Annotated in this window: 209 protein-coding genes, 5 tRNA genes, 3 rRNA genes, 1 other RNA gene and 1 pseudogene (2 of these 219 running past the window's edge); 62 read left to right on the forward strand and 157 right to left on the reverse strand. The window is 39.9% G+C overall.

What is annotated here, in order from left to right:
* On the reverse strand, positions 1–730 hold the 5' portion of the coding sequence (locus J9318_RS10765; protein ID WP_210559928.1) for a sensor domain-containing diguanylate cyclase. Its footprint begins 248 nt before the window's first position; only the first 730 of its 978 coding nucleotides appear in the window; it begins with the start codon at positions 728–730; its stop codon lies beyond the left edge, outside the window.
* Between the two features lie 2 nt (positions 731–732).
* Positions 733–1,737, reverse strand: a complete 1,005-nt coding sequence (locus J9318_RS10770) for a response regulator (protein ID WP_210559929.1) — start codon at positions 1,735–1,737, stop codon at positions 733–735.
* A 137-nt stretch (positions 1,738–1,874) separates the two neighbouring features.
* Here J9318_RS10770 and tpx point away from each other — a divergent pair, with 137 nt between their 5' ends.
* Together tpx and J9318_RS10780 are read left to right on the forward strand one after the other, a co-directional pair.
* Positions 1,875–2,522, forward strand: a complete 648-nt coding sequence (gene tpx / locus J9318_RS10775; protein ID WP_210559930.1) for a thiol peroxidase — start codon at positions 1,875–1,877, stop codon at positions 2,520–2,522.
* A gap of 197 nt (positions 2,523–2,719) precedes the next feature.
* Positions 2,720–3,157: an Hsp20 family protein gene (locus tag J9318_RS10780; protein WP_210559931.1), complete on the forward strand. Its 438-nt coding sequence runs from the start codon at positions 2,720–2,722 to the stop codon at positions 3,155–3,157.
* 67 nt (positions 3,158–3,224) lie between these two features.
* Here J9318_RS10780 and J9318_RS10785 read toward each other — a convergent pair whose 3' ends face one another.
* A complete protein-coding gene (locus tag J9318_RS10785; protein WP_210559932.1) occupies positions 3,225–3,563 on the reverse strand; it encodes a P-II family nitrogen regulator in 339 nt (112 codons plus the stop codon).
* Positions 3,564–3,655: 92 nt separating this feature from the next.
* Between J9318_RS10785 and nadE the strand changes: the two genes are divergently transcribed.
* Complete coding sequence (gene nadE / locus J9318_RS10790; protein WP_210559933.1) at positions 3,656–4,489, forward strand: ammonia-dependent NAD(+) synthetase; 834 nt, start codon at positions 3,656–3,658, stop codon at positions 4,487–4,489.
* 21 nt (positions 4,490–4,510) lie between these two features.
* Here the strand turns inward: nadE and J9318_RS10795 are convergent, their stop codons facing one another.
* From J9318_RS10795 to murJ, 12 genes are all read right to left on the reverse strand, one after another.
* Positions 4,511–5,047, reverse strand: a complete 537-nt coding sequence (locus J9318_RS10795) for a GspH/FimT family pseudopilin (RefSeq protein ID WP_210562433.1) — start codon at positions 5,045–5,047, stop codon at positions 4,511–4,513.
* Positions 5,048–5,050: 3 nt separating this feature from the next.
* Complete coding sequence (locus J9318_RS10800; protein WP_244731636.1) at positions 5,051–5,533, reverse strand: type IV pilin protein; 483 nt, start codon at positions 5,531–5,533, stop codon at positions 5,051–5,053.
* A gap of 1 nt (position 5,534) precedes the next feature.
* Entirely contained in the window at positions 5,535–9,146 is a 3,612-nt protein-coding gene (locus tag J9318_RS10805; RefSeq protein WP_210559935.1) for a PilC/PilY family type IV pilus protein, read from the reverse strand.
* A gap of 1 nt (position 9,147) precedes the next feature.
* Complete coding sequence (locus J9318_RS10810) at positions 9,148–9,801, reverse strand: pilus assembly PilX family protein (RefSeq protein ID WP_210559936.1); 654 nt, start codon at positions 9,799–9,801, stop codon at positions 9,148–9,150.
* A gap of 3 nt (positions 9,802–9,804) precedes the next feature.
* Positions 9,805–10,683 (reverse strand): PilW family protein, encoded by an 879-nt coding sequence (locus J9318_RS10815; RefSeq protein WP_210562434.1) that lies wholly within the window; start codon positions 10,681–10,683, stop codon positions 9,805–9,807.
* Positions 10,680–11,390, reverse strand: a complete 711-nt coding sequence (gene pilV / locus J9318_RS10820; RefSeq protein ID WP_210559937.1) for a type IV pilus modification protein PilV — start codon at positions 11,388–11,390, stop codon at positions 10,680–10,682. Before pilV ends, J9318_RS10815 begins: the two co-directional genes overlap by 4 nt.
* A gap of 160 nt (positions 11,391–11,550) precedes the next feature.
* A complete protein-coding gene (gene ispH / locus J9318_RS10825; protein ID WP_210559938.1) occupies positions 11,551–12,480 on the reverse strand; it encodes a 4-hydroxy-3-methylbut-2-enyl diphosphate reductase in 930 nt (309 codons plus the stop codon).
* Between the two features lie 9 nt (positions 12,481–12,489).
* Positions 12,490–12,954, reverse strand: coding sequence for an FKBP-type peptidyl-prolyl cis-trans isomerase (fkpB, locus tag J9318_RS10830; RefSeq protein ID WP_210559939.1), 465 nt, complete (start codon positions 12,952–12,954; stop codon positions 12,490–12,492).
* Positions 12,955–12,978: 24 nt separating this feature from the next.
* Positions 12,979–13,497: a signal peptidase II gene (gene lspA, locus J9318_RS10835; protein ID WP_210559940.1), complete on the reverse strand. Its 519-nt coding sequence runs from the start codon at positions 13,495–13,497 to the stop codon at positions 12,979–12,981.
* Entirely contained in the window at positions 13,497–16,334 is a 2,838-nt protein-coding gene (ileS, locus tag J9318_RS10840) for an isoleucine--tRNA ligase (protein WP_210559941.1), read from the reverse strand. Before ileS ends, lspA begins: the two co-directional genes overlap by 1 nt.
* Before the next feature lie 2 nt (positions 16,335–16,336).
* Complete coding sequence (gene ribF / locus J9318_RS10845) at positions 16,337–17,272, reverse strand: bifunctional riboflavin kinase/FAD synthetase (RefSeq protein ID WP_210559942.1); 936 nt, start codon at positions 17,270–17,272, stop codon at positions 16,337–16,339.
* Positions 17,273–17,386: 114 nt separating this feature from the next.
* The gene (murJ, locus tag J9318_RS10850) at positions 17,387–18,901 is read right to left on the reverse strand and encodes a murein biosynthesis integral membrane protein MurJ (protein WP_244732083.1); all 1,515 of its coding nucleotides are present in this window, start codon (positions 18,899–18,901) and stop codon (positions 17,387–17,389) included.
* A 206-nt stretch (positions 18,902–19,107) separates the two neighbouring features.
* Between murJ and rpsT the strand changes: the two genes are divergently transcribed.
* Positions 19,108–19,368, forward strand: a complete 261-nt coding sequence (gene rpsT, locus J9318_RS10855; RefSeq protein WP_155694308.1) for a 30S ribosomal protein S20 — start codon at positions 19,108–19,110, stop codon at positions 19,366–19,368.
* Positions 19,369–19,518: 150 nt separating this feature from the next.
* On the opposite strand, the gene J9318_RS10860 is transcribed toward rpsT, so the two are convergent.
* The 10 genes from J9318_RS10860 to J9318_RS10905 all read right to left on the reverse strand — a co-directional run bounded on the left by J9318_RS10860 (position 19,519) and on the right by J9318_RS10905 (position 28,885).
* A complete protein-coding gene (locus tag J9318_RS10860) occupies positions 19,519–19,905 on the reverse strand; it encodes an MAPEG family protein (protein ID WP_210559943.1) in 387 nt (128 codons plus the stop codon).
* Positions 19,906–19,979: 74 nt separating this feature from the next.
* Positions 19,980–20,624: an adenylate kinase gene (gene adk, locus J9318_RS10865; protein ID WP_210559944.1), complete on the reverse strand. Its 645-nt coding sequence runs from the start codon at positions 20,622–20,624 to the stop codon at positions 19,980–19,982.
* 232 nt (positions 20,625–20,856) lie between these two features.
* A complete protein-coding gene (htpG, locus tag J9318_RS10870; protein ID WP_210559945.1) occupies positions 20,857–22,785 on the reverse strand; it encodes a molecular chaperone HtpG in 1,929 nt (642 codons plus the stop codon).
* A gap of 149 nt (positions 22,786–22,934) precedes the next feature.
* A complete protein-coding gene (recR, locus tag J9318_RS10875; RefSeq protein ID WP_425314337.1) occupies positions 22,935–23,528 on the reverse strand; it encodes a recombination mediator RecR in 594 nt (197 codons plus the stop codon).
* 64 nt (positions 23,529–23,592) lie between these two features.
* Complete coding sequence (locus J9318_RS10880; protein ID WP_210559947.1) at positions 23,593–23,919, reverse strand: YbaB/EbfC family nucleoid-associated protein; 327 nt, start codon at positions 23,917–23,919, stop codon at positions 23,593–23,595.
* A gap of 70 nt (positions 23,920–23,989) precedes the next feature.
* Complete coding sequence (dnaX, locus tag J9318_RS10885) at positions 23,990–26,116, reverse strand: DNA polymerase III subunit gamma/tau (RefSeq protein WP_210559948.1); 2,127 nt, start codon at positions 26,114–26,116, stop codon at positions 23,990–23,992.
* Positions 26,117–26,139: 23 nt separating this feature from the next.
* Positions 26,140–26,673: an adenine phosphoribosyltransferase gene (gene apt / locus J9318_RS10890; protein ID WP_210559949.1), complete on the reverse strand. Its 534-nt coding sequence runs from the start codon at positions 26,671–26,673 to the stop codon at positions 26,140–26,142.
* Between the two features lie 79 nt (positions 26,674–26,752).
* A complete protein-coding gene (locus J9318_RS10895; protein ID WP_210559950.1) occupies positions 26,753–27,535 on the reverse strand; it encodes an HvfC family RiPP maturation protein in 783 nt (260 codons plus the stop codon).
* Entirely contained in the window at positions 27,532–28,359 is an 828-nt protein-coding gene (locus J9318_RS10900) for an HvfB family MNIO-type RiPP peptide maturase (RefSeq protein ID WP_210559951.1), read from the reverse strand. The genes J9318_RS10895 and J9318_RS10900 overlap by 4 nt, the downstream gene beginning before the upstream one ends.
* A 64-nt stretch (positions 28,360–28,423) precedes the next feature.
* Positions 28,424–28,885, reverse strand: a complete 462-nt coding sequence (locus J9318_RS10905; RefSeq protein WP_210559952.1) for an HvfA family oxazolone/thioamide-modified RiPP metallophore — start codon at positions 28,883–28,885, stop codon at positions 28,424–28,426.
* 166 nt (positions 28,886–29,051) lie between these two features.
* Between J9318_RS10905 and J9318_RS10910 the strand changes: the two genes are divergently transcribed.
* A complete protein-coding gene (locus J9318_RS10910) occupies positions 29,052–29,558 on the forward strand; it encodes a GGDEF domain-containing protein (protein ID WP_210559953.1) in 507 nt (168 codons plus the stop codon).
* A gap of 152 nt (positions 29,559–29,710) precedes the next feature.
* On the opposite strand, the gene J9318_RS10915 is transcribed toward J9318_RS10910, so the two are convergent.
* The 7 genes from J9318_RS10915 to J9318_RS10945 form a co-directional block, all read right to left on the reverse strand.
* Positions 29,711–30,979, reverse strand: a complete 1,269-nt coding sequence (locus J9318_RS10915; RefSeq protein WP_210559954.1) for a tetratricopeptide repeat protein — start codon at positions 30,977–30,979, stop codon at positions 29,711–29,713.
* 1 nt (position 30,980) lies between these two features.
* Positions 30,981–31,598 carry an energy transducer TonB gene (locus tag J9318_RS10920; RefSeq protein WP_210559955.1) on the reverse strand — a complete coding sequence of 206 codons (618 nt, stop codon included), beginning with the start codon at positions 31,596–31,598 and terminating at the stop codon, positions 30,981–30,983.
* A 1-nt stretch (position 31,599) separates the two neighbouring features.
* Positions 31,600–32,004 carry an ExbD/TolR family protein gene (locus J9318_RS10925; RefSeq protein ID WP_210559956.1) on the reverse strand — a complete coding sequence of 135 codons (405 nt, stop codon included), beginning with the start codon at positions 32,002–32,004 and terminating at the stop codon, positions 31,600–31,602.
* An 11-nt stretch (positions 32,005–32,015) separates the two neighbouring features.
* A complete protein-coding gene (locus J9318_RS10930; protein WP_210562436.1) occupies positions 32,016–32,540 on the reverse strand; it encodes a MotA/TolQ/ExbB proton channel family protein in 525 nt (174 codons plus the stop codon).
* Between the two features lie 2 nt (positions 32,541–32,542).
* Complete coding sequence (locus J9318_RS10935; protein WP_210559957.1) at positions 32,543–33,904, reverse strand: MotA/TolQ/ExbB proton channel family protein; 1,362 nt, start codon at positions 33,902–33,904, stop codon at positions 32,543–32,545.
* A gap of 6 nt (positions 33,905–33,910) precedes the next feature.
* Positions 33,911–34,678, reverse strand: a complete 768-nt coding sequence (locus tag J9318_RS10940; protein ID WP_210559958.1) for a DUF3450 domain-containing protein — start codon at positions 34,676–34,678, stop codon at positions 33,911–33,913.
* 334 nt (positions 34,679–35,012) lie between these two features.
* Positions 35,013–37,508, reverse strand: coding sequence for a DNA polymerase II (locus J9318_RS10945; RefSeq protein ID WP_210559959.1), 2,496 nt, complete (start codon positions 37,506–37,508; stop codon positions 35,013–35,015).
* A 98-nt stretch (positions 37,509–37,606) separates the two neighbouring features.
* Between J9318_RS10945 and J9318_RS10950 the strand changes: the two genes are divergently transcribed.
* The 5 genes from J9318_RS10950 to J9318_RS10970 all read left to right on the forward strand — a co-directional run bounded on the left by J9318_RS10950 (position 37,607) and on the right by J9318_RS10970 (position 40,435).
* Complete coding sequence (locus tag J9318_RS10950) at positions 37,607–38,395, forward strand: TSUP family transporter (protein WP_425314322.1); 789 nt, start codon at positions 37,607–37,609, stop codon at positions 38,393–38,395.
* A gap of 21 nt (positions 38,396–38,416) precedes the next feature.
* Positions 38,417–39,007 (forward strand): primosomal replication protein PriC, encoded by a 591-nt coding sequence (gene priC, locus J9318_RS10955; RefSeq protein ID WP_210559960.1) that lies wholly within the window; start codon positions 38,417–38,419, stop codon positions 39,005–39,007.
* 1 nt (position 39,008) lies between these two features.
* The gene (locus J9318_RS10960) at positions 39,009–39,920 is read left to right on the forward strand and encodes a histone deacetylase family protein (RefSeq protein ID WP_210559961.1); all 912 of its coding nucleotides are present in this window, start codon (positions 39,009–39,011) and stop codon (positions 39,918–39,920) included.
* 62 nt (positions 39,921–39,982) lie between these two features.
* Entirely contained in the window at positions 39,983–40,255 is a 273-nt protein-coding gene (locus tag J9318_RS10965; RefSeq protein WP_210559962.1) for a late competence development ComFB family protein, read from the forward strand.
* Positions 40,256–40,267: 12 nt separating this feature from the next.
* Entirely contained in the window at positions 40,268–40,435 is a 168-nt protein-coding gene (locus tag J9318_RS10970; RefSeq protein ID WP_244731639.1) for a YbaM family protein, read from the forward strand.
* Positions 40,436–40,532: 97 nt separating this feature from the next.
* On the opposite strand, the gene J9318_RS10975 is transcribed toward J9318_RS10970, so the two are convergent.
* Genes J9318_RS10975 through J9318_RS10985 form a run of 3 tightly spaced genes read right to left on the reverse strand, consistent with a single transcriptional unit; the run spans position 40,533 to position 43,915 of the window.
* Positions 40,533–41,702 carry an ABC transporter permease gene (locus tag J9318_RS10975; RefSeq protein ID WP_210559963.1) on the reverse strand — a complete coding sequence of 390 codons (1,170 nt, stop codon included), beginning with the start codon at positions 41,700–41,702 and terminating at the stop codon, positions 40,533–40,535.
* Positions 41,699–42,433, reverse strand: coding sequence for an ABC transporter ATP-binding protein (locus tag J9318_RS10980; RefSeq protein WP_210559964.1), 735 nt, complete (start codon positions 42,431–42,433; stop codon positions 41,699–41,701). The genes J9318_RS10975 and J9318_RS10980 overlap by 4 nt, the downstream gene beginning before the upstream one ends.
* A 9-nt stretch (positions 42,434–42,442) precedes the next feature.
* Positions 42,443–43,915: an alpha/beta fold hydrolase gene (locus tag J9318_RS10985; protein WP_210559965.1), complete on the reverse strand. Its 1,473-nt coding sequence runs from the start codon at positions 43,913–43,915 to the stop codon at positions 42,443–42,445.
* Between the two features lie 238 nt (positions 43,916–44,153).
* Between J9318_RS10985 and J9318_RS10990 the strand changes: the two genes are divergently transcribed.
* Both J9318_RS10990 and J9318_RS10995 read left to right on the forward strand, forming a co-directional pair.
* Positions 44,154–44,813 (forward strand): potassium channel family protein, encoded by a 660-nt coding sequence (locus J9318_RS10990; RefSeq protein ID WP_210559966.1) that lies wholly within the window; start codon positions 44,154–44,156, stop codon positions 44,811–44,813.
* Positions 44,810–46,177, forward strand: coding sequence for a TrkH family potassium uptake protein (locus J9318_RS10995; protein WP_210559967.1), 1,368 nt, complete (start codon positions 44,810–44,812; stop codon positions 46,175–46,177). Before J9318_RS10990 ends, J9318_RS10995 begins: the two co-directional genes overlap by 4 nt.
* Positions 46,178–46,213: 36 nt before the next feature.
* Here J9318_RS10995 and ffs read toward each other — a convergent pair.
* An RNA gene (ffs, locus tag J9318_RS11000) (signal recognition particle sRNA small type) lies at positions 46,214–46,310 on the reverse strand.
* Between the two features lie 222 nt (positions 46,311–46,532).
* On the opposite strand from ffs, the gene J9318_RS11005 reads away from it, so the two are divergent.
* A complete protein-coding gene (locus J9318_RS11005) occupies positions 46,533–47,699 on the forward strand; it encodes a patatin-like phospholipase family protein (protein WP_210559968.1) in 1,167 nt (388 codons plus the stop codon).
* Here J9318_RS11005 and J9318_RS11010 read toward each other — a convergent pair.
* Complete coding sequence (locus J9318_RS11010) at positions 47,696–49,675, reverse strand: monovalent cation:proton antiporter family protein (protein WP_210559969.1); 1,980 nt, start codon at positions 49,673–49,675, stop codon at positions 47,696–47,698. The genes J9318_RS11005 and J9318_RS11010 overlap by 4 nt on opposite strands.
* Positions 49,676–49,852: 177 nt before the next feature.
* On the opposite strand from J9318_RS11010, the gene J9318_RS11015 reads away from it, so the two are divergent.
* Complete coding sequence (locus J9318_RS11015) at positions 49,853–50,746, forward strand: GGDEF domain-containing protein (RefSeq protein ID WP_210559970.1); 894 nt, start codon at positions 49,853–49,855, stop codon at positions 50,744–50,746.
* Here J9318_RS11015 and tilS read toward each other — a convergent pair.
* The 18 genes from tilS to rpsB all read right to left on the reverse strand — a co-directional run bounded on the left by tilS (position 50,743) and on the right by rpsB (position 71,590).
* Positions 50,743–52,155: a tRNA lysidine(34) synthetase TilS gene (tilS, locus tag J9318_RS11020; protein ID WP_210559971.1), complete on the reverse strand. Its 1,413-nt coding sequence runs from the start codon at positions 52,153–52,155 to the stop codon at positions 50,743–50,745. The two genes, J9318_RS11015 and tilS, sit on opposite strands and share 4 nt — an antisense overlap.
* A 91-nt stretch (positions 52,156–52,246) precedes the next feature.
* Complete coding sequence (accA, locus tag J9318_RS11025) at positions 52,247–53,203, reverse strand: acetyl-CoA carboxylase carboxyl transferase subunit alpha (protein ID WP_210559972.1); 957 nt, start codon at positions 53,201–53,203, stop codon at positions 52,247–52,249.
* A gap of 53 nt (positions 53,204–53,256) precedes the next feature.
* Entirely contained in the window at positions 53,257–56,775 is a 3,519-nt protein-coding gene (gene dnaE, locus J9318_RS11030; protein ID WP_210559973.1) for a DNA polymerase III subunit alpha, read from the reverse strand.
* A 71-nt stretch (positions 56,776–56,846) separates the two neighbouring features.
* Positions 56,847–57,458, reverse strand: a complete 612-nt coding sequence (gene rnhB / locus J9318_RS11035; protein WP_210559974.1) for a ribonuclease HII — start codon at positions 57,456–57,458, stop codon at positions 56,847–56,849.
* 1 nt (position 57,459) lies between these two features.
* Entirely contained in the window at positions 57,460–58,611 is a 1,152-nt protein-coding gene (gene lpxB, locus J9318_RS11040; RefSeq protein ID WP_210559975.1) for a lipid-A-disaccharide synthase, read from the reverse strand.
* 87 nt (positions 58,612–58,698) lie between these two features.
* Positions 58,699–59,460 (reverse strand): acyl-ACP--UDP-N-acetylglucosamine O-acyltransferase, encoded by a 762-nt coding sequence (gene lpxA / locus J9318_RS11045; protein ID WP_210559976.1) that lies wholly within the window; start codon positions 59,458–59,460, stop codon positions 58,699–58,701.
* A gap of 29 nt (positions 59,461–59,489) precedes the next feature.
* Positions 59,490–59,954: a 3-hydroxyacyl-ACP dehydratase FabZ gene (gene fabZ / locus J9318_RS11050; protein WP_210559977.1), complete on the reverse strand. Its 465-nt coding sequence runs from the start codon at positions 59,952–59,954 to the stop codon at positions 59,490–59,492.
* Positions 59,955–59,984: 30 nt separating this feature from the next.
* Positions 59,985–61,031, reverse strand: a complete 1,047-nt coding sequence (gene lpxD, locus J9318_RS11055; RefSeq protein ID WP_210559978.1) for a UDP-3-O-(3-hydroxymyristoyl)glucosamine N-acyltransferase — start codon at positions 61,029–61,031, stop codon at positions 59,985–59,987.
* Positions 61,032–61,100: 69 nt separating this feature from the next.
* Positions 61,101–61,604, reverse strand: a complete 504-nt coding sequence (locus J9318_RS11060) for an OmpH/Skp family outer membrane protein (protein ID WP_210559979.1) — start codon at positions 61,602–61,604, stop codon at positions 61,101–61,103.
* A gap of 31 nt (positions 61,605–61,635) precedes the next feature.
* Complete coding sequence (gene bamA / locus J9318_RS11065; protein WP_210562439.1) at positions 61,636–64,110, reverse strand: outer membrane protein assembly factor BamA; 2,475 nt, start codon at positions 64,108–64,110, stop codon at positions 61,636–61,638.
* A gap of 40 nt (positions 64,111–64,150) precedes the next feature.
* Positions 64,151–65,491, reverse strand: coding sequence for a sigma E protease regulator RseP (rseP, locus tag J9318_RS11070; RefSeq protein WP_210559980.1), 1,341 nt, complete (start codon positions 65,489–65,491; stop codon positions 64,151–64,153).
* On the reverse strand, positions 65,491–66,681 hold the full coding sequence (ispC, locus tag J9318_RS11075; RefSeq protein ID WP_210559981.1) for a 1-deoxy-D-xylulose-5-phosphate reductoisomerase: 1,191 nt from the start codon (positions 66,679–66,681) through the stop codon (positions 65,491–65,493). The genes rseP and ispC overlap by 1 nt, the downstream gene beginning before the upstream one ends.
* A 9-nt stretch (positions 66,682–66,690) precedes the next feature.
* Complete coding sequence (locus tag J9318_RS11080; protein ID WP_210559982.1) at positions 66,691–67,557, reverse strand: phosphatidate cytidylyltransferase; 867 nt, start codon at positions 67,555–67,557, stop codon at positions 66,691–66,693.
* A 15-nt stretch (positions 67,558–67,572) separates the two neighbouring features.
* Positions 67,573–68,343: a polyprenyl diphosphate synthase gene (uppS, locus tag J9318_RS11085; RefSeq protein WP_210559983.1), complete on the reverse strand. Its 771-nt coding sequence runs from the start codon at positions 68,341–68,343 to the stop codon at positions 67,573–67,575.
* A 77-nt stretch (positions 68,344–68,420) separates the two neighbouring features.
* Positions 68,421–68,978 carry a ribosome recycling factor gene (gene frr, locus J9318_RS11090; protein WP_210559984.1) on the reverse strand — a complete coding sequence of 186 codons (558 nt, stop codon included), beginning with the start codon at positions 68,976–68,978 and terminating at the stop codon, positions 68,421–68,423.
* Between the two features lie 25 nt (positions 68,979–69,003).
* Positions 69,004–69,732, reverse strand: a complete 729-nt coding sequence (gene pyrH, locus J9318_RS11095) for a UMP kinase (protein WP_210559985.1) — start codon at positions 69,730–69,732, stop codon at positions 69,004–69,006.
* 135 nt (positions 69,733–69,867) lie between these two features.
* A complete protein-coding gene (tsf, locus tag J9318_RS11100) occupies positions 69,868–70,719 on the reverse strand; it encodes a translation elongation factor Ts (RefSeq protein WP_210559986.1) in 852 nt (283 codons plus the stop codon).
* Positions 70,720–70,867: 148 nt separating this feature from the next.
* Complete coding sequence (gene rpsB / locus J9318_RS11105; RefSeq protein ID WP_210559987.1) at positions 70,868–71,590, reverse strand: 30S ribosomal protein S2; 723 nt, start codon at positions 71,588–71,590, stop codon at positions 70,868–70,870.
* 330 nt (positions 71,591–71,920) lie between these two features.
* On the opposite strand from rpsB, the gene map reads away from it, so the two are divergent.
* The 5 genes from map (at position 71,921) to J9318_RS11130 (ending at position 79,271) form a co-directional block, all read left to right on the forward strand.
* Complete coding sequence (gene map / locus J9318_RS11110) at positions 71,921–72,712, forward strand: type I methionyl aminopeptidase (protein ID WP_210559988.1); 792 nt, start codon at positions 71,921–71,923, stop codon at positions 72,710–72,712.
* A gap of 72 nt (positions 72,713–72,784) precedes the next feature.
* Positions 72,785–75,400: a [protein-PII] uridylyltransferase gene (gene glnD / locus J9318_RS11115; protein ID WP_244731642.1), complete on the forward strand. Its 2,616-nt coding sequence runs from the start codon at positions 72,785–72,787 to the stop codon at positions 75,398–75,400.
* A 13-nt stretch (positions 75,401–75,413) separates the two neighbouring features.
* Positions 75,414–76,241 (forward strand): 2,3,4,5-tetrahydropyridine-2,6-dicarboxylate N-succinyltransferase, encoded by an 828-nt coding sequence (dapD, locus tag J9318_RS11120; protein WP_210559989.1) that lies wholly within the window; start codon positions 75,414–75,416, stop codon positions 76,239–76,241.
* A 99-nt stretch (positions 76,242–76,340) separates the two neighbouring features.
* Positions 76,341–76,562 (forward strand): DUF3820 family protein, encoded by a 222-nt coding sequence (locus tag J9318_RS11125; protein ID WP_210559990.1) that lies wholly within the window; start codon positions 76,341–76,343, stop codon positions 76,560–76,562.
* Between the two features lie 318 nt (positions 76,563–76,880).
* Positions 76,881–79,271, forward strand: a complete 2,391-nt coding sequence (locus J9318_RS11130; protein WP_210559991.1) for a S8 family serine peptidase — start codon at positions 76,881–76,883, stop codon at positions 79,269–79,271.
* Positions 79,272–79,325: 54 nt separating this feature from the next.
* On the opposite strand, the gene J9318_RS11135 is transcribed toward J9318_RS11130, so the two are convergent.
* From J9318_RS11135 to J9318_RS11180, 10 genes are all read right to left on the reverse strand, one after another.
* Positions 79,326–80,603: a hypothetical protein gene (locus J9318_RS11135; RefSeq protein ID WP_210559992.1), complete on the reverse strand. Its 1,278-nt coding sequence runs from the start codon at positions 80,601–80,603 to the stop codon at positions 79,326–79,328.
* Positions 80,604–80,612: 9 nt separating this feature from the next.
* On the reverse strand, positions 80,613–81,536 hold the full coding sequence (gene nlpI / locus J9318_RS11140) for a lipoprotein NlpI (RefSeq protein WP_210559993.1): 924 nt from the start codon (positions 81,534–81,536) through the stop codon (positions 80,613–80,615).
* A 144-nt stretch (positions 81,537–81,680) separates the two neighbouring features.
* Positions 81,681–83,789, reverse strand: coding sequence for a polyribonucleotide nucleotidyltransferase (gene pnp / locus J9318_RS11145; protein WP_210559994.1), 2,109 nt, complete (start codon positions 83,787–83,789; stop codon positions 81,681–81,683).
* 218 nt (positions 83,790–84,007) lie between these two features.
* Positions 84,008–84,277 (reverse strand): 30S ribosomal protein S15, encoded by a 270-nt coding sequence (gene rpsO / locus J9318_RS11150; RefSeq protein ID WP_210559995.1) that lies wholly within the window; start codon positions 84,275–84,277, stop codon positions 84,008–84,010.
* 113 nt (positions 84,278–84,390) lie between these two features.
* Positions 84,391–85,383, reverse strand: a complete 993-nt coding sequence (truB, locus tag J9318_RS11155) for a tRNA pseudouridine(55) synthase TruB (RefSeq protein ID WP_210559996.1) — start codon at positions 85,381–85,383, stop codon at positions 84,391–84,393.
* Between the two features lie 5 nt (positions 85,384–85,388).
* Positions 85,389–85,796, reverse strand: a complete 408-nt coding sequence (gene rbfA / locus J9318_RS11160; protein WP_210559997.1) for a 30S ribosome-binding factor RbfA — start codon at positions 85,794–85,796, stop codon at positions 85,389–85,391.
* An 87-nt stretch (positions 85,797–85,883) separates the two neighbouring features.
* Positions 85,884–88,523, reverse strand: coding sequence for a translation initiation factor IF-2 (gene infB, locus J9318_RS11165; protein WP_210559998.1), 2,640 nt, complete (start codon positions 88,521–88,523; stop codon positions 85,884–85,886).
* Positions 88,524–88,546: 23 nt separating this feature from the next.
* Positions 88,547–90,043, reverse strand: coding sequence for a transcription termination factor NusA (gene nusA, locus J9318_RS11170; protein ID WP_210559999.1), 1,497 nt, complete (start codon positions 90,041–90,043; stop codon positions 88,547–88,549).
* A gap of 23 nt (positions 90,044–90,066) precedes the next feature.
* Positions 90,067–90,525, reverse strand: a complete 459-nt coding sequence (rimP, locus tag J9318_RS11175) for a ribosome maturation factor RimP (RefSeq protein ID WP_210560000.1) — start codon at positions 90,523–90,525, stop codon at positions 90,067–90,069.
* A 184-nt stretch (positions 90,526–90,709) separates the two neighbouring features.
* Positions 90,710–90,786, reverse strand: a tRNA-Met gene (locus tag J9318_RS11180).
* 270 nt (positions 90,787–91,056) lie between these two features.
* Here J9318_RS11180 and J9318_RS11185 point away from each other — a divergent pair.
* A complete protein-coding gene (locus J9318_RS11185; protein ID WP_210560001.1) occupies positions 91,057–92,136 on the forward strand; it encodes a cysteine synthase A in 1,080 nt (359 codons plus the stop codon).
* Positions 92,137–92,194: 58 nt separating this feature from the next.
* Here the strand turns inward: J9318_RS11185 and J9318_RS14175 are convergent, their stop codons facing one another.
* The 5 genes from J9318_RS14175 to pomA form a co-directional block, all read right to left on the reverse strand.
* A complete protein-coding gene (locus J9318_RS14175; RefSeq protein WP_210560002.1) occupies positions 92,195–92,422 on the reverse strand; it encodes an aminotransferase class V-fold PLP-dependent enzyme in 228 nt (75 codons plus the stop codon).
* A gap of 11 nt (positions 92,423–92,433) precedes the next feature.
* On the reverse strand, positions 92,434–92,796 hold the full coding sequence (locus J9318_RS11195) for an aminotransferase class V-fold PLP-dependent enzyme (protein ID WP_210560003.1): 363 nt from the start codon (positions 92,794–92,796) through the stop codon (positions 92,434–92,436).
* Positions 92,797–92,923: 127 nt separating this feature from the next.
* Positions 92,924–94,384, reverse strand: a complete 1,461-nt coding sequence (thiI, locus tag J9318_RS11200; protein WP_210562441.1) for a tRNA uracil 4-sulfurtransferase ThiI — start codon at positions 94,382–94,384, stop codon at positions 92,924–92,926.
* A 95-nt stretch (positions 94,385–94,479) separates the two neighbouring features.
* On the reverse strand, positions 94,480–95,409 hold the full coding sequence (locus J9318_RS11205; RefSeq protein WP_210560004.1) for a flagellar motor protein MotB: 930 nt from the start codon (positions 95,407–95,409) through the stop codon (positions 94,480–94,482).
* A gap of 3 nt (positions 95,410–95,412) precedes the next feature.
* Positions 95,413–96,174 carry a flagellar motor protein PomA gene (gene pomA, locus J9318_RS11210; RefSeq protein ID WP_210560005.1) on the reverse strand — a complete coding sequence of 254 codons (762 nt, stop codon included), beginning with the start codon at positions 96,172–96,174 and terminating at the stop codon, positions 95,413–95,415.
* A gap of 210 nt (positions 96,175–96,384) precedes the next feature.
* Here pomA and J9318_RS11215 point away from each other — a divergent pair, with 210 nt between their 5' ends.
* The 3 genes from J9318_RS11215 to dxs are packed head-to-tail and all read left to right on the forward strand — an operon-like array spanning position 96,385 to position 99,432.
* Positions 96,385–96,630 (forward strand): exodeoxyribonuclease VII small subunit, encoded by a 246-nt coding sequence (locus tag J9318_RS11215; protein WP_210560006.1) that lies wholly within the window; start codon positions 96,385–96,387, stop codon positions 96,628–96,630.
* 5 nt (positions 96,631–96,635) lie between these two features.
* Positions 96,636–97,520, forward strand: coding sequence for a (2E,6E)-farnesyl diphosphate synthase (ispA, locus tag J9318_RS11220; protein ID WP_210560007.1), 885 nt, complete (start codon positions 96,636–96,638; stop codon positions 97,518–97,520).
* Positions 97,521–97,527: 7 nt separating this feature from the next.
* Positions 97,528–99,432 (forward strand): 1-deoxy-D-xylulose-5-phosphate synthase, encoded by a 1,905-nt coding sequence (gene dxs / locus J9318_RS11225; RefSeq protein ID WP_210560008.1) that lies wholly within the window; start codon positions 97,528–97,530, stop codon positions 99,430–99,432.
* 72 nt (positions 99,433–99,504) lie between these two features.
* Here dxs and J9318_RS11230 read toward each other — a convergent pair whose 3' ends face one another.
* The 13 genes from J9318_RS11230 to J9318_RS11290 form a co-directional block, all read right to left on the reverse strand.
* Complete coding sequence (locus J9318_RS11230) at positions 99,505–100,014, reverse strand: YcgN family cysteine cluster protein (protein WP_210560009.1); 510 nt, start codon at positions 100,012–100,014, stop codon at positions 99,505–99,507.
* Position 100,015: 1 nt separating this feature from the next.
* Positions 100,016–101,035, reverse strand: coding sequence for a lytic murein transglycosylase (locus J9318_RS11235; protein ID WP_210560010.1), 1,020 nt, complete (start codon positions 101,033–101,035; stop codon positions 100,016–100,018).
* 10 nt (positions 101,036–101,045) lie between these two features.
* Entirely contained in the window at positions 101,046–101,336 is a 291-nt protein-coding gene (locus J9318_RS11240; RefSeq protein ID WP_210560011.1) for a YcgL domain-containing protein, read from the reverse strand.
* 3 nt (positions 101,337–101,339) lie between these two features.
* Positions 101,340–102,518, reverse strand: a complete 1,179-nt coding sequence (gene rnd, locus J9318_RS11245) for a ribonuclease D (RefSeq protein WP_210560012.1) — start codon at positions 102,516–102,518, stop codon at positions 101,340–101,342.
* 68 nt (positions 102,519–102,586) lie between these two features.
* Positions 102,587–104,239 (reverse strand): long-chain-fatty-acid--CoA ligase FadD, encoded by a 1,653-nt coding sequence (gene fadD / locus J9318_RS11250; protein ID WP_210560013.1) that lies wholly within the window; start codon positions 104,237–104,239, stop codon positions 102,587–102,589.
* A gap of 142 nt (positions 104,240–104,381) precedes the next feature.
* A complete protein-coding gene (locus J9318_RS11255; protein ID WP_210560014.1) occupies positions 104,382–105,224 on the reverse strand; it encodes an alpha/beta fold hydrolase in 843 nt (280 codons plus the stop codon).
* A 5-nt stretch (positions 105,225–105,229) separates the two neighbouring features.
* Positions 105,230–106,060 carry a class I SAM-dependent methyltransferase gene (locus tag J9318_RS11260; RefSeq protein ID WP_210560015.1) on the reverse strand — a complete coding sequence of 277 codons (831 nt, stop codon included), beginning with the start codon at positions 106,058–106,060 and terminating at the stop codon, positions 105,230–105,232.
* 33 nt (positions 106,061–106,093) lie between these two features.
* On the reverse strand, positions 106,094–106,690 hold the full coding sequence (locus tag J9318_RS11265) for a Slp family lipoprotein (protein WP_210560016.1): 597 nt from the start codon (positions 106,688–106,690) through the stop codon (positions 106,094–106,096).
* Between the two features lie 47 nt (positions 106,691–106,737).
* The gene (locus J9318_RS11270) at positions 106,738–107,169 is read right to left on the reverse strand and encodes a hypothetical protein (protein ID WP_210560017.1); all 432 of its coding nucleotides are present in this window, start codon (positions 107,167–107,169) and stop codon (positions 106,738–106,740) included.
* Between the two features lie 34 nt (positions 107,170–107,203).
* Complete coding sequence (locus J9318_RS11275; RefSeq protein WP_210560018.1) at positions 107,204–107,806, reverse strand: TetR/AcrR family transcriptional regulator; 603 nt, start codon at positions 107,804–107,806, stop codon at positions 107,204–107,206.
* Positions 107,807–107,890: 84 nt separating this feature from the next.
* Positions 107,891–108,577 carry a tRNA (adenosine(37)-N6)-threonylcarbamoyltransferase complex dimerization subunit type 1 TsaB gene (gene tsaB / locus J9318_RS11280; RefSeq protein WP_210560019.1) on the reverse strand — a complete coding sequence of 229 codons (687 nt, stop codon included), beginning with the start codon at positions 108,575–108,577 and terminating at the stop codon, positions 107,891–107,893.
* A 9-nt stretch (positions 108,578–108,586) separates the two neighbouring features.
* Positions 108,587–110,500, reverse strand: coding sequence for a DNA repair helicase YoaA (gene yoaA, locus J9318_RS11285; RefSeq protein ID WP_244731646.1), 1,914 nt, complete (start codon positions 110,498–110,500; stop codon positions 108,587–108,589).
* Between the two features lie 172 nt (positions 110,501–110,672).
* Complete coding sequence (locus J9318_RS11290) at positions 110,673–111,278, reverse strand: peroxiredoxin C (protein WP_210560020.1); 606 nt, start codon at positions 111,276–111,278, stop codon at positions 110,673–110,675.
* Between the two features lie 257 nt (positions 111,279–111,535).
* Between J9318_RS11290 and J9318_RS11295 the strand changes: the two genes are divergently transcribed.
* From J9318_RS11295 to J9318_RS11320, 6 genes are all read left to right on the forward strand, one after another.
* Positions 111,536–111,730, forward strand: coding sequence for a (2Fe-2S)-binding protein (locus J9318_RS11295; RefSeq protein ID WP_210560021.1), 195 nt, complete (start codon positions 111,536–111,538; stop codon positions 111,728–111,730).
* Positions 111,731–111,853: 123 nt separating this feature from the next.
* Positions 111,854–112,318 carry a bacterioferritin gene (bfr, locus tag J9318_RS11300; RefSeq protein ID WP_210560022.1) on the forward strand — a complete coding sequence of 155 codons (465 nt, stop codon included), beginning with the start codon at positions 111,854–111,856 and terminating at the stop codon, positions 112,316–112,318.
* A gap of 13 nt (positions 112,319–112,331) precedes the next feature.
* A complete protein-coding gene (bfr, locus tag J9318_RS11305) occupies positions 112,332–112,799 on the forward strand; it encodes a bacterioferritin (RefSeq protein WP_210560023.1) in 468 nt (155 codons plus the stop codon).
* Positions 112,800–112,945: 146 nt separating this feature from the next.
* On the forward strand, positions 112,946–113,167 hold the full coding sequence (locus J9318_RS11310) for a glycine zipper domain-containing protein (protein WP_210560024.1): 222 nt from the start codon (positions 112,946–112,948) through the stop codon (positions 113,165–113,167).
* A gap of 198 nt (positions 113,168–113,365) precedes the next feature.
* Positions 113,366–114,091 (forward strand): SDR family NAD(P)-dependent oxidoreductase, encoded by a 726-nt coding sequence (locus J9318_RS11315; RefSeq protein ID WP_210560025.1) that lies wholly within the window; start codon positions 113,366–113,368, stop codon positions 114,089–114,091.
* Between the two features lie 21 nt (positions 114,092–114,112).
* The gene (locus tag J9318_RS11320; RefSeq protein ID WP_210560026.1) at positions 114,113–115,000 is read left to right on the forward strand and encodes an amidohydrolase family protein; all 888 of its coding nucleotides are present in this window, start codon (positions 114,113–114,115) and stop codon (positions 114,998–115,000) included.
* A gap of 41 nt (positions 115,001–115,041) precedes the next feature.
* Here the strand turns inward: J9318_RS11320 and J9318_RS11325 are convergent, their stop codons facing one another.
* Together J9318_RS11325 and J9318_RS11330 are read right to left on the reverse strand one after the other, a co-directional pair.
* On the reverse strand, positions 115,042–115,239 hold the full coding sequence (locus tag J9318_RS11325) for a helix-turn-helix transcriptional regulator (RefSeq protein WP_210560027.1): 198 nt from the start codon (positions 115,237–115,239) through the stop codon (positions 115,042–115,044).
* Entirely contained in the window at positions 115,236–115,655 is a 420-nt protein-coding gene (locus tag J9318_RS11330) for a hypothetical protein (protein WP_210560028.1), read from the reverse strand. Before J9318_RS11330 ends, J9318_RS11325 begins: the two co-directional genes overlap by 4 nt.
* Positions 115,656–115,985: 330 nt before the next feature.
* Here J9318_RS11330 and J9318_RS11335 point away from each other — a divergent pair, with 330 nt between their 5' ends.
* The 3 genes from J9318_RS11335 (at position 115,986) to J9318_RS11345 (ending at position 118,071) form a co-directional block, all read left to right on the forward strand.
* Positions 115,986–116,360, forward strand: coding sequence for a Fis family transcriptional regulator (locus J9318_RS11335; RefSeq protein WP_210560029.1), 375 nt, complete (start codon positions 115,986–115,988; stop codon positions 116,358–116,360).
* Between the two features lie 99 nt (positions 116,361–116,459).
* Positions 116,460–117,926, forward strand: coding sequence for a cryptochrome/deoxyribodipyrimidine photo-lyase family protein (locus tag J9318_RS11340; RefSeq protein ID WP_210560030.1), 1,467 nt, complete (start codon positions 116,460–116,462; stop codon positions 117,924–117,926).
* A complete protein-coding gene (locus J9318_RS11345) occupies positions 117,916–118,071 on the forward strand; it encodes a DUF2256 domain-containing protein (RefSeq protein WP_210560031.1) in 156 nt (51 codons plus the stop codon). The genes J9318_RS11340 and J9318_RS11345 overlap by 11 nt, the downstream gene beginning before the upstream one ends.
* A 154-nt stretch (positions 118,072–118,225) precedes the next feature.
* Here the strand turns inward: J9318_RS11345 and J9318_RS11350 are convergent, their stop codons facing one another.
* Positions 118,226–119,401 carry a mandelate racemase/muconate lactonizing enzyme family protein gene (locus J9318_RS11350; RefSeq protein ID WP_210560032.1) on the reverse strand — a complete coding sequence of 392 codons (1,176 nt, stop codon included), beginning with the start codon at positions 119,399–119,401 and terminating at the stop codon, positions 118,226–118,228.
* 103 nt (positions 119,402–119,504) lie between these two features.
* Entirely contained in the window at positions 119,505–120,275 is a 771-nt protein-coding gene (locus J9318_RS11355) for a class II aldolase/adducin family protein (RefSeq protein ID WP_210560033.1), read from the reverse strand.
* 307 nt (positions 120,276–120,582) lie between these two features.
* Here J9318_RS11355 and J9318_RS11360 point away from each other — a divergent pair, with 307 nt between their 5' ends.
* Genes J9318_RS11360 through J9318_RS11370 form a run of 3 tightly spaced genes read left to right on the forward strand, consistent with a single transcriptional unit; the run spans position 120,583 to position 121,975 of the window.
* Positions 120,583–120,804 (forward strand): helix-turn-helix domain-containing protein, encoded by a 222-nt coding sequence (locus tag J9318_RS11360; protein ID WP_210560034.1) that lies wholly within the window; start codon positions 120,583–120,585, stop codon positions 120,802–120,804.
* A gap of 14 nt (positions 120,805–120,818) precedes the next feature.
* A complete protein-coding gene (locus J9318_RS11365; protein WP_210560035.1) occupies positions 120,819–121,436 on the forward strand; it encodes a hypothetical protein in 618 nt (205 codons plus the stop codon).
* A 53-nt stretch (positions 121,437–121,489) separates the two neighbouring features.
* Positions 121,490–121,975, forward strand: a complete 486-nt coding sequence (locus J9318_RS11370; RefSeq protein ID WP_210560036.1) for a GreA/GreB family elongation factor — start codon at positions 121,490–121,492, stop codon at positions 121,973–121,975.
* 130 nt (positions 121,976–122,105) lie between these two features.
* On the opposite strand, the gene argS is transcribed toward J9318_RS11370, so the two are convergent.
* Both argS and prfC read right to left on the reverse strand, forming a co-directional pair.
* Entirely contained in the window at positions 122,106–123,842 is a 1,737-nt protein-coding gene (gene argS / locus J9318_RS11375; RefSeq protein ID WP_210560037.1) for an arginine--tRNA ligase, read from the reverse strand.
* A gap of 16 nt (positions 123,843–123,858) precedes the next feature.
* Entirely contained in the window at positions 123,859–125,442 is a 1,584-nt protein-coding gene (gene prfC, locus J9318_RS11380) for a peptide chain release factor 3 (protein ID WP_210560038.1), read from the reverse strand.
* Between the two features lie 249 nt (positions 125,443–125,691).
* On the opposite strand from prfC, the gene J9318_RS11385 reads away from it, so the two are divergent.
* Positions 125,692–127,731, forward strand: coding sequence for a fused MFS/spermidine synthase (locus tag J9318_RS11385; protein ID WP_210560039.1), 2,040 nt, complete (start codon positions 125,692–125,694; stop codon positions 127,729–127,731).
* A 24-nt stretch (positions 127,732–127,755) separates the two neighbouring features.
* Here J9318_RS11385 and rimI read toward each other — a convergent pair whose 3' ends face one another.
* The 3 genes from rimI to J9318_RS11400 all read right to left on the reverse strand — a co-directional run bounded on the left by rimI (position 127,756) and on the right by J9318_RS11400 (position 128,783).
* Positions 127,756–128,169 (reverse strand): ribosomal protein S18-alanine N-acetyltransferase, encoded by a 414-nt coding sequence (gene rimI, locus J9318_RS11390; RefSeq protein ID WP_210560040.1) that lies wholly within the window; start codon positions 128,167–128,169, stop codon positions 127,756–127,758.
* 47 nt (positions 128,170–128,216) lie between these two features.
* Positions 128,217–128,579: a hypothetical protein gene (locus J9318_RS11395; protein WP_210560041.1), complete on the reverse strand. Its 363-nt coding sequence runs from the start codon at positions 128,577–128,579 to the stop codon at positions 128,217–128,219.
* Positions 128,580–128,706: 127 nt separating this feature from the next.
* Positions 128,707–128,783 (reverse strand) — tRNA-Trp (locus J9318_RS11400).
* Between the two features lie 179 nt (positions 128,784–128,962).
* On the opposite strand from J9318_RS11400, the gene J9318_RS11405 reads away from it, so the two are divergent.
* From J9318_RS11405 to J9318_RS11415, 3 genes are all read left to right on the forward strand, one after another.
* A complete protein-coding gene (locus J9318_RS11405; RefSeq protein WP_210560042.1) occupies positions 128,963–129,784 on the forward strand; it encodes a putative RNA methyltransferase in 822 nt (273 codons plus the stop codon).
* Between the two features lie 56 nt (positions 129,785–129,840).
* Positions 129,841–130,371 carry a peroxiredoxin gene (locus J9318_RS11410; RefSeq protein ID WP_210560043.1) on the forward strand — a complete coding sequence of 177 codons (531 nt, stop codon included), beginning with the start codon at positions 129,841–129,843 and terminating at the stop codon, positions 130,369–130,371.
* A 106-nt stretch (positions 130,372–130,477) separates the two neighbouring features.
* On the forward strand, positions 130,478–131,083 hold the full coding sequence (locus J9318_RS11415; protein WP_342345690.1) for a class I SAM-dependent methyltransferase: 606 nt from the start codon (positions 130,478–130,480) through the stop codon (positions 131,081–131,083).
* Between the two features lie 52 nt (positions 131,084–131,135).
* Here the strand turns inward: J9318_RS11415 and feoB are convergent, their stop codons facing one another.
* The 11 genes from feoB to rppH form a co-directional block, all read right to left on the reverse strand.
* Positions 131,136–132,962, reverse strand: coding sequence for a ferrous iron transporter B (gene feoB / locus J9318_RS11420; RefSeq protein ID WP_210560045.1), 1,827 nt, complete (start codon positions 132,960–132,962; stop codon positions 131,136–131,138).
* Between the two features lie 3 nt (positions 132,963–132,965).
* Positions 132,966–133,202 carry a FeoA family protein gene (locus J9318_RS11425; protein WP_210560046.1) on the reverse strand — a complete coding sequence of 79 codons (237 nt, stop codon included), beginning with the start codon at positions 133,200–133,202 and terminating at the stop codon, positions 132,966–132,968.
* Between the two features lie 139 nt (positions 133,203–133,341).
* Positions 133,342–133,743, reverse strand: coding sequence for a DUF2750 domain-containing protein (locus J9318_RS11430; protein ID WP_210560047.1), 402 nt, complete (start codon positions 133,741–133,743; stop codon positions 133,342–133,344).
* A 43-nt stretch (positions 133,744–133,786) separates the two neighbouring features.
* Entirely contained in the window at positions 133,787–134,449 is a 663-nt protein-coding gene (locus J9318_RS11435; RefSeq protein ID WP_210560048.1) for a hypothetical protein, read from the reverse strand.
* Between the two features lie 75 nt (positions 134,450–134,524).
* Positions 134,525–137,008 carry a TonB-dependent receptor gene (locus J9318_RS11440; RefSeq protein WP_210560049.1) on the reverse strand — a complete coding sequence of 828 codons (2,484 nt, stop codon included), beginning with the start codon at positions 137,006–137,008 and terminating at the stop codon, positions 134,525–134,527.
* Positions 136,998–138,254, reverse strand: a complete 1,257-nt coding sequence (locus J9318_RS11445) for a sterol desaturase family protein (protein WP_210560050.1) — start codon at positions 138,252–138,254, stop codon at positions 136,998–137,000. The genes J9318_RS11440 and J9318_RS11445 overlap by 11 nt, the downstream gene beginning before the upstream one ends.
* A gap of 133 nt (positions 138,255–138,387) precedes the next feature.
* Complete coding sequence (locus tag J9318_RS11450) at positions 138,388–139,239, reverse strand: thymidylate synthase (protein ID WP_210560051.1); 852 nt, start codon at positions 139,237–139,239, stop codon at positions 138,388–138,390.
* A gap of 31 nt (positions 139,240–139,270) precedes the next feature.
* Positions 139,271–140,089 carry a prolipoprotein diacylglyceryl transferase gene (gene lgt, locus J9318_RS11455; RefSeq protein ID WP_210560052.1) on the reverse strand — a complete coding sequence of 273 codons (819 nt, stop codon included), beginning with the start codon at positions 140,087–140,089 and terminating at the stop codon, positions 139,271–139,273.
* Positions 140,083–140,892, reverse strand: coding sequence for a sulfite exporter TauE/SafE family protein (locus J9318_RS11460; protein ID WP_210560053.1), 810 nt, complete (start codon positions 140,890–140,892; stop codon positions 140,083–140,085). Before J9318_RS11460 ends, lgt begins: the two co-directional genes overlap by 7 nt.
* 12 nt (positions 140,893–140,904) lie before the next feature.
* Positions 140,905–143,184, reverse strand: a complete 2,280-nt coding sequence (gene ptsP, locus J9318_RS11465; protein ID WP_210560054.1) for a phosphoenolpyruvate--protein phosphotransferase — start codon at positions 143,182–143,184, stop codon at positions 140,905–140,907.
* 12 nt (positions 143,185–143,196) lie between these two features.
* Positions 143,197–143,787 carry an RNA pyrophosphohydrolase gene (rppH, locus tag J9318_RS11470; protein ID WP_210560055.1) on the reverse strand — a complete coding sequence of 197 codons (591 nt, stop codon included), beginning with the start codon at positions 143,785–143,787 and terminating at the stop codon, positions 143,197–143,199.
* 137 nt (positions 143,788–143,924) lie between these two features.
* Between rppH and mutH the strand changes: the two genes are divergently transcribed.
* Complete coding sequence (mutH, locus tag J9318_RS11475; RefSeq protein WP_210560056.1) at positions 143,925–144,602, forward strand: DNA mismatch repair endonuclease MutH; 678 nt, start codon at positions 143,925–143,927, stop codon at positions 144,600–144,602.
* Positions 144,603–144,633: 31 nt separating this feature from the next.
* The gene (locus J9318_RS11480) at positions 144,634–145,206 is read left to right on the forward strand and encodes a DUF1415 domain-containing protein (RefSeq protein ID WP_210560057.1); all 573 of its coding nucleotides are present in this window, start codon (positions 144,634–144,636) and stop codon (positions 145,204–145,206) included.
* An 88-nt stretch (positions 145,207–145,294) separates the two neighbouring features.
* Here the strand turns inward: J9318_RS11480 and J9318_RS11485 are convergent, their stop codons facing one another.
* The 4 genes from J9318_RS11485 to J9318_RS11500 form a co-directional block, all read right to left on the reverse strand.
* Positions 145,295–147,637 (reverse strand): S9 family peptidase, encoded by a 2,343-nt coding sequence (locus J9318_RS11485; RefSeq protein ID WP_210560058.1) that lies wholly within the window; start codon positions 147,635–147,637, stop codon positions 145,295–145,297.
* 249 nt (positions 147,638–147,886) lie between these two features.
* Entirely contained in the window at positions 147,887–149,086 is a 1,200-nt protein-coding gene (gene tyrS / locus J9318_RS11490; RefSeq protein WP_210560059.1) for a tyrosine--tRNA ligase, read from the reverse strand.
* An 84-nt stretch (positions 149,087–149,170) separates the two neighbouring features.
* Positions 149,171–150,640: a dGTPase gene (gene dgt / locus J9318_RS11495; protein WP_210560060.1), complete on the reverse strand. Its 1,470-nt coding sequence runs from the start codon at positions 150,638–150,640 to the stop codon at positions 149,171–149,173.
* Between the two features lie 2 nt (positions 150,641–150,642).
* Positions 150,643–151,149, reverse strand: a complete 507-nt coding sequence (locus J9318_RS11500; RefSeq protein WP_210560061.1) for a hypothetical protein — start codon at positions 151,147–151,149, stop codon at positions 150,643–150,645.
* Between the two features lie 139 nt (positions 151,150–151,288).
* Here J9318_RS11500 and J9318_RS11505 point away from each other — a divergent pair, with 139 nt between their 5' ends.
* Together J9318_RS11505 and J9318_RS11510 are read left to right on the forward strand one after the other, a co-directional pair.
* Positions 151,289–151,888, forward strand: coding sequence for a YigZ family protein (locus J9318_RS11505; RefSeq protein ID WP_210560062.1), 600 nt, complete (start codon positions 151,289–151,291; stop codon positions 151,886–151,888).
* A gap of 5 nt (positions 151,889–151,893) precedes the next feature.
* On the forward strand, positions 151,894–152,712 hold the full coding sequence (locus tag J9318_RS11510) for an ion transporter (protein WP_210560063.1): 819 nt from the start codon (positions 151,894–151,896) through the stop codon (positions 152,710–152,712).
* A gap of 81 nt (positions 152,713–152,793) precedes the next feature.
* Here the strand turns inward: J9318_RS11510 and J9318_RS11515 are convergent, their stop codons facing one another.
* The 3 genes from J9318_RS11515 to J9318_RS11525 form a co-directional block, all read right to left on the reverse strand.
* Positions 152,794–153,252, reverse strand: a complete 459-nt coding sequence (locus J9318_RS11515; protein WP_210560064.1) for a hypothetical protein — start codon at positions 153,250–153,252, stop codon at positions 152,794–152,796.
* A 105-nt stretch (positions 153,253–153,357) separates the two neighbouring features.
* A complete protein-coding gene (locus J9318_RS11520) occupies positions 153,358–154,839 on the reverse strand; it encodes an NAD-dependent succinate-semialdehyde dehydrogenase (protein ID WP_244731650.1) in 1,482 nt (493 codons plus the stop codon).
* 62 nt (positions 154,840–154,901) lie between these two features.
* Positions 154,902–155,588, reverse strand: a complete 687-nt coding sequence (locus J9318_RS11525; protein ID WP_210560065.1) for a type 1 glutamine amidotransferase domain-containing protein — start codon at positions 155,586–155,588, stop codon at positions 154,902–154,904.
* A 131-nt stretch (positions 155,589–155,719) separates the two neighbouring features.
* Between J9318_RS11525 and J9318_RS11530 the strand changes: the two genes are divergently transcribed.
* Positions 155,720–156,631, forward strand: a complete 912-nt coding sequence (locus J9318_RS11530) for a LysR family transcriptional regulator (protein ID WP_210560066.1) — start codon at positions 155,720–155,722, stop codon at positions 156,629–156,631.
* A 97-nt stretch (positions 156,632–156,728) separates the two neighbouring features.
* On the opposite strand, the gene J9318_RS11535 is transcribed toward J9318_RS11530, so the two are convergent.
* The 5 genes from J9318_RS11535 to J9318_RS11555 all read right to left on the reverse strand — a co-directional run bounded on the left by J9318_RS11535 (position 156,729) and on the right by J9318_RS11555 (position 163,644).
* On the reverse strand, positions 156,729–157,244 hold the full coding sequence (locus J9318_RS11535; protein WP_210560067.1) for a DUF2058 domain-containing protein: 516 nt from the start codon (positions 157,242–157,244) through the stop codon (positions 156,729–156,731).
* A gap of 10 nt (positions 157,245–157,254) precedes the next feature.
* Positions 157,255–158,880, reverse strand: coding sequence for an amidohydrolase family protein (locus J9318_RS11540; RefSeq protein WP_210560068.1), 1,626 nt, complete (start codon positions 158,878–158,880; stop codon positions 157,255–157,257).
* A gap of 26 nt (positions 158,881–158,906) precedes the next feature.
* The gene (locus J9318_RS11545; protein WP_210560069.1) at positions 158,907–161,999 is read right to left on the reverse strand and encodes an efflux RND transporter permease subunit; all 3,093 of its coding nucleotides are present in this window, start codon (positions 161,997–161,999) and stop codon (positions 158,907–158,909) included.
* A gap of 2 nt (positions 162,000–162,001) precedes the next feature.
* Positions 162,002–163,066, reverse strand: a complete 1,065-nt coding sequence (locus tag J9318_RS11550; protein ID WP_210560070.1) for an efflux RND transporter periplasmic adaptor subunit — start codon at positions 163,064–163,066, stop codon at positions 162,002–162,004.
* Between the two features lie 119 nt (positions 163,067–163,185).
* Positions 163,186–163,644 carry an LPP20 family lipoprotein gene (locus J9318_RS11555; RefSeq protein WP_210560071.1) on the reverse strand — a complete coding sequence of 153 codons (459 nt, stop codon included), beginning with the start codon at positions 163,642–163,644 and terminating at the stop codon, positions 163,186–163,188.
* Positions 163,645–163,856: 212 nt separating this feature from the next.
* Here J9318_RS11555 and J9318_RS11560 point away from each other — a divergent pair, with 212 nt between their 5' ends.
* Both J9318_RS11560 and J9318_RS11565 read left to right on the forward strand, forming a co-directional pair.
* On the forward strand, positions 163,857–165,047 hold the full coding sequence (locus J9318_RS11560) for a flagellar assembly protein T N-terminal domain-containing protein (RefSeq protein WP_210560072.1): 1,191 nt from the start codon (positions 163,857–163,859) through the stop codon (positions 165,045–165,047).
* A gap of 116 nt (positions 165,048–165,163) precedes the next feature.
* Entirely contained in the window at positions 165,164–165,520 is a 357-nt protein-coding gene (locus J9318_RS11565) for an Hpt domain-containing protein (RefSeq protein ID WP_210560073.1), read from the forward strand.
* A 30-nt stretch (positions 165,521–165,550) separates the two neighbouring features.
* On the opposite strand, the gene J9318_RS11570 is transcribed toward J9318_RS11565, so the two are convergent.
* The 11 genes from J9318_RS11570 to rlmE form a co-directional block, all read right to left on the reverse strand.
* Complete coding sequence (locus J9318_RS11570) at positions 165,551–166,477, reverse strand: hypothetical protein (protein WP_210560074.1); 927 nt, start codon at positions 166,475–166,477, stop codon at positions 165,551–165,553.
* A gap of 136 nt (positions 166,478–166,613) precedes the next feature.
* Positions 166,614–167,459 (reverse strand): glutathione-dependent disulfide-bond oxidoreductase, encoded by an 846-nt coding sequence (gene yghU, locus J9318_RS11575; protein ID WP_210560075.1) that lies wholly within the window; start codon positions 167,457–167,459, stop codon positions 166,614–166,616.
* 61 nt (positions 167,460–167,520) lie between these two features.
* Positions 167,521–168,030: a M48 family metallopeptidase gene (locus J9318_RS11580; RefSeq protein WP_244731652.1), complete on the reverse strand. Its 510-nt coding sequence runs from the start codon at positions 168,028–168,030 to the stop codon at positions 167,521–167,523.
* Positions 168,031–168,046: 16 nt separating this feature from the next.
* Positions 168,047–169,405, reverse strand: a complete 1,359-nt coding sequence (gene yegD / locus J9318_RS11585) for a molecular chaperone (protein ID WP_210560076.1) — start codon at positions 169,403–169,405, stop codon at positions 168,047–168,049.
* 188 nt (positions 169,406–169,593) lie between these two features.
* A tRNA-Leu gene (locus J9318_RS11590) sits at positions 169,594–169,680 on the reverse strand.
* 20 nt (positions 169,681–169,700) lie between these two features.
* Positions 169,701–170,069 carry a preprotein translocase subunit SecG gene (gene secG, locus J9318_RS11595; protein ID WP_210560077.1) on the reverse strand — a complete coding sequence of 123 codons (369 nt, stop codon included), beginning with the start codon at positions 170,067–170,069 and terminating at the stop codon, positions 169,701–169,703.
* A 9-nt stretch (positions 170,070–170,078) separates the two neighbouring features.
* Positions 170,079–170,816 carry a triose-phosphate isomerase gene (tpiA, locus tag J9318_RS11600; protein ID WP_210560078.1) on the reverse strand — a complete coding sequence of 246 codons (738 nt, stop codon included), beginning with the start codon at positions 170,814–170,816 and terminating at the stop codon, positions 170,079–170,081.
* 67 nt (positions 170,817–170,883) lie between these two features.
* Positions 170,884–172,221 carry a phosphoglucosamine mutase gene (glmM, locus tag J9318_RS11605; RefSeq protein WP_210560079.1) on the reverse strand — a complete coding sequence of 446 codons (1,338 nt, stop codon included), beginning with the start codon at positions 172,219–172,221 and terminating at the stop codon, positions 170,884–170,886.
* Positions 172,211–173,035 (reverse strand): dihydropteroate synthase, encoded by an 825-nt coding sequence (gene folP, locus J9318_RS11610; protein WP_210560080.1) that lies wholly within the window; start codon positions 173,033–173,035, stop codon positions 172,211–172,213. The genes glmM and folP overlap by 11 nt, the downstream gene beginning before the upstream one ends.
* 83 nt (positions 173,036–173,118) lie before the next feature.
* Positions 173,119–175,047 carry an ATP-dependent zinc metalloprotease FtsH gene (gene ftsH / locus J9318_RS11615; protein ID WP_280518176.1) on the reverse strand — a complete coding sequence of 643 codons (1,929 nt, stop codon included), beginning with the start codon at positions 175,045–175,047 and terminating at the stop codon, positions 173,119–173,121.
* Between the two features lie 43 nt (positions 175,048–175,090).
* Complete coding sequence (rlmE, locus tag J9318_RS11620) at positions 175,091–175,720, reverse strand: 23S rRNA (uridine(2552)-2'-O)-methyltransferase RlmE (protein WP_210560082.1); 630 nt, start codon at positions 175,718–175,720, stop codon at positions 175,091–175,093.
* Positions 175,721–175,806: 86 nt separating this feature from the next.
* On the opposite strand from rlmE, the gene yhbY reads away from it, so the two are divergent.
* The 3 genes from yhbY to J9318_RS11635 all read left to right on the forward strand — a co-directional run bounded on the left by yhbY (position 175,807) and on the right by J9318_RS11635 (position 179,168).
* Entirely contained in the window at positions 175,807–176,106 is a 300-nt protein-coding gene (yhbY, locus tag J9318_RS11625; protein WP_210560083.1) for a ribosome assembly RNA-binding protein YhbY, read from the forward strand.
* 217 nt (positions 176,107–176,323) lie between these two features.
* On the forward strand, positions 176,324–177,865 hold the full coding sequence (locus J9318_RS11630) for an HD domain-containing phosphohydrolase (protein WP_210560084.1): 1,542 nt from the start codon (positions 176,324–176,326) through the stop codon (positions 177,863–177,865).
* A 1-nt stretch (position 177,866) separates the two neighbouring features.
* Positions 177,867–179,168: a GAF domain-containing sensor histidine kinase gene (locus J9318_RS11635; RefSeq protein ID WP_244731657.1), complete on the forward strand. Its 1,302-nt coding sequence runs from the start codon at positions 177,867–177,869 to the stop codon at positions 179,166–179,168.
* Positions 179,169–179,565: 397 nt separating this feature from the next.
* Here the strand turns inward: J9318_RS11635 and rrf are convergent.
* From rrf to J9318_RS11660, 5 genes are all read right to left on the reverse strand, one after another.
* Positions 179,566–179,680, reverse strand: a 5S ribosomal RNA gene (rrf, locus tag J9318_RS11640).
* 122 nt (positions 179,681–179,802) lie between these two features.
* Positions 179,803–182,683, reverse strand: a 23S ribosomal RNA gene (locus tag J9318_RS11645).
* A gap of 301 nt (positions 182,684–182,984) precedes the next feature.
* Positions 182,985–183,060: transfer RNA gene (locus J9318_RS11650), tRNA-Ala, on the reverse strand.
* A gap of 44 nt (positions 183,061–183,104) precedes the next feature.
* A tRNA-Ile gene (locus J9318_RS11655) sits at positions 183,105–183,181 on the reverse strand.
* A gap of 108 nt (positions 183,182–183,289) precedes the next feature.
* Positions 183,290–184,823, reverse strand: a 16S ribosomal RNA gene (locus J9318_RS11660).
* The 16S, 23S and 5S rRNA genes sit together here with 2 tRNA genes alongside, the layout of an rRNA operon.
* A gap of 670 nt (positions 184,824–185,493) precedes the next feature.
* On the opposite strand from J9318_RS11660, the gene J9318_RS11665 reads away from it, so the two are divergent.
* Positions 185,494–186,060 (forward strand): GNAT family N-acetyltransferase, encoded by a 567-nt coding sequence (locus J9318_RS11665; RefSeq protein ID WP_210560085.1) that lies wholly within the window; start codon positions 185,494–185,496, stop codon positions 186,058–186,060.
* The gene (locus tag J9318_RS11670; RefSeq protein WP_210560086.1) at positions 186,060–187,391 is read left to right on the forward strand and encodes an NAD(P)/FAD-dependent oxidoreductase; all 1,332 of its coding nucleotides are present in this window, start codon (positions 186,060–186,062) and stop codon (positions 187,389–187,391) included. Before J9318_RS11665 ends, J9318_RS11670 begins: the two co-directional genes overlap by 1 nt.
* Positions 187,392–187,422: 31 nt before the next feature.
* Here the strand turns inward: J9318_RS11670 and trxA are convergent, their stop codons facing one another.
* The 5 genes from trxA to dapB form a co-directional block, all read right to left on the reverse strand.
* A complete protein-coding gene (gene trxA / locus J9318_RS11675; RefSeq protein ID WP_210560087.1) occupies positions 187,423–188,271 on the reverse strand; it encodes a thioredoxin in 849 nt (282 codons plus the stop codon).
* Positions 188,272–188,432: 161 nt separating this feature from the next.
* Positions 188,433–188,912, reverse strand: coding sequence for a transcription elongation factor GreA (greA, locus tag J9318_RS11680; protein ID WP_210560088.1), 480 nt, complete (start codon positions 188,910–188,912; stop codon positions 188,433–188,435).
* Positions 188,913–188,914: 2 nt separating this feature from the next.
* Positions 188,915–192,133: a carbamoyl-phosphate synthase large subunit gene (carB, locus tag J9318_RS11685; RefSeq protein WP_210560089.1), complete on the reverse strand. Its 3,219-nt coding sequence runs from the start codon at positions 192,131–192,133 to the stop codon at positions 188,915–188,917.
* 27 nt (positions 192,134–192,160) lie between these two features.
* Complete coding sequence (gene carA / locus J9318_RS11690) at positions 192,161–193,297, reverse strand: glutamine-hydrolyzing carbamoyl-phosphate synthase small subunit (protein ID WP_210560090.1); 1,137 nt, start codon at positions 193,295–193,297, stop codon at positions 192,161–192,163.
* A 192-nt stretch (positions 193,298–193,489) separates the two neighbouring features.
* A complete protein-coding gene (gene dapB / locus J9318_RS11695) occupies positions 193,490–194,314 on the reverse strand; it encodes a 4-hydroxy-tetrahydrodipicolinate reductase (protein WP_210560091.1) in 825 nt (274 codons plus the stop codon).
* A gap of 156 nt (positions 194,315–194,470) precedes the next feature.
* Between dapB and J9318_RS11700 the strand changes: the two genes are divergently transcribed.
* Positions 194,471–195,106, forward strand: a complete 636-nt coding sequence (locus J9318_RS11700; protein WP_244732093.1) for a DUF2959 domain-containing protein — start codon at positions 194,471–194,473, stop codon at positions 195,104–195,106.
* A 90-nt stretch (positions 195,107–195,196) separates the two neighbouring features.
* Here the strand turns inward: J9318_RS11700 and grpE are convergent, their stop codons facing one another.
* Positions 195,197–195,799, reverse strand: a complete 603-nt coding sequence (gene grpE / locus J9318_RS11705; protein WP_210560092.1) for a nucleotide exchange factor GrpE — start codon at positions 195,797–195,799, stop codon at positions 195,197–195,199.
* Positions 195,800–195,859: 60 nt separating this feature from the next.
* Positions 195,860–196,888, reverse strand: coding sequence for a heat-inducible transcriptional repressor HrcA (hrcA, locus tag J9318_RS11710; protein WP_210560093.1), 1,029 nt, complete (start codon positions 196,886–196,888; stop codon positions 195,860–195,862).
* An 85-nt stretch (positions 196,889–196,973) separates the two neighbouring features.
* On the opposite strand from hrcA, the gene nadK reads away from it, so the two are divergent.
* The 3 genes from nadK (at position 196,974) to J9318_RS11725 (ending at position 200,646) form a co-directional block, all read left to right on the forward strand.
* The gene (gene nadK / locus J9318_RS11715; protein ID WP_210560094.1) at positions 196,974–197,855 is read left to right on the forward strand and encodes an NAD(+) kinase; all 882 of its coding nucleotides are present in this window, start codon (positions 196,974–196,976) and stop codon (positions 197,853–197,855) included.
* 97 nt (positions 197,856–197,952) lie between these two features.
* Positions 197,953–199,626, forward strand: a complete 1,674-nt coding sequence (gene recN / locus J9318_RS11720) for a DNA repair protein RecN (protein ID WP_210560095.1) — start codon at positions 197,953–197,955, stop codon at positions 199,624–199,626.
* 36 nt (positions 199,627–199,662) lie between these two features.
* The gene (locus J9318_RS11725) at positions 199,663–200,646 is read left to right on the forward strand and encodes a hypothetical protein (protein WP_210560096.1); all 984 of its coding nucleotides are present in this window, start codon (positions 199,663–199,665) and stop codon (positions 200,644–200,646) included.
* A gap of 39 nt (positions 200,647–200,685) precedes the next feature.
* Here the strand turns inward: J9318_RS11725 and J9318_RS11730 are convergent, their stop codons facing one another.
* The 19 genes and pseudogenes from J9318_RS11730 to cadR form a co-directional block, all read right to left on the reverse strand.
* Positions 200,686–204,267: an ATP-binding protein gene (locus tag J9318_RS11730; protein ID WP_210560097.1), complete on the reverse strand. Its 3,582-nt coding sequence runs from the start codon at positions 204,265–204,267 to the stop codon at positions 200,686–200,688.
* Between the two features lie 36 nt (positions 204,268–204,303).
* Positions 204,304–204,723 (reverse strand): annotated as a pseudogene (locus J9318_RS11735) (PhoH family protein); the annotation flags it as partial.
* A gap of 167 nt (positions 204,724–204,890) precedes the next feature.
* A complete protein-coding gene (locus J9318_RS11740) occupies positions 204,891–206,177 on the reverse strand; it encodes a hypothetical protein (RefSeq protein ID WP_210560098.1) in 1,287 nt (428 codons plus the stop codon).
* A 41-nt stretch (positions 206,178–206,218) separates the two neighbouring features.
* The gene (locus tag J9318_RS11745) at positions 206,219–206,797 is read right to left on the reverse strand and encodes a recombinase family protein (RefSeq protein WP_210560099.1); all 579 of its coding nucleotides are present in this window, start codon (positions 206,795–206,797) and stop codon (positions 206,219–206,221) included.
* 134 nt (positions 206,798–206,931) lie between these two features.
* Positions 206,932–207,285, reverse strand: coding sequence for a cupredoxin domain-containing protein (locus tag J9318_RS11750; protein ID WP_210560100.1), 354 nt, complete (start codon positions 207,283–207,285; stop codon positions 206,932–206,934).
* A 17-nt stretch (positions 207,286–207,302) separates the two neighbouring features.
* Complete coding sequence (locus tag J9318_RS11755; RefSeq protein ID WP_210560101.1) at positions 207,303–209,540, reverse strand: heavy metal translocating P-type ATPase; 2,238 nt, start codon at positions 209,538–209,540, stop codon at positions 207,303–207,305.
* 101 nt (positions 209,541–209,641) lie between these two features.
* Positions 209,642–210,055: a MerR family transcriptional regulator gene (locus tag J9318_RS11760; protein WP_138522053.1), complete on the reverse strand. Its 414-nt coding sequence runs from the start codon at positions 210,053–210,055 to the stop codon at positions 209,642–209,644.
* 310 nt (positions 210,056–210,365) lie between these two features.
* Complete coding sequence (locus tag J9318_RS11765; RefSeq protein ID WP_210560102.1) at positions 210,366–210,788, reverse strand: hypothetical protein; 423 nt, start codon at positions 210,786–210,788, stop codon at positions 210,366–210,368.
* Between the two features lie 125 nt (positions 210,789–210,913).
* Entirely contained in the window at positions 210,914–211,378 is a 465-nt protein-coding gene (locus J9318_RS11770) for a YybH family protein (RefSeq protein WP_210560103.1), read from the reverse strand.
* Between the two features lie 21 nt (positions 211,379–211,399).
* Complete coding sequence (locus J9318_RS11775) at positions 211,400–212,296, reverse strand: copper resistance D family protein (protein ID WP_210560104.1); 897 nt, start codon at positions 212,294–212,296, stop codon at positions 211,400–211,402.
* 18 nt (positions 212,297–212,314) lie between these two features.
* Entirely contained in the window at positions 212,315–212,662 is a 348-nt protein-coding gene (locus tag J9318_RS11780; RefSeq protein ID WP_210560105.1) for a copper resistance CopC family protein, read from the reverse strand.
* A gap of 24 nt (positions 212,663–212,686) precedes the next feature.
* The gene (locus tag J9318_RS11785; protein ID WP_210560106.1) at positions 212,687–214,519 is read right to left on the reverse strand and encodes a 2Fe-2S iron-sulfur cluster-binding protein; all 1,833 of its coding nucleotides are present in this window, start codon (positions 214,517–214,519) and stop codon (positions 212,687–212,689) included.
* Positions 214,519–215,175 carry a PepSY domain-containing protein gene (locus J9318_RS11790; protein ID WP_244731660.1) on the reverse strand — a complete coding sequence of 219 codons (657 nt, stop codon included), beginning with the start codon at positions 215,173–215,175 and terminating at the stop codon, positions 214,519–214,521. Before J9318_RS11790 ends, J9318_RS11785 begins: the two co-directional genes overlap by 1 nt.
* Before the next feature lie 43 nt (positions 215,176–215,218).
* Positions 215,219–218,383, reverse strand: coding sequence for an efflux RND transporter permease subunit (locus J9318_RS11795; protein WP_210560108.1), 3,165 nt, complete (start codon positions 218,381–218,383; stop codon positions 215,219–215,221).
* A gap of 14 nt (positions 218,384–218,397) precedes the next feature.
* A complete protein-coding gene (locus J9318_RS11800) occupies positions 218,398–220,170 on the reverse strand; it encodes an efflux RND transporter periplasmic adaptor subunit (RefSeq protein ID WP_210560109.1) in 1,773 nt (590 codons plus the stop codon).
* A complete protein-coding gene (locus J9318_RS11805) occupies positions 220,170–221,582 on the reverse strand; it encodes a TolC family protein (RefSeq protein WP_210560110.1) in 1,413 nt (470 codons plus the stop codon). Before J9318_RS11805 ends, J9318_RS11800 begins: the two co-directional genes overlap by 1 nt.
* Entirely contained in the window at positions 221,582–222,079 is a 498-nt protein-coding gene (locus J9318_RS11810; protein ID WP_004589252.1) for a DUF411 domain-containing protein, read from the reverse strand. The genes J9318_RS11805 and J9318_RS11810 overlap by 1 nt, the downstream gene beginning before the upstream one ends.
* Positions 222,080–222,186: 107 nt before the next feature.
* Positions 222,187–222,567: a hypothetical protein gene (locus tag J9318_RS11815; RefSeq protein ID WP_058405787.1), complete on the reverse strand. Its 381-nt coding sequence runs from the start codon at positions 222,565–222,567 to the stop codon at positions 222,187–222,189.
* 485 nt (positions 222,568–223,052) lie between these two features.
* Entirely contained in the window at positions 223,053–223,442 is a 390-nt protein-coding gene (cadR, locus tag J9318_RS11820) for a Cd(II)/Pb(II)-responsive transcriptional regulator (protein WP_064435657.1), read from the reverse strand.
* A gap of 79 nt (positions 223,443–223,521) precedes the next feature.
* Between cadR and J9318_RS11825 the strand changes: the two genes are divergently transcribed.
* The 7 genes from J9318_RS11825 to J9318_RS11855 all read left to right on the forward strand — a co-directional run.
* Positions 223,522–224,154, forward strand: a complete 633-nt coding sequence (locus J9318_RS11825) for a cation efflux transmembrane domain-containing protein (RefSeq protein WP_064435656.1) — start codon at positions 223,522–223,524, stop codon at positions 224,152–224,154.
* Between the two features lie 31 nt (positions 224,155–224,185).
* Entirely contained in the window at positions 224,186–224,911 is a 726-nt protein-coding gene (locus J9318_RS11830) for a transglutaminase-like domain-containing protein (RefSeq protein WP_064435655.1), read from the forward strand.
* A complete protein-coding gene (locus tag J9318_RS11835) occupies positions 224,904–225,812 on the forward strand; it encodes a cation diffusion facilitator family transporter (protein ID WP_064435654.1) in 909 nt (302 codons plus the stop codon). The genes J9318_RS11830 and J9318_RS11835 overlap by 8 nt, the downstream gene beginning before the upstream one ends.
* Positions 225,813–225,864: 52 nt before the next feature.
* Positions 225,865–226,224 (forward strand): hypothetical protein, encoded by a 360-nt coding sequence (locus tag J9318_RS11840; protein ID WP_244731664.1) that lies wholly within the window; start codon positions 225,865–225,867, stop codon positions 226,222–226,224.
* Between the two features lie 82 nt (positions 226,225–226,306).
* Positions 226,307–227,524, forward strand: coding sequence for a TolC family protein (locus J9318_RS11845; RefSeq protein WP_064435652.1), 1,218 nt, complete (start codon positions 226,307–226,309; stop codon positions 227,522–227,524).
* A gap of 54 nt (positions 227,525–227,578) precedes the next feature.
* Complete coding sequence (locus J9318_RS11850) at positions 227,579–228,868, forward strand: efflux RND transporter periplasmic adaptor subunit (protein WP_064435651.1); 1,290 nt, start codon at positions 227,579–227,581, stop codon at positions 228,866–228,868.
* 11 nt (positions 228,869–228,879) lie between these two features.
* Positions 228,880–230,686: the 5' portion of an efflux RND transporter permease subunit gene (locus tag J9318_RS11855; protein ID WP_064435650.1), read on the forward strand. Its footprint extends 1,394 nt past the window's final position; 1,807 of the gene's 3,201 nt are visible here — the first part of the coding sequence; its start codon is at positions 228,880–228,882; the stop codon falls past the right edge of the window.

Below are 230,686 nucleotides of genomic sequence, written 5' to 3' on the forward strand. Positions count from 1 at the left end.
CAAACTCTTCGCCACCGTATCGACCACCAATATCGGTTTCACGCAAGTTTTGCTTCAGTACTTTTGCTAAGTGGAGTATTGCTTCATCTCCGGCTGCATGGCCGTAGCTATCATTGACATTTTTAAAGTGATCAATATCGAATATTAATAGCGAGCTGATGTTATGCGTTCTACGCTGTCGTTGAAACTCTTTTTTCAAACACTCTTCCCAAAAGCCTCGATTGTTTAGATTTGTTAAACGATCCGTTTGGCTAAGACGCTTCAACTCTGTGTTTACTTCTTCTAGCTCAAGCTTTGACACCGCAACATCAGTAACATCGTAGATAATGATACAAATATGAGTAACCGCACCCATAGTGTTTGTAAGCGGAATAAAAGTCGCGTTTTGATACATAAACGGCGCGACACTGGTAATTGGCCGATAATTCTTAAATTTAAAAATATGCGGTGTCTGTTCCCATATCGTAAATGCTCTGTTTTTTAATACAAATACGGGATCCGTTTTTTGTCGAAGCCATGTCTCGTTTAGCTCTGGAAATGTTTCAAATAGCGACTGGTTACGAACGTCATAAGGCGAACGACCGCTATGATTTTCCATAAATCCATTCCAAACTTGAATTCGATAATGATCGTCTAGTACGACTAAACCAACATCAACCGATTGGAACATATCCATCAACCAGTGTATTTCTGATACTTCAATTTGTGCTGTTTGGTTTTGATCACTCATGATTATTCATCAAATAAAAAGTTTAGTTTATTACGAAGTGTAGGAATTGAGTCTTCAGTTATAAGTAATAGTAAGTCGCAGGTCACATTAAGACCTTCTAGACCATAACTAATTTCTACCGTTAAAGTTTTTTTCCAATGTGTAGAGTTAGTATAAATTAACTCAGATACATTGCAGTGTTGCCCAAGTACAACAGGGTGACCTTGGCTGAAATTTAAATCGAGTTGCTCCGACAGCCCTTTTAATACTGAGCCGATTAGAATATTGGCAATATCCATCAACAACTCTAGCTCTATGGTATCGTTTATTTGGCCTTCGTATTTCATTAGCTTAGCTAGATCTTTAAAGCCAGAATCACCTAAGATTAATAACGCCTCTCCAGCAACACCACCACTTATAAAACCTTGGCATACCCCTGAAGTCGATAAATTAGACTCCACCGACTGCAGGGCCATCGATAGTTCACTAACTTCAAGAATATTTACGTTTGGAATTGGCAGCTTTACAAATACCTGTAACACTTCTGCAAGTAAACTACCCGCCTGTCCCATGGCAACATTAGTGACCTCCTGCAAGACATCGCGCATTTCCTCATCGAGCACAGTATCAACCGAGGCACCGCGTTTGGTGAGATCCGCCTCGCTACTCACACCATACTTAGTCAATAAATCTTGAAGTTTGTCTTTATCTATCGGCTTTTTAATAAAGTCGAGTGCACCAAGAGATTTTACTCTTTCATGTGCTTCTTTTTGAATGTCACCGGATACAACGATAGTTAAAACTGGAAGGTTTTCTTTTTTAATCGCCTCTAACACGCCATATCCATCAAGAATAGGCATGTTTAAATCAAGAAATAATACACTACCCAGTCCTTTGCGTAGTTTGTCCATAGCATCTTCACCATTTACAGCAAAGGTAATATCCACTTCCCAATCATCCGGTAAGGATCGAGCCATTTGTTTTCTGGCAAGGTTTGAGTCGTCACAAATGACTACCGACGTTTTCATAGTTAAAATTCAATCCATTAGCTAACAGTTAAAGGCATTATCAAATATTCAAAAATGTTTATAGAAAAACTATAGCAGTTAGTTAACAATAGTATCTAGTAAAATTATTTTATTTCTCATTACGTTGGTAAATTTTTATGAAGAAAGCTCTGATCTCTTCTCTTATGTTCGTATCTACACTCAGTTTTGCATACGACATCCAGAAGAACCTGCCGATAAACTTAGATATTGTTAAGGCAAATGGCAAAGCGGTAGTACTATTAGGTAACCAGGTACAAGTAGGGGACATTGCACCTGACTTTAAAGTTGTTGATGCCAACTTTTCTTTAAAAACAAAAGCGGACTTCTCTGGCAAGCCTCTGTTAATTAGCGCAGTACCTAGTTTAGATACCGGTGTTTGCAGTATTCAAACCAAGCGATTTAATGAAGAAGTCGATAACTTACCGCAAGATGTTGTCATGTTAACAGTAAGTGCGGATTTGCCATTTGCGCAAAAACGTTTCTGCCAAGCTGAAGATATTGACAAGTTAATGACGTTATCTGACTCAGTTTGGCGCGATTTCGCAATGAACTATGGGTTACTAATAAAAGACATGGGATTATTAGCGAGAGCCATCTTTGTTATAAGTCCTGATGATAAAATTGTATATAAAGAAGTTGTATCCGAATTATCAGAACAACCGAATTATGATGCCGCACTTGCGGTGTTAAGAAGTATTTCGGAGCAACAAACGGAATCTGACGCCTCTTCAGAACAACCGGACGTTGTTGTTATTGAACAGTAGTAACTTCAAATAAAAAATAACATTTTCAATTAGATAAAAATTAATCACTTTTTTTTACTTGAAAATAAATGCTCTGTCCTTACATAAGTAGTGAGCTTGAAATGATGCCATTAGGGTCAACAAGCTCACCGACGTGTTCATAAGAAATGTCGGCATTAATTAATAACTTATTGCTTAAAAACAAAAGGATAAGACAAATGAGAAACATCGATCTATCACCACTTTACCGTTCTTTTATTGGCTTTGATCAATTAGCTTCAAAATTAGATGCTGCAAATCGTAGCGACAAAAATACTGGCTATCCTCCATATAACATTGAATCAATCGCGGACGACAAATACAGAATTACTATGGCGGTTGCAGGCTTCGTAGAGTCTGAATTAGAAATTGAATCTGAGAATAATAGTCTCATTGTTAAAGGTATTAAAGCCGAAGACAAGGAAACTAAAAACTATTTATACCAAGGCATTGCTGAACGAAACTTTGAGCGTCGCTTTCAACTAGGTGATTACATTAAGGTCATTGATGCTTACATGGAGCATGGCCTGTTACATGTGAACCTAGAACGCGAAGTTCCTGAGGCGTTAAAGCCAAGAAAAATCGCAATTGGTAAAAACAACTTAATTGAACAGTAAACGTCTTTCCCTAGATTGTTAATCAATTAAGCTAAAAGTAAGCCCAGTTTTGAACTGGGCTTTTTTATTATATTGCTTCGTCGTTTTCTTCACCGGTACGAATTCTGATCACTCGTTCAACTGGCTCAACGAATATTTTGCCATCACCGATTTTGCCGGTTTGTGCTGTTTCTAAAATTGAATCTACGACTTGGTCAAGCATAGTTTCAGCCACTACTATCTCAATTTTCATTTTGGGCAGAAAATCAACCATATACTCTGCACCACGATATAACTCTGTATGCCCTTTTTGACGCCCAAATCCCTTTACTTCAGAAACTGTCATACCGTTGACGCCTAAATCTGATAATGCCTCACGAACATCGTCTAATTTAAAAGGTTTAATAATGGCCGTTACTTTTTTCATATCTTGCTCTCAATTTGTAGTTTACAACTAGTGGCTTAAGTTCAATTGTCATAGAATACGCTTACCAGACAAACATGAGAAGTTTTAAATCTATGAACGCCAATGAAATTCGCAACGAAATGAGAGTGCTTCCTGAAATAGACGCAGCCTTTGAAGTAAGACGAAGAGTTGATTTTATAAAAAAAACCTTAGTTGAGTCGGGCTCAAAATTTTTAGTTTTAGGCATCAGCGGTGGTGTTGACTCTTCAACTTGTGGCCGTTTAGCACAATTAGCTACTGACGAGCTTAACAACGAGACAAACTCGGCTTATAAATTTATTGCCGTAAGACTGCCATACGATGTTCAAGCTGACGAAGATGAAGCGCAGCTAGCGTTAAGTTTTATACAGCCCAGTGAAGTTGTTACCGTTAACGTTAAAGGCGGTGTAGATGGCATTCACAATGAAGTAATGAATGTTTTACCCGCCTCTTTGAAATCAAATCTTAATCAAGCAAAAGTAGACTTTGTGAAGGGCAACGTAAAAGCTCGAGCTCGCATGGTTGCCCAATATGAAATTGCAGGTTTACTAAATGGCCTTGTTTTAGGCACAGATCACTCTGCTGAAAATATTACTGGGTTTTATACTAAATGGGGTGATGGTGCCTGTGACTTAATTCCTTTATTTGGCTTATGTAAACGACAAGTAAGAGCTATAGCAAAGCATCTAGGTGCGCCTTCAATATTAGTAGAAAAAGCGCCTACCGCTGATTTAGAGGAGCTATCTCCGGGTAAAAAAGATGAAGATGCGTTAGGTATGAGTTATGACGATATTGACAATTTTTTAGAAGGCAAAGCCGTATCTCAAGAAGTTGAAGATAAATTAGTTGCGATTTTTAATGCTACTCAACATAAAAGAAAGCCTATTCCTACGATATATGATGAGTAGGTAGGCTGTCTTTATTAACGTTTAAGCTGAGCAGTCAATGTCCGCCGGGTCTCGAACTATTCGAACTCGGCCCACATTTGATAACACCAGAGCTCGGGCAAATGCACTATCCCCCTCTTGAGGACAGATCCTGATGGTGGTATTTACCGTTTGAGCAGTATTTACGGGTGCAAAACGAATCAGGTTGCGAGTTGATTTAATAAAATATCCTTTTACCATATCTGCACTACCAATCACTTCTTCATTCGCACCTAAGCTATCGTCACCATCTTCATCAATAAAAATCATCTTTGTTAGATTCCAATCGGTCTCACATGTTGCCATGTCGTTTGTTGGGCAAATCACGACAAAACGATTTTGCGATATCGCAGTATGTCTGGCTAATTGCAGCGCTGCACTGTGGTTGTTGACTATAGCAGCAACTTTATTTCGCTTAAAAAAATTACCGACAGAGGGTGCAACCGAAGTCGTAATGATTGCAAAAAGAGCCAACGTTACTAACACTTCAATTAATGTAAAGCCCTTACTCTTTTTCAATTGTGTTTCTTTTAATTGCATGAGTTAACAATTCCAGCAATATTCGTCAGCGGAGTAATTGCCATCTTTATTGGCATCATAAGCTTTACGACCGTCAGAGAAAATACTCATTACGCCATCAGACATAGGATCACCGTACGTTTGATTCACTGGTGTCGCTTTAATTTCGTACGAACGACCATTATTTTCTATCGCTTCAATAGTGAGTGTATATTTTTTGTCAGCTTCGGGTTTATCAGAGGGAGAGTGGGCAGCAAATATCCACGGTTCTCCAGTGTCTGCCGGTGAACCTTGAGTTCCCGCAGCTCCAGCATAACTAAAAGTTGTTGCTTTGTGACGTTCCATAGCAGTGGCAAATTCAAGCATATCAGCTTGTGCTTGTGCTCGGTAAGAACTAACCACATAGCGCGTGTAACTTGGGTATATAACAGAACTCAAAATACCAATAATTGCTAGGGTCACCAGCATTTCTACCAAGGTAAAGCCTTTCGCAAACTGCCTAAACATATTAATTATCATCCTTTGTCGTTGGTTCAATTTCTGTTGACCATGAATTTGTAAACACTTGGTTAAGGCGACTTCTTGGGCCAGATATTGTACCTAACAAAGACTTAAAGTCGTCATTTGCATCGTCGTTTGTTTGCACTGTATCCGCACATTCAGTACCCACGCACAAAGTAGGAGCTTCTGGGTCTGTAATAATTAGTCTTGGCTCTGCTGGAATACCTGATTTATCGAGCACTACAAAGGTATCATCATAATCAATATCGCCATCACCATCATTGTCTAGCAGCGCACTGCCGTCTAATAAGTCGATGACATAAATGCGACCACCACCTTGCGCAGCTGAGCAAGTATTTTCAATTAAGCCTGCCGAACTCGGATCATATGTAGTGAAAACCAACTTACTATTGATGATAGTTACACCTGTAATAACTTTTTCGCCTCTGGTTAAATTAAATTCATAGCCATCATAAGCTGAAATATCGTCTACCGAAGGTGTACTTGCATCAAGTTGCGCTATATTCGTTAAATTGGGGAATGTATATTTTCCATCATTCCCTTTAGCAAACACGCCTTTGTCTTTCAGCATTAATACTGAGTCATCAATATTCTCATTCAAAGGGTGTGCTCGATAACCAGACCCGATACTAACTGCGTAATAATGCTCTTGTTTGTGAACTATTTCTGCAACATCAGGTGCATAATAAAAACGGCGGTTTTTGCTAATAGAAAAATTTTGCGACGTGGTATAAATTTTTTCGCCTTGAAACATACTACTTAAGGGCTCACCATTGTATACGTCAACACGGAACAAATTGCCACCCATGTCACCAAAATACATATGATCCATAAGACCATCAAAATCTCGGTCAATAACGGCGATTCGAGCTGGAATACTGTAATCCATGCCATTAACACGATGCTGACCACTATCCTTTATCTCTGCGATTAACGCTCCATTAGAAGCATCTACTATAAATACCGAAGCGCCCTCGTTGTCACTATCTCGCAGTGTATTGCTATCTTGATTGGTGTCATAACCACCACCAAATACTAAAACGCGTTTTACTACGCCACCTATTTCAATTTTAGTAATCGTTGGTTTAGACCAAGATTGGGCAAGCTCAACAAAATCGCCTTCACCACCTTTTATCATATATTTAAACTCAGGCTGAGTTCGATTAGTTACATCTAACACGTAGTAGTTTCTTCCACCTCGGCGTTGCCCTACAATAATGTAGCTACGATCATCTTCAGTCCATGCGTTTATCGCACCGTCCATCCCGTAGGTTTTAGAATTAAATACATTATTATTTTCATAATAGTTGTGAAGATTAGGTAGTAAATCCTCTGGTATAAATGCCCAATTTTCTTGGCCTGTTTCAGCATCAATAGACAATAAATAACCTTCGTTTGTGCCAATAAATACCGACGCTTTGTCACTATATTGAAAAAATAATGGCTCAGAGTGCAAAGGATCAGCCATCTGGTAACGGGGCTCATTTAATACGCCATCGCCATCCAAGTCAGTCGCGTCGTAGCCACGAATCCAATCAATCATAGAAAGCCTTAATGCATCCGAGTCCGGTTCGATAAGAATATCTAACTTGCTTTTAGATAACCGACTATCTCCATCGCTAAAAGGCGTATTCGGATTAGACATGTTGCTATAGACATTACGAGGAGTAGATTGACGAGCAGCGGCGCCGCCGCGGCCAACAAACGGACTATTCAATTCACTAGAGGTGGCCCACCAGTCATGTGCTGTATCTTTAAAGAACCCGTCTGTAGAAATTGCAGGAGTACTAGAGTTATCAAGAACAACGCTATCTATTATCTTGTATTTTTTGAGATTTCCAGGCCAATATTCTGTGCTCTTCGGGTCAAATAATGCATAGTAAATATCATTCGAATGCGTGAGTCGGTTAAATTGGTTAACTGATATACCCGGCGCTACAAAGGTACTTGCGCCTTTTTTTGCCTCAATTAAAATTGAAGTAAATGCATTAGCCAAGCCGTTAATGGTATTGTCTGAGTAAAATTCACCTTCACCTGCCGTTGCGAGATTACGTAGGTAAGTGTCGTTAAAACCCGATGAGTCAAATCCAACTGTATACGTAAATACTTGTGCGTCATTATTATCGTTGCCTCGTTCTGAAGGCTTGGTTGCCATATACTCTGCAAGCGCATTTCCGCAACTCGTTTCACTGCAAGTAGTCCCTATTAGTGATGAGATTGCGGCTGATTCTGTGGTTGCGTTTGGATCCCCATCACTAAACAGCACTATATAGTTTGCTTGACACTGACCGACATCAGGATCTACCGGAGTATTATATATCGCATCATCTGGAGAGGCTAAAGACATAAATCGACACTCTCTTGACGATAATTTTTCAGTATCACAGTCAGCAGGAACATTGACAGTTGAACCGCTATACGTGTCAGGATGACTAACCCTCGTAACTAGGGAAGTCGAATTATTCGTATCACCTCGATTTTTCCCGGCATTTACACCTTTACCATTAATGTAAAGATATGCTTCATACATAGTATCTACCACAGGTGTAGAACCGTCGGCTACAAACTCCTCTAACAGGCTAATGAAATTATCTTTAACTTGATAATCATTGCTTGTTCCAAACGAGAGTAGCGGAGCAACCCCGCCTGATGGCATACTATACCTAACTCGTAACTGGGGCGACTTTAGCCTTTCCGAAAAGTTATTTTCGGCGCCATGACTTAATGCTGCGTATCGGTTCAAAGCAGCCATATTGTCAGCTGCTCCAAATAGTAAAATTGGATCACCTTTTTCCCAGTTTGACTGATCGATAACTTGTTGAACAATTGGTGATAAGTCAACTGTATTGACTGGTAATCCAGCAATATCCCACGCAGGAGTTAGCCAACATACCACGCCATTGTCATTGCAGTCCTGCGCGGTTCCGGTTAATGAAGTATTTTTCGATGGATTATAATCTTCAAAAAATAAATCGTTAAACTCCGCTCCATTTTGAAACTCAATAGGATCATTAGCTGTATAACCAACATATCTGAAAGAAACTGCATTACCGACCGGATTAACAGCCGAAAAATAGGTTATGTGTGCACTTTCTATTGTCGCACCTTTTGGAATTTGCATATCAGTAAACCGTAATGCATGTACACGGTTGTGATCTGGGTTGGCTAACCCACCAGCAGGGAAACTTGTTGCGATTGTGCCGTCATTTAATGAAACGGCAAAATCGGAGTTCCCAAATAAAGTACGTACTATTATGTTTTCATCGGACTCTGCATTGACGTCTTTAGCTTCCATCAATACAGGACCACCTTTTGATGAAAATCTCATTAGAGAAACATTAACATCGGAGATATTGTTAATTGCTTGTTTTAACGCCTCTCGAGATTTGAACATACGACTTGACTCTGTTCCGTCTGTCTCAGCCATACTTCCAGATGTGTCGAAGATAAATATAACATTCGGGTTTACTGTTCTGTTTTGGTCTGATATGCCGTAATAAATTTCAATATCGTCGCCATAAGCTGAAAAGCCGATAACCATAGAAAGAGCAATAGACTGAGCAATTGTTTTGAGCTTAGTTAGAAATCTAATCTCCATATTAATTTTCTCCTAATTCAACAGACTGTCTAGAAACCACAACAGTATTAGCCGCATTCACAACAGTGCCAGACACGTGTCCACATCCTTTAAGCATAAAGACTTCAAATATGGTCCTGTTTCTTGCGCCATCTGTATCTACAATACTAGAAACCAAGCCAGAACTTGGATCTGTTATATTTTTTAGGCCAACAAAAGCCGATTTTGACCAAGCATTAATCTCAGGTACCGTCATCATTGCACCAGCATTATTGTGTATCGCATCGTTTTGCAAACCAGCTGCATTCATACGCCGTTGTGTCCATAATGCATTTGCAATTTGATCGCACGTTGGCAATTGGTTTAAATCAACCAAGTTATTATTCGTGATAGCACCAGAATTACGAGCAGCTGTTAATACATCTATCTCTGGATTACCCGCACCATTCATTACGTTTCCTGCTCTCAGATTAGCAGAGCTTCCTTCGTGAATAATTCCTTCCACCGAGGCATCTGCTGCATCAAAGGCTAGCGCTACGGTATTTTGGTTACTCGCCATTTTAGTTTGCATCACACCTGATGACACCGAACTCACGCCTATTACTGTCATTGACGTCAGTATCACTAGCGCAATAATTAACGCTATGCCTTTTTGAACAGTTATTTTAGATTTCATCTATCACCCACCAACAGTCAAGTGTGACCACGAATTACGGAACAATATAACAGTTTCAAAGACTCGATATAAACCATCATTTCGCTGTGCGAAGGCATTGTTCCCCAGCATTTTCAAACTTCGTGTATTATTAAAATTAATCTCGTCGTCATTCTTTATTAATACGGCTAATTTAATCGCGACAACAGCTGACGTTCCGTCGGGCCTATCAAATGCATTAACTCTATCAGCGGTCACCCAAGAGGTGACATAACCTGTTTCAACATTCCCCGTAGGTAAACTGATTCCATACAAAACTTGAAAATCAAACACATTTTCCAGCAAGGTTACCGATTGATTGGAGGAACCATTGCCTTTTAACCCACGTAAATATCTTCCATCATGACCACGGCATTTTAACGAATTATTATCAAGGAAGTATTCATTCACAGTATGGAACTCATCGCCTTCAACAAAATCAAAATTAGAGCCTGTGCAGCTGTCTTCCGACATAAGGTTTACAACTAAAGTGTCCGGACCTGCAGCCGCGCCATCTTCTGATCCTACATTGATATCAACTAAATAATCCCCAGGAAAAACAATTGGACTATCTTTGATGAACGCTTTTTCAATTTCAATGTCCACTGATCTATCAAGATTGGCTGCAAACTCATTGTAACGACCAACTTCCATTAAACTATTACGTAACAACGAAATAATGTATCGACCGTCTTGCTGAATGTTAGAAAGTGCATAGTTGTAGCGTTGTAAATTGTTATTACTTTGATAAATACGCACGAGTGCTGAAGTGATAATTAACCCTAAGGTGAGTGAAATCAGCAGTTCCACTAACGTAAAACCAGCTACCTTTCTTTTTTTAGAGGTAGACCTTACAAAACTCATAACGAATTACCTACGATGACGTCCATGTAGACACACTCATAATCACCCTCTATCCCTTGTTCATCAAGTATATCGGTACACATTTGATTAGCGGCTCGATCTAAGTTTTTCCAGATGGTCGCAGGCCATGCAACATAGACAGTTAAGGTAGAGTTCGGTGGCACTACGTCGCCATTCGCGCCAGGTACTGCATTTAAAGCAACCACGCCGACTTCCATATCATCCATTACCGCGGCAGCCATGCAGCTGACTTCATAAGCGTCAAATACGGCTGACTGCTGTGCCGTACAGAGTTGTGCATCAACACCGCTTTCATCTCTGCAATTCACTATGTTGTTTGGTACGTTTTCACAAAAACATTCAAACTCAGAACGATTGCAATCGCCATTAGCTCGAAAGTTGTAATTATTTAGCGTCGTGTACGCGTTGTCGGTTCCATCTATAGGAGGGAGTGTATTGTCATCACGGTTTTGATACTGCCGATTAATGCGAATACGGTCGGCAAGACTTTCATTTATTATTGTGGCTTGTGATTTTACATAAGCGTCTTGGTTAGAAGTAGATACTGTAAACTGCAAACCAACTAAGCCAATTAGACCAATTGATATCACGAACAACGAAATGAGGATCTCTATTAATCCAACACCTCGTTGCTGTTTAATAAACAACTCTTTTGAATTATTTAACGGTTTATTGTGTTTTGCCATTGTCCGCCTTACCACTTAATCGACAGAATACTATCTGACTAAGTTTAGTTCCTTTTTAGTACCCGCTGTATACTTTTTCATCGTACTATATAAAATTATTAATGAAAAACTATAGTTAGCGAAAAATACTGTCCCTATAACAAAAACTCTGTACCTAGTTCTATCTTAACTCTGCCGGCACTGCAAATACGATATCTTCTTCTTTCCCTGGGTTTTCAACAACATTGGTCGCACCCAACTCTTTTAAGCGCTCAATTACGCCCTGAACTAAAACGTCTGGCGCTGAAGCCCCGGCTGTTACACCAATTGCAGGTTGTGTAGATAACCAATCAAGTTTAATGTCGCTGGCATCATCAATTAAGTAAGCCTTAGTGCCAACTTTCTCTGCCAACTCTCTTAATCGATTTGAGTTAGAACTATTTGCAGCTCCGACTACTAACATCAATTCTACTTTTTGTGCCAATTGACGAACGGCATCTTGACGATTTTGCGTTGCGTAACAAATATCATCTTTTCGAGGTCCCTCAATTTTAGGAAATTTCTCTCTTAGCGCGTCAATTACATCTGCAGTATCGTCAACCGATAACGTCGTTTGACTGCAGTAATAAAGTTCATCGGCATTTTTTACTTCAAGCGTAGCAACATCGGCCGGCGACTCTACTAAGTATATGCCTCCCTCATCGTTGCTATATTGCCCCATAGTCCCTTCAACTTCAGGGTGCCCCTGATGGCCAATTAAGATGCATTCTATGCCCTTTCTCGATGCACGTGTTACTTCCATATGAACTTTGGTAACTAACGGACAAGTAGCATCAAAGACTTTTAAACCTCGATGCTTAGCCTCTTGGCGAACGGCCTGAGACACTCCGTGTGCTGAAAATATAACAATGCTATTGTCTGGCACCTCATTTAACTCGTCAACAAATACAGCACCGCGATTCTTTAAACCATTTACAACAAACTTATTATGAACGACCTCATGACGAACGTAGATTGGCGGTTGAAAAATTTCTAATGCTCGTTCTACGATTGAGATAGCTCGATCAACTCCAGCACAAAAACCTCGTGGGTTTGCTAATAAAATATCCATCGTTATCCCCTATCCGCCTTGTTCGGTTTGCGTTTCTGGTTGATTAACTTGTTGAATCTCGACCTCAAACGTAAGTGTTTGACCTGCTAACGGATGATTAAAATCAACCGTAACCGATTGCCCAGCTACTTCTCTAATCAAGCCAGGCAAGTCATTGCCATCGGGTTGAGTAAAGGCCACGATTGTTCCGACCTCTGGTGTAACTTCGCTAAACTTAGTTCTGTCAACGTAGTAAATATTATCCGGGTTTGGTTGACCAAATGCTTGCTCTGGTGGCAATGTAAACGACGCTTCTTGACCGGCTTCTAGCCCGATCAAACAATCTTCAAAGCCTTTTGTTAAACTACCATCACCAATTGTCAACTTAGCCGGTTTATTGCTTACTTTTGTACTGTCAGCAACCGAGTCATCAGATAGCTTAATAGTAAAGTGAAACACGACTTCACTGCCAGCTTGGATATTATTTTTACTCACAATTACACCTTATAACTATAAATCTTACGGCTCTTTTACAGAGTCAGTAGATTTTGAATTTTTTGCTTCTAAAATGCCGTCTAAAATTAATAACGCTGCACCACAACTAATCGCCATATCCGCAACATTAAACGCAGGGAAGTGCCAGTTTTCATAATAGAAATGTAGGAAATCCACTACGTAACCATGCATTAAACGATCAGTAACATTACCAATAGCACCACCTAAGATAAGTCCGTAAGACCATAATTGACGCTGCTCACGCCACGGTGTTTTGGCCATCCAGTAAATAAGTAATGCACTAATAACAAAGGCAATTCCAGTAAAGAACCAACGCTGCCACCCGCCTTGATCACTTAGAAAGCTAAAAGCAGCGCCGTAATTTCGAACATAAGTTATGTCAAAAATTGGCAATATATTGATATCGTAATACAGTGGAACGTTGGCTAAAATCCATAGCTTGCTGGCTTGATCAATAATAATCACCAGCAAACCTAAAACTAAAAACCATAATCCATTGGCGTTCAAATCCTTAAACGACATTACGCAAACTTCCTTACTTCACCAGCGCCTTCTACGTTCTCAATACAGCGACCACATAAGTCTTTATGTTCTTCATTTTGGCCAACTGACTCCACATGGTGCCAACAACGCTCACATTTTTCAGCCGAACTTGCAGCAACGCTAATGAATAAGCCATCAACTTCTGAATCAAAGGCATCATCCGTTTTTTCTGATAGTGGCGCAATTGATACTGTTGAAGTAATTAGAACAAACCTAAGCTCGTCTTCTAGCGTTAGCAGAACATCTTTAATCTGATCACTGACATAAAGTGTCACGTCAGCGGCTAACGAAGCGCCCACTAGCTTGTCTTTTTTTGCAATTTCTAGAGCACGGTTTACTTGCTCTTTAACTGCTAATACTTGAGACCAGTAGTCGTCACCTAATTCGCCATCAGAAGCAAATTTCTCAATTCCTTCGTACCAAACACCTGTGAATACAAACTCTTCACGCTCACCTGGAAGCTCTTGCCAAATTTCTTGTGCAGTAAATGACAATACCGGTGCCATCCAACGCGTCATTGCTTCTGCAATGTAGTAAAGCGCTGTTTGACAAGAACGACGAGCTGTAGAATCTGCTTTCGCAGTGTATTGACGGTCTTTGATAACATCTAAGTAGAAGCTACCTAAGTCTACTGAACAGAAGTTCATTAGCTTTTGCATAACGTTATGGAATTGGTACTTGTCATAAGCCGTTACGATTTCGTTTTGCAAACGTGCAGCCTTACTTACAATCCAGCGATCAAGTGCCACCATATTTTGTTCAGCAACTAAATCCGTTTCTGGATTAAAGCCATTTAAGTTAGCTAATAAGAAACGAGACGTGTTACGAATACGACGGTAAGTATCTGCCGAGCGTTTGAAAATTTCTTTATCAACGGTCATTTCGCCAGTGTAGTCTGTTGAGGCTACCCATAAACGAAGAATATCGGCACCGTACACATCCGTGATTTCTTTTGGCGCAATGATGTTGCCTAATGATTTAGACATTTTATGGCCGTTTTTATCAACGGTAAAACCATGCGTTAATACTTGATTATATGGCGCTTTGCCATTCATCGCAGTACCTGTCATTAACGACGACATAAACCAACCACGGTGTTGGTCTGAGCCTTCTAAATATAGATCTGGAGCGGTATCAAACTCATCACGCTGATCGACCACAAAGTAATGTGTTACGCCTGAATCAAACCAAACGTCTAGCGTATCTTCTACTTTGCGATATTGACTTGCTTCTTCACCAAGTAACTCAGCTGAATCAAGATCCCACCAAGCTTGAATACCTTCTTTTTCAACACGTTGAGCAACCTTTTCCATTAGCTCTATGCTATTTGGGTGCAACTCATCTGTTTCATTATGAATGAATAGAGTAATTGGCACGCCCCAAGTACGTTGACGTGAAATACACCAATCTGGACGACCTTCAACCATTCCTTTTATGCGGCCTTCACCCCATTCAGGCAACCACTCTACGTTTTTAATCTGTTCGATAGATTGCTGACGAAGACCGGCTTTGTCCATGCTGATAAACCACTGAGGTGTTGCACGGAAAATAATTGGTGTTTTATGTCTCCAACAATGTGGGTAGCTATGTTCGAAGGCTACATGCTTAAGTAACTTGCCTTTTTCTGTCAACAAAGCAACAACGTTATCGTTTGCTTTAAAGACGTGCTGACCCTCAAAAAATTCAGTACCTGGTACGTAGACTCCATTTGGCCCAACTGGGTTTGCTACTTCAATGTTGTACTGTAAACCAACCGTGAAGTCTTCTTGACCATGCCCAGGTGCAGTATGTACACAACCTGTACCCGCGTCAGTGGTAACATGATCACCTAAGATCATTGGGATAGAAAAATCATAGAATGGGTGATTAGCTTGAACTAACTCTAAATCAGCCCCTTTACAATGACCTAAAACACTAAATTCAGTGATATCAAAACGTGCCATACAATCCGCAACTAAGTCAGTTGCTAGTACTAATCTAAATGGCTTATCAAAACCTTCAGCAGACTTAACTTGAACTAGAGAATACTCAACACCTCCGCCTAAAGAGATGGCACGGTTAGCAGGAAGTGTCCAAGGAGTGGTTGTCCAGATTACAAAAGATACATCACCCTCGCCTTTTCCGGCGTCTAGTTCTGAAAACTTAGCTGCAACAGCGTCACTGTCTACCGCGGTAAACATAACATCGATTGCAGGAGATACTTTGTCTTGATATTCAACTTCGGCTTCAGCAAGCGCCGAACCGCAGTCTGTACACCAGTGAACAGGCTTAGCACCTTTTTGTAGATGGTCGTTATCAATGATTTTACTTAACGCACGAATAATATTAGCTTCAGAGCCGAAATCCATTGTTTTATATGGGTTGTTCCAGTCACCTAAAACACCTAAGCGAACAAAACTGGTTAGCTGACCGTCAATTTGCTTTTGCGCGTATTCACGGCACTTCTGACGGAATGTTGCAGCGTCTACCTTCTTACCAGGCTTACCTACTTTTTTCTCAACCATTAACTCAATTGGAAGACCATGACAGTCCCAACCTGGTACATAAGGCGAATTAAAATCAGATAGCGTTTTAGACTTTACAATAATGTCTTTTAAAATTTTATTAACTGAGTGACCTAAGTGAATATCACCGTTTGCATATGGAGGGCCGTCATGCAAAATGAAGCTCTTTTTACCTTTTTTTGCAGCACGAATTTGACCGTACAAATCTTTGTTGGTCCATTCGTCTAACATTTTTGGCTCACGCTGTGCCAAGTTACCGCGCATAGGGAACGCAGTTTCAGGTAAATTAAGAGTATGTTTATAATCACTCATGGTTATTTGATTCCATATTGACTTAGTTTGGATTTAGCCGTTGCTACATCCAGTTTAATTTGAGAAATGAGTTGTTCTATCGACTCGAACTTTTGTTCGTCTCTAATTTTACTTAGAGGTTTAATCGATAACCTTTGCCCATACACTTGTTGGTCAAAGTTAAATATATTTACTTCTAACACCGGCTTTACGCCATCTAACGTTGGCTTATTGCCAATATTTGCAACGCCATAAAAGATCTGCTTGTTCAATTCAACTTCAACAACAAACACACCTTTGATAGGTAGCACTTTCCTTTTCACAGCAATGTTCGCCGTAGGAAAACCAAATTTACGACCATTTTTTTGGCCATGTATCACACGGCCCTGCATCACAAATGGTTCACCGAGTAAATCTTCCGCTGCTTTAAAATCAGCGTCTTGTAAATACTTTCGAATTGCCGTGCTGCTGGCTCTTTGGTCTGAATAGTTAAACGTTTTTGTATCTTCAACACTAAAACCACAAAGCTCTGACTCTTTTTGCAGTAATGCAAAGTCGCCACTGCGTTTCACACCAAACTTAAAATCATCACCAACAATTAAGTGTTTTACACCTAATTGCTCCACTAACAAAGACTCAATAAACTCGTCCGCTGCCATCGCTGCAAACTCTTTGTTAAAACGGACACATATGAGACGGTCAATTCCGAGTTTTTCTAACTTTTTAAACTTATCTCTAAAGGTCAACACTCGCGCAGCGGCTTTATCACCTAAAAACACTTCCTGCGGTTGAGGTTCAAAAATCATCACGGCAGATGGAACACCATGCTTTTTAGATTCAGTTTTCAGCTTGTCCAACACATGTTGATGGCCCATGTGTACACCGTCAAAATTACCTATCGTTAAAACACAGTTTTTGTGTTTTTCGGATAAATTGACTAAACCTCTAACTAACTCCATTTGACCTTCATAAACTGTTAAAAAAAACCCAAGAATTATAACGGCAAAGCTAGGCTAATTACTACCCAGAGCGTTCGATAAAGCAACAATTATGTAATATAAATTGAGATTAAATTAAGCGCCCTGTCTAAAATGCCGTTTACGTGTTCCAAATAAAATTAAACTCACAAAATAAACCACTACAGCAACACCAATTAATGAAAACAGCATCACTGATTCTTGCCAAAACGACTCCGTAGCAAACCAACCTGAGCGTTTAATATATTCAAGAGCGGCTACCATAAAAATGGTTGCAGCCACTAAACGAGCAATCCAACTCATCGTAGCTTTTGATAGCTTATACACGCCCTGTTGATGTAATCCCCAATATAACATGCCGGCATTTAATGTTGCTGACATAGCCGTAGCAATTGCTAAGCCTACAAAACCATAAAATGGCGCCAGCATAAAGTTGAAAACTATATTGGATAACATCGCAATAATGCCTAGCCGAACCGGTGTTTTGGTATCTTGTCTAGCAAAATAGCCTGGTGCGAGAACCTTAACGGTCATATAACTAACCAATCCTGATGCATAACCCATGAGGGCAAAATAAACTTGCTGGCCATCGGTAGCAGTAAACTCACCATGCGTATACAAAATTTTAATAATTAAAGGACCTAAAACAATTAAGCCTGCAAGTGCAGGAAACGCCATTAATAGCACCATTTTTAACGCCCAATCCATGGTTTCTTGAAACTTCGCTGGATTATTGGTGCTATGTAGTTTTGACAAGCTTGGCAGAATAACCGTGGCGATACCGATTCCAAACAGCCCTAGAGGAAATTCAATTAACCGATCTGCGTAATACAACCAACTAATAGAGCCCGTCATTAAAAAAGAAGCGATAACCGTATCAACTAGTGCATTTAATTGATGAACCGACACACCTAATATCGCCGGCAACATAAGAAGACGGATGCGCTTAACATGCTCATCATTCCATCCCCATTTGGGCCTGACTAACAAACCAGCCTTAGCTAAAAACGGCCACTGGAAAAAAAACTGGACTAACCCGCCAACAAACACGCCTATGGCAAGGGCATAAGCGGTATCACTAAAAGTGTCTTTAAACAGAATGGCACAGGCAATAATAGAAATATTGAGGAATACCGGTGTAAATGCAGCCACAGCAAATTTATTATAAACATTTAAGACTGCGCCAGATAAAGCAACAAAGGTAATAAAAAATAAATATGGAAACGTGATTTTTAATAATGCAGAGGCCATATCAAATTTAGCGGCATCTTCGCCGCCTTGCCACCAATCAATAAACCAACCAGTACCAAAAACCATGACAATAATTGGCGAGGCGACAATCGCAAAAGCGGTTAAGCCCAAAACAATCACGCCTAGCGTGCCAGAAACCTTAGCCACTAGCTCTCGAACCGCATCGTCTCCATGTTTTTCTTTTACTTCTGATAAAACAGGGACAAACGCCTGAGCAAACGCACCTTCGGCAAACAAGCGCCTTAGAAAATTAGGAATGCGATTAGCAAATAAATAAACATCAGCGTTAACGCCCGCACCTACAAAGGTAGCAATGACAACATCCCTGACTAATCCTAATACCCTTGATATAAGAGTCATGAACGAAACGATCAGACTCGACTTTAATAACGCCAAAATATTTCCTTTAACCGCAACATAATAAAACTCGCATAGCTTGCCAGACTTTTAGTCATTTATAAATTAGCTTTTCCATTTAAAATGATTTGACAAAAGCGTTACAAAAAGGCAAACTCCTCGGCCTTAAAAAACCGGTTATTTGAATTAAAAAAGTTTAGGAGTCAGCCTTGGCTAACATTAAGTCTGCTAAGAAACGCGTTATAACTTCTGAGAAGGCTCGTCGTCACAATGCAAGCCGTCGTTCTATGATGCGTACTTTCATGAAAAAAGTTGTAACAGCTATCGAAGCTGGTCAAAAAGAAACTGCACAAGAAGCATTCACTGCACTTGTTCCAGTTCTTGACCGTTATGCAACTAAAGGTCTAATTCACAAAAACAAAGCAGCACGTCATAAGAGTCGTTTAAACGCTCAAATTAACGCGCTATAATTTTTGTAATTATACTTTTTAAAAAACCGGAACTCGTTCCGGTTTTTTTATATCTAAAATTTGGCTTTGCTATAGGCGCTAGTAAACACCAATACCTGAACAAACACCAATACCTGAACAAACACCAATAAATCACTAAATGTCAAAAATCTAATAAACCGCTAGAATATTTAACAACGCGGCCGCTAACATCATCAAATAAGTTAATATCCCACCAACAGTACGGGCAATTGACGTACCAGCGCTTTTACCTAAACCCATTGCATGAAACAAACGTCCAATTAGTAACGCCGTTCCTAAAATATTAAGCACCCAAACCTCTGCCTTGTTAAGCTCTAAAAAAGCTAGTAACAATAAAGCCAATGGTACATATTCAGCAAAATTAGCATGAACTCTAATTGCCCGGTGCAACGTATTAGACTCACCATGACCAATACCAACTTTGTGTACTAGTCGTAGCTTTATAATACGAAACGACAGAGCTACATAAAACACGGCTAACATACCGGCATAAAATGCAGTGTATTTAATTATCATTATGATTCCCCTTTTCTTCTAAAACAAAAAAACGCCACATATGCGGCGTTTTTTATTACTAGTTAGCGTTAGGTTTACGCTAAAACTTCGGCAAGCTTAGCGCTTACACTTTCAACAGCTTGTGTACCATCAATGGTAGCAAATTTAGTATTACCAGCTTCCGCTTCCGCTTTGTAATATGCAACTAGTGGTTGAGTTTGCTCATGATAAACGCCTAAACGCTTACGAACAGTTTCAGGTTGATCATCATCACGAATCAACAAGTCATCACCGGTTTCGTTGTCTTTACCTTCAACCTTTGGTGGGTTGTAAACAACATGATAAACACGACCAGACGCCGGATGAACTCGACGGCCAGCCATACGGTCAACTATCACTTCATCTGGAACGTCAAACTCTAAACAGTAATCTACAGAGATACCATTTTCTTTCATTGCATCAGCTTGTGGAATGGTACGAGGAAAACCATCTAACAAAAACCCATTTTCACAATCCGCTTTGGCAATGCGCTCTTTCACTAAACCAATAATTAAATCGTCTGATACTAATTGACCAGCGTCCATTACCTTTTTAGCTTGTAAGCCTAACTCAGTTCCTTCTTTGATAGCAGCACGTAACATGTCACCAGTAGAAATTTGTGGAATGCCAAATTTATTCATTAAAAATTGGGCTTGTGTACCTTTTCCGGCACCTGGTGCGCCTAGTAAAATAATCCGCATGAAATGTTCCCCTGCAAATCCAAATGATAATTTAAGTTTTTATAGCCAGAATCTTGGCACAATAACCCATTGATAACAAGCCGATATGGTAAGGATTCATTCACCGTTTTGTTAATTTTACTTTGCATGCTTATAAATTGAGCATAAAAAAGGGGCAACCGAAGCTTCCCCTTTCATTTAAAACTATTTTTATTTCATAAAGCTAACGTTATTAGCGTCGCTTTTTAAACAATTACTTTGCTAAAGACAGCATCAACGTATTTAGACGCTTAACAAATGCTCCTGGATCTTTAATCGTTCCTCTTTCAGCCAAAGTAGCTTGGTCAAGTAACACTTCAACCCATTGTTTGTATTGCTCTTCGTCTTGCACTTGATCAACATGCTTCACTAATTCGTGCTCCATGTTAACTTCAAATACAGGCTTAACATCTGGTACTTCTTGACCCATTTGCTTCATCAGCTCAATCATTTGTGGGCTCATGTCGCTATTGCCCGTTACAATACAAGCTGGCGAATCAGTTAGACGGTGAGATACTTTCACTTCTTTAACTTTTCCGTCAAGTGCTGTTTGGAAGCGCTCAATGCTTGACGCAAATGCTTTATCAGACTCTTCTTGAGCTTTTTTAGACTCTTCGTCTTCTAAGTCACCTAAATCAAGATCGCCACGCGTAACAGAAACAAGTTGTTTACCATCAAAGTCAGTTAAATGTGACATTAACCACTCATCGATACGATCAACCATGAGTATCACTTCGATACCTTTCTTACGGAAGATTTCAAGCGCTGGGTTATTTGCAGCAGCTTCAAATGTATCCGCAACAAGATAATAAATTTTATCTTGGCCCTCTTTCATACGCTCTACGTAATCTGGGAAGGAGACAGATTGAGTTGCATCATCATTGTGAGTTGACGCAAATCGTAATAACTTAGCAATTGCTTCTTTATTTGCGAAGTCTTCTGCTGGACCTTCTTTAAGGACTTGGCCAAATTCGTTCCAGAACACTTGATAGTTTTCTTTATCGTTTTTGCCCATACGATCAAGCATTTTTATAACGCGAGAAGTACACGCTTTACGTAATGCTTGAGTTACCTTGTTATCTTGTAAAATTTCACGAGAAACGTTTAGTGGTAAATCATTTGAATCAATTAAGCCTTTTACAAAACGTAAGTACGTTGGCATAAACTGTTCAGCGTCGTCCATAATGAAAACACGTTGAACATATAATTTCAGACCACGTTGTTTATCTCGATTCCAAAGATCAAATGGTGCTTTCTTAGGAATATATAATAGTGATGTGTACTCATTAGTACCTTCAACTTTGTTGTGAGCCCACGTTAGTGGATCTTCAAAGTCGTGGCTAATGTGCTTGTAAAACTCTTTATAGTCTTTGTCTTCGAGCTCAGACTTATCTAATGTCCAAAGCGCATCCGCTTTATTGATAACTTCCCACTCGCCTGGCGTTGCTACGATTTTTTCACCATCTTCACCTTCAGATTCTGGTGTGCCCTCTTTCCACATCTCTACTGGTGTTGAGATATGATCTGAGTATTTTTTTATAATTTGGCGAAGTTTATAATCTTCAGCAAACTCTTTTTCATCTTCTTTTAAGAATAATGTAATTTCTGTGCCACGAGTCGCTTTCTCAATCGTTTCGATTGTATATTCGCCTTCACCTTCACTTGTCCACTCAACGCCATTATCTTTGCTGTCACCGGCCTTGCGAGAGCGAACAGTTACTTTATCGGCAACAATAAATGCCGAGTAAAAGCCAACACCAAACTGACCAATAAGTTGCGAATCACGTGCCTTATCACCCGTTAGGTTTTTAAAGAAATCAGCTGTGCCTGACTTTGCGATTGTACCTAAGTGGTTAGCAGCATCTTCAGCATTCATACCAATACCATTATCTTCAATCGTTACGGTATTTTTTTCGGCATCAAAACTTACACGAACACGCAGTTGTCCGTCATTTTCGTATAGATCATTGTTAGATAACGCTTCAAAACGAAGCTTATCTGCTGCATCGGCTGCGTTGGAGATAAGTTCACGCAAGAAAATCTCTTTGTTTGAGTACAAAGAGTGGATCATTAATTGTAATAGTTGTTTTACTTCGGTTTGAAAACCGTGAGTTTGTTTACCTTGAGTGGCTGCTTCTGCCATGGTCAGGGTCTCCTTTATGTTTTACGTATTAAGACTTTAATCGTTTGATGACAAGTAAATAGGAGTGCACCTTAGGGTTTTCAAGGTCTATAAAAGTTTATTCTTGAAAAAAATGATATTTAATTTAAAAAAACGGGGGAGGTTCAAATTTAGAATTGTTTACGGCCCATTAACGCATGGCTCATTGTTGATGTATCGACCATTTCTAATTCGCCACCAACTGGAATTCCATGGGCAATACGTGTAATTGAGACATTATTAGACTTGCAGATATCTGCAATGTAATGAGATGTTGCTTCGCCTTCTACACTTGGGTTTAGCGCGAGAATAACTTCTTCTACTGCTGGTTTTGTTGGGTCAGTTCCATCACTTGCTAATACTTCCTCTAACTGAGATAAGCCAAGCTCCTGTGGACCAATTCCGTCTATCGGCGATAAACAACCGTGTAACACAAAGTACCGACCTGAATAATGACCACTTTGTTCAACCGCAGCCAAATCTGATACTGACTCTACAATACATAATAAGGCATTTTGAGTTCGACGAGTATTAGTGCATATATCACACAGCTCTAACTCTGTGTAATTTCGGCATTGCTGGCACTGACCGATATCTGCCAACCCCTTCGCTAATGTATTAGCTAATTCAGTACCCGCTTGACGCTTATGCTGCAGTAAATGATAAGCCATGCGTTGTGCCGTTTTTGGACCTACGCCGGGTAAACACTGTAATTGCTCAATCATTTTCTGTAATAAACTAGCTTGCACTGAATTAACCTCTTAATTTACATGTAATCTATCTTGTGGCTTAAAACGGCATCTTCATGCCTGGAGGCATGCCCATTCCACCTGTCAATTTACCCATTTGCTCTTTATTCATTTCTTCAACACGACGTACTGCGTCGTTCACAGCGGCCGCTAACAGATCTTCAATCATGTCTTTGTCGTCTTCCATTAAAGACTCGTCTAACTCAACACGTTTGACGTTGTGGCTTCCTAGCATAGTTACTTTAACAAGACCTGCACCAGACTCACCAACCACTTCCATTTTTGCCAAGTCTTCTTGCATCTTTTGCATTTTTTCTTGCATTTGTTGGGCTTGTTTCATGATGTTGCCCATTCCGCCTTTAAACATAATATTTTCCTCTCAATTTTATCCGCTTAGTATGCGGTCTAATTTGTGTAAAACAAGGTTTTGTCCCTTGCTATAAAGGTTTAATTGAATTGTCGATTAATTTTGCGCCGAATTCGTTAATCAATGTGTTCACCATTGGATCTTGGTGAATACTATCTTCTGCGCGCTGTTGTCTATTTAAGTTAATATTTTGCTGAATATCAGCTGGGGCTGTTGTTGTAATAGCGCTTTTGTTAATTATAAATTCAGAAGCCGGCGCTAGTTGTGCAACTACAGCTGTTAATTCTTGTTCAGACTTTTCATTTAGTAAGTGAGCGAATTCTTGGCGAACTATCAATTCTATTCGCTCACCATCTATATTAACTTCACTATTTAATGCCAGTTGGCGACCTAAGCCTTGTAGATGAGATTGCTCTATCATCGCCGCCCAACGGTCAACTTCGTGCGCATAACGCACTGATTCACTCTCTACGTCTTGTAAACTGGACTCATCAATTACTTGAACGTGTTCGGCTTCTACTAAATTTGCATTATGTTTCGCATTTTGCTCAGAGCTTAATGTTTCAATTGGCGCATTTTCACTTGCCAAAGTAGCATTTTGTTCACTTGTTTGATGAAGAACTTCTTCTGTAGCTTGATGTTCGGAGTTTTTTATATTTGTCTGTTCAGCTAAATCTGTTTTAGCTTTGTTGACGTTCCCTAAGTCTATGCCTCGACTTGCTAATATAGCGAGAACAGGGTTTTGCTCAGCACCATCAGGAAATACAGGATTTTCTGAAGCTAGTGGTTGCTCGGAGTATGCATTGCCCTGTGATGCAGTATCCAAATTAGAGTCGACAACAGGATCATTGCCAAACGAATCGCTATTTTGATATTGGTACTGTTCGCTGACATCATTTTCATCATACATGACATGACCGTAATCTGGGACAGGTTCAGCAGGTTCAGCAGGTTCAGCAGGTTCAGCAGGTTCAGCAGGTTCACTCTCAGATTGAACTGATTTATTTGCAACCGCTACTTGCTCTATTTCATGCAAAACCTCAGGAACTTTAACCTTAACTTGGCTTGGCGAAGCTACCTCATTAAGGTTTTTTTTTTCTAGCTCTTGAGGCTGTGCAGGGCTGAATGCTAACAACCTTAAACACGCCATTTCCAGCGCTGAGGCTGGGTCTGAGCTATAAGGCAGTTCTTTTTTGCTTTGAATGAGAAGCTGATAGTTTACTTGAATTTGCTGTGCCGATACGGCTAACGCTAAAGACTTTATTAAATCTTCGTTCGTTTCGCTTAATTGGGCAGCACTAGGAAGTAACTGACACATAGCAATTTGGTGCGTCAACGTGAGAAGATCGTCAAATATTTTTTCAAAATCTGGCTGTTGTTGTCGTAATCGAGAGAACAGGTCAACGAGTTGTGCAGAATCCTTATTTGCTATCAAACATAAGATTTGCTGACTCCATGTTTGATCTACCGTACCTAACATTTGTTGCACTATAGACAGTGTGACATTTTGTCCTGATTGAGCAATCGCTTGGTCAGTTAGACTCAAACCATCACGCATACTTCCCCTAGCATACTTCGCTAGCAGCACAAGTGCTTCAGGCTCATAAGGGATTTTTTCTGCATTTAATATATAAGTAAGTTGATCGCCAATTTGTTGAATTGATAGGGCTTGTAAGTTGAATTGCAAACACCTAGATAAAATAGTCACTGGTAGCTTTTGCGGATCCGTAGTCGCAAATAAAAATTTTACGTGCTCCGGAGGCTCTTCAAGCGTCTTTAATAACGCGTTAAAGCTATGACGCGATAACATGTGGACTTCATCGATTAAATAAATCTTATATCGACCACGCGTAGGGGCGTACTGAACATTATCTAAAATTTCGCGAGTATCACCAACTTTAGTTCTTGACGCGGCATCTATCTCGATTAAATCAACAAAACGGCCTGCATCAACATCCAAACAAACCGGACATTGCCCACAAGGCTCTGCAGAAATACCGGCCTCGCAATTTAAACTTTTAGCAAATATTCGAGCGATTGTAGTTTTACCAACACCTCTTGTACCAGTAAATAAATAAGCATGATGAGTGCGTTGTTGAGTTAACCCGTTAATAATTGCCGACTTAACATGATCTTGACCAACAAGTTCAGAAAACTTAGTGGGCCGCCATTTTCTTGCTAATACTTGATAACTCATGACAGCTCACCCTTCATAAACAATTACTCACCTTCAAATGAAGTTAAGCTATAACAATCGATATCAAGCTTTGACAGTCGCGATTCACCACCGATATCGGGTAAATTAACCACAAAACAGGCATCTGAAACATTCGCACCTAATTTTCTTATCAACTTCATGGTAGCTTCAATTGTGCCACCCGTTGCTAATAAATCATCAACCATCAGAACTTTATCTGTTTCTGTTAGTGCGTCAGTATGAAGCTCTAGAATGTCTTCACCATATTCTAATTGATAAGCCTGTGAATAAACTGCTCTAGGTAACTTGCCAGGCTTTCTAACAGGAATAAACGAGACGTTCAGCTTGTAGGCTAACGGCGCGCCAAAAATAAAGCCTCTTGCTTCTGTTCCAACAATAGCGGTAATACCCGAATCTTTATAACGCTCATAAAATGCGTTAATTGTGGCTGAAAATGCCTCGGCATTCTGCATGAGGGACGTAACATCTCTAAACTGAATACCTGGCTTTGGATAGTCTGGTATTGTTTTAATACTATTTTTAATCAAATCCGACATTTCGGCTCTCTTTGACTTAACTTAAGGCAAGTATGCCAGAAGCCTTTGATATGAAAAATACCTTTGCAAAGATATTTTTCTATTCGATTACAATTACGCCTTTATCGGAAAAATCTTTCAGCGCTGAACGCAAGAAATTTGATATTTTTTCAGGATCAGAGTCTTGCTCATTTGATTGAAAATAGGAAAATAAATCGTTAAATGTCGCGTTGTTTCGTTGTTCAATATAATTGAGCAAATAGATTGAAGCGTGATTAGTATGTAAAAAGCACACCTCACCCTGGTGATCTAAATACACAACAAGACAAGTGGCTATTGGTTTAAGCTCAGCGATGCGCTCTGCTTTAATTGTATGAACAGGATAATGATAGGCCAATGCCCATGTTGAGTCCGGAACATTCAAAGTGCTACGTTCATGCCATTCATCATTTTTTGTGGGTGGTTCTTGCAATGAAACGGTTAATTCTACCCATTCATAGTGAGCTAATTCATGTAAATACGGAGGTACAACCACTCCACTTTCTTTGACATGCTGTCCTGTTAAAAATAGCAAAAACTGCTCGGCAATATCCACAAAGTAAGGCGATGATTTTTCACCATAAATTAAAAACGCTCGAATAAGACTATGCCACTGTGCGTCTGTGAATACTGTCTTTAGTACGGGAAATGCATTAGCACAAAAGCCTTCCGCATTGTTAAACACAAGCTCTTGGTAAACTTTTAAACGCCTCGCCTCAAAGTGATTAGACTCTGCGGGGTTAATAATGGCTTCGGTTAAAGACTTTTGTAATTCACGAAAACCTAAAGACTGGCTACTCGAACTTTTAGCAGATTGTGAAAGGTTTTTATGATCATTTTTCATACCGAGGATGGTCGCTTACTAAACTTGTTTTGAATTGCACTAATTTGGCCTGTTTCACCTAACATTTCTGATAATTCTGGAATATTAAAATCGCGTTCTAATAACGTAGGAAATACACCGTGACATTGGTAAGCATACTCTAAAAGAGACCAAACTTCGGGCTTAACTGCACTACCATGAGTGTCTATTTTTAAGTCATCATCTTCATCATAATGTCCAGCTATATGACCACATAAAATGGCAGTTGAGGGCATAGCTTGAATAAACGATTTGGCATCATAATTATGATTAATACTATTTACGTAAACATTATTCACGTCGAGCAACAAATCACACTTCGCCTCCTCTAATACAATTTGAGTGAACTCTATTTCATTTAATTCATTAGATGGCGATAAATAATAGGATACATTTTCTATTGCTATTTTTCGCTCGAGTATATCTTGGACTTGTTGAATTCGTTTTGCTACATAACGAGCAGCATCATACGTAAATGGTATGGGCATTAAGTCATAAACATGACCATTAGACGAACAGTAACTTAAGTGTTCAGAATAAGATTCAACGTTATAAGCGTCTAAAAAAGATTTTACATTTTTTACAAATTCAATATCTAGTGGATCAGGGCTACCTAAAGAAAGTGATAAGCCGTGTGTAGATAAGGGTATATTTTCGGTGAGCTCCTTTAATGGTTTTTGATATAAGCTATTCATTCGCATCCAATTCTCTGGCGCGACTTCAACGTAATCGATATTAGCCGATAAAATTTCTTTATTCATACTAACCATTTCGCGTCGATAACCTAATCCAACTCCCTTAACCATTACTGCCCCTTTAAAATTAAAAAAGCAGCCAGCAAGGCTGACTGCAACTTAAGGTCCAACTCAGTTAGAGTGTGCCGCCACATTTACCTTCGCCGCACTTACCTTCTTTAGCCTTGTTAGCTTTGTCTTTCATTTTACCTTTCATTTTGTCAGCACCGCATTTGCCTTCGCCGCACTTACCTTCTTTAGCCTTGTTAGCTTTGTCTTTCATTTTTTCTTTCATTTTGTCAGCGCCACATTTGCCTTCGCCGCACTTACCCTCTTTAGCTTTTTTAGCTTTGTCTTTCATTTTGTCTGCGCCGCATTTACCTTCGCCGCACTTACCCTCTTTAGCCTTTTTAGCTTTGTCTTTCATTTTATCTGCGCCGCATTTACCTTCACCGCACTTACCTTCCATATTTTCTATCTGATAACCAGTTTCAAGTGTTGTTGCTTGAAAAGACATTGATTGAGCAGAAGCGATTGAAGATGTAGCTAAAGCAGCCAGACCTAATGCTGCCAGTGTTGCTTTTTTATTAGTATTCATATTAATCCCGTTTATTTTATTTAGTCGAAATATTAGATAGTTATTAAAAAGACCGACAAATACCAACTAATATTTCATTATCATCTATAGTTTTATTTAAATGAAAAAAATAGCAAGTGTTTAATATTGACTATAATTAGTTAATTAGGCATTAGCGAGGTTTCATATGATCTTTAACCATTTAGATACGTCTTTTAGAGACCGTTTATCGGGTTTATACAGCGAGGAATACTTTGTTCAAGTATTTCATCGTGAATGGCATAGGATGTTACGCGAGAAAGATGCTCTGTCAGTATTAATAATTCACCCGCACTTAAATACAAACCGAGAAGACGATAAATTAGCATTTAAACTTGTATCAGAGTCAATTAAACGCAGTACAAAACGATCTACGGACTTAGTGTGTCGTTTTCACTCAAATGAAATTGCGATAGGATTATTTAATCTTGACGAAAGTGGCACTGAAGCTGTAGTAAAACGTATCATCAGCGATATAAATGAAAGCTTAGGGAATTTTACCTACCCTATCGATTTGTCCATTGGTGCACTCAATCTTTTTCCATCACCCACCATTGATTTAGAAGAAGTATTTTTAAAAACGGAAAAGTTGGCTGACGCAGCAGAGCTTGAAGGAAAAAATGCATATAAACTGGAATACTTGAGCTTACATTAGCTGGATCATATTTTAAGGTTCTTGAAAAGGTTTTGAAGATTGGCGTTTATGTAACAAGGTACCGATCGTTAATTGAATGTGCATCATAAGGTTGAATAATTTGATATAAAAAAACCGCCTGAAGGCGGTTTTTTTTTACATTAACGGTGAAATTAAAGTTTTACGCCATCGCGTTCAGCTGCTTCACGAATATACGCTTCCCAGCTAGCTGCAGACTTTGCAGTGTTCTTTTCTTTCATTGCTAACTTTATAGCTTTGTGAGCTTGTTTCCACTGGCGCTGATAAAAGTGAGCTTCAGCAATCGCCATGTAGACAACACCCTTGCGCTCAACTCCAGCATCTAGTGCTTTATTATACGCAACAACGGCTTCTTTATTCTTTTCTAAAGCCAAAAGCATATTACCTTGGTCTTTATAAAGGTCGCCATCATTAGCCAATTGTGCTGCTTGACCATAATACTCGGCCGCTTTTGCAAATTCTTTTGCATTACGGTAAGTGCTGGCTAAAACAGACAGTGACTGTCTAGACTTTTTAATCAAACCCTCTTTCAAGTGTTTCTCTTGAACAACTGCAGATTTGTAAGGAATACCGTTAGTTGAATATAATTGAGCTAGCTGTTTAATCTGGTTTTCTGTTTCCAAGAAACCCTGTTTATAAGCTAATTCAAGTGTAGACAAACCACGCTCGTAGTCCTCTGTAGTCATATAAAAAGAGCCAAGCTGAGTCCACCACTTAGGGTTTTCTGGGAACACCTTAACAAGGTCTTCTACTGCTTTTGTAGCTTCTTTATACTTTTTAGACTCGTAGTACGATGCCATGATGATAATGTACGGATTTTGGTTTGGTGTCTCAAACAATTCAATCGCACGACGAGCAGGCTTAATCGCCTTATCGTACTCTTTCATTTCGTATAACACGTTCGCCATTCTCAAGTAAGTTGTAGGATCTTCATCTAATGAAAAATCTAAAAACTCTTGGTAATGTTTTAATGCCGTCTCAAAATCACGTTCTTGAAGAGACAAGTCCGCGATAAGCTTTATCGTTGCAGCATGGTCAGTGAACGGCAATACATCAGCTTTTTTCGCTTTTTTTAATCTCTCAAGAGCTACTGGAGCTTTACCTTCAATGCCGGCATACATGTTACCGATAAAACGATCAACATAAGCTTTGTCAAATGCGCCTTTTGGTTCAATCTCAAGAAGCAATTCTAGTGCTTCATTGACTTTATCTTCTGAGTACAACTCAAAAGCGGCGCCAATTTTTTTACCTACACGTTGTCCTAAAACCTGTCCACCACGCTCCTTCTTACGGCGCTCAACTTCTTCTAACTTATCGTTAGGAACTTTAGCACTCGCTGGAAGTGTAGCAAAGATAGATAATGCAGTTAATGAAACTGTTAGAAACTTAATTACAGAATTCATATTAATTGCCCCCATCTAGATTGAAGTCTAACTGAACTTGAAGACCAGTCTGACGCTGTGGTTTTCCATCTACAACTTTAGGCTTATATTTCCATCTTTGAAGTGCACGTCTTGCTTCTCTATCGAAAACACGGCGCGGTTCTGAGTTGATAACTTGAACATTCTCAACTCCACCGACTTCATTAATTTCAAAACTAAGTTGTACCCAACCTGAAATGCCGTCTCGTTGCGCTTTCGCAGGAAACTTAGGCTCAATTCGAACGATCGGTGTTGCGTCACCGTCTCGTATAAGAGCGCCTGGGCCATTCAAACCAGCACTTGCACCACCTACATCAACAGAAGGCATATTAAAGCTAATACCTCCGGCATCTGAAATCTGTGGTTCAGGATCAGGTTGCTGCGGTTTAGGCGGTTGTTTAGGTGGTGGAGGCGGCGGCGGCGGAACACGATTACGTTTCTGCGCTTTGCTCTCCGGCGGCGTAGTATTTATTTCGACTATGATATTCTCGAATTCATTCTGGTTGGACTTACCTCCACTAGAGATAAGTTCAGCCATGAATACGAACAAGCCGAATGTGATTACTACACCAACTATTATTGATGCAATAAATCTCAACATACTACTTCTTCTCCGCTGCGATTGAAATTTTCTCTATACCAGCAGACTTAATCGCATCCATTACTTTAACAACTACACCATGTTTTGCTTCTTTATCAGCTTGGATAATAACTGTATCCGTTGGCTGTTCAGCAATCATACGCTCAATGTTTGCTGCAACACGTTCTACGTCTACTTGACGCTTATCCATGTGCACTTCACCATTTGGCTTGATTGCGATAAAGATATTCGCTGATGGCTTATTGGTTGCGTTAGAAGCTTTTGGCTTCAATACATCAATACCGGCCTCTTTTACAAAAGACGTGGTAACAATAAAGAAGATAAGCATGATAAATACGATGTCTAACATCGGTGTCATATCAATTGCTGCATCGTCGTCATCACGAAAACGTTGTTTACGTGCCATAGTTCAATCTCCTAGTGATGTGGCAAGCTATCTACTAGCTTCTCTTTTGCCACTTTAACTCTTGTTTCAAGCCTTGAGCTGAAAAATATTCCAGATAAAGCTGCAACCATTCCAGCCATTGTAGGGATAGTTGCCATGGAAATACCAGCAGCCATTAGGCGTGGATTACCAGTTCCTTGTGATGCCATAGTGTCAAATACAGTTATCATACCTGTTACCGTACCTAAAAGGCCGATTAGAGGACACATTGCAACAAGAGTTTTAATAATTAACATTCTTGCATTTAATAGTTCGGATGCTTCAGAAACCCAAGCTTCACGGATTCTATGAGCACTCCAAGATGTGGTATCTGCTCGAGCGTCCCAGCTTGCGATTATATTATCGCGAACTTTAGGAAATTCAGCGGTTAAAAACCACCAACGCTCAATCATTAACGCCCACATAATTAGAAGAGCTGCGGCGACAAAGTAAAGTACAAAGCCGCCCGTGCCGATAAAATCCCTGACAGATTCCCATAGGCCTATCAGGTAAATCATCATTACGCTTTCTCCTTCTCAGCATGTGCTGCAATGATGCCTGCGCTTTGTTCATCTAGTACATGAACAATTGATTTAGCGCGTGCTGCTACAACACTGTGCACGAAGATTAATGGTAATGCTGCGATGATACCCATAGCTGTTGTTACCAATGCCATAGAGATTGAACCAGCCATTAGTTTCGGGTCACCCGTACCGAATAACGTGATTTGTTGGAAAGTTTCGATCATACCAACAACCGTACCTAGTAGACCTAAAAGAGGAGCTACTGCTGCAAGGATCTTAATAGTATTGATACCGCTTTCTATGCGAGGAGTTTCACGTAGAATAGCTTCATCTAATTTAAGTTCTAAATTCTCAACATCAGAGTCTTTATTTTCTTGGTATATTTTAAGAATACGGCCAAGAGCATTATTATCTTTAGGTGTTGAAGTATCTTTAAGCTGAGCTTTCATCTTAGAACCTTCACCTAGTGTGATTACTAAGCTACGCAATGCTAATAAGAAACCAAATGCTAAAACAACCGTAATTACATAACCTGGAGTACCACCTTGGTGATAACGATCTTCAAGTGTTGCTTTTTGAGTGTTTAGACGCAAGATACCACCGCGTGAAGGGTCAACGTAAAACGCAACTAATTCACCAGGAGTAGCATTCGCAAGATCTTCTGCAGATGAACGGTAGTGAGATTCAGCAGCTTTACCTAAGTGCTGAACGATTTGCACGTCAGAATTGTAGATAACATAGTCACCAGATTCTGTTACTAAGTTAAATGCACCAACTCGAGTTAGTTTTTCAACAGCAGAACCACCAGCAGTTGCCGATACTTCTTTGTCAAAAGATACAACTTTTGCAGACTCAGTCATTTCAGTCTGTAAAGCGATCCATAATTCTTCTAATTCACGCGTAGTAGGAAGTTTTTTAGCTTCAGCTAGCTCTGTTAATAGCTCAGCACGACCAGGGTACTGTGCAGAAATAATAGATGCTGAAACAGAACCCATAGTGTCACCAGCTGCTTGACGAACAACACCAAACATCTCACCTAGAGTACCTTTAGCGTTTTCTAGTTCTTGAGCACGAACCGCTAGTGTTTTTTCGTTTTGATTATATTGCTTTTGTAAACGAACACCACGATCTTTCTCGTCAGCTAGTTCTTTTTTAGCTTTGTTTAATAAACCTTGCTTGTCTGCTTTAAGAGCATTGAATTCTTGCTCACGTTTTTTATTTAAAGCGCCTTCAGAAATTCGGTCTTGTTTTACTTGCTTTAACAAGTCATCTAACTTGCCTTCAGCGCTTACATTAGCTACGAAGCCAGCTGATGAAACTACAGCCGCTAAAACCAATGAATTAAAAATCTTTTTCATGTGTTATTACTCCGCGGCAAAGATTGGTAATTTGATTAACTCATATGGCGCTTGCTTACGAGCCATACGTATTGTCAATGTCACATCTTTTAGGTACTCATCACCTAGTTTAGTCCAACCGCGAACGCTGTTGTCCCAAACCCAAGCACTTTTAAGATCTTTCGACTGTGCAATCAGTGCAATTCTGCCTACGTGAACGAAGTCTGCTGTAATTTCTTGGCCGCCTAAGTTCTCAGTAGCTTCCCAAGCTTCAACAGCTGTACCGTAATCTTTTTCAATTTGGTAAGCTTCTAATACTTGGCGGTACTTTTCTGAAGTACTCACGTTAGGGTTGATCATAGTTGCACGAAGTTTTTCAACACGAGCTACTCGGCGATCTAGTTTGATAGGCATATCAGCTTCAACAAACTTTTCTAGCATATCGATCATGCGATACATTAATGGAACAACGTTACGCTTTGTATTTTCAATCTCAGCGATTTGATCTTCTAAAGATTTGATCTCATCGTTCTGAGCAGCAACAAGCTTTGCTACGTGGTCGTTGTAAACTTTGTTAATTTCAGTTTCTGCAACAACATCACGGTATTCAAACATTAACTCGGTAGTTTGCTCTTGAATAGCGTTTATTTTTGTTTGTGATTTAGCAGCCGCTTTATGAATTGTGCGCTCTGCAGCGTGTATTTGCTCTAGAGGATCAGCAGCTAGTGCAGAACCGGCAAATGCAACCGCCCCTACGAGAGCTGAAGCTACTAGACTTAGTTTCATCTTTGACATAGTTCCCAACCAATGTATGTGTTTAAATTTCTATTTTAGAGTATTAACTCCGTATTTGCGGGATAACACCCACAAATAATCACTATGGAGTGTCCCAAACATATTCGTGAATGTCAATTCACTATATTGTATCTATTCGCATTTTTATAAAGTGTGCATTTCAGCATCAATAAACGACTAAAATATGCACTTTGACGTTTAACATAATCAATATGCATTCATATTTTCATAGCTTTAGTATAGAAAAGAATTACAGAATTAGTGACTGATACGATTGAATTTAAAACAATATGCTCAACAGAGCTCATTTCTTTTCGTTCAGAATTTAACTTTGTTAAAAAAGCAATGTCATTTGTTGCTTAAAAACACCCAGTACATCAGCTTCTTTATTAACTAGAATTGATTCCGCAATAGGATAAAGTTGTTTAGATATGTAATGTTCATAATCTAATGCATTGTCGTTAGAGTTATATTCCACAGGGCCTGTAATGGATATTACGTACTGAATTAACGAGCCTTTTTGATAAACATCACGCTGATAGTATCGGTTAGCTAACCTTGCTGCTTTAATTTGTGGTGGCGTAGTTTTGACATATTCCGACAAATGTTGCCGTATTCGTTTTCGATATACACATAAATCATCAAGCTTGCCATCCCGTAAATCTTTAATCGTATTTTCGACAAACTCACGACAAGGCTGTCCATCGAATATAAGTTCAAATAGTGTACGTTGAAATGACTTAGCGAGAGGTGTCCAATCACTGCGGACAGACTCTAATCCCTTAAAGATAATTTCGCTTGTACCGTCGTGATGTTGCTTTTTACCTGCATAGCGTTTTTTTGAGCCTGCTTCTGTGCCTCGGATAGTGGGCATGAAAAATGGTGAGTAATACGTTTCAAATTCCATCTCAAGTTTACTATCAAGTCCGAAGTCACTTTCTATTTTTTTCTTCCACCAAGCGTTTAATTTTGATTCCAATACCTTTCCATCGCTATAGGTATAATTAGAGTTCGCTAAACTAATAAATACAGAATCCGTATCACCATAAATTACCTCTAACCCGTTTTCGTGAAACCATGCTTTAGACTCATTTAAGACCCAATGGCCTCGCATCGTAATTGAACTAGCTAACTTAGTGTCATAAAACCTGCAGCCTGCTGAGCCTAACACGCCATAAAAACTATTCATTATGATTTTGATGGCATTAGAGTGTATTAAATTTTGATTCTTTTTAGCCGTTTCTCTTGCCGTCCACAAGGTGTCCAACATTGACGACAAAATACTTTTATTGCGAGTAAACTTACCGCCTCTAAAGCCAGGAATCAAAGTGTCATTCTCATTGTCATTGTCATTGTCTGTATGTGTCGCCTCTACGAGAGTAATAGGATCGATATTGAAAGTCCTAATAATACTTGGATAAAGGCTTTTAAAATCAAAAACCAATACATCAGAGTGAATACCCGGAATTGAGTCCATTACAAATCCTCCAGGACTGTGAACGTAATCGGACATATTCACTAAATTTGGCGCAACCCACCCCCTTCGATGCATTTCAGGCATATATAAATTGGTAAATGCAGCCACGGAGCCACCCGTCTTATCAAGCTCTAAACCTGTTAGTTTAGTCCGTGTTATCAAATATTGAACCAGCTGTTCTTGCGAGAAAATTCGAGATACAAGTTTAGCGTCCTGCAAATTATATTTAGCCAATTTGAGCGGGGCTTGTCGGTATAAACGTTTTATTTCTTCTAATTTATCACCGCCCTCTTCTGTTAAAGTTAACTTTTTATCGTCTAATAATTCACTGGCGACGTTATCTAAAGAAAAACTCGCGAAGTGATACGTGGCATTTTTCATGACATCGATGCCATCAAGCACGAGTCTTCCAGCGACGTATGCTCTATCAGGGAATCGTTGGAGGCCTTTTTGACCATCAATAAATTGCAATAAAGAGACATCACGGCCTAGTGCGAGTGTTACGCCATTACGCTCACATGCTCGAACAATTAAGCGAATATCAAAACTAATAAAGTTCCAACCGACCATACAGTCAGGATCTAGTTTTTGGACTTCTTGAACAAACCGCTCTAGTAACTCTTTTTCTGTGGGTAACCACTCAATGAATTGAAGGTCGCCAACTTTTTGTTCTAAAACAGCTTCGTTCAAAGCTGTGTCATTTACACCCGTCGTGTTATAAAGGACTTTCTGATATTCATTTATTGCAGGCTTGCCTTCTGCAACAGTCCCATTATTTTCAAAGAGTTGGTGTAAGCCGATAGAAAACAGCTCCCCTTTTTCATTACACTCAATGTCAATTGACAGTACGCTTAAATTCAGGTCTTGAGACTCTGCGGCTTTTACCTTGACCTTATCAAACGCTAAGTAGCCAATTTGTTGCGGAAGCATTTCACCAACAAATGTTAGACCGCCTTTAATAAAACGCTCCATTAAATATCTGTCTATCGGTTTTACGTCCGCCTCAAACAGTTCAATTTGATAGGTTTGGGCTACTTGTTTAACTTTGTAGTAGTTACGTAAAGAGCTACTGTATATTGCTGCCATAGGCTCATTATCGAAACTTTTAAGTGATATTGTTTTATATCGTACATGTATATTCTGTGCATTCATCGCTTCTTGAATAGCACTCATGTCTTGGAGTCGAACAAAACACACCGCGTCTTGATCTCTTACTAACAGCTTTATTAATTGGGAAGGCTTATCAAAGGTCTTTACCCAAATTTCAAATACAAGTTTACCCGCCAAATCATATTGATTTCGAGTAATTATAAAACCGTGTGATGGAATAGATTGATATAAGTGAGTCGACATCGGCATATCAAAAGTTTGAGATGACCGTTATAATACCCTTAAGAATTAGGTATTCAACTATTGCCTGATAGTATAAGTGGAGAAGTCTTTTGGAGAGGTTGCTTAACCTTTTTGAATTTACTGAATTGCCAAATAGTATAATTGCCTTGTTATTGGTGTCAGCCTTTTTAGCTGGTTTTATTGATGCTATTGCCGGTGGCGGTGGTTTACTGACAGTCCCAGCCTTATTAGCCTCTGGTTTGCCGCCTCATGTAGCCTTGGGTACCAATAAACTGGCCGCTACATTTGGTTCACTTACAGCAAGTTATGCTTTTTATAAAAAGAAGTTGTTTTCGCCTAGCTTTTGGCGTCTAAGCCTCATTGCAACAGCTGTCGGTGCAGTGCTTGGCACTGTAATGGTGTCATTTATTGATGCTAATTTGCTTAACAAGATACTGCCTTTCCTCATTGGCTTTAGCGCGCTTTACACTTTGCTAAACCCAATTAAACCAACGGGAAACACTCAACTTCCTGAAAAATGCCAAGGCTTAACTATCAAAAAAGTCTCACAAGGTTTAACGCTTGGTTTTTATGATGGTTTTGCTGGCCCGGGAACCGGCGCCTTTTGGACAGTAAGCAATCTGTTTTTGTATAAAATGAATCTACTTATGTCTTGTGGCGTTGCTCGAGCTATGAACTTTGTTAGCAATATTTGCTCTTTAGTTGCTTTTATTATTCTTGGCCACGTCAACTTTGCTATTGGAATCGCTATGGGTGCCTTATTAATGTTGGGTTCATACACTGGCGCTCATTCTGCTATTCATTTTGGTAACAAATTTATTCGCCCGATTTTTACTATTGTAGTTTCGGTAATGGCGGTTAAACTAGCTGTTGATGCTTGGTTGTAATTTAACTTAGGAATACGAAACGTGTCAGTGCAACAATCTATTGCAAATTTACAGTCGCAGTTGGCCATACTTGAACATGATGTAAAACAGAGTAAGTTGACTCAGCAAAACTGGTTTCGTTCTTCTGACATATTTAACTCAAGTAGTTTTCATACTCAAAGTGATGAGATTGTTGATTACCTAAAAGAGCTAAAAAATAACATCAACCGATTGGCGACAGTAAAAGAGCAGTCGCACGCAGATTACCTCAGCGAAAAGATCACAAATCAGTTTAATTGCTTTAAGAATCTTTTGAATTCAAGCAAACTTAATTCAAAATACGCAGCCCATAGAGGCAAGCATATTAAGCTTGAACAACGTGTAAAAAAAATTGCTCAACAAGCGACACAAACCAGCCAGTCATTATACGAAGAACTCTCTCAGCTGCATGAGTATGAAAGACGATTACTTGATATGGTCGCAGACAAACAGACTATGTTGAATCAATATAGTGGCTCCGAGAAAAGCCATCTTCAGCAACAAGTATTATTAACACAACAACGATTAGGTCGATGTCGACAAGCCATTACTGGTGTAGAAGATAAAATTCAAAAATTAGATAGTCGTCAGTAATATGAAACAGTTACAAACGGTTTTTCACCCAATATATAGTCAATTAACACTCCCTAAAAACCACCGGTTTCCTATCCAAAAATATCAATCGTTACATGATCGCTGTTTGAAGGAGTTTCCGACTAAAATTAATGTGAATTTAGTTGAAAAAAAAGTAACTAAAAGTGAGTTACTGTTAATCCATGATGAACGCTACATAAATGACTTTTTAACTGGTCAAATTAGTGAAAAGGAAATGAAACGCATTGGTTTTCCTTGGTCTCAACAGTTTGTTGCCAGAACTTGCCATGCTGTTGCGGGGACAATTAAAACGGCTAAGCTCGCCAGCGAGTTTGGCGTTGCGGTTAACTTTACCGGTGGTTACCATCATGCCCACCTAGATTTTGGTTCGGGGTTTTGCGTTTTTAACGATTTAGCACTTGCTGCCAAAGTCGCCATTAATGAGCAACTGGCGCATAGAGTATTGATTTTTGACTGCGACGTTCACCAAGGCGATGGAACGGCAATCTGTGTAGCAAACGAGCCTGATATATTTAGCGTATCAGTCCATTGCGAAAAAAATTTTCCGTCTCGTAAGCAGACAAGCGATTTAGACCTAGGATTAGATAAGTATCTAACTGACAGCGACTATTTAGCAGCTATCGAAGACACACTAGAAGCATGTGTTCACGGTTTTAAACCAGATTTAATTATTTATGATGCTGGTGTTGATATTCACGAGAATGATGACTTAGGTCACCTTAATATAAGCACACAGGGCATTTATAAACGAGACCTATTATTATTCCAAACCGCCAAAAAACTGAACATCCCTATTATGGCTGTTATCGGTGGAGGTTATCAGCGGGATATTGAAGCCTTAACAGAAGTTCACTTTCAGCTCATTAAAGCTGCGTGTCATACATTTTTGTAATTTTTGCCCATTTCTCTAATTCAGTGTTATGTTTATAAACAGAAATTAAAAAGGAAATCGCAATGCAACTATCAACAGACATTCATAATTACTACGAAAAATTAGTCATTGACTATATTGCATATAATAAACTGGACGATAAATATAGCGAAGAGTTTATCGCAGATATGTGCTGTATTGTATTAAACCAGCTACCGTCTAAATACATCCGCCATGAAGTCGATATGGCCTTTTACTTACCGCAAGCCGAGCGTTACGAAATGGAGATGCAAGTTAGAGAAGCCATAGGCCGCGCACTAGAGTTCATGAACTCCAGAGAAAATAGAGAAATATAAGGTTATTCCACGTTGTCCGATATTGAAGTAGCAGAAAACCCATTAGCAAATGCACCTGAACACGTTCAACTGGCTGTCGATTTAATTATGCTATTAGAAAATAACAATGTTGATAACCACATTGCATTACAAGCTATCGAGATTGTTAAAGCTGATTTACTCAGAAAAGTAGAAAAGTAATTCGTAAAGATTCCATTTGGAGTTTTTATAAAGAAAAAGCACAGCCTTGCTGTGCTTTTTTATATCAGAGGTCACTCTGCCTAAATGAATACTTCCACTATAGACCAAGTACTACCTTTTCAGAGCGTAAAGACTTTGAAGTAAATAGCACCAAGCCATAAACAAACAATAAAGTTACAACAAACCCACCGATTACTGGAGTTAAATCTGTTAACTCGCCTCTTATTAACTTACTAATGGCCTGCTGCTGCGCAACTATTGGTAAATAGTCTAATGCCGCATGCTTATATTTACTGAACTCCAATGCCATTGGCACAATTAGCGGTAACATTATCGTATATTGAATATACGTTTGAGCTTCTTTAAACGATTTAGCATGGAACGTAGTAACTAGCTGAAACGCGGCTGCAAAAAAGGCTAACGGGAAGATGATTACCCACATTGTTAATGCCACCTCAAGATCAAAATTAAACGCCATACCTATTTTATGAAGCGGAATAAACGGCACAACAACAGCAGTTAAAGCGATGCTTAACGTACCTGCAAATAAACCAAACAATCCGGTATTTATTGTTTTAGATGCTACTACATCAAAAGTGGATACGGGTTGCATCAGTAATAACTCTAATGAATTCCGTTCACGCTCACCTGCAGAACAGTCAATCGCAACATTTGTTGAAGAGACAAAAACTGAAAATAAGATAAATACACCCAGCATACCTAATATAATTGCCGACTTAGAACCTGGTGTACTGGTATCTTGTTCATCTAAGTCAACGACATTTGTTAACACTGGAGAAACACCTCGTGCAATTAAACGCATGTTTACAACAGCACCTTCATATTGTTCCAGAACTCTTTTAACGCGACGTATACTTGCAGATCGCTCCTGATCTGAATAGTCCGCATTCAGCGTAACCAGCGCAGGTTGACCATTAGATAACTGAGCATCAAAGTCTTCATCAAAAGTTAACGTAATTTTTGAATGCTCATGCTTTTCGCCATCAAGCTCAAAGGTTTTTCCTTTTTCTGGGGTTGGCGCGTTATAAATATTTTCGCGATTTAGAAGTTCGACAATTTGTGGTGCTAACTCCGCATTGTTTATCTCGATATAGATATCGTCTACTGAGCGAGCTTTTTCGATGTTAAACGTCATCATGGCCGCAAATAACAATGGTGTGAATAATGCTCCAAACAGCGCGGCAAATACGGATCTTTTATCACGAATAGTGTCAATAAATTCCTTTTTAAATAATGCTTTAATCATGCTGCAATCCCCTCATCACTGCCAATTAGTGTCACAAATGCTTCTTCTAACGATTCTTTTCCTGTGCGTTCACAAAGCTCAGAAGGTGTTCCTTCGTCAGCAATTTTGCCGTCAGCTATAACGATAACTTTGTCACACAATGCTGCAACTTCTTGCATCACGTGTGAAGAAAACAGAATACATGTTCCTTGCGCTTTTAAGTCGATAAGTATGTCTCTCAAAATCCGCGTGCTCATCACATCTAAACCGCGAGTTGGCTCATCAAGAATTAGGTTTTTAGGCTCATGGACTAAGCTCTGCGCTAACACAACTTTCATTCTTTGACCTTGAGAAAAACCAGCACAACGGCGATCAATAATGTCACCTATGTCTAGGCGGGCGATTACTTTCTCAATCGCCTGATGTTTCTTATCACCATTTAAGCCATGTAAATCGGCAAAATAAGCAATTTGCTCACGAGCAGTTAATCGCTCATACAAGCCAAATTTATCTGGGAAAATGCCAATTTCACGTCTCGCGCCGATTGGGTCAACTTGGCTATCAATACCATTGATAAAACCAACTCCCTGGTCTGCTTTTAGTAAACCATAAAGTACTCTAAGTGCCGTTGTTTTACCGGCACCATTAGGACCAAGCAGCCCTGTAATCTGTCCATCTTGGGCGCTAAAGCTTAAATCTTTTAACGCTTCAACATCACCAAACTTTTTGACTAGATTTTTAACTTCTAACATACCGTTTCCTTACTTAATTTGGTTCATGTTGGTAAAGAATAGCTGCGGACGAACTTCTTCAGCGCAACTAAAATCCAAGTTTTCTAACGAAGAGGTTTTTAAGAACTCTTGAATTGGCTCTAAGCAGGTTCTAAATGAAGCAACATGAGAACCTTGTTCGATTACAATATGTTTCGCATTTTCAAGTGTCTCCATCGCCATATCACCATACTCAGGAGGTGTTACAGGATCATATTTACCAGAGAAAAGAAGTACTGGAACAGAGGTTTTTAATGGCTTATTAAAATCGGCATCAACCGCCCAGCGTGGCCAATATTCGCAATACGTGCTCAATGCAGAATAACCGCGCTCACCGTTAAAGTAGTTATCCGCATCATTCTGATAATCTGAATCTGAAGCTCGAGAAAAGTCTTCATTACATAAAATATTAATAGTCAACCCGGCATATAATTGACCTGGCGCTCTTTTAGGATCATCAGTCTGACCTATCATGGCGGCAATAGCTCGATAATCACCATTAGCGGCTTTATTCACCGCGTATGGAAGGATAACGCGCGAGCCTAGCGCATATAAGGTACTTCGAAGTGCATCGGTAACTTTATCGCGGGTCAGTACCATATCGACTGGTTTGCCACTTAACGGATGATAAATACGTTCAGTGACAGGCTGTTCTTTTAGGCGACTAACTAATGTTAAATAATCATTTTTAAGATCAGGAAACGATTTGTTGCATTCTTCATGTGCTTTGCAATCTTCCACTAATAAATCAAAAGCTCGCTCAGACGTTTTACCAAAGAAACCAATGACTAGTTGCATCGGTGCATTACTGTCTAATGTTGCCGTTTCAATAGACTCTGGAAATTGCTGTAAATATGTAAAACCAGCTCGAGTGCCGTAAGACCCCCCAAAAATATGAACTTTTTTATGGCCCAATGCTTCTCTCACTGCCTCTATGTCTTTGATTGAGTCAATAGAGTTATAACTCGGTAAATGCTTACCTTTGGCCGAATCTACGCATTTAGCGACTTCTTTGGCTAAATCAATTTTTCTCTCGTCAAAAGATAACGGTTCGATACCCTCTTGATCACACGCTATTGGTGAAGACTTTCCTGTACCACGCTGATCGACCAGAATAATGTCATGTTGTTGTCTTACATCATTTAGCATCATGTTAAGACCACCAGCAAGTTCGGTTGCTGCTTGTCCTGGTCCGCCTGCTAAAAACACAACGGGTAGTGCTTTACTCTCTTCTTTAAACCTTGGCAGTACAACAACATTTAAGTCTATTTTATTGTCGTTTGATAATGCTTTGGCTCTATTCTCCGGTACCGTATAAGTGCCGCATAGTGCTTTACTTTTTACACCATCCACAAAACACTTTTCTAAGTTTAAACTCGCTGTTGCATTTAATGCATGACCAAATGGCGAGATTACAAATGCTGCACTCAAGAGTACAAAAGCTCGTAATTTAGCAGGGTTCATAACGGACAACTTCCTTTCATTGTTATAGTTTTTTACTGGGTCACTTTATATTTATTGTACTGCAATGGCAATCTGATACACACTATTGGCATTGATATTGATACTTGTTTTTGTAACAAAGTATGGCTAATTGTTTTGTAAACAATTTTGTCCAATCTATAACTATATATCGTAAGCTAAATACTTGTATTTATTAGTCAGAATATCATTCTTAAACCTTATTCAAAGAGGACAGCAAATGCAGCAATACACGGTTATTGGATTAGGTCGATTTGGACTAGCAGCAAGTCAGGAGTTAATTAGACTTGGACATCAAGTTATTGGCATTGATTTTAGTGAAAAACTTATCAACAAAGTCGCAGACAAGCTGACAGTTGCAGCCGTTATCGACGCGACCGATGAAGAAGCCCTAAAAGAACTAAACGTAAACGCTTCCGACGCTGTTTTAGTTGCCATTGGTGAAAATTTAGAAGCAAGTATGTTGTGTGTACTTACATTAAAAACCATGGGCGTAGAAGAAATATGGGTTAAAGCGACGTCTAAACAGCATCATATGATTTTAAGTAAACTCGGCGTGGCAAGAGTGATTCACCCGGAAGAAGAGATGGGTATTCGCGTTGCACAATCTCTAAACTATCCAATGGTTAATCAATACATGAGCATTGGCCATCAGCAATATTTAGTTGAAGTTATTGTCACTGAAAAACAGGATGGCTCAAAACTAAAAGAGTTAATTGAGGTCAAGCAAAACAATATTTCGGCGTTAACGGTGCAGAGAAAAACTGACGCTTATAATCACCCTGATAGTGATTTTATACTTAATTGTGGCGACTCTTTAATACTCTCGGGCTCCATCAATGCATTAAAAGGCATTGCCCCTAAGTTACTAAATAAATGAAAAACTGGGATCCAAACTACTTACCTTATCAACCGAGCCCAAAGATTCCATCAAAGTGCCGAACTATCAGTCCGCCACTCGTCTTATTTTGGGGGTTTTCGACAGTAATACTTATTGGCGCGTTACTATTAATGATGCCATTTTCTTATGTAACCCCAATATCCTGGAATCAGGCTATTTTTACAGCTGCATCCGCGGTGACGGTAACAGGCTTAGTGGTGGTTGACACCGGTTCACAGTTTACTATTTGGGGCCAAACCATCATAGCTTTACTCATTCAAATTGGTGGACTCGGCTTTGTTACTTTCGCTATCCTTGCAGCCACTAGTGTTGGTGCTAAATTTAACATTGGCCGTATGAAAGTTGCTCAAGAGGCTCTCGGCCAGACTAGTCTCGAACAGATTACCAACATTGCTAAATTTGTAATAATCATAGCGTTAGTGATTGAGTTCATTGGGTTTGTCTTACTTACATTGCTATTTTTACAAAAACAATCAATTGGTGACGCCACCTACAATGCATTCTTTTATACTATCTCAGCATTTAATAATGCCGGTTTTGCATTAAGCGCCGATAGTCTTACCGCCTTTCGAGGTGATGCTGGAATTAACTTAGTCATAACCTCGTTATTTATCATTGGTGGATTGGGTTTTATTGTATTAATCGATATTAAAGACAATCGCCGTTGGTTTAAATTCACAGTGAATACTAAGGTCGTATTGTTAGCAACCCTGATAATTAATGCTCTTGCGTTTCTACTTTTTTGGTTAATTGAAAAAAACAATCCTGCGACGCTTGCGACGCTTCCTTTTTCGGAACAATTATGGGCTTCTTGGTTTCAAGCGGTCACCCCCAGAACAGCCGGGTTTAATACTCTGCCAATAGAGCAGCTAGAAAACAGTAGTACCTTATTAGTTATTTTATTGATGTTTATCGGTGGTGGTTCGTTAAGTACCGCGAGTGGGTTAAAATTAGGAACTTTTGTTATTTTACTATTAGCGACTTATCACTTTTTACGACAGCGCGCTCAAGTCACGATATTTTCTCGAAGTGTTAAAAACAAAGCTATCTTTACTGCGCTTTCACTATTTGTCGTTTATATATTTTTAATCTTTGCAGGGATCTTTTTATTAACATTAACCGAAGATGCTCCCTTTCTTGATATCGTATTTGAAACGGTGTCGGCAATTGGCACTGTTGGCCTATCACGCGGCTTAACAGGAACGTTGAGTATTTATGGCCAATTTATAATAATTTTTTTGATGTTGGTAGGTCGAGTTGGGCCGTTAAGCTTTATGTACCTGCTTGCGACTTCTAAACGAAAACACGTAACTTATGCTTCTACATCTATCAAAGTGGGTTAATTGAAGATTATTATCACTGAGGAATTCAGGTGGCAACCTCACCAGCGACATCTCGGCACACGAATCACTAGCTATGGCTGCTCCCTTCCGGGCCTGACCAAGTTTACCAGCTATCGTTGCGAGAGAACCAATGAGGTCACCATAACGAACTGTTGAGCTAAATTACCCTAACTCAACGTCGCGAATTATTACGCAAACCAATAGTAGTTGCAAGGTGTAAAAGGAAAACTGCGGTTAATTGGTCAATAATTGAGTCGCCCTGTTTTTGTGTTATTTTATATCATAGCGGGCTGTCGTTAAGGTACACTGTGTTAACAAAAGTAAATGCTCGTTATGATAAGGATAAACTGGCCCCATGCTTTTTAATCAAACTAAAGACCCAAAACAAATTGCCTTGGTTTTAACAGGCGGCGGTGCTCGTGCTGCTTATCAAATTGGGGTTCTAAAGGCAATCACGGCTCATTTACCTCGTAACCAAAAAATACCATTTAAAATTATTTGTGGTACATCTGCGGGTGCCATTAATGCAGTTACGTTATCAACGCATGCCTCTTGTTTTCATTTAGGCGTAAAGAAAACCGAGTGGGTTTGGAAACACTTTACGACTGATCAGGTCTACGTTAGCTCCTGGACTGGCGTATTTACTTACCTGTTTAAAAACTTTTTATCGCGCTTTACTAAGCGAGGCCTAGATAGAGCGACCAGCCTATTAAACAACGAGCCTTTACGTAATTTGCTAAAACAAGTCATAAACTTTCAGCGAATTGATCGAAACATTTTAAGTGACCACCTCACCGCAATTTCAGTATCAGCATCAAGCTATAGTAATGGCGACTCTATTTCTTTTTTTCAGTCAAGTGAAGGTGAAGAGTGGCAGCGGGCAAAGCGTCAAGGGGTTAAAACCGTATTAACAACACGACATTTAATGGCGTCGTCGGCAATTCCACTCATGTTTCCTAGTATAAAAATAGGTGAAAGCTACTATGGCGATGGGGCAATTCATCAATTAAGTCCCTTGAGTCCTGCGATACATTTAGGAGCTGATAAAATATTAATCATTGGTGTCGAGCAACCGAATAAAGACAAGTATTACGGCCAGTCTGAATTCCACCCAAACTCAGCGGCTATTACTGGACACCTACTCGATACTGTTTTTACCGACTCCATGAACGCAGATTTAGAGCGATTACAACGAATAAACAAAACGCTTGAATATGCGCCAACTGAAAAAACAGGACTGAGAAAGGTGGATACACTTCTCATCAACCCTTCAAGAAATTTTAATAAACTTGCTCGCCATTACTATAAAAACTTACCACCGGCGATTAAGTTTCTTATGCGATTTTTTGGTGTAAAACAAAATGCCGAGTCAGCATTATTAAGTTATATTTTGTTTGAAAAGCCGTTTACCGAAAAGTTAATCCAAATTGGTTACGAAGATGGTTTGGAACGTATTGACGAAATTCTTGAGTTTCTCGAGTTAGAAGCCAACCCTAAAGCTATGACAAAGATGACAGGCTAGCCTGTCATCAAAAATCGTTCAATTCTCTCTACTCTTCTAGGTTTACCCTTCACTACGATAATATCTTGAGCTTGCACAATTGTATTTAAGTCTGGATTGGATATTTCTTGTCTATCTCGACGTAGGCCAACAATATCAACGCGTCGTTCAACGATACCCAGCTCCGACAGTGTTTTGCCTATAGAATATGCGCCTGCTGGAATAGCAATAGCATGAATAAACTCAAGTAAATCTCTTTTATCGTTCGATACTTCGGTACCCTCTCCTTGATAAAAGCCGTGCATCTGGCCGTAGCGGTTTTCACGTTCCTTGCGTATACGTCGTAATACTCGAGACATAGGCACGCCTGATTCAAATAAAACCTGTGATACCAACATTAAGCTACCTTCAATTGCCTCAGGAACAACTTGATCCGCACCTTCCTCTAATATAAATGCCATATGCTCATCTGATTTGGTGCGCACCATAATTCTGGCTGATGTAACACATTGCTTTACATTGTTAATAACAGTTTGAGTTTTAGCTAAATCTCCAAACGTAATAACAACGAGTTTCGCCGCCTCTATTTTTACCGCTTTTAATATAGCCTTATCTCGAGCATGTCCGTATTGCACGTTTTCACCGGCGGCCTGTGCCTCTGCTACTCGAACCGGGTCGACATCTAATACCACATATGGCACAGCTTCAGATTTTAAAAAGCGACTTACTGTTTGGCCAACGCGTCCAAAGCCACAAATAATTACGTGATCTTTCAAATCCGTTTCAAACTCTGCCTCGGCTGTCTCTATATGTTCTTGTTCTGTGTTACCAAAGAAACGACTACCCGCCAGAACTAACCTTTTGTCATTGCTAATTATAGTTGGTGTTACCGCCATACTCAGCACGCCGATACCTAACAATGCCGCAGCCAACTCAGACGAGATAAGATCAAACTGTTGAGCTAACGCGACTAATACAAAGCCAAATTCACCCATTTGAAAAAGCATAAGACCTGCAGACCAACCATCGGCGCTTGTCTCGCCAGCTAAAACGGCGACATGTCGAATCAAAATAGTCTTTATAAGTAACATGATGACTATGCCTGATAGAATAAATACCCATTGGTGTAACATTGCTTGAATATTCAATTCCATACCAACAGAGATAAAGAACAGCCCCATTAAGATGTCACGAAAAGGACGAATGTCAGCTTCGAGTTGATGTTTATACTGACTCTCACTAAGCATCATACCGGCAAGAAATGCTCCCAAAGCCATAGATAAGCCAAAAAAGCTGGTTAGCGTGCCGGCTAAAACCGTGACCAAAATAGCGGTTAATACAAATAACTCATCGGTGCGCACTTGCGCGACCTGATTAAAGATTCTCGGTAAAACCCACTTTCCTACCGACAGTAAAATAGTGACGACCAAAGCCCCTTTTGCTAATGCGATGGCAATTGTAGCTAATACGCTTGTTTCACCGTCACCGCCAAGAATAGGGATAGCAATTAAGAAGGCGACAACAGCAATATCTTGAAACAGTAAAATACTGATGGCTATTTGTCCGCGCTTTGTTTGTGTTAAGCCACTTTCATTGAGTGATTTTACAACAACGGCGGTAGACGATAGTGCGAAAATACTGCCAATAATAAACGCACTTTCCCAGGTTTGATCTAGGCCAACAAACATCAACATAAATATAATAAGAGTCAGGACGACCTGCGCACTACCGACCCCAAATACCAAGTGTCTCATGGCTACTAATTTAGGCACCGAAAACTCTAAGCCTAAACTGAATAACAAAAATACAATGCCAAGCTCTGCTACCAAAACCAAATCTTTAGGCTCTGCAATGATACTGAAAACCTGGGGGCCGGCGATAACACCAGCAATTAAATAGGCTAAAATTGCTGGTAACTTTAATCGTTTGAAAAGCCAAACCAAAAACACCGAAGTGGCCAATAAAAAAATTAATTCAAGAAAAACACCATGGCCCATAACTAATCTACTCTCACCCTAATTTGGCAACCCATTGCCGACAGTATTTTGTCAGTGTAGCAGAACAAAATTCAGTCATGTCATTTTTCTATATTTATCAGCTTATTGCATAAGTGGCACGACTTTCGCTTATACCAGTCAGGTTTACATTTTTATTATTTATTTACGGAGGCATCAGTGGATTATATTAGTCATTTAGACGTTATTAACCCTGACTCAAATGCTGCCTTATTGACGAATTGGTCAGGCTACAATACCTCATACGGTGATCAGGTTTCACTGGTAGAGCAGTTACAAACGACGCTAGATATTTCGCAGCAACTGTCTATATTTCTGCATGCCTTATCAAATAGCTTTAAAATTACTGGTATTGAATTAGAAACCTACCATGGAAAATTTGAGGCTGGAAATGCAAGCGATGATAATGAAAGGCTTTCATTACCTATTCGTATTCATGACCAGTTAATGGGTAGAGTAATTTACTACTCGCAAAAGCCGATTACTGACATCTTTTTGTCGTCACTAAGTAATTTTCAAAAGCGCTTAGTTTTTCCATTACGTAATGCATTGGCGTTCTGGCAATTGCAACAACTTGCATTGCAAGACTCATTAACTGGTATTGGAAACCGAGCTAGTTATAACGATGGTATTGGCAGAGCTTTGTTACAAGCTAAGCGTCACCAGCAACCTTTTGCATTGTTAGTTCTGGATTTAGATAACTTTAAACAAGTTAACGATCAATACGGCCATCAGATTGGCGATGATTTACTCATTCAATTTGTTGCTTTAACAAATGATTGTTTGAGAGGAACTGACCAGTTCTTTCGATTTGGTGGTGATGAATTTGCTATTATCCTAGAGCATGATAATCATAACTCAGCATCGGTAGTCACAAAGCGCTTACTAGATACGTTAACTGCTTCACCTGTCGTCAAAAAGTATGATGTCAGCGTTAGTATAGGTTGCTCATATTATAAAGACGGTGACACTGAAGCTAGTTTATTTGCTCGCGCAGACAAAGCGTTATATCAAGCAAAAACGGCGGGTAAAAACCGCGTAGAATTTGCTTAACGCGAAAAATCAAGCTCAATATGCGATTGAAATGGATACGCAATCGCATAACCAATGACTGACACCAACTCATCATTCAAATATAACAGCGGTACACGACTTCTCAACCAAGCTGGACAGCCCAGTTGTTTTAGTAGCTCACTGACTTTTTTGTTTCCAGAAGACTGGTTAGGCTGTATTTTATCGCCAACCTGACCCCACCTAACAACTAGGGTATTTGACTCATTTAACGTGATACTGTTGTGCAGTTTAATTTCAATTCTTTTATTTTGATACAAACTACCCTCTGGAAATACAAAATGAGAGTGAACTACAGAGCTATTTCCGCTGATGTTGCTGGGTGAACAAGACATTAATTGAGGTAATGGCGCCTGTTCAATTTGTTCACAATATAGCTTATTTTTAAATCTTCTTATGGTGAAGTCCGACATAACGACTTTCGGCTGACTATCATCTTTACTCGCGATAACATTAGACATTACTTCCGCTAAAACGTTTCTTGATGGCGCACGACTCGTTCTATGTTTGATAAAAACACGAATCAGCTCAGCTTGCTTAAGTGTTTGTAATTTTTCCCACTTTTCTAAATTTAGTGCCTCAAAGCCATATACTCCAGGTTCAAGTAATTGCGCTAGTTCTTCACTAAGGTAAATTCCAAGTAATTCATTTTCTTTAGATAGCAATTCGGTGGAAGTTTTGATGGATGAGCCTATTTTAGGCCAGCGTTTTTCTAGAACTGGAGTGAGTTCATGGCGAATGTAATTGCGATCAAAATGAGTATCTTGATTACTTTCATCTTCAATCCACTCAAGAAATTGTGACTGCGCATAACTCTGTAACTGTCCCTTTGATAACGATAACAAAGGACGAACAAGTTTTATTTGTTTGCGTTTGCCCTGATGATTAGGTAAATCACTAATTGCAGTCATAGAAGCCAAGCCTTTGCTACCAGAACCTCTTGCTAATCTGAGAAAAAAGGTTTCCGTTTGATCTTGTAAATGGTGTCCTGTAAACACTAACGTGTTCGATGGCAGTGCCTCGGCAAAAAGTGCATAACGAGCGTCTCTAGCAATTTGCTCTAGTGAACGTTGAGGTGCTTTTTCTATAGACAATTTATGTGATTGCAATGGAATTTGGTTTATCTCGCAATACTTTTCGACACTGCGTTGCCAATCATCTGCATTAATACTCAAACCATGATGAACGTGAATAGCACTAAATTGAATATCATACTGATAACGTAATTCCAACATTAACCGTAACATCACCATGGAGTCTAATCCGCCACTTAGTGCCACTACAAAATTACTGCAATTACCGAGTTGATCAATCTGTAAATGGTTTAACTTAATAAACCGATACAGCTCTTTTGCATCAGGTGAAGTCATAGAGGTGCTTGTTTGTTTCATTTAATTAGGGTCTTGTATGGTGCATTACATTAAAATTTAGGCATAAAAAAAGCCATCATGTTGACGGCTTAATAATACGATAATTTTTTATTTATAAATAGCCAAACGCCATTAAACGATTATAACGCTTATCGAGTAACTCTTCTTTCGATAGGGTTTTTAAGTCTGTTAGATCTTGCTTTATACGTTGCTTTAAATTAGCCGCCATCTTATCCATATCGCGGTGAGCGCCGCCTAACGGCTCTTTCACGATATTATCAATTAAGTCTAACTCTTTGATCTTAGTTGCAGTAATACCCATAGCTTCAGCTGCTTCAGGCGCTTTAGCCGCGCTCTTCCATAAAATAGAAGCACAACCTTCTGGCGAAATAACGGAATACGTAGAGTATTGCAACATATTAACTCTATCGCCAACACCTATCGCTAAAGCTCCACCAGAACCACCTTCGCCAATAACAGTACAAACAACTGGTACTTTTAATCCTGACATTACTTTTAGATTACGAGCAATTGCTTCACTTTGACCGCGTTCTTCTGCACCAATGCCAGGGTATGCTCCTGGTGTATCAATAAAGGTAATAATTGGCATATTAAAACGCTCTGCCATCTCCATTAAGCGCAGTGCTTTACGGTACCCTTCCGGTTTTGGCATACCAAAGTTACGTTTGATTTTTTCAGCCGTATCACGACCTTTTTGCTGACCTATAACCATGACTGGCTCATCGTCCAATCTTGCGATGCCACCAACAATCGCTAAATCGTTTGCGTAGGTTCTATCACCAGCTAACTCATCAAATTCAGTAAAAATACGTTCAATGTAATCTTTTGTATAAGGGCGTAAAGGGTGTCTTGCGATTTGCGCAACTTGCCACGCCCCTAAGTTGCCAAAAATTTTCTCAGTTAATTCACGGTTTTTGTCTTTTAGATTTGAAATTTCTTGCTCTAGTCCTAAATCTAATTCACCACCACGATTAACGTTTTGTAGCTCATTAATTTTTGCTTCTAGTTCTGCAATCGGTTGTTCAAACTCAAGATAATTGAGACTCATTGTTCCACCAGTATTTACTTTAATTTTCTATCCATGATTCAAAGCATGAATAATTAGAATTCTAATTTAGGCTCAATAGCCAAGTTCTCGTTGATGTCTATAAACAACTGCTCATCGGGTGTAACCCGCCATGCTGTTCCTAGCTCCAATTCGGCACTTGCCAATTCATTTTGATAGCCAATTCGTATTGGTGTTGTTCCGTCTTTGTATGGCAATAAAATTCGTTTTAAATGTTGTTTAAGGCTTGTCGCTTGTGCCTCTCCTGCAACATTTAATTTAATGTTTCGAACAAATTTTTCTCTTGCCATAGTCAATGACATAACATCACGCCCGGTCATTGTATTGCCGTCACTGTAATTATCAAAGCTGACCTGTCCAGAAACGACTACAATTTCACCACTTTGCAGTAAATCTTTGAATTGTTCAAACTGTTCTGGGAATAATCTGAAGTCTAATCGTCCACTTTTGTCATCCAATGTGACCAAGGCCCATTGGTTTCCCTTTTTATTAACTAGCACTCTCATGTCTATAATTAATCCACAAACAGTGACAGTTTGATCACGGCGAGTGGGTTCGACTTCCGATAGTTTTAGCTTTGTGTAATGCCTTAACTCTTTTCGATAGGCATTTATTGGGTGACCCGTTAAAAATAGTCCTAACGTATCTTTTTCACCCTGCAACCAAATTGCATCAGGCCATAAGGTTGCTTCTTTAAATTGTGGCTTTACCTCTTCATGCTCTGTAGCGAACAAGCCGAATAAGTCCGACTGCCCTAAATCTGCATTTTTGGCATGTTGCGTGGCTGCCTTCATCGCATCTTCAAGGGAGGCCATAATAATGGCTCTATTCTCTTGAGTATGTGGTTCTGGTCCAAGTTGATCAAGTGCTCCGGCTAAAACAAGCTTTTCCATTACACGCTTGTTTATTCGCTTCACGTCAACTCGAGCACAAAAATCAAATAAGTCAGTGAACTTACCACCTTCATTACGAGCTTCCAAAATGGCTTCAACAGGCCCTTCCCCTACGCCTTTTATTGCGCCGATGCCATAGACGATATGTCCTTCGTCATTTACGGTAAACTTATATGAGCCTGAATTAACATCTGGCGGCTCAATAGTTAGCTTCATGCGATCGCATTCATCGACCAAAGTAACAATCTTATCCGTGTTATCCATATCTGCAGACATTACTGCCGCCATAAATTCTGATGGATAATGGCACTTCATCCATAGAGTTTGGTAGGAAACTAACGCATATGCTGCTGAGTGAGACTTGTTAAATCCGTAGCCAGCAAACTTTTCTACTAAGTCAAAGATTTTCATCGCCAATTCTGGGTCGATGTTATTGTTCTTTGAACCTTCCGCAAATGATGAGCGTTGCTTTTCCATCTCTTCAGGCTTTTTCTTACCCATCGCACGACGTAACAAGTCAGCGCCGCCTAACGAGTAACCTGCCATTTCCTGGGCGATCTGCATGACTTGTTCTTGATATAAAATAATGCCGTAGGTTGGCTCTAAGATTTCTTTGAGGCATTCATGCTGATATTCATGATCCGGATAAGCGACCTCTTCTCGACCGTGTTTACGCTCAATAAAGTTATCTACCATGCCCGAGTCCAGTGGGCCCGGTCTAAATAAAGCAACTAGTGCGATAATATCTTCAAAGCAGTCAGGTTGGAGCTTTTTGATTAGACTTTTCATTCCTGAAGATTCTAGCTGGAATACAGCCGTCGTTTCAGCATTCATCAACATTCTAAAACTAGCTGCGTCAGCCATATCTATAGAGGCAATATCAACGTGTTGCTCTGGATCATCAATACGGCTATTGGCCATATCAATGGCCCATTGCAATATAGTAAGTGTTCTTAACCCTAAAAAGTCGAATTTAACGAGCCCTGCAGTCTCAACATCATTTTTGTCAAACTGCGTAACAGGGTTTTTACCTTCATCGTCACAATATAGCGGTGCAAAGTCGGTGATTTTAGTCGGTGCGATTACAACGCCACCTGCGTGTTTACCAGCACCTCGAGTCACACCCTCAAGCTTTCGGGCCATATCAATCAGCTCGCGAACTTCTTCGTCTTGATTGTACAGTTGCTCTAACTGAGGCTCGGCTTTAAATGCCTTTTCTAACGTAATACCAGGATCGCCTGGGACTAGTTTTGAGATTCGATCGAAAAAACCAAATGGCTGACCAAGGACACGACCTACAGACTGAATAACGGCTTTGGCAGCCAAAGTACCAAATGTAATGATCTGTGATACTGCGTCTCGGCCATAAAGCTCAGCAACGTGGTCGATAACTTCGTCGCGCCTATCCATACAGAAATCGATATCAAAATCCGGCATGGAAACACGTTCTGGGTTCAAAAATCGCTCAAAGAGTAACGCAAATTCAAGAGGGTCAAGGTCAGTAATTTTTAACGCATAAGCCACCAATGAACCGGCACCAGAACCACGGCCCGGACCAACTGGAATATTATTATCTTTACTCCACTGAATAAACTCAGCAACAATTAGAAAGTAACCGGGAAATCCCATTTGGTTAATAACTTTCAGCTCTATCTCTAATCGTTCATCATACTCGACTCGTTTTACCGCTCTTTCTTGTTCATCTGGAAATAAAAACTCTAGTCGTTCTTCGAGGCCATCTTCTGAAAGTTTTACTAAGAAGTCCGCCTCTGTCATACCATCGGTAGGACACTCTGGCAGGAAGTAAGTACCTAATTGGACAGTTACATTGCACCGCTTAGCAATCTCAACGGAGTTTTGTAACGCCGAAGGCACATCAGCAAACAACTCACACATTTCTTGTTCTGATTTTAGATATTGTTCAGAGCTGTAATCTTTAGGTCGGTTTTTATCATCAATCGTACGCTTTTGGTTGATGCAAACACGAACTTCGTGTGCCTCAAAGTCACTCGCATCCATGAATACCGCTTCATTCGTGGCGACGACAGGCAAGTTTGCTTGCTCTGCTAAATCAAGCGCTTGCTCAACATACATGGCCTCATTCGGCCGCCCTGTACGCGTCAACTCTATATAAAAATGATCCGCAAAATGTTCAACGTAAAAATCAAGTACCGAGGAGAGTAGTTTTTTGTTGTGCTTGCTCAGTGCGTAGGCAATGTCACCAGCCGTTGCACCCGATAAAATAATGACACCCTCTTTGTGCTCTATGAGCCACTCTTTGTCTATCGCGACTTTACCGAGCAGAGAGCCTCTTAAGTAAGCTTTTGAGATTAACGTGGTTATGTTTTTATAACCGTCATTATTTTTCGCCAATAGCGTCAATCTAAATAATGGTTCATCGTCTTCACGCTTTACCCACACGTCGACGCCAATAATCGGCTTTATGCCTTTGCCGTGGGCGCCTTCATAAAACTTAACGAGACCACACAGGTTCATCTGATCCGTTAGCGCAATCGCCGGCATAGATTGCTCAGCAGCTCTTGCAAGGATCACTTTTACTTTGGCTAAACCGTCCATCATGGAGAAATCACTATGGACACGTAAATGTACAAATCTCGGATCTTGATTGGACGTAATAGGCAAGTTTGACGGTTCTGACATAAATTATAGTAATCTTATATGGTAATTTTACTGAAACACGGGCGACATAAGGCTTAGCACACTGCTAGCTATTAACTTAGACCTAGCGCTTTTTGCACTGGCTTAAAACTTTTCCTATGGTGCGGTGTTGGACCGAATTTGGCAAGCATTTCAAAGTGTAATTTTGTTGGATAACCTTTATGCTTAGCAAAGCCATATTCTGGGTGAATCTGATCTAACTCGTCCATTTCTTGATCTCGAGCAACTTTTGCTATTATTGACGCTGCCGAAATCTCAGGAACCAAGGCATCACCTTTAACGACCGCATTTCCAGCCATTGGTAAGTTAGGAACACGATTTCCATCAATTAATACATGCTCTGGTTGAATATCGAGTCTAGCGACCGCTCTTTGCATTGCTAACATGGTGGCATGCAGTATATTTAATTCGTCAATTTCACTTGGATCGGCACGCCCAATTGACCACGCTAGCGCATCTCGCTTGATAATCTCTGCTAATGCATTTCGCTTCTTCTCTGATAGCTTTTTCGAATCTGTAAGACCTTCAATAGGCTTGCTTGGATCTAAAATTACCGCGGCTGTTACTACATCACCAACTAAAGGCCCACGACCAACTTCATCAACACCGGCAATTAAGACAACGTTTGGGCGTTGATAGTTTTGTGCATTAAAGATAACCGACATATTACTGATCCTCTAATACTTGCCAAATTGAACGAGCCGCTTTAGCACTAGCATCTCGTTTTATATCTATATGCAACTGAGTAAACTGCTCTATCATTTCTGTCTGCGGAACTTCCAGCATCGGCTTTATGTGAGAGACTATATTGTTAACTGACGCTTCTTCTTGAATCAGCTCAGCAACGATTTGTTTTTGTGCTAGTAAGTTTGGTAGCGTAAAAAATGGGGTTTTAATTAAGCGTTTAAATATTTCATAACTTAGCCAACTCACCTTGTAGGCCGTAACCATAGGTGTCTTCATTAACATAGTCTCTAACGTCGCTGTACCAGATGCTAACAACACCACATCCGCTGCCCCCATTACTTCGCGAGCATTACCGATAGATACGGTTATATTCAGTTCTGGGAACCGTGTATCTATTTCAGCTTGAATTTGCTTAGCTCTGTAATCGTTCACCGCTGGCACTAGAATGGTTAATTCCGGAAAGTCTTGTTTCAATTGACTCGCGGCTGCTAAAAACGGCTGTAATAAGAATTTAATTTCTGAACCGCGACTGCCAGGCAGAACAGCTAATACTTTGTCATCTGCCGCTAATCCTAGTTTTGTTCTACATTCGGCCTTTTGACTCTCAACTGGAATTTGGTCGGCAAGTGTATGACCAACAAAATCGCACGGCACACCATGTTTATCATAAAAGGCTTTTTCAAATGGCAACAAGGCCAATACCTTATCCACCGCTTTCTTGATTTTTTTTACTCGAGATTGGCGCCAAGCCCAAACCGATGGACTTACGTAATGAATGGTTTTAAATCCCAATTTTTTTAACTCTAGCTCCATGCCTAAATTAAACTCTGGGGCATCGATACCTATTACGACGTCAGGTTGCCAAGCGGCAAGGTCTTTTATTAACTGCTTGCGTTTTTTAAGCAATCTAGGCAAGCGCTTAAGTATTTCAACCACTCCCATCACAGAGAGCTCTTCCATATCAAAATAGCTATGTGCCCCCAGTGTAATCATCTTGGGACCAGCTACGCCTCGAAATTCGATGGTCTTATTTTGTTGTTTGGCAAGATCAGAAAGCGCCGACATTAAGTCAGCGCCCAATAAATCGCCGGAGTGTTCCCCAGCTACTATGCCTATTTTTAGTGTCGACATAACTCTCTTTCTTTTATACGTCTATCATCCGTACGCATGCCCTAGCAATAAAATGGTTACTTTTAGATTCTAGGTCAGTAACGTGGCTTAACGAATAATGCCTCTTGATGAGTTTTTTATAAATGAAGTAAATAACTCTACGGCAGGATCTGATGAGTCTATACTAGACAAGGCATCTGCAACGCTCAAGCCTTTTCGATAGGTTGTACGATACGCAGCCTTTATTGCACTGATTTGCTCTGAACTAAAACCTCTACGCTTCAGTCCTTCACTATTCAAACCTTTCGGCTCAGCACCATTACCGGCTGCAAGTAAATACGGAGGCACATCTTTTACCACAATACTATTTAGCCCGATAAAACTATGTGCGCCAATGTGAACAAATTGATGCACGCCAACCATACCACCTAAAATAGCCCAATCACCAACATGCACATGTCCGGCAACACTTGCGTTGTTTGCAAATATTACGTTGTCACCGATAACGCAGTCGTGAGCGACATGGGTATAAGCCATAAACAAATTATTGCTACCAATTTTAGTCAGGCTTTGATCTTGAATTGTGCCACGATGGATAGTGACATTTTCACGAATAATATTATTATCGCCAATTTCAAGCCGAGTTGGTTCGCCAGCATACTTTTTGTCTTGGCAATCTTCACCTACCGATGAAAACTGAAAAATTTCATTATTTTTCCCAATAACACTTGGGCCTTTAACTACAACGTGGCTATGAATCACGGTATTGTCACCAATAACCACATCATCACCAATGATAGAATAAGCCCCGACGCTTACATTTTTGCCTAATATTGCGCTTTTAGAAATGATTGCAGTTTCGTGTATCAAATCAAAATCTCTTTTATATCGTTGTTAAATTAAAGGACACGACGAGCACACATGATTTCTGCGCTAGCCGCTAATTTTCCATCTACTAAAGCTTCACCTGAGAACTTCCATATACCACGACGTTCTTTGATAAACTTCACGTGAAAGTGAATTTGATCGCCTGGCGTCACTGGGTGCTTAAAACGAGCATTGTCTATTGCTGCAAATAAATATAGTTCATTTGGATCTACTTCGCCTTTCTGAGCTTCAATCGTCTTAAAACCTAGTAAGCCTGTAGCCTGGGCCATCGCTTCTAAAATCAATACGCCAGGAAATACTGGTTTCCCAGGAAAATGACCAGTAAAAATTGGCTCGTTAATACTCACGTTTTTAATAGCGTGGAGTGTTTCACCAACTTTATAGTCAATAACACGATCAATAAGCAACATAGGGTATCTATGCGGCAGATATGACATTATTTCTTCGATTTCAAATGTATTTAATTGCTCAGACAAAATATGTCTCCTTACAAGCTGCAATCAGAACTATTTTTGTATTTGTTTTTCTAGGGTTTTAACCCGTGAAAATAGTTCAGTCAATTTTCTATAGCGTGCCGCGTTATTGCGCCACTCTTTATTTGTTGTTGCAGGCATCCCTGATGAATATACACCTGGCTCCATTATATCGTTAATTACAAAAGTTCGGCCAGTTATAAACGCTCGATCGCATATATTAAGATGACCCGCTATACCAACGCCACCGCCTATCGTTACGTTATGACCAACTTTTGTGCTTCCTGCGATTAAAGTACCAGCGGCTATCGCCGTGTAATCCCCAATCTCCACATTATGCCCAATTTGAATTTGATTATCGAGAATAACGCCTTTACCAATTTTAGTATCCGCGATAGCGCCGCGATCAATTGTAGTATTTGCGCCAATTTCTGTACCATCACCAATACTTACTCCGCCTAATTGCGGAATTTTAATCCACTTTTGATTGTTGTTTTCTTGAAGAGGTGCGTAGCCAAAACCGTCGGCTCCGATGACTGAATTTCCTTGAACCATGCATTTGGAGCCAAAAGTGACGTTATGATAAACAGTTACGTTTGGCCATAATCTTGTGCCTGCTCCAAGTATTGTACCCTGTCCAATGAAGCAACCTGCTCCGATCTGTACATCATCTCCAATTTCAGCACCATCTTCGATGACTACATTGGCACCAATAGCCACATTACATCCGATAGTTGCGGTTTCACCAATTATTGCGGACGGGGCGATAGTTTTGATTTGTTGAGGTGTGGTATCAAGCTTTTGTGCGATAAGTGCAAAACCCACGTAAGGGTTTTCCATTACAAGTGCATCTTTGCTCCAGCTATCAACCATATCTGGTGCTAAAATCACACACCCAGCTTGAGACGTTGTTAAATGTTTTGCGTACTTTTTATTTGCAAGGAACGTAATATCACTGCCTGAAGCTCCCTCTATGGTAGCGATTCTATGAATTACCAAGTCTGCGTTACCTTTTATGGAAACTTCTATTCCAGACTCATTAGCTACCCATGCTGCTAATTCTTTAAGTGTATATTTCATTTATATTGCTCCAGACACAAAAAAGCCCACCTTAGAGACTAAAGTGGGCTTCACTATAGTAATATGATTTTACTTAACTTTACTTGCTTTTTCGATTACAAGTTGAGAAATGTCTTTCTCAGGCGCAACAAACGCTACTGATTGCGCTTGGAATACCACATCGATCTTTTTCTCAGCAGCAACTTCATCAACGGCTGTCTTAATGATTGCCATTATTTTGTTACGCTCTTCAGCTTGACGACGACGAATGTTTTCTTGCAACGGTTGAGCTTTAGCTTGATACGACTGTTGCATAGTTTCAATGTCTGAACGCAGTTTATCTTGTTGTTCTTGGCTCATTGTCATTGATTCACGCTGAAACTTTTCCATATTAAATTGGATGTCGCTTTTTAGTTTTTCAACTTCTTCAGCTGCACCAGCAAACTCTTGTTGCAATTGTTGTTGCATAGCCGCCATTTGCGGTAACTGTGCTACAACTTTTTGCACGTCTACTACTGCTATCGATTCAGCCCAAGCTGTAACCGAAAATAAGATACCTGTTGTTAAGGCTAAGATTTTTTTTGCTAATGTCATTTTCTACTCCAAAATTAAAGAACTGTTTTCCCTAAAAGGTCGTTCCGATATTAAAACTAAATACTTCATGTTCGTCTTCTTCATATTCTTTAAGTGGCTTTGACCATGTAAACACTAAAGGTCCCATCGGAGACAACCATTGAAGACTTATACCTGCCGATACACGATAACGACCTGCATCCGAATAATCAACTATCTTTGCTCTTTGATCTGCAGCTAAGTTATCGTATTCACTAATATCAAACTCAGTATCCCAAACATTACCTGCATCAATAAATACTGACGTTCTAACTGAGTTAGCAAAATCATCAGATAAGAATGGCGTTGGTGTAATTAACTCAATACCACCAAATACTGATGCATTACCACCAGTAGCACGAAATGTAGGTTGTATAGCATCATTTTCTGAACCAACTATAATACTGTTAACACCGCCTATCGTATTTGGCCCGCCACTAATAGTTTGTGGAATACGTTGGATGCCTTTTGGACCGATGGTATTACTTTCAAAGCCGCGCAGATCATTTGAACGTTGCTGCATATTTTCCCAAAACGGCAATGTCTGTTCATTACCATTTAGATCACCGTAACCATTACCATAGTTTGCCTCAAGTCGAGCAAGTAGCGTCCATTTATGGTTGTCTGTTAGAGGGAAGTAAAACTTAGAGTCAAAGTTAAACTTAAAGTACTCAACGTCTGAACCAGGTACAGATGCTTTAAACCCATAATATTGACTTGAACCATCCGACGGGAATACACCTCGGTTTAATGTATTACGGCTCCAGCCTATATTGGCTTCAAAACTTTCAAAATCAAACTTTGCATCAGGATCTGTAGGATCTATATATGCTTCTGCGAAACGTCTAATTTGATCATAAGGTTGTAAAGATGATATTTCGATATCTTTGTAAGCTAAACCAACACTTATTCTGTTGTTTTCCATAACAGGCCAGCTAAGTGTCGGGCCAATAGAAACTGTTTTTCTTGAATAAGTCACTAGGTTTACCTTAGAGGCGTCGTAACTGCTATACGCTATCTGTCCACCAAGAGAAACACCATCATCGGTAAAGTAGTTATCAGTGTAGTTCAATGAAATGGTTTGCTGTGCTTTCCAAGTATTCAAGCCAATGCCGACTGAGTTTCCTGTGCCAAGAAAGTTTTCTTGCTGAATGGATGTGTTAAACGCAAGCCCAGTGTAATCACCATATGAAATACCCGCCTGGAAAGTACCTGACGCTTGTTCTTTTATTCTAAATACAACATCAACTTGGTCGTCTTCACCTGGTAACTCTTGAATTGCAAAATCTACACTTTCAATATATCTGAGGCGTTGTAAGAGAGTTTTCGACATCTCTAACAAATTATTCGATAACGTGGCACCTTCAAATTGACGCATCTCTCTACGTAATACTTCATCTGACGTTGAAAAATTACCTACAAACTTGATGCGACGAACATAAACTCGCTTACCCGGATCTACAGATATTGTCAGTTTTACTTCTTTTGTTTCATCATTTGCTTCTGGAATTGTACTTACTTTAGCATTGGCATAACCAAAACGACCTAGGTACTTAGTTATCATTTCTTCTGTGTAAGTAACTAACGCCCCGTTGTATCGCTCGTTCTCACGAATTGGGACAATCTTTCTAATGAACTCTTCTTGCCCTAATAGGTCACCAATAAAATCAAATCCAGTAACCGTGTATGGTTCACCCTCAGATACGTTTAACGTTACATAGACAGATTCTTTATCTGGAGCAACCGACACTTGCGTTGAATCTAAGTTGTAACGCAAATAACCACGGTCTAGGTAATAATCGCGAATCGTTTCCATATCACCTTTAAGTGCTTGTTTTTGATAACGGTCGTTATCCATAAACTGCCACCAAGAAAGATTCTGCTTGCTTTCAATACCAGCTAACAGTTCTTCATCATTAAAAACTTCATTACCAACAATATTGATTTGTTTTATCGAGGCTGCATCACCTTCATCAAAATCAAATTTTAATTTAACTCTATTACGAGGAAGGTAGGTAACAGTTGCTTTAATAACAGCATTATATTTACCCACACTGTGATAAAAGTCTAAAAGCCCTGACTCAACGGTATCAAGAACAGTTTTATCCAAAGACTCACCGACTCTGATATTACTGTCGTTCAAGCTTGTTTGTAATTGATCATCTTTAATATCACTATTGCCGTCAAACTCAATTTCACTAATAGTCGGACGTTCCGTAACTTTAAATATGATTTTATTACCATCACGGAAGGCTTCTATATTTGCAAAAAAGCCCGAAGCATAAAGTCGCTTTATAGATTGAGCGACATAAAACTCGGAAATCTGATCGCCAACTGTGAACGGGACATGAGTCAAAGCTGCGCCAAGCGCCACTCGCTGAAGGCCATTAACTTGAATGTCCTCTATGACAAACTTTTCATCATTGGCAACAGACAACCAACTCGCACTTACTAAAAAAATACCAATTAAGACTTGTTTCATTATTATTTTAATTCCAATACAACTACAACGGCTCGTTTACAACGCACTATAAACGACCAAAATCATTAAATAAGGCGATTCCCATAATCAACATCAGTGCAATCGCACCAAAACGGAATCCCAGTTCCTGTACCCTTTCAGAGACAGGTTTTCCTCTTATAAGTTCAATAATAAAATACATTAAATGCCCACCGTCTAAGACTGGTAAAGGCAACAAATTGACTACGCCAAGATTTACACTTATTAGCGCCATAAAACTTATAAAGTAAATAAAACCGCTTTGGGCACTTATGCCGGCACCTTGTGCAATAGCAATAGGGCCACTTAAGTTTTCTAGACCGATAGCGCCAGTCACAAACTTCCCAATCATATTAAAGGTCAGTTTTATCAAGTCCCAAGTTTTCACAAAAGATTGATTGATGGCGGGCAAAATAGCATATTGATTAGTAAATACATAGTCTTTTGGCCATTCTTCAAACTTTGGCGAGACGCCTAAATAGCCGCGTGAAAACCCTTCTTCCGTCGGACGGTTATTTGGAGTGACCTCAAGCGTGACGACCTCGTTGCCTCGCATTACTGCGATAGAAAGTAATTCCCCTGGAGAGTTTGTAATTATTGACACGGCCTGTTGCCAAGAACTCAATAGTTCGCCATTAATTGATAAGAAAGTATCATTTTTAATTATGCCGGCAGCAAAAGCTGCTCCTTGCTCGTCAATATAGCTAATCGTTAATGTAGGTTCTGGTGAAAAAGGCGTAAAACCAAGTGACGACATGAGCTCGCCTTCTTCAATTGACCAGCTCTTTGTGTCTATTTCAATAAGCGATTCTTTACCATTTCTCTTTACTACTAATGGAATTGTCTCGTTGCCAATCAAATCAATTAACTTATATTGAACGGAAGACCAATCTGTTACTAATTCGTTATTAATTGAGGTAATTAAGTCATTGGTTTGCAACCCGGCTGTTTGCGCTGCAGAGCCTTCTTTAACATCGCCTATTACCGGCTTTACCGCAGGTACACCGACGACTAGCATTATAAAAATCAGTATTGCTGCAAAGATGAAGTTCGCGAGAGGACCGGCTGCAACAATTGAAATACGCTGTAATACATGTTTTTTATCAAAAGCTAAGTGATGCTGCTCTGTCGAGACAGTATCAACTCTGCCATCTAACATTCTAACGTAACCACCCAGTGGAATAAGCCCAATTACGTATTCAGTGCCGTCTTTGCCAAACCACGAATAAATCGGCTTACCAAAACCAATAGCAAAACGAATAACCCTTACGCCATTTCGTCGAGCAACCCAGTAATGGCCATATTCATGCACAAAAACTAAAATACCTAACGCGACTAAAAAGCTTATAATATTAATTAGAATATCCATTAGCAGGTACTACCTTTACATATATTAGCTATCGCATATTCCCGAGCTCGGCAGTCTAGCTGTAGGATATCGTCTATCGTTGTCGGTGATGCGCTGCCTAACTCAGTTAAGCAGTACTCGTTCACTGTCGCTATGTCGGTAAATCTAATATTGCCTTTTAAGAACGCATCCACAGCGACTTCATTACTTGCATTTAAAACAGTCGTGGCACCTTGACCCTTTTGCGAGGCTTCTAAAGCTAATCTTAGGTTAGGGAAACGCTCGAAATCAGGCTTACAAAAAGAAAAGTCCGCTAATTTACTAAAATCTAATGGCTCAACGCCTGACTTAATTCGATTTGGATACGCTAATGAATGAGCAATTGGCGTCCGCATATCTGGTTGGCCCATTTGAGCTAGTACCGAGCCATCTGAGTACGAGACCATAGAATGAATTATACTTTGCGGGTGAATTACGACTTCTATTTGATCAAATCTTGCATTAAATAACAATCTAGCCTCTACAAACTCAAGGCCTTTATTCATCATAGTTGCTGAGTCTACTGATATTTTAGCGCCCATACTCCAGTTTGGGTGAGCAACAGCCATCGATGGCGTAATATCTTTAAATTCGGAAATAGGTGTATTTAAGAATGGACCACCGGAACCGGTTAATAATATTTTCTCCACCCCTGCCGACTCCAAGGCGCCTCCTTGTTGTACTTCGACAGGTAGAGATTGAAAAATTGCATTGTGCTCGCTATCTACCGGCAGTAATTCAGCGTTATTATCTCGAACAGCATCTAAAAACAGCTCACCACTCATTACCAGTGCTTCTTTGTTAGCTAGACAAATTCGCTTTCCAGATTGCGCAGCAGCCATTGTTGGCATTAATCCGGCACCACCTACGATCGCTGCCATGACTATATCTACTTCATTGCAACTAGAAACTTCGATTAACGCTTTTTTACCGCTTCTAACGGAAACATCTAGGCCTAACTTGAGGATTGCTGTTTGTAATTTTTCTGCGGCTTGTTCATTTGCCATAACGGCGATAGATGGGCGATGTTGCTGACACAATGCGATCATGCCATCAACATTAGTATTGCCAGTTACAGCATACAAAGAATATTCAGAGCGATGTCGAGACATCACATCTAATGTAGACAGACCTATAGAGCCGGTAGCACCGAGTATAGTAACGGATTGCATTAAGTTCGCTTACAAATAGAAGTGGCTAAAGAAAACCAAAAACACTGGCATTGCTGCGGTCAAAGAGTCAATGCGATCTAGCAGACCACCGTGCCCTGGCAGTATATTTCCGCTATCTTTTATTCCCGCATCGCGTTTAAGCATACTTTCACTTAAGTCACCAAACGCCGACACGACACCGATTACAACACAACATGCTGTTAGCGCTAACCAGTCAGTAAAATCAACATTATTGTTCCAAAGGACTATCAGAGACAATACGACAACCGCTATCATGCCACCAACAAAACCTTCAATAGTTTTACCTGGGCTTACGTTCGGCATAAGCTTATGGCTACCAAATTTCTTACCTGCAAAGTAGGCACCGATGTCCGCCGACCAAACAATACTAAATACAAAGAGTGCTAACCAAGCGCCGCTATCTTTATCGAGTAGATAGTGATATTCCCGAATCGTCAATAATGCAATCCAGGCTGGTACTAGCGTTAAGTAACCAAATATAGATTTTACGATTGGTTGATGTTGCCAGACTCGATTACCTCTCGGGTAAATAAGTACCAGCACTGAACTAATAGTCCACCAAATACACGCTAAAACCATCAATAAGTAGTTATTCTGGGTCAATTGTCCTGTGAGAGTCCATAATGAAAAATCTAGCACGCCCGCGTAGAGGGCTATACCTGCAATCACGGCTCCAGTTGCGTAGAGTAGTTGATACTTAAATTGTGAAATCTCAGCAAATTTGCTCCACTCGTAGGCACCGTAACCAAAGACAGCAAGCGACGCCCAAGCAAAATAGTCGAACGGCATTGTGAATAGTGCCGATAATAAAATTGCAGCCAATATAACTGCCGTAATAATGCGTTGTTTTAACAAACTAATTTCCCAATTCTAAAATTCATTACGTTGAACCTGCTCACCTGTAAGACCAAAGCGGCGCTCGGTGCCTGCAAAAGCTTCTATCGCCTGTGCAAAACTAAGTTGATCAAAATCCGGCCAATAAATAGGGGTAAAGTGTAATTCTGCATAAGCGAGTTGCCACAACAAAAAGTTACTTACGCGTGACTCTCCACCGGTTCGAATAAGTAGGTCTAACTCTGGTTGCTCGGCTAGGGACATTCGATCACCTAACAAAGCTTCGTCAATACTATTAGGGTCTAATTTACCTGACTGAACATCATTGGCAATACTTTTTGCCGCATTAACTATATCCCAGCGCCCACCATAATTAGCGGCTACATTTAGAGTTAGTCCCGTGTTTGAGTCAGTCAATTCATGAGCGCTTGCGACTTTTTGTTGGATTTTGTCGCTAAAGGCAGAAATATCCCCAACAATTTTTAACTTCACATTGTTTTTGTGTAACGTGTTTACTTCTCTTGTAAGCACTAACATGAAAAGCTCCATCAAGCCACTTACTTCATCCTCAGGTCGTTTCCAGTTTTCACTGGAAAAAGCGAACAAGGTTAATGATTTAACGCCAACTTTTCGCGCAAAACGGACGGCTTCTCTGACTGAGTCAACACCTTTTTTATGTCCATAGACCCTAGGCATTCCCTTTTGTTGTGCCCAGCGTCCATTCCCATCCATAATAATCCCAACATGCTGTGGGATAGAACCTGAATAGTGTGAAAGAACCTGTTCAACAACGTCTTTTTTTGCCATTTTAAAACCTGCTTGATAATAAAAACGCCGTTTACTTTAACTGTAACGGCGTTTTTATTTAACTTCTGAGCCGTGGATTATATTTCCATCAACTCTTTTTCTTTTGTTGCTAACATTGCATCAATGATTTTCATTTTCGCATCTGTCAACTTTTGAATCGCGTCTTCAGATTGGCGAGCTTCATCTTCAGAAATATCTTTGTCTTTTAACAACGACTTAATATCGCCATTCGCATCACGACGGATATTACGTACCGCAACACGACCGCCTTCAACTTCACCCTTCACAACCTTAACTAGGTCACGACGACGTTCTTCAGTTAGTGGTGGTAATGGGATTCGAATTACAGTGCCTGCAGACATAGGGTTTAAGCCTAAGTCTGATTTCATAATTGCTTTCTCTACTGCTTGCGATAAAGATTTATCAAACACAGTTAGAGATAACGTGCGGTTATCTTCAATAGTCACGTTTGCTACTTGGTTTAACGGCGTATCAGCTCCATAATAAGAAACTTGAATACCGTCTAATAAACTCGGGTGCGCGCGACCAGTGCGAATTTTATTTAATTGAGACTGAAGAGACTCAATACTTTTGTCCATGCGAGTGGCTGCATCTTTTTGAATTTCATCTAACACAGTAAATATCCTTCGAGTTATTCTATTATTTATTTAATTTGGTAACTATTGTGCCTTCTTCTTCACCCATGATAACTCGACGAAGTGCGCCAGGCTTATTCATGTTGAATACACAAATAGGAATATTATGGTCTCTAGCTAGAGTAAATGCTGCTAGGTCCATTACTTTTAATTCTTGCTCAATTACATCTTGATAGTCTAATTCACGATATAAGGTCGCTTCTGGGTCTTTGACCGGATCTGCCGAATAAACACCGTCAACTTTCGTCGCTTTTAATACAACATCGGCTTCAATTTCGATTCCACGTAAACAAGCTGCAGAGTCAGTTGTAAAAAATGGGTTGCCTGTACCAGCAGAGAATATCACAACACGACCGCTTTTGAGTAAGCTAATGCCTTCTGCCCACGAGTAATCGTCACACACTCCCTTAAGAGGAATGGCTGACATTAGTCGTGCATTAACATGAGCTCGGTGAAGAGCATCACGCATTGCCAAACCATTCATAACCGTTGCTAACATGCCCATATGGTCACCTACAACTCGGTTCATACCGGCTTCTGCTAGAGGCGCACCTCGAAAAATATTACCGCCCCCCAACACAACACCAACTTGGATATCATGCTCAACTAGTTCTTTAATTTCCTGAGCCATACGGTCCAAAACTTTTGGGTCAATCCCAAAACCTTCATCACCAACTAAGGCTTCCCCGCTAAGTTTCAATAAGATGCGTCTAAAAACTGGCTTTGTGCTCATTAAGGCTCCCGATATGATTTAACAGAGGTGCAAATTGCGGCGTATTCTATGCCAATTTTGATAATTTTACAAAACAAAAAAACCGTAACAGGTTGCCCCATTACGGTTTTGTATTGCTTTTAAAGGCTTAACGAATTAAGCGTTTTTAGCAGCTTCGATTTGTGCAGCTACTTCAGCAGCAAAATCTTCTTCTTTTTTCTCGATGCCTTCACCAACTTCTAAACGAACGAAAGAAGTAACTGATGCGCCTTTTTCTTTAAGAATTTCGCCAACAGACTTTTTAGGTTCCATGATGAACGCTTGACCAGTAAGAGAAATCTCACCAGTGAACTTCTTCATACGACCAGAAACCATTTTTTCTGCGATTTCAGCTGGCTTGCCTTCGTTCATTGCGATTTCGATTTGAATACGCTTTTCGTTTTCAACAACATCAGCTGGAACGTCAGAAGGGTTAACGAATTCTGGCTTGCTTGCTGCAACGTGCATAGCAACGTGCTTAAGAGTTTCAGCAGAACCTTCACCCGCAACAACAACACCAATTTTCTCGCCGTGACGGTAAGACGCTAAAGCAGCACCTTGAACGTACTGAAGACGACGAACGTTCATGTTCTCACCAATTTTAGCAACTAATGCAACACGCTCTTCTTCAAACTTAGCTTTAAGATCGTCGATAGTTGTTACTTCAGCAATAGCAGCATCGGCAACAGAGTTAGCGAATGCTAAGAAGCTTGCATCTTTAGCAACGAAGTCTGTTTGACAGTTAACTTCAACTAAAACAGCTACGCCGTTGTTTTCTTTGATGATGATCGTACCTTCGGCAGCAATGTTACCGGCTTTTTTAGCCGCTTTTGCTTGACCGTTTTTACGCATGTTTTCGATTGCTAGCTCGATATCACCGTTAGTTTCAGTAAGGGCTTTTTTACAGTCCATCATGCCCGCGCCAGTGCGATCACGAAGTTCTTTAACTAATGCAGCAGTTACTGCCATGGTCTTGTCCTCTAATTTGTATGATTATCGCTTCTAAACAAAACAGTCTTGAAGCGCTAATTTATATAATTTGGAAAAGGGGCCATATTATGACCCCAAAAATTGTTGTAATGATTAAATCGGGATTAACGATTTGTTACAGCAATTATTACTCAGCTTCTACAAAATCTTCAGCTTGAACTTCGATGTTCTTTGAACGACCTTCTTTGATCGCTGCAGCTACAGATGATGTGTATAACTGAATAGCGCGGATAGCGTCATCGTTACCAGGAACAACAAAATCGATGTTGTCTGGGTTAGAGTTTGTATCAACAACAGCAACAACAGGAATACCTAGGTTGTTTGCTTCAGCAATTGCGATGTGCTCGTTGTCTGCATCGATGATGAAGATAACGTCTGGCAAACCGCCCATGTTCTTGATACCGCCAAGGCTCTTTTCAAGTTTTTCCATCTCACGAGTACGCATCAAAGCTTCTTTTTTAGTTAGCTTTTCAAAAGTACCGTCGTCAGATTGTGCTTCCAAATCTTTTAAACGCTTGATTGATTGACGAACTGTTTTCCAGTTAGTCAACATACCACCTAACCAACGGTGATTTACGTAGTATTGGTCGCTAGCAATAGCCGCTTCTTTGATCGCTTCGCTTGCAGCACGCTTTGTACCAACAAATAAAACTTTACCTTTACGTGCAGAAACAGACTTGATGAAATCAAGCGCTTCGTTGAACATAGGAACAGTGTTTTCTAAGTTGATGATATGAACTTTGTTACGTGCGCCGAAAATGAAAGGTTTCATTTTAGGGTTCCAGTAACGAGTTTGGTGACCAAAGTGTACGCCAGCTTGTAGCATGTCACGCATAGATACGTTTGCCATTATATAATCCTCTATATGGGGTTAGGCCTCCATATATCCCATTCCAATCCGACCGCTTCACTTTTCAGTAATTTGGCACCCCGGAGAATGTGTCGATATATGTGTGTTATTTAAATTAAAGTTAAGTGTTATCGTCCCTAAAGAAGACAACATTCTTACTAATACAAAAATGATTTAAGGAAAACCTGAAAAAACCTTTGTAAAAATAAGGCGCGCTTTATACCATATTACCCTAATGAAACACAACAAAATCACATAAAAACTGTTCATTTTTTGACATTTTTACCGATTTCATTGGTTTTGTGATTAATAACTTCTTGTGAGGGTAATATGGGCGCGGTAATAAAAACACCGGAACAAATAGCAAAAATGCGAGTTGCTGGACGCTTAGCGGCTGAAGTTCTAGAAATGATTGAAGCTCACGTTAAACCTGGCGTAACAACCAACGAGCTAAATACACTTTGTCACAACTATATTGTTGATGTTCAAGGTTGTATTCCTGCGCCTTTGAATTATGGACAACCACCATTTCCGAAGTCAGTTTGTACCTCTGTTAATCACGTAATTTGTCACGGTATTCCTGATGACAAGCCTCTTAAAGATGGCGATTGTGTTAACATCGACGTTACCGTGATTAAAGATGGTTTTCATGGTGACACTTCTAAAATGTTTTTTGTTGGCAAACCAACAATCATGGCGGAACGCTTGGCGAAAGTTACACAAGAATGTTTGTACAAAGCGATCGAGTTAGTTAAACCTGGTTGTCGTTTAGGTGACATCGGTTCTGTAATCCAAAAGCACGCAGAAGGTCATTCTTATTCAGTCGTTCGTGATTTTTGTGGACACGGCATTGGTGAAGGCTTTCACGAAGAGCCACAAATTGTTCACTATGGCCGTCCCGGTACAGGCGAAGAGCTAAAAGAAGGTATGTGTTTTACTATTGAGCCGATGATAAACGTTGGTACTCACAAACTGAAAATACTGCCTGATCAATGGACAGCCGTAACTAAAGACAGAAAACTTTCAGCACAGTGGGAACACACTCTACTAGTTACCGCAAACGGTGTTGAAGTATTGACGCTTCGTAATGATGAAGACTTTCCAAGAGTGATAGAACACTAATTAAGATGGGAGCGCGTGTCGCTCCTTTTTTATTGCCAGATATAATTTTGAAAAGCTAAGGCCAATAAAACCGTGAAATCAAAGATCCCTAATCATTTGCTTGCCCCACTACCTCTGCCTTTCGACATGACAACTTATCGCCAACGTTTAACGGAGTTTTCACTTTGGAGCGAGGAGCATTTTAATCTAATTTCTGTGAGAAAATTAGTGCAAGCAAGGGCTACCTTTGTCGATTTCATGTTATTAAACATCTGGCAACATTGTGGTCTCAATGAAGAAGCGGATGCAACTCTTCTAGCAGTTGGTGGCTATGGGCGAGGTGAATTACACCCAGAGTCAGACATCGATTTGTTAGTACTTACAAACAAAGAAATCAATTCCTCCACCAGTGAAAAAATCTCCCAATTCCTTACGTTACTTTGGGATTTTAAGTTTGACGTTGGCCATTCGGTAAGAACTATTACTGAGTCCATTAACATTGCAGCTGAAGACATTACCATTGCCACAAATTTGATGGAACGCCGCTTATTATGTGGCAACAAAATAAACTTTGATTTGCTCGAATCTAATTTGACTGAATCAAACTTTATGACGAGTAAAGAGTTTTATTTAGCTAAACGTGAAGAACAAGAAAGAAGGCATAAACGTTATTTTTCAACATCCTACAACCTTGAGCCAAATTTAAAAGCCAATCCAGGTTGTCTACGAGACTTACAAACTATTTCTTGGGTTGCCAAAAAACATTTTAATACTCAGCACATTACAGATTTAGTTAAAGAACAATATTTACTCCAAGATGAATATGAAGAAATGCTAGAGTGCCAGGACTTTCTCTGGCAAATGCGATTTGCGTTGCATATGGTGGCTAAGCGAAATGAAAACAGATTATTATTTGACTATCAGCCTTTAGTCGCTGAAACCATGGGATTTGGTAACGACGGTAAAACAGCTGTAGAGCGTATGATGAAACGTTTTTTTCGAGTAGCTCGTCGAGTTATCGAACTAAATACTATGTTATTGCAACGCTTTAACTCGGCAATACTGGGCACTAAAGAAGAAACGATCAACATTGATGAGGACTTTGCAACTCATGGTCGCTCTTTGCTTGTAAGGCACAACGACGCGTTTTTCTATCGTGCCAATATAATAAAAATGTTTATTCATATTGCCGATAACCCGCAAATTAAAACACTCCATTCAGACACCATTCGTTTACTGCGTAGAGTCCGTCGTCGTCTCATGGGTGATTTACATGACCTAGAAAAATGTCGTTCTATGTTTATGACCTTTTTGCGTCATCCAAATGCGCTAGGTCATGCCTTTACGCTAATGGTCAAACATGGCGTTCTAGCTTATTACATGCCGAATTGGCGTCACATTGTAGGCCAAATGCAGTTTGACCTTTTCCACGCATATACAGTTGATGAACATACTCATAGATTATTGAAAAATATTCATCGATATTCTCTCGTTAAGTATAAAGATGAATTCCCATTATGTAGTGAGATCTATAAACGATTAGACAAGCCTGAATTATTAACACTCGCTGGTATTTTTCACGATATTGGTAAAGGCCGAGGCGGTGATCACTCTAAGTTAGGCGCCATTGACGCCATTAACTTTGGAACTTTACATGGTCTTCCAAAGTCAGATAAAAAGCTCGTTAGCTGGTTAGTGGAGAATCACTTACTAATGTCTATTACGGCGCAAAAGAATGATATTTACGATCCTGATGTGATTGCAGAATTTGCAAAAAAAATTAAAGATGAAACTCGATTAGACAACCTATACTGCCTCACGGTTGCCGACGTTAGAGCTACAAATACCAATTTATGGAACGAGTGGAAAAACACGCTACTTTCTGATCTCTACCTAGCTACGCGACGTGCTCTTAGACAAGGCTTAGAGAATGCGAAAGGCATGAGGGAAACAGCAGCATCGCATAAAGAACAGGCCTTAGCGTTATTATCGAAAGAAAATTTAGACTTAGAAAGAGCGGTACAAATATGGAAACAATTTAGGACAGTATATTTCACTCGACATAGTCCACAACAACTGGCTTGGCACACTAAGCATCTATTGGCTCATAAAAATAGAACTAAGCAACCATTAGTATGGATCAGTGAGCAGTCTGTTAGAGGTGGCACTCAGGTGTTTGTTTATGCAAAAGATCAAGCCGGCCTTTTTGCGAATATAGTGTCCGTTTTCCATAACAAAAACGTAAACGTTGTTGACGCCCATATTATGAATACCAAAGATGGCTATTTAATCGATACATTTATCGTTTTAGATCATGATAATACTGTCATCGATTCTGCTAGTCGTCGCAATGACATAAAAGAGACAATTGCAAAAGTACTTACAGGCGAAATCTCGATAATACGAGCACAAAAACGTGTCCCTAGGCAAATAAAGCAGTTTTCAATGCCACTGCGCGTTCGGTTTATGGATGCAAAAAGCAACAAACGAGACATGATGGAGTTTACAGCGCTAGACACTCCAGGATTGCTCGCTAAAATAGCCAAAGTATTTAGTGAAATGAACATACTCTTGTATTCAGCAAAAATTTCTACAAATGGCGAAAAAGCAGAGGATATTTTTAAAATATCCACGGCGACAAGAGAAAGACTGAACGAACAACAAAAACAAGATTTAGTAGAAGCATTACAAGCTGAAATTAACGACTGAACAAAGGAAGAATATGAGCCAGCTACAAAATATTATTGAGAATGCGTTTGAACAACGTGACCAAATCACCCCAAGCACGGTCAGCCAAGAAATAAAGACAGCTGTTGAAGAAACACTGCTTATGCTAGATCGTGGTGAAGCCCGTGTCGCTGAAAAAATCGCTGGCGAATGGGTCGTTCATCAGTGGCTTAAAAAGGCAGTTTTATTATCTTTTAGAATAAAAGACAATGAGTTGATGGACGGCGCTGAAACTAAATACTGGGATAAAGTAGACAGCAAATTTGCCAATTACACTGCGGATGACTTCAAGGCTCAAGGTATGCGAGTTGTGCCTCCTGCGGCGGTAAGAAAAGGTGCGTTTATTGGTAAAAATGTTGTCCTTATGCCTTCTTATACAAATATTGGTGCTTTTGTTGATGAAGGCACTATGGTGGATACTTGGGCGACAGTGGGCTCATGTGCACAAATCGGTAAAAACGTACACTTGTCTGGCGGTGTTGGTATTGGTGGTGTTTTAGAGCCATTACAAGCAAACCCAACAATCATTGAAGATAATTGTTTTATTGGTGCGCGTTCTGAAGTTGTAGAAGGTGTAATTGTTGAAGAAGGCGCCGTGCTTTCAATGGGCGTTTATATTAGCCAGTCAACACGTATTTATGATCGCGAGACAGGTGAGATTACCTATGGTCGAGTTCCAGCTGGTGCGGTAGTCGTTCCAGGCTCTTTACCTTCAAAAGATGGCTCACACACATTATACGCAGCTATCATAGTTAAGAAAGTAGATGCTCAAACCCGTGCTAAAGTAGGTGTTAATGCTTTACTTCGTGGCATTGACGAGTAATGTAACGACTATTGGCGACTTCGGTCGCCTTTATGTGTATCAAATAGACAAAGCCTATCAATACCTAAGAAGTGGTTTAAACAAAAGAACATTAACTATATGCTCGATAATCCAGAGTTTCTTACCAAAGCAATCAACACGCTAATGCCATTTGGCAAGTACGCCGGTCGTAAACTTATCGATTTACCAGAACCTTATTTAGTTTGGTTTCATAAGCAAGGCTTTCCAAACAATCAATTAGGTCAACAGCTAGCGCTCATGTATGAAATAAAACTGAATGGATTAGAGGGTATGTTGACGAGACTAAAAACTCCCTATTAACATTTTGTAATACTTTTTTTTATTAGTTTTATTTATTTGTAATAATCGCGTTTATATACCCCTCATGTCTTTATCTTCAACGCCTGCGCGATAGAATATTATTCCCTCCAAACACACCTTAACCCGCAATTTTGTGTAATTAACCTAATCTTTAGGAAAAATTTTCTACAATTTTTGTAAAAAACAAGCTAGTGTCTGAGTCTACATTTTTAGCAAGCACTCCATTGAAGAGAGTGTAAATGTGGTCTCAGGACAAAGGAATGCATCTAACAATCTTGTGAAGCGCAAAGCGACACAGAACATGAAAAGAGAAGATAGATGACAAACTATAATAAAAAACAAGCGCCAACCATGACTTTAGTGGCATTGGCAACGGCAGCAACCCTGTCTATGGGTGCAGCAAACGCTGCTAACCTGCAAGAAGTAGAAAAGAAAGAATACGTTGGTACTCAGGCTGATTTTGCAGAGTGGAAAGCTAAACAACGTGAATTAATTATTGAAGATCAAACAGATCAATTCATTATCGAATATTTAGACAACGTAGACACAAAAAAAGAAGCTAAAAAACTAGCTAAGCGTTTACGTAAGATGCTTAAAAAAAGTGGTGTTAAGCATAAAGGTAAGCTTAAAAACAAAAAGCACATTTTTAAATTAGCACAAAAAATTGGCAGTAAAGAGCGAAAAGCATTCCTTGATTTAGTTCGCCAAGATAAAAATATTAAAATGGCCGAGATGGACCCTGTTCGTTTCTTAATGGCTGAAAACGTTCCTTGGGGCGTTCCTAACATTCAAGCCGATCAAGTATCAGATGCAAACGCTGGTAACATGACGGTTTGTATCATTGATTCTGGTTATCAAGCTAACAATCCTGATTTAGCATCAAATAATGCAACTGGTACAAATGATCCAGGTACAGGTAATTGGTACCAAGCTGGCGGTTCACATGGCACACACGTTGCCGGTACTATTGCAGCAGTAAACAACAACGAAGGCGTTGTTGGAGTTATGCCAAATACCAATGTAAACCTTCATATTGTTAAAGTATTTAACGAAGCAGGTTGGGGTTATAGCTCTGACTTAGTAACAGCAGTTAATACTTGTGTTAACAATGGTGCCAAAGTTGTAAACATGAGTTTGGGTGGTCCTTCACAAAGCACTTCTGAACGTAATGGTTTAGAAGCAGCTACGGCCCAAGGTGTGTTACTAATTGCAGCTTCTGGTAACGATGGTGATTCAAGCCTTTCTTACCCTGCATCCTACGACACGGTAATGGCAGTTGGTGCCGTTGATGAAACTGGTAAGCATGCTGAGTTTTCTCAGTTTACACCACAAGTTGAAATCGCCGGTCCAGGTGAAGCTATATTATCTACGGTTGCCGGTGATGGTCGTTTAGGCTCTATCACTGTTGGTGGCACTACATGGGCAAATGACCGTGCGGCACCACAAACACGTTTTGTTCAAAGTGGTGGTAGCTATGTTGTGCAAGATGTGAATGGCTCAGCATCTGGTGTACTTTCACAATGTACTTGGTCAGGCTCGTCTTATAATTGTTCAAACGTCGCTGGCAATATTTGTATCGCACCTCGTAACGACAATCAAAAAGGTAGTAACTATCCTGAAATCAATCCTGCTAAAGCTTGTGCTGACGCCGGTGCGTCAGGTGTTATTGTATACAGTAACAGCGCTCGTCCAGGTCTACAAAACCCATTCTTAGTTGACGCGACTGGCGCTGTGGATGTGCCTACCGTATCTGTGAACCGAGCGTTAGGTTTAGAGCTTGCGTCTAGAATTGGTCAGTCTGCATCATTAAGTGTTGTAGCGAACCAAGATTATGCGTATTACAACGGCACTTCGATGGCAACGCCACATGTTGCTGCTGCGGCTGCATTAGCTTGGTCTAACAACATCTCATGTACTGCATCTGAAGTTCGTACAGCCCTTAAAGCGACGGCTATCGACTTAGAAACAGCTGGGCGTGATAATAAAACCGGTTTTGGTTTAGTACAGGTTAAAGCTGCTTCTGATTATCTTGCAGCAAACTGTGGTGGCGGAACAACACCTCCTCCAACAGGCGGCAACGCACTAACTAATGGACAAGCAAAAACTGGTTTATCAGGCTCTGCAAATCAAGAACTCGAGTTCACACTTGAAGTTCCAGCGGGTGCAACTGGCTTAAGCTTTGATATGACTGGTGGAACGGGTGATGCCGATCTTTACGTTAAGTTTGGTTCTAAACCAACGACATCAAGCTACGACTGTCGCCCATATAAAGGTGGTAACGTAGAGAGCTGTCCTATCACTAACGCGCAAGCAGGTACTTATCACGTTAAAGTTATTGGTTACTCTGCATTTAGTGGTGTGAGCTTAACAGGTAGCTATACAGCTGGTTCAACAGGTGGTGGTCAAGGTTACGACACGACTGTCAATAATATCTCTGCAACACGTAACAACTGGAAGTATTACACAGTTGACGTTCCAGCCGGTATGTCTTCGTTTGACGTAAACACATACGGCGGTTCTGGTGATGCCGATTTATATATTCGCTTTGGTGCTCAACCGACAACATCTGCGTACGATTGTCGTCCGTATAAGTCAGGTAATACCGAAAACTGTTCGGTAAACAACCCAACCGCCGGCACATGGCACATAGGCGTTCGCGCTTACAGCTCATTCTCAGGCTTGAATATGGATGTTTCATATCAGCCTTAGTTTAAACACGATGTTCCCAATCGTTAGTTCTAAAGCCCGTTCGCGGGCTTTTTTTTATCTAAAAAATATATCAAGGCTAGTATGATTTGGGTTTAAGACTGGCGTCTCAAAATAAGGTAAGTATTCTCTTGGCAAAGCCACGTCAAAGTATTCCATAGGTGACAAAGATGGTTGCTTTTTAAACGCGTTGTTATTCGTCCCCTCACATGTATCAACTGGCCATAGTGGGTGACTAAACTGTTGCTCCAACGTACTTTTAGCGTAGCTCCTTGGCGCGATAACAAGATTAAACCCCAATTCAGTGGGAGACGATTCGTTGCAAAATATTTGTTGATGCGAGCGGGCTATTTTATATTCATCATATAGATTTAACCAATGGCCAACTTCATGAAGTAGAACTTGAGCAGTATCCCGATAGTCTAGGTAAATCAACGGTCCAACGCTATTAGCTCGACCAGTTTCCCCTACTACTAACAAACGAAGCTTTTTATCTTCTATTGAAATAGGCAAGGCTTCTTGCAGAATGTTTCCCAAACTTTTCTTATCACACGTAAGTAGTCCGTGATTATTTTCATCACAAATTCTATTTAAGCGATAATCCACGGTAATTGGTGAGAAACAAATTGCTTGTTGGGAGTTGGGCAACAAAGAAAAAAACTGTTCAATTAATTGACCGCTGTGTTTCGCTAGTCTTAGTGATGATGAATATACCAAGACTTTGAGTTCACAGCTCGACGCAACATCAAACTCCCGCCACGCTCTATCGTACGTAGAGTAATTAATACTTTGATTTAAGTTAGCCACGTTACGTTTCGTTTGTCTCTTTGTTTTAGAGTCCGGACTATTACTTTTTAAAAGGAGTACTGCGTCTTTTAAGTGCTCAAATAACGCAACCGCACTAAAATCTTGCTCTGCAAGTCGTTCTTTTTCTAACTCAGCGAATAAAAGCGATGCGCTTTGCCACTCTTTTAACGTTACAAGTTGTTCTATGCGGTTCAATGTCGCTATGGGGTGACCGCTTTTTAATGCAACCTCTAACCAAATATTATTATACTCGACATCTTGCTGCGCTTTCTTAACATGTAGTTCCCAAATAGCGTCGATGTGGCCAGCCATTGCCGCCTCTTCGAGCCAATAAATATTTTGCTTCGTCTGGTAAAGTTGATATGCGGCTAGCCCTTCTCCAGAGCTAGCTGCGGCATATACATAACTTGATGTTTTATTGAAGTGATAATGAACTTGACTAGCTGATAGAAGAATACTGTCAGCCACCAGTAAGCTTATGGTAAAAAGTGAAACTACTTTACATGCAGTTAAATATTTTCTGGACATGAAACCTAACTAATCCAGGGTTTTAAGACTTTCTCTGTTATTAAAACGCTGTCGCGCTAACTCATATAATTTTGATAACTCAAGTTTTGAATATTTGTGTTCAACAAACTCATGTACGCCCGTAGTTAATGCTAAACGAAAGTAATTTTTAGCAGACTCTTCTTCACCAACAAGCAGTTTAAATTTAGCCAAGTAAAAATACCCTTCACACAAACGCTCTGTTAATTCTCGCGAACTGTTTAGATTTTTACCCATGTTATCAATAAAGGTTTGCTCTGATATATTGCCCAGCAGTAAGTCAACAATTTGATAGGACCATTGATTTGGATTCAGCTGACTTGCGTTGTAAATTAAGCGTAATTTAGCACCGTTTAAATCTTCAGATGCTTCGCTAAAATACAACCAAATAGCTCGATAAGGATCTTCAGGTTTTTTAACGTAAAACTGTTCTAAATCTTCCATTGCCAACTTATTACGTCCGTAATAATGAAGTGCAATGCCGCGATTTAAATTTACATATTGATGATTAGGGTCAATTTCTAATGCAGAGTCAAAAGCTTCAAATGCTTGTGCGTATTGACCCATTAAAGTTAAGTGAATACCGATAAAATTGTATGCATCGGCAAAGTCTGGTTTGTGCTCCAATGCACGTCTAAAGTCTAACTGAGCCAGAGAGCGCAAACCTAAACTGTCATACATTACGCCTCGGTCGTAGAGTAGCTGCGCTAACTTTTCTTTTTCAAGTTTAGCGTGATTAATAATTTGAGTAAGTTTAGCAATTGCCAACTCACTCTTATAATCAACGTTTAAAGGCTCTGAAATCAATACATTATTGACAACATGTGGCTCACTATTGTTTGCTATTTTTTCTGTTGACGCACAACCAGTTAACAATATTGATAGCAACACTAAAGACAAACCAGCTTGTTTCATAATAACTCCTATAAATTAAGTCATCATTAATAACATAAAAGTAAACGTAGCATAAGCCTAGCAACAAAAAAGAGAGCCTAGGCTCTCTTTATTTTATTCTTTAACAACAAAAACAATGTTTTGCTGATAATTTTAGTCAGATAATTACTCTGCTGCTGGTGCTTGTTCCGCTACCGCTTCTTTCATGCTCAAACGAACACGACCTTGGCGGTCGATCTCAAGAACTTTAACAACAACTTCTTGGCCTTCAGATAAAACGTCAGATACATTCTCAACACGCTCTTGTGAGATTTGAGAAATATGAACTAAGCCGTCTTTACCAGGTAGTACGTTTACAAACGCACCAAAGTCTACGATACGAGCAACTTTACCGTTGTAAGTTCTGCCAACTTCTAAGTCAGTTGTTAATTGCTTAACGCGCTCAATACAAGCTTGTGCACTTGCACCGTCAGTTGCAGCAATTTTAACTGTACCGTCATCTTCAATTTCAATTGTTGTACCCGTTTCTTCAGTAAGAGCACGGATTGTTGCGCCGCCTTTACCGATTACGTCAGCAATTTTCTTTTGAGGGATCTTAACTGTGTAGATACGTGGAGCAAACTCAGACATTTCTTCACGGTGACCACCGATTGCTTCGTCCATTACCGTTAGGATATGTAAACGAGCTGCTTTAGCTTGTACTAAAGCTTTGTCCATGATCTCTTTAGTGATACCTTCAATTTTGATATCCATTTGAAGTGCAGTAATACCTTCTGCAGTACCAGCAACTTTAAAGTCCATGTCGCCTAAGTGATCTTCGTCACCTAAGATATCCGATAATACAACAAAGTTGTTATCATCTTTAACTAGACCCATCGCGATACCAGCTACAGAAGCTTTGATTGGAACACCCGCGTCCATTAGTGCTAGAGATGAACCACAAACAGAAGCCATTGAAGATGAACCATTAGACTCTGTAATTTCAGAAACTAGACGCACTGTGTATGGGAATTCAGCTTGTGAAGGCATAACGGCAGCAACACCACGCTTCGCTAGACGACCGTGACCAATCTCACGACGCTTTGGCGAACCGATCATGCCAGTCTCACCTACACAGTATGGAGGGAAGTTATAGTGAAGCATGAACGGGTCACGACGTTCACCTAGTAGCGAATCGATGATTTGAGAATCGCGCTCTGTACCTAAAGTACAAGTAACAATCGCTTGCGTTTCACCACGAGTAAACAAAGAAGAACCGTGCGTACGAGGTAAAATACCTGTCTTAACGTCTAGTGCACGAATCATATCTGGTTCACGACCATCAATACGTTTTTCGCCCGCTAATATACGAGAACGAACAACATCTTTTTCTAAGTCATGAACTAGTTCAGATACTTCTTTTTCGTTGAAGTCTTCTTCGCCAGCTTCTTCCGCTAACTTAGCGATTGTTGCTGCTTTAACTTCACCAACGGCCGCATAACGGTCCATTTTGTCAGCAATTGCATAAGCAGCTGTGATGCCTTCTTCTGCAAGTGCTTTAACTTTGTTTTTAAGTTCTGTATTTTCAGCTGGTGCAGACCATTCCCAAGCTGGGTTGCCAACTTCAGCTGCAAATTCTTTTATTGCTGAAACAGCGGCTTGCATTTGCTCATGGCCATATACAACAGCGCCAAGCATAGTTTCTTCTGATAAAACTGCAGCTTCTGATTCAACCATAAGTACTGCATTGTCAGTACCGGCAACAACAAGATCAAGGTCACTTGTCGCTAGCTCTGTTTGAGAAGGGTTTAATACGTACTGGCCGTTTACTACACCAACACGCGCAGCACCGATAGGACCATTAAATGGAATACCAGAGATAGTTAATGCTGCAGACGCACCAATAAGTGCAACAATATCAGGTGCAATTTCTGGATTTACCGACATTACTGTACAAACAACTTGTACTTCATTTTTGAATGACTCTGGGAAAAGTGGACGTAATGGACGGTCAATTAGACGCGCGATTAACGTTTCTTCTTCAGAAGGACGACCTTCACGTTTAAAGAAACCACCTGGGATTTTACCGCCTGCATAGGCTTTTTCTTGATAATTTACAGTTAGAGGGAAGAAGTCTTGACCTGGCTTAGGTTCTTTCTTTCCAACAACACTTACGAATACTGAAGTATCACCGATACTTGCCATTACGGCAGCACTTGCTTGACGCGCGATTACGCCAGTTTCAAGAGTGACCTCATGCTGACCGAATTGAAATTTTTTGATAATTGGAGTCACATTTATTTCCTTTATATAGCGATTCAGTTTTTTTCGTTTAGCGCTTTTTATTGGCTATATTTTTCATTTCATATACCCACGCTGACTGAATCAGATTTTTTCATTTAAGTTCGTGGCATATTATACGTAGGTCAAACTCTATTGCTATTAAAATTAAGTTACAGGCACAAAAAAAGGAGCAAAAATGCTCCTTCTTATTAATCTGAAATCAGATTTTATTAGCGACGTAAGCCTAAACGTTGGATTAGGGCATTGTAACGCTCAAGGTTACGACCTTTTAAGTAATCTAAAAGTTTACGACGTTGGCTAACTTTGCGTAAAAGACCACGACGTGAGTGGTTGTCTTTTTTGTGTGCAGCAAAGTGACCTTGTAGCTTGTTGATGTCTGCAGTTAATAATGCAACTTGTACTTCAACAGAACCAGAATCTTTTTCGTTTGCACCAAAATCCGCTAGGATTTTAGCTTTATCTTCAACGCTTAGTGACATAAGTCTCTCCAAAAATAAAATATGATGTGGTAGCAGCCAATCACTAACTCAGCCACTACAAGATAATCTCGAATTAACGAGAGTCGCGCATTCTACGCAACTACCAGTAAAACTCAAGCGTTTTTTACTACCAGACGCTTAACTTTAATATGTCCTTGAGAAAAACAAACAACCCCTTCAAATTCCCCTGTTACGGAATCAAAGGCAACAAACTCAGTGTTTTCATCTTTCACCGTGTATTGTTTAAATAAAGTGTCATTCTCTTCTACGATAATAGCGTCAATAGGCACTGTTTGGCCATATCGTAAAGTCTCAAAGGCTCTAGGTGCTAGCTTTATTTCTGGCATACCGATTAAAGCGGTTTGCATTGGCAATAAATGACTATCAAGCGCAGTGTAATCAACTTCATTTTCTGGATTACCGTCAATAAAGTTATCGTCTTTTAAACGCTGAATTTCATCTAGTGTTAGCATTTTATCAACTGGATAATTGGCGACTTGAGTTCTACGTAAAACTTTTACATGTGCACCGCAACCTAACAGCTGCCCTAAGTCATCCACTAGGGTTCGGATATAGGTGCCCTTCGAACAACGAACTTGAAAATCAGCTTCATCACCTCGAAATTCAAGCAACTCAAATTCATAAATTGTTATCGGTCGCGCCGCTCGTTCAACTGTGATGCCTTGACGAGCTAACTTATAAAGGGGTTGACCGTTATGCTTCAAAGCAGAAAACATTGTTGGAACTTGTTGGATATCTCCGGTGAGCGACTTTTTAAGCTCTACAATTTGTGCTTCTGTGATATCAACATCGCGTACTTCAACGATTTCACCTTCAGCGTCACTGGTATCTGTTCGTTCACCAAACTTAGCCGTCACAAAATAACTTTTATCTGAATCCAATAAATATTGACTAAATTTTGTCGCCTCTCCCAAACAAATGGGGAGCATCCCCGTTGCTAAAGGATCAAGCGCTCCTGTATGCCCTGCTTTTTGGGCATTAAAAATAGCTCGCACCTTTTGCAATAGATTATTTGACGACCCACCTTCAGGCTTATCGACAAGGATAATGCCGTTGATCGCACGGCCTTTTTTTCTACGCGCCATGCTAATTAATCGTCCAGATTTTCCGCAGGGTTCTCACCTGATGCTTTACGTAAAACCTTATCTTTTTCGATAGCTTCATCAACCTTGTTCGACATCTTGATCCCGGTTACTAAACTATTATCGTAGATAAACTTAATTTCAGGAACGATGCGTAAACGCATACGTTTACCAATTTCCATGCGGAAAAAGCCATTCGCTTTATTTAAAATCGCTAACGCCTCAGCAATTTCTTCTTCTTCTTTGCCAAAAAACGTTACAAAAACTGAAACATAAGCAAGGTCTTTTGTTACTTCTACTTCTGATACGGTAACCCAGCCAATTCGTGGGTCTTTAAAATCACGCTGTAAAATCATCGCAATTTCTTGTTGCACTTGTTGCGCAACGCGGTCTGTTCTAGAAAAGTTTCTATCCACTTTTCTCTCCTATTAATTAGGGACTAAAAGTTAAAGACAAAAAAGGGGCACGTTAGCCCCTTTTATACGTCAGCCGTTAAAAGGCGATTATAAAGTACGTTGTACTTCAACAATCTCGAATACTTCGATCATGTCGCCAACTTTAACATCATTATAGTTCTTAACGCCGATACCACACTCCATGCCATTACGAACATCTTGTACGTCATCTTTGAAGCGACGTAGAGATTCTAGCTCACCTTCATAGATAACAACGTTGTCACGCAATACACGGATAGGGTTGTTACGTTTAACATTACCTTCGGTAACCATACAACCTGCGATAGCACCAATCTTAGGCGATTTAAATACATCACGAACTTCAGCTAGACCAATAATTTCTTGTCTAAATTCTGGAGCTAACATACCTGACATCGCTTGTTTAACTTCATCAATTAGATCGTAGATTACGCTGTAATAACGTAAGTCAATGTCTTCTTGTTCCATTAAGCGACGAGCCGTTGCATCAGCACGAACGTTAAAGCCAACTACGATTGCATTTGAAGCTTGTGCTAATGAAGCATCAGTCTCAGTAAGACCACCTACACCACTACCAACAATGTTCACTTTAACTTCATCAGTCGACAAACGAGTAAGTGAGTCAGTGATCGCTTCTAGTGAACCTTGAACGTCCGTTTTAAGAACGATATTTAGTTCAGAAACATCACCTTCTTCCATATTAGCAAACATGTTTTCAAGTTTAGCTTTTTGCTGTCTAGCCAACTTAATTTCACGGTATTTACCCTGACGCTTGTTAGCTACCTCACGAGCTTTACGCTCATCACGAACAACAGTTGCTTCATCACCCGCTTGTGGTACACCCGATAAACCAAGTATTTCTACTGGAATAGATGGACCAGCTCTATCAATCTCTTTACCGTTTTCGTCTTTCATCGCTTTAACACGACCATACTCAAAACCACAAAGAACGATATCACCGCGCTTAAGCTCACCTTCTTGAACTAGAACCGTAGCCACTGGACCACGACCCTTGTCTAAACGAGACTCGATTACAACACCATGTGCTGCACCGTGGTCAACGGCAGTAAGTTCAAGTAGCTCAGCTTGAAGGCTGATTGCTTCAAGTAAGGCTTCAATACCTTCACCCGTTTTTGCAGATACGTGCATAAACTGAGTATCACCGCCCCAATCTTCTGGGATTACATCAAGTGCAGATAATTCGTTTTTAACACGATCTGGATCCGCAGACTCTTTATCAATTTTGTTAACTGCAATGATTAAAGGAACGCCAGCAGCTTTAGCATGCTGAACCGCTTCTTTAGTCTGAGGCATAACACCATCATCGGCTGCAACCGCAATAACAACAATATCCGTCGCTTTTGCACCACGAGCACGCATCGAAGTAAACGCAGCGTGTCCTGGAGTATCTAGGAAGGTAATCATGCCATTTGACGTGTCAACGTGGTAAGCACCGATGTGCTGAGTAATACCACCAGCTTCACCATCCGCAATGTTTGCTTTACGAATATAGTCTAGTAATGATGTTTTACCGTGGTCAACGTGACCCATTACCGTAACAACTGGTGCACGAGATACTGCATCGCCTTCACCTGATGCACGATCTGCTAGTACTGACTCTTCTAATTCGTTAGATTTAGTTAGTACAAACTTATGACCCATTTCTTCAACAACTAAACTCGCTGTTTCTTGGTCTAGGACTTGGTTGATTGTAACCATTTCGCCCATTTTCATCATCGTTTTAACAACTTCAGCACCTTTAACGGCCATCTTATTTGCTAATTCTGCAACGGTAATGGTCTCACTAATTTTCACCACTTGCTCTACTGGAGAGGCTGGCTTTTGGAAGCCGTGTTGATTTTTAGATTGCTTGCCTTTTTTACGACGACCTGTCAGAGGAGCTTCTTCTTTATCGCCTTTTTTCTTAGCTTTGCGACGAGACTTTTTCTCTTCTTGCTTGTCTTGATCATCTTCAGCTAGCTGAGCATAAACTGAACTGTGAACGTGAAGATCTTCTTCTTTTTCGTGTTCAAGTTTATATTTACGCTGTGCTTCTTGCTCTTCCCACTCTTTTGCTTTTTCTTCAGCAAGTTTGCGAGCTTCTTCAGCAAGCTTATTCGCTTCCTCTTCTGCTTTTTTAAGAGCTTCTTGTTCAAGCGCTAAACGAATTCTTTGCTCTTCAGCTGTTTCAGGCTTTTCAGCTTTTTTCTCAGAAGGCTTATTCGCTTTTGCGTTTTTAGCTGCTTCTTTACGCTTCTCATCTGCTTCTTTTTTAGCTTTTGCTTCAGCTTCGCGCTTCGCTTTTGCTTCAGCTTCACGTTTCGCTTTTTCTTCCGCTTCACGTTTCGCAGCTTCTTCAGCTTCGCGTTTCGCCGATTCTTCAGCCGCTGCCATTGCTGCTAATTCTTCAGGGCTACGTTTTACAAATGTACGTTTTTTACGAACTTCTACTTGTACATTTTTCGACTTACCTGAACCACTATTTACACTTAATGTGCTTTTAGTTTTACGTTGCAGAGTCATTTTTGTAGGTTCTGCACCCTCGCCACCATGAGCTTTGCTTAAGTGGTCAAGTAATTGCTTTTTCTCAGCTTCATTAACCATATCGCCAGCAGACTTTTTAATGCCTGCATCTGCGAATTGTGAAACCAGCTTCTCAACCGGAGTGCCCACATCTTGGGCTAGTTTATCTAAACTAACTTCTGTCATATTTCTAAATACCTCCGTTGAACCTATTGCTCTTCACTAAACCAAACAATGTTACGCGCTGCCATAATTAGCTCACCCGCTTTTTCTTCAGTAATCTCTTCAATGTCACTAAGTTCATCAACACCTTGCTCGGCTAACAATTCAAGGTTAGTAATACCTTTACTTGCAAATACATAAGCTAAATGACGATCGACACCTTCAAGGTTTAGTAAATCTTCTTCCGGTTCTGAATTTTCGAGCGACTCTTCATTAGCGAGTGCTCTTGTTGTAAGTGTTGCTTTTGCACGTGCGCGCAGTTCTTCAATTGTTTCTTCGTCTAATCCATCAACTTCAAGTAACTCAGAAACTGGTACGTAGGCAACTTCTTCTAGTGATGAGAAACCTTCTTCAACCAACATAGTTGCGAAGTCTTCATCGATTTCCAATCCTTCAGTAAACAGCTGAATTGTTTTGCTGTTTTCTGCTTGATGTTTTTCAGCCATGTCGGCTTCTGTCATTACGTTTAATTCCCAACCAGTCAATTGACTAGCTAATCGAACGTTTTGACCACTACGGCCAATGGCCATAGCAAGGTTGTCTGCTGCTACTGCAATATCCATCGACTTGCGGTCTTCATCAACAATAATTGATGCAACTTCAGCTGGTGCCATTGCGTTGATAACAAATTGTGCTGGGTTGTCATCATATAATACGATGTCAACTCGCTCGCCATTAAGCTCACCAGATACCGCTTGCACTCGCGCGCCACGCATACCAACACACGCTCCTACAGGGTCGATACGACGGTCGTTTGACTTAACCGCGATTTTCGCGCGAGAACCTGGATCTCGAGCTGCTGCCACGATATCAAGCATCTCTTCACCAATCTCTGGCACTTCGATACGGAATAACTCAATCAACATTTCCGACTTAGTACGGCTAACAAATAATTGCGGGCCACGTACTTCAGGCTTAACGGCATATAAGTATGCACGAGCGCGATCGCCTGGACGGAAAGTTTCACGTTGAATCATATCTTCACGATATAGAACCGCTTCAGCATTTGCCCCTAAGTCTAAAATCACGTTGTCGCGATTAACTTTTTTAACGATACCTGTAATTAATTCACCAACTTGGTCGTAGTATTGCTCAGCAATTTGACCACGTTCAGCTTCACGTACTTTTTGTACGATTACTTGTTTCGCCATTTGAGTTGTAATACGGTCAAATTTTATAGATTCAATTTGCTCTTCTACGTAATCACCCAGTTGTAATTCAGGCTCATCGTATTGTGCAGCAGAGATACTCATTTCTGCACTTGGGTTTTCCATTTGATGATCATCTGGAACAACTAACCAACGACGGAATGTATCGTATTCACCAGTTTCTTGGTTAATAGAAACTCTAACTTCAATCTCTGCTGTATGTTTTTTCTTTGTTGCAGCGGCTAAAGCAAACTCTAGCGCTTCAAAAATCTTTTCGCGTGGTACGGCTTTCTCATTCGATACCGCTTCTGCCACCAGTAATAGTTCTTTTGCCATTATACTTCGCTCCTTTAGTCTGGTTAGTCGAATCGAGCAACTAAATGTGCTTTCTGGACATTATCAATTAAAATAGAAAACACTTGGTTATCAACGTTGATATTGATCATATCGCCTTCAACTTCGACAAGTGTTCCTTTAAAATTACGACGGCCGTCTTGCGGCACATTTAATTTTACACTCACTGTTTCGTTTACCACTTTGGCGAAATGTTCAACGGTGAACAATGGACGATCCATGCCCGGTGACGAAACTTCTAAGCTATATTCGGTAGAAATTGGATCTTCAACATCTAAGATCGCGCCAACTTGATGACTTACATCAGCACAGTTATCAACCGAAATACCATTTTCATGATCAATGTAAACGCGCAACGTTGAATGATTGCCAGCACGTATAAACTCAACACCTAACAATTCAAAGCCTAAAGCATCAACTGCAGGTTGTAACATTTCAGTCAAACGCAATTCAAGGTTAGTCAAATCACCACTCCTATCACTAATTTTAAATACAAAAAAAGGGCCTAAAGCCCCAGTTGCATGTGCAGTTCAACAGCACACCACATAAACTGTTACAGAAACTAAAGCGCCCCGAATGTTTCGAGGCCTAGCTTCTGGGTCTACTAAAATACAAAGTTGCGATTGTTTTATAAATAGCTTCCTGTATTGGTTGCGGGAGCCGGATTTGAACCGACGACCTTCGGGTTATGAGCCCGACGAGCTACCAGGCTGCTCCATCCCGCGCCAGTAGACTAAAAACATTTTAAGTCGGTTTTCACGACTACTTTACAGAGAATTTCGTAAATAAATTCTGAGAAAGATTTGATGCGGTGGATTATACTCGCTATTAAAATACATTCAAGCTAAACCTGCTTTATTATTAGTTAATTTTAATTAATAAAATCTTAATTTTTGTTTTATTCGATTTAGTAGTAATTAATGCCAAATCTAATTTGTGGTATGGACCGATAACTTGTCATAATAAACATTAGTCATACTCAAGAGATTAAATTTATGCCAATCAATGGACACGCAAACAAACTCTCTGATCTTATCGGAAATACAGACCTTTTTACTATTCCAAGCTTAAGTCGCATCACACAATGTGATATCAGCGTAAAGTGTGAGTTCCAGAATCCCGGTGGTTCTGTAAAAGACCGTGCGGCGCTTCAAATGGTGTTAGCTGCAATAGAATCCGGTGAACTAAAGCCGGGTATGACCATAGTTGAAGGAACCGCTGGTAATACAGGAATAGGCTTAGCAATTGTTGCTAAATCTTTAGGCTTTAATTTAAAAGTTGTCATGCCAAAAGGGCAAGCCAAAGAGAAAGAGCAGATGATAGAGCTACATGGCGCTGAGCTTATTCTGGTTGATGCTGTGCCATTTTCAAACCCAAATCACTTTTACCATACAGCAAAGCGAATCGCTGAAGAAAATAGCGATTATTGGTGGGCAAATCAGTTTGAGAATACGGCGAACGCTGATGCTCATTATCTAACAACCGGACCTGAGATATTTACCCAGTCATCAGGTAACGTAACTTGTTTTGTATCTGCTGCTGGCACCGGTGGCACAATCGGCGGTATTACAAAGTACCTAAAAGAACAAAATGAAGCAATCAAGACTATTTGCGTAGATCCAAATGGTTCTGGTGTTTATAATTTTTTGCAGTCCGGGGAATATAAAGCGACCTCTGGAGGCTCATTTACTGAAGGTATTGGCATAATGCGTTTAGTTAATAATTTTAAACAAGCTCGTATCGACGAAACATTAACGATACCTGATAGTGATATTGTTACCTTAGCAAATTATGTTCGCCAACAAGATGGCCTAGTATTAGGAAGTTCCAGCGCATTAAATGTTACTGCTGCTTTTTATTCGGCACTGAAATACGGCCCGGTAAGTGGCGGAACCAAACAACACGTGGTGACTCTTGCGTGTGACTTAGGCGAACGTTCTGTTTCTAAGCTTTATAATGAGGATTTTTTGAAGACTCGTGATATTGATTCCGCGAATGAAACGATGGAGCAACTAACGAAACGTTACCTTCAAGAAGATGACTTATTAAAGTTAGCTTCATTTGATTATCGTTAATGAACGTTAAAAAAGGCGATACACTGTTATCGCCTTTTTAGTATCTGGCATTTCAAAACTATCGCTTACAATCAGTTGAATCTTCAGCCTTTGTGGGCGGAAGTACAGTCTTTAACGCCCTTATAGATTTCTCTATATCCTCTGATGTATTCATCAACCAGGAGCTAAATCTTAACGTACCTAGACTATGTATGTGGTCATGTAATGGTTGCGCACAATGAAAACCAGCTCGAACACAAATACCATCTCGCTCGCTAAGGGTATTAGCAATTATTTGGGCCGGCAAAGACTGAGGCGCTAAGGTGACAGGTCCAGGAGCATCCGAGTCTCCAGTAACATTTCCGGGTAGAGTTCATTTAGCGCTTGTCTTAATTGTATGGTAAGACCATGAACGTGTTGATGGACATTTTCCATACCAATATCTAACAAAAATCTTGCAGCAGCTCCTAAACCAATCACACTTTCCATGGCCGGAGTTCCAGCCTCAAAACACCATGGTACCGGCTTAATAGTTACATTATTTTGATTTACCTGTTCAATCATTGTCTGATGCTCAGCTTGACGATGACGTAAGGTTTGTTGCGCATCAGACCAGCATGATGTAGCCGAAAAGCGTTCTAAAAACGGGAATAGCCCGTATCGACCGACTATCGATTTCATGTGCATGCCAAACCCCTACCTGGATATTTATTAATCATCCTATCATAAAGATTTAGCTTAGCACTATGATTGCATAGTGCTTGACTAAAGAGGTTAGTTAAACCACTTAAGGGTGCCTTAACTATGTTTATCGCTTACGATAAACCTTAACATCGGTGTAGCCATGTTCATGCAGTAGTAGCGCCTGTAATCGACTCATTACGCCTCTATCACAATACAAGTAATACGACTTAGACTGATCCAAGTCACCAAACTGGGTTGCTATTCTGAAAAATGGCATCGTAATAACATCAATCCCCTCTATTACAAGAGGCGAATCTTCTTCCTCTTCAGGGCTTCTAATATCGATCACGATTGAGTTTTCTGAAAGCTCAGTAACTTGCTCTACCTCTGTTACTTCCTCATGAGACTCTGTTTCAATGTCGCGGACATCCATCAGAGACGCTTCTGCAATTGCCTTGTCTAATATACTGAAATCAAAATTATCTTCAGCGGATTCAATCTCACTAAGTACAGCGCGTGTTGTTGGTTTTTTAGAGATTACGCCACAATACTCCGGCATAGCAGCAGCTAGGTCGTGGCTACCTATTTTACGAGCCGTGTCGATAATTTCTGACTTATCTATATGAATTAACGGGCGCAATATAAGCATTTCCGTTACACGGTCGATCACATTTAAGTTTGTTAGGGTTTGAGACGATACTTGACCTAAACTTTCACCTGTTACTAACGCTTTAATATTTAACTTTTCTGCAACTTGCGCTGCCGCACGCATCATCATTCGTTTTAAAACAACACCCATTAAGCCATTGTCTATTTTAGTTAGAATTTCTGCTACTACAGGCTCAAAGTTAACCGAAACAAAACGTGTTTTATGAGAACTACTGAATGCTTTCCATATTTGATGAGATGCCTGTTTTACGCCTATTTCATGTTCTTTACCGCCTAGGTTAAAGAAACAAAAATGTGTTCTAGCACCGCGTCGAATTAGATGATACGCCGCTACTCCAGAATCAAAGCCACCTGACATTAACGCCAAAACATCTTCTTGGCTTGGCAACGGCATCCCACCTAAACCCTTGTGATTTGCTTTTATGACGTGAAACACATCTTCTCGAAGCTCGGCTTTGACCGTCACTTCAGGCTTTTTTAATTGAACTCGAGCCGTTTCTACCGCTTGGTTTAGACCGCCACCAATATAACGCTCTAATTCAGACGACGTAAAATCATGTTTACCCGTTCGTTTGATTCGGACACAAAATGATTTGCCGATAAGTTCGTCTTGCCAATGACGCGCAACATCTTTAAATGCCTGATCAAAATCCACAAACGGATATTCAACCACTTCATTAAATTGATCAACACCAGGAATTTTTACAATAAGATCAAGTAATTGTTCGCGTTCTTCAGGAGTGGCGTGAGGCGCATCAACTAAAATATCTGTCCAGCGAGAAATAATATGAGCTTTAGGGTGAACCTTTTTCAAAATAATGCGTAAATTAGATTCAAGTAGTTTATAAAACCGTTTGCGAACCGAGCGGCTTTTTATATTTATTTCTGGGTGGTATTTAACAATTAACTTCATAATATCTCATTTGTAGGTCAGTTCTCGCGTTTCAGCGCGCGCATATTATACACACACGCCCCACCCACGAAAAGCGACATTCAAAAACAATGGATATACTACTGATTTGTAATATTAATCTGCTCAGACTCTTTGGCTTTACCTTGCATGATAGACACCTCGACTCGACGATTGATACGTCTATTAGCGGCAGATGTATTTGGTAATAATGGCCTAGTGTCTGCATGACCGACTACTATGACTCGGTTTTTATCAAAACCAGGCACTTTAATCATTTCGGTGGCCACAGCAACTGCACGCTGTGAGGATAAATCCCAGTTGTTAAAAAACAACTCGTTGGTAACATTGATGTCATCGGTATGACCCGATACTGTAATCTCGCCGGGAACATCATTTAAAACTCGACCAACCTTTTGAATAATTGGTTTAAACTGGTCCTGCAAATATGCAGATCCGGATGGGAACGAGCCATTTTCTCTTATTCTGATAATAATTTGTTGTCCTAGCGATTCTAATTCGATAGCACCATCAATTATTTCTTGCTGCATTTGTTGCGCTATTTTTTTAAGAAGCTCATTCACTTCTTCTTGCTCTGCAGCCGCTTCAGCAGACGACTCTGATTCAGCTTCAGCCGTAGCTGAACTCATACCACCTCGCATTTCAGCGGTTTGCTCTTGACGACCGCCGGCCGATTCATCTTCACCCTCTTCAAACTCTAATACTTGCTGTGTAATTTCTATCGTTTGTTGTTGAATAATCTCGATAGGAGTTGGTTCTGGTCGGCCCGGGCGAAACTCCTGTGCAATCACAGATGTTCCTTTTGGAATATCTTTTACTTCAATTTTGTTTTGTACGCCAAATGCAAACTTCATCGAGCCTGCAATTTGTTTAAACTTTAACACGTCCATTTCAGCAAACGACAGAAGCAAAACAAAGAAGCACATCAATAGTGACATTAAATCAGCGAATGTTCCCATCCAGCCGGGCAGCCCTTCCGGGGGGCATTTTGGGCACTCTTCTTCAGACATCCGCTATTCCTCGGTATTTACTTCACGTTTAGAGGCCGCAAGGTAATTTCTCAATACACCTTCAATGACTTTTGGATTTTGACCATCTTGAATACCAAGTACACCATCCATAATTAAGCTTTGATTTAGCTTTTCTTCGCTTGTACGCAAATTTAGTTTAAAGGACATAGGTAACGCGATAACATTTGCTAAGAATGCACCGTAAAGCGTCGTTAACAATGCAACCGCCATTGCTGGCCCAATGGATTTTGGATCATCCATATTCGATAACATCGCAACCAAGCCAACTAAGGTACCAATCATACCCATTGCAGGGGCGATATCACCTAATGTTTTAAACATACCAGCACCCATTTCATGACGCTCAGTGGTTAACGATATATCTTTCGATAAAGTGGCTCTTACTACTTCACCATCATGACCATCAACAAGTAGGTCAACGCCTTTTTGTAAAAATGGGTTACCAATCTCTGCTTCTTCTAAGGCTAAAAAGCCACCTTTACGTGCAGAGTCCGCTAATTCTACAATTTTCTCTATAAGCTCTTCTGGAGTTTCGATTTTAAATGAAAATGCTTTACCAGCAATTTTACCTACTGCAATAAATTGTGGCAGGGTGTAGTTAGACATTAATACGAATGTTGAGCCACCAAATACAATAGCTATTGACGGAACGTCAATAAACATTCCTAGCCCACCACCTAAAATCATGGCTAATACAATGAAGCCTATGGCTCCGATCATGCCAACAATACTAGCTAAATCCACAATTTACTCCTGCAATAGATGATGTTCCACTAAGTTTAATTATCGACAGCAAAACTAGCAACTTAAATATTATCGGTAACTTAATGACTTAACCGAACAAAGTTTAATCAATTTATAGTTATTCTAGCTCAATATAATTGAATAACCATGGCATTTACGATACCTTTACCGGCTAATTTTGGCAGCCTATATGCAAATGAAAACAGACTTATGACTACTCCGAAAAATTTAACGTTTGAAACTGCGATAACTGAGCTGGAAACAATAGTAAACCAACTTGAATCTGGTGACTTAGAACTAGAGCAATCGTTAGCGCTTTTTGAACGAGGTATCGAACTAACACGTTTAAGCCAAAGTCGTTTGCAAGAAGCTGAACAAAAGGTTCAAATTTTAATGGAAAAGCAAGGTAATTTAGAGCTTCAGCCATTTAATGAAAATGTTGGCCAGGACGACTAAAGCTAATGACTATTCAAAACGTCATTATTGATACGCAACAACGAATTGAAAGCGTCCTACAGAGCTTTTTAGCTGAGTCGAGTATTTCAGACTCAAAATTAAAAGAGGCAATGCGTTATTCGTTGCTGCTTGGTGGCAAACGAGTTCGACCTTTTTTAGTGTATAGCACAGGTGAAATCTTAGGCGCTAACCCAAAGGATTTAGATGCCTCAGCGGCTGCAATCGAATCAATTCATACGTACAGCTTAATTCATGACGACTTACCAGCAATGGACGATGATGAGCTTAGGCGTGGCAAGCCGACATGTCATAAACAATATGATGAGGCTACGGCTATCCTAGCAGGCGATGCACTACAGTCATTTGCATTTGAGATCCTGACCGGACATAGTTTTCAAGGCACAAATATTTCCAACCAACTCGCGCTTGTGAGCTTGGTTGCATCATCAGCGTCTCAAATGTGTGCTGGCCAAAGTATCGACTTAGAAAATACTAACAATGCTAATGTGTCTATCGAACACTTAGAAAATATGCATAAACTAAAAACAGGTGCTTTAATAAAGGCATCAGTTCTTGCAGGCGCTATTTGCGCTAATGCAACATCCGCTCAAATACAAGCCTTAGGTCAATATGCTGATGCTATTGGATTAGCATTTCAAGTTTGGGATGATATTCTAGACATTACGTCGGACACCGAAACGTTAGGAAAACCGCAAGGCTCTGATGAGCAATCAAATAAGTCGACCTATCCTGCATTGTTAGGACTAGATCAAGCAAAAATTAAAGCACAGCAATTGATTGATGAAGCAAATTTAGCATTAACGAAAATTGATGCTGACACTTCAACATTAAGTCAATTGGCGCAATACATCATTGAAAGAGATCATTAGTAATTTTATGACAGTTAATATGGCGGATTATCCGAATTTACAAAAGGCGTTATTGCCTACCGACCTGCGTCAATTACCTCAGGAACAGTTAGTTTCTGTTTGTGATGAATTACGTGCGTACCTTTTAAACTCGGTAAGTAAAAGTTCAGGGCACTTCGCGTCCGGCTTGGGAACCGTAGAATTAACGGTCGCTCTTCATTATGTTTATAACACGCCTTACGATCGTGTAATTTGGGATGTTGGCCACCAAGCTTATCCTCATAAAATCATTACTGGAAGAGCCGATAAAATCCATACAATTCGTCAGAAAGATGGCTTACATCCATTTCCTTGGCGAGAAGAGAGTGAGTATGACACATTAAGTGTCGGCCATTCATCAACGTCAATTAGCGCCGCTTTAGGAATGGCTATTGCTGCTGAAGCACAGCACAAAGCTAATCCTGCTGATGCAATTAGAAAAGTTTGCGCTGTTATTGGTGATGGGGCAATGACTGCTGGTATGGCTTTTGAAGCTATGAACCACGCCGGTGATATAAAGCCCGATATGTTAGTCGTCCTGAATGACAACGACATGTCTATTTCAGAAAACGTTGGTGCACTTAACACCCACATGGCTAAGTTACTCTCAGGGAACTTATATACAACGTTTCGAGAGAGCGGAAAAAAATTACTGAGTGGCATTCCTCCAATTAAAGAACTTGCAAGCCGTGCCGAAGAACACTTAAAAGGTATGGTAGTTCCAAGCACTATTTTTGAGGAATTAGGTTTTAACTATATTGGACCTATTGATGGCCATGATGTTGATGCTCTTGTAGATACTTTACGTAATATGCGAGACTTAAAAGGTCCACAGTTTCTTCACATCGTTACGAAAAAAGGCAAAGGCTACGATCCAGCCGAGCTTGACCCGATTAAATACCATGCCGTTCCAAAGTTTGACCCAAGTTTAGACTCTTTGCCTAAATCGGTATCAAGTGGCCCAACATACTCAAAAGTATTTGGTGACTGGTTGTGTGATATGGCCGCTCAAGATCCTAAGTTAATGGCCATCACACCTGCCATGCGCGAAGGTTCGGGTATGGTTCAGTTTGCAAAAGAATACCCAGACCAATACTTTGACGTTGCTATTGCTGAACAGCACGCTGTTACGCTTGCAGCTGGTATGGCATGCGAAGGCTACAATGCCGTTGTTGCCATATATTCCAGCTTTTTACAGCGCGCTTATGACCAGCTAATACATGACGTCGCTATCATGAACTTGCCTGTGCTATTTGCCGTTGACAGAGCCGGCATTGTTGGCGCTGATGGCCCAACACACCAAGGCTCATTTGATTTGAGTTTCATGCGCTGCATACCAAACCTAGTTATCATGGCGCCTAGCGATGAAAATGAATGCCGTCAAATGTTATACACAGGTCATAAACTTAATAAACCATCGGTAGTTCGTTACCCAAGAGGGACTGGAATGGGCACCGAGATAATAGAGACGATGACCGAGCTTGAGATTGGTAAAGGTCGAATTATCTCTAAAGAAACGGCTTCAGAATGTAATGAAACATGCATCGCCATACTCAGTTTTGGTACATTCCTAGCCTCAGCAAACTATGCGGCAAAAGAGTTAGATGCTACCGTTGTCGATATGCGATTTGTTAAGCCGTTGGACGTTAATCTAATTGATGAATTAGCCGCTACCCATGATGTGCTAGTAACTCTCGAGGATAATGCGATCGCAGGCGGTGCAGGTTCTTATGTAAATGAATACCTAAATATGCGTGGCCACGATAATCGCGTATTAAACTTAGGTCTTCCTGATAACTTCATCAAGCACGGAACACAGCAAGAAATATACGAGGAGCTTGAATTAGACGGCAAAGGTGTTGAAAACCAAATTCGTCGATTCATGATTAGCTAATACTAAAAAACCCGTTAAGAGTTAGGCATCTAATCGATGATTTACTTAACGGGTTTCTCCAAATTACACGCTTTAGTCTAGGTCTTTTAGTGGCCAAACAACAATATAATCCTCAAATTGCTCCTCTGAAATCATATCATCAAACACAATTTTACCTCTAACTGACATACCAGCTTTATGCATCGCTGACTTTTTGCCTTTGTTCAATAAAGGATGCCAACTTGGCAGCCCCCGCCCTTCTTGAAGACGTCGGTAACTGCAACTGGTTGGCATATAGAAAACTTGCTCTAAATTGTCCTGAGTAAGCTGAATACAACTTGGGACTAATTTAGTTCGCTCAGTATAGACACTACATTCACACTTTTTATCATTTAAGTATCGACACGCCACTGACGTAAAATGAAGCTCTTCTTGTTCATTAATATGTGTAGTATCAACCGCATCGTCATACCCTTCATCGTCAATCAATTTGTGAAGACAACATTTTGCACATCCATCACAAATAGACTCCCACTCTGTGCGAGTCATTTCTATTAACGATTTTTCTTTCCAAAAAGGTGCTGCGTTATTTATTGTTGTCATATTAAATTTTTGGGTATCCTATGCGATCTGCTAAATAGCCTACAGACGTAACAAAGTAATACGAACGATTCCAGTGCATGAGTGACTTGTAGTTATCGTAAGCTAAATACATACGACCTTTAGCATCATCTGGCATAATAAGTGCTGCCGTCACATCAACGTTTGGTAATGGCTTGCCATCCATACGTGTAATGCCTAAGTTTGCCCATTCTGATAATGGTTTTTCATTTTTAGCAAAGTTTTCTAACCAACCTTTTCGACCTTTACTATTTTTCGCCATGATTAGGTTCTTATCAAAGTTTTCTGGTAACTGTACCTGGCGACCCCAAGTTTTATTGTTATCCCAACCTTCTTGTTTCAAGTAATTGGCGATTGACGCGAAAACATCAGTTTTATTGGTCCAAATGTCTTTCTTACCATCTTTGTCACCGTCTGCAGCATAAGCAAGAAATGAAGTTGGAATAAATTGACACTGCCCCATTGCGCCGGCCCAAGACCCCACAAACTTTTCTTTACTTATATGGCCTTCTTGGAGAATTTGAAGTGATGCCCATAATTGACGTTTAAAGAAAGCTTCACGTCGTCCGTCATAACTTAGTGTTGTTATCGAATCAATAATCGGCATTTTGCCTTGTATACGACCAAAATTCGTTTCTAAAGCCCATAAAGAGACGATAAACCTAGCTTGAACACCATATTCAGCCGCAATCTTTTCTAATAACTCGCGATTTTCAACATACGCTTCTCTCGCTTTTTTTACCTTCCACTCCGGTACTCGTTTTGGTAAATAAGTATCAAGTGTTTCAACAAATTCAGGTTGATTTTTATCCGCTTTAACGACACGTTTTAGGTAAGTCAAATTTGATAAATGAGTTTCAACAAAACTAGATTCAAAACCTTTTTCAATTGCTTCTTTTTTTAAGCCTTCAACATATTGCTCAAAAGATGGTTTATCAGCCGCTAACGACGAAAATATAGGCGACGACAAAAGAATTCCTGCAATGATAGTTCTTAACTTCATGTAACCTCTCTTATACATCCTCTTTAGAATGTGTTTGGTTCTTTTTAAATGTATCTAATAAGTTTTCTTGTGGGGGTGGTATTTGTAAATAAAACCCCTTCTCTACTAACTCTTCTTTTACTTTAGGTAGGTCGGCAATTGCAAGATGTTTACGACGATCTAAGTCTAAAGTCATGACGAGTTGCGGACGACCAATTAATTCCATTAATGCTTCTGGAACTTTTGAAAAGTCATCGGCTTTCTCTACATATAGATAAGTTTCGGCCTTTTTTGAGCTTTTATATATTGTACATAGTTGCATAATTTAGCCTTTCTTTAATAGTGGGTTGTATGAAAGCTTTCCGATATCGTACTTTTCATTCCAAATTTGCAAGCTGTCTTTTAGAAGAGGATAGCGCCATGGTTGGGAAAAGTCTGGCTGTTCTTGACCCGGTACTTGCCATTGCCATTTGACCCATTGATTCAACTGTTTTTTTGTCGCTAAAAGTGGCAGAGGTACATTATGTTTAACACTTGCTTCTGTCACTAACTGCTTTAATAATTTAAAAGCCTGCTTATAATCTGGGAAGTCAGTTAGTCTTGGAATTATTAAAGGGCAATCTTCTAACTCCACTTCTTTACCTTTCGAAATACAATCTAACATTGCCTTGCCATGGATACGAACTTCACTTGGATGAATATCCGGAATGTTTTTTAAACTGTTTAAATCAGCTGGTCGACGCTGCGAAAGCGTAAATAATGTCGCATCCTTCGCCACAAAGCCTAACGCTAAGTTTTTCTTAACCGCGACGTCATAGCGCCAAATACATAATTCTTTTAAAACAGCGAGTTCTCTTCGTTTTAACTGCCATGCATTTCCAAAGTCTTGATACAAGTTCTCTATGTCTTTGTCTTTACTTTTTTGTTCAACTTTTAGTTCTGCTTCAATCAAATTGTACTGGTCCAATTTACGAGATTGAAGCTCCTCATTAAACGCATGATAAAGCGGTAGTAAGTACTTAACGTCGTTTGCGGCATAGTGGAGTTGAGTTTGTTCTAAAGGTCTTTTTAACCAGTTCGTTCTTGCTTCACCTTTGTCTAACGTCACTCCCAGTGTTTTTTCGACGGCAGCACCAAAACCTAACACAGTACCGTCATTTAAAAATTGACCTGCGATTTGCGTATCAAAAAGGGGCTGTGGTAGGCGACCTGAATAAACCTTAAAAACCTCAAGATCTTCGTGACAAGAGTGCAGTACTTTAGTGATGTTTTTATTTGTCAATAATTGCCAAAACGGCTCTAAGTCTAATCCTACTAGTGGATCAATAAGCACTAGTGACTTTCCATCATAAGCCTGAATTAATCCTAAATCAGCATTAAATGTTCTGGTACGAACAAACTCTGTGTCTAGCGCTAAAACAGCGGCACTTGATGCCTGTGAACAAAATGCATCTAACTGCGCTTGGCTATCGACGTATTGGTATTCAGATTGTGACTCTTTCACTATATTATTCACTCTTTAAAACAAAAAAAGCTGACCTTAGTCAGCTTTTAATCAAATTGTAGAATCAATTATTCTTTAAGCTTACGACGTAAGATCTTGCCAACGTTAGACTTTGGCAATTCGTCTCGGAATTCTACCAGTTTAGGAACTTTATATCCTGTTAATCTTTCGCGACAATGTTCAATCACTTGCTCTTCCGTTAGGCTCGGATCTTTTTTAACGACAAATATCTTAACCACTTCGCCAGACACTTCATGAGGAATACCAATAGCGGCCGCCTCTAAAACGCCCTCGTGAGTAACCACTTCGTCTTCAATTTCATTTGGAAATACATTAAATCCAGAAACTAAAATCATGTCTTTTTTACGATCAACAATATACAGTAAGCCTTCATCATCAATTTTAGCGATATCACCAGTAGACAACCAACCATCTGTCAACACTTCGTCAGTCGCTTCTTGTCGTCCTAAGTAACCTCGCATAACCTGAGGCCCTTTAACTAACAGCTCACCTGGCTCACCAGCTTTGACGTCTTCGCCGTCTTCACCAACTAAACGGATATCCGTAGATGGAACGGCAACACCGATACTGCCGGTATATTGGCCAATATCAAAAGGTACAAATGAAACAACTGGTGAACATTCTGTTAAGCCATAACCCTCTAATAAATCACAGCCGGTAACATTTAACCAACGCTCCGCTACTGCGCGTTGAACCGCCATGCCACCACCAATACTTAAATTAAGTGACGAGAAGTCGAGTTCAGAAAATCCAGGTGTGTTTAACAATCCATTAAACAATGTGTTTACACCACTAATAGCTGTGAACTTTACCGTGCTAAGTTCTTTTACAAAACCCGGCATGTCTCTTGGGTTTGTAATCAGAACATTCGTGCCACCAAACTTTAAGAAGAGTAAGCAGTTCGCTGTTAATGCAAAAATATGATAAAGCGGTAATGCTGTTATTATTGTGTCTTTACCTTCTTCCAAGCATGGACCTAACAATGCTGAAACTTGCTCTAGGTTCGCGACCATGTTGCTATGAGTAAGCATCGCTCCTTTAGAGACACCAGTGGTGCCACCGGTATACTGTAAAAAGGCTAAATCTTCACCAACAACTTCCACAGGGGTAACAGAAAGCTGACGTCCCTTTTTAATCACCTCTTTAAATGGTATCGCTGTTGGTAAGTTATATTCAGGAACCATTTTCTTAACAAACTTAACCACAAAATCAACGACAAACCCTTTCATGCCTAACATGTCGCCCATTTTTGTAAGCACTACATGTTCTACCGACGTCTTATCTAAAACTTGCTCTAATGTATTCGCAAAGTTTTCTACAATAATGATTGCTTTTGATTTGCTATCGTTTAACTGATGTTCTAATTCCCGAGGCGTATAGAGCGGGTTAACATTGACAACAATTGCGCCTATTCGATGCACGGCAATAAGAGCTACTGGGTACTGCAATAAATTTGGCATCATAATCGCGACTGCATCGCCTTTTTTAATACCAAGTTCGTTTTGAAGATATGCGGCGAACGCTTCTGCTTCTTTATTTAATTCATTATATGAAATGGATTTTCCCATATTCATAAATGCTTCTTTGTCGCCAAATTTTGTTACGCTGTCTTGAACAACGTTTAATAACGAATGTTGCGGATCTAGGTCTATTTCTGATGCTACATTTTTAGGATATTTATTTAACCAGATCTTGTCCAAAACGCTCTCCTGAATCAATTTTCAATGCTTTCAATTTTTTAAGACCAAAATAATCCGCTACAATACTCCAACTCATCCGATCAGACAAATTAGATAGAATAAAAAAGCATCAAACCATCACTTTAGCTTAATTATTCGGCAATTATAGTAAAAATTCACCAATATGGTGAGCTGTTTGTGAAGGGTTTTCAAGATGGCAATGGTGGTGACCATCTACTGTTAACAATATGTGTCGTTTATAACATTGCTTAAACAATGAATAACTATCTTTCATAGTTTGGTATCCCTCATCCGCTAAAATCACTAATGTCTTCGCAGTGATTGATGAAATAACCTGCTCCGCTGCAACTTTGTTTAACCTAATTGGTGAACCGGTTTTTAACCTTAGATCCGTTCTCCAAACAAATCCACCATCAACCAACTCTGTATTTCGATGGATTAGTCTTTGCGCCGCTAAATAACTTAAATTACCAGCGTCTTGACGAGCTTTTATAGCCAGCTCAATACTTTTATGAATTCGTGGTTGCTTATTGGCGACTAATTTTCGTGAGTCCATAGCACTTCGAATATTACTAAGGGCAAGGGTGTCGTCTTGAATAATTAAACCCGCAGAATCTATGAGGACAAGCTTTGCTATCGAGTCTGGATATAAGCCAGCGATAACTGTCGCTAACATACCACCTAGGGAGTGCCCTACCAGTACTGGAGGCGAGTTAAGTTCTAGTGCATCTATGACTTCTATAACGTCTGAAACCCAGTCGATGAAATGATAATAACTGTTATTGGCGCGGTGAAACGAATGACCGTGACCTGGAAGATCTATAGCGATCCAGTTCATGTTTGGTAACGCATCGATTAGTGGAACAAAACTAGCGGCGTTGTCTAGCCAGCCATGCAATGCAAGTATTGTTGGAGAGTCAGGTGACGATATATGCTCTATGGCTTTAATTTCGCCACCCGATATTTTGATGATTTTTTCGTTCAATGAGATTATTGCTTTACAAACTTCAACGTCATACGATCACTTTCACCGATCGCCAAATACTTTTCTTTATCCATTGCCCCCATAGCTAACGTTGGAGGCAGAGTGTACACTCCTTTCGGATGGTCTTTGGTGTCAGCGTTATTTGCATTGATTTCACTGGTTTCGACTAACTTAAAGCCTGCATTTTCTGCAGCTTTAATCACATAGTTTTCGGCTAAGTAACCTTCAGGTGCTGATGATGAAAAGTCAGAATACTGTGTTGAGCGATGCTGTATGATACCCAAGACGCCGCCTGGTTTTAACGCCTTGTAAACCGACTCTAAGCCTTGTTGCATTTGACCAACTTCATCCCAAATGTGTAACGTGCGAACAATAATAGCAATATCAATTGAGTCAACATCTGCAATATCAATTTGTTCAGGTGGTTCAAATTCAGTAAAAAGTACCGAGCCATACAATGCCTGATCCGACATTTTTTCTCGATACTCAAGTGCTATTTTACTCCAAAATGCTAAACGCTTATCGTCTGAATTTTGATTATTCAATCCGAACGTTGCTGCTACTAGTTGTCCATTATCTTTTAAATAGGGCGCAAGTATTTCGCTATACCAACCATTTCCGGGCCATACTTCTAGTACTGTGCTTGACGGTTGAATATTAAAGAATTGAATAACATCTGCAGGATGACGATAATTATCACGGGCTTTGTGTTCCACACTACGGTGCTCGCTATTCAAAATATCTTCAATTTTTTTGTTTAGTTGAGTCGCAGTAGTTTGCACGGAGTATAAAGCAACCGCGCAACACAGCGCGGTCAATAAGGAGCTTTTAAACATCAAGTTCAGCCTTGGTAATTATTAATTTTATTATTATTGTTTCTTGCCTTTCGACTTAACCACACCAGTGGGCTTTATTTTATTATTTCCGCCTATTATGTATAAATTGCGGGTACCACCTGGCCGATACCATCTTGGATTATAACCATACGAACCATAATGAAACTTAACTCTTGATGGTGCTACCGAGCTTTTCCATAAGTGTATCTTGGCATTCGTTAACGTAGGGTAAACATATTCATATTCATCTATTTTCTGCGATTCACTGGATTTAATTTCACCTAGCACTGTCACAGGCTTACCCTTTTCGAACACTTCAGGATCTAAAAAGCCATTAACATACACTCTAAATCGACCGACAGGAACATCTTTCAAATCTGGTCTGCCATTGCTTTTGGCTGGATAATACAGAGCATCAACGCGAGTTTTATCTGCTTCGTTTTTAATATCAGTAATCACACCGCTCCAACGGGCTTGCTGCCCGACCAATTTAGCATCGTCGGCACTAGCAGATGAATACTCCGCTAGCGTAGTATTTTCAGGAACACTAACCAAATCGGGGTAACTTGCACACCCACCAAGTAATGCTATTGCTCCCAGCATCATTAAGCTTTTTGTTAATATTTTCATTTACCTACCTCACTATTGTATAACGACTAGTACTAGTATTAGGCAAATTACGCGGTAATATCAACCTTTATTTTTCTAGCCATATCTTGGCTACTTTCATTAACTTGCAGACTATTGTATGAATTAACCGCCGTTTGGCCTAATCCTGAGGAAGTTTGCTGTTGCTCTCGACGGCTAGCTGCGTTGAGCTCGAGCTGTTGAACAGTTTGAGCGTCAGGAGCCCTAAGCTGATTGGATGTGTCCGCCGTATCCGTTCGCAAACGCTCATCTCGCTGGCGTTGTTCACTTCTACCAGCCTCTGATTGCAAAGCCTCTTGTTGCTGAATGCTCTCAGTGTTTTGACGCCTTTGTACAGCGTCTTCTTGCTGCTCTCGACGTTGAACGCTCGTGTCTCTGTTTTGATTCTGCTGTTGGATAAGTTGCTGTTCAGCTCGAACATTTCCACCAACATTTGGTCCGTAACCGATACCTTCTGGCATAACTAACTCCTAAAATAATCTAGTTACTTTAAGTTTAGTCAACGATTTTAAAACTGCGAATATAATCCGATAATGCGGATGTGATCTCTTTAAAAACATCTCTGTTTTGACAGCTTGTTACCATTTGTGGCATTCCGTTCAAGGTACACATAATTAAAGTTGATACTCGTTTACTGTCAACTGTGTGACTTACCTGATTTAACTCTTTTGCTCGCTCAATGGCATTCAAAATTGAGCTTTGTGCAGAACAAAAAATGCCATCAATTCTGACTCTTAAACCGTCATCTGTAGCACCAAGCTCGGCAAGAAGATTGTGAATTGGACAGCCATTGCACATGTCATCCTGAGACGCATTTTCAGAGATTTCCTCTATGGAAAGTGCCATTGCCTCTATTGGATCATTGGCTTTTGCTAATGGCTCCCAACGTGCTTTTGACTGCTCTTTAAAAAGCTCATCAACAACGGCATACAACAATTCTTGTTTGTTTGAGAAATGGTGATAAAGCGCGCCCTTAGACACTTCAGCTTTGTTGATTATGTCCGACAAACTTGTGCCGTTATAGCCTTTTTGCTGAAATAGGCATGACGCAATTTCTAACAAATTTTTTCGGGTTTTATCTGGATCTCTTAAGGCCATAAAATTTATCTCTACTAATAACAACCAACCGGTCGGTTTTAATTATGCACTAACTTTGTCTTAAAAATAACCAAAAAGTTCAAACTATCTGCCTGGTAATTTTTTCCAAGTGACTTCATCTCGTACATAATTTGGTTGAGCTAACTCGGCAGGTAGGCCCTCACCATTTTTAAACTTGTCTTCCACCAACGTAAAACCAAATTTAACATCCGGTAGTGTAATGTTGCTGATCTCACACTTTACTTTAGACGATAGAATTTCCTGATATGTGCCCCAACCAGTCCCTACAGCAATGGCATTATCTGACAGTTTGAAATCAGACAAATCAATCGACTCCGGTTTACATACCATATCCGCAAGGGTTGCTACAGCAACACCATCAATATTGTTATAAATAGCAAAATAAACTTCAGACATCCTCGCGTCTATTGCAGCTATGACTTGTTCAGCGCCATGCTCTTCAATAGCTTGCTGTGCCATAAGCGCAAGATTTGAAACGCCTAAAACAGGTAAATCAGCACCAAAAGCAAGCCCTTGTGTAATAGAAACGCCGATTCTAACGCCAGTAAAACTACCAGGGCCACAGCCATATAAAATGCCATCAAATTGCTCTAATGAAAGCTTCGATTCTTTAAGTAATGTTTCTACGCCAGGCAATAGTTTTTGAGAATGTTGCTGAGGGCAAACTTCAAAGTAACTAAATATTCTTTCGTCGAGTTTTATTGCTACTGAACAAGCTTCCGTAGCGGCATCTAGGGCTAATAATTTCATAATTACACACTATAAGGTTTTTAAAAAGCTAGCTACTCGATCAGTATCTCTTGTACGTTTCATATCGGGTAAACTTCGCATAAAAGTCTCGCCATATTGGCGCGTCACCAGTCTTGGATCGCATATTACCAGAGCACCGCTATCAGTGACATCCCTAATCAAACGACCGACCCCTTGTTTTAATGAAATAACAGCTTGAGGAATTTGAACATGCTTAAATGGGTCTAAGCCTTTGAGCTTACAGTCCTCCATTCTCGCTTGCAGTAAAGGTTCGTCCGGGGATGCAAAAGGAAGTTTATCTATCATTACTAAAGATAGAGCGTCACCTCTTACATCTACACCTTCCCAAAACGAACTAGTCCCTAATAGCACGGCGTTTTTTAGTTTGGTAAACTTTTCTAGCAATAACCGTTTGCTCGTGGTTCCTTGAACTAACAAAGGCAGCTTCGTTTGATCTTCTAACATTTTAGCAACTAAAGACATGACTCTGTGGCTCGTAAACAGCAAAAATGCTCGGCCTTTACTCGCCTCAACAAGCTCTAATGCTAATTCTGCGAACGCTCGCACAGCCGCCTTATCGTTTGGCTCTGGGAAATATCTAGGCACACAAAATAGCGCCTGTTTTTGATAGTCAAATGGACTACCAAGAATTTGAGTGCGCGCTTCCGGTAAGCCTAATTGACTGGTGTAATGTTCAAAGTCATCATCAACCGAAACGGTCGCCGAGGTAAAGATCCAGCTTGAATCCGACTCTTTTACAAAGCCACCAAACTTATCAGCGATAGAAAGTGGTGTGGTATGCAGAGTAAAATGTCGTTTACTGGTCTCATACCAATAACTAAAGCCGGTTTCTTCAATTTGATTGACCCTATCAAACTTCCCACGTAATTGGACCAATCGCTCAAAACAGGAATCTATCGCCTCTGTCCGTGAAACAGCTAATTTTAATACGTCGTAAATAAAGTCAAACGACTTGTGTACTAACTGCATAGCAGCAACAATCTCTTGTTGTGATGCTTTTTCGCGCCAGTTACCTCGTTCACTATCAAAAGGAAATGCTAAACGCATATCCAAAATATTCTTTTCTAAATTCATTGCTGCTTTATTTAATTGCGACAAATCACGCAAGTTAGTTTGATATTCTGCTTGTATATCTTTACATAATTCAAAAACTTGACGAGAAGAAAAGTGATCACCAAAGTATTCCGCTGCGATATCAGGGATTTGATGCGCTTCATCAAATATAATGACATCAGTTTCTGGGATTAATTCGCCAAAACCTGTGTCTTTAAGTGCCATATCTGCGAAAAACAAATGATGGTTCACAACAATTAAGTCTGCTTCTAATGCGTTTTTTCGAGCGTTAACTACGTGGCACTCGCCAATATTTGGACAATCTTTACTTAAACAGTTATCAACACTACTCGTTACATAGGGGATTGCACGGCTATTTTCCTCTATAGAAGTAAGTTCACCTAAATCTCCGGAGTCTGTCTCTGAGCTCCAACGGCGAACCTTCGATAAGTCTGTGATAAATTCTGGATCATCAAATGGTGGATGCTGACCATTTTGGTTCATACGATAAATACAAAGGTAATTACTTCGACCTTTTAACAAAGCCGTCTTTAAGCGTGGTTTTATCGCTTGCTTAACCAAAGGTAAATCGCGATGAAACAGCTGTTCTTGCAATGCTTTGGTTCCAGTAGAGACAATGATTTTTCGCCCGTCTAAAATAGCAGGTGCTAAGTAGGCAAATGTTTTACCCGTACCTGTACCAGCCTCCACTACCAACTGCTTACCGTCTTTAATTGCTGCTGCGACCGCATTGGCCATATCTAGTTGCGATTGTCGGGCTTTAAATCCAGGGATAGCTTTGGCAAGCGCCCCTTCATCTGAAAAACACTGATTAACTGTTTGTTTCACCCAAGCTCATCCAAAAATAACAAATTCGAACTGCAGTTTACCAAATGTAATGGAAGTTAAGAATGTACTCTTTAAGATTTATTTTGCTCATAAAAAAACTCCCGGCGAGCCGAGAGTTTTTATATATGTAAGGAAGCAGAATTTGCTTCCCTATTTAAAACTTAATCTTTAATTATAAAGAATCAGAGTTTTCAGATAAGAACGCAGCTACACCAGCAGGAGTCGCGTCCATACCTTTTTTACCTTCTTCCCAACCTGCAGGACATACTTCACCGTGCTCAGTGTGGAAGTTTAATGCGTCAACCATACGTAGCATCTCGTCGATGTTACGACCTAAAGGAAGATCGTTAACAACTTGGTGACGAACCATGCCTTCTTCATCAATTAAGAAAGATGCACGGAAAGCAACGCCAGCTTCTGGGTGCTCAACGTCGTATGCTTTACAGATTTCGTGTTTAACGTCTGCAGCTAGTGTGTAACCAACTTGGCCAATACCACCGTCTGCAACAGGAGTGTTACGCCAAGCGTTGTGGCTGAATTGTGAGTCAATTGAAACACCAATTACTTCAACACCGCGCTTGTTGAACTCAGCTAGACGTTTGTCAAAAGCGATTAGCTCTGAAGGACAAACGAAAGTGAAGTCTAGAGGGTAAAAGAAAACAACTGCTTTTTTACCTTTAGTTGCTTCAGCAAAGTTAAATGTATCAACGATTTCGCCGTTGCCTAATACTGCAGCTGCAGTGAAGTCTGGTGCCTGACGGCCTACTAAAACGCCCATGGGTTTCTCCAATGTGGTTATTGTTAATAAATTCTTGTGCACAGTATATATAGTTAAAATTTCATAAACCAAGGTGAATTTTCGATTAAACCTATCGAAATTATCAATATAGGTAATCCTTTGCTGTTATTTGCCAATAGCAGGATAATACAACGCTTAAAAATAGCACAAAAATAAACAAAAACACTTGCCAACAAGCTTAATGAGAACTATTATCACTTGCATTAACAATACGCTCAATTCTTAGGGTTATTAAAATGTACGTTTGCTTGTGCAAAGGCATCACAGATAAAGACATTCAAGATGTAGTAAATCAACATGGCGTTGGTAACTTACGTGAACTTAAGCAGCACCTGCCTGTTGGTTCTGAGTGTGGAAACTGTACCAAAGTTGCGCAAAGCGTTATTGATAGAATCATTATCGATGAGTCTTTATTTAGAGAAGTCAGTTAGTTACAAATAAGTAATCTAATTAATAATGATTCTCATTATTAACCCGCTGTTTTTATTAGATATTTTTGCAAATTCCTCGTTTTAATCTATAATAATCCTATACGCAATCAGTAGGATTTTTTTATGCAATCAAGTCGCACCATCCTTACCACCTTAAATGATATTCTTACGGTGGAACTTACTTCTATTAACCAATATTTTTTACATGCTCGTATGTACAAAAATTGGGGGTTTAGCAAACTCAATGATAAGTGCTACAAAAAATCGATTTTAGATATGAAGCAAGCTGACAAGTTAATAGAACGTATATTATTTTTAGAAGGCTTACCTAACCTACAAAAATTAGGCGCTCTATCTATTGGCGAACATACTGTTGAAATGATCAAATGTGATTCACAATTCCAATTAACGCAAATTGCGCAAATGCGCGCGGCAATTGCCGTTTGTGAAGAACAACAGGACTTCGTTTCAAGAGATCTACTCACTGAAATTTTAGAAGGTGAAGAAGAACACTTGGACTGGTTAGAGACTCAAGACTACCAAGTAGAAAATCTTGGTATAGAAAAATACTTACAAGCACAGTTATAAAAAGGTATCCATCATGAAAGGCAACAAAAATATAATCGACGCACTAAACGGTCTGTTGGCATATGAACTAGCAGCGATGGATCAGTACTTCATTCACTCTCGTATGTATGACGACTGGGGTTTCACTAAATTATTTGAGCGAATTGATCATGAGTTTGATGATGAAAAAGGTCACGCCTCACTTCTAATCGAGCGCATTCTTTTTTTAGAAGGCATCCCTGACATGGTGAATCGTGATGGTTTACATATTGGTAAAGATGTACCTGAAATGCTTGAAAGCGACCTTAGAGTTGAGTACGCGGTAGACGCAGCATTAAAAGAAGCAATGGCTTTATGTGAAAAAGAACAGGATTATGTTACTCGCAACATGCTTCAGGTTCTTATCGATGATACAGAAACTGATCACGCCCATTGGTTAGAGCAACAGTTAGGCTTGATTAAGAAGATTGGCCTACCTAACTACTTACAAGCACAAATGTAAGCAAGTAGCTTTATTAGTATTTAGTTTAAAACGAATCGCTACTAGCAGTGCTGAAATTAAATATTTACAAAAAGCAGAACATTTGTTCTGCTTTTTTTGTGTAAGCTGTTAGGTTAGTTATTCCAAATTAACAAAAGGAAGTTTAAATGGCCGATGAAAATAAACCAGTAAAATTAGAAGTGGGTATTGGTGTTGGTGTTGCAATAGGGGTCGCTGTTGGCGTTGCTACTGACAATGTAGGCTTGGGCATCGCGCTCGGCGTTGCTTTAGGTGCGGCTTACTCAATGAGCACTCAGCCCAAAACAGAAAATAGCTCACAAGATGTGGAAGATGATCGTAATGATAGTGATACCGGTGGCCAAAGCTAAATCTGACCAACGCAAACTTATCGCTAGTGAAATATATTACTAACTCAGATAGGCAGTCCAAACTGATTAGCCGTTTAATGCCAATGGCTTTTCTTTTTAAAGCTAACTTTCTAAATTAACCGTGCGTATGTTCTCTTTTTTTTGCATAATTAGGCGTTGTGATTAATTTAAAATTAGTATCTGAAATAGGATGTTTTAATGAAGAAAACCTGTGTAATTACCGGCGGCTCATCTGGTATTGGCCTCAGTTGCGTTGAAGCATTTTTGAACGACGGATACGACGTTTTTAATTTAGACCTGCTACCAAGTGAGTTTGGTCGCTTTTGTGAATGTGATATTACTGACTTAAATAAAGTACGAACCACAATAGCTGACATTGCAAAACAACAAAAAATTGATGTTCTAGTTTCTAATGCTGGCATTCACTTTTCTGGGACAATTGAAACCACCAGCGACAGTGACTTTAATCGAGTATTTGATATCAATGTAAAAGGGACTTATGCGGCGATACAAGCTGTGTTGCCAAGTATGAAAGAAAACCAATCAGGGTCAATCATCCTCATAGCATCTGATCAAGCATTAATCGCAAAACAAAACTCATTTGCCTATAACCTTAGTAAAGCCGCTTTAGCCTCAATGGCAAAAACCACCGCGCTTGATTATGCCAAATACAATATACGATCTAATGCATTATGTCCTGGAACTATTGAAACGCCTCTTTATCATAACGCCATTAACAGTTATGTTGCAAAATCAGGGGCCAATAAAGAAGAGGTTCACAAAGAAGAGCAGTCGCTTCAGCCTCTTGGTCGTCTAGGCCAACCTAAAGAGGTTGCCGATTTTGCGCTATTTTTAGCCAGTGATAAAGCATCTTTCATCACGGGAAGTTTACAGGTCATTGATGGCGGATATACAGCGCAATAGCTTATCTTGGCAGCCATTAATATGACTTATAAAATTATAGATCCGCACCTGCATTTTTTTAATTTAACGGATGGCGAATATCATTGGTTAAAATCTGTAAACCCGCCCTATTGGAGTGACAAACAGAACATCCATCGCAGCTTTTCTGAACAGGACTTAATATTGGCACCTGAGCTTACACTCATGGGATTTGTTCACATTGAAGCTGGATTCGACAATCGCCAACCGAGTCGTGAATTAGCGTGGTTAGAAAGCAGCTGTCGACTTTCCTTTAAAACAATTGCATCAACGAATTTAATGTTAAAAACGCATGAGTTTAAGAAGCAAATCGACGAGCTCATTGCTTATAACTCGCTTGTTGGTGTTCGCCACATATTGGATGCTGACGCCTTATCGATCCTTCAATCCAAAACAAGTTTTGCCAACTTGAGTTATCTTGAAGAGTGCGACCTTATTTTTGAGCTCCAAGCCGATTTGGCCGATAGTGAGACTGTTAATTTAATTGTTAAAATATTAGAGGACCTGCCACTGAAGTCATTAAATGTGGTGATCAACCATGCCGGTTTTCCGCCAGTTGAACAACACAGTGCGCACTTTACCAATTGGACAAACGGCATCAAAAAGTTAAGCCAAAACCCGAACGTATCGATAAAATGTTCTGGATGGGAAATGACTGACAGGCATTATTCGAATACGTTTATTGCAGAAGTAGTTGATACTGCAGTTCGTATATTTGGTTTCCATAGAGTTATGCTAGCAAGTAACTTTCCACTGTGCACATTCAGTAAATCTTATGAGGCCTTTTGGCTCGATATTGTTTCGACACTTAACAAATTAGACGTAACTGAACTACAAAAAAAAGCATTGCTTCACGACAACGCTTTTTCTATTTATTTTGACCGGTCTTAACCAAGCCAACAATGCCCAAAGGCATTTAAACTAAGTTAGCGCTAAGTTTCCTCATCGCTAAAAACGGCCTCTATTTGACACTTAAACAGTCGTGCCATTTTAAATGCCAATGGCAAGCTCGGATCAAATTTGCCTTTTTCGATTGCATTTACCGTTTGTCTAGACACATCTAGCTCTTTCGCTAAGTCGGCTTGCGTCCAATCGCGCTCAGCTCTCAGTACCTTTAGCCTATTTTTCATAGATATCGTTTCCGACTAATTAACATGCCAACCATGTAACTAATACCCATTACAAATAATAAGCCAGAGGCGTTAGGCTCAAAAGAAATCACTTTAACCGCTTCTAGCAACCCATACACGGCTCCGCAAACCATGGTGGTGCCAAGTGAAATAGCCATGGCTTCTAACATTATCCGTTGTTGCATTTCATCTAATCCCTCTAAATGCACTTTATTTGCCCAAATCATTTTAAAGCCAAACATAAGGTTAACGATAATCACGGCTGATGTTAGTGCTAAGTTATAGTCCCATATAAACTTTGGACCAAAGCTTACAAAAGCCAATGACAATAACCAAAGTCCCGTCCATTTGGCTAATAATTTTGTATTGGTTGCGGTCCTTGAATTTAAGTTGTCGCATAAATCATTTTTAGTCATCTTCTTGCCCTCAGTAAATATACAATTTTGAATACAGCTTACTTGTCATAATGACAAATCAACTTTACACACGTTCAAATAATAGACGCACAACAAAGTGATGTCAAACAAGTTTTACATTAAGATTACTAAACTTTACTTATCCAGTATTAAACCGAAATCACTAACATGGCTTCATTGAACGCTTCTGTATGATTGTCTCTGTAAAATATCGCTATATTAATAGCTTGCATTAGAGGTGTCGCCGAAATAGGTTTTGCGAAAACCAAAAGCTACTTTATGGTAAACTTTGATAAATAATTAAGTCGAATAAGTTACAAGACACCATAGATGCGCAAATCAGATAAAAAAATCGATAATGACATAAGAATTATCCTTACCTCTCTATGTGAGTCACTACTTGAGTCATTTGAAGGCTTTGAGTGGCTCACTCATAAGGCCGATTATAAGAATTTCCCAAACAGTTTACGTATTCTTGTTGTTTTTGATACAGACACACGTTTGCAGTCGATTATAAGCTCAAAAATAGAAACTCAGATCGTTAGCAGCATCTGTCGATATTTAGAAAATATTAATATTAAACTTAACGCTAAAAACAACAAGGCTAACAAAAAATCTGATCAGCAGATCGTATTTGACAGTGAGGAATCTTGTATACGTGAAAGCGGTGGTAACTGGTCTAAACGTCTTAACAATCTGCGATAAACCAAACCTTCCATTATTTCGTAATGATTACCAATAATCTTTGTCTGATCTTGCTGGTTTTAGCAGGAGGGCATTTTAACGGTCGATATTGGGTTATCAATGCGAGAAAAAATCAACATAGTTTGGTTCAAAAGAGATTTGCGCCTGTCAGATCATGAGCCGATAAAGCAGGCATTTAATTCAACTCTGCCTACGTTACTGATTTACAATTTTGAACCAATATTGCTAAATGACAACCATTACAACGAACGTCATTGGCGCTTTGTATATCAATCAATTCAAGATCTTAATCAACAACTAGTCCGTTTTAATGCCAAGGTTTATATATTTAGCCAAGATATGCTGTCTCTTTTAGACTCTCTCGTCACACAATTTGATATTAACTGCATATATAGTCACCAGGAGATCGGTTTAAATAACACTTACGAACGTGATAAGCAGGTTCAACAATGGTGTACTAACAAGCATATAACTTGGCGCGAATATCAAACAGGAGCCGTTGTAAGGGGCAAGAAAAATCGAAAGTCATGGAATAAACTATGGGAGCTCTACATGGATGCATTCCCAGCGACACCGGACTGGAAAGATGTAAATACTATAGAGCTGAATAACCATATCGAGCCCATTTTACCTGACAAATTTACTACTCCTAACGACTCGTTCCAGCAAGGCGGCCCAATGCAGGCTCGAAAAGTGTTAGAGTCGTTTCTGTCGAGTAGAGGTTCTAATTATCAAAAAAGTATTTCTAGTCCAAGTTTAAGTCAAACTGGTTGCTCACGACTATCTCCGTATCTTGCTTGGGGAAACATAAGTTTGCGACAGGTGTTTCAAGCGACAATTCGAAAAATGCAACAGCTAGAGCCCCATCAAAAAAGTTGGAAACGCCCCCTATCAGCATTTATTTCTAGGCTACATTGGCATTGTCACTTTATGCAAAAGTTTGAGAGTGAGTGTCGCATGGAGTTTTACCCTGTTAATTCTGGTTACAATCAGTTTCCGTATCGCTCCGATTCAAAAGCGATAGAACAACTTCAACATTGGCAAGACGGCAACACTGGTATTCCTATCATAGATGCATGTATGCGGTGTCTAAAGCATACTGGCTATATCAACTTTAGGATGCGCGCCATGTTAGTCAGTTTTGTAACCCATCACTTAAACATAAGTTGGCAACAGGCAAGTCTTCCCCTTGCTAATTATTTCTTGGATTTTGAGCCGGGGATTCATTACCCACAAATTCAAATGCAGGCATCGGTCACTGGTATAAATACAATTCGGCTTTATAACCCAATCAAACAATCTGAAGACAAAGATCCAAACGGCCACTTCATTCGACAATGGTGTCCTGAACTAAAAAACCTGCCGGATGAATATTTGCATCAACCTTGGACTCAGCCGCCACTAGAAGCTATCTTTAACGATTTTCAACTAGGTCGCGATTATCCAGAGCCTATTGTTAACTTAGAGGAAGCAAGTAAATCGGCAAGAGAGCGTTTGTGGGAATTTAGAGACAGATCTGACGTCCAACGAGCGATTCCATCGATACTGAGAAAACATGTCTCATAAAAAGCTAAATCTTCCGTTTAAAATTTGTCCCGTCTGCAACCGCCCTTTTAACTGGCGGAAAAAATGGGAAAAAGAATGGCATAACGTGATCTATTGCTCAAAACGTTGTAGAAGCACAAAGTCAAAAACAACGTTAAATACCTAAATATAAAAGCTCATTAAAAGGAAACAAAGCTTGGTTAAAAAGGCTTAAAATGTATTTAGTCGCGACAAAATTGAATTTTATTCATCTCACAAAAAAGTCGCATTATAAAATGCGACTTTTTGCTGTAATTGTCTTTTAAAACTATTAAGAGGTGTTATTTAACCGTCACATTAGGCGAACGTTTAACAACGTCATCATTCAGTTCAATACCAATTCCCGGAGTATCAGGCGCTTGGAAAAAACCATCTACAGGTTGTGGGTCTTGAATACAAAGTTCACGGTTCCACGACTTGATTGCATAAGTATGATGCTCATGAATTAAGAAGTTTGGAATCGCGGTTTCTAAATGTAATGAAGCCGCTGTTGCTACTGGGCCACCACAAACGTGTGCTTGAACTCGAATGTCATAAACATCGGCATAGTCACAGACTTTTTTCGCTTCCGTGAAACCACCACATAAGCCAACATCTGGTTGCAATACGTCAATGCTTTGGTCTTCAAAGTACGGACGCACATCCCAGCGATGATATAAGCGTTCGCCACCAGCAATTGGCACCTTTACATTATCAGAAACTTTTTTGTGAACCGCTGAATTTAAATAATTCACAGGCTCTTCATACATCATACAGCCCACTTCTTCGACTATCGCGCCCATTTGTATTGCAGACGCCGCGCCCATAAGTGAATGTGATTCAAAGATAATATCAACATCTTCGCCAACGGCATTTCTAATGGCACGTAAACGATCGCCAAATAAACGCATTTGCGGTTTAGTGAATAACTTAGTTCTATCAAACGACGAGCCGCCATCTGCATCATAAACAATTGGGTCAACTTTCACTGCGTCATAACCTTCAGCAACGGCTTTTAAGGCTGCTTCTGCGTACTCTTCTGGCTGAATAAGCTTGGTGATATCTTTGTCCCAGTCAAATTGTAATTGGCTAGCGTAAGTTCTTAACTTGTCGTTAGTTTTACCGCCTAACAATTGATAAACAGGTACACCAAAGGCTTTCCCTTTGATATCCCACAGTGCCGTATCAATTGCACTCATTGCAGAGTATAAAACTGGTCCGCCACCTAAGCCCCAAAAGCTTTCGCGCAGCATACGACTCCACAACAGTTCAGTATTAAACGGATTAAAACCAATTAAAACCGCTTCAGCGATTTCTTTAATCATTGCAGCCGCAGCACTGTGTCCCCAGTCGTAGGCTAAACCAGCTTCACCAACACCAGTAATACCTTCGTCAGTGTGAATACGAACAAAAACAGGGTTCCAAGGAGGGCGTTCTGGGCAGTGAATATCAAATATTTCTACGTGGGTGATTTTCATTTTTGTCTCTTTTAATTAGGTTCTTTATTGTTTTTGTTCGTGACAATTGGTCACGCTTTCAAATTAAATGTCGGTCTTTACTACCAGGCTTTACTTATTCTTTTTACATATCAAAGTCAGGATACGCTCGCTTAACTTTTCGCATCATGGCTGGCCATGCTTTTTGGCCACCGGTTTGACCTGAATGGACTATATTCGCTTGTGCTTTTATGCCATCAACTATGCTTTGATCCACCATAAACGCAGCTTGACCCGTTGCTTGAACTTGCAACTGAATCTCACAAGCACGAGTTAAATCGTACATATGCATAAAGGCATCACCAATGGTTTTACCTAGTGTAATTGCACCATGGTTTTTAAGCAGGAAAAAATTAGCATTACCTAAGTCATCTTTTAAACGTTGCTTTTCATCTTCGTTAACTGCCAAGCCTTCATAATCATGGTAGGCCAACGACGCTAGGGCAAACATAGAATATTGACTTAACGGCAATAAACCTTCTTCTAAACTTGCAACTGCAACAGTTTCATTGGTATGAACGTGCAATGTACATTGGTCTTCATGCCTTGCTTCATGTAATGCGCTATGAATAGTGAAGCCTGCTGGGTTAATGGTAAATGGACAGTTTTCCTGAACAATATTGCCTTCAATATCTATTTTTACCAAGTTCGACGCAGTGATTTCATCAAAGGTTAAACCAAAAGCATTTAATAAAAAGTGATCAGTACCCGGAATACGAGCTGATATATGAGAATGGATTAAATCGTCCCAGCCATGCATCACCATTAATCGATAACATGCGGCGAGTTCAACACGAGTTTGCCACTCTTGTTCTGACACTTGGCCTTTTAAACTTAACGTTGGCAATTCGTACATAGATATTCCTTTCAACTCCGCTCTAACAATTCTGACTTGGCTGGCAGTATATCGAAATTAAAGATCCAGCCTTAATAACGGTTAATAATAATATATAGCGTGAAACTTTTATATCTTTGAATTTGATTCACATTAAAACAACCACTCATGCGCTTACTTTCACCTCTAATTTCATTTTTTCTTTATCTCTAATTTCACTTTGCTTCTGCAAGCACCTTCCCCGCACCTTACCCTAATCGATATTTGTTTTATGTTTATCATAAAATTTAATTTGACTAACATAAAACAAAACTCTATTGTTAGTCACATGAACATACGAATTAATTTAGATATAGAACTCGCGAAACAGAAAATGTCATTGACTGAGCTATCGCAGAAAATCGGTATCTCGATGACTAACCTGTCTTTACTAAAAAACGGCAAAGTTAAAGCGATTCGATTTAGTACATTAGAAGCAATATGCCAGGCGTTAAATTGTCAGCCAGGTGATATTTTGGTGTATGAAGTTAAAGAGTCGGAACTGATATAACACTGGAGATCAAAATGAACAGTCAATACATGAAACCCGCTATCGCAACATTAATGCTGGCGCTAATATTTCCAATTTATTGGAGTACTGCGTTTTATTCAGCTAGTTTTAACAACGATATTTTTGCATTCATAAAAGCAGATATGATGACACTCAGCCTCACTGATTTAATGTTTGTGACAATGGGGGCATTAGAAGTCTACGTATATCTAAGTCTGGCCAAAGCATTAAAGTCTCAACTTACGTCTCGCTTCGCACCTATTCTGCTTGTTGTGATGGCCATTGCCAGTGGTTTATTCCATGGAACGGTTTTATTTGATATTACGCTTTCAATGACAAATGGTGTTTTTTCAAATTCACTAACGGATAACATAGTCGCAACTGGTCTATTTTTAGGTGTGTGTGCGCTGGTTTTATTAGCTTTTGCCACGTTTATTTGCAGTATAGTGATTCTGGTGAACCATCAACAAATTAGTAGCATGTTAAAAGTGTTTGCCGCATTGCTGTTAGTGGTAAGCGTTTTACAAGTGACGGTTATCTTTTCTGCCTTTAACTTACTCTTGTTTCCATTCACTTTAGCTTTGCTCGCGTTATACTTTGTGAAAGAACCAGACACTTTGGAAGTTGTTTAACAGAAAGTTGTTTAATTGGAAGTTGTTTAATTGGAAGTTGTTTTAAATACCCTATGACCCTAAATAAAACCGCGATATTTACCGAGCTCTTTATTCAATTAGAGAAGTCCTTTCTTGCAGCCACCGATGCTGCAGAAGGGGCGCGCCAATTAGCCACTCATGAACAAAGTAAACCAGAAACGCAATACGACACCGTAGGATTAGAAGCCTCTTACTTAGCGCATGGTCACTCACAACGAGCTGCAGACTTAGCCAATGCCATAGAGAATTGGAAAGTTTTACAACACAAAGTATTCAGTAATGAGTCTACTATTGACGCGGGGGCTTTAGTTGAGATCCTTGACTCAAATGAGGTGTCTACAATGTTTTTAATCGGCAATTATTCTGGTGGTTTAAAAATTGAGGTATCAAACGAAATCATTACCGTTATCACCTTATCGTCACCCCTAGGCGGAGCTATGAAAACTAAACAAGTCGGTGATGAGTTTCGACACCCAGTTAACGCCAAGAATATTTTGGAAATAACTCACCTAGTCTAGCTTAAAGACCCAACAGCAATCAGAATTGTCTACAATCAAAACAAAAAAACGGAGCACTAGGCTCCGCTTTTCCGCAAATACTTGTAAATCTAAAGCCAACGTAAGAACGCGGATTTAAACATTTTTATATTTACATTTTTTCCATTGTCTCAATGCCTAATAAATCTAGACCTTGTTTCATTGTGCGAGACACCAACAAACTCAATGCTAAACGGCTTTGTTTTGTTTCTTCAGGAACGCCCTCTTTTAACATAGGACAGGCTTCGTAGAATGTCATGAACAAGCTAGCTAGCTCATAAAGGTAAGTACATAACACATGAGGCGTTAAGTTTTGGCTAACCGCATTCATAACTTCAACAAACTGCAATAGCTTCATTGCTAACGCTTTTTCTTGAGCTTCTGTGATAACCACGTCCGCTGCAAAGTCTTCGGTATTAATACCCGCTTTACGGAAAATACTTTGTATACGCGCAAATGCGTATTGTAAGTAAGGGGCCGTATCGCCTTCAAAGCTCAGCATGGTATCCCAATCAAAAATATAATCCGTTGTACGGTTTTTGCTTAAGTCTGCATATTTAATGGCACCAATACCTACTTTACGAGCAATCTCTTTTTGCTCTTCCGCTGACAACTCACTATTACGTTCTGCTAAAAGCTTACCAGCGCGCTCAACGGCTTCATCCAACAAATCGGCCAGTTTTACAGTGCCACCCGTACGAGTTTTAAATGGTTTACCATCTTTACCTAACATCATGCCAAAAGGACCATGCTCATAGGTCGTTTCTTCACGTAACAGCCCACCTTTGCGGCCTACAATTTCAGCTTGCTTAAAGTGGAAGGCTTGACGAGCATCGGTGAAGATAATGATTCGATCAGCATCTAAATCAAATGAGCGATATTTCATGGCTGCTAAATCCGTGGTGGAATATAAGTACCCGCCACCTGATTTCTCAACAATATAAACCGCCGGTTCACCGTCTTTGTTCGCTAACTCTTCAATGAATACAACTTGTGCACCTTGGTCTTCAACTACTATGCCCTGCTCTTTTAAGTCAGCAACCACACCCGGTAACATTGGGTTATAAGCACTTTCACCCATAATGTCATCATTTGTAAGCTTAACGTTCAGCTTCTCGTAGACTTCTTCTGAGTGTTGAATAGACACTTCAATAAACTGCTGCCATAACGCTTTACACTCAGCGTCGCCGCCTTGCAGCTTAACAACATATTCACGAGCACGGTCAGCAAACCCTTCTTCGTCATCAAAACGAACTTTTGCTTCGCGATAAAAGTCTTCTAAGTCTGACAGTGCCGTTGTTGCAACTTCAGATGCTTGCAACTTGTCTTGTAGATGTGCGATTAGCATACCGAACTGTGTTCCCCAATCACCCATATGGTTTTGGCGGATCACATCGTGACCTAAAAACTCAATAACACGAGCAACGGCATCACCTATAATTGTTGAACGAAGGTGGCCAACATGCATTTCTTTCGCTAGGTTTGGTGATGACAAGTCGACAACCACTTTTTTAGCCAATTCTTTTTCAATGGCTAAACGAGGATCAGCCAGTGCTGTTTCAACTTGTGCGGCTAACCACTCTGGACGAAGCTTTACATTAATGAAACCAGGGCCAGCTATTTCCAAGCTTTCAGCCATGTCATCTAGATTTACTTGCTCAACAATCGTCTCTGCAATATCACGAGGCTTTTGCTTTAGAATTTTAGCCAGGGCCATTGCCCCGTTAAATTGATATTCACCAAATTCAGGTCGAGTACTGCGAGCCAAAGGTGCTGGTGCGCCTTCTGCGCCTTCAATGTTGCTTAATGCTTGTTTAAATCTGTCTTGAACTAATTGAAATACATTCATTTTCTTTAGTGCCTAATTAGTGTTCACGAGTTTCTAAGAAACGTACATCTGGGTAGCGTTCCATTGATAAATTTAGGTTTACTCTTGTTGGAGCAATGTACGACAAGCTATCGCCGCCATCCAGCGCAAGGTTTGAGGCGCATTTGCGTCGAAATTCGTCGAGCTTTTTCTCATCGTCACACTCTATCCAGCGCGCCGTTGCAACGTTCACGTTTTCATAGATCGCTTCAACGTTGTATTCAGACTTAAGGCGTTGAACAACAACATCAAACTGAAGAACACCTACCGCGCCCACAATCAAGTCGTTGTTTTCTAGTGGACGGAATACCTGTACGGCACCTTCTTCTGATAATTGAATAAGGCCTTTTAATAATTGCTTTTGCTTCAAAGGATCTTTAAGACGAATACGACGGAATAATTCAGGCGCGAAGTTCGGAATGCCGCTGAACTTAAATGATTCGCCGTGAGTAAAGGTATCACCAATTTTGATCGTGCCGTGGTTATGCAAACCAATGATGTCACCTGGCCATGCTTCTTCAACTTGCGCACGGTCACCGGCAACAAAAGTCAGTGCGTCAGAAATTCGAACATCTTTACCAAGACGAACGTGCTTCATTTTCATGCCTTTTTCATATTTACCCGATACGATTCGCATAAACGCAACTCTGTCACGATGTTTAGGGTCCATATTGGCTTGGATTTTAAATACAAAACCACTGAAACCTTCTTCATCTGCCGAAACAGCTCGTTCATTGGTTTCACGAGGCATAGGCGTTGGAGCCCATTCCGTTAAACCGTCTAGCATGTGATCTACACCAAAGTTACCTAAAGCCGTACCAAAAAATACTGGTGTTAATTCGCCCGCTAAAAACATTTCATGGTCAAATTCGTGTGAAGCACCAACGACTAACTCTAACTCTTCACGAAGTTGCTCAGCTAAATCTTCGCCAATTGCAACGTCAACTTCAGGATTATCAATTCCTTTTACCGTGCGAACTTCTTGGATTGTGTGACCTTGGCCTGTGGCATATAAAATAACTTCATCACGTAGAATGTGGTAAACACCTTTGAACAATTTACCGCAACCAATTGGCCATGTAATAGGCGCACATGCAATTTTTAATTCAGATTCAACTTCATCCATGACTTCCATTGGATCACGTATATCGCGGTCTAATTTGTTCATGAACGTTATGATTGGTGTATCACGAAGTCGCGTTACTTCCATTAGCTTACGTGTTCGATCTTCAACACCTTTAGCCGTATCAATAACCATTAAGCATGAATCAACCGCAGTTAAAGTACGGTACGTATCTTCAGAGAAGTCTTCGTGCCCAGGAGTATCAAGTAGATTGACCAAACAATCGTTATATGGGAACTGCATAACCGACGTTGTAATTGAAATACCACGGTCTTTTTCCATTTCCATCCAGTCAGACTTTGCATGCTGGTTTGAACCACGACCTTTAACCGTACCAGCTGTTTGAAGATGTTGTCCGAACAACAATACCTTTTCGGTGATGGTTGTTTTACCGGCATCCGGGTGCGAGATGATCGCGAATGTGCGTCGAATGTCGACTTGCTGTTGTTGCGCAGACATGCAAATTACCTGTTTTTAAATGGATCGAAAAAGAGAATAAAATTTTAGCCGCGCATTATAGCCGAATTACGATTAAAAGTAAGGCGAAGAGTGCCCATAACTTCGATTTTTATGGCGTTAGTTTTCGCTTTGTAAAAAGCCGTGTATCATCTAGCCTTTGGTCAAATAACTTATAGAGCAATACGTTTGAAACTCACTTTTTTGATTACTATTTTTTTAAGTTCCTTTTTGCTATTTGCTGTTCAACCAATGTATGCAAAATTGCTGTTACCTAATTTAGGTGGTGGTAGTAGTGTTTGGACCGCATGTTTGTTATTTTTTCAAACCATATTGCTAGCTGGGTATTTATACTCATTCTTAATCAGTAAGCTTAAGTCTACTGCTCTCCAAGCCAAAGCACACGCCATTTTTGTGTTGATTGCAGCAACGCTTATGCCAATATCAAATGAGTGGTCTCAATCAGCATTTATTGAACTCCAATCACCGTTTTGGAACATTTTTTCGTTACTCTTTTTTAGCATCGGCATTCCCTATTTTGTCTTGTCAGCAACCGCACCATTGATACAACATTGGTTCGGCCAAACTGAATATAAGTCACAGACCTACAAGCTATATTCAGTTTCTAACATTGCCGCTTTACTCGCTTTATTTAGCTATCCATTTTTAATTGAATATCAACTCACGTTAAACCAACAAACAGCCTACTGGTCAATTGCTTACCTTGCGTTCACTGTTGTTATCAGCATGAGCATTTTTACCGTCTACAAGCAGAGTAAAATATCGTTGAGTAATGTTCATAGTGATTTGAACAACCGGGATGAACCAGCAGGCACGGGACAGCAACAAAAGGTAGAATCACAAAGCGCTGGATACTTAACGATGGTCACTTGGTTTTTATTGTCCGCGACCGGCGTTATATTATTAGTGGCTACCACTAGTAAAATGACACAAAACATTCCGCCAATTCCATTTCTATGGATTATGCCTCTGGCCCTTTATTTGTTAACTTTTATATTAACTTTCCACGATGAACGGATTTACGTTAGATGGTATTGGCTTGTTACCTTCGCCGTGTGTTCACTCATTGCATTACTGTTATTTTTTATCGGCACCCATTTTGGCGTTATTTCTCAGATTGTGTTGTATTTAATAGCAATGTTTGTTGCTACTATGATTTGTCACGGTGAGCTTGTTAAAACAAAACCTCAGACTAATCAACTTACCTTGTTTTACCTTATTTTATCTGCCGGTGGATGCGCGGGAAGTATATTTGCATCTATTATTGCTACCGAAATTTTCAGCTTATATTACGAGTTTATTGTTGGGTTTGCGGCCGTTTTTGCGTTTACCGCGTTATCAATTTTTGCAAACAAAATGAATCACTCTAATGACGGAAAAGTCGCTGTAGCCAGTCTATTTGGTTTAGGCATTTTCACCGCCTTTTTCTTATTTTTAAATAGTCAATTTAATCAATTTAATGTTTACGAGACTCGCAGCTTTTACGGCACATTAGCGGTCAAAGACTTAACACTTTTAAAACAACCTGAACGAAGATTAGTTGATGGATATACATCGCATGGTGCTCAAAGGCTGACCACTGAAGCAGACAACCGTCATTTAGAGCCACTTAGTTATTATCGACCAGACTCTGGTATTGGTTTGCTGTTACAAACACCGTATTTTAAAAGCAAACCAAATAATGTAGGTTTAATTGGGTTAGGGGTTGGTGCATTAGCTTATTATGGCCAACCTAACGACACCTACACTTTTTACGAACTCAACCCTGATGTTGCTGATGTTGCATTGCGTTATTTCGACTATTTAAATTCGTCTAAAGCCAGCACGGCGATTAAGTTGGGTGATGCCAGAATAACGTTAGAGCAAGAAATGACAATGGATGATCGGCAAGCCTTCGACTTACTGGTTGTGGATGCATTTTCAAGTGACTCAATTCCAGTGCATCTATTAACGAAGGAAGCTATTGATTTATATCGGCACCATTTGTCTGAACAAGGCCTTTTAGCATTTCACATATCAAACAGCTATTTAGACTTAAAGCCAGTAATGCGAAGTATTGCAGCACAACTATCGATGACAGCACTATATTTTAGAGCGGAGTCTGAGCAAAGCGATATTCACACGACTGAATGGGTAATATTCACTAATGACCCAGGCTATTTAAAAGATCGTCGTATTAACAACGCCGCATCGCTAGAACTTATGCAGCCTGGTATCAGTGTGTCTTGGACCGATGATTTCTCAAGTTTGTTGTCTGTAATGAAGTGGTAATTTAGGATTATTAGCGGCTGACGGCTACAGTACTTTTTTCATCGACAAGGCATGCTCTTTTTCAGAGCTATTGGGCACAGAGTAATAGTTTTTTCTAAGACTCTGTGTTTCAAAGCCCAAAGACTGATAAAGTGCCACTGCTGGCAGGTTTGACTCTCGAACCTCTAACCATATTTCTTCGGCGTTTATACTATTTGCATGTTCAAATAAGTTTGCCATTAATGTTCGGCTGTGCCCCTGCCCTTGGTAGTCTTCTGAAATACAAATGTTTTCCAACGACACTTCTCCAGCAACGTGATCAGAAAAGTAATATCCTATTAATTGATACTGCTTTTTTTCTACTTTAAATAGCCCTACATTGTGACTTCTTGGGCCAAAGCTCTGATTCACGATTCGTTCGGTCCAGGGCGCCAAATGGGCCTTCAATTCAATTTCCATTATCTCTGCGATATGCGAGTGGTTAAGGGGTTCTAGGCGGGTTTTCATTATGAGGCTGACGTTGCTTTAACAATTTCTTGTAGCTTATCCCAAATTTGTTTTTTATGAGCTATTGATAGCTTTTCAAATGGGGCCGTTATTAGTTGTGTTTTAGTCGCTATCACTCTTGTTGTTCTGGCCTCAACCAACCATACAAAATGCTCAGTTAACTGAATTTTGTTGCCATCGACTTTTAAGGCAGGAAATAGCACCTTTAAGTCATTTAATAACGCCTGAGGCAATTCAATATGGCTAGTAGTTTCACTTACTTCTATAGAGGCAAAATCATGCTTGGGCGACTTTTCAGGCTCTGTTTTTAAAAACTGGATGCCCAGCTTTTTTAAGCAGTCTATTTGGTGAGTTGTAAACACTGGCAAACCGATATTGAAATAAAAACTGATGATATCGAATTATGCTGATTTCAACCAATTATTTTTGTCTCCAAATCTCAGATACAAAAAAACCGCTTCAGTGAGCGGCCTATTGTTTACTTTGACTTGGCAGGGGCGGAGGGACTCGAACCCCCAACCATCGGTTTTGGAGACCGCTGTTCTACCAATTGGAACTACGCCCCTGCATCAAAGTCCGGCAATTATACTGTGCCTTTGATTAAGGTAAAGAGGATTTTTGAATTAATTTGAGGATTCCCGCCTGTTCGGACATTTAATGAACAAAGTCTGGACCTAAACGCCATTTAATTTAAAACTGAGTGAGTTATAATTCTTTTGCCTTTAATTATTTAAAAAGTCTCTACATGAATGACCAACCAAAATTTAGCTGCCCTATTTGTTCAGCAGACTTAGTCAAAACAGATAAAACGCTAAAATGCGCATCGAATCATAGTTTCGATTATGCAAAAGAAGGTTACGTCAACTTGTTGCCTGTGCAGCTTAAGAAGTCACTTAATCCAGGTGATGATTTGAATATGGTTATTGCTCGTCGCGAATTTTTGCAACTTGGCCATTATGAATTTATGCGTAACAAACTTATTGAGCTTGTTACCGAAAATGCCCCACAACTGATCGTTGACCTCGGGTGCGGGGAAGGTTATTACACCAGCGAAATTAAAGCGCAGCAAAAAGCGACTTCAGTTTATGGGATTGATATTTCTAAATCAGCCGTAAAATATGCCGCCAAACGAAATAAAGAGGTGCATTATGCAGTTGCAACAAATGCCCATTTACCCTTTTCTGACAAATCTGTAGATCTTATTGTTAACGTTTTCGCCCCTTTAATTGGAAAAGAGTGCCAGCGAATTTTAGATAACAATGGAAAGATTTTAGCGGTTTCACCGGGCCCAAGCCATTTATTGGAAATAAAACAGGTTATTTACCCAACAGCCGAGTTACATGAAGCCCCTCGCCCACCGGAGTTTTTTGAAAATAGTGCCAGTTGGAATGTTAAAAACACTATTACTATTAGTAGCTCTGAGCAACTAAATAACTTACTTACCATGACTCCGTTTGGCTGGAAAACCAGTGAGGAAAGTTTACAGAAACTACAAGCGTTATTACCGCTAACTGTTACACTGGATTTCATTATTTCACAATATATACCAAACGCTTCTCTTAACTGATCGGTTAACGTTGGCAAGGCGTAAAACGGATTAGTTTAATTATAAGGAAAAGTAACATGTTACAAAGACTCGTAAACACAATAACACTCGCTGCAACATTGATATTTAGCGCCTCTTCCCTGGCATCATTAAAAGTCGGTGATCAAGCGCCTGATTTCACCATGCAAGGTAGTGACGGCAAAACTTACTCATTATCAGATTACAAAGGTAAACAAAACGTGGTACTAGCTTGGTTCCCGAAAGCCTTTACATCTGGCTGTACAATTGAATGTAAATCACTAGCTGAAAATGGTCATTTATTAAAGAACTTCAACGCACAGTATTTCATGGCAAGTACCGATGATGTTTCTGATAACAAAAGATTTGCGCAAGAAACAAAAGCCGACTTCCCATTACTAAGCGATCCAAAAGGTGAAGTTGCAGAAGCGTATGATGTCAGTTTTATGGGTTACGCAAAACGTCACACTTTTTACATAGACAAAACGGGTAAAATCGTGATGATAGATAAAAATGTTCGCCCTGCTAGCTCAGCGGAAGATATGGCGAAGTATATGAAAATGCTAAGTTTTGAGGCAGTTAGTGACTAAACAGCCCCAACATACATGCCCATTGTGCGACCACCTCGAGGTCGCACACTTCTATAAAGACAAACGCCGAGATTATTTTCAATGCCAACAATGTAAGTTGGTATTTGTGCCGAAACCCTTTCACTTAAATTCTGAAAATGAAAAAGCAGAATATGATAAGCACGATAACCAACTTGAAGACATAGGCTATTTAGGCTTTTTGAGTCGGGTTGCGAAACCTGTAATTACGAAACTTAGCAACGCTGATATCGCCGAATGTTTTGCTAATAATAATCGAACGACTAATGATTTTTATAATAGCCTCGCTGAGATTGAAGGCTTAGATTTTGGCTGTGGACCGGGACCAGCTCTGGCTACGGAGCTATCAAGACTTGGTTTTAAAATGTCCCTTTATGATATTTATTACCACGACGACAAATCTAATTTAAATCGACAATATGATTTTGTTACTTGTACTGAAGTCGTTGAACACTTTAATGAGCCAGCAACCGGCATTACACTGCTTTATAATCTAGTTAAACCCGGCGGTATGCTGGCAATAATGACAAAGCTAGTAATAAGTCAGCAACGCTTTAAGCATTGGCATTATAAAAATGATCCGACACACATCAGCTTTTTTAGCGAAGATACCTTTTCTTACATCGCGCAACATTACAATTTAGAACTTGAGTTCAAAGATCAAGACGTCATATTATTAAAAAAGCCCGCATAACGGGCTTCTTGTTATAAAAACAAATTTAGTCCCAATGACCGTTTATTCGTCGCTAAATAATCACCGTGGCAAAATAAGCCAGTACATAAGCTAATACGCCATAGAAAACATATAAGCCCCAAGATAACCGGTTACTTCCCGTCTCACCCTTTAATGTCGCAACAGTAGCGACACATTGTAGTGCAACCACATAAAAGATTAACAGGCCGATTCCAGTGCCAAGTGGTAAACCATCATTCATTATGTTTTGTGCAAGCCCGGCAATGTTTTCATCGGCACCTTCCATACCATAAAGGGTGCCTAACGCGCCTACAAAAACTTCTCGAGCTAAAAATGACATCAGTATCGCTACGCCATAACGCCAATCTAGACCTAATGGTGAGAATAAAGGTTCAATAAAGTGGCCAATCGTCCCTAACCAAGAGCTTTGTAAATCTGAGTTTAAAGGAAAATAACCAAGCGTCCAGATCACAACGGCAACCATAAAAATAACTGGGGCTGCTCGACGAATAAATTGAACACCGCTATTAATAACCCTGTGCGCTAAAGGTTTCCAATGTGGCAATCGATAACTCGGCAACTCCAAAATAAATGGCATTTCCGTTTGTTCTTGTTCTGTTAGTTTTGAACGGCTTAACAAAGCGCTAACAATGAGTGCGGTAACAATACCAAACATGTATAAGCCAAAAAACGTAACACCCTGAAGGTTAAATACACCTAGCAAATAACGATCAGATGGTATAAATGCGGCGATTAATAGTGCATACACTGGCAAACGAGCTGAACATGACATTAAGGGAATGGTCATCATGGTGATCAAACGTTTACGAGGTGACTCAATCGTGCGTGCGGCCATAATTGCAGGGATTGCACATGCATGACCAGACAAATAAGGAATAAAACTTCGACCTGACAAACCAAAAAAGCTTAAAGGTTTATGACAAATCAGCGCCGCTCTTGCTAGATACCCACTGTCTTCTAGAATACCAATAATAAAAGTAAGAACCATGATTTGTGGAACAAATACCAAGAAAGAGCCTACACCACCAAAAATAGCATCATTTAAAAAGTCACTAACTATGCCATTTCCAGTTAAACCAGTAACAAATTGAGCCAGTACTCCAATCCCCTCCTCAACACTATCCATCAATGGACTTGCCCAAGTGAAAATACTTTGAAACAGTAAAAACATAATTGTTAAGAAGGCAACTGAACCAAATAAACTATTTAATAAAAAGCTATCGACTCTATTCTGGTTTCGAAGAACGACATCTTTTTTAATCGCATATTTTTTTGCTAGGTAGCGGCTAAAAGCGACCACACCTTTTGTATCGTTACCGTATTTTGCCGTCGTCACTGATTTGAAAGCGCAACTTCTTTTATAATCCTCTGAAAGTAAAGCTTCTTTAAACTCCGAAATACCGTCCAGTGAACGAGCAGACAACGCATATACAGGTGCGCCTAAATCATCTGCAAGCGCATTTAAATCTATTTCATGACCAAACCGTTTTAATTCATCAATAAAATTTAAAACAAAGATAATGGGCTTATTTGATTGATTAGCTAACTGCTGAGCCTGCAAAGCGAATACTAAACTACGTTCAAGCCTAGTGGCATCTAGTACACAAACAACAACATCGGTATCCGCTTGTTTTACTCTTTGAGTTAATTGCTCAACAGCAACGTGTTCGTCTTTAGAGAGACTATTAATGGAATAAGTGCCTGGAAAATCGACTATCTCGAACTGCGCCATCGTGCCTGTTTTAATTTCTACGGTAACACCAGGATAATTTGCCACCTTTTGTCTCAAGCCTGTTAATTGATTGAATAACAGACTTTTTCCACAATTGGGTTTGCCAACCAGTAAAATTTTTTTCATGGCTTAATTTTCAATGCCTTCTATAAAAACTTGTTCAGCAATAGATTGCTCTAATGAGTAGACAGAATCACCCAACTCTATAACAACTGGGCCCGACAATGGTGTTCGGCGTAGGCACTTTACGAATTGATTTGTTTCAAAACCCATTTCTATTAAACGATTACTAATAGGTCCTGACATTTGATCACAAAGGTGAGAAATTCGAGCTTCTTTGTACTTGGCTAGGTCCCACAACGTCATTTTAAGTCTCGTTTAGTGATTAATTTAGTGTTGAAGTATACGACGTTAAAATAAACTTTTAAATGATAATGATTATTATTTAACAATCATTGGAGCAAAAAAAAGCACCTAATATAGGTGCTTACCGAATACTTGAAGATTATCGCTTACGTGATTTACGTTTCTGTTGTTCTAACTCTTCTTCCAGCTCATACGGTTCAATAACGATGCCATCTTCATCAGGCAATGGAAAAGCGACAACTAACAGTTCATCATCTTCCAAGCCTCGTGTCCATTTAGCCTGCCAATCTTTTAAACTAATCGATTTAGCTTCAAAGCCTTGCCAATCACCAGTGGCCCACTCAGCTGCAAACTCTTCGTGAGGCCATACAGGAATGCAATCTTCATCGTCTGTGGTCAGCATAACCGCGCCATGCTCGTCTGTTAAAATCCATACTTCTTGTTGTTCTAACATCTGCGTTAACAAATATTTTAATCGCTTATCTTGGTCCCAACTTTTAATTTCAACAAATCGGCTTGAGTCAATTTTACTGTGTGTCATACATCACCTTTTTATGTTCTGATGCATAGTGTAAATCATTTCTTTAGCTTACCTGAGCAAAAACTTGCCCCTTAGTGAAATTAACGAAGACTTTATTAATTAACCAAAAGTGTAACGCTAACAATAAATGAAACACTGCCATACTTAAGTCACTACTTATATGAAGCTGAGTACTGGCGGGAACCAACACTAATGCTACAATTGCCCCATAAACTAAAGCTTTCTCTTTGGTAATTAGGGAAAATAATAAGAAACCCAATATTACTGCAACGTCCGACAGAAGATTAGCGGCTTGGATATCGAAAATAATAGCTAATACATTAAAGGCTAGTATTGCCACCATCGCCGATTTTGCAAGTTTTATGACTTTGAATGGGCTTATCGAAAAATTGATACTGAGTTCCTCTAAGTCTTTATAATTCCGATTAAGCACTTGAGATAACATGACAACAGGCAAACTAAATACATAAACCACCATGGCTAACTTAGCGCTAATTAAAGACAACAAGTCATGAATACTAATTAATTGTTCTACACCTGCGAACCTAGCTGCGCCAAATGATGCAGTCACAACGATAAACAATAACGCTATCGTAAGGTAGTTTCTAAAAGGGGAATCAAATTTACTTGTTTTATTGATGCTAATAATAAACATTAATAACGACGCGATTAAAACAAGCTCACCCAACGTATCCAAATAACTCATATATTTCTCCCTGAACTATGCATAGCGCCCCTTCTATGGGGCGATAGATTTTTTCATATCAAAAAAAGCAAGCTTCTAAAATTCCATCCCGAACTCAATACCAAACATTCTCGGCAAACCAGGCGTTGCGATTGGAGAGCCCAGCGCCATTGCCTGCCCACCGGTTTGGAGTAAATATTTTTCATCCAGTGCGTTACTGATAAACAAAGCTGCATAAATTGGATGATTATCGCTTTGCCAGCTAACACGGGCATTTACTAAAGAGTATCCTTCAATGTGATTGTCTGCATTCAGACCAGTCACAGTGCCTGGTTCAAATGGCATTATCGCTAGAGTTGGGCCTTCTACGCCTTGGGTTCTATCGCCTGTGAAGGCATAGCTGACATGGGCATTAAACTGTCCATTAAGTCCTTCAAAATAATAGTCTAAACGAAGGTTACCTTGATTTTCCGGCATCCCAGAAATAGGCTCTCCTACACGACTATCACTGAGTGTTTCACCCTCAAAAAAGTCCCACTTAGTATATTCGGCAATTGTTTTACCGTAATTAGCCGTCAAGATTAGATCCGGAGTAATTTGTACTATGGTTTCTATATCAAAACCCTCGCCTTCCGCATCAACGTTTCGTAGGTTGTAAGTTGGAATTGGCGCACCAAACAATTCAAGTTGTTGTAAATTTTTATACTGATAGTCGTAAGCCGAAATATTAAAACGTATACGATTATCTAACCACGATGACTTAATTCCGACTTCCGTATTAACGACGGTTTCTTCCTTTACTGGAGGCGCAATACCTACGCCATTAAACCCACCCGACTTAAATCCTTCTGCATATGAAATAAATGTCATGAACGTATCTGTCCATTTGTAATCAACTACAAATCTTGGTGTCCATTTATCCCAACTTTCTTCTTGTTGAGCATCTTCCGGCTGGAACGCAACCGCCAATGGCACTTCACCAACAACATTACCATCTGCACCTTGATAAGGAACAATATAGCTATTTTGAGGCTCCGAAAACAGTTTAAAATTCTTATCGTCATAGGTGTAACGCAAGCCTAGTGTGACATCCATTTTTTCGGTCACTGCATATGTACCATCAAAGTAAGCTGCAATACTTGCTGTGGTAGCCGCGTGATAAAAACGCTCTTCATGTTGGCCAAACAACTTATTGATGTTAGCACCAACTAACTCCATTCCTACTGAAGACTGGGCATCGTCAAAGCTCATCCCCGACATCATGCGGCGTTGTATTTCAAGCGCAATAGCTTGTTGGGCTTGTGCAGGGCCTAGGGTCATGTATGCACCTGCAACACCTTGTCCAACTGGCATATTCGGCACCATACGAGGATCCAAACCTAATTGCACAGCTGCTAATGAATCAAAACTCAGTGTATTAAAGTTAGCAACGACGTCTTGGTCGATATCTTCATAAAAGAAGGTAGTACCTGCAGTCCACTTAAAGTCACCTTGCTCACTCGACACTCTAAACTCTTGACTAAACTGACTTTGATCTTCGTCCAACAAACTTTCAAAATAGGCACGTTCAAAGGCCGAACCATCATCTTCCATCGCGTTATAACGTGTGAACTGACGATAAGCCGTTATAGAAGTAAAAGTTAAGCCATCTTTATAATAATTTACTTCGGCCGAGATGCCGCCTGCTTCGCGCGTTTCTTTTCCTTCAAAATCAAATTCAATAGGCGCAAATGGGTCACCATTACCAAACCCTGTATTTAACGTAATTGCGGGACGAGCTTGCTGATTTGTGTCGTTCCAGTCGGCTCTAAAAATAACGTCAAGATCAGCTGCCGCATTCCACAATAAGGCAGCTCTTGCTGACCAGTCACGCTGATTACCATATTGTTCATGACTATCTTTAATATCTAAATATCCACCACGATGGTTGGAATTAAAACTACCTCGAAAAGACCACTCTTCATCTATTTGGGTATTCGCCGACACCTCAACTTTGCGTTTGTTGTGGCTGCCAATAGTAAAGCGGATGGCACCTTCATCATCATCAGTCGGAGCTTTAGTGATGATATGAATAGCCCCTGCAGCTGCGTTTCGTCCAAACAAGGTACCTTGTGGCCCTTTTAAAACCTCTACTCGCTCTACATCGTTAAAGTTTAAATTGGATGTGCCTCGACGACCAACATATACACCATCGATATATACAGCAACCGCGGCATCTAAACCAATACCCATATCATTTGTGGTGATACCGCGGATGTTAAATGTTGTTTGCGTCGCTGTTGCGTTATTTGTTTCCAAACCAGGTGTTATTAAGCCGAGATCATTGGCATTTTGAATGCCCATCTTTTCTATATCAGCTTCGCCAAATGCAGAAATCGTTATTGGTACATCTTGAATACTCTCAACACGCTTTTGCGCACTCACTTGAATAACTTCAAGACCTTTATTTTCAGCAGGAGCTGATTCAGTTGGGTCGTTAACCGTCTCGTTCGCAAATGCTGGGGCTGACAATATACCCAGTAGTGTTGCTAGATAGATTTTATTTTTGTTAAAGCCAAGTATCGATGCATTATTTAGCATATTTATTCCCTGACGCTATGTGTTCTACATGCGCTTTGTTATTTTTATAATATTGGATAATTAACAAGCTAGACAAGCTGATTATTGCGAAAGAAATCGCCAACTCGACGGGCCATATATATTGATAAGGTGATAGCAAGATGAATAAACACCATGCTCCTACTTTTAAAACCTCTAATGATGTCGACCACTTGGTATTTTGTTGATAATAACCAAGAGTGAGCAAACCAAAGCCAATCACAAGTAACGTAATGACATTAAATTCAGCTGCAACATTTGGTGCCTGATACAACACAACAAGTGAAAGTGCTAATGTAAAAATGTGTTGTATTATCACGTACCAAGCTTGACCTTTTGAGCTCTTAACATCAAATTTAACTTGCTGGTATGGATCAAAAACTGGATCAGGGTATTTAGTTGCTACATCAGCCGGACGCCAGCCGGTTTTTTTATACCAGACACGCAATTTATCAGGCCATTTTTTAGTACGAAAAGAGTCGAGTAACAATCCCCAATAAACTTCAACGTTAGCCCAAATTGGATTCCAACTAGCCAAAGGTTTTGTCACTCCAAAAATTACCGGCTCGTATGACAATTCTTCCTGATAAGTACCAAGCATCCTATCCCATAATATAAATACGCCACCATGGTTTTTATCTAAGTAAACCGGATTTTGACCATGATGCACACGGTGATTACTTGGTGTTACAAATACAAATTCAAACCAAGCCGGCATTTTATCTATGTGTCGCGTATGGACCCAAAATTGATAAACCAAATTCAGCGAGCCAACAGCAATAAATACAATGGGCTCAAAGCCTAAAATTGCTAAAGGTATATAAAAAACAAAATTTACAATGCCACCACTGGTTTGCCTTAGTGCTGTGGTTAGGTTGTACTCTTCGCTTTGATGGTGAACAACATGAGAAGCCCACAGCCCATTTATTTCATGCGAGCAACGGTGATAAAGGTAATAACAAAAGTCATAAACAATAAACCCTGCAATCCACACCCAGATAGACTGGCTGTTTAATTCGAATAATGAAATGTATGGGAATATCCAGGCATAAACCGAAAACTGAAGCGCCTTTTTAGCAAGACCTGTAAGCTGACTCAAAACTCCCAAATGCAGGGAGTTTATAGAGTCATTAAGTGAAAAGTAGTTTGATTGTCGCCACTTATCTACCAACAACTCTATAACAATTAATAACAAAAAAAATGGAATAGCTAGTGCTACAAAGTTCATATCGTCACTCTGGCTAAGTGAAATGCTCTAGCGAGCATAATATTAATTACTTTAGCCTAACATAAGTTATTGATTTGTCTATTGTAGGCAATTAGCTGATTGCGATTTAAGCCAACTAGAAATGTTACAAATCTTAAACCGAAAACGGATACTTAATCGCTTCGTGACTTTGGTAGCCAATAACTTCAAAGTCATCTAGTGTTACCCAAGTCTCTATATCTTCCAGTGATTTTATCTTAGGGTTGATATGCAACTTAGGCGACTCAAAAGGCTCACGCTTTAGTTGTACATCTCTCATCAATTCTAATTGGTCTTCATAAATGTGTGCATTTACAATTTTATGATAAGCCTTACCGGGTTTGTTCCCGGTAATTTGTGCAATAAGTGCTAGCAATACAAAAACTTGAATCTGGTTAAAGTTAAGTCCCAGTGGCACATCGCACGAGCGTTGGTAACTAGTCAAGTGCAAGGTGTCACCCAACAGAGAGAAAGTATGAGTATGCATACATGGACGTAAACAGCCCATATGAAACTCACCTGGATTATAAAATGAAAGTATTTCGCCGCGATCGTCAATGCCATTGGATAAGTCATCAACTAACTTTCTTAATTGATCAACAAAACCACCATCAGGTTTAGCCCATGCTCTACCCTGAACGCCATAAACTCGACCCATATCATCTTCACCTTTACGATGAGGATTGTTTAACCAAGCATCATTGTCATTTGCGTTGGCGTTCCAAGTGTTACAGCCAATAGCTCTAAAATCAGCGGCGTTATCATACCCTCGCAAATAGCCCAGTAATTCGGCTATTGCTGCTTTCCAGTAACTTTTTCTAGTGGTGATGATAGGGAACTTATTGCCGGCTACGTCGTAATTTAGCTCAGCATTAATAACCGTTAAGCAACGCTTTCCTGTCCGTTTGTTCTCTACCCACTCACCTTCATCAACAATTCGACGACACAAATCTAAATACTGTTTCATAATGCTTCTCTAATAAACTAATTGTTAATGATTACGGCGTAACTAATTTGCCATTATCGGCTTTGGGGTTTGTCTTTATTGACCACACCATTAAGGCAAGTCCTGCTAATGCCATCGGCAGTGACAACCACTGTCCCATAGACATGCCTAATGTAAGTAAACCTAAATGATCATCTGGCTGTCTAAAGTATTCAACGATAAATCGGAAAGAACCGTACCCCATCAAGAACAAACCACTTGCTGACCCAACGGCTCTTGGTTTTTTTGAATACCAATAAACCACAAAAAATAAAACAAATCCTTCTAAAAAGAATTCATACAACTGCGACGGATGGCGTGGTAATGGGCCTGCATTTGGAAAAACAATGCCCCATGGCACGTCAGTAGTTCGTCCCCAAAGCTCAGCATTTAAAAAGTTTCCAAGTCGGCCTGCACCCAAACCAATTGGTACTAGCGGCGCAACAAAGTCACCTATTTGTAAGAAAGATAGTTTCGTAACACGGCTAAATATAAACAATACCGCCACGACACCAAGCAAACCGCCATGAAAAGACATGCCGCCTTGATGGATCATAAAGAGATAAGATGGGTCTTCTATGAATCGCTCAAATTGATAAAAGAATACGTAACCCAATCGACCGCCTAACACGGCACCCATGAAACCATAAAATAATAAATCACTGAGTTGTTGCTCTGTAAAAGGTGAACGTCCACTCTTGACTGCTTTCATCCCTAAAAAATAAGCAAAGCCAAGCCCTACTAAGTACATTAAGCCATACCATCGAACAGCAAGCGGCCCAATAGAAAAAATGATTGGGTCTATTTGTGGAAATATAATTGGATCTACCAAACCTGCAATACCTCTAATAATAATTTAATTGAAACCAACATCATAAAGACGGCAAATACCTTCTTTAGCTGTGCTTGTTGTAATTTTTGTCCAGCTTTTACACCCCATGGCGCTGAAAAATATGAAAATGCCATAATCATTAATGCCGTTGGCCAGTGAACGTAACCTAAAAAGTCTGCTGAAGATGTCCATTTCCAACCTGCCCATAAGTACCCTAACGTACCAAAAACGGCTACCACCACACCAGCAATTGCCGCCGTTGCAATAGCTTGCCTTACGTGAACACCAATAAAAGTCATATAGGGAACTAAAATAGCGCCACCACCTAAACCTGCCATAGAGGCTAAAGTACCAGTAAGTATGCCTCCAAATCCTAACTTAACCCGACTTACGTTATACTTGTCGTCTGCGATATCATGTTTACCGCGCCACATTAATAAGGCTAGAACCATAAGTAAAACTGCAAATATTTTGGTTAACCATGCTGATGATAACTGTACGGCTATTTGTGAAGCGACAATCGCTGATATACCCACGGTCAACACCACAGGTTTAGTTATTGCCCAATTGACGTTGCCATTTTTATAATGACTTCGACCAGAGGAAAACGCGGTAATACAAATAGTAAAAAGCGACGTCGCAATCGAAATAATGGCAACATTTGAATCATTAACCTGAGGTAATTGAGGCAATAGATAAAGCAGAACCGGTATGATAACAATTCCGCCACCTATACCTAACAAGCCAGATAAAAAGCCAGCTACGATTCCTAAAAGAGGTGTAAAAATAAGAAGGTCTGTCACTAAATTTCCAAATTAATTGCCGGCTCGGAGTATTCCTGCAGCACCAATATTCAATATTGTTCGATTTACTCTAAATTTGACTTGGTCAGGCCGTGTACACTGTAAAACATCATCTACCAGCGTTTCTAATATTTTAAATGGTGCTTTTTTCAACACCCATTTCACTCTAAGAATATTTTGAGTGTTCATACTCAGTCGATCAAACCCCATGCCGGTCAATAACATAGCTCCACCAGGATCGCCGGCTAACTCGCCACAAACACTGCAAGGTATACCAATTTTTTTCGTTTCATCTGCAATCATCTTAATCGCGGTAAGTACCGTTGGGTGGTATGCATCATAAAGACTTGCTACTTTATCATTATTTCTATCGACAGCTAACAAGTACTGAGTCAGGTCATTAGTACCAATTGAACAAAAATCGATTTTACCCTTTAATTTACTAAGCTGAAAGATCATGCTTGGTACTTCTATCATCACACCTATTTTAGGTTTATGAACATGAGCTCCGGCGTCTGCTTCCTGCATTTCCTTCTCAACTTCACGGTGCGCTTGTTTAATTAACCTTGATGCCTCTTCAATTTCACCAATATCAGACACCATAGGTAGCATGATATGCAAATTATTAGTAAGGATGTTGGCTTTTATCATGGCACGGATTTGCACCAAAAATATTTCCGAGTGATCAAGTGTTAAGCGAATGCCACGCCAACCTAAAAAGGGATTATCTTCAACAATTGGAAAGTATGGTAACTGTTTATCACCGCCGACATCTAGAGTCCGCATCACGACAGGCTTACCTTCAAAGTCGCCTAGCACTTCTTGATAAAAAGACTGTTGCTCTTGTTCCGATGGAAAGCGCTGACGCATCATAAATAGGTATTCAGTGCGATACAAACCTATACCTTCGATATGAAGCTGCTCAGCAATATCGCCCTCAAATCCCATGCCTGAATTTATATACATAGATATTCTTCGACCACATTGCGTTTGCGCAAACTCATTGGACTCTTTTTTAAGTAAGTCGGCGAAGGCTTTATCTTCCGACTCTAACTTACGGTATTCATCCACGATAGCTTCGTTTGGAGTGATGAATACTGTACCGTTATAACCATCAACAATAAGCTCAATATCGTCTAACTGAAGAATAGGAACGTCTCTAAGACCGATAACCGCTGGGATGCCTAACGCTCTAGCCATAATAGCGGCATGAGAATTTTCAGCTCCTTTAATTGATACTATACCGGAAATTTGATCTCTTGGGATTTCAGCAAGCATAGATGCCGTTACTTCTTCGGCTATAATGATGGCTGATTTTGGTATAGACAGTTCTCGATGGGCTTTGGCGGTCAAATGTTCCAGTAGCCGTCGACTTAAATCTTTAACATCAACCGCTCGCTCCCTAATGTAGGGATCATCCATTTTTTCAAATTCTGCAATATACTTTTCGACAACAATTTTAAGTGCCGAAACGGCACACCAACCTTGCTCAATCTTATCAACAACCTCATTACCCAAGCTTGCCGCTTCCAATAGTTGTTGATAAACATCAAAGATAGCCAATGCGTCTTTTGGAAGTTGATTAGCCATGCGCTTGGTCATTTCAATAATGTCAGCACGAGTATTTTCTACTGCATTAAAGTACCTAGCCTTTTCAGGCTCTGCTGAGCCTACCTTTTTTAGTGATACATCGGAAAACTCAATATTGGTTTGTACCAAATAAGAGTGGCCAATACCGACGCCTCTTGCGCCAGAAACACCTTGAAGTACTAGAGCACTTTGTGGGTTCAATTCGTCGGGTTCAGAGCGCAGTCTTAACGTAACATTGGCAAATGTAGAGGCGAGTTGAGCACTCAAGGTCACTAAAAAAGCTTCTTCTTGCTGCTCAAAATATCTTGATTCAGATTGCTGAAGGGAAATAACACCTAAAATTTTACGGCGATGCATAATTGGCACCCCTAAAAATCCAGAATAGGTATCTTCCTCGATTGTTGGAAACTGTTTGAAACGAATATGTTGCAGTGCATTATGGACTTTAATTGGCTCACCACGTTCCGCTACCCATCCGGTCAATCCCTCATCAAAACGCATAATAGTTTGACCTACCGCGTCCGGGTTTAAGCCGTCAGTTGCTTTTAATCGTAGTAATTTTTGATCTGGGTCTGCAAGATAAATAGAGCAACAATCAGTATTTAAACAAAATTTAATATCGCTGACGAGACTGGCAAGAGCCAAGTCTAGGTTTGGCTCTTGGACAAAGTTGTGGGTAATGCGTCTCAGTTCGTCTAGCATAATATTTTAGCGTTATTGTTGCTGCTGTGGCTTATTCCTTTGTTGTTGAGACTTTTGATTTCGCCTTTTAAAACGGTGATTAACCGTTTTTCCGCCAGTATGCTCCCCGCGAGGAAACTGCTGCCGGCCCATTGGCATAACAATAGGAGCGAACTCTTTCATTACTCTTCGATAGACATCTCTTTTAAATGAGACGACATTTCGAATTGGGTACCAATAACTTACCCAACGCCAGTCATCAAACTCTGGATGATTGGACTTTAATAAATCTACATCGGATTCTTTGCATCGCAAGCGCAGTAAAAACCATTTCTGTTTTTGACCTATGCAAATCGGCATACTTTCTCGGCGAATAAGCCTTTTGGGTAATCGATAGCGCAGCCAGTTTTTACTCACTGCCAGAATCTCTACATCATCTGGCTTAAGCCCCACTTCTTCCTCAAGTTCACGATACATGGTTTGTTCAGGCGTTTCACCTTCATCCACGCCACCTTGAGGATACTGCCAAGAGTGTTGTCCGTAACGACGGGCCCAAAACACTTGACCTTTGTGGTTGCAAATCACGATGCCAACATTAGGTCGAAACCCTTCGGCATCAATCACAGTTTCACCTGTCTTTTTATTCTATTATATGATTTGATTCTTCCATAAACCGCGTATTAGCGCAAACGTAAATTAGCACTAGCATCAATTAAATGGACGTTAGATAATAACTATTCAAAATAACAAAGTTAATTGATATGAATTTACCCAACCCGCCAAAAACGATTACTGAATTGCAAACTAGAATTGACGCCATCGCAGGTATGTCGTTAGGAGAAATTGCCGAAGAGTTGCAAGTTATGGTGCCGGAAAACTTATTAGTGGATAAAGGTTGGAGCGGTCAATTACTAGAAGCTTATTTAGGAGCCACAGCCGGCAACCTTCCAGAGCCTGATTTTCAAGAACTTGGTGTGGAGCTTAAAACGTTACCCATTTCAGCATCCGGAAAACCACTAGAAACCACCTTTGTATGTGTTGCGCCTTTAATCATGACGTCTGGTCATCAGTGGCGAGACAGCGGTGTTTATAAAAAACTCAAACATGTACTTTGGGTGCCCATTGTCGCAGAACGCCATATTCCTGTTCCTCAAAGGCAAGTTGCTATGCCCTTTTTATGGGAAATGGATGCACAATCAGAGCAGTTATTGCAACAGGACTGGCAAGAGCTCACGGACATGATAGTAATGGGCGAACACGATAAAATCACCGCACACCATGGTGAAGTCATTCAATTGAGGCCAAAAGCTGCAGACTCTAGCGTAAGAACCGCCGCGATAGATAAATCAGGGGCACCTACAATGGCTCCACCAAAAGGCTTTTACTTACGCAGTCAATTTACGCATAACCTACTAAAACGAAAGTTTCGTCTAGATTAAGACATATCAGTAATTAGCACGAGTAAATACAATGAACATGTCACCTGAACATCAGAATATTGAAAGCCAAGTTTGGCAGTGGCTTGACGATGTCGTCATTGGCCTAAATTTATGTCCCTTTGCCAAAAAGCCTCGTAGCCAACAGCAAATAGAAATCGTCATTAGTCAGCGAAACTCCATGTTGGATATTGGCGAAGATTTTGCTGCTGCTTTAGCTAGCTTATATAAAACTCCTGCTGAAAGAACCGATACAACTGTATTTGTTATCCCTAATTTGCTAGAAGATTTTTATGTCTACTTAGACTTTCTAAATACCGCTAACGCTATAAATGAGGATTTAGGTTTTGAAGGTATTTTTCAGTTGGCAAGCTTTCATCCAGACTACCAATTTGAGGGCGCGGAACAAGATGCTAGAGAGAATTTAACTAACCGAGCACCTTACCCAATCATTCACATTATTCGTGAAGACAGTATGAGCCGAGTATTAAAACAATACCCAAATCCGGAGCAGATTCCGCAGCGTAATATAAATGTAATGGAGGCGCTAACTGGGCCTGACATTAACCGCTTATTTCCACACCTGAATGACAATATATCCGAATAGCGACATATTTGAACAGCAAGTATCTAGTAACAAAGATGAAAAAAGGCGCCTAGGCGCCTTTTGAATTAAAACGTTTTATCGTCGCTCATTATAGATTCTTAATAAAGAAATCTCTTAACAGCGTTTTTAGGTGAAGTGTCGTGTTTTTACCTTCATAAATACCATGGCTTCGATTAGGGTAAGACATGAATTCAAACTGTTTATTATGTTTAATCAATTCATTAATTAAACGTTCAGCTCCCTGATAATGAACGTTGTCATCGCCAGTACCGTGAATGAGCAACAGCTTACCTTCCAAACCATCAGCAAAGTTTAATGCCGAGCTATTTTTGTATGAATCTGGGTCGGTTTTAGGGTTGCCCGAATAGCGCTCTTGATAAATAGTGTCATAAAGGCTTAAGTCTGGAACTGCTGCAACAGCAACACCGACTTTATATTTATCGCTATGACGGAATAGTAAGTTTAGTGTTTGCGTACCACCACCAGAATGTCCCCAAACGCCAACACGATCTGTGTCAATAAACGACCAACGTTTAGCCATTTCATCTAATGCATCGGCCTGATCACGAGCGGTAATATCGCCTAGTTTTTTATAAATAGACTTACGCCAGTCACGCCCCTTTGGCGCTCTTGTTCCACGATTATCTACTGATGCAACAATATAACCTTTTTGCGTCATCATAGAATCCCAAAGGTAGCTATTACCTCTCCAGCTATCTTTTACTGTTTGCCCCCATGGCTCACCATAAACATAAAAAATAATTGGATATTTCTTAGTTTTGTCCATATTTGGCGGGAACATAATGTAACCATCAAGCTTAACGCCATCGCGTGCCTCTACTTGGAAAAACTCATGGTTCGGTAAGTTTTCTTGTGCTAGTTGCTCTTTTAGTTTTTCGTTTTTCACTAAGCTTTTTATTGCTTTATGATCATTAACCGAAATAACCTGACGAATATTTGGTGCCGCAAATTGACTAAAGGAGTGACGCGCCCAAGACGTATCTTCCGACATGTAATAGTTGTTTGTACCCGCATATTGTTCTGGAGTAATACGCTTTACAGGTTCTGAGCCGTCTAGTGTTGCTTTAAATAAGTAGCGCTGCGATACGTCCTTTGGAGATGCAGTAAAAAACAATGCGTTTTTCTCTTCGCTAACCCCTAACATATCAACAATGTCATAATCGCCTGGTGTTAAATCAACAATACGTTGACCATCGCGAGATACTTTATAAAGATGACGCCAACCGTCGCGTTCGCTATGCCAAATAAAGTCCTGGCCATTATTAATAAACTTAGCATCATAGAACCACTCTAAAAATGCTTCGTCTTTATCTGTATAAATATTAGTTAGATCACCAGCCTGCCAATCAAAAATCCATAGTTTATTGGTATTTTGCGGACGGTTCACATCTTGAATTAGCAAAGACTGGCCATTGCCTGCCCAGCTAATGCGTGGAATGTAACGGTCACGATTATCGCCTTTTAAGTCAGCCCAACGTGTCTTTTTATCTTTCAGGTTAACAACGCCAACTTTAACCGCTGAATTTTGTTCACCCGCTTTTGGATATGGGAATGTCGTTAAAGTAGGATAAAGCTCATCAGTATTATTAATCATGATGAAGTTTTTAACGCCAGATGTATCTAACTGCCAATAGGCAATGCTTTTGTTATCTGGGCTCCAACGGAAACCATCGCGGATAGAAAACTCTTCTTCATACACCCAATCAAAATTGCCGTTAACAATAATATCACTGCCATCATTAGTTAGCTGAGTCACTTTATTGCTACCCACAGGCTGTACAAAAATATTATTGTCTTGTACGTAAGCCACTTTTGAGCTGTCTGGTGAAAACTTAGCAAACATCAACTTAGCTTCAGCTGGTGTCTCGCCACCTAGTTGCATTAGCTCATTAGTTTCTAAGTTTAATAACCAAAAGTCACCGCGACTTCTTGAACGCCAGACCTTCTGACCATTGGTAAAAACCATAAGCCATTTGCCATCCTTTGACCAATCGTAGCTTTCTATGCTCAAAGGCTCTTTCTGACCGTCCGGTATTAAGTGTTCAAACTTAACTAATACCTTACGACCCGAACTGTCCGGGTTATAAAAAACGATATCATTGCCCGATATACCATTTGCGCTATCGGCATCTTTGTCTTCGAGGGCATCAATATCGCTTGCCACTTCACCGTCTTTATTTTTTGCAGGGATGACCTCTGCTTTACGTCTTTCTAAAACCGTATAACCAGATCCATCTTTTAGCCATTTAAAATAAGTGGCACGTTCGCTTTTAAATTCGCGATCTTTATAAATACGTTCTAATGATAATTCCTGAGGCTTTTCTTGAGGTGCTGTTGTGCTATTTAAGTTTGCACAACCAGTTACAACCAAAGCTGCAGTCATTAGCAAAGTAAGCTTTTTCACCAACATTGCTAGGCTCTCCCCTTTATATGTGTTTTATAGTGATTAAGAATAGTTTGAAAATTGTTATTACTATGATGCCAACACTATCATTGATTTTGTTGGTTGTGCGAAATTGCCCGATCAAATAACAAAAAAGCCAGTCTAAGACTGGCTTTTATAACTCATCAATGATGAAAACGAATTAATACGTTCTGTTATACAACTAGGTAAAGTGAATTTACTTAGTTCAATTTACCTTAACTAGAGCTAACAAGATTAGCCTAAAGTGATTTTAGCAAACTTGCGTTTTCCGACTTGGAAAATTTGCGGTGCACCTAGCTCAACCATCATCTTACTGTCGGTTACTTTTTCTTTACCATCAAGTTTTACCGCACCTTGCTTGATCATTCGCATTGCTTCAGATGTACTGCCGACTAAGCCCGCTTCTTTCAGAACATTTGCGATGCCCATAGCTTCTGTCGCAGGAACATTTATTTCTGGAATGTCGTCTGGTAATGCATTTTTTTGGAAACGCTTAATAAAGTCATTGTGCGCAGCTTGTGCATCATCTTCTGAATGAAAACGCGCAATTAACTCTTTCGCTAAATCAATTTTGATGTCGCGAGGGTTAGTACCCGCTTCAACTTGTGCTTTCAGATCCGCGATTTCTTCTAACGGACGGAAGCTCAATAAATCGTAATAACGCCACATTAATTCGTCACTTATTGACATTACTTTACCAAACATATCGTTTGGTGCGTCCGTAATGCCGATATAGTTATTTAATGACTTAGACATTTTTTGAACACCGTCAAGGCCTTCGAGTAATGGCATCATTAATACAGATTGCGGAGTTTGACCTTCTTCTTTTTGTAGTTCACGGCCCATCAATAAATTAAAGCGTTGATCTGTACCACCTAGCTCAACATCAGCCTCTAGTGCTACTGAATCCCAGCCTTGCACAAGTGGATATAAAAACTCATGAATTGCAATTGATTGACCACCAGCATAACGCTTTTTAAAGTCATCTCGCTCTAACATACGAGCAACGGTTTGACGTGCTGCGAGCTTAATCATGTCAGCGGCGCCGAACTTATCAAACCAAGTAGAATTAAATGCAATTGTCGTTTTTGCCGGATCTAATATTTTAAATACTTGCTCTTTATAGGTTTCGGCGTTACGTAACACGTCTTCTTTGGTTAGAGGTTTACGTGTTGCACTTTTTCCAGTTGGATCACCAATTAAGCCAGTAAAGTCACCGATTAAAAAGATAACTTCATGACCTAAGTCTTGGAACGTTTTTAACTTATTAATAAGAACGGTGTGGCCTAAATGTAAATCAGGCGCAGTAGGATCAAATCCGGCTTTAATTTTTAGTGTTTTACCGGTTTTAAGTTTATCGATTAAATCTTGTTCTGGCAGGATTTCATCTGCTCCGCGTTTAATCTCTGCAAACGCTTGATTGATATCTGTCATGGCTTAGGCTTTTGATATGAAAAAATAATGGCCTGCAGTGTACTGCAAGCCGAGTTTGTTTTGAATCCCGATAAACAAATTTTGTTAAATCGCGGATAAGTTATTTGCTTCTTCTAACGCAAATTGATCAGTCATGCCACTGACGAAGTCTTGAATAAGTCGGCAGCGGTAATAAAATTCAAATAAAGCAAAGTCGTTACTGTCACGACGTTCCTTTAATGCTTCTTGATAGGCTTTAAGGTGCTTTTTCGGTAAGCGCTTGTATAAACGTGCTTCAATTAATCCACCACGCTCACTACCTTCAACCATCGCTAAAAACTTATCTTTTGGGTATTTTAATAACGGCGAATATGCATTAAGTAAACCCGTAATAATTCGATACCCCTGAAGTTCTTTCGTCTCTACTTCATTGGTACTAAAAATGTAACGTATAGCTACCGACTTAAATGTTTCAATCATGTGATGATAAACGCTGTCATCTTCTAATAATGCACGATTAAGACTGCCGTCAAAGCACGCTTCACCGTTATCAATAAAGGTTTGTGCTGCATGTTCGACTAGGGGATGTATCAACTGTACTCTAAGCCAAACAAAAAATTCATGAGCTTTGTTTATTGGTTCTTTTTCACTACGGCCCAACGCGTAATCAACTGCTTCAGAGAACATTTTATTTCTTGCCAATGGCTCGTCCGCTTTGTCACCGGCTAATTCAGCAAACGTTTCTTTTAATTTGCTGGCTAACTTTTGGCAGTCTAATAAGCCCTTTTCAACACCATCTTCAATATCCGCTAAGCAGTAACTTATATCGTCTGCGGCTTCCATCAAGTAAGCTAAAGGGTAGCGATGTCCAGGCTTGATGCTAAGGTGTTTGCTCATCGCATTAATATCATCCAATTCAGAATAATAATAACCCACTTTTTTCTTTAAATACGATAGCGGTTTATCTTTCTCTGGCTTACGTTCTAGACCACTTCGGGTATATTTTAAAATACTCGCTGCTTGTGAATAAGTCAGATTAAGCTTAAGTAAGTTAAAGATAATTCGGAATGCTTGTGCGTTGCCTTCAAAGCTTTTTAATTCTAACTTTAACTGCAGACCTAACATTTTGTCGTTAGCCTGACTAAATACCACGTGATTATCTAATTCTTTTTCAAACCAATGATTAATTGCAGACTCACCAAAGTGGCCAAATGGCGGATTGCCTATGTCGTGCATAAGACAAGCCATCTCAACAAGCGTTTCAACTTCTCGCTCGTAAGGTAGTAACTTCCAACTCTCTGCAATGGTTTGCGGCAGACGTTTAAATACAGTTCGAACTATATGACGGCCGGTTTGTTGTACTTCAAGTGAGTGAGTAAGCCTACTGCGAACTGCTGAGTTTTTCTCTAAGGGAAATACTTGAGTCTTTTGCTGCAAACGTCTTATCGCTGCTGACTGGATTATACGCCCACGATCACTTTCGAATTGTTCAGATAGATATTGCGGATCCGTCGAGGCTGTCGCGTTTCGACTGTATGATCGAACCGCTGATATTTTTTTTGAATAGTCTGTCATTATTAGTATCGAATGTTCCAGCCAACGAGCAATTTGGTGCGGTTATCAAAAGTGAGGTCCGCCTCTTTAAATTTGTCGTTCGCACAAATAGGGGCTTGTTTATAAGTAAAGTAGGTGAGTGATGATTCTCGACTGATACTTTGCTTTTGATCTTCTGGCAACACGTTCCACGCATAATAAACTTGCTTGCGGTTCATGCCACGAATTATTTTACAATCTAAAATCGCGTCTCTTATTGTGCTAGGTATCGCTGGATAACTGGCGATATAAGCCTCTGCTCGAGCGCGTTGTTCGTCTAGCTTTTGTTGTAACTTTTTATTTTGACGAGTGAAATAAGATGACATCGACTCCGAACGGTTAATATCATACTCTTCTTGCGAAGCTGGGTCTTTGCAAGGATAGGCTGAAAATTTAGCAACGCCATTTTCTAAACACTTGTATATTTCAGCTTGACTGAACATGCTTATTCCCAATAAGCCAATAGTTAGCAACAACTTAACCGTTTTCATGAAACTTCCATATCAATTTCTAATTAGATGTATCTAGCGTTTTTAGAGTATGCCGTGGCATAATCCCGCTCATTCAATTTACTGCACCTAACTTATCAGTATTTAAAACAAAGTTAAACCCAACAAATTAGAGTCTTTAATGCGATATCAACTAATTGAGCCCGTTAAAAACACACTTGAAATAAAAAAGAGTCAGTTTATAACATGGTTGGTACCAATATCTGATCGTGCCGATGGTATGAGATGGCTGCAGGAAGCCAAGTCACAATACCCTGATGCTCGTCACCATTGTTGGGCTTATGTTATTGGGGACTCACCAAATTCACAATCAGCGGCTATGTCTGATGATGGAGAGCCGAGTGGAACTGCCGGTAAACCGATGTTAAACGTCTTGCAACATAAACCAGCCAATAATGTTATGGCGATTGTCATTCGCTATTTTGGTGGCATAAAACTTGGCGCTGGCGGTTTAGTCCGAGCTTATTCTCAAGCGGTTGAACAAAGTTACCAACTTGCTTCGCTTCAACCTGTTGTTGAACGCACAGGAATTGCCGTTACTGTACCATTTTCAGATGAGCAATGGCTTCGACATCAGTGCCAGTTGCTATCGGGCACCATAGAAGATGTTCTGTATAGTAATCAAGTATTTATAACGATAGAGTTGCCCAAAGACAATGTTGACGCCCTATGCGCGTTGTTAGTTGCTAAAAGTTTTCAATTTAAGATAACCGAGAAATAAACATAATGAGCCTTAAGTCATTTCAAAATACACTACTTCGCATTCGCCATAACAAAGCGTTTGAGCTGTTCGTCATATCAGTAATTATCGCCTCGGCATTGCTCGTTGGTGTAAAAACTTATGACGTATCCTCTACCATGCATAAAATCACCGTTTATCTTGACTGGTTTATTACCGTATTTTTTATTATCGAAATTGCGATACGATTTAGTACTGAAGAAAATAAAAAGCGCTTTTTTCATGACTTTTGGAATCTATTCGACACCATCATAGTCGCCGTTAGTCTAATCCCTATTGAAAATACCGACATGGCATTAATTGCTCGTTTGGTACGTGTTTTTAGAGTGCTAAGGATGATCTCTTTTATTCCTGAGTTACGCATTTTATTAACGTCACTGATTAAAGCTATGCCTCAGCTTGGTTACGTTATGCTGCTGATGTTTATAATTTTTTATATCTATGCAGCAATCGGTAGTACCTTATTTGAAGATATAAACCCTGATTTGTGGGGTGATATTACTATTTCATTACTAACCTTGTTCCGCGTGATGACATTCGAAGACTGGACTGACGTAATGTATGAAACCATGGCCGTTTATCCTATGAGCTGGGTTTACTACTTAACGTTTATATTCTTTACCGCTTTTGCGTTTCTAAATATGGTCATCGGTATTGTGGTTAATGTAATGGAAGAGGAGCACCGTAAAGCACGTTTTGAAAAAGAGCTGGCATTAAATGAAGAGCATGCATCCGAGCAAGAAGACAAAATGGACGATATTTTAAAAGAGCTCAGATATTTAAGAGCTAAGCTCGATGAAAAGTAGTTAATGAAAAGTCGGTGATGAAAAAAGTCGCGGATTACTGCGACTTGTTGCGGATTACTGCGACTTTTTGCGGGTAAGTGATTAGTTATTTGTTGGTCCATCTGAGCCTGTTATTAAATGGCAGGCCGATGTATCAACAATGACGTCACTAATAAACTTATTTTCATCGTCATGATACGAATAAACCAAGATCACACCGTTCTCTTTAAAAAAAGCCATATCATCTGAAGAGCAAATATAGCGACTGGTAGACTGTGACATTTCACGATTAAATACTTCAACGTCGATATTATCTACGTAATAATTTAATAGTGTGCTTTTGTAGTAAAATCGGTTCCCTTTGGCATATGATGTGTCGAGCCTCGTTTCAGTATCAATCATCTTTGGAAGTGTTGTATTGAGCTGATTAGACGCAACCATAAGCATTTGTTCGACGGTAATGACTTGCTCTGTACCATTTGAAGAGTCTGGTGTCGATGAGCACCCAGATAACAGCATCAAGCTGGCGGTAGTAATTAGTGGTAAAGCTTTGAAATTCATAACCTTTCCCTGTTATAAATAAAAAAAACAGGCTTGAGTTTAAATACTATTACCCTATTTAGCAAGTTTGCCTACATTTACATTATTCGGATAACTAATTTTGCATTAGCTCATTTCATATGTCGTACAGATATATTTCATGTTCAAATAATCATCTAAACCATACAACGAGCCTTCACGACCAAAACCAGATTGTTTCACACCACCAAATGGCGCAGCAGCGTTTGAAATAAGCCCTTCATTAACGCCTACAATTCCGTATTTAAGCCCTCGGCTTACCCGTTCTATTCGGCTGGCATTTTGGCTGTAAAAATAAGAGGCCAATCCAAATGGAGTATCATTCGCTAATAAAACCGCCTGTTTTTCGGTTTCAAATCTTTGAATAGCGGCAACTGGACCAAAAATTTCTGTTTTGGCAATTTGCATTTCGTTATTCACATCAGTTATCACGATAGGTGACTGAATGGTTCCGCTTAATAGTTGTCCATATTTAATCGTTGCACCTTGCTCAGTTGCCTCTCGGACAAGCTCTCTGACATCATCCGCTGCTTTTGGATGGATTAACGGACCAATATCAACATTATCTAAACCATTACCTACATCTAATAACTTTACTTTCTCGACAAATTTTTCAACAAACTCATCATGAACCGAGGAGTGCACCATTATTCGATTTACACAAACACAAGTTTGACCTGCATTTCTAAATTTTGCTTTTATTGCTCCATCAACGGCAGCATCAATGTCTGCGTCTTCAAACACAATAAAAGGTGCATTTCCACCTAGCTCAAAAGAGACTTTTTTCACTGTGGATGCACATTGCTCCATTAGCAACTTACCGACATTGGTTGAACCGGTGAAACTAAATTTATCTACGTCCTCGTGAGTCGTCAGTACCTTCCCTACTTCCTTAGCGTTACTACCTACAAGAATGTTTATCACACCTTTAGGAATGCCAGCTCGATTAGCTAACTCCCCTAATACCAAAGCGGATAATGGCGTCAACTCTGTTGGTCTTGCAACAATGCTATTACCAGCGGCTATTGCAGGGGCAATTTTTCTAGCCAACATTGAATTCGGAAAGTTCCACGGTGTAATTGCTGCAACAACGCCCACCGGTTCCTTTATGACTTTGATAGTTTGATTAGACGCTAAAGCCGGTATTGTGTCACCGTATATGCGTTTGCTCTCTTCAGCAAACCACTTAACGTAACTGGCTCCATATTCAATTTCGCCCCGTGATTCTTTTAACGGTTTACCTTGTTCTAAGGTCATGATAATGGCCAAATCTTCTTTGTGTTGAATCATCAAGTCAAACCAAGCCATCATCAGATCGTAACGTTCATAAGCCGTTTTTTGCTGCCACTCTTGCTGTGCTCTTTTAGCAGACGCAATGGCCTTTTCTACTTGGCTCATGTCGTCTTTGGCAACTTCGCTAACCGAAACCAGTACTTCTTGATCATAAGGATTGAGTACGTCAAAAGTAGCATCTGACGAGTGCCAGTCACCATTTATCAGCGATCCAGTTTTGACTAAACTAGGGTCTTTTAATAGCTCAGACATTTTGGCTGAAATTGTCGTACTCATACTAAATCTCCTTGTAAACCTTAAGTAGTATTACCGTCGGTTAGCGTATGTTGCACTTATGACTATGCTTTTAAGCGCGCTACCATTGCATCAGCAACCGCATGTGCAGACGCTGGATTTTGACCTGTGATAACACGGTCTTGTTTAGAAATAAATTCGCCCCACGGTGCAGTTTTAACATAGCTACCAGCAGCACGCGTTAATTTCTCTTCTAAAACATATGGAATTTTATCGATAGTACCGAACTCTACTTCTTCCTCGCGAGTGAATCCCGTTACCGTGATATCTTCGATAAGTAACTTACCGTTAGATAATTTAATCGGTAAAAGGCCAGCAGGACCATGACACACAGCACCGACTACCGCGCCATTTTCAAATAACTGTGCTGTTTGCTTAGCAACATCTTCGTTGCTGGCTAAGTCTGTAAGTAGTCCAAATCCGCCCGGATAAAATACTGCATTGTACTCTTCAAGATTTAATGATGATGCTAATTTAGTATTTTCGATTTTGTGGCTGAAATTTGACTCTGCAAGGATAGCCGCATTTATATCATCACCTTCCGCATCTGTCCCATATAGAGGCGCAGCACCCCCTTTTATTGAAGCTATATCGTAATCTAAACCAGCTTTGTTGAATACGTTAATTGCGTGTGTTATCTCTGGCGCATAAGTGCCGTTTGCTTCATTTGTGTCACCTAGCGTCGCGTGATTAGTTACTAATACTAAAATCTTTTTTTCTGTTGCTGACATTTTCAATCCTTAATGATTCATTTGAGATACTTACCACTACATAATAGACCCTTTCTGAAATATTGATAATAACCTTTTAATAGAAAACATTATTGTTATAATGCAACAATCAATTACCTAAGGTTGAACATATGATCACATCTTTATCATTCGACGGTATTTCAGAATTTGTTGCTGTCGCGGAAACACAAGGTTTCACTAGTGCAGCAAAAAGGCTTAATGTTTCTACGTCTCATATCAGTAGACAGATCGCTAAAGTGGAAAAACGTTTAGGGGTTGCACTTTTTGCCCGCACAACCAGGCAGGTCAAATTAACCGATGCTGGCCATAGCTATTACCAACGCTGCCAAAGTTTATTGGATGGGCTAGCTCAAGCGAACGAAGCTATCAGTGATCACCAAGTAGAACTAGCTGGCACTTTGCGCGTATCTGCCGCAGGCGAGTTTGCCGAACTCTATATTGTTCCTGTGTTATTGGAGTTTGCCAAACAGCATCCTAAGCTAAATATTGATATCGATTTTAATTCCAAATATGTAGACTTTGTTCAAGAAGGAATCGACTTTTCTATTCGCTATGGTCAGCTAAAGGATTCTTCGCTAGTTGCTAGAAAGCTCGTTGATAGGCAGTTAGTAGCGGCAGCCAGTCCAGCTTATTTACAAAAACATGGTACACCAAAAACACCACAAGACTTGATAAATCATGACTGCATAGTGGCGATATCTGATCATTGGCGATTTGAAAGTAAAAACAAGGAAATTACCGTTAAGGTAAAACCTAAATGGCGTTCAAACAGTGGTCGTAGCTTAGTGCAAGCCGTTGAGGCCGGAATGGGAATTTCATATATGCCACAATCGAGTTACGGCAATAGCCTTATAAACAAAAACCTTGTCCCAATTTTAGCGCCTTTTTGGAAAAAACAGATACCTACTTGGATTGTTTACGCTAATAAACAGTATTTGCCGGCTAGAGCAAGATTAGCCATAGACTTCCTTGTTGAGCACTTTAAGGATTGGCAGGACGATCAACTTCCATTGTTAAAATAAGGCTTATAGTTAAAATAAGGCTTATAAAAAAGGAGACTGTCGTCTCCTTTTGTTGTCTTCACTCAAACTAAAATAGTAAGCGTCATTGAACTTGCTATTACCACATCAGATCATCTGGAATAACATAGTCCGCATATGGATCGTCTTCGTCCGGCTCTTCAATTTCGTTTTGTGACACTAAGACCGAATCGTCTCTCATTGCAATTTTGTCCGATACAACGGAAGGTATAATTGCATAGTCGTCTTGATAATTAACGATAGACAATAATCCGTTAGCCAACTGGCGCTGTATTGCTGCGGTTACTTTTAGGGTTTTGACTTTGTTGTCGTCCATAAAGTTGTAGGTAACATCGCCACCAGCGACTTCAAGCATATTCATTTCAATCAGTTGTTTTATCTGCGCTTTTTGCGCTTTTTGCTCAGCTTGCTGTTTTATCTGATTATTCAGTTCTTTATCTTTTGCAAGTTGCGCTTTACGCTTTTCTTCCGCTGCCGCTTTTACGTCGCGCTTCATATCACGAGTTTTTTTACTCGCTTTTTTTGCTTTTTTTGCTTTTTTTTCGTTTGTTAAGCCAGCTTTTAGTAGCTGCTCTTGTAATGACATCTGGGCCATGATTAACCTTTTATTTTGATTCTTTCGCTTTAGCAACAATATTGCGAACGTCTTGTAACAATTGTTGGGCATCATAAACGATACCGTCTTTAATTGTATACCTTAATCCTTTAACACGTGTCGGTTGATTGTCCGCATTTAACTGATAATGACCCGTTCCATATAAAACTTTAAAATTATGCAAAGGGTTTTCTGAGCTGATCACTAAGTCAGCACGCTTACCTATGCTAATACTTCCGATTTGATCTGCCATTCCTAATGCTTCTGCACCGTTTAACGTTGCTGATTGAATAACTTCTAAAGGGTGAAAACCAGCTTCTTGCAATAGCTCTAGTTCACGAATGTAGCCAAAGCCAAATATTTTATAAATGTAGCCAGAGTCCGAACCTGTGGTCACTCGTCCGCCATGGTTTTTATAGTCATTTAAAAACGCCATCCATTTATTAAAATTATTTTTCCAGTTAATTTCATCCGCTGTTGTCCAATCAAACCAATAACTCCCGTGTGCATAACGGCTTGGTTCAAAAAACTTCCACAGCACCGGCAATGTATATTCCTCGTGCCATATAGCTTGTCGCTCTCTCATTAAGTCTCGACTCGCTTCATAAATCGTCATCGTAGGATTTAGGGTGAAATCAAGGGCGATGAGTTCATCACGAACTTCTTGCCAGTGTTTTGAATTAACGTCTGTTGCTTGATTCCATAGCTTTCCGGCTTCAGCAAAACGGTGTTGCTCATTATTGTAGTTATAATTAGCGGGATAATGCTGAATAACTTTATCTTCGAATAAGGCTTCTGGTAGGCCATACCAATGTTCCATGGTTGTTAAGCCAAGTCGCGCTGTATCTAATGCGCTCATACTCATTACATTAAGCTGAGCATGATGCATCATGGTTCTTAGACCTTGTTTTTTTGCTTCATCTAGCGCTGCTTCCATAACTTTAGGTGTTGCGCCAAAAAACTTTATTCCTTTTGCGCCTTTACTAGCGATTAGCTCAACCCATTCCCTTGCTTGTTTAGCAGTGTATATAGGACCTTTATGTCCCATGCCAAAACCAACATAAGGAACAATTCTTGGCGCAACAATCGTATTATTGTCACTACGTTTTTTATGCTCTAACACCCAATCTAAACCGTTAAAGCTTCCTGGTTCTCTAATAGTTGTGATGCCATGCGCCAACCATAACTTAAATACATACTCTGCAGGGACACCTGACGTTGAACCACCAATATGTCCATGCATATCAATAAATCCAGGGAGGATATATTGACCTTCAATATCAATTTCGACATCGCCTTTTTTTGCTTTAAGACGCCCACCATCTTTTATCGGTACACCTGGATAACCCACAGACTTAATATTCTTAATTCGGCCTTTCTCTATGAGTATGTCAACAGGACCACGCGGAGGCGCACCTTCACCATTAATTAAAATACCGCCTCGCAAAATAATACGCTCGGCTTCAATTCCCTCTGTTGACTGCCTATCGGGTGCCTTTTCTCCTGGCTCTGCGAGCGTCAGTGGCGAGAATACTAATACTGTAGCTATCAAAAATGCCCGACGCGAACAGCCTCTGATTATGTTTTTTAACGTTAAAAGATAGCTTTTCTTAGCTAGATTCCTTGCTACTGTCATAAATAAATCCACATATATTAAATTAATTACTCAGGGTGATTATTCATTTGCTTTGTTAACTCGTTACTAACTGCCTGCGGAGAACCCGTATTACGGGCTATCCAAAAATAAGCCATTGGAACAACGTATAAGGTTAAGATTGTTGAAAATGCAACCCCTGAAAAAATAACAACACCAATAACTTCACGGCTTTCCGCCCCTGCCCCGCTAGCGAGCATTAACGGAACTGCACTCATAATAGTTGAGAACGAAGTCATAACAATTGGACGAAGTCTTTGTTTTGATGCACGAATAAGTGATGTTTTAAATTCACCACCTTTATCCCGTAGCTGATTAGTAAATTCAACAATTAAAATACCATTTTTGGCGGCAAGACCAATTAGCATAACGAGACCAATTTGACTGTATATGTTTAAACTTAAGCCAGCAAACTGCAATCCCATTAAAGCGCCTACTGCCGCTAATGGTACTGCAAGCATAATAACTAACGGATGAACAAAGCTCTCAAATTGCGCAGCTAATACTAGGTAGGTAATCGCCATCGCCATCAACATAACAAACGCAATTGAACTTCCCGACTCTTTATAAAGCGCTGACTGCCCCTTATAGTCGACTTGTACCGCATCTGTTATATTTTCGGCTACAACTTGATTTAAGAAATCCAGAGCCTCACCCAATTTATAACCATCAGCTAAGTTAGCTTCAATGGTGATGCTGCGCATTCTGTTATAGCGGTTTAGTGTTCCGGCCGTCGCCTGTTCTCGAACTGTCACTAAATTTGAAAGTGGGATAAGCTGTTGTGTACGCGCCGAGCGGACGTACAAGTCATTTAGGGTTGAAGGTGTTGCAAACTCTTCATCAGGCCCTTCTAATACCACTTCATACTCTTGGCCACGCTCAATATAGGTTGTAGCGCGACGTTGCCCAAGTGTCGCCTCTAAGGTTCGGCCAATATCTGCTACCGACACACCTAAATCTGCGGCACGTAATGTATCAATTTCCACTAATAACTGTGGTAACGTTTCTTTATAATTACTGTCGAGCCTAAGTAAATTAGGGTTCTTTCTGGCTTCACTTAAAATAATATCTCGCCATTGAGCAAGTTGCTCGTAAGTATCACCTTGTAGTACAAATTGTACTGGACGGCCAAGCCCTCGACCGCCAAGTCCACTTCGCATTATTGCGAAGGCTCTAACATCGGTTAATGACTGCATCTCCGCTGATATTTCGCCCATCACCTGATTGGTTGACTTAATTCGGTTGTCCCAGTCCGGCATACCAATAATTGCAATTCCTGCTCCACCTCCAAACCCTGGAGTTCGAACGATGACGCGATCAACCTCACCTCGTTCATAATATTTTAGTAGCTTTGCTTCCACTTCATTCATATTGGCTAGGTTACTATCATAACTTGCACCTTCAGCCGCTTGAACAATCATAAAGAAGTTGCCTCTATCCTCTTGCGGTGCAAGCTCCTGAGGAATAACCTTGAAAAGTCCGTATATTAATGTCAATGACATCAACATCACTACGACTAAACCCACTTTATTTGAAACTGTACTGTTGAGTTGCGACTCATAACTTGTTTCTAGCTTATCAAATCCACTATCGAGCCATTTACCAACTTTAGATTCACGTTTTCGATAGGTAAGAATTTTAGAGCAGAGCATGGGGGATAACGTTAAAGCGGTGAAACTAGAAAAAATCACGGCCGCAGTCACTGCAATTGCAAACTCAACAAACAATCTACCTACATTGCCTTCTAAAAATACCAGTGGAATAAACACCGCAACTAACACCAGAGTGGTGGCGATAACCGCAAATCCAACTTCCCTTGCCCCACGATAAGCGGCTAATAAAGGTGGTTCGCCCTCTTCCATACGACGGTATATATTTTCTAGAACGACAATGGAGTCATCGACAACCAAACCAATTGCCAACACTAACGCTAACAAAGTCAGTAAGTTAATTGAAAAACCTAAAACCATAAGAACCGTAAAGGTGGAAACTAAGGCAACAGGTACCGTCACTGCAGGAACAAAAGTTGCTCTTACGTTACCCAAAAATAGATAAATAACGAGCACAACAAGGAAAATGGCAATAAATAACGTGTTGTAAACTTCGTCTATCGACTTAGCGATAAACACTGATGAATCATAAGAGTCTTCAATATGCGTCCCTTCAGGCAACGTTGCACGGATATTATCCATTTCCATACGTGCGGCTTTAACAACGTCTAAAGTATTAGCTTTTGATTGTTTAATGATCCCCAAACCAATCATGTTTTCGCCGTTACCACGGAACGTATTTTCATCATCTTGCGCGGTTAACTCAACTCTGGTGACATCACCAAGGCGAACCAAATAACCATCATCACCTCGAGCAACGACCATAGATTGATATTGTTCCGGGGTTTTATAAGCTCGGGCAATTCGAACATTAAAATTGCGATCGGTAGACTTGATTTCACCCGCAGGCAATTCGACGTTTTCTCGTCGCAGTACATTTTCAATATCCGTAACGGTAACACCACGCGCCGCCATCGCATCCTTGTCTAACCAGACTTTCATTGAGTAATCGCGACTTCCACCCAGACGAACTCGAGCGACACCATCAACCACCGCAAAACGGTCTACAATATACCGCTTTGCATAATCAGTCAGTTCCAGTGCATTCATCGTTTCTGAGTTTAAAACAAACCAAACCACCACATCTTCATCGTCATTTGCTTTATAAACTTCTGGAGGCAGGGCTTGATCTGGTAAACTGCGAAGCGCTCTTGAAACACGTTCACGAACATCGTTTGCAGCTGCATCAATATCAACGTTAGTATTAAACTCAATACTGATATTTGAGCGACCGTTACGTGAACTCGAGTTAATATTTTTAACGCCCGATATTCCTGATATTCGAGATTCTAATATTTGAGTAATTTTGCTCTCTACTATTTCAGCTGAAGCTCCAGGGTAGGAAGTACTTACTGATACAATTGGAGGATCAATATCTGGGTATTGCCTTAACGCCAACATAAAGAAAGCAACAATGCCAAATGTAACTAATAGTAAGTTTACTACTGTTGCAAAAACAGGGCGTTTAACTGACACGTCCGAAAGTAACATGATTAGCTCTCCTTAGGCTCATTCTTGTTGTCTTCCGGTGTCATAACACGAGCGCCGTCTCTGATTTTCAAAACGCCTTTGTGAATAACTTTGTCGCCACTCGTTAAACCGCTAATTACCTCTGCAGTTCCAGGTTTGCGACGGCCCACTTCAATTTCGGTTTTTGTTACTGTGTTATCGTCGTTGAGAACATAGACAAAATGCTGATTATTAATTGGTACAATTGCAGATTCAGGTATAACAAGCGCACTGCTAGCCTCTGTCGTGACCTTTAATTGAAGCAACATACCTGGACGTAATGACTTTGACTCATTGTTAAATATAGCTCGAACTGAAAAAGCTCGTGACGTTTTATCAACGCGAGATGAAATACTATCAATTTGACCGAAAAAAGGTTGTTTGAACGCTACGTGTTGCGCTTGTACTTGTTGACCGACAGTAACTTCCGTTAGGTATTTTTCAGGGAGCTGAAACTCGACTTTGATTCTGCTCACATCGTCTAAGGTAACTATATTGGTGCTATTGGTAACAAGTTGGCCAGGACTAATTTGTCTAAGACCTACTTGGCCAGAAAATGGAGCTACAATGAATTTTTCGTTAAAGCGAGCTTCTGCAACTTGTTGCTGTGCTTCAGTAGATTCAATAAGACTTTGTTGTTTTTCTATTGCGCTAGCAGCGGTTGCACTTTGCTTTTCTAAGTCTTGCAAGCGTCGTAATTGACGACGATGTTCATTTAGCGTGGCTTTGTACTCGTCAATATTTGCCTTCTCTTCATCATGCTTCATTGTGACAAGTAGCTGACCTTTTTTTACAAACTGGCCGTCATCAAAGTGAACTAGCTGAACTCTATCTGTGCTGTAGGCTTTTAAATCTATAGATTCGTTAGCTTGTGCATTACCTAATGCTGAAATTTCCTCATTATACGGTAACGAAGATACGACAGAATATTCGACTAACGGTGTACCGCCTCTTCGCTGATCTTGCAGTTTGTCTTCCATTGGCCAAAATACAAATGCCAACATGCCTATTAATAAAACTACAATCCATAAAACAGGATTTTTTAACATACCGAGATCCTACTAATCTTAAGCTGATTTAAATAATAGTAGAATCATACTTGTTTGGTTTTATTCAACCATGTGATTTGCCTTGAGTTTCAATCGTCTTGTCTGAATCTCATGGGTAACTAGTAGTATTCTACATTCTTAATTTTTCTTGGGCGGGTATTGATACGGTACAAATCAAAAACTAGTTTCATATCAAGTTCTAATTCCGTGGCGTAGGTATCTCCAACGGGATAAGATTTAACTAATCTTGCACCTCTTATAACTCCCTCTACTTTAGCTCTCATTTGATCATCTTGCGCAACTAAATTTTTTACTTCAGACTTACCTTTAATTTGATAGCCATAAACTTGCTCTGCTAATTCTCTATATGCATCTAACTTAGATGCACGCATTGCCATTATTTGCCGAATTTGAGGATCATTGCCGGTTTGTGCTGAAATGGGTGCATAACCCACGGCTCTTAGAATGGGAAACTGCTCAGGCTTTTCATATTCCCAACTAACATGCTTATCCAGTAAGGACGTACATCCACCAGCACATAGTGCTACAAATAAAATAATAATAATTCGAATAGTCATCTTGTCGTCTCAAGCACGGATCATAAAGTAAATATTGTTATTCAAATTTTAGGCCACTTCCACCAATCCCAATAATATCCAACAAACTTATAAGACTGGTCTATAACTTGCAGTTTTACTCTTGTTTAATTGTAGGCCTTTTGTAGCTTGGTTTGTCAGGTGACAATAGTTTGACGGCCATATTATAGAATTTAGCGACTGAGACCAAAGCCATGACTAATTACTTTGTAAAATTTATCGTACTTATGACTTTATCCGTATTTTCGGCAACAACGCTTGCTGATTGGTATGAGGCCACCGGACAAGCTCGAGTTCGCCACGGTGATGTAGCGAGCGCTAAAAATCGAGCCATGCAAGACGCCGTTAAGCAAGCAATGCTATTTTCTGGCGCTAATGTTTCTAGTATTCAGCAAATCTCAAAAGGTCTTTTGGTCGATGACTCAATTCAAGTTCGCTCGAACGGTGCGGTCAATAGAATAGAAATCGTCAGTGAACTACAACGCGGCGATAGTATATCTGTAACTATTCGTGCAGATATATTTCCTGAAGAACGAGCATGTTACGCCGCAGAATTTGGTAAAAAAGTGGCTATTACTCAATTCCCTATTCAACATTGGGAACATGCCAAAATTGGCGGTTTATACGGCCTAGAAAAAGAAATCCCACGAAAAATTCTATCGATGTTGCAATCAGGCAGTTCAACAATATACCCCGTAGCTTGGTTTGAAAAAAAGCTAAACGTAAATATCGATTTTGAACAGCAAGGACGTGTTCGACACGAACTTATCGACGCCGTTGCTCAGAATGCGAATACGCAATTTGTCATGTTTGGTCGTATTAGCGACTTGTCATTCGGTGATGTATCGAACAGTTTTAGCTTTTGGGAAGATGATGAATTTGAACGGTTTTTTACATTTGATTTAATGATTGCCAATGCGCTTACGCATGAGGTCATTTATCAAAATCGTTTTAGAACAGAGGCTGACTGGACGTTTGATAAAAGAGACACGGTTAACGTGAGCAGCCGTAAGTTTTGGAACTCTGAATATGGTAGCGCAATAGAACGAAACCTTACCGATATGCGCGACGATATATTAAGTCAATTGAGCTGCCAACAGTTACAAAGTAAAATTTTAGCGATACAAGAAGGTAAACAAATACAACTTAATATTGGCCGTGGACAAGGTGTATACGTTGGTCAAGAGTATAGAGTTTCGTATCGTGCTGACATCGTAGATAATAGTGGTAATTTACTTACCAACTTTGTTATCAGTCCATATAGAGTGAAAATCACCCAAGTATATGAAAACTCCGCTATTGCTGAGTCTCTTGATAAAGACTTTATGAGCAATGTGCAAGTAAATGATGTAATTGAGCTTAAAGACTGGGCAACTGATTGGTAATCGGGTTTTAGCGTTATTTACTATTTGTTATAGTCTATAATGAGTTACCAAGTATCTAACCGTTTTATATTTAGATTAACGGTTCTTTAACTAAACACTTAAATGGAAATATAAGAATGACTATCGATGCATTACAAACAATAGAAGGTTTAGATACAAAAACTGGACTAACTAATTGTATGGACGATGAGCAATTATTCAATGACGTTCTTGCTATGTTTATTGTGCAACTAGAGCAAGATATTCCTGTTATCAGACAGCTTTTTAACTTAGGCGATTGGATTGGCTTTGGTAAGGCGTGTCACAGCATAAAAGGTGCTGCTGCAAGCGTTGGCGCTTTTAAAGTACAAGAGCAGTCTGCTATTTTAGAAAAGGCAGGTAAAGAGCAGGATGAAACAACAATAAAGTCTATATACGATACTTATATCCTGTTGTTAGAAACCATTAAGTCTGCAATCAAAGAGTCACTCTAAGAAGATTTGTTCGATACTAATAACTTGTCATTAACTTTTTTGAGGAACCGGCCATATCGGTTTAACCTCTACTAACGGCTTTGACGTTGACAATGGATTGTCCAGTCTAATTATCTTTCTATTCTTAACATTCGCTTTCTTCGAAATTTCGTCAACTTGAATAAACTGCTCAAACAGCTCCTGTAAACTTCCGTCTTTGTGAGCTAACAATAAACCCTTTTCAATTCGTTTTGCTAATCGCACGCTCTTTTTACCCACAAAAAAGTAAATATACGATGGATAATACAACATGAATTTTGGCTCTAAGGTAATTGCGGAGTCCTCTCTTTGCTCAACTTCACGCATTGCTTCCTCGATTCCGCGAGGAAAGTAATCAACTCGTTGCTTATGGAGTAACTCTAAAATAGAGTCATAAACATTTATCCCTACAACATTAAAATTATTGCGCCTTAAAATTTTAAAGTCTGGCCAATCGTAACCTTGCGCTGCGATTAACTCTTGTAACTTTCGAGGATCATTTAAGCGACTAAACATCGCATATTTTTCTTTTAAAATTAGAGATATTCTATACCCCAATAGCCCGTTTAATAGAGGGACTTTAATCGCCCTGGCCAGTTTTTCTCGTTTATCTGTGGCTACACTCCAATAAACATTAATACTGTCTTCTATATCCAGTTCCTGTAAAGCCCTACTTTGGTAAAACGGTAAATCGACAAATGATATTTGATAAGGCCCATATTCTTTTTCAGTCTTAATTAAAGCTAACTCTATAAGCTTTGAATAATATTGATGAGAACGATAATCGAAAGGTACAGATGATGGAAGCCGAACCTCATCACGTTTTTGCTCCGTCGCTAATGGCTGGCTTTCAGAAAGTAGGGTTTTGCCATCCATAGCAAAGGTGTCTGGTACATAAAGCACAAGCAGGAATACCCAGAATACCGATATTTTTTTCAATGCCACACTCCAAATTTCTGCATCTATTTATTAGCATAGTCTAGAAATCTTTGAGCGCTAGATTAAAAAAGAAGTGGGATTAAAAGATAGGTATTCGCTTATACCTATCTTAGATGCTAACCAGGACTATTGGACCTTAGTTATTATTGAAGTCTTCGTGTGAGTGACGTTCGGGCAGCTGCTCACTTTCGTCACCCCATGTTTTATTGACCATTTTTCCGCGTTTAACTGCAGGTCTTTGTTCAATTTTTTCAGCCCAAGCAACCAGGTTTTTGTAGCTACTTACGTCTAAAAATTCTGCAGCGTCATAAAGATGGCCAAGTACTAGTGCGCCATACCAAGGCCATATTGCCATATCAGCAATTGTATAATCTTTACCAATCATATATTCATTATTGGCTAAATGTTTGTCCAAAACATCTAACTGACGTTTTGTTTCCATCGTAAAGCGGTCGATTGGATATTCAAATTTTTCTGGCGCGTACGCATAAAAATGACCAAAACCACCGCCGAGATATGGGCCGCTGCCTACCTGCCAAAATAACCAAGACAAACAGGCTGCTCGATCCTCCGCTGAGCTTGGAATGAAGGCGTTAAATTTTTCTGCTAGATGGAGCAGTATTGCACCTGACTCAAAGATATTAATGTTTTTATTGCCAGACTTATCCACTAACGCCGGTATCTTAGAGTTTGGATTAACAGATACAAAACCACTACTGAACTGCTCTGCGTCTTGAATTTTTATTAGGTGTGCATCGTACTCCGCGTCTTGAAACCCTGCAGCTAACAGCTCTTCAAACATTACCGTAACTTTTACTCCGTTAGGTGTTGCCAATGAGTACAGTTGAAAAGGATGTTTACCAACGGGTAGCGTTTTTTCAAATCGAGCACCTGAATCCGGTCGGTTGAGACTCGCCCATTCACCACCATTTTCTTTTTCCCAGGTCCACACTTTTGGTGGGTTGTACGTATTATTCGCCATAAAACCTCCTATTTTTAGAGTGTTACGTTACAACTTAAGTTTTAGATGAACCCTTTGTTAATTAATAAATATCACCTATCAACTCTAAGTGAGTGAGGAAAAGGCGGACATCTAACTCAAGTTGATGATAATCCGGCAACATATATTCGCAAAGCTTATAGAACGCTTTGTTGTGTTCTGCTTCTTTAAAATGTGCAAGTTCATGAACCACTATCATAGCTAAAAATGGTTCTGGTGCATTTTTAAATATAGAACTAATTCGTATTTCATATTTACGTTTTAATTTATTTCCCTGCATACGAGCAATACTCGTGTGTGTACCAAGGGCGTTTTTAACAACGTGTAACTTGTTGTCGTATTCGACTTTGCTAACAGGAAGGCTTTTTTTTAAGTGTTGAGATTTTTTATCTAACACATAATCTCGCAACAATTTATCATTCTTAAACTGATGCGATTTAGGGTATTTTTTTAACAAGTAGGCCGTCAACTTTTGCTCGCTAAGTAATCTTTCTACCGAGTTAATTATTGACGGTGGATAGTGACTGATATATTTAAGCTTGTTACTGGTCAAGTCTCATATATTCCTATTAGTTGAAAATGGTTTCAGCCCAACGACTTAAACCTGCGGTGACACTACCAAAATGATCACCAATTACCACAGGCTTATTATTAAACTTTGATTTAATAAACTCATTAATGACCGGCGATTTCGCAGTACCACCAGTTACAAATATCACGTCTGGCTCTACACCGCCTTGTTGCACGGCATCAGTCATAAGTGTGGCAATGCTATTTAATTGATTTTCAGACGCGGTAAGAAACAATTCACGATCTACATTTTGTGCTAAAGAAGGTGTTAGGTAACTTAGATCAATATTAACATTTGAAGCGTCTGTCAGCGCAATTTTTGCTTGCTCGGCACTGTTAACTAATTGGTAACTTAACTTTTCATCGTACGCTTTGAGGAGTCTAGATAATATTTCTGGTTGCTCAGAGTCTCGCATCAATTGCTTTAAAAATCGCCCATTACTTTCACTGTAGAAGTCTGTTTGTGCATTCACATCATTAATTGCAACCGCTTTAAAGTAGCTATTAACTGGCATCGGCTTGCCCGACTTTAACTTTCCATTCATGCCTAAATTAGGCATGACACCTTTGAGCGCTAGCTGGATATCAAAATCATTACCACCAACTCTTAAACCACTATGCCCTAATAATGCATCGCTTCGGTCAGTTTTATTCTTCAGTTCTGGCCCCATAAGCAACATAGAGCAGTCGGTCGTACCACCGCCTATGTCTACGACTAATACTCGAGTTTCTTTGGTTAGGCTTGCTTCGTATTCGAAACCTGCCGCTACAGGCTCAAATTGAAATTCAATATCTTTATAACCAACATGTCTAGCAGCATTTGTTAGAACGTCGATGGCTTGTTTGTTACTTTGTTCGCTATTTCGTCCTTGGAAGTTAATTGGTCTACCAATGACTACTTTTGTTACTTCGCGTTCTAATTGCTTTTCTACTAAATTTTTTACATGCGCCATCATAGAGGCAACAATATGTTCGAAAAATACAATTTGTTGAGGTAGCAGCCCGCTGGTACCTAAAAATGATTTAGGTGATTTTATATAATAACCTTCACTTGGATCTTCTAAATACCTGGCCAGGGCCTGTTTACCAAAAGATAAATGCTCCGCTATACCATCATAACGAAGATCTTCTAAAGCTTCCTGCCCTTTTGATATGAGGTATCTGCGTGAGTCTAAGAAGGTTTGTTGATGAGCATCATTGATATTTTTATGTAACCAGTTCGCAATAACGTCACGACTAGGAGCGTATAACGACGACGCCATGAATTTTCCATGCTCGCCCAATGTTAACATTTCCGGTCGCCCATTTTGCATTGTCGCAACCGCGCAATTCGATGTCCCGTAGTCAAAACCTATCATTAAAACTGCTACTCACTTTGAAAATAAAGGGCGCGGAGTTTACAGGATATCTAACTGACTTTCACCTTTAGTTTGCCGTGCATATAACGTCATTGACTGTAGTTAATTTTCATTGGACATAAAAAAAGCCAGAATGCTGATTTTATCTAGCTATTCTGACTCTTTGTGGTTCTACACGAACCTAATAATGGTGCGGTTGGAGGGACTTGAACCCTCACGTCCTTTCGAACACAGCGACCTCAACGCTGCCTGTCTACCAATTTCAGCACAACCGCTAAATCATTATGCGTTACAGTTAGTTTACAGGAACTTCGTCCGAACCGTCTGTTTTAGGCGCATCACCGACAGGAATTTCTGAAGGTAATTCTGACTGTGCAGCTGGAGCTGTTTCTGTAGGCACAGAAAGGTCACTAAACTCATCTTCTTGCTTAACAGAATTTGCTGTCATGCTTCCTAAGAAGATACTTAGGATAAAAAATGCTGTCGCTAAAAATGTTGTGGTTTTTGTTAAGAAGTTACCAGAACCGCTTGAACCAAATAATGTTGCTGACGCACCGGCACCGAATGATGCACCCATATCAGCGCCTTTACCTTGTTGAATTAAAATTAATCCAACTAGAGCGATCGCTATGATCAAGTATACTACTATTAAAATCTCGTACATGCTTTTACCTTAAGCTACTGCGTTTTTACAAATGTTTGTGAACGCTTCCACATCTAAACTCGCGCCACCAATGAGGCCGCCGTCGATGTTTTCCTTGGAAAACAATTCTTCACTATTTTCTGCCTTAACGCTACCACCATATAAAATGCGCGTTAAGTCTGCTAATTCTTGGCTATATCCCGCTAATGTTTTACGAATCATTGCGTGAACTTCTTCAGCCTGTTCGCCACTGGCGGTTTTACCTGTGCCTATCGCCCATACAGGCTCATAAGCAAAAACAACACTATCAGAGTAATTTGGTAATGCGTCAATAGCTGATTTAACTTGTTCAGTTATAACGGCTGTTGTTTCACCATTTTCTCTTTGCTCGTCTGTTTCACCAACACAAATAATTGGTATAAGTCCGGCAGCAAGTGTTGCTAAAACTTTCTTCGCAACGACATCATTTGTCTCACCAAATAAGGAGCGACGCTCTGAGTGACCTACAATAACATACTGACAGCCAACATCCCTCAACATTCTTCCAGAAATTTCGCCGGTGTAAGCACCAGAGTCATGAACCGAAATCGTTTGAGCGCCTTTTTTAACGCCTTGTGTATCTTCAGAAAGATAGACAAACGGAGGACATATTACTGTTTCTACACTATCAGCATCTAGTTGTTGGATACTGCTAACCATATCTGTTAACAATTGGCGGTCGCCATTAAGCTTCCAATTCGCCACAACAAGCGGTAATCGAATGGCCATTAGCCTCTCCTTTATTTAAGCGGCGAGATATTAACAAACTGCGCCAAAAGTACAAGTAATGGATTCGTTATTCTGCATGAGCGGCGACTTTTTCGGCGACTTTTTGCGCAACTTCTTTTATTAATTTCGCATCTTTACCTTCGGTCATAACTCTTATTAACGGCTCGGTACCAGATTTACGAATTAATATACGACCTTCATCGCCTAATTCCACCTCAGCAGCTTGTATTGCTAGTTTAACTTCTTCAACTTCTAATGGGTATTTGTTTAAGCCAGTTCGAACATTGATTAGTTTTTGTGGGTATTTTTCCATACCAGACTTTAGTTCTGACAATGTCATGCCGGTGTCAACAATCGCCGCCAATATTTGCACTGCTGAGATTGTGCCATCGCCCGTTGGGATATGATCTAAATTAATGACATGACCAGACGATTCTCCACCAATAGTCCAACCATTTTCTTTGAGCAATTGCATAACGTATCTGTCGCCGACATTAGCGCGTTTAAAAGGAATACTTAAGTTTTTAAGCGCGACTTCTAAACCTAAATTAGACATCAACGTACCAACAACACCACCTTTTAATTCGCCTTTTTTCAAAGCCTGACGGGCGAGGATGAATACAAGTTCGTCGCCATCAACTTCAATACCGTTCTCATCAACCATGATAAGTCGGTCACCATCACCATCTAATGCAATGCCAACGTCAGCGTTATGCTGGATTACAGCTTGTCTTAAGGCATCTGTATGAGTTGCACCACAATGATCGTTAATATTTAATCCGTTCGGCTCGGCAAAGATCGAAATTACTTCTGCGCCAAGTTCTCTAAATACATTCGGTGCAATATGATAGGTTGCACCATTGGCTGTATCGACAACTACTTTCATGCCTTTTAATGAATCTTCTGAGAAGCGGCTTTTACAGAATTCTATGTAGCGGCCAGCAGCATCATTTATTCTGAATGCTTTACCTAATTTTTCCGACTCAACGCACGTTAAAGGTTGCTCTAACATGCTTTCAATTTCATGCTCTACGTCGTCCGGTAATTTAGTTCCCTCTGCTGAGAAAAACTTTATTCCGTTATCGTAATAAGGGTTATGTGATGCACTAATAACAATCCCCGCATCTGCGCGGAATGTTTGAGTTAAATAAGAGATAGCAGGCGTTGGCATAGGGCCTAACAAACCAACGTCGACACCAGCAGCAATTAGTCCAGATTCTAAGGCGGTTTCTAACATATAACCTGAAATACGGGTGTCCTTCCCAATGAGTACTTTTCGATTACCGTTGCTAGCAAAAACTTTGCCTGCAGCCCAGCCTAATTTTAACGCAAACTCTGGAGTGATTGCGCCTTGACCTACTAAGCCTCGAATACCGTCTGTACCGAAATACTTTTTACTCATCAATAATTCCTTTGCTCATTGCATTGTATATAGTTACTGCCTGTTGAGTTTCTGCAACGTCGTGAACTCGAAGAACATTAGCGCCTTTTGTCAGGGCTAATGTGGCAGCGATTACGCTTCCCAACATTCTATCATTTGTTTCTACATTTAATAAATTACCAATCATGGATTTTCTTGATAAACCTGCCAGTATGGGCAATTTATATGTAACAAATTGATCAAGATCATTTAGAAGCTGATAATTATCGGCTAATGTTTTACCAAAACCGAAGCCAGGATCAAGCCATAACCTGCTCTTTTCAATACCCGCATCGCCACATTCTGTGATTTTTTCATCAAAGAATATTTTTATGTCCGAGATCAAGTCTCGATATGTGGGCTTGTTTTGCATAGTTTGTGGCGTACCCTGCATATGCATTAGACAAATTGGAACATCCGATTGTGCTACTACCTCCATAGTGCCGGGCTGACTGAGAGCGCAAACGTCATTAATAACGTCAATGCCTGCCGTTAAACCTTCTGACATTACCTCTGCTTTTGAGGTATCTAACGAAATTTTACAATTGAATTCAGACTTGAGCTTTTTTATGACGGGTATAACTCGAGCAAGTTCAGTTTGAACATCAACTTTTGGTGCGCCTGGTCGGGTAGATTCGCCACCAATATCTATTATGCCTGCGCCTGCCATTAACATTTGTTCGGCTTGCTTAACGGCTGTATCAATTGAATTAAAACGCCCACCATCTGAAAAAGAATCTGGTGTCACATTTAACACGCCCATAATGACGGGGCTTGAAGTTACGTCTAATACTGACATAATTCTGGTCTCTAAATAGATTGTTTACATACCAATAAATCAAAAAAGGCCCCTTAAAGGAGCCTTTTCAAACTAGAACTAACTTAAGCGTCTTTTGGTTGCTCAGTGTTGGATGACGCACCATCTTCAGACTTTTTGTCTTCCGATTTCGTTTCATCTGAGTTACTTGGCTTGTCGCCTTTATCACTCCAACCAGCTGGCTCACGTACTTCTCTACGGGCCATTAGGTCATCGATTTGTTTCGCATCAATGGTTTCATACTTCATTAATGCATCTTTCATCGAGTGCAGAATATCCATGTTATCAAGAAGAATTTGACGCGCTCTATCATAATTCTTATCAATTATCGCACGCACTTCTTTGTCAATTAGGCGAGCGGTTTCGTCTGAAATATTCTTATGTTTCGCTGAGCTTCTGCCCATGAATATTTCACCTTCTTCTTCTGCATACAGCAACGGTCCTAATTTATCCGATAGGCCCCATTGTGTAACCATTTTTGACGCTAAATCTGTCGCTCTCTCAATATCATTTGACGCACCGGTAGATACTTTCTCATCTCCGTAAATAATTTGCTCAGCGAGGCGACCACCGTAAAGGCTAGAAATATTACTCTCAAGGTGTTGTTTAGAATGACTAAAACGATCCTTTTCAGGCAAGTACATCGTCACACCTAGCGCACGTCCACGAGGAATAATACTCACTTTATAAACTGGGTCATGTTCTGGAACCATACGACCAACAATTGCATGGCCGGCTTCGTGATATGCAGTCATTTCTTTTTCTGCATCATCCATAACCATGGTTTTACGTTCAGCGCCCATCATGATTTTGTCTTTGGCTTTTTCAAAGTCGGTCATATCAACTAAGCGTTTATTGCTTCGCGCTGCGAACAAAGCAGCTTCGTTGACTAAGTTAGCTAAGTCTGCACCAGAAAAACCAGGTGTTCCTCGGGCTATTAATGCAGGTTCAACATCATTACCAAGTGGAACCTTACGCATATGAACATTTAAGATTTGTTCACGGCCACGTACATCTGGTAAACCAACAACAACTTGACGGTCAAATCGCCCTGGGCGCAGTAACGCCGGATCTAATACGTCAGGCCGGTTAGTTGCCGCAATAACGATTATCCCCTCGTTGCCTTCAAAACCATCCATTTCAACAAGCATCTGGTTAAGCGTTTGCTCTCTTTCATCATGACCACCGCCCATACCAGCGCCACGTTGACGACCAACAGCATCGATCTCATCAATGAATATAATACACGGCGCAGCTTTTTTAGCTTGCTCAAACATATCTCGCACGCGAGATGCACCGACACCAACAAACATCTCGACAAAATCAGAACCAGATATAGCAAAAAATGGTACTTTCGCTTCACCGGCAACGGCTTTAGCTAGCAATGTTTTACCTGTACCAGGCTGACCTACCATTAAGACGCCTTTTGGTATCTTTCCGCCTAATTTTTGGAACTTAGATGGGTCTTTTAAATAGTCGACCAACTCTTGAACTTCTTCTTTGGCTTCATCACAACCAGCAACGTCTTTAAATGTTGTTTTGATCTGATCTTCACCCATTAAGCGGGCTTTACTTTTACCAAACGACATAGCACCTTTGCCACCGCCGCCTTGCATTTGTCGCATGAAGAATATCCAAACGCCGATCAAAAGTAGCATTGGGAACCAAGAGATCAATATTGAAGTAAACAGGGATGGCTCTTCTGGCGGCACGCCAATGATTCGAACGTCGTTTTCAATAAGGTCGTTCAGCAAGTCTTTGTCATAAGCCGTTGGGATTAACGTTTCGAATTTTTCTCCGCTACGCTTTATGCCTTTTATTTGACGATCTGATATTTTTACTTCACGAATTTGCCCTTGACGAACATCCTTTATGAATTGGGTGTAGTTTTCGGCGCCCCCAGCAGACTCGCTCGGTGTAATGTTGTTAAACACTGACATCAATGCGACGGCAACTACTAACCAAATTATTAAATTTTTAGCCATATCACTCAAAGGAATAACCTCTTCCTGTTATTAATTAATTAATTGAAGATTACTACAGTTTGTAACCTGTCGCTACTACGTACACCTCTCGAGACCTTGCTCGGGACGAATCCGGTTTTCTAACTTTCACGGTTTTAAATGCAGCTCGAACATCTTTGACAAACTGATCAAAACCTTCACCTTGAAAAACTTTAACCACAAACTTTCCGTCTTTACCTAATACTTGGTTACACATATCTAACGCCAGCTCAACAAGATACATAGATCCAGACTGATCAATTGCATCGTTACCACTCAAGTTAGGCGCCATGTCTGACATTACAAGATCTACAGTTCGTCCATCAATACGTTCAAGTAATGCATTTAGAACACTTTCTTCTCTAAAATCGCCTTGTAAAAAGTCAACGCCTACTATCGGGTCCATAGGCAAAATGTCACAAGCAATTAAAGTTCCTGAGTCACCTATAAAGTCGGCCGCATATTGGGACCAACCTCCAGGTGCTGCACCTAAATCCACCACTGTATCACCAGGCTTCATCAACTTGTCTTTTTTTTGAAGCTCTTCTATTTTGAAGTAGGCACGTGATCGCAGACCACGTTTATTGGCTTCTTTTACGTACTTGTCGTTTACGTGCTCTTCTAACCAGCGTTTACTGCTAGCCGAACGTTTATCTTTTGCCATAAGTATGTTTATAAATTGGTAATAAGCTTAAGGTGGGGTAGAATATCGTTAATTCAAGTAATTATCATTGTTAAATTTGAGACTAGATGAAATTAACTAATAAACAAATCCAATTTTTACGTGGTGAAGCTCATTCACTAAAGCCTGTTGTTCAACTTGGTGCTAACGGTTTCACTGAAGGTGTTTTAGCTGAAATAGAAAACTCGTTAGAAATTCACGAACTTATTAAGGTAAAAGTACCAGCTGAAGATCGTGAAGAGTTGAACTTATATGTAGATGCTATTGTTCGTGAGAGCAAAGCCGTTAAGGTGCAGCTAATAGGTAAAACCTTAGTATTATACAAGCAAGCTAAAGAGCCAAAAATCGTGCTTCCTAAAGCAAAGTAATGCCTGAATAAATCAAGCTTGTAGCACTCAAAGCCGGTAGAAATCTAAACTACCGGTTTTTTTATGCCCATTTATAGTCCTTTACTCTATTCCACAAACTTCTTTCTTATTTCTATTAATACCAATTTTAGTTTCGAATTTTAATACAATATTCGCGTACCTCGTTCAGAAAATAGGTCTATATTTAAAGAACCTTAGTCTAAATTAAAGAGGTATTATGACCTTAAGTTTTTTAAATACGTTCGGCTCTAATGACTCATCAGGCTTTTGGAAGGTTTTAATTGTTGACGACGAGCCGGATATTCATTCCATTACCAAGCTAGCATTAAAACGATATACATTTGAAGGTAAGGAAATCGAATTTATTAGTGCTTATAGTGCCAAAGAAGCGAAAGACATTATGTCTACCCACGCACAAATCGGCTTAATATTTTTAGATGTAGTAATGGAAACAGACGACGCCGGACTTCAGTTTGTAAAATGGTTACGCCTACAACAAAAAAATAATTTAACTCGAATTATTTTACGAACAGGTCAGCCAGGACAAGCACCTGAAGAACAGGTGATAATGGACTATGACATTAATGATTATAAACAAAAAACAGAGTTAGATAGACGACGGCTGTTTACTGCTGTTACTTGTGCCCTAAGGGGATATAGAGATCTGATTGAAATAGAAAGTTCAAGACAACATGAAGAATTGTTTAAAGAAGGACTAAAGAAAGTAATTGAAGCTACAGCACACGTAATGGAAGAGCAGAAGTTAACTAGCTTTTTTCAAGGTCTCCTACAGCAAGTGTTGTCTATTTTGAGATTTGAGCAGCAAGGTGCATTAATCAAAATAACGAATGCTGGCGGCACTATTTATGATAACAATGACTATAAAGTCATTACGCAAATAGGAACGAATGTCGATAAACACCTAGATGATGTTGTAAAGCGCTTAATGAATACTGCTATAAAGCTTAAAGAGTCAGTTTTTGAAGATGATATATTCATAGCCTACCTACCTTCATTATCCACACAAGAAAGCTTAATTTATCTTAAAGGTGTTGATATTGATCATATTGAAGAATTAGATATTCAATTGCTTCAGATGTTTTGCAGAAGTGCGGGGATTGCTTTTGATAACCTAATGATGAAAAGTGAGGTTCAGCGGACACAAGCAGAAGTTATAAATAGACTAGGCAATGCAGTAGAATCTAGATCAAAAGAATCAGGTAATCACATACGAAGAATGTCATTATTTTCAGGGATCATAGCTAAACGATTAGGGTTACCAAGTTATGATTGTGAGATTTTAGAGTTAGCAACCCCTATGCATGACATAGGTAAAATAGCCACGCCCGATAGTATTTTATTAAAACCCGGTAAATTGGAAGTATCTGAATTCGAAATAATGAAACAGCATGCTCATATTGGTTTTGAGATACTAGGAGGATCAGACCTTCCCATTATAAACGCAGCGGCAACTATCGCTTATCAACATCATGAAAAATATGACGGTAGTGGGTATCCACTAGGCTTAAAAGGCGACGAAATTCATATATTCTCAAGAATAGTAGCTGTTGCCGATGTTTTCGATGCGTTACTACATAAACGTTGCTATAAACCAGCCTGGACTGTAGATGACGTATTAGAGTTAATAGAAAATCAAAAAGGAAAGCACTTTGATCCGATTGTCGTTGATGCATTTTTTGAATGCATTGATGAGCTTATTACCGCGAACGAAAGTCTAACTGAGATAGAAGGAACTTAAAGTGGAGACAATAGATACGATTCCATATTCAGTTTCTGATAAACAAATAATTCATGCTTTAATTAAAATATCTGCATTAATTACAGAGCAATATAAATTATCTGAATTATATAAAAAATTACATGCGATCATAAGTGAAGTGGTATTTGCTAAAAATATTGCGATTGCTGAAATTGATTTAGAGTCTCATATTATGAATATTACTTATTTTTTAGATGAAAAAGACGGTAATAAGTTTTATGGCAAAAAAATAGATATTGGAAGAGGGTTATCCGCATACGCAATAAAAAGGCAAGCTCCGACTAGATTAAATGAACAACAAATAATTGAGCTACAAAACAAAGGAGAGATCGATCGTATCTACGGCACTATGTGTAAAAGCTGGATAGGCGTTCCTATTGTTGACGATGGAACGGTTATTGGTTTGATTATTGTGCAAAGTTACACATCTGAGTACGTTTATTCAGAGCGCGACTTAGAAGTATTAACCTTTGTTGGCTCAAATATAAATATTTTAGTTAAGCAGAAAAAAATTGTAGAAGAAGAAAAGCTTTTAAGAGCCGAAATTCTTCAGAAAGACAAAATGGCATCACTCGGAGGTTTAGTCGCGGGAGTTGCACATGAAATTAATACACCTTTAGGTGTCTGCGTTACAGGTATTTCAAACTTACTAGAGGAACATGTTAGATTCAGAATGGCAGTCGATGCGGGTACGGTTACCGAAAAACAATTTAATAATTTTGTTGACGACGTAGGGGAGACTTGTGAAATCATAAAAAGTAACGTAAATCGTGCCGCCACGTTAATTTCTAGCTTTAAACAAATTGCTGTAGACCAATCATCTGAAAGCAAACGAGTTATTAACATCAAGACCTATCTTGATGAAATTATTCATTCCCTGCACCCAATTATCCGAAAGACAAAACATAAAATAGTCATTGATTGCGCAGACGACATCGAAAGTCTTACACACCCTGGTGCAATATCTCAGCTATTTACAAATCTTATTACAAACTCTCTAATCCATGGTTTTGAAGATATAGAAAGTGGAACAATAGAAATAAAAGTATCTAAGAAGAAAGGCAACCTCGAGTTTATATACAGTGATAATGGCAAAGGAATGAATAAAGAACAAAAAAAGAAATTCTTTGAGCCTTTTTACACAACAAAACGAGGAAGTGGCGGAAGTGGTTTAGGAGGCCATATTATCTTTAATATAGTAGCAACGTCATTACACGGAAATGTTGTACTCGAAAGTCATAAAGCTAAAGGAACTCAATTCACTATTACTTTCCCAAGCTAGGACACAGTTGCCGAGAGCGACGAAGTAGCGAGCCGTAATGGTTGGGTATAAATCGGAGGCAATAAAAACCCCCTCGCACATAGTGCAAGGGGTTAGTATGGGAGCCTGGCGTGTCGACTGCATGGATGCAGGAGTTAGAGCAACGCAGGAGCAGTTGCCGAGAGCGACGAAGTAGCGAGCCGTGATGGTTGGGTATAAATTGGAGGCAATAAAAAACCCCTCGCACATAGTGCAAGGGGTTAGTATGGGAGCCTGGCGTGTCGACTGCATGGATGCAGGAGTTAGAGCAACGCAGGAGCAGTTGCCGAGAGCGACGAAGTAGCGAGCCGTGATGGTTGGGTATAAATTGGAGGCAATAAAAACCCCCTCGCACATAGTGCAAGGGGTTAGTATGGGAGCCTGGCGGTGAGCTACTCTCGCATAGCAAATGCTACACTACCATCGCCGCAGCTGCGTTTCACTTCTGAGTTCGAAATGGAGTCAGGTGGGTCCACAGCGCTATTGCCACCAGGCAAAGCTGTTTGTAATCGATGTTATAAAAACACCGCTTACGTAAATTGTCTTAACAATCAGAAAGCTGGATATTCAACCAAATAATTTTGACCATCAGTGCTCAAGAACACTTAAGCGTTGTATGGTTAAGCCTCACGGGCAATTAGTATAAGTTAGCTTAATGCCTCACAGCACTTCCACACCTTACCTATCAACGTTGTAGTCTTCAACGACCCTTTAGGACAGTTAAACTGTCAGGGATGACTCATCTCGAGGCTCGCTTCCCGCTTAGATGCTTTCAGCGGTTATCGATTCCGAACGTAGCTACCGGGCAATGCCATTGGCATGACAACCCGAACACCAGCGGTTCGTCCACTCCGGTCCTCTCGTACTAGGAGCAGCCCCTCTCAATCATCCAACGCCCACGGCAGATAGGGACCGAACTGTCTCACGACGTTCTAAACCCAGCTCGCGTACCACTTTAAATGGCGAACAGCCATACCCTTGGGACCGACTTCAGCCCCAGGATGTGATGAGCCGACATCGAGGTGCCAAACACCGCCGTCGATATGAACTCTTGGGCGGTATCAGCCTGTTATCCCCGGAGTACCTTTTATCCGTTGAGCGATGGCCCTTCCATACAGAGCCACCGGATCACTATGACCTACTTTCGTACCTGCTCGACGTGTCTGTCTCGCAGTTAAGCTTGCTTCTACCATTACACTAACCGTACGATGTCCGACCGTACTTAGCAAACCTTCGTGCTCCTCCGTTACTCTTTGGGAGGAGACCGCCCCAGTCAAACTACCCACCAGACACTGTCCACAACCCCGATAAGGGGCCAATGTTAGAACATCAAACATACAAGGGTGGTATTTCAAGGATGGCTCCACCTGAACTGGCGTCCAAGTTTCATAGCCTCCCACCTATCCTACACATGTAGGCTCAATGTTCAGTGTCAAGCTGTAGTAAAGGTTCACGGGGTCTTTCCGTCTAGCCGCGGGTACACAGCATCTTCACTGCGATTTCAATTTCACTGAGTCTCGGGTGGAGACAGCGTGGCCATCATTACACCATTCGTGCAGGTCGGAACTTACCCGACAAGGAATTTCGCTACCTTAGGACCGTTATAGTTACGGCCGCCGTTTACCGGGGCTTCGATCATGAGCTTCTCCGAGGATAACCCAATCAATTAACCTTCCGGCACCGGGCAGGTGTCACACCCTATACGTCATCTTTCGATTTAGCAGAGTGCTGTGTTTTTAATAAACAGTTGCAGCCACCAGGTCACTGCGACCCACTTCAGCTCCGATAGCAAGTATCTTCACCTAATGTGGGCGTACCTTCTCCCGAAGTTACGGTACCATTTTGCCTAGTTCCTTCACCCGAGTTCTCTCAAGCGCCTTAGTATTCTCTACCTGACCACCTGTGTCGGTTTGGGGTACGGTTCTTAATCATCTGAAGCTTAGAGGCTTTTCCTGGAAGTATGGCATCAATGACTTCATCACCTTAGTGACTCGTCTCGTATCTCAGTATTAGCCGCCCGGATTTACCTAAGCAGCCTACCTACATACTTTCACACGGACAACCATCGCCGTGCTCACCTAGCCTTCTCCGTCCCCCCATCGCAATGATTAAAAGTACAGAAATATTAATCTGTTTCCCATCGACTACGCATTTCTGCCTCGCCTTAGGGGCCGACTTACCCTACCCTGATTAGCATGGGATAGGAACCCTTGGTCTTTCGGCGTGGGGGTTTTTCACCCCCATTATCGTTACTCATGTCAACATTCGCACTTCTGATATGTCCAGCACACTTCTCAATGCACCTTCAGCCACTTACAGAACGCTCCCCTACCTAGCGTAATAAATTACGCTACCGCAGCTTCGGTGTTATGCTTAGCCCCGTTACATCTTCCGCGCAGGCCGACTCGACTAGTGAGCTATTACGCTTTCTTTAAAGGGTGGCTGCTTCTAAGCCAACCTCCTAGCTGTCTAAGCCTTCCCACATCGTTTCCCACTTAGCATAAACTTTGGGACCTTAGCTGGCGGTCTGGGTTGTTTCCCTCTCCACGACGAACGTTAGCACCCGCCGTGTGTCTCCCGGATATTACTTTACGGTATTCGGAGTTTGCATGGGGTTGGTAAGCCGGGATGGCCCCCTAGCCCAAACAGTGCTCTACCCCCGTAAGTATTCGTCCGAGGCTCTACCTAAATAGATTTCGGGGAGAACCAGCTATCTCCCGGTTTGATTAGCCTTTCACTCCTAGCCACAGGTCATCCCCTAACTTTTCAACGTTAGTGGGTTCGGTCCTCCAGTTGATGTTACTCAACCTTCAACCTGCCCATGGCTAGATCACCGGGTTTCGGGTCTATACCTTGCAACTTATTCGCCCAGTTAAGACTCGGTTTCCCTACGGCTCCCCTATTCGGTTAACCTTGCTACAAAATATAAGTCGTTGACCCATTATACAAAAGGTACGCAGTCACAGAACAAGTCTGCTCCTACTGCTTGTACGTATACGGTTTCAGGTTCTATTTCACTCCCCTCACAGGGGTTCTTTTCGCCTTTCCCTCACGGTACTGGTTCACTATCGGTCAATTGGGAGTATTTAGCCTTAGAGGATGGTCCCCCTATCTTCAGTCAAGGTTTCTCGTGCCCCGACCTACTTAATATGTCCAACATGGCTTGTCGTGTACGGGACTATCACCCACTATCGTTGCACTTTCCAGAGCATTCCACTAAACCATGCTGATTCGGCTGTTTCCCGTTCGCTCGCCGCTACTTAGGAAATCTCGGTTGATTTCTTTTCCTCCGGGTACTTAGATGTTTCAGTTCTCCGGGTTCGCTTCGCATAGCTATGTATTCACTATACGATACCCTAAAAAGGGTGGGTTTCCCCATTCGGAAATTCTGGTTTATAACGGTTTTTATCACCTTAACCAGACTTATCGCAGATTAACACGTCCTTCATCGCCTCCAATTGCCAAGGCATCCACCGTATACGCTTATTCACTTAACCATACAACCTTAAATGCTCTCGCAAATTCAGTCGCAGTTTATGTGTCATATTTATTGGTTACTTGGTTTGTATAAGACCAAGAACCTGACATAAATAACGCTTGAGTTTTCTCTTACAGTGATAATCAAAATTATTTTTTTAGTTGTTGAATAACAAATAAATAAACAATAATGTTTACCTTATTTTTTTATCAGCTTTCCAAATTGTTAAAGAGCATGAGTTTATAAAAAACTCTAAACGATGCACACTCACTACAATGTGTATGGTTTAGGGTTTTGAATCGAGAAACTGAGTGTCAGTATGGTGGAGCTACGCGGGATCGAACCGCGGACCTCTTGAATGCAAATCAAGCGCTCTCCCAGCTGAGCTATAGCCCCATACTGAAGTCACGTCATTAAAACGTTGGTCCAAATCGAAGATTTGGTAGGCCTGGGCAGACTTGAACTGCCGACCTCACCCTTATCAGGGGTGCGCTCTAACCAGCTGAGCTACAGGCCTATCGTTTATGCTACAAACTCTCGAATGCAGCTAACAGCTTGCAGCTTTCTCGCTCATTATTCGTAATTAATTATTTGTGTGAACACTCTGAAGGTGTAACTTCGTTTATAAGGAGGTGATCCAGCCGCAGGTTCCCCTACGGCTACCTTGTTACGACTTCACCCCAGTCATGAACCACAAAGTGGTAAGCGCCCTCCCGAAGGTTAAGCTACCTACTTCTTTTGCAGCCCACTCCCATGGTGTGACGGGCGGTGTGTACAAGGCCCGGGAACGTATTCACCGTGGCATTCTGATCCACGATTACTAGCGATTCCGACTTCATGGAGTCGAGTTGCAGACTCCAATCCGGACTACGACAAGCTTTATGGGATCCGCTTACTCTCGCGAGTTCGCAACCCTTTGTACTTGCCATTGTAGCACGTGTGTAGCCCATCTCGTAAGGGCCATGATGACTTGACGTCGTCCCCACCTTCCTCCGGTTTGTCACCGGCAGTCTCCTTAGAGTTCCCACCATTACGTGCTGGCAACTAAGGATAAGGGTTGCGCTCGTTGCGGGACTTAACCCAACATTTCACAACACGAGCTGACGACAGCCATGCAGCACCTGTCTCATAGTTCCCGAAGGCACTAAAGCGTCTCTGCTAAATTCTATGGATGTCAAGAGATGGTAAGGTTCTTCGCGTTGCATCGAATTAAACCACATGCTCCACCGCTTGTGCGGGCCCCCGTCAATTCATTTGAGTTTTAACCTTGCGGCCGTACTCCCCAGGCGGTCTACTTAATGCGTTAGCTGCGCAAGACAACTCTTAAGAGTCAAACTGCTAGTAGACATCGTTTACGGCGTGGACTACCAGGGTATCTAATCCTGTTTGCTACCCACGCTTTCGTACATGAGCGTCAGTGTCGACCCAGGTGGCTGCCTTCGCCATTGGTATTCCTTCAGATCTCTACGCATTTCACCGCTACACCTGAAATTCTACCACCCTCTGTCGCACTCTAGCCATCCAGTTTCAAATGCAGTTCCCAGGTTGAGCCCGGGGCTTTCACATCTGACTTAAATGGCCGCCTGCGTACGCTTTACGCCCAGTAATTCCGATTAACGCTCGCACCCTCCGTATTACCGCGGCTGCTGGCACGGAGTTAGCCGGTGCTTCTTCTGCGAGTAACGTCACACCTAGCCGGTATTAACGACTAAGCTTTCCTCCTCGCTGAAAGTGCTTTACAACCCGAAGGCCTTCTTCACACACGCGGCATGGCTGCATCAGGCTTTCGCCCATTGTGCAATATTCCCCACTGCTGCCTCCCGTAGGAGTCTGGACCGTGTCTCAGTTCCAGTGTGGCTGATCATCCTCTCAGACCAGCTAGGGATCGTCGGCTTGGTGAGCCTTTACCTCACCAACTACCTAATCCCACTTGGGCTTCTCTAAAGGCGGGAGCCGAAGCCCCCTTTGAGCCGTAGCTATCATGCGGTATTAGCAGTCGTTTCCAACTGTTGTCCCCCACCTAAAGGCAAATTCCCAAGCATTACTCACCCGTCCGCCACTCGTCATCTTCTAGCAAGCTAGAAATGTTACCGTTCGACTTGCATGTGTTAGGCCTGCCGCCAGCGTTCAATCTGAGCCATGATCAAACTCTTCACTTAAAAGTTTAATCGCTACCCATTGAATTCTGTTCAAATAAATTTCGCTCAGACACTCAATTGATAGTTACAAGTACTAAGCTACCTTCCGAAGAAGAACCTTAGTGTGTTTTGTTACTACTCATCGGAGTGCCCACACAAATAATTAATTACAAATTGTTAAAGAACGTTCAGAGCCTTTCTGCTCTTGGTCGAGACCTGTCTCAACCGGGATGCGCATTCTACACTTCCCTAATTTGTTGTCAACGTTTTTATCAAATCTTTTTCATTATGTTGAAGAAGTTTTCTAAACCGTTTTGAGTCAAATCAAACCACCTTTACTTAACGTTTCAAGCCGTTTGATGTCTCCCTGACAACGAGGCGGCATTTTAGAGAATTTATAAAAGAGCGCAAGCACTTTTTTAATTAAATTTGCTAAAAAACGTTTGAGTGAACAACAATCATACAAATGGGACAAGAATGCATCAATAACTAGTAAAAAACTGATAATAAACTTGATGAAGGACCTTATTTTTATTTTTCTTTAGATCGTAGTTTTTAATTTTTGTTAGTTATTAAAGATGAAAACTTTTTAATAAAGTACAATAACCTTAATTAACATAAACGGATATATAACTAGCCTCCTTATTATTAAGAGGTCTATTTATGTTTGTCTTTATGATGGAGAGATAAGTTGAGCAAGTATTTAGTTAAACATCTAAGCCCTGAAGATTTTAATAACGTTATCGAGCTGGGTAATAAAGTCCATGGTGATGGATACTTGGATGATTCTGCAATATCAAAGATTTTAGAACAAAGTCAGTCTAACGGTTATAACGCTAGCTATGTAATGTACGATAAAGAGCGCCTTATCGGATTTAGGTTATCTTATGCGCCAGGCAAGTGGCCTCTTGATAAATGGTGTACCCCCGATGAATGGCCGGTACAAAAAGACTCGGTCGCTTATTTCAAATGCAATACAATACATCCAGATTATCAAGGTCAAGGTTTAGGTGGTCAATTATTAAAAACCTCTATAACGACTTTGAAACAGATGGGTGCAAAAGCTGGATTGAGCCATATCTGGATGCAAAGTCCTGGTAATGCTTCGTTTAAGTACTTTACCAAGGCTGGCGGACAATTAATAAAGACTCATGCGCGCAGATGGAATCAAGACCCCACTATTCCAGATTATATTTGTATTCTATGTGGCAAAGATTGTTACTGTGATGCATCTGAAATGATTTTGGTCTTTAAGTAATGATGTACGACCCCTTTGTAGATAAGTTAATTCCATCTCATCAGCCGTCGACAGAGTCTTACTGGCAAACTACTGCACAAGCAATTAATACAAATGAAGTAAAAAGCGACCTAAACACCGATGTAACAATAATTGGTGCTGGATATACAGGTTTAAGTTGCGCTATAGAACTAGCTCAATCAGGTATTTCAAATATAACAGTAATAGACGCTAATCACATTGGGTGGGGTTGCAGTAGCCGAAATGCCGGTTTTGTATTACCAGGTAGTGGTAGATTAAGTTATCAAGAGTTAGTACAGCGCTTCGGTAAAGCAGAAACTTCTAATTTGCATGAGCAATATATGTCAGCTATCTCCCTTGTTGAACGAAGAATAGCTAACTTATCGAACCAAGCCGATCGAACAGAGACGGGTTATCTAAAACTTGCACACAGCAAGGCGTGGTTTAATAAACTTATAAATAGTGCTGATTATTTAAAAAATAACTTTGATTACGATGTAGAAGTTATTGATAGAGAACATTTTAATAACAACTATGTTAATCACGAGCAAGTATATGGTGCAATTCGCTATAAAAATGGCTTCGGTATAAACCCTCTAAAATTAATAAACCATTATGCACACTTAGCTTCGGAGCTTGGAGTAAAAGTTTATTCAAACTCTCCCGCATTAGAGATCACAAAAACAGATAAAGGCTTGCATCAAGTTATCACTCCAAATGGTGTCATTCGTTCACAAAAACTTGTTATTGCCACAAACGGATATACTCCAAAAGCTTTGAACTCTCCGATAAATGGTAAAATACTGCCAGTATTAACTAGTGTGATCGTTACTAGACCTCTAACTAAAACAGAGCTTCAGCAAAGTAATTTTAAAACTCATCAAGTTATGATGGATACTCGAGAGTTAAAGTATTACTACCGTCTACTACCTGATAATAGAATTTTATTTGGCGGAAGAAGTGCCATTACTGGTAAAGCTTCATTAAACCCCAAATATAAAACTAGGCTTTTAAATGAATTGAAAGCCAGTTTCCCTGGGCTAAATAGTGTTACGACTGATTATGCATGGAGCGGTTGGATTTCAGTTGCTTTTGATCAAATGCCACACATATTTAAAACTAATGACAATATATTTTACGCTACTGGCTATTGTGGCTCTGGCGTTTCGTTTAGCGCTTGGGCAGGTAAACAGCTTTCGGATTTAATTTGCGAACACAATGTTAGCTCGCCACTTATTACAGAACTACCCACATTCCCCTTTGCTCCTTTACGGCGGTTGGGACAACGATTTTACTATCAATATGGTAGGTTTAAAGATTGGGCGCAATAGCTTAGCCTTTAATGCACCCAAACTAGTATAGCTAGTAAAGTAATGTGTATAGTTGGCGGCGATATTTGGTCGCCAATTCATCTCCCTCAGGCAAGCTAGCTATAATGTCCAGATAGGTTTTTTTTGCGTCTGCAAAACCAAGATCTTTTTTAAGTACCTTCAACAATAGCGCTAATGCGTCGTCATGTCTTTTCACACTATGGTAGGCAATGGCTAGTTGACACATAATCGTTAAATCTTCAGGACTTTCTTCTAAACTATTTTGTAGAGCTTGGATCTCTTGAGTGTCGGCTGCTTGTTCAGCCAATTCCAGCTTCGCGACAACATGATGGTATTGGGCATTCTGATCTACTAGTTTAAACAAAGATAATAACTGTTTCGCTTCTTCCATTTTTCCTAAATCGACACAAATGTCTGCCAACAGTATTTTAAAGTCTTTATTCTCACTATCAAATTCGATGGCCTGTTTAATTAACGGATAAGCAGCCAGCTTGTCACCACTTTGATGCGCCGCTATTGCCTGTTCAAATAACGCATGCTCTGGTTTAGGCAAATGTTTATCTAATAACGCTCTTATTTCTGATTCGCTTTGTACTCCAGCAAAACCATCTATCGGTTGACCATCTTTAAATAGCATAACGGTCGGTAAACTTTTAATACCAAACTGCATGGCTAACTCTTGTTGTTCATCACAATTAACCTTTGCTAGAACTACTTGCCCCACTAGTTCACTCGCTATTTTTTCTAATACCGGCATTAGCTGTTTGCATGGCTCGCACCAGTCGGCCCAAAAGTCGATTATAAAAAGCGTATTTTTTGATGGCTCCAATAAATCTGTCTGAAGATTATTAGCGGTTAGATTAAAAATATTTGAAGACATAAGACATGAAACTCGTTTTATTCGTTTATTAAAATATTGGTCTGAAGATACCAATATCAAGGTGAAAAGTAGTTTTTAGGTAAATTAAACTATAAAAAAGGCCAGTGATAAGCACTGGCCTAATATCTGTCTAAATAATATAAAAAGACATATAAAAAAGTTTAGATATATTGAACTTCAATAATTTCAAACTCCACATTTCCTGCTGGAGCTTTTATTGTGACAACATCATCAAGGCTTTTTCCAATCAATCCCCTAGCGATAGGTGAGCCAATTGAAATTTTACCTAGCTTTATGTCAGCTTCATCTTCACCAACAATGTGATACGTTGTTTCTGCATCCGTGTCACAATTAACGATAGTAACGGTAGTGCCGAATATTACCTTACCGGTATTAGTCATTTTCGTTACATCGATAATTTGTACATTAGATAGTTTTGCTTCAATTTCTTGAATTCTACCTTCACAAAAACCTTGTTGTTCACGCGCTGCATGATATTCAGCATTCTCTTTTAAGTCTCCGTGCTCGCGAGCTGATGCTATATCAGCCACTATTCGAGGACGAACTACTGTCTTAAGTTCATGTAATTCCTCGCGAAGGGCTTCTGCGCCTTTCACTGTCATTGGAACCTGAGTACTCATAATTATTGAATTCTCTTATGTAAGTTTTGTACTGAATCTACTGTACCACGATCATCCGCTGTATTTGCTAAACAGGTAGCAAACGCTGCATTTAATGTAGTTGTATAATTCGCCTTATAGCGCAATGCACCACGACGTAACACTTTAGAGTCTTCAATTGCTTGGCGACCTTCAACGGTATTAATGATATAGCTATATTCGCCATTTTTAATACGGTCTAGAATATGAGGTCGGCCTTCGTAAACTTTGTTTACTTTACGACAAGAAATCCCTGCTTCAGTTAGCACTTTATGCGAACCACGTGTTGCGTCTAGCTCAAAGCCAGCTTCAATTAGCTTTCTAGCTAAATCGATTACACGCACTTTATCCGTATCGCGAACTGAAATCAATGCTCTACCATCACGTGCTAATTCAATACTCGCACCAAGTTGGGCTTTTGCATAGGCTTCTTCGAAAGTATTACCTACACCCATTACTTCACCCGTAGACCTCATTTCAGGGCCTCGCATAGGATCTACACCATGGAACTTGTTAAATGGAATAACAACTTCTTTCACAGAGTAATACGGTGGAATAATTTCTTTGGTAACGCCTTGGGACGCTAAACTTTGGCCAGCCATTACGCGTGCAGCAATCTTAGCAACCGCCATGCCCGTTGCCTTTGAAACAAATGGAACGGTACGAGCTGCACGAGGGTTAACTTCGATTAAATAGACTTCACCATCTTTAACAGCAAACTGCGTATTCATCAGACCAATAACGCCTAGCTCCAGTGCCATATCACGAACTTGCTTACGCATTACGTCTTGAATTTCGTTAGATAAAGAGTATGCAGGCAATGAACATGCTGAGTCACCTGAGTGAACACCGGCTTGTTCAATATGCTCCATGATACCTGCAATCACAACATCTTTGCCGTCACAAATCGCATCAACGTCGACTTCAATGGCATCATCTAAGAAACGGTCTAATAAAACTGGCGCTTCATTGGACACAGATACCGCTTCTGTCATGTAACGACGCAAGTCATTTTCATCATAAACGATTTCCATTGCACGGCCGCCTAAAACATATGATGGACGAACAACGAGTGGGAAGCCGATTTCTTTTGATTTACTAATCGCTTGCTCAACTGAAGTTACTGTAGAGTTTTCAGGTTGTAACAAGTCTAAACGTTCAACCATTTGTTGAAAACGCTCACGGTCTTCAGCACGGTCAATTGCATCTGGAGAAGTACCAATAATTGGCACTCCATTAGCTTCAAGCTCACGAGCCAGTTTTAGTGGTGTTTGACCACCGTACTGAACAATAACGCCTTTGGGTTTTTCAACTCGAACAATCTCTAGCACATCTTCGAGCGTAATCGGTTCAAAATATAGGCGGTCTGATGTGTCATAATCTGTAGAAACAGTTTCAGGGTTACAGTTAACCATGATTGTCTCGTAACCATCTTCGCGTAGTGCAAGCGATGCATGAACACAACAATAATCAAACTCTATACCTTGACCTATACGGTTAGGGCCACCGCCAATTACCATGATTTTGTCTTTATCTGACGGTAAAGACTCACATTCGTCATCATAGCTTGAATACATATAAGCAGTATCTGAACTAAACTCAGCAGCACAAGTATCAACACGTTTGTAAACAGGCAATATTCCAAACGCTTGACGTTTTTTACGGATTTCTGATTCACTTACCGCTAAAACATCAGCAATACGTTTATCAGCAAAACCTTTGCGCTTTAACGAGCGAAGGAAATGCTCATCTAGACCCGCAAATCCACGTTCAGCAACTAACTGCTCTTGTTTTATCAAGTCTTCAATTTGAACTAAGAACCATGGGTCAACATTAGTTAGCTTAAATACCGCTTCTAAGTCCATACCATGCCTGAACGCATCGCCAATGTACCAAATACGTTCAGCACCTGGCTCTTTCAACTCACGAATTATTCTCTCGTGGGCGTCTTCACTTGATAAATCAATAATTGGATCAAAGCCTGATACGCCAACTTCTAGTCCACGTAATGCTTTTTGAAGTGATTCTTGTTGGTTACGGCCAATTGCCATTACTTCACCAACCGACTTCATTTGAGTTGTTAATCTATCGTCAGCACCAGCAAACTTCTCGAAGTTAAAACGAGGGATTTTTGTAACAACGTAGTCAATAGTCGGTTCAAATGATGCCGGAGTTGCACCGCCGGTAATGTCATTGCTTAATTCATCTAACGTATAACCTACCGCTAACTTAGCGGCAATTTTTGCGATTGGGAAACCGGTCGCTTTTGATGCTAAAGCTGAAGAACGTGAAACTCGTGGATTCATTTCGATGATAACCATACGGCCATCAACTGGATTAACCCCAAACTGTACGTTTGAACCACCCGTTTCAACACCAATTTCACGTAAAACCGCGCAAGACGCGTTTCGCATGATTTGGAATTCTTTGTCGGTTAATGTTTGTGCTGGAGCTACGGTAATAGAGTCACCTGTATGAACACCCATAGCATCGAAGTTTTCGATTGAACAAATAATGATACAGTTGTCATTCTTGTCGCGAACCACTTCCATTTCATATTCTTTCCAGCCAATCAAAGACTCATCGATTAACAGCTCGCTGGTTGGTGATAAATCCAAACCACGTCGACAGATTTCGTCAAACTCTTCTTTGTTGTAAGCGATACCGCCGCCGCTTCCACCCATCGTAAATGAAGGACGAATAATACAAGGAAAACCAATTCGACTTAGAACATCATAAGCACCGTCTAACGTGTTACATGTTTCTGCTCTTGGGCATTCCAAGCCAATCTTTTTCATTGCCTTGTCAAAACGACTGCGATCTTCTGCCTTGTCAATTGCGTCGGCAGATGCACCAATCATTTCAACATTATACTTTTCAAGTACGCCATGCTTTTCCAAATCTAACGCACAGTTCAGTGCTGTTTGGCCTCCCATTGTTGGTAGTACCGCATCCGGACGTTCTTTTTCTATAATTTTTTCTACAACTTCCCAGTGAATCGGCTCGATATAAGTTGCATCTGCCATTTCAGGGTCGGTCATAATAGTCGCAGGATTCGAGTTTACCAGGATAACTCGATAGCCTTCTTCTTTTAATGCTTTACAGGCTTGCGCACCTGAATAGTCAAATTCACAAGCTTGACCAATAACTATTGGGCCCGCACCCAATAATAAGATACTTTTTAAGTCGGAACGTTTAGGCATAGTGTAAGTCTCTTAAATTCGGTGAAATTAGTTACGTTCGTTCATTAATTCAATGAAATGATCGAATAACGGCGCGGCATCATGTGGACCAGGGCTCGCTTCAGGATGGCCTTGGAAACTAAATGCAGGCTTGTCCGTTCGTTTTATGCCTTGTAGCGTTCCATCAAATAATGACTTATGCGTTGCTACTAAATTGTTTGGTAGCGAACTTTCTTTAACTGCAAAACCATGGTTTTGAGCTGTGATCATTACTTTCTTATTCGATAGATCTTGAACTGGATGGTTACCACCGTGATGACCAAATTTCATTTTTTCTGTTTGAGCCCCACTCGCTAAAGCTAATAGCTGGTGACCTAAACAGATTCCGAAAATAGGAATGTCGGTTGTTAAAAACTCTTTAATTGCTGTGATTGCGTAATCACATGGCTCTGGATCACCAGGTCCATTAGAGAGGAATATACCGTCTGGTTTTAACGCTAATACTTCTGCAGCAGATGTTTGTGCAGGCACAACCGTTAATTTACAACCACGGTCAGCTAACATACGAAGGATATTTCTTTTAACACCGTAGTCATAAGCAACAACATGGAACTTTGGATTTTCTAATTCAGAAAAGCCTTTACCTAGCTGCCAACTTTGCGACGTCCACAAAAATGACTCTTTACAAGAAACCACTTTCGCCAAATCCATTCCTTTTAAACCAGGGAAAGCTTGTGCTGCTTCTAATGCCTTTTCTTGCTCTTGCTCGTTAAATTCATTAACAGTAACAATACAACCTCTTTGTGCACCTTTATCACGCAAAATCCGTGTTAACTTTCGCGTATCAATATCCGCTATAGCAACAACATTTTTTGCTTTTAGGTACGAGCTTAAATCCTGTTCACTTCGAAAATTACTTGCCAATAAAGGAAGATCACGAATAACTAGGCCTTTTGCCCAGATAGTGTCATTTTCTTCGTCTTCAGAGTTGGTGCCGTAATTGCCGATGTGGGGATAAGTGAGGGTGATGATTTGTTCTGCGTATGAGGGGTCGGTGATAATTTCTTGATATCCTGTCATTGAAGTATTAAAGACTACTTCTCCAACAGAAATACCTTCTGCACCGATGGCGGTTCCTCGGAATATAGTTCCGTCTTCCAGAACTAATAGCGCGGGTTGAGTCAAGATAACCTCCTAGCATTAATGAGCAGAAACGGGGTATTTCTGCTATCGGTTAACCTTAGCCTTAAAAACATTAGGCAAATTCCGGTTATTGTAGCTAAGAGATCGTGTTTAGGCTAGAAAAAAAGTTATAAACTGTAAAAATAGCGGTCTTATCTAAAATAAGACCTTTAGATACTATTAACCTAAACTTATTTACTTAAATCCAAGCACATCCTGCATATCAAACAAGCCTTTTCGTTTATCACCCAACCAAGCGGCAGCCCTTACCGCCCCTTTTGCAAACGTAAGTCGGTCGGTTGCTTTATGGGTAATTTCAAGCCTTTCTCCTATATCAGCAAATAAAGCCGTATGCTCGCCAACTATATCGCCAGCTCTAAGACTTGAAAACCCGATGCTACCCGCTTTTCTCTCACCTACAATGTGGTTTCTGTCATATTCAGCAACATCGGATAGATTTACACCTAACCCTTCCGAGATAAACTCACCCATTGTTATTGCTGTGCCGGAAGGCGCATCTTTTTTAAACCTGTGATGAGACTCAGTAATCTCAATGTCTGCATATGTACCCATCGTTTTAGCCGCAGTACGAAGTAAACTGTTCATTAAATTTACGCCCGTGCTAAAGTTGGTAGCGTAAACTATCGCAATGTCTTGTGCAGCGTTTTCCAAAAGCGTTTTTTGCTCGTCACTTAAACCCGTAACTCCAATAACCATGTTACTGTTATTGCGACGACACATTTCAACATGCGCTTCTAGTGCTTCTGGCAAAGTGAAATCAATCCATACAAGGCTACACTTGGATTGGTTTTGATCTTTCTCTGCACTATAATCACTCTCTGTATTAATCGTCACACCATATTGTTCGCGACCAACTAACTCACCCACATCCGTGTTTATTAAACTAGAACCTTCACGAACCGTCGCTGCACCAATGGATACATTGTCAAACTCTAACGTTGCTTCAACTAGCTTTCTACCCATTCGGCCGTTTACGCCAAAAATACCGACTTTAGTCATTATCAATTCTCTAAAACTGCTTTATTGCTTCACTAAATAATACAGTAAACCATTCAAACTTAAATAAAACATATTCAAATAAAAGTAGTTTTTGCCGATACGTTTCTTATACTAAATGTTATATAAAAAATAATAAGTGAGTTTACTGTGAAATTAATCAAAACATTGGCTTTAGTTTCAGCTGTTTTTTCATTAACAGCATGCCAGTCAGCCTATTACGCAGCAATGGAAAAAGTGGGCGTTCATAAGCGAGAAATTTTAGTCGATCGCGTCGAAGAAGCCAGAGACGCTCAAACCGACACTCAAGAAGAGTTTAAAAGTGCTTACGAACGTCTGGTGTTACTATCAAACTTTGATGGTGGCGAAATTGAAAAAGTTTACCAACAACTTAATGATGATTATGAGTCGAGCTTAAGCTCAGCATCGGTTGTGAGTAAACGTATAGATTCAGTAGAAGATGTTGCCGAAGATCTTTTTGATGAATGGCAACAAGAACTAGCCCAATATAGTAATGCATCTTTACGCAATGCCAGTGAAAAAAAACTAAAACAAACTAAACGCCAATTTTCACAGCTCCTCAGAAGTATGCGTCGAGCGGAGTCAAAAATGGACCCAATCTTAGCAACATTAAAAGACAATGTTCTTTATCTAAAGCATAACTTAAATGCAGCGGCTATTTCAGCTATAAAAGGCGAGTTTGATTCTTTAAAGTCGGAGATATCTTCTTTAATTACCGACATGAGCAAAGCGGTTGACGAATCAAATCAATTTATTGCGGCGCTAAAACAGTAATTAAAATCTAACTTGGTAATCAAAACAGTACGATACAAAAAAAGCACCAATAAAGGTGCTTTTTTTAAACGTTTAAAACGTGAGTCGCAACTAGTCCGCTGCTTTAGATACCATAACCATTGCAGGACGTAGTAAACGACCATTTAGTGTAAAACCTTTTTGCATAACAGCAATAACCGTATTTGGCTCTACATCTGCAGAAGGTTGCATTGCCATCGCTTGATGAAATTCCGCATTAAACTTTTGACCTTGTGGGTCAACAATTTCAACGCCAAACTTTGCAACTGCATCAACAAATGACTTTTGTGTTAGCTCAACACCTTCAAGAACCGGCTTAAGTGTCTCGTTTTCTTTATCAGAAAACTCAATGGCACGTTCCATATTGTCAAGCACTGGCAGTAACTCATTAACAAACTTTTCTAATGCAAACTTATGAGCTTTTTCTACATCTTGAGCGGCACGGCGGCGAATATTTTCAACGTCGGCTGCGGCTCTTACTACTGACTCTTTTTGTGCATCAATTTGTGCATTAGCTGCAGCAAGTTCAGCTTCTAATTTTGCGATTTGATCGTCTGCTGTTTCTACAGCACCATCAGCGCTTTCAGTATTTACTTCTTCAGTAACCACTTCGGCTTCGTTAATTTCTACTTCTTGCGCATTTTCTGCTTGTTTATTAGGCTCTTGTTCAGACATGAGTCTTACTACTCCAAACTGATGTGTTAAATAAAATGTGTATGGTCCGTATTATGGGGATTACTGCTGATGATTCAAGGCTGATGTTAGAATATTAGTCGACAAATCGACGGAAAGTATCACTGACTGATAATCCATTCGTTTTGGACCGACAACCGCCATTACCCCCGCCACTTTATTATCTTTGTAAAATGACTTCGCTACAATTGAGCAGTTACGAAGCGATTCTATACCAATTTCATCACCTATAAACACGTGAATATTAGGACTTGAGCAGCAGGCAGAAAATAGTGGTTGCAGTGTATTTATGCTCGACACACTTTTTAAAACCTTTCGTAAGCTGGCGGTATCATTCGCAATTTCGTCGTGAATCAATCGAGTTTCTCCAGCCCGAAATAAGACTTGCTCATTCAACTCCACTGAGTCACCAAATAATGCCTCTTTAACTAGTGCTTGTACTTGCTCACTACTTTGTTTCATAAAGTACGCTAGCCTTTTTTGCCCTTCATCTAATGAAAAACCGGCTAATGCAGAGTTCAACATATGCAATGTAGTTTGAAGCAGTTCATCGGTTACGACAAACGGTAAGTCTATGACTCGGTTTTGAACTTCATCATGTTGATCGATTAATACACATAACAAGCGCTGATCTGCTAGGCGAACTAACTCAAGCTGTCGAATTATGATGTTGTTGGTCTTTGGCATCGCAACTAGACCTGTAAGGTTTGTCATATCTGCGATCATTCTAGCGGCTTTGTTACACATTTCTGGAGGGGTACGCGTTTTTTCTAAGCTCGCACTAAGTTGCTGCAGAACACCATTATCTGCTGATGCAAAACTTAATAACTGATTAACGTAATATCTTAACCCCGCAGTAGTAGGAATACGCCCAGCACTCGTATGAGGCGAAAAAATGAGTCCATCACTTTCAAGTCCCATCATTACATTACGTATTGTCGCCGGACTTGCATTTATTTCAGACTCTGCCACGATGAATTTTGACGAAATAGGAATCCCAAGTTTTAGATAACTTTCAATTACAAGCTCTAATACGGCTTCAGTTCTTTGATTTTTATTTATTTTTGTCATCTAAATTAATACTCTGACTTCATTTTCAGGGTGAAACAAGCTATAACGCCTTTATGCTAATATCTGGGCAACTTGGAAATATTCAATGGACAAACACTTTAAAACAATTGGTTTGATAGGCAAAGCAAATCATGACGCTACTATGCAAACCGTTAATGAACTCTATCAATTTTTAATTGGTGAATCATTAAACGTGATTGTCGATGAGCAAATTTCCGAATATGTAACGGATAGAAAAATTAAATCGGCAAATTTAGTCGAGCTAGGACAGCAATGTGATTTGGCTATCGTGGTAGGAGGTGACGGCAACATGCTTGGTGCAGCCAGAGTGTTAAGTCGTTTTGATGTTGCTGTTATTGGCGTTAATCGAGGCAATCTAGGCTTTCTTACCGACTTAGACCCCGAGAATTTTGAAGACACACTAAAATCTGTTTTAAAAGGTCACTATAAAACAGAAATGCGTTTTCTACTGGATGTGAGTGTTCACCGCCATCAAACAGTAAAAGCGAGTAATTCGGCCATGAACGAAGTGGTGCTGCATGCAGACAAGATCGCGCACATGATAGAGTTTGAAGCTTACATTAATGACAGTTTTGTTTTTCATCAACGTTCAGACGGGTTAATCGTGAGCACGCCAACTGGGTCTACGGCCTACTCATTGTCAGGAGGCGGTCCAATCGTGCACCCAGACCTCAACGCCATATCACTAATACCTATGTTCCCCCATACTTTAAGCAGTCGACCGTTAGTAATAGATGCTGATAGTGAAGTAAAAATTGTTGTTTCAAACTCTAACGACGCTCAACTTCAAATAAGTTGTGATAGTCATATCATGCTATCAGTCATGCCAGGTGATGAGGTAATTATTAAGAAACATCCCCTTGGACTAAGATTAATTCACCCTGTTGATCATGATTATTACGACGTGCTAAGAAAGAAGTTAAACTGGGGTCGGCAAAACTACTAAAACAAAATATAAAAGTTTGTGAATTAAAATTGGACAGAATAAAAAAACTCAATTACTGTATGTAACAACAGTTGTTTAATTTAATGATAAATCTTTTATGCTAGTTTCTATCGCTATTAAAAATTTCGCTATTGTCCGCCAATTAGAAGTGAATTGGCATAGTGCTATGACAACCATTACAGGTGAAACAGGTGCTGGTAAATCTATTGCTATAGACGCCTTAGCTCAAGCGTTGGGTGAGCGCTGCGATGCAGGCATGGTTCGCTCTGGTGCTGATAAAGCTGAAGTTATAGCTAGTTTTGACATTGAAAACCTTCATACTGCAAAAGCTTGGTTAAAAGAAAACGACTTATTAAGTGATAGCGACTGCATATTACGTCGTGTCATATCTAAAGAGGGTCGCTCAAAAGCTTATATAAATGGTACGCCAGTTCCGGCATCACAATTAAAGTCCTTGGGATCTCAACTGGTTAGCATTCACGGCCAGCATGCTCATACATTGTTAACCAAAGCCGATTATCAACGTAAGTTACTCGACGAGTATGGTGATTCTGAAATACTTGCTCAACAAGTTAGCGACGCTTATCGTTTATGGCAAAATAAGGGCCAAGAGTTAAAAGAATTACAACTCCAACAGGAAGAGTTTAGTGCACAGAAACAACTCCTCGACTATCAAGTAAATGAATTAATTGAAGCAGAGCTAATTGCTGATGAGTATATTGAGATTGAGAAAGAACATCAAAGACTGCACCATGGACAATCTTTACTTGCCGACAGCCTAAGCGCATTAGACATTCTATACGAAAGTGAAAACGGCAATGCCTATTCTGCATTGCAAAATGCAATGTCTATTTTAAGTCGTGCAGCCAACATTGACGAACAACTAAACCCCACAGTGGAGTTAATCAACACGGCAATTATACAGCTTGAAGAAGGTGCAAGTGAACTACGAGGTTATTCAGATAATTTAGATATCAACCCAGAGCGCTTAAATGAAATAGAACAACGCCTTTCAACGTTAGTTGATTTAGCTCGCAAACATCAAGTTGAACCGAACCAACTTCCTGAACATCTAGAGATATTAACTGCAGAGCTTGAAAGTTTATCATCAACAGATGAAAGACTTGACGCTTTAGTGCTAGAAATTGAACACGCAAAAGCACAATATTATGAATTAGCGACTAAGCTCAGTGCTATTAGAGCAAAAAATGCAGCGAAATTAACCACCCAAATAACAAAGAGCATGCAAAGTTTAAACATGTCTGGAGCTAAATTTGAGTTGCGAGTTCGAAGCGACCAGCAGGCTATGGCAAAGTTTGGGTTTGATAGTGTTGAGTTTTTAGTATGCGCAAACCAAGGTCAATCTCTACAACCACTAGCAAAAGTAGCATCAGGTGGTGAACTCAGTCGGATTAGTTTAGCGATCCAAGTTATTATTGCAGAAAAGGTAACAACGCCTACATTATTGTTTGATGAAGTTGACGTTGGTGTTTCTGGTCCAACAGCAACTGCAGTAGGAAGATTGATGAAAGCGCTAAGTAAAAATACGCAAGTAATTTGCGTTACTCACTTACCCCAAGTCGCAAGCTTTGGTCAGCAACAGCAGTTTGTAAACAAGTTTAATGTAAAAAACGTGACTGAAACACAAATGTCATTGTTATCTGAAAATGAACGAATTGAAGAGTTAGCTAGGCTGCTCGGTGGCGATATTATATCGGATACCACCCGAGCGAATGCCAAAGAGTTATTAGCGGTGGCACAAGCAGCTTGATGTTATATGAGTATTTGATCTGTAACTAAGGAAACTATGAACCTGACTTTTGTAAATAGATTCATGATCTTAATCTCGATTTTTTTGCTGATATTGCTATCACCTGCCATTATGGCAAAACAGCTCAGTTTTAATCAGACAGATTTGGGCGCTAGCATCAACTTTAAGTATCATTGGTTAGATGAAAATAAAAACGAGCAAACGTTTGATTTTGAGCTCTCTAAACAAAAACTCAGTAATGAATTTCGGCACTTTAAGGCATTAAGACCTTCTTTGTTAAGGATGTTTTCGCTTAAGCAATTAAAAATAGCGATAAGTGAATTAAATCCTAAAGAAGGCCAAGTAAAAATATTACCTAGTAACAACAACAACATTGAGTTTAGCTTACGAAGTCGGGACCCGGAATGGAATCGTAAAACGCAGGAGCACTTGAATAAGGTTTATACCGACTCTTTGAAAGTCTATCTAAAAAAAGAATATTATATTGAGTTTGACAACATTGTCGGCACTGGGCAATCAAATAACTTGTACTTTAAACCAGACCATCATCGTTTTGTTTTAGAAGGTACCGAAGCTACTCTTCCTATTGTTAATGCACTGAAAGAAAAACTTCCTGGAGTCTCAGCAAGAAAAATGGCCGAGTTTTTATTGAGTTGGATTCAAACGATTCCATACGATGAGATTGAGGATAGAACAACAAGTAACGGTGCGGGATATTTACCTCCCATTCATGTTATTAGCAATAATAAAGGGGATTGCGATAGCAAAGCCACCTTGTTTGCGCATCTAATGAAACAAATTTATCCAAACCTAAGAATGATAATGATTTATCTGCCACAACATGCCCTACTTGGGATTAATATGTCAGTTCTATCAGATGATGAAGTTATAGAACTTGATGGTTTAAGTTTTGTGTTGACAGAACCCGTCGGTCCCGCATTAATTCCTATCGCAGAAGCGTCTCCAAGTTCTATGCGATATATTGACGCTGGCATTTACCAATTGGAGAAGTTGTACTAAGTCGTATGTAACTTTTACACTATCATTATTGTATAAAAGTTATTGCGATATTATTGTATTTATTTCCTTAATTAACCGTTGTAAAGAGTCTTCCCAATTTTTAGTAGCAACTGTAATCATGTCAGTATCATTGGCTTTTAAAGCAGCTCTAAGCTGCTGAATAACCAGGACACTCTCGCTGGCTCTAATATTAGCCAACATTCCTTCATAGTTGTGTAGCTTAGAAAATAGCGTAAAAGAATCGAACTCTAAAACGTTAGATTGAAGCATTTTTAATTCATCTAACTTTGACACCTTGAAAAGAGTTAATAACTTCAACATTAATCCAAAGTTACCTCCAACCTGTGCCAATAAGTTTTCTTTATCTAACACTTCTGCTGGGTTTGTTTGCTCAACTAGGGCTGGTATAGAAGGCTCTTTAGGATTAGCTGTTTTGTCAAACTCCAAGAAGGTTTTTAATGCCTCAATTAAACTACTTCGCTCAATGGGCTTATTAATATGTAACGACATCCCCGCCCTCATAGAGCGTTGCTTGTCCTCAGGGTAAGTATGTGCAGTCATAGCGATAAGTGGCAATGACTCAAATCGACTTTGAGACCTAACCTTTTTTGCAAAAGTTAATCCGTCCATTACTGGCATCTGAATATCAACTAGTGCGGCATCATAACGATTACTGTTGACCAACCTTAGTCCTACTAAACCGTTTTCTGCAATATCGTAGGTTGCTCCAATTGAGTCCAAAATTAAGGCCGTAACCTGTTGATTAACTGTATTATCTTCAACAATGAGTATGTGCCTACCCTCACAAAGCACCGTCTTCTCATCAAGCTTATTATCAACTTGCTCGTTACTAACTAATAGTTCGGTACTAAAAGGCATAGATAAGATTGGTCGGTAAGGCAATGAACCCAACATGGACTTTGTGAAGTTCGATAAGTTAAATACTATCGGTTGGTATTCCACTTTACCTTCCGTGATTGCTTGACGCCAATCTTCAGGAAGCAACTCTAGCAATGCGGGTTGGCAAATCAATACTGTATTGCCTGCTGCAGCTTCAACACCAGCGTCTGTATCTTGTAATTTAACGACTGTCTGTTGATCGCCATTTAATTTATCTAGAAGAAAACCTTCCAATTTTGGGTTAGTCGCAAATATAACCCAAGAACGTTTTTTAATTGGTTTATTCTCATATGCTTCCGACAGCTCTAGCGGCAATATAACGTGAAAACTTGTACCGGTTCCCTCTTCACTTTCTAATCTAACTTCGCCATTCATCATCTCCACCAGCTGAAATACAATCGCTAAGCCAAGTCCTGTACCACCATATTGTCGTGTTATTGAAGTATCCGCTTGAGAAAAGGCATCAAATACAATGCGCTGTCTACTGGTAGGGATCCCTATGCCGGTGTCAGAAATACTAAAACATAACATTACCTCGTTATCTTTTTGAGTCATCACACGGCCTTTAAAGGTTACACTCCCTTCGTTTGTAAACTTAACCGCATTGTTAATTAAATTAGTTAATATTTGGCTGAGGCGGATTTTATCTGCGCGGTAATGCACTGGAAATCCAATAGGCAGATCGATATCTAAAATTAAGCCTTTTTCCATCGCTGCACTTAAGCTATTGGCGAATGAAACGTCTAATACATCATGTAAATTTACGTCATCGTAGTTTAGCTCGAGCATCCCCGCATTCATTTTAGAGAAATCTAGTATATCGTTTATAACTTGTAATAGATGTCTTGATGAGGACTCTGCAACACCTAAGTAGGTGCGTTGAAGTGGCGAAGGATCAGTACTCGTTAACAATTCAAGCATTCCCATTACGGCGTTCATAGGTGTTCGAATCTCATGACTCATGTTTGCAATAAATTCACTTTTTGCTTGGTTAGCCTGTTCCGCGTCTTGCCTAGCTTTTTCAACTTGTCTAAAGTTTGCTTCTTGTTCAGTTATGTCTCGACCTAAACCTACAGTGCCTAACACTTCACCATCAGCATTTGTGATTGGCGCAACTAACCAATTTACATAAACGTCATCGGTATTAATTTTTTGCCATATTTTTGCCGAGAACAACCTTTTCGACTTTAATGCCTGAAAATCAAAATTAGTTAACTTTTCTGACGTCTCAGCACTAAAAATATCTTCTACTGTTAAAGTCACCAAGTCACTCTCTACGACACCACAAAGCTTTTCAAACGCTTTGTTACAACCAACAAAACTACCGTCTACATTTTTATAGTAAATCATATCGGGCATAGAGTTGATGATGGCGCGGTTTAGAGCAAGGTTTCGATCTTTGGAGATAGTTTGCAACTGTAATTCATGCGTACGTTGTAAAATTTTCTCATCAAGCTGTTTGTTTTTTATAACCAACGAATTAAACAGTTTCCTATTATCTTCGTACGACAACGCTATTTTCTCGAACCACGGCTCCCAACCTTTTGGCTTTTTCACGAACTGATTGCCGTATAAGCTATTTTGCTGTTCAATAAAATTTAAAAAGTTAGATATTGGCTTGGCGAACATATAAAAGATGAGCAAATAGATTATGGTTAGTCCAACACCGCCAAACATCATTAACTTGATGCCTTCGGTCATTGATAGTCGCCAAACTTCATCAATAAACATTTCATTTCTTTTAAAAAAGAATGCGAAATAATTTGAGTGTTCTATATTTTCTATTTTTAAAACATACTCTTGCTCATCGATTGTTGAATACCGAGCATCACTTTGTTGGCTCAAAAAAATAAGTTCATGCCAAGGCTCTGGGACATAACGAGTTAATAAATAGTTTTGTACATTTGAAGAAGACTCTGTATCAATTAATATATTAGAGCTAACGACCCGGCCGTTATTTTTTTGCCACAGTACATATTTAGTCTCGCTTGCAATATCAAGCATCAATTCTGACTGATTTAATTCGATCACTAGATAAACGGGCTGTTTGTTGGTAACTGGAATGGCAACTAATAAATAGTTTTCCAGTGCATTTCGATTTGCTAAAGGCGGAGTAAAAACCACTTCACTCAATTTACCTTTAGCACTAATTTTATCGCTATTTATATTTAGCCATTCCATTAGAGAAATGGATATATCTTCTTTCTTTGAATGAATTGCTTGAAAACCATAATTCCCCATATCCGCGATGAGAGAGATTGATTCGATAATTTTACTTCGAGTTAACATCTCTATTGCAGGATAAAAATGACTGGATTCAGTCATAACGTAATGCAGTGGCAACGCAGATGTCGATTTTAAAGACTTTGTCATATTCGATGACAATAGTGAGTAATGTTTTACCCTTGCCGCATTGGGATTAAGTAGTAATGTTTGATTTACAGCGTGGTTGTCGTTGCTATTGTCGTTATAACTCACCTTAGCTCGTAGTTTTAAAGTGTCTACGATAACCGAGCCGGCATTTGCAAGCTGTTCTTTGGCGAAGGCTATTTTAAATTCAATTCGTTCAAGACTGAGCTCTTCTTCAACAAAGGCAGTTTTTAAATAGTTTTGTTTTTGGCTTTGATAAAAAGGGTACATGACTACACATACCAAGAAAATAACCAGCAAAATGCTGGTTATTGCAATTTTATCAACTTTACCTTTAATAAAAGGATTCAAATTACTACCTTTTGAAAATCACAAAAGTTTAACTACTTACAAATTCTCCTCAGCAAATTGAGCCAAGCGACTGCGCACAACACCATTTAGGTTTATCGTTGCACTCCCTTCGAAGTTTTTAAACCGTTCAACGATATAGGTTAAACCAGAAGTGACTGCAGTTAAATAGTTACTATCAATTTGTGACAAATTACCAGAGCACACTAGTTTGGTGCCTTCTCCACAGCGAGTGATGATTGTCTTTAATTGTGATGCCGTTAGGTTTTGACACTCATCAAGCAACACTACCGCATTTTGAATACTGCGACCCCGCATAAAATTCACCGATTTAAACTGAATATTTGCCTTTTCCATTATGTAATTAACGCTTGAACTTGGATTCTCGTCTTGTTTATGAAGCACTTCAAGTGAGTCAGTGATCGCGGCTAACCAGGGAGCCATTTTCTCTTCCTCCGTTTTCCTAAGATCCACACCTAGGTTGTCAAAAAGTTAGATAAAAAATCATTACTATATTGCAACTTAATCGAAACATAGTTAGTCTCATTCTATTTTAAAACTTAGCCAACCTACCATCAATTTTTTAAAATCCAGCTTATTAATTCAAGTTATGGCATAAAAAACTACTATTGCAACCTTTGGAAGAACGAATCTGTCCTATCACCTAAGGGTCCAATTTCATTTGGCACTGAATTAAAATCAATTAAGTTACTTGCGACAATAACTTTCAAGTCTAAATTAGGTACACTTTCACGTACATTAACGATTACTTCATCTAGCTTACTTTTATATTCATCAATACTTGCTAGTTCCTGACAATATTGCTCGCAGATTAGAAATGCTTTATCAGGAGCTAGCCTTTTCAGTTCATCTATAAATTTAGCTATTTCATCAGAAGAATCAACGAAACTAGCTGCACTTAATTTGACTTCTGCGGCTATGAACTCTCCATCAATAACGGCCAACAAATCGACCTCATTTTTGTCATTGTCATCACGATTTTTATAAAGGTTAACTTCTGGCAAATAAAAAGACTGTGGGCGACGGAATACATCCATTAGATGATCAATAGCCCATAAAACCGTCAACCCATTTTGCTCTATAAGTGCAGAAGTAATGAATGGGGCAATTTTGTATCTCCACTCCATATCTATTGGTGTATTATAATTTCGGTCACAAATGGAGCAATGGTTATTCAATTTAATTGTGTCCAAAGTCAAACCATTTTCATTACCGCAATATGAGCAACGCCATCTATACTCCTGAAGCAAAACGCCTTGATGAACTAAATACTCTATTGTGTCTTTTAGATTACTTCTTAAATAATTTTTCGTCTGACCAACGTTGGTAAATCTCATTTGTTCCGTTATGTGGGCAAGGTTGTCTTGATTATTCTGGTCAATCTTTGATATTAGCTTGTTCAAAGAGAATGAAGCCTTATAATTTTTTATAGATTTACGAACTATTCCACGCCAAAAAGAATTCGTTAAGATCTTGGCTTTAGATAGTTCACCATCAAACAATGAAATAACGCCACGATGTTTCTGACCTTTATCAGATAACTCCAAGTCATAATATTTAGGTTTAACCAAATGAGAACGCATGTCATGTTCAAACCTGAAGCGATGAATATGATCTAACACGAGGCATCGAATTACCTCTTCTTCATCTGGAATTCTTAATGAAACGGATAGGTCATGCTGTGCTAAACCGTTGAAAGGCTGTTGAGGTGCATCAGGAATCAATGAAATAAAACCATGTTTAGTTATCTTAGCAGGATTACTTGTGAATGCTGTCGTAACTTCAAGACGACGAGGTAACTTCCAATCATTGAAACCTCCAGCGACTATATAATTCTCTTTAGGTTTTTCTATATGTACGTCTGCTATGCTTTGCCCTAATTTAAAAATCAATAATCAATATCAGATTCTTTGTCAGACCACATAGCTTTTCCTTACTTTTTATTCTTCTTCGTTCCTATTCTTTCAATGGTGCGGTGAACCGTAGGGCGACTAACAGAATATTTTTTAGCTAAAGCTGAAATCGAGTCACCATTTAACTTGTCTTTATATAATTCTTTCGCTTGTTTGTCAGATAAAGCTGGCAATCTTCCCATATGTTTGCCTTTAGCCTTAGCTTCTTCACGGCCTTCTGCTGTTCTTGCTTTTATCAAATCTCGCTCAAGTTGAGCGAATACTCCACACAGGTTAATCATAGCGGTGGAAAACGGATTATCATTCTTTGTATTGAGTGAACCGTCAATAATGTTTAAACAAGCACCTTTATTATGGATGCTTTCAATAGACTCAAGAATAGATTTTAACGACCGTCCCAAACGGTCGAGGCGAGTAACAATAACTTCGTCACCTTCTCTAATAAAATCTATTAGCTCTTTTAATTTTTCTTCATTTCTAACTGAAGCACCTGACTGCTTTCCTTGAAAAACCTTTTCACAACCAAAGTCAGTCAACTTTGACAGTTGAGCTGCTAAATCTTGTTCATGAGTTGATACTCGTGCAAAACCAACTTTCATATGTACGAAACCTATAACTTTCGTACACCTTACCAACTAAGTGTACGAAAGTCTACAAAAGCACTTTCGTTCATGAACGAAAATTAATAGGTACATTCGTACACTTAATATACTTAAAATGGTTTATATGAAAATTAAATTACTTTTAACACACCGCGATACATTTGCATCTGACAATGAAATTCATGCTCTCCCGGTGATAAGTTCGATAAGGTAATTTGAGTAATTTCATTTAATTTGAGCTGCTCGCTTATCTCCAATGATGGAATAAGCATTGTTTCAGCGCAGGGGGATTGATCTTTGCGCATAAACTTCAAGGTGACAGGTTGGCTAGCAGACACCTGAATTGAAGATGGGGAATACACGCCATCTTTCACTTCAATTAACACTTCACTGTTTTGCACAATTGTTTTGTTAGGCTTGTACAGCCAAAACCACCAAACGATCAGCGCGATTAACATTAAGCCTAATAAGTTAATTATCATCATCGTGCTTCTCCTTAATGCTATTTTGCTTTAAACAAGCGAAGTCGATTTGCATTTGACACTACGGTCAATGACGAAAACGCCATTGCAGCACCTGCAATTACAGGGCTAAGCAGAATGCCAAAGAAGGGATATAGAATCCCCGCAGCAAAAGGAATCCCAGCTACGTTATAGACAAACGCGCCAAACAAGTTTTGTTTGATATTTCGTAAAGTGGCTTTGCTTACCGCTATGGCATCAGCAAGGCCGTGAAGTGAGCCACGCATCAGGGTAATATCAGAACTTTCGATTGCTACATCAGTCCCTGTGCCTACTGCGAAACCAACATCGGCTAATGCAAGTGCAGGCGCATCGTTAATGCCATCTCCTGTCATACCAACAGTTTCGCCGTTGTCTTGTAGCTCATTAACCTTGTTGGCTTTGTCTTCTGGCAGCACTTCAGCAAAAAACTCACTAATACCCGCTTTTTTGGCAACAGCGGCGGCGGTTTCCTTGTTATCGCCCGTTAACATGATGACGCGAATCCCATTGGTCTGAAGCCGTTTAATCGCGGAAATTGAGTCTGACTTAATAGGATCTGCAACAGCAATAATTGCTGCCAGCTCGCCATTAACAGCAAAATACATAGGTGTTTTGGCTTCTTTTGCTAAAGACTGCGCTTGTTCAACAAAGCCAGTAAGGTCAATACCTTTTAACTTCATTAGTTTATCGTTTCCGAAAAGCAGGGCTTTATTATTGCAGCTTGCTTCTACACCAAAACCCGTAATAGCGTTAAACGATTCAATTTTTAGTAACTCAATATCCTGATCTAACGCACTTTCAACAATCGCTTGCGCTAAAGGATGCTCTGAGCCGCTTTCTAAACTTGCTGCAAGCTGTAGTACGTCTTTTTCGTCAGTAGCTTTTGCTAAAACAATATCGGTTACCTTAGGTGCCCCTTCAGTAATAGTGCCCGTTTTATCTAAAATCATGGCAGTGATTTTAGAGGCGGTTTGTAACGCTTCTCCGTTTCGAATAAGCACTCCGGCTTCTGCTGCTTTTCCTACTCCGACCATGACAGACATGGGCGTTGCCAAGCCCAAAGCACACGGGCATGCAATAATGAGTACGGTAGTTGCTGATACGATGGCAAAAACAATAGCAGGATCAGGACCAAAGTTAAGCCATGCTAGCGAACTTAATATAGAGATGATCATGACAACAGGAACGAAATACGCTGAAATAACATCGGCCAAGCGGCCAATCGGTGGTTTTGAATTTTGCGCTCGTTTCACCATATTGATGATTTGCGCAAGCGCCGTGTCTTTGCCTACGCGTGTCGCTTTAAACAAAATCATGCCTGACTTGTTTAACGTTCCTGCAACAACTTCATCTTCTTCGGCTTTTTCAACAGGCATAGGTTCGCCCGTAAGCATGGACTCATCAATAGAGGTGTGCCCTTCCAATACCACACCATCGACGGGAATTTTTTCACCCGGTTTTACCTTCACAATATCGTTAAGTAAAACCTGCTCGATACCAATCTGAACTTCTTTGTTGTCACGAACCACGGTTGCTGTTTTGGCTTGCAAGCCGATAAGACGTTTAATGGCCTCAGAGGTTTTGCCTCTGGCTTTTATTTCTAATGCTAGACCTAAATCAATTAAGCCAATGATCATGGCGGTAGCTTCAAAATAAACATGCCGTGCCATCAATGGAACGGCTTCAGGTGCAAACACGACAACCATCGAATACACCCAAGCTGTACCTGTTCCTAAAGCTATTAGAGTGTCCATATTAGCGGAGTGGTTTTTAAAGCTTTTCCAAGCACCAACATAAAAATGCTTACCTGAAAAATACATAACACCAAAAGTTAAAATGCCTACAACCAGCCAAGACATGCGTTCAAGGTTTGTTTCAACCGTCATTTCTCCAACCACAATGCTGTAGATCATCAAAGGAACGCCGAGTGAAAGGGCAATAAACGTATCGCGCATTAGCTTTTTGTAATATGCCCAATCCGCCGCCTCTTTCTCGTCAAGCGCATCTGTTGCTGAGCTATCATCAATTGGCTTCGCGTTATACCCCACAGACTCAACAGCTTTGATCAATTCTTCTGTCTTAGCTGCCCCAGAAACTGTTACAGTCCTATCAGCAAAATTCATTTCCGCACTGACTACACCAAGAGTTGCCTTTAACGCCCCTTCAATTTTGCCTACACAGCTAGCACACCCAGCTCCTTCAATGATGAGCTGTTGGTTATGTGATACTTTCTCCAACGTATTCTCCTTACTTTTACACGAAGAGGATTGAGCTTTTGCCTGACAGCAACAGCCTGATTCGGTTTCTATATTTGTATTAGTAGTCACCATTTTTCCTCCTATGCCTTTTTAATTTGTTCAAAGTTTTCGATGAGATGACAAACCATGTTTGCAGTCGGTGCTTTGTCTTCCATTTCTTCCCATTGAGAAAGAGCTGAAGACATTTTTCCTCGAAGTGCCAACATTGCTTGAAACTGTTTTTCTGTTTCTTCAAGCCGCTCTTTGATCAGGCTTCTGACTAATGGGCACGCACTTTTACCATCTTCAGATTCATTAAGAATTTGCTTGATATCAGCAACGGAAAAACCAAGGTTTCTGGCACTTAAAATGAATTTAAGTCTCGATACCTCTTTATTCGAGTACGACTTGTAGCCGTTCACTGATTTAGCAGGTTTTAACAGTCCCAATCGCGTGTAATAGCGCACCGTATCAGCAGTCGTTCCAAGGCTTTTTGCCAGCTCTGTTACTTTCATATTTACTCCTTAGTTTTTCACCTAAGTTTGTACTCTCACCTACAGCTTAGACCTGTGTCTAAGACACAGGTCAAGCACTTTTATTTGTGATTTAAAATACAAAAGCAAAAAACTATTTTTTGGTGAAATGAGGGAATATCGGCCAAAATCGACAGTATTAACTACTGTAAATTGCAATAATTTGAGCATGTTCATCATGCCTCCCAAAAATATTGTGCTAATTGTTCAAAACAGTTGGTTATTTAAACCAATGAATATATCGTTCTATTTTTGATGGGAATGGCGAAAAAAAGACGCACTGATCCCATGATTAGCTAATAATAGGGGGACGATAAGGTAAGAGATGGATGCCAGAGGCTGGCGGGGGTATCCGTTGAAAAATTAAGTCTAAGTTAATATTGCTGCTACTTTCTTCTTCCTCTTGCACAAGATAGGCAGTTAAATGAAAGCTTGCACAAAAGCCACCTTCGCAGCATAGACAATCACCAGCTTTACATTTTTCACACTCTTCATCGGCATGATTGTGTTTAGAATCTTGCAAATTTTCAGTGTGATGGTGGGTATTGTCATGCATTGTTTGATGGTGCATATTTTTGCTTGGTTGCATAATATGCGTATCGGAAGAGTCCTTATGATGTTCTTCACAATTCATTGGTTTAGCAATAGCAAAGCCATGCTGCGTGAGCAACACAGTTATCATCACTATTTTAAACCATCTGAAAAGTTTAGACATTTTAATTCCTTCTATAGCACCATAACACTAACAGATTATCAAAACACTTTCATGACACAGGTCAACATTTGTACTTACAGCGATATATTTAGTCATTTAAAATTCTCCGTTGTTTGACTATTAAATTAGTGTGACCAATGAATGTGCTTGATTTTCCATTCACCGTTTTGCTTTTCGAGAACCATTGTTTCCATGCCTTGATAATCACGCTCTTTGCCTTTGTATGTACCTTGAGTGTGGCTACGTGAGGCAGATATAGCGGTGTTTCCAAGTACCGTCACTTGGTGTTCTAGTGTTTTGCTCTTCATAGAAGCGAGATATTTCATATCCGACAGCATATGGTGATGTGCATATTCATCAGCACTTCTTTCAACACGGCCACCCTCGTAGATGGTCACATCATCAGCCAACTGTACTCTTGCTAGATCCTTATTACCCGTTTCTAGTGCTTGATGAAATGCCAAAACAACTTTTGCGGCAGGGGTATCTATACCTTTAAACAAACCTTTGTCTTTGTTCTTATCACCATGAGCGTTTGCTACGAAACTAAACGTCATTAATAAAACGAGTAATATATTTATTGTTTTCATTTATATTTTCTCTTTTAAGTTTTAATTTGCAGGGCCAACAACACTAGTAAGCCCTGCCGTTACAGATAAAATGGCACAAGCGACTACCATTTCTATCGAGATAGATTTAGATAGTGCTTCTCTACCATCGCTATTTTTAAGTTGTGGGACGAGTTTTAACTTGTGCTTAGCTGCAATGCCCAATATCGAAGTGACGAGAGCTAATTTAAGCAACAGTGTTTGCCCATAGCTTGAACTAAAAAGCTCACCAACATTTCCGACTAATTGAAAAGCTAACCAAAGGCCAGCAATTAACAATAGACTCACCGCGATACTTGCTTGCCTTCCAAACTTGTCCATCAATGAGTAGAGCTGCTCATAGTCCTGTTCATGGCAAGCTTGTTTAAGTGGAAACAACGCTCCGAACCACCAAGCCATAACAAGCACATGGAGCATCAACAATACTTTTTCGAACACTTCTAGTTCAGATACATGACCGAACAAGCTAAAGGTGTAGGAAAGTAGTAAAAGGCTAAGCCCTAACAAGCTTTGTTTTATGTTGTTGCTCAGCGCAACAGATTTGAATTTAATGTGTGACGTAATCGCGAATATCGCTAGAACTAACCCAAGTCCTCTAAGTAAAGTTCCATCACCGATAGAAGAGTCCCAAATAATACCTAACATATCAGGTTCAAGTGCACCTTGAATGCCTTCTTCTACCATCGCACCAGTACTAGCGAAGAACCAAATGGCATTTGCAATCAAAGCGACGATTATAGAAGCCCTTATCCATTTTAGGTTCGCTATTGCCAAGTTATTATGAGGCTCACTTTGTTCAAAAACTTGCTTGAAAAATGTATAACCAGCAATGCAGGCAAAACCGACGTAAAATACAATTTTTGACAGTACAATGACTGTATTCCAGATATACATTTCCATAGCAATCACTCCATTAGATTAGTGAACCATAAAGCTAAAACTATCTTTCATTTTATGCCCATCTTTACCTAAGAAAGTAACATCAACAACATAGTTAGCAGGTGCAAGTTTCGGTAGCTTCCACGTAAATTCGGTATTGGTTTCTTTAGTAGGTTTGAAGCCAAATTTAATCTTTTTACCTTGCTTATCTTTCAATGTAATTTTGACTACACGAACCTCTTTGCTAAATGCCAACGTTAACTCTTCTGGAGTCTTCATTAACATTGCATTATCAGCAGGCACACTTTTTTCAAGATGAACATGCGCGAACACCGCACTACTAAAAACAATGCTGATTACGGTTAAAAATTTAATTAATATTTTCATATTTACCTCTATTTAAATTATGTATTAACGACTAAATTTGTCTTTGAAAATTTGATTACTGGGTATACCAACATCAGTAATTATTTGTTCCACTTCACTCATCATTGCTTCTGGGCCGCACAAGTAAAATTCTGTAGACAGGAATTTTACTTTCTGGCTCAAATGCGGCAGAAGTACTTGCTGTACATAACCAGAGTGCCCTTGCCATTGTTCTGAAGGGTTAGAAAGTGTAGGAATATAAGAAAAGTTTTTATGCTGCTCACTCAATAAGTTCAACTCATCACGGTACAGCAAATCATCTTCAGTTCGCGCACCATAGATGAGAGTCAAGTCACCTTCATCTTGGCGCTTTTTCAACTGTTCAAAAATGATAGCTCTGAGTGGGGCAAGTCCTGAGCCAGCGCCAATAAATATGCGAGGAACCTTTTTACCTGAAGTAGCATAAAAGTCAGAAAAAGGACCTTTTGCGATTATCGTTTCACCAACTTCGAGTGACCCTAAATAGCTTGAACCTATACCTGCTTTATAACCATCCTTAGCAGTTTGCCAGCGGATGTTGAAGGTTAGCTCATCTGTTTCTTGATCAAAGTTAACCAAGGAGTAATGGCGAGTTACGCCATCATGTGAAAACTTTCCATGAGAGTAACTTTCCCAATATTTTTCATAGTGCTCTGGCATATCATCTGGGCGTAAACTATTCATCCCTGCTGGCACGTTAAATTGCATATATGCACCAGCTTTAAATGCTAATTGTTTGCCTGATTTCACCTTAAACTTCACTTCCTTGATAAAAGGAGTAATGAAGTTAGTCGTAACCACAACTAGCTCATGATTTTCAATATTGAGATCCGTATTAACTTCAATTGAGCTAATTTCAGAGAATCTGTGCTGACATCCTAACCGATAGCCTTCCTTAAGCTGCTCATCTGATAAATGTTCCTGCTCAGAAAGTGTGATAGGTAATTGAGTTGAACTTAAGAACATGCATTTGCCACATGTACCGCCTCCACCACAACTTGACGGAAGGTAAACATGTGAACTAGCTAATCCTTCTAATACTGTTGAGTAACCAGTTGCTGAAATGTCAGTAATGGTATTTTCATTGGAAAAGGTCACAGCAACTTTTTGCTTATTGCTACCCCAAACAGGCTTTAGGAAACCGTTTTGATATTGCTGTATCAGCCAAGTTACGCCAGTAACTGAAAGTAATAGCGTTGAGAAAGCAAATGCAATGATCAACCAATGGTTAAACCCTCCAGAGTTGCCATAGTCCATAAAGTGAAGCTTCATCATCAGATCTTTCAATCTGAAATCATCATTGGCATGGCGAAGCACTTGGCCTGTAATACTATCTAAATAAATAGTTGTATTATTCTCATCCTCAACGACAACTTGCCACATAGGATTTTGTTGCCTTACGTGATCAGAAAATGGGGGCTGAGATAACACTGGTGTAGTTAGCTTGCCCTCACCTGAATAGGAGTTTTTTGCCAAAGTTAGTACTTGTTCTTCAGACAGGTTAAATGGCTTTCCTGTTAAAGCATCAAATAGCTTTGAGTGGCGTTCTTGGTAGCTATGCTGGCCCTTATCGAACACAAAATGATAGTAAGGCTGATGTAAAATCCATATAAGTTTTACTTCTTGAGGTGCTTCACTAGCAATGTCTTTAATAGGGATAAATCTAAAGTCTGTAATGTTACCTTCATGATGAGAATGAACTCTAAGCTCATTACCACTGGCTTTACTGTGATCCATCAAATTGAAGTAAAGGCCCGTTGCCAACCAAATAAGCAGTTGTAAACCAACAAATAAAGAAAGCCATTTGTGTAACGTTGTATTCAACTTAAATAGTCGCATCAAATGACTCCCTTTTTATTTGGGGAAAGCACTCGATAATAAGTCAATACTGCACCAGCAATAGCGGCCATTAGACCTAAAGTTGCAACTAAGAACAAAAACCAGTTAGATACGTTTTCACCATCATCGTAATCCATAATGTGAAAACGCCACATCCAATCGAACAAGCGCCAGTAATCATGACGCTTGGCAACAAGTGCGCCTGTTTGTTGACTTATATAAAATGTTGGTGTGGCGAATTGGTCAAAAGTTACTCTCCAAACGGGTAAGTGTCTTGGAGATAACTCAGCAGGCATATCTTTGACTGATTGAATCAGCCTTATGCCGTCGATTTCATGATTCATTGCATAGTGGTATTGCGCGATTTTTTCAGCTTTGATTTCATCAACAAGGGCCTGAACAGCCCCGGTTTTAACATCAATTGCTACTTTCCCCTGTTCTCCATTAATAAAAGAATACAAAGGGTCGCCCATACTTTGAGTAAGTGTGACTTGACTAGCTTGAGGATAATCCGCAGCTAGCTTTGCAATGGAGTAATCCACACTAGCTAAATCAATTTTGGCTTCCTCACTCTTAGCCAAGGTTTCACCGTGTATATAGTGAATATCCATAGTCACCATATACACACCAGTAATAGACCAGAACAGAAATTGCATTCCGACAAATGCCATAAACCATTTGTGGTACTTCCTAACTCTGCTAAGCATTATTCTTTAGCTCCGCGTTAGAAAGCTCTTTATTAAAGGCATTTACTTCAGGCTTTTTAACGATTGAATAAATGGCTGGAAGCACAATTAGTGTTAACAAAACAGCACTTGTCATTCCGCCTACCATAGGTGCTGCAATACGACTCATTACCTCAGAGCCTGTACCTGTACCATATAAAATAGGCATTAAACCGATAATGATTGTGGCAACCGTCATCATTACTGGGCGGACACGTAAGCCAGCACCGTGTAATAATGCATCTTGGTAGGCATCATCTGAGATGGCTTCTGCTCGCTCCTCGGCTTTTTCCTTCAGCTCAGCAAGTGCTTGATTGAGATAAACCAGCATTATCACGCCAATCTCAACAGCAACACCAGCCAGCGCAATAAAGCCCACGCCAACAGCCACAGAGAAGTTAAATCCTTCTAGATACATCAACCATAAGCCACCAATCATTGCCATCGGCAAAGTCACGATGATGATAGCCACTTCGCTAAACGCTCTGAAGTTTAAGTAAAGTAGAATAACAATAATGGCGAGTGTTAAAGGCAATACATAGGTGAGCTTTTCTTTCGCTCTTTCCATATATTCGTATTGCCCAGCCCAAGTAATTGAATAACCGGCTGGTAGTTTTAGATTATTAGCCAAGTGTATTTTTGCACTTTCAACATAAGTACCTACGTCAACACCGTCTATATCGATAAACGTCCAGCCATTTAATCGAGCATTTTCACTCTTAATCCCCGGCGGACCATTTTCTACTCGGATATCTGCGACATCACCTAGTGCAATGCGTTGTCCATTTGGTGTTACAACAGGTAATCGTGATAGCTGCTCAGGAGAGTCTCGATAGTCTTGCGGATAGCGTAAGTTAACAGGGTAACGCTCTTGACCTTCTACCGTTTGGGTAACGTTCATACCACCAATAGCTGTAGAAACCACTTGTTGAACATCTTCGATGTTTAACCCAAAGCGACTTGCCTTATCGCGTGAAATATCAACCTTGATATATCGTCCACCTGCAACTCGCTCTGAGTAAACTGATGCTGTGCCTGTAACTTCGGGTAAAATTTGCTCTATTTGTTGGCCGATTTCCTGAATCACATCAAGCTCTGGTCCGGCGACTTTAATACCCACAGGCGTTTTTATGCCTGTAGCTAACATGTCGATTCGGGTCTTGATTGGCATAACCCAAGCATTTGTTAAGCCCGGAAACTTAACCAATTTATCAAACTCAGCTTTTAACGATTCAGTAGTCACACCTTCTCGCCACTGTTCTTGTGGCTTCAACTGAATAAAGGTTTCAATCATGGTTAAAGGTGCAGGATCGGTTGCAGTTTCAGCTCTTCCTACTTTACCAAATACAGTTTCAACTTCTGGCACAGTGCGAATAAGCTTGTCTGTTTGCTGCAATAACTCCCTTGCTTTACCAATTGAAATACCGGGATAGGTAGTAGGCATATACATGAGATCGCCTTCATCCAATGGCGGAATGAATTCACTACCAATTTTATCTACAGGCCAAAAGCCAACGATAGTCACTAATATTGCTGCTACTATTGTCGATTTTGGAAACTTCATCACTTGCTTTAAAACAGGCATGTAGATAGCAATCAATAATCGGTTTAACGGGTTTTTCTTTTCAGAAACAACTTTGCCTCGAATAAAGTAGCCCATCAAAACAGGCACCAATGTGATCGCCAAGCCTGCTGATGCAGCCATTGCATAGGTTTTAGTATAGGCAAGCGGTGAAAACATTCTGCCTTCCTGCGCTTCCAAGATAAAAACGGGTAAGAATGAGACTGTAATGATCAGCAAGCTAAAAAATAAAGCAGGACCTACTTCACTCGCAGCCTTAGCTACTATTTGCCAACGGTTTTCATCTGTTAGCGGTGTTTTTTCCATATGCTTATGCATATTTTCAATCATCACTATTGCGCCATCAGTCATCGCACCGATCGCAATAGCGATACCACCTAAAGACATAATGTTGGCATTGATGCCTTGCATATACATGATGATGAACGACACCAATATACCTAATGGCAGAGTGACAACAGCTACAATTGATGATCGAAGATGAAATAGGAAAGCAACACAGACAATAGCAACGACTGCAAGCTCCTCTAGCAACTTGCTCCAAAGGTTATCAACAGCACGATCTATTAACTTCGATCTGTCATAAACAGGGACAATCTCCACCCCCTCTGGTAGAGAAGATTTAAGCGATTCAAGTTTTTCTTTTACACCGTTTATGGTTTGTTGGGCATTCTCACCAAAACGCATAACGACAACACCACCAACAACTTCGCCTTCACCATTAAGCTCTGCTATACCACGGCGCATTTGAGGCCCTAAATTAACGGTAGCAACATCACCAATACGCAATGGCGTGCCTTGTTCGTTAATACCAAGTGGAATTTTCTCTATGTCTCCAACTGATTGAATATATCCCGTAGCAGTAACCATGTATTCAGCTTCCGCCATTTCCACAACAGATGCGCCAGTTTCTTTATTGCCTCGTTTAAGTGCCATTTGGATATGACTTAACGGCACGTTATAAGCTCTTAACTTATCTGGATCGACTTGTACCTGATATTGCTTAACCATACCGCCAACGGCGGAAACCTCAGACACGCCCGGAACAGTTTGTAGTTCATACTTTAAAAACCAATCTTGAATACTTCTTAATTGGCTTAGGTCATGGTTTCCAGACTTATCTGTTAAAGCATAAATGTATACCCAGCCCACACCTGTTGCATCAGGTCCTAATTGAGGCTTTGCTGAATCAGGCAGGCTTGATGCTACTTGGCTTAAGTATTCAAGTACTCTGCTTCTAGCCCAATACAAATCAGTATCATCATCAAAAATGATATAGACGTAGGAATCACCAAAAAATGAGTAACCACGAACAGTTTGCGCTCCCGGTACTGACAACATCGCTGTAGTAAGGGGAAACGTCACTTGATCTTGCACTACTTGTGGTGCCTGTCCCGGATAGCTCGTCTTAATTATCACCTGCACATCAGAAAGATCTGGGAGTGCATCTACTGGCGTTTTTTGTAATGAGTACAAACCACCAAACGCGACAATTAAGGTAATCAACAAAACAAAGAAGCGATTGCCGATAGACCATCTAATAATTGATTCAATCATTATTTTTCCCCCACTTAATGATTAGAATGATCAACAGCAGCTTTATTTTCCTTGCCGTGTTGTTCATCTGATTCAAGAGAGATTTCAGTGATAACTAAGTCATCTCTAACCTCAAAAGTGAAAGTGACATTATCACCAACATTGAAATCAACTATTTCTATATTGTCCACGACGATAAAATCCATCGTCGCAGCAGGTCTATCCCATTTCTCTATTGGCCCTCGGCTAATATTCAATGTTCGCATATCAATGTTAATGTCATTAATAAGACCAGATACCGTTGCCAAAGATACTTCTTCACTCATATCAGCAGGCTCACTCATGATATGAATTCCAGTAATTTCATATCCACCGTCTTCGGTTTTGCTCACTTCAAAGTGCAAAGATTGACCTGACTTTAATGAGTCAATATCGACTTTTTCAGCCACAGTAAAATCCATAACCATTTCAGGCCAATCCCAAGCTTCAGCAGGGCCATGTGAAATATTAACCATGCGGTGCCCTGCCATAACACTATTAACATCCCCTTGCATCCAAACAGAGTTAGGCACTTCATCATGAGTCATTCGTTTAAAGTCAGAGCTTTTACTTGATTCAGAATCAATCAAGAATTGGGCAGATGTCACCACAACGTCATCTTCATTTAAGCCGTCTAATATTTCGATGCTGTCGATATCAACCCGGCCAATAGTCACTTCAATAGATTTAAATTGCCCATCACCTAACGCAAGTACTACTCTGTCCTGTTTACCTGTTCTAATAACGGCTTCTTTAGGCACGAGGATGGTGCTATCAGCTTGATTAGCGTGAATAGATACTTGTGCAAACATATTTGGTTTTAATTGATAGTCTGTGTTATCAAATTTCAATCTCACTCGGAGTGTGCGTGTTTTACTGTTCAATGTTGGATAAACATAATCAACGACACCAGCCCAGTCCTCACCGGGTAAATAATCCAGTGTCATTGATACAGGAAGTCCTTTTTTAATTAAGGCTGCGTCACGTTCAAACACTTCTGCTTCAACCCAAACTTGATCTAGCTGGCCAATGCTTAATAAGGTGTTTCCCGGCTTTACATAAAAACCTTCTCTAACCTTCAAACCATCGACAACACCTGCTTGTGGTGAATAAAAGGTAATTGTTTGCTGAACCTTTCGTGTCTTTTCTAGCTTTTGAACAAAGTCTGCTGAAAGCTGTAACGCTTTTAGGCGATCTTTGGCTGCTGAAATTAAAGAACTATTGTTGCGCTTTAACGCTATTAACAGCTCTTCCTGAGCATTAACTAACTGAGGAGAATATAGTGTATAAAGAGGCTGCCCTTTCTCTACAGGGTTACCTGCTGCTTTGATGTAAAGTTTATCAATCCAGCCATCAACCCGTGGGTGGATATGAATTAGCTTATCTTCATCATATTGAACGTAACCTACCGTTGAGATTTCAGTATGCATATTTTTCAGTTCAACAGGTGCAGTGCGAACCCCAAGGTTATTCACTACATGAGGCGCAATTTTTACTGCTCCGGGGCCAAAGTCATCACCAGATGATCCTTCCTCATACACAGGAATTAAATCCATCCCCATAGGCGACTTACCGGGCTTGTCCCGGCGGTAATTAGAATCCATCGGTGCAACCCAATACAGAGGCTTTTTTTCTCCTGATGTTGCTTCATTACTATTACTGTTTGAGCCAGTACCTTGATATAAACTCAATGCTCCAGCACCAAGTGCTGCCCCAATGATGATGGCGGCAACTAGTTTCAAATTTGGTGTTTTAGTATTCGTTGACATTATTTTTCTCCAAAGTGCTGATTCATTCTGTGCGAAGTGTGCATTGGCTTATGTTCAGCATTTGATTTAGATTGAGAATGCGCAAAGAAATAGTTGATGCGAGTAACTGTTTTAAGTGCATCAACATCAATTCTTAAAGCTGATATTCTGGTATTTAATTCGGCAATTCTTGCTCGAACAACTTCGGCAAAATCGCCATCATCATTGGTGTAAGCCGTCAAAGACGCTTCCGCTTGGTCATGAGTTTGTTTAAGGAGTTGTTCTTGATAGATAGATTGTCTATCAGATAAACGCTTAAGCTGTCTAAGCTCCTTTTCCACCGCACTGATCATTTGCTTTGTCAGCAATAGTTTCTCGGTTTTAACAGCCTCTGAATCTGCAATAGAAGCTGCAACTTGCTTATCTTGTCTGTTCTCGGTAAACAACGGTAAATCAAACGTTACACCAACAGAAAATAAATCAGCTCGGCTATCACCAGAAGGCATATTGTCACGATAGGCATAGCTCGCATTAACACCCCATTGCGGCTCATATTTCTGTTTAGCTAATTCAACACCTTTTTCTAAAGATTTGCGTTTTACATCAATTGCAAGTATGGCTGGATGATTAGCAAGAGCCTGAGCCAATAGATTTCTTGAGTAATTAGATGCTTTTAGGACTGTTGGATTATTCAATTGAATCGAAGGCAATTCTTTTGAGACGCTAAACTCTAGTGGTTGCGCGTCAAAGTTGAATGATTCATTCAATCGGTCAGCATCGTAAATATGAAGCCACTCATTAAGGCGAGCGATTGTCGTTTCTAGTTTCTGCTTTTGCGAAGTTAATCTGTCATCTAACTGCACTATTTCCAATTGAGCACGAATAACATCTTGCTGTCTAGTTTTACCAACAACGTTTGAATAGCTAGCTTTAGCCACTTCCGCCATCTGCTCAAAGAGAGACCAATCATCTTCAATCAATTTAATAGTTTTCTGGGCTAAGTAAGCATCTAACCAAAGTTGTGACACTTGGCTTTTCAACTTAGCTTTACGATCCTCTCGTAGCAGTGGAAATTTCGTGGACTCAATTTGTAACTGATCTTGCTTGATCTCTAGACTGTCGCCTCTCGGAAACATTTGAGAGACGCCAACCTTTAGCTGAGTCATTCCTTCCTGATCTAAATCCCAAGTATCTGTTGGTAAATTCATTATCCCTAGCGATACTTTCGGATCAGGCAAAGTACCTGAAGCAATACTTCTATTTTCAACTGCACTTTGTTTCAATCGGCTACCATGAAGCCAAGGATCATTTTGCTGAGCTAAGGTGATAGCTTGTTCAAGCGACACTACTTTCTCAGCTTGAGCTGAGAATACAGATAAGCCGAGTATTAATGCAGTTGAAAGTGAAGTAAGGTTTGAAGAGTTCAATTTCATTAGAATTGCTCCTCGTATGTCTTAACTTTTGCATAGACTTTGCTCGTTCCATCTTTAAATAGAATTAACACGTTGTATGGCATAAAGCGGTCATCGACTTCCATACCGGGAGAGCCAACTGGCATTGCTGGAACTGAAAGCCCAATCGCATTGGGATGTTCTTCTGATAAGAACTGCTGAATAAATTTAGCCGGTATATGACCTTCAAAGGCAAATCCATTTCTACTCACTGCCGTGTGGCATGAACGGTAATTAGGTTTGATACCATACTTAGTTTTGATGTTGCCGATGTTTCGGAAATCTTTGGAATGCGCAACGATCCCTTTGTCTTCAATATGAGTTATCCATTTTTTACAACACCCACAAGTAGGGGTTTTATAAACGATTAACTCCAAAGGTGTTACGTCGTTATTGTGTGCATGGTTATGTTCGTTGGCGTTTGCAAACGCAGGTGAAAGCAGCATTACTACTGCTATTTTTAAATACTTATTGATCATTTTTGCCCCCAGACATCGCTGGAAAATATCTATAGCGCTACGACGCTATATTGACTAACAGAAAAATTAATTACATGTGCGCGAAATTTGGACGCACTAATCCTGTATTAGGCAAAAATTGGTGGACGATAAAGGGAAGTGGAAATTGAATGAGGTTGTTTAGATTGCAGAGCAGCTACAGATTCACTGAATATTTGAATATCTGTCGAATCAATACTGGAATTTAGGACTGTCGTAGATGAGCAAGCATTTGCAGGACAAATACATTCAACGTCACAACAATCTTCTGATTGACCATTACTGCTTTTATTCATATCCCCATGATTCATTCCTTCATGATGACTCATTTTGGAATGATCCATGTTCATGTGTGATTCGTGAGAACCTGATGACATTTCACAAGACATAGCAGTATAAGCCAATGCTTGCCCAACAAAGGCAATCAGCATAGCTACAACAACTAAGACTTTTGAAAGTGGTTTAAACATAAAGTTCTCTTACAAATACACAACTCCAATACTAATGTAAATTTTCGACTAAGTAAATTGATACTGTGTAAACATTTATGAATATTTGATTATCGTCAGTTTTTTCAAAGGGGTACATGTAGCATTCATAATCTCATTTGACGGTTAGTAGTCAAAAGTTATACCAGTGCACATGGTTGATACATCTCTAATTCTGACTCGTTTATCTTGTAAATGCATATACATCCCCGTCAAAGGTATTGATATACAGCGAAGGAGTATGCTCGCTTATTGATAAACAATACGTCCTTAATGACATTAATTTAATGTCTCATAGACTCAAAATGGTCACGTTAGGTGCTCACGATACTAGCGACAAATCTGTATTGTTAGTTGAGAGAGTTTGTCGGGGAACTCAAATCTGTTCGTGTGGGTAAGAAAATAACTATTAATTAGCCTGTATCAATAATCAAGGTGAGTTAAAAAAGAGTCTTTTATACATCACTTTAGCTATCTAATGACTTAATTATCCCACACCCTTCAATGGTATTATCAGAATTACACGTACTAGCCATTTGTTGTAATTCGTTTTTTAAGGCTTTTAATTCTTTCATGCGTTTATTTACCAAAGCTAATTGTTGCGCAATCAGCGCATTTACACTTGAGCAACTTTCCTCTGGTTTATTTTTTAGGTCGATAAGACGTTTAATATCTATAAGAGAGATATCGAGACTGCGACAATGTTTTACGAATTCTAATTGCTTCAAAGCGGTAACGTCATACAACCTGAAGTTACCTTCTGTACGCTCTGGATCAGAAAGTAATCCTTCTTTTTCATAGAATCTAATAGTTTGTATAGAACAACCGGATGTTTTCGATAATTCACCTATTTTCATAATATTTCCTTTTTAAACTTGACTCTATAGTTACTATAGGTTTTACACTTGAATTATACAAGTAAGGCGGAGTTAAAAAATGAGCGGTTGTGGCTGTGAAGTAGAATTAAAAGATGACCAACAAAAAACAGTGCTTTATTGGCTTTTAGCTATAAATGCCACGATGTTTGTATTTGAAATTGGTTTAGGTTGGTTATCTGAATCAACCGCATTAATTGCTGATTCGTTAGATATGCTAGCTGATGCTATCGTCTATGCCATTGCCTTATATGCCGTGGGGAAGTCAATCCAACATAAAGCTAATGCAGCATTAGTTAGTGGTTATTTCCAATTGGGGTTAGGGGTTCTAATTTTTCTCGATATAGCTAGACGAATAGTTGGAGAAAGTGAGCCTCATTCTTGGTTTATGATTGGAGTTGGTTCTGTGGCTTTAATCGCTAATGTCATTTGTTTGATGCTTATACGAAAACACAACAATGATGAAGTGCATATGAGGGCTAGCTGGATATTTTCAGCTAATGATGTGATCGCAAACCTTGGTGTCGTATTCGCTGGCATACTTGTCATGGTGCTAGAACAACGCTGGCCTGATATTGTTATTGCTAGCATCATTTCAATGTTAATTCTTCGAGGCGCTTACATGATATTAACGGATGCCAAACAAGAATTAGTATCGGCTCAATATACATCTGAAGTATCAGATAAAAAATAAACCTGCTGCAATTCAAGGTAAGGAAGCTCTTATGAATCAAGAATATCTTAAAAAAACTGAGATAGTCAATTTTGAACACCCCACTATCCAATCATTAATAACAGAGCGAAAATGGCATGAGCTTGATGACTACAACAAGATTGGCACTGCTTATCAGTTTGTAAAAGACGAAATACTATTTGGCTATAACGAAAGCGACGATATTTCCGCAAGTGAAGTTTTATCTGACGGATACGGGCAATGCAACACTAAGGGCAACCTTTTAATGGCCTTATTACGTGGATTAGGAATTCAGTGCCGATTTCACGGGTTTACAATAGATCAGCAATTACAAAAAGGAGCTATTCCTACCTATGTCTTTTGGTTAGCGCCCAAATACATTATTCACAGTTGGGTTGAAGTTTACTTTGAAGGACGTTGGATCAATTTAGAGGGCTTTATTTTAGATAATCAATATCTCACTTCAATACAGCAAAAGTTTAATCAAATAAAAGACAATTTCTGTGGTTATGGTGTTGCAACAAAATGTTTTTCATCACCAGATACAGATTGGCGCGGAACCGACACATATATTCAAAAAGAAGGGATTCACGACGACTTTGGACTTTATAATTCCCCTGATGAGTTTTACCTTGAAAAAGGCACTAATTTGTCTGGAGTCAAACGCTGGATGTATCAAAAAGTGATCCGCCACCTAATAAATTTCAATGTCACTAATCTAAGAAAAAATAAAGCGCTGGAGGTACAAAATGCATAGTCATAGTCATAGTCATAGTCATAGTCATCAACATGGAACAGACGACAGAATTGGTTGGGCATTTTTTCTGAATGTTACCTTTACGATCATCGAATTTATTGGTGGTTGGCTCACCAACAGTACCGCTATTATGGCTGATGCGGTGCATGACTTAGGAGATAGTTTATCGATTGGCTTTGCATGGATATTAAGTCGTTTTTCAAACAAAGCAGCGCCAGATAAATACAGCTATGGTTACCGCCGACTTACACTGTTCGGGGCATTGGTAAATGGCGTTGTGTTAGTAATTGGCTCAATTTGGGTGTTGTTTGAAGCAATTCCAAGGTTATCTAACCCTGAAATGCCTGTGGTTGAAGGAATGTTAGGGCTTGCGATACTCGGTGTTGCCGTCAATGGATATGCCGTATTCAAATTAAAAGCTGGTGAAACTTTAAATGAAAAAGTACTAACTTGGCATTTACTAGAAGATGTTTTCGGTTGGGTCGCTGTTCTAATTGTTTCAATTGTATTGTTATTTGTAGAACTGCCAATACTAGACCCACTGCTATCAATTGGTTTTACATTATTTATCTTATTTAATGTTTTCAGAAATCTAAAATCTACACTTGTTTTGTTTCTTCAAGCCGCACCAGATGAAGAAACTCAACAAAATATCAAACAAACTTTAATTCAATTACCTGAAGTTAATGGGGTTCATCACATGCACTTTTGGTCGTTAGACGGAGAAAGTCATGTACTAACAGCTCATTTGGAGTTATCTAAAAACTCAAGTGTGAATGAACTCGTGGCATTAAAACAAACTATCGCAATTGAACTTTCAGAATATCATTTGTCTCATACAACCATTGAGTTTGAGTTTCCCAAAGAAACTTGCAGAGATGAGCATGAAAAAGAAACATAGAGCTAGTCTCAACTGTCGCTTCTTGTTATAGTTTTATCTCACAATTTTATGGGTGTCTATTTTGAATTTCACTGTTGCTTTAAGGATAATATTAGTTCTTTCGATTGTTCTACAATCGATAAGCTCTATTGCGTCTGCAACTTCTGAGAATCATCAAATCGATGTAGAGCACCTGCAAACTCAACATGACCATAAAGTTGATCGCGATATTTTAAATGAAAACGCTGATGATGAACCTCATGATATCAAGGATTGTCATCATTGTGGTCATTGTAGCGGCAGCCACTTATCTTGGATATTAATTAGCAATTCAAATAGTGCAACAAAGTTATATAACAACAACCTAATACCTTATCAATTCGATCAAACAAAAGAATTTTTAGACGCTATATTACGCCCTCCTATTTCTTAAATTTCTAAATTTATATCCGTCCATTTATCGATTAAAAATCGGTAAATGAGAGATGATTAATACTTAAAATTTAAGAAGTCTTATGTATAAATATATAAAAAATACAGGCACTTGCCTGTCATTCTGCCTGCTTGTAAGTATTTCATATGCCGCTTACAGCAAGCAAAAAAGTGAGTCGTGGTTAGACACACAAATAAATAAAGATCCCGAAATAATTGAAGCAAGAGAGTTGTTAATCGCAAGCAATCATCATGCAAAAAGCTTAACTCAGGCAATATATAACCCTGAGCTTGACGCAAGTTTTGAGAAAGAAGGTGATTTTAATAACTATTCAATCGGTTTGAGTCAGACCATTGATTTTTGGGATAAACGCTCTGCCAATACGTCAATTGGCGAGATAACTCTTTATGCCAGCCAGCAGCACTTATTGAATTTAATCGATTCAAAAAAGGCCGATGCGTTAATTGCTTTGACAAATTGGCAATCAGCGAAAGATACTGCACAGCTATCTACGGAGAGAGAAAGTCAACTGCAAACCTTACTTAGTATTGTGGAAGACAAACAAAAGGCGGGAATACTTGAGCCTCTAGATGCTGAGCTGGTTTACTTAAACTTGTCTCAAGTTTTTAGTGAAATAGCTGAAGATCAAATCGAGCTAAAAAATGCTGAGGTTAAAGTTAAAGAGCTGCTGCCTGATTGGACACCAGAGTTAGCCAGTAAAATCTCTATTGATTTCGATGTTGAAAACTATTCATACAAAGCTGAATGGATTGAACAACACCCCCAAGTACAATTCGCTAAAGCAAAATGGAAAGAGCAACAAGCTAAAGCACAACTAACAACCATTGAGAATAAAGCTAATCCCACCATAGGGATTAGCGCAGGAAAAAATAGTGACGATAATATCGTTGGCTTAACATTCTCTATGCCTTTGAATATCAGAAATAACTATTCCGATGCTACTAAAGCGGCATATTCAGAAGCCGTTGCTGCGGAAGCTTATTTCCAATCCATTTATCGAAAATGCTCTTTTGAAGCTCAGGCCAACTATGAATCCCTCATGATCAGTAAAAAATACTATCAGCGATGGCAAAACCTTATGCAAAACCGAATTGATAATAGCGCGAGGTTGCTAAACGCTCGTTGGGAGGCTGGAGACATCAATACTTCAGACTATCTAATAGCGTTGAGCCAAAGAGCTGATGGATTGCACTCAGGCATTCAACTAGAAAAACAATTTAGACTCTCTGAAATAGCCTTCATTTGGAGCATGGGTCAATTATCTAAGTTTAAGATTTAATTAGTTAAAACGGCAATTAGAAATCTTAAACGTTAAAAGAATATAGGTAAAAAAATGAATACATTATTTAGCAAAAAATTATTAGCAATAGTAATTAGTGGACTTTTTTTAGGTGGGACATTAAGCGGTGAAGTGTATGCTCTACAAGTAAATACAATTGAACCTGTAACAGCAAATCCCAAAAAACATAAACACGAACACTCGGAAAGTGAAGAAAATCATGTAGAAGAAGGCCATCAGGAAAATGAAGGCAACCATTCTGAAAAAGACACAGAACATGACGAACATGGTCACGACCAAGAGAGCAAAAATAAAGAAACTGAAGAGGAACATGAAGAAGGTATTACTCTAAGCCCTCAAAAAATGTCACTAGCCAATATTAAAGTTCAAAGCATAAGACCTGATTATCAATTCAGTACAATCTATGCGCCCGGAGAGGTCAAAGTAGATGGTTATAGCAGCTATGTCGTTTCTCCCCGTACCGAGTCAGTGATAATAAGCAGACATACTGCACTCGGTGAACACGTAGAAAAAGGACAAAAGCTGGTCACCCTATTTAGTGAAGCAATGGCTCAAGCTCAAGCTGACTACTTGATTGCGTCAACTGAATGGCAGCGAGTAAAGAAATTAGGCAACAAAACAGTAAGTGAAAGTCGTTTACTTCAGGCTCAAACCACATTTAACGCCACATACGGAAAACTTATCGCACTAGGGTTAACTGAAAAAGCTATAAAAGACATATCAAATAAAGACATAACTTCGTTTGGCCAATATTCGCTAGTAGCTCAGCGAGAAGGAGTAGTTTTACAAGATGACTTCACCCAAGGCCAACGAGTCGATGCGGGTGATACTATCATGCTTTTGGCAGATGAAAATAAGCTGTGGGTGGAAGCTAAAGTATCACCCAACAAAAAGCTCAATCTATCAATCAACTCTCCGGCAATAGTTAAATTAGAAGGAGAGGATTATAAGGCAAAAGTTATTCAGGAAGCCCACACGATTGATCCCATCACTAGAACTCGAATCATTCGCCTAAGTGTTAATAATGCAGATGACAATCTCCATTCAGGCATGTTTGTTAAAGTATATTTCCAATTTGCCACTGAACAAAAAGTTATGGCCGTTCCAGAAGAAGCGCTAATTAGAAGTGCGGACGGAGATTGGACCGTATTTGTTGAGGATCATCCCGGTGAATTCAAAGCGACAGAGGTTGAGTTAGGTCGTTCTCTAGGTAATTTCAGAGAAATATTTGGTTTAGAAAGTGGTACTCGTGTGGTCACTCAAGGAGCGTTTTTTGTTGCTTCTGAAATAGCTAAAGGCGGATTTGATCCGCATAACCATTAAGGAGAGCCGCTATGTTTAATAAAATTATAGATTGGTCTGTAAACAACCGACTCCTTATTTTGATTGCCTTATTTGCCACTATTGTTGGCGCAATAATGGTGATCCCAAAACTGAACTTGGATGCTTTCCCTGATGTGACTAATGTTCAAGTCGCGGTTAATACAGAAGCGCCGGGGCTTGCCGCAGAAGAAGTAGAACAACTCATCACTTATCCGATTGAAGCGGTCATGTATGCGTTACCTGATGTTGAACAAGTACGTTCAATTTCCAAAACGGGGCTGTCTGGCGTTACTGTCGTTTTTAAAGAAGGGACTGATATCTATTTTGCACGGCAGCTCGTCTTTGAACGGCTTCAAGCTGCAAAAGAGTTGATACCTGACGGTGTAGGTACGCCTGAAATGGGACCAAATACGTCTGGGTTAGGTCAAGTATTTCAATACTTGCTCGTGTCAGATAAAGACGCAGGATATGACTCAATGGCGCTCAGAAGCCTCAATGATTGGATAATCAAATTGCTAATTATGCCAGTTGATGGTGTCACAGATGTCTTATCTTTCGGAGGTAATGTTAGGCAATATCAAGTGAACATAGCTCCCTCTAAGCTCCTTGCATATGGATTGTCGCAAGAAGATATCGTTAATGCACTTGATAGTAACAATGCCAACGTTGGCGGTTGGTATATGAACCGAGGACAAGAGCAGCTTGTTATTCGAGGAACGGGTTGGTTCGAAAGTGGTGAAGCAGGCATTAGCAACATTAAGCAAGTACCTGTAAAAACCGTAGATGGTACTGTTGTGACGGTTTCTGATGTCGCCAAAGTTGAACTAGGTAGTGAAATTCGACAAGGTGCGGTCACTATGACCCGTAAAACGTCCGAAGGAAAAGTTGAAAACCTAGGTGAAGTTGTATCAGGCATTGTACTCAAGCGTATGGGTTCCAATACAAAAGCAACCATTGATGGTATTAATGCACGAATTCCACTAATCAATCAGGCATTACCTAAAGGTGTTCGATTCGAACCCTTCTATGATCAAGCTGATTTAATCGAACAAGCTGTCAGTACTGTAGTCAATGCACTAGCACTTGCCTTTATCTTTATTTGTATCGTGCTTGCCCTGTTCTTAATGAATTTAAGAGCAACGTTTCTTGTTCTTATTTCCATTCCAATATCGGTAGGTATTGCATTAATGATCATGGCTTGGTGGGGAATTTCTGCCAATCTTATGTCACTAGGTGGCATTGCCGTAGCTATTGGTATGCTTGTGGACGGCTCAGTGGTCATGGTTGAAAATATGTTTAAACATTTAAACCACCCTGATTCAACACACCAACAAAGTGTAGAAGCACGTGTTCCTAGTGATGATACTGATCCCTTTGCAATAGAAAAAGATGATCATGGTATCGAGTTGCGGCTAAAACAAGCAGGCAAAGAAGTGGCTCGCCCAGTATTTTTTGCTGCTTCTGTCATTTTAGTCGTGTTCTTGCCTTTGTTTAGCTTTGAAGGCGTCGAAGCAAAATTATTCCAGCCAATGGCAATTAGTATTATTTTAGCCATCATTTCAGCTATTGTTGTTGCCTTGTTTATCGTACCAGCACTCGCCACTTTCATGTTCAAAAAAGGCATAAAAGAAAGAGAAAGCTTTGTCGTTAAACCTTTAGATAAGCTATATAAAAAGGGGCTTAAGTTTGCACTTAAACGTACCAAGTTAATTGTTGTTACCTCGCTAATTATGGTTGTTTCGGCTTTTTCAATTATACCTTACATAGGTACTGAATTCGTTCCAGAGCTAGAAGAAGGAACAATTAACTTAAGAGCAA

The organism is Psychrosphaera aestuarii, assembly GCF_017948405.1.
Classification (GTDB): domain Bacteria; phylum Pseudomonadota; class Gammaproteobacteria; order Enterobacterales; family Alteromonadaceae; genus Psychrosphaera; species Psychrosphaera aestuarii.

What these genes read in the sequence shown, in the direction of transcription:
- J9318_RS10770 (WP_210559929.1), bottom strand. Translation starts at nt 1,737, where the DNA reads ATGAAAACGTCGGTAGTCATTTGTGACGACTCAAACCTTGCCAGAAAA.
- tpx (WP_210559930.1), top strand. Translation starts at nt 1,875, where the DNA reads ATGAAGAAAGCTCTGATCTCTTCTCTTATGTTCGTATCTACACTCAGT.
- J9318_RS10780 (WP_210559931.1), top strand. Translation starts at nt 2,720, where the DNA reads ATGAGAAACATCGATCTATCACCACTTTACCGTTCTTTTATTGGCTTT.
- J9318_RS10785 (WP_210559932.1), bottom strand. Translation starts at nt 3,563, where the DNA reads ATGAAAAAAGTAACGGCCATTATTAAACCTTTTAAATTAGACGATGTT.
- nadE (WP_210559933.1), top strand. Translation starts at nt 3,656, where the DNA reads ATGAACGCCAATGAAATTCGCAACGAAATGAGAGTGCTTCCTGAAATA.
- J9318_RS10795 (WP_210562433.1), bottom strand. Translation starts at nt 5,047, where the DNA reads ATGCAATTAAAAGAAACACAATTGAAAAAGAGTAAGGGCTTTACATTA.
- J9318_RS10800 (WP_244731636.1), bottom strand. Translation starts at nt 5,533, where the DNA reads ATGTTTAGGCAGTTTGCGAAAGGCTTTACCTTGGTAGAAATGCTGGTG.
- J9318_RS10805 (WP_210559935.1), bottom strand. Translation starts at nt 9,146, where the DNA reads ATGGAGATTAGATTTCTAACTAAGCTCAAAACAATTGCTCAGTCTATT.
- J9318_RS10810 (WP_210559936.1), bottom strand. Translation starts at nt 9,801, where the DNA reads ATGAAATCTAAAATAACTGTTCAAAAAGGCATAGCGTTAATTATTGCG.
- J9318_RS10815 (WP_210562434.1), bottom strand. Translation starts at nt 10,683, where the DNA reads ATGAGTTTTGTAAGGTCTACCTCTAAAAAAAGAAAGGTAGCTGGTTTT.
- pilV (WP_210559937.1), bottom strand. Translation starts at nt 11,390, where the DNA reads ATGGCAAAACACAATAAACCGTTAAATAATTCAAAAGAGTTGTTTATT.
- ispH (WP_210559938.1), bottom strand. Translation starts at nt 12,480, where the DNA reads ATGGATATTTTATTAGCAAACCCACGAGGTTTTTGTGCTGGAGTTGAT.
- lspA (WP_210559940.1), bottom strand. Translation starts at nt 13,497, where the DNA reads ATGTCGTTTAAGGATTTGAACGCCAATGGATTATGGTTTTTAGTTTTA.
- ileS (WP_210559941.1), bottom strand. Translation starts at nt 16,334, where the DNA reads ATGAGTGATTATAAACATACTCTTAATTTACCTGAAACTGCGTTCCCT.
- ribF (WP_210559942.1), bottom strand. Translation starts at nt 17,272, where the DNA reads ATGGAGTTAGTTAGAGGTTTAGTCAATTTATCCGAAAAACACAAAAAC.
- murJ (WP_244732083.1), bottom strand. Translation starts at nt 18,901, where the DNA reads ATGACTCTTATATCAAGGGTATTAGGATTAGTCAGGGATGTTGTCATT.
- J9318_RS10860 (WP_210559943.1), bottom strand. Translation starts at nt 19,905, where the DNA reads ATGATAATTAAATACACTGCATTTTATGCCGGTATGTTAGCCGTGTTT.
- adk (WP_210559944.1), bottom strand. Translation starts at nt 20,624, where the DNA reads ATGCGGATTATTTTACTAGGCGCACCAGGTGCCGGAAAAGGTACACAA.
- htpG (WP_210559945.1), bottom strand. Translation starts at nt 22,785, where the DNA reads ATGGCAGAAGCAGCCACTCAAGGTAAACAAACTCACGGTTTTCAAACC.
- recR (WP_425314337.1), bottom strand. Translation starts at nt 23,528, where the DNA reads ATGATTGAGCAATTACAGTGTTTACCCGGCGTAGGTCCAAAAACGGCA.
- J9318_RS10880 (WP_210559947.1), bottom strand. Translation starts at nt 23,919, where the DNA reads ATGTTTAAAGGCGGAATGGGCAACATCATGAAACAAGCCCAACAAATG.
- dnaX (WP_210559948.1), bottom strand. Translation starts at nt 26,116, where the DNA reads ATGAGTTATCAAGTATTAGCAAGAAAATGGCGGCCCACTAAGTTTTCT.
- apt (WP_210559949.1), bottom strand. Translation starts at nt 26,673, where the DNA reads ATGTCGGATTTGATTAAAAATAGTATTAAAACAATACCAGACTATCCA.
- J9318_RS10895 (WP_210559950.1), bottom strand. Translation starts at nt 27,535, where the DNA reads ATGAAAAATGATCATAAAAACCTTTCACAATCTGCTAAAAGTTCGAGT.
- J9318_RS10900 (WP_210559951.1), bottom strand. Translation starts at nt 28,359, where the DNA reads ATGGTTAAGGGAGTTGGATTAGGTTATCGACGCGAAATGGTTAGTATG.
- J9318_RS10905 (WP_210559952.1), bottom strand. Translation starts at nt 28,885, where the DNA reads ATGAATACTAATAAAAAAGCAACACTGGCAGCATTAGGTCTGGCTGCT.
- J9318_RS10910 (WP_210559953.1), top strand. Translation starts at nt 29,052, where the DNA reads ATGATCTTTAACCATTTAGATACGTCTTTTAGAGACCGTTTATCGGGT.
- J9318_RS10915 (WP_210559954.1), bottom strand. Translation starts at nt 30,979, where the DNA reads ATGAATTCTGTAATTAAGTTTCTAACAGTTTCATTAACTGCATTATCT.
- J9318_RS10920 (WP_210559955.1), bottom strand. Translation starts at nt 31,598, where the DNA reads ATGTTGAGATTTATTGCATCAATAATAGTTGGTGTAGTAATCACATTC.
- J9318_RS10925 (WP_210559956.1), bottom strand. Translation starts at nt 32,004, where the DNA reads ATGGCACGTAAACAACGTTTTCGTGATGACGACGATGCAGCAATTGAT.
- J9318_RS10930 (WP_210562436.1), bottom strand. Translation starts at nt 32,540, where the DNA reads ATGATTTACCTGATAGGCCTATGGGAATCTGTCAGGGATTTTATCGGC.
- J9318_RS10935 (WP_210559957.1), bottom strand. Translation starts at nt 33,904, where the DNA reads ATGAAAAAGATTTTTAATTCATTGGTTTTAGCGGCTGTAGTTTCATCA.
- J9318_RS10940 (WP_210559958.1), bottom strand. Translation starts at nt 34,678, where the DNA reads ATGTCAAAGATGAAACTAAGTCTAGTAGCTTCAGCTCTCGTAGGGGCG.
- J9318_RS10945 (WP_210559959.1), bottom strand. Translation starts at nt 37,508, where the DNA reads ATGTCGACTCACTTATATCAATCTATTCCATCACACGGTTTTATAATT.
- J9318_RS10960 (WP_210559961.1), top strand. Translation starts at nt 39,009, where the DNA reads ATGAAACAGTTACAAACGGTTTTTCACCCAATATATAGTCAATTAACA.
- J9318_RS10965 (WP_210559962.1), top strand. Translation starts at nt 39,983, where the DNA reads ATGCAACTATCAACAGACATTCATAATTACTACGAAAAATTAGTCATT.
- J9318_RS10975 (WP_210559963.1), bottom strand. Translation starts at nt 41,702, where the DNA reads ATGATTAAAGCATTATTTAAAAAGGAATTTATTGACACTATTCGTGAT.
- J9318_RS10980 (WP_210559964.1), bottom strand. Translation starts at nt 42,433, where the DNA reads ATGTTAGAAGTTAAAAATCTAGTCAAAAAGTTTGGTGATGTTGAAGCG.
- J9318_RS10985 (WP_210559965.1), bottom strand. Translation starts at nt 43,915, where the DNA reads ATGAACCCTGCTAAATTACGAGCTTTTGTACTCTTGAGTGCAGCATTT.
- J9318_RS10990 (WP_210559966.1), top strand. Translation starts at nt 44,154, where the DNA reads ATGCAGCAATACACGGTTATTGGATTAGGTCGATTTGGACTAGCAGCA.
- J9318_RS10995 (WP_210559967.1), top strand. Translation starts at nt 44,810, where the DNA reads ATGAAAAACTGGGATCCAAACTACTTACCTTATCAACCGAGCCCAAAG.
- J9318_RS11005 (WP_210559968.1), top strand. Translation starts at nt 46,533, where the DNA reads ATGCTTTTTAATCAAACTAAAGACCCAAAACAAATTGCCTTGGTTTTA.
- J9318_RS11010 (WP_210559969.1), bottom strand. Translation starts at nt 49,675, where the DNA reads ATGGGCCATGGTGTTTTTCTTGAATTAATTTTTTTATTGGCCACTTCG.
- tilS (WP_210559971.1), bottom strand. Translation starts at nt 52,155, where the DNA reads ATGAAACAAACAAGCACCTCTATGACTTCACCTGATGCAAAAGAGCTG.
- accA (WP_210559972.1), bottom strand. Translation starts at nt 53,203, where the DNA reads ATGAGTCTCAATTATCTTGAGTTTGAACAACCGATTGCAGAACTAGAA.
- dnaE (WP_210559973.1), bottom strand. Translation starts at nt 56,775, where the DNA reads ATGTCAGAACCGTCAAACTTGCCTATTACGTCCAATCAAGATCCGAGA.
- rnhB (WP_210559974.1), bottom strand. Translation starts at nt 57,458, where the DNA reads ATGTCGGTTATCTTTAATGCACAAAACTATCAACGCCCAAACGTTGTC.
- lpxB (WP_210559975.1), bottom strand. Translation starts at nt 58,611, where the DNA reads ATGTCGACACTAAAAATAGGCATAGTAGCTGGGGAACACTCCGGCGAT.
- lpxD (WP_210559978.1), bottom strand. Translation starts at nt 61,031, where the DNA reads ATGAAATATACACTTAAAGAATTAGCAGCATGGGTAGCTAATGAGTCT.
- J9318_RS11060 (WP_210559979.1), bottom strand. Translation starts at nt 61,604, where the DNA reads ATGACATTAGCAAAAAAAATCTTAGCCTTAACAACAGGTATCTTATTT.
- rseP (WP_210559980.1), bottom strand. Translation starts at nt 65,491, where the DNA reads ATGGATATTCTAATTAATATTATAAGCTTTTTAGTCGCGTTAGGTATT.
- ispC (WP_210559981.1), bottom strand. Translation starts at nt 66,681, where the DNA reads ATGCAATCCGTTACTATACTCGGTGCTACCGGCTCTATAGGTCTGTCT.
- uppS (WP_210559983.1), bottom strand. Translation starts at nt 68,343, where the DNA reads ATGGCAAAAAAAGACGTTGTTGAACAGGTTCTTTCACACTATTCAGGT.
- pyrH (WP_210559985.1), bottom strand. Translation starts at nt 69,732, where the DNA reads ATGAGCACAAAGCCAGTTTTTAGACGCATCTTATTGAAACTTAGCGGG.
- tsf (WP_210559986.1), bottom strand. Translation starts at nt 70,719, where the DNA reads ATGGCAGTAACTGCTGCATTAGTTAAAGAACTTCGTGATCGCACTGGC.
- rpsB (WP_210559987.1), bottom strand. Translation starts at nt 71,590, where the DNA reads ATGGCAAACGTATCTATGCGTGACATGCTACAAGCTGGCGTACACTTT.
- map (WP_210559988.1), top strand. Translation starts at nt 71,921, where the DNA reads ATGGGCGCGGTAATAAAAACACCGGAACAAATAGCAAAAATGCGAGTT.
- dapD (WP_210559989.1), top strand. Translation starts at nt 75,414, where the DNA reads ATGAGCCAGCTACAAAATATTATTGAGAATGCGTTTGAACAACGTGAC.
- J9318_RS11125 (WP_210559990.1), top strand. Translation starts at nt 76,341, where the DNA reads ATGCTCGATAATCCAGAGTTTCTTACCAAAGCAATCAACACGCTAATG.
- J9318_RS11130 (WP_210559991.1), top strand. Translation starts at nt 76,881, where the DNA reads ATGACAAACTATAATAAAAAACAAGCGCCAACCATGACTTTAGTGGCA.
- J9318_RS11135 (WP_210559992.1), bottom strand. Translation starts at nt 80,603, where the DNA reads ATGTCCAGAAAATATTTAACTGCATGTAAAGTAGTTTCACTTTTTACC.
- nlpI (WP_210559993.1), bottom strand. Translation starts at nt 81,536, where the DNA reads ATGAAACAAGCTGGTTTGTCTTTAGTGTTGCTATCAATATTGTTAACT.
- rpsO (WP_210559995.1), bottom strand. Translation starts at nt 84,277, where the DNA reads ATGTCACTAAGCGTTGAAGATAAAGCTAAAATCCTAGCGGATTTTGGT.
- truB (WP_210559996.1), bottom strand. Translation starts at nt 85,383, where the DNA reads ATGGCGCGTAGAAAAAAAGGCCGTGCGATCAACGGCATTATCCTTGTC.
- infB (WP_210559998.1), bottom strand. Translation starts at nt 88,523, where the DNA reads ATGACAGAAGTTAGTTTAGATAAACTAGCCCAAGATGTGGGCACTCCG.
- nusA (WP_210559999.1), bottom strand. Translation starts at nt 90,043, where the DNA reads ATGGCAAAAGAACTATTACTGGTGGCAGAAGCGGTATCGAATGAGAAA.
- J9318_RS11185 (WP_210560001.1), top strand. Translation starts at nt 91,057, where the DNA reads ATGCCAATCAATGGACACGCAAACAAACTCTCTGATCTTATCGGAAAT.
- J9318_RS11195 (WP_210560003.1), bottom strand. Translation starts at nt 92,796, where the DNA reads ATGAAATCGATAGTCGGTCGATACGGGCTATTCCCGTTTTTAGAACGC.
- J9318_RS11205 (WP_210560004.1), bottom strand. Translation starts at nt 95,409, where the DNA reads ATGTCTGAAGAAGAGTGCCCAAAATGCCCCCCGGAAGGGCTGCCCGGC.
- J9318_RS11215 (WP_210560006.1), top strand. Translation starts at nt 96,385, where the DNA reads ATGACTACTCCGAAAAATTTAACGTTTGAAACTGCGATAACTGAGCTG.
- ispA (WP_210560007.1), top strand. Translation starts at nt 96,636, where the DNA reads ATGACTATTCAAAACGTCATTATTGATACGCAACAACGAATTGAAAGC.
- dxs (WP_210560008.1), top strand. Translation starts at nt 97,528, where the DNA reads ATGACAGTTAATATGGCGGATTATCCGAATTTACAAAAGGCGTTATTG.
- J9318_RS11230 (WP_210560009.1), bottom strand. Translation starts at nt 100,014, where the DNA reads ATGACAACAATAAATAACGCAGCACCTTTTTGGAAAGAAAAATCGTTA.
- J9318_RS11235 (WP_210560010.1), bottom strand. Translation starts at nt 101,035, where the DNA reads ATGAAGTTAAGAACTATCATTGCAGGAATTCTTTTGTCGTCGCCTATA.
- J9318_RS11240 (WP_210560011.1), bottom strand. Translation starts at nt 101,336, where the DNA reads ATGCAACTATGTACAATATATAAAAGCTCAAAAAAGGCCGAAACTTAT.
- J9318_RS11260 (WP_210560015.1), bottom strand. Translation starts at nt 106,060, where the DNA reads ATGTTTAAAAGCTCCTTATTGACCGCGCTGTGTTGCGCGGTTGCTTTA.
- J9318_RS11265 (WP_210560016.1), bottom strand. Translation starts at nt 106,690, where the DNA reads ATGAAAATATTAACAAAAAGCTTAATGATGCTGGGAGCAATAGCATTA.
- J9318_RS11270 (WP_210560017.1), bottom strand. Translation starts at nt 107,169, where the DNA reads ATGCCAGAAGGTATCGGTTACGGACCAAATGTTGGTGGAAATGTTCGA.
- J9318_RS11275 (WP_210560018.1), bottom strand. Translation starts at nt 107,806, where the DNA reads ATGGCCTTAAGAGATCCAGATAAAACCCGAAAAAATTTGTTAGAAATT.
- tsaB (WP_210560019.1), bottom strand. Translation starts at nt 108,577, where the DNA reads ATGAAATTATTAGCCCTAGATGCCGCTACGGAAGCTTGTTCAGTAGCA.
- J9318_RS11290 (WP_210560020.1), bottom strand. Translation starts at nt 111,278, where the DNA reads ATGGGCGTTTTAGTAGGCCGTCAGGCACCAGACTTCACTGCAGCTGCA.
- J9318_RS11295 (WP_210560021.1), top strand. Translation starts at nt 111,536, where the DNA reads ATGTACGTTTGCTTGTGCAAAGGCATCACAGATAAAGACATTCAAGAT.
- bfr (WP_210560022.1), top strand. Translation starts at nt 111,854, where the DNA reads ATGCAATCAAGTCGCACCATCCTTACCACCTTAAATGATATTCTTACG.
- bfr (WP_210560023.1), top strand. Translation starts at nt 112,332, where the DNA reads ATGAAAGGCAACAAAAATATAATCGACGCACTAAACGGTCTGTTGGCA.
- J9318_RS11310 (WP_210560024.1), top strand. Translation starts at nt 112,946, where the DNA reads ATGGCCGATGAAAATAAACCAGTAAAATTAGAAGTGGGTATTGGTGTT.
- J9318_RS11315 (WP_210560025.1), top strand. Translation starts at nt 113,366, where the DNA reads ATGAAGAAAACCTGTGTAATTACCGGCGGCTCATCTGGTATTGGCCTC.
- J9318_RS11320 (WP_210560026.1), top strand. Translation starts at nt 114,113, where the DNA reads ATGACTTATAAAATTATAGATCCGCACCTGCATTTTTTTAATTTAACG.
- J9318_RS11325 (WP_210560027.1), bottom strand. Translation starts at nt 115,239, where the DNA reads ATGAAAAATAGGCTAAAGGTACTGAGAGCTGAGCGCGATTGGACGCAA.
- J9318_RS11330 (WP_210560028.1), bottom strand. Translation starts at nt 115,655, where the DNA reads ATGACTAAAAATGATTTATGCGACAACTTAAATTCAAGGACCGCAACC.
- J9318_RS11335 (WP_210560029.1), top strand. Translation starts at nt 115,986, where the DNA reads ATGCGCAAATCAGATAAAAAAATCGATAATGACATAAGAATTATCCTT.
- J9318_RS11340 (WP_210560030.1), top strand. Translation starts at nt 116,460, where the DNA reads ATGCGAGAAAAAATCAACATAGTTTGGTTCAAAAGAGATTTGCGCCTG.
- J9318_RS11345 (WP_210560031.1), top strand. Translation starts at nt 117,916, where the DNA reads ATGTCTCATAAAAAGCTAAATCTTCCGTTTAAAATTTGTCCCGTCTGC.
- J9318_RS11350 (WP_210560032.1), bottom strand. Translation starts at nt 119,401, where the DNA reads ATGAAAATCACCCACGTAGAAATATTTGATATTCACTGCCCAGAACGC.
- J9318_RS11355 (WP_210560033.1), bottom strand. Translation starts at nt 120,275, where the DNA reads ATGTACGAATTGCCAACGTTAAGTTTAAAAGGCCAAGTGTCAGAACAA.
- J9318_RS11360 (WP_210560034.1), top strand. Translation starts at nt 120,583, where the DNA reads ATGAACATACGAATTAATTTAGATATAGAACTCGCGAAACAGAAAATG.
- J9318_RS11365 (WP_210560035.1), top strand. Translation starts at nt 120,819, where the DNA reads ATGAACAGTCAATACATGAAACCCGCTATCGCAACATTAATGCTGGCG.
- J9318_RS11370 (WP_210560036.1), top strand. Translation starts at nt 121,490, where the DNA reads ATGACCCTAAATAAAACCGCGATATTTACCGAGCTCTTTATTCAATTA.
- argS (WP_210560037.1), bottom strand. Translation starts at nt 123,842, where the DNA reads ATGAATGTATTTCAATTAGTTCAAGACAGATTTAAACAAGCATTAAGC.
- prfC (WP_210560038.1), bottom strand. Translation starts at nt 125,442, where the DNA reads ATGTCTGCGCAACAACAGCAAGTCGACATTCGACGCACATTCGCGATC.
- J9318_RS11385 (WP_210560039.1), top strand. Translation starts at nt 125,692, where the DNA reads ATGTATGCAAAATTGCTGTTACCTAATTTAGGTGGTGGTAGTAGTGTT.
- rimI (WP_210560040.1), bottom strand. Translation starts at nt 128,169, where the DNA reads ATGGAAATTGAATTGAAGGCCCATTTGGCGCCCTGGACCGAACGAATC.
- J9318_RS11405 (WP_210560042.1), top strand. Translation starts at nt 128,963, where the DNA reads ATGAATGACCAACCAAAATTTAGCTGCCCTATTTGTTCAGCAGACTTA.
- J9318_RS11410 (WP_210560043.1), top strand. Translation starts at nt 129,841, where the DNA reads ATGTTACAAAGACTCGTAAACACAATAACACTCGCTGCAACATTGATA.
- feoB (WP_210560045.1), bottom strand. Translation starts at nt 132,962, where the DNA reads ATGAAAAAAATTTTACTGGTTGGCAAACCCAATTGTGGAAAAAGTCTG.
- J9318_RS11425 (WP_210560046.1), bottom strand. Translation starts at nt 133,202, where the DNA reads ATGACGTTGTGGGACCTAGCCAAGTACAAAGAAGCTCGAATTTCTCAC.
- J9318_RS11430 (WP_210560047.1), bottom strand. Translation starts at nt 133,743, where the DNA reads ATGACACACAGTAAAATTGACTCAAGCCGATTTGTTGAAATTAAAAGT.
- J9318_RS11435 (WP_210560048.1), bottom strand. Translation starts at nt 134,449, where the DNA reads ATGAGTTATTTGGATACGTTGGGTGAGCTTGTTTTAATCGCGTCGTTA.
- J9318_RS11440 (WP_210560049.1), bottom strand. Translation starts at nt 137,008, where the DNA reads ATGCTAAATAATGCATCGATACTTGGCTTTAACAAAAATAAAATCTAT.
- J9318_RS11445 (WP_210560050.1), bottom strand. Translation starts at nt 138,254, where the DNA reads ATGAACTTTGTAGCACTAGCTATTCCATTTTTTTTGTTATTAATTGTT.
- J9318_RS11450 (WP_210560051.1), bottom strand. Translation starts at nt 139,239, where the DNA reads ATGAAACAGTATTTAGATTTGTGTCGTCGAATTGTTGATGAAGGTGAG.
- ptsP (WP_210560054.1), bottom strand. Translation starts at nt 143,184, where the DNA reads ATGCTAGACGAACTGAGACGCATTACCCACAACTTTGTCCAAGAGCCA.
- mutH (WP_210560056.1), top strand. Translation starts at nt 143,925, where the DNA reads ATGAATTTACCCAACCCGCCAAAAACGATTACTGAATTGCAAACTAGA.
- J9318_RS11480 (WP_210560057.1), top strand. Translation starts at nt 144,634, where the DNA reads ATGAACATGTCACCTGAACATCAGAATATTGAAAGCCAAGTTTGGCAG.
- J9318_RS11485 (WP_210560058.1), bottom strand. Translation starts at nt 147,637, where the DNA reads ATGTTGGTGAAAAAGCTTACTTTGCTAATGACTGCAGCTTTGGTTGTA.
- tyrS (WP_210560059.1), bottom strand. Translation starts at nt 149,086, where the DNA reads ATGACAGATATCAATCAAGCGTTTGCAGAGATTAAACGCGGAGCAGAT.
- dgt (WP_210560060.1), bottom strand. Translation starts at nt 150,640, where the DNA reads ATGACAGACTATTCAAAAAAAATATCAGCGGTTCGATCATACAGTCGA.
- J9318_RS11500 (WP_210560061.1), bottom strand. Translation starts at nt 151,149, where the DNA reads ATGAAAACGGTTAAGTTGTTGCTAACTATTGGCTTATTGGGAATAAGC.
- J9318_RS11505 (WP_210560062.1), top strand. Translation starts at nt 151,289, where the DNA reads ATGCGATATCAACTAATTGAGCCCGTTAAAAACACACTTGAAATAAAA.
- J9318_RS11510 (WP_210560063.1), top strand. Translation starts at nt 151,894, where the DNA reads ATGAGCCTTAAGTCATTTCAAAATACACTACTTCGCATTCGCCATAAC.
- J9318_RS11515 (WP_210560064.1), bottom strand. Translation starts at nt 153,252, where the DNA reads ATGAATTTCAAAGCTTTACCACTAATTACTACCGCCAGCTTGATGCTG.
- J9318_RS11520 (WP_244731650.1), bottom strand. Translation starts at nt 154,839, where the DNA reads ATGAGTACGACAATTTCAGCCAAAATGTCTGAGCTATTAAAAGACCCT.
- J9318_RS11525 (WP_210560065.1), bottom strand. Translation starts at nt 155,588, where the DNA reads ATGTCAGCAACAGAAAAAAAGATTTTAGTATTAGTAACTAATCACGCG.
- J9318_RS11530 (WP_210560066.1), top strand. Translation starts at nt 155,720, where the DNA reads ATGATCACATCTTTATCATTCGACGGTATTTCAGAATTTGTTGCTGTC.
- J9318_RS11535 (WP_210560067.1), bottom strand. Translation starts at nt 157,244, where the DNA reads ATGGCCCAGATGTCATTACAAGAGCAGCTACTAAAAGCTGGCTTAACA.
- J9318_RS11540 (WP_210560068.1), bottom strand. Translation starts at nt 158,880, where the DNA reads ATGACAGTAGCAAGGAATCTAGCTAAGAAAAGCTATCTTTTAACGTTA.
- J9318_RS11545 (WP_210560069.1), bottom strand. Translation starts at nt 161,999, where the DNA reads ATGTTACTTTCGGACGTGTCAGTTAAACGCCCTGTTTTTGCAACAGTA.
- J9318_RS11550 (WP_210560070.1), bottom strand. Translation starts at nt 163,066, where the DNA reads ATGTTAAAAAATCCTGTTTTATGGATTGTAGTTTTATTAATAGGCATG.
- J9318_RS11555 (WP_210560071.1), bottom strand. Translation starts at nt 163,644, where the DNA reads ATGACTATTCGAATTATTATTATTTTATTTGTAGCACTATGTGCTGGT.
- J9318_RS11560 (WP_210560072.1), top strand. Translation starts at nt 163,857, where the DNA reads ATGACTAATTACTTTGTAAAATTTATCGTACTTATGACTTTATCCGTA.
- J9318_RS11565 (WP_210560073.1), top strand. Translation starts at nt 165,164, where the DNA reads ATGACTATCGATGCATTACAAACAATAGAAGGTTTAGATACAAAAACT.
- yghU (WP_210560075.1), bottom strand. Translation starts at nt 167,459, where the DNA reads ATGGCGAATAATACGTACAACCCACCAAAAGTGTGGACCTGGGAAAAA.
- yegD (WP_210560076.1), bottom strand. Translation starts at nt 169,405, where the DNA reads ATGATAGGTTTTGACTACGGGACATCGAATTGCGCGGTTGCGACAATG.
- secG (WP_210560077.1), bottom strand. Translation starts at nt 170,069, where the DNA reads ATGTACGAGATTTTAATAGTAGTATACTTGATCATAGCGATCGCTCTA.
- tpiA (WP_210560078.1), bottom strand. Translation starts at nt 170,816, where the DNA reads ATGGCCATTCGATTACCGCTTGTTGTGGCGAATTGGAAGCTTAATGGC.
- folP (WP_210560080.1), bottom strand. Translation starts at nt 173,035, where the DNA reads ATGTCAGTATTAGACGTAACTTCAAGCCCCGTCATTATGGGCGTGTTA.
- rlmE (WP_210560082.1), bottom strand. Translation starts at nt 175,720, where the DNA reads ATGGCAAAAGATAAACGTTCGGCTAGCAGTAAACGCTGGTTAGAAGAG.
- yhbY (WP_210560083.1), top strand. Translation starts at nt 175,807, where the DNA reads ATGAAATTAACTAATAAACAAATCCAATTTTTACGTGGTGAAGCTCAT.
- J9318_RS11630 (WP_210560084.1), top strand. Translation starts at nt 176,324, where the DNA reads ATGACCTTAAGTTTTTTAAATACGTTCGGCTCTAATGACTCATCAGGC.
- J9318_RS11670 (WP_210560086.1), top strand. Translation starts at nt 186,060, where the DNA reads ATGATGTACGACCCCTTTGTAGATAAGTTAATTCCATCTCATCAGCCG.
- trxA (WP_210560087.1), bottom strand. Translation starts at nt 188,271, where the DNA reads ATGTCTTCAAATATTTTTAATCTAACCGCTAATAATCTTCAGACAGAT.
- greA (WP_210560088.1), bottom strand. Translation starts at nt 188,912, where the DNA reads ATGAGTACTCAGGTTCCAATGACAGTGAAAGGCGCAGAAGCCCTTCGC.
- carB (WP_210560089.1), bottom strand. Translation starts at nt 192,133, where the DNA reads ATGCCTAAACGTTCCGACTTAAAAAGTATCTTATTATTGGGTGCGGGC.
- dapB (WP_210560091.1), bottom strand. Translation starts at nt 194,314, where the DNA reads ATGACTAAAGTCGGTATTTTTGGCGTAAACGGCCGAATGGGTAGAAAG.
- grpE (WP_210560092.1), bottom strand. Translation starts at nt 195,799, where the DNA reads ATGTCTGAACAAGAGCCTAATAAACAAGCAGAAAATGCGCAAGAAGTA.
- hrcA (WP_210560093.1), bottom strand. Translation starts at nt 196,888, where the DNA reads ATGACAAAAATAAATAAAAATCAAAGAACTGAAGCCGTATTAGAGCTT.
- nadK (WP_210560094.1), top strand. Translation starts at nt 196,974, where the DNA reads ATGGACAAACACTTTAAAACAATTGGTTTGATAGGCAAAGCAAATCAT.
- recN (WP_210560095.1), top strand. Translation starts at nt 197,953, where the DNA reads ATGCTAGTTTCTATCGCTATTAAAAATTTCGCTATTGTCCGCCAATTA.
- J9318_RS11725 (WP_210560096.1), top strand. Translation starts at nt 199,663, where the DNA reads ATGAACCTGACTTTTGTAAATAGATTCATGATCTTAATCTCGATTTTT.
- J9318_RS11745 (WP_210560099.1), bottom strand. Translation starts at nt 206,797, where the DNA reads ATGAAAGTTGGTTTTGCACGAGTATCAACTCATGAACAAGATTTAGCA.
- J9318_RS11750 (WP_210560100.1), bottom strand. Translation starts at nt 207,285, where the DNA reads ATGATGATAATTAACTTATTAGGCTTAATGTTAATCGCGCTGATCGTT.
- J9318_RS11760 (WP_138522053.1), bottom strand. Translation starts at nt 210,055, where the DNA reads ATGAAAGTAACAGAGCTGGCAAAAAGCCTTGGAACGACTGCTGATACG.
- J9318_RS11765 (WP_210560102.1), bottom strand. Translation starts at nt 210,788, where the DNA reads ATGTCTAAACTTTTCAGATGGTTTAAAATAGTGATGATAACTGTGTTG.
- J9318_RS11770 (WP_210560103.1), bottom strand. Translation starts at nt 211,378, where the DNA reads ATGAAAACAATAAATATATTACTCGTTTTATTAATGACGTTTAGTTTC.
- J9318_RS11775 (WP_210560104.1), bottom strand. Translation starts at nt 212,296, where the DNA reads ATGGAAATGTATATCTGGAATACAGTCATTGTACTGTCAAAAATTGTA.
- J9318_RS11780 (WP_210560105.1), bottom strand. Translation starts at nt 212,662, where the DNA reads ATGAAAATATTAATTAAATTTTTAACCGTAATCAGCATTGTTTTTAGT.
- J9318_RS11785 (WP_210560106.1), bottom strand. Translation starts at nt 214,519, where the DNA reads ATGCGACTATTTAAGTTGAATACAACGTTACACAAATGGCTTTCTTTA.
- J9318_RS11790 (WP_244731660.1), bottom strand. Translation starts at nt 215,175, where the DNA reads ATGCAATTTCTGTTCTGGTCTATTACTGGTGTGTATATGGTGACTATG.
- J9318_RS11795 (WP_210560108.1), bottom strand. Translation starts at nt 218,383, where the DNA reads ATGATTGAATCAATTATTAGATGGTCTATCGGCAATCGCTTCTTTGTT.
- J9318_RS11800 (WP_210560109.1), bottom strand. Translation starts at nt 220,170, where the DNA reads ATGTCAACGAATACTAAAACACCAAATTTGAAACTAGTTGCCGCCATC.
- J9318_RS11805 (WP_210560110.1), bottom strand. Translation starts at nt 221,582, where the DNA reads ATGAAATTGAACTCTTCAAACCTTACTTCACTTTCAACTGCATTAATA.
- J9318_RS11810 (WP_004589252.1), bottom strand. Translation starts at nt 222,079, where the DNA reads ATGATCAATAAGTATTTAAAAATAGCAGTAGTAATGCTGCTTTCACCT.
- J9318_RS11815 (WP_058405787.1), bottom strand. Translation starts at nt 222,567, where the DNA reads ATGTTTAAACCACTTTCAAAAGTCTTAGTTGTTGTAGCTATGCTGATT.
- cadR (WP_064435657.1), bottom strand. Translation starts at nt 223,442, where the DNA reads ATGAAAATAGGTGAATTATCGAAAACATCCGGTTGTTCTATACAAACT.
- J9318_RS11825 (WP_064435656.1), top strand. Translation starts at nt 223,522, where the DNA reads ATGAGCGGTTGTGGCTGTGAAGTAGAATTAAAAGATGACCAACAAAAA.
- J9318_RS11830 (WP_064435655.1), top strand. Translation starts at nt 224,186, where the DNA reads ATGAATCAAGAATATCTTAAAAAAACTGAGATAGTCAATTTTGAACAC.
- J9318_RS11835 (WP_064435654.1), top strand. Translation starts at nt 224,904, where the DNA reads ATGCATAGTCATAGTCATAGTCATAGTCATAGTCATCAACATGGAACA.
- J9318_RS11845 (WP_064435652.1), top strand. Translation starts at nt 226,307, where the DNA reads ATGTATAAATATATAAAAAATACAGGCACTTGCCTGTCATTCTGCCTG.
- J9318_RS11850 (WP_064435651.1), top strand. Translation starts at nt 227,579, where the DNA reads ATGAATACATTATTTAGCAAAAAATTATTAGCAATAGTAATTAGTGGA.